Source organism: Nisaea sp., assembly GCF_040217065.1.
Classification (GTDB): Bacteria; Pseudomonadota; Alphaproteobacteria; order Thalassobaculales; family Thalassobaculaceae; genus Nisaea.
This window is the reverse complement of sequence record NZ_JAVJNX010000010.1, coordinates 57,672-282,493: the sequence shown is the minus strand read 5'-3', so window position 1 is coordinate 282,493 and position 224,822 is coordinate 57,672. Positions and strand designations below refer to the sequence as shown.

The following is a 224,822-nucleotide window of genomic DNA, read 5'->3' as shown; positions in this document are numbered from 1 at the left end:
TCGCCATTTCGGTCTCCTCACGTCCGGACCAGGCGATCGCGGCAGTCAGACCAACCGGGCCCCTGCCCGGGATGCCGGCTTTCGCCTCTTCAATGCCGACGCCCCCGGCGTCTGGATGTGAACGAAAAACGAAAAAAAGGGACCCCTGCGGGTCCCCTGAGGCTGCGGCCTAGGGAGGAGCGTGCCGTCAACCCGTCAACTGCCGCTCGGGAATCCGCTGACAACCGAACCGGCAGACGTCCCGACGGCCTGGAAATTGGTCTGGGCCGCCGTCACGGCGTCCTGCGCTGCGGTCAGAACCGGAGTGTATTGCGCCGCAGTCGCCGGATTCTCGACCATTTTCTTCAGGGCGACACCGGTCGCTGCCGAGCTCATCGCCATGATGTTGCGCAGATAGTCGGTCGAATCCTGAACGGCGAAGGCTGCCGCCTGGGCAACCTTCTGATAGGCGATCGCGGCGCCGTTATTGCCGGAGGCGCCGAGCACCGCGCTGTTCGATTGTTTGACCGCATCCAGGATCACGGAATTGACGCCGGGTCCCGTGCTGGCAGGTACCGGCGCCGAAGGGGTAGACGAGTCGTTTCCGGCGTCGCTGTTACCGGAATCATCCGTGCCGGTGCTGGCACCTGCAGAGTCATTGTCACCAGAGGAAGCGGATGAGCCTTCGTCCGAAGATCCGCCACCGGACGAAGGGTCGCTTGCGCCTGCCGAAGGCTCGCTTGCGGACGGGTCCGGTGCAGCGCCGGCAGGGGTGCTGTCGGCTGTGTCGTTCGGGCTCGTGCCGGACGCTACATCGTCCGTGCCAAATACGCTGTCATCGGTCATCGGTCACTCTCCTCGGGGGTCATTCTCCTCGGGTCGGCCTTGCCAAGGCCGCCTGACGGGGCGGCGTCAGCCTTTCGTGTTCATGCCGCCTTGCGATACATCGAGAATTTGGCGGCAGGCGCTGGAGGTCACGGCATTGCCGATCTGCTGCAGGCCGCCTTGAGCCTGCATCGCATTCTGCATCGCCAGGGAAATCGAATGCGCCATCGATTGATAGACCATGCCCATGGCCTGTGCCGGTGCCTCGCCCACCACCTTGACGTTGGTTTGCGTTACGGCATCCGTGATCTGTGAATTTACGGGCGTGTTATCTGCCATCGGTTCAGCCCCTGTTCGCGGCTCCTAAACAAATGCAATCCGCCGCTCTCCTATTTCAGCGCGGCGAGCGCGACGAGCAGCGTCATCAACTGGTCAGACGTGTCCGACTGCGCAAGTTTGCTGGTGGCAGTGGCCGCGGCCATGGAGTTGACACTGTAGATCTGCATGACGCCCTGGTTGGTCGCCGCCTGGGCGCAGATCGCCGCCTGCTGCTGCTGCTGCACGACGTTCTGATAGAGAATACCCGTCGAATGGGAAAGCGACTGGTAGATCGCCCCCATGGCGACCGACGGAGCAGATCCAAGAGTCTGCACGTTGCTCTGGGTGATCGAATCCGTGATCTGTCCGTTCACCGGTGTCGGGATGGCCATGTCATTGCTCCTTCCTGAGCGGCGGGGTTTCCACCGCCGGGCTGGGTCCGCAAGCCGGTGGAAACCGGTCTGCCTTCCGGGAGACGGCCCGCCGGACCGACTCGTGAATGCTTTTCTGCGGCGCGCCTCATTGGCTTGCCAGTTCAACAATCAGGGCGCAGATCGACGATGTCGCAGCATTGGCGACCTGCTGCATCCCGCCCTGGGTAGAGGTTGCGTTCTCCATGGCAAGGCCCGTCGCATGCGAGAAGGCCTGGAACGACATGCCGACCGCTTCCGCCGGCGCCTCACCGATCACCTTCACGTTCGCCTGTGTCACCGCATCGGTGATCTGGCCGTTAACCTGATCTGCCATGGTTCATCACTCCCGGACCGCCGGGTCACTTGACAATGGTCTGAAGCGCAGCCTCGCCGGCCGCCGCCAAGGTCTTGCGCCGGTCCATTTCGTTCAGTGTGTCGAGGACCTTGTCCATCATTGCCCTCTGGCCCGCCTCCGCGCTGCGACGATCAATACTGAGCAGCTTGTCGACGCAGGCCACCAGGGACGAGGTTCCGACCACCGCATTCTGCTGCTGGTTCGAGACCATGTTGGCGTAGAGCACGCTCGTCGCCTCCGCGAGAGAGGTATAGATCGGCAAGGCCGAATTCGCCGGCGCGCTCCCGAGAGTCATCGTGTTGGCCTGGGTGATCGAGTCGGTCACCTGGGAATTCACATTGGTTGGGTCCGCCATGTCACTCTCTCCTCGAAACGCTGATCGCGTGCGGACGAAGGGGGAGGCGGCGGCTTCATCACGCCGCCTCCGCGAACTTCGACTTCGCGGCCTCTACGAAACCCCGGGGGCGGCCGCTTTCAGGGAAGACAGCAGCGCCAGCATGTTGTTGGGCACGTCGCTGTTGCCAATCTTGGAGGTCGCGGCCGCGCCGGCCATGGTGTCGACGCTGTAGACCTGGATGACGCCCTGGTTGGTGGAGGCCTGGGCCGCGATCTGCAGCTGCTGCTGCGAACTCACGGCGTTCTCGTAGAGAATGCCGGTGGAATGCGCCAGGGCCTGGAAAATCGCCCCCATGCTCATCGCCGGTGCATCGCCCAGAACCTTCACATTGGCCTGGGTGACCGAATCGGTGATCATTCCGTTGACCGGTGTATTGTCTGCCATTTCATCACTCCATTCGCCGCAGGGGCAGATATCCGGGCACCGGCAGTGTCTATGCGCTCGTACAATGGAACCACACTCCCCATTGCCGTGGGCTCGCTACCGGGTGCGCTGGCGCGTCCGTTCCTCTCGGCTGGTTGTCTTTCCGCGCCGTGGGTTCACCGTTCCGGCGACACTCTGGGCGCGAGGTTGCTGCAGACGCGGCCGGCTTAGCCGACCGGGCCGGAACTGGTCGCCTTGAGGGCGGTCAGCAGCGACAGCATGTTGTTGGGCACGTCGCTGTTGCCGATCTTCGACGTTGCGACCGCATCCGCCATGGTGTCGATGCTGTAGATCTGGATCACGCCCTGGTTCGTCGCGGCCTGCGCGGCGATGCCGAGCTGCTGCTGCGAGCTCACGGCGTTCTCGTAGAGAATGCCCGTGGAATGTGCGAGCGACTGGTAGATCGCCCCCATTGCCATCGCCGGGGAGTCGCCCAGAACCTTCACATTGGCCTGGGTGACGGAGTCGGTGATCTGGCCATTGACCGGAGTTGGGATTGCCATCTCTGTCTCCTCAATACTGCTGGTTTCAGGACCGTCCGCCCCGTCTCTCCTTGCTCTCAACTGGGCGCGAACATACTAGAGACGAAGCACTCGTAATAAGTGTGAACAAGAATTTCAGGCGGGGCCCACGCCGTTCCGGCGCAGCCGTTCACGGGCGAGCTGCACACGCTTGCGGGCGGTACAGTTCGGAATGCAGAGCCGCTCCGCGATCTCCGCATAGGAGAGCCCTTCAAGAAAACGCAGGATGAGCGGCACGCGCAGCAGTTCGGGAAGCGCGTCGAGCCCGTCCTGCAGCGAGCGCATGGCCTCGCCCGTCTCGGCGATTTCCTCGGGTGTCGGCTCGGGCGCCGGCGCGGACGGGATGGGACTGCCGTCCGCCATGGCCATGACCTCATCGGTCCAGCGTTTCTGACGGGAGCGTGCACGGTAGAAGTCGATGCAGGAATTATGCACCAGCCGGGACAGCCAGGCGCGCTGATTGGCGATGGCGCCGCCACCGCCATCGGCAAAATGTGACGAGGCCCGCACCATCGCATTTCCCAGCGCATCCTCTGCATCCGCCATGTTGCCGGACATCAGGCGCATGCATTGGCGCAGCAGCTGGTTCTGGTTCTCGGACCAGAGATTCCAGAAGGCTTCCGGCGGCAACGGGGAGGCTTCGGCGGTTGAATCGTCGGATCGATGCGCCGGCGTTTGCGGTGGCGCTGCCGCGGTGCGGGCAATGATATCAACGGCCTTCATCGTCGCTTCCGCGACGATATCGCCGGACAAACCCGCCCCGCGGGCAAACCGGTCCTTGCCGTTGTCCTGGTTACCAGTCCCCACCTGAAGCCCCGACACGTTTCGAAGTGTTCTGTGCTTTGAATGCGACGGCTTGAGTAATATTTTACTCAGGCCACTGCACGGAGGACGGGTTCAGGCAGGTTTTTGTGAACGGTTAGGTAGAAAAAATATCAAAGAAAAAAGCGGCCGACAATATGCCGGCCGCTTTCGGGTCAGGTGTGACGGCTGATTCAGGCGGCTTTTTCAAGATGCTCCCGCACCAGGGTCTCAGCGATCTGGACCGCGTTGAGAGCCGCGCCCTTGCGCAGGTTGTCGGACACGCACCAGAAGACAAGGCCGTTCTTGATCGTCGGGTCCTTGCGGATCCGGCTGACATAGACCGCGTCCTCGCCGGCACATTCATGCGGCGTGACATAGCCTTCGTCTTCCCGGTGGTCGACAACGACGAGCCCGGGGAAGTCCTGCATCGCCTCGCGGGCGTCCTCGGCGCTCAGCGGCTTTTCGGTCTCGATGAACACCGCTTCGGCATGACCGATGAAGACCGGGACACGAACACACATGGCAACCAGCTCGATGGCCGGATCGAGGATCTTCTTCACCTCGCTGGTCATCTTCCACTCTTCCTTGGTCGCCCCGTCATCCATGAACTTGTCGATATGCGGGATCACGTTGAAGGCGATCTGCTTGGTGAACTGCGTATTCTCCACCGGATCGTTCACATAGATCGCCCGGGTCTGGGTGAAGAGCTCGTCCATGCCCTCCTTGCCCGCACCGGAAACCGACTGGTAGGTGGAGACGACGACCCGCTTGATCTTGGCCAGATCGTGCAGCGGCTTCAGCGCGACGACGAGCTGCGCCGTGGAGCAATTCGGGTTGGCGATGATGTTGCGCTTGCCATATTTGGCAACGGCCCCGGCATTCACTTCCGGCACGATCAGCGGCACGTCCGGGTCCATCCGGAAGTGCGAGCTGTTATCGATGGCGACGCACCCGGCCGCGGCAGCGATCGGCGCGTACTTTTCCGAGACCGAACCGCCCGCCGAGAACAGCGCGATATCGGTGCCCTTGAAGTCGTATGTCGCCAGATTCTGAACCTTGAGTGTTTTGTCCTCGCCATAGGACACCTCGGTGCCCGCCGATTTCTCGGAAGCAAGCGCGACGACTTCGGTCGCTGGAAAATCGCGCTCGGCAAGGGTAGTCAACATCTCACGACCAACGGCGCCCGTCGCGCCGACTACGGCAACTTTGTAGCCCATGGTTCTGGTCCAATCCTTCGGTTGTTGAAGTCCATAAACGACTTCGGCGGGAGACTTACGCCCCCCGCCGAGTAAACTCAAGTCATGCTGGTTGGGGGGGGCTATCCCGATACAAGTTTGTCCAGCTCTTTGATCAGGCTGTCTGTCATCACGGTCGTCGACACACGCGCCATGCCGTCCTGCATGATGTCCGCGGTTCGCAGCCCCGATTTCAGCACGTTCTGGATCGCCGTCTCGATCATGTCCGCTTCCTCCGCCATATCGAAGGAATAGCGGAGCGCCATGGCGAAGCTCAGCATTTCGGCGATCGGGTTGGCGATGCCCTTGCCCGCGATATCGGGGGCGGAGCCGTGCACCGGCTCGTACAGCGCATGGCGCTTGCCGGTCACCTCATCCACCGCACCGAGCGAGGCGGAGGGCAGCATCCCGAGGGAGCCGGTCAGCATCGCCGCACAATCCGAAAGAATGTCGCCGAACAGGTTGTCGGTGACGATCACGTCGAACTGCTTCGGGTTCCGGACCAGCTGCATGGCGCAGTTGTCGGCATACATATGCTCGAGCTTGACGCCTTCGCCCTCGGCCTTGTGCAGGTTGGTCATGACCTCGCGCCAGAGCACGCCGGACATCATCACGTTGGCCTTCTCGACCGAGGTCACCCGGCCGTCCCGCTTGCGGGCCATGTCGAATGCGACGCGGCCGATGCGCTCGATTTCCGGCGTCGTGTAGACCTGCGTGTCGTAGCCTTTCTTGGTGCCGTCCGGCAGATCGTCGATGCCGCGCGGCTGGCCGAAATAGACGCCGCCGGTCAGCTCCCGCAGGATCATGATGTCGAGCCCAGCGACCAGATCCCGCTTCAGCGAGGAGGCATCGGCCATGGCGTCGAACACCATTGCCGGGCGCAGGTTGGCGAACAGATCCATTTCCTTGCGCAGACGCAGCAGGCCGCGCTCCGGCTTCAGTTCGAACGGCAGATCGTCATACTGGGGACCACCGACGGAACCGAACAGCACCGCGTCGGAATGCACCGCATCCGCCAGGGTTTCATCGGTCAGCGCCGTCCCGTGCTTGTCATAGGCGGCACCGCCGACAAGACCTTCCTGAAGGTCGAAACTGACAGACCGCTTCTTCGCCATCCAGTCGACGACACGGAGAACTTCCTTGACGACTTCGGGACCGATCCCGTCACCGCCAAGAACCAGCATTTTACGATTGGAGGCCATGAACTCTGCTTACCCTGGTGAGACCGGCCCGCTGCGGAGCCTGAATTCGGAATGCTTCTTATAAAGAGACCGGCGCCTTGGTTAAACCCCTGAGCGCCGGGATGGTTCCCTCGGCCGGAGACTCTCCGGTCAGGATGCCGCCAGCCAGGGCCTGTCGGCCTTGCGCTTTTCCTCATAAGTGTCGATCGTGCCGCCCTTTTCCATGGTCAGCCCGATATCGTCCAGCCCGTTGATCAGGCAGTGCTTGCGGAAGGAATCGACATCGAAGGTGATCTTCTCGCCGTTCGGGCGGCCGATTTCCTGCTTCTCAAGGTCGATCTCCAGAACCGCGTTCGAGCCTTTTTCCGCATCGTCCATCAGCTCGTCCAGCTGCTCCTGGGTCACCTTGATCGGCAGGATCCCGTTCTTGAAGCAGTTGTTGAAGAAGATGTCCGCGAAGCTGGTCGAGATCACGCAGCGGATGCCGAAATCGAGCAATGCCCACGGCGCATGTTCGCGTGAGGAGCCACAGCCGAAATTCTCGCCGGCCACGATGACCTGTGACTTGCGATAGGCCGGCTTGTTCAGCACGAAGTCAGGATTCTCGCTGCCGTCATCGTTGTAGCGCATTTCGGCAAAGGCGTGCTTGCCGAGGCCCGACCGCTTGATCGTCTTCAGAAAGTTCTTCGGAATGATCATGTCGGTGTCGATGTTCATGATGTTCATCGGCGCCGCGACACCGGAGAGCTTGGTGAATTTATCCATTGTCTCTCTCCTCCTCAGTTCAGCAGGTCGCGGACATCGGTCAGGTGACCGGTCACCGCTGCCGCTGCCGCCATTGCCGGGCTGACCAGATGGGTCCGTCCGCCACGGCCCTGACGGCCTTCGAAGTTACGGTTCGAGGTCGAGGCGCAGCGCTCGCCCGGCTCCAGCCTGTCGGCATTCATGGCCAGGCACATGGAGCAGCCCGGCTCGCGCCATTCGAAACCGGCCTCGAGGAAGATCTTGTCCAGACCCTCTTCCTCGGCCAGCTCCTTCACCACGCCCGAACCCGGGACGATAATGGCATTCACGCCGGCGGCGATCTTGCGGCCCTTGACCACACCGGCGGCGATCCGCAGATCCTCCAGCCGGCCGTTGGTGCAGGAGCCGATGAAGACCCTGTCGATCTTCACTTCGCTGATCGGCACCCCGGCGGTCAGACCCATATATTCGAGCGAGCGGGTAATCTTCGCTTTGCGCACCGGGTCGGCAAGCTGTTCCGGATCCGGAATGTTTCCGGTGACCGGGATGACTTCTTCCGGGTTGGTGCCCCAGGTGACCTGCGGCACGATATCGGCGGCATCCAGCTCCACCTCGGTGTCGTACACCGCGTCCGCGTCCGACGGCAGCGTCTTCCAGTACGCCACCGCCTGCTCCCAGGCGGCACCCTTCGGCGCGAAAGGCCGGCCCTTCAGATAGTCGAAGGTGGTCTCGTCCGGCGCGATCAGGCCGGCCCGGGCGCCCGCTTCGATGGACATGTTGCAGATCGTCATCCGCGCTTCCATCGACAGTGTGCGGATTGCCTCGCCGGCGAATTCGATCACATGGCCCGTGCCGCCGGCGGTGCCGATCTTGCCGATGATGGCCAGCACCACGTCCTTGGAATTCACGCCCTTCGGCAGCGCGCCCTTGACCGTGATCCGCATGTTCTTGGCGGGGGACTGCACCAGCGTCTGGGTGGCCAGCACATGCTCCACCTCGGAGGTGCCGATGCCGAAGGCCAGCGCGCCGAATGCGCCATGGGTCGAGGTGTGGCTGTCACCGCAGACAATGGTCGTGCCCGGCAGGGTGAAGCCCTGCTCCGGGCCGATGATGTGCACGATGCCCCGGCGATTGTCGGTCATGCCGAAATAGGGCACGGCGAAATCGGAGACATTCTGCTCAAGGGTCGCGACCTGGATCCGGGAATCCTCGTCGGTAATGCCCTTGTCGAGATCCTTGGTCGGCACATTGTGGTCGGCCACCGCAAGGGTAAGATCCGGGCGGCGCACCTGGCGGCCGGCAGTCCGGAGTCCCTCGAAGGCTTGCGGGCTGGTCACTTCATGTACCAGATGGCGATCGATATAGATCAGGCAGGTGCCGTCATCCTGGACGTCGACCAGGTGATCCTGCCAGATTTTATCGAACAGCGTACGCGGCTTAGACATCGCTGTTATGTTTCCTCTCGTCTATTTGCTCGGCCTCGGCGTGGTTCCGGGACTAGAGTCCCTCCGAGTGCCGCAGCACCATATCTCTCGTCATTCATGACGGGGCCGGAGCATACCGAGTCGCCCCCGGTGACAAAAGCTGAATCTTGCGGTGAATCCGGGCTTTTCCGAAATAATCAAACCGATAAGGGCCGATCGCGAATGGATCTGAACTCGATTGCTTCCATATTGGAAGCGGCCAGCCTCCGGGATCTTGCATTCGGTGCCGTAGCGGTTGCCCTGGCCGGTCTGGTTCGAGGCTTTTCCGGGTTTGGCGCGGCCATGATCTCGATCCCGCTGCTGAGTCTGCTGTTCGGCCCGCAGACCGCCCTCGCGGTGCTGACCACGATGGAGATGCCGGCACAGATCCAGCTGCTCCGCATGTCCCGCCGGGACGCGGACTGGAAGCAGGCCGCCCCCATGGCGCTGGGCGGCATCATCGCCCTGCCGCTCGGCACCTGGATCCTGGTCAGCATCGACCAGGAGCTGCTGCGGCGGCTGATTTCGGCCATCGTGCTGCTGCTGATCGTCCTGCTGGCGAGCGGCTACCGGCACACGATCTCCCGTCGCCTGGGCATTGATTTCGCCGTCGGCGCCGTCGCCGGGTTCCTGAACGGATCGACCGGGCTCGGCGGGCCACCGATCATCTTCTACCTGCTCTCCGGCCCCTATGCCCCGACGGCCGTGCGCGCCAACATCACCGCCTTCTTCCAGATCGGCTTCATCTTCGTGGTTGCGAGCTATGCATGGTTCGGGGTGCTGACGCCGGAGCGCGTGCTGCTGGGGGCCGTCTTCGCCCCGTTCTACATGGCCGGCATCTGGTACGGCGGCAAGCTCTTCTACAAGGCGAGCGAGCAGACCTTCCGGCGCATCGCCTACCTGCTGCTGGCCGTGATCGGCGGCGGCACCCTGTTCAGCTGACGGCGCCCGGGCGCCGGACGGGGCCCCAAACGCAAACGGGAGCGCCAAGGCGCTCCCGTCCGGAAATCATATATCGCTGGAGGCTTATGCCCCGGCGGCGGCCGCCTTGGTCTTGCTGCGGGTATTCTTCTCGGTGATACGGGCCGCCTTGCCGCGCAGACCGCGCAGATAGTAGAGCTTCGCGCGGCGCACTTTACCGCGGCGGACCACCTCGATGCTGTCCAGGCGCGGGGAGTAGAGCGGGAACACGCGCTCGACGCCTTCGCCGTAGGAGATCTTGCGGACGGTGAAAGCGGAGTTCAGGCCGTCATTCTTGCGCGCGATGCAGACGCCTTCATAGGCCTGGACACGCTCGCGGGTGCCTTCGACGACGCGCACATTGACCTTCACGGTGTCGCCCGGGCCGAATTCCGGGATCGGACGCTCGGAAGCCAGCTTGTCGAGCTGCTCTTTTTCGATCTGTTGAACGATATTCATTCTTCATTCTCCAATTCGCGCCAGTGGCGACCGGTCCATCCAGGGACCGGTGAATACCGGCATCTTCTAAAAAACACACAGCTCGTACGTGCCCGGTTCCGGACCGCAGAGGAGCGGCATGGCGTTATCGTCGAGAGGATCCGGACAACGCATCGTCCGGGCCGCTCAGTCGTCCACTCCGCGATAGCGGGCCCATAAATCCGGGCGCCGCAGGCGCGTGATCTCTTCCGACTGTTCCCGCCGCCAGGACCGGATCCTGGCGTGGTGGCCGGAAAACAGGACCTCGGGGACGGACACACCGTTCCAGTCCCGAGGCTGCGTATAGAGGGGATATTCAAGCAGCCCCTCTTCAAAACTTTCCTCGACCAGCGTTTCCGCCGCGCCGAGCACGCCCGGCAGCAGACGGATGCAGGCATCCAGCAGCGCCAGGGCCGGGATCTCGCCACCCGAAAGCACGAAATCCCCAAGGCTGACCTCTTCCAGGCCACGGGCATCGATCACCCGCTGGTCAAGGCCTTCGTAACGCCCGCACAGCAGCACCACACCGGGGTCCGCCGAGAGCTCCCGCGCCATCGCCTGGTCGAACCGGACGCCGCGCGGGCTGAGATAGATCCGCCGGCCCGGCATGTCGTCGACAGAGGCCAGAGCCGCGTCGACCACATCGGGCCGCATCACCATGCCGGAACCGCCCCCGAAAGGGGTTTCGTCCACGGAGCGGTGCTTATCGCGTGCAAAATCCCTGATGTCCAGAGATTTCAGGGACCAAAGCCCGGACTTCCGGGCCTTGTCGGCGATCGAGTGACCCAGCGGACCCGGGAACATTTCCGGGAACAGACTGAGCACGGTCGCCTGCCAGGGCGCCCCACCCTCACTGCTCATCGCCAGCCGCCTCCGGATCGTCCTCCAGCAGGCCCGCCGGCGGATCGATCAGCAGACGGCCGGCATCGAGATCGATTTCCGGCACGGTCTGGCCGCCAAACGGCACGAAAACCGTCTCGCGGCTGCCCTCGCGCCGGATCTCGAGCAGATCGCCGGCGCCGAAATTCTGCACCGCGATCACCTGCCCGAGGAGCTCCCCCGCGACCGTCTCCGCCCGGAGGCCGACCAGATCCGCGTGGTAGAACTCGTCCTCGTCGGTCTCCGGCAATCGGTCCCGCTCGATCAGAAGCTCGGTACCCTTCAGGGCCTCGGCTTCGTTCCGGTCACGGATGCCGGCGATGCGCACAAGCAGCATGCCCTTCGCCCGGCCGGTCACCTCGAGCTCGTAGCTCTTCCCGGCGGCATCCTTCAGCGGGCCATAGGCGGTGAGATCGTCCGGATCCTCGGTGAAGCTCTTCACCCGGACCAGACCTCGCACCCCATGCACGCCGGCAATGACGCCGAGAGTGACCGGTTCGGCCATAGGGTCTTAGCCCTCGGACTTTTCCGCAGCCTCGGCCGGGGCGTCTTCCGCAGGCGCTTCTGCAGCCGGGGCTTCTTCGGCCGGCGCAGCAGCGGCGGCGGCGGCAGCTTCAGCAGCGGCAGCGGCTTCGGCGGCAGCGGATTCAGCAGCAGCAGCAGCGATCGCCGCTTCTTCCTCGCGCTCCTGGCGCTTGCGGCCCGGGGCACCCTTCTTCGGCTGGTCCCGGTATTCGAACTTTTCAATCAGCTCGATGCTGGCCAGCATCTTGTGCACACGGTCGGTCGGCTTGGCGCCAACGGACATCCAATGCTTGATGCGGTCTTCCTTGACCACGAGGCGTCCTTCGTGACCCTTCGGCAGCATCGGATTGTAGCTGCCGACCCGTTCGATGAAGAGGCCGTCGCGCGGGGACGTGCCCTCGGCAACGACGATACGATAGAACGGACGCTTCTTGGCGCCGCCGCGTGACAGACGAATGCGAAGTGACATTGGGTATTCCTTTCCAGTAACGCTTTTAGCTTTTCACTTGTGTTCGATTACTTCTTGCCGGGGAAACCGGGCGGCAGCATGCCTCCCGGAAGCTTTGGCATTCCCTTGCCGCCAAGACCTGACGGTAATTGTCCGGGCATCTGGCCGGGCGCCGGCATGCCGGGCATTCCGCCGCCGCCGCCGAGAAGCGCCCCGAGGCCCTTCATGCCGCCCTTCTTGCCCATCTGTTTCATCACCCGCGTCATGTCCTGGTGCTGCTTCAGGAGCTTGTTCACTTCCTGAACGCTGGTCCCGGACCCGGCCGCGATACGGCGGCGGCGCGAGGCATTCATCAGTTTCACGTTCTTCCGCTCCACCTTGGTCATGGAGAGGATGATCGCTTCCTGTTTCTTGATGACGCTGTCGTCCATGTTGGCGCCGGCCATCTGTTTCTGCAGCTTGCCCATGCCCGGCAGCATGGACATGACGCCGCCGAGGCCGCCCATCTTCTTCACCTGGCGAAGCTGCGAGAGCATGTCCTCGAGATCGAAGGCGCCCTTCTGCATCTTCTTGGCGATGCGTTCGGCTTCCTCGACCTCGATGGTCTCGGCGGCCTTCTCGACCAGGCTGACCACGTCGCCCATGCCGAGAATCCGGCCGGCGACACGTTCCGGGTGGAAATCCTCAAGCGCATCCGCGCGCTCGCCGACACCGACCGCCTTGATCGGCACGCCGGTGACGGCCCGCATGGAGAGAGCCGCGCCACCGCGCGCATCGCCATCCATCCGGGTCAGCACGATACCCGTCAGACCGACCCGCTCGTTGAAGTTCCGCGCCGTGGTGACGGCGTCCTGGCCGGTCATGGCGTCGGCCACGAGAAGAGTCTCGACCGGCTTCACCGCATCGCGGACCCGGATCACCTCGTCCATCATCGACTCGTCGATGGAGAGCCGGCCGGCGGTATCCAGCATGACCACGTCGAAGCCCTGCAGCTTGCCCGCGGTCATCGCCCGTTTCGCAATCGAAACAGGGGTTTCATTCTCGGAGATCGGCAGCGTCGCCACGTCGATCTGCTCACCCAGCACGCGTAGCTGTTCGCGGGCCGCCGGGCGGTAGATATCGAGGGACGCCATCAGGACCTTCTTGCGGTCCCGCTCCTTCAGGCGCTTGGCCAGTTTCGCCGTGCTGGTGGTCTTGCCGCCGCCCTGCAGGCCGACCATCAGGATCGGCACCGGTGGCACGGCGTTCAGATTGATCATGCCGGCATCGGTGCCGAGCATTTCCACGAGATTGTCGTGGACGATCTTGATGACCTGCTGGCCCGGAGAGACCGACTTGATGACTTCCTGGCCGATGGCGCGCTCGCGCACCTTGTCGACGAAGTCCTTGACCACCGGCAGCGCGACATCGGCCTCAAGCAGGGCCACGCGCACTTCGCGCAGGGCCGCGGTCACGTCCGCTTCCTTGAGCGCGCCGCGTCTCTTGAGGCGATCGAAAACGTCGCCGAGCCGGTTCTGCAGACTGTCGAACATGCGTTCGTAAGCTCCAATATTTCCCGGTTATCCCAGAAGCGAGACACAAAACGGAAAACGCGCCCGTGCTCGAACACTCGAGGACGGACGGAACCCGTGAAGGTCTCAGCGCACTGGTTTTTGCCGAGAGCGCCGGAACATATGGGCGCCGGCGCACCAAGTCAAGCCTTCCCGCGTTCCTTACGCGCAGAGATGAGGCGCGCCCGATCCGGACACATGAGCCCTCATTCTGTCGTTTTTTCATTAGCCTCAGGCGGCCCGGACTCTTAGCGTGGCCCTGCCGCCGGATCGGCCGGATGACCAAAGAAGCGTGACGGAGTCTGCCCCCATGAAACTCGAAAGCCTGAAGACCTTCATCGTCGGCAATCCGCCGCCCGGCTTCGGCGGCCGGTATTTCCTGTTCCTGAAGCTGCGCACCGCCTGCGGCATCGAGGGCGTCGGCGAGGTCTATGCCGCCAGTTTCGGCCCGAAAACCACCGTCGCCATGGTCGAGGACGTATTCGGCCGCTATCTCGAAGGCCGGGACCCGCACCATATCGAGCGGTTCTGGCGCCGGGCGCACGGCTCCGGCTTCAGCCAGCGCCCGGACCCGTCGATGATGGGCGTGGTCAGCGCGCTGGAAATGGCCTGCTGGGACATCGTCGGCAAGGCCGCGAACAAGCCGGTCTACGAGCTGCTCGGCGGGCAGGTGAACGAGCGGCTACGGACTTACACCTATCTATATCCGCGCCCCGAGGACGATCCGGCCACCTTCTATAACAGTCCGGAGAAAAGTGCCGAGGCCGCGGTGGCCTGTGTCGCCGAAGGCTTCACCGCGCTGAAGTTCGATCCGGCAGGCCCCTATACCGCGTTCGGCGGACACCAGCCGGACATGGAAATCCTCGACCGCTCGGAAGCCTTCTGCCGGCTGATCCGGGAGGCCGTCGGCGACAAGGCCGACCTGCTGTTCGGCACCCACGGCCAGTTCACCGCCTCCGGCGCCAAGCGTCTCGCCCGGCGGCTGGAGCCATACGATCCGCTCTGGTTCGAGGAGCCGACCCCGCCGGACATGCCGGAAGAAATGGCGAAGGTGGCCGAGGCGACCTCGATCCCGATCGCCACCGGCGAACGGCTGACCACCAAATGGGAATTCAAGCGCGTGCTGGCGACCGGCGCCGCCTCCATCATCCAGATGAATCTGGGCCGGGTCGGCGGCATTCTCGAAGGCAAGAAGATCGCCGGCATGGCCGAGGCCTTCTACGCCCAGATCGCCCCGCACCTCTATTGCGGCCCGGTGGTCGGCGCCGCCAATGTCCAGCTCGCCACCTGCACGCCGAACTTCCTGGTGCTGGAAAGCATCCGGAAATGGGACGGTTTCCACGCCGACATCCTGAAGACGCCGATGCGCTGGGAAGACGGCTATGTCATCCCGCCGAAAGCGCCCGGCCTCGGGGTCGAGCTGAACGAAGAGGTGGCACTCGCTCATCCCTATGAAGGCAGCGAGCTGCATCTGCAGATGAGCCAGGAGCCGTTCGAAGTTGCGGGCAAGCCGTTCGGGGGCGGGTGACCTACACTGCGATCCCGTCGAAATCGTGCCGGTCCATGCCGGCCTCGACACCCGCCTCGACCAGCAGGGCCCAGGTGCCCGGATCGACCGGAACACCGTTGGCCCGGCGGTCCGCGCCGGTCTCGCGCTCCGGCTCGCCCGGCACCCGCACCTTGTCCACGCCCTCGCCCGGACGGGCGCTGGTGACATAGCCGAGCATGGCGTCGATGGAGCTGGCGAACGGGATGTCGGCGCCGAAGCCCTTCGGGTCGATGATCACGGTCAGCATGTTGTTGCAGATCGTGTCCTTGCCTTCATGCACCGGATCGGTCACCGGACCGCCGAGCAAAGCCGCACCGAGGATCTCGCCGAGCAGGGCCAGTCCGTAGCCCTTGTGCTGGCCGAAGCTGGTCAGGGCGCCTCTGGGCTCCTCGAACATCACAGCCGCATTGCGGGTCGGCAGGCCGTGATGGTCGATCAGCGCACCCTCGATCATCTCCTTGCCGGCATTGTAGGCGACGCGCGCCTTGCCGAAGGCGACGCGGCTGGTCGCCATGTCGAGCACGAACATCGGGTTCTTGTCCGTCGCCGGGACGGCGGTGCAGTAGGGGTTGGTGGAATAGCGCGCCTCGGCCCCGCCATGCGGCGCAACGATGGGCTTGTGGCCGATCACATTGACGAAATGGATGGAGATGAAGCCTTCCCGGGCGCAGATCTCTCCCCAGGCGCCGATGCGGCCGAGATGGTGCGTGTTGCGCAGGCCGACGATGGCGGCTCCTGCCGTCCGCGCCCGGTCGAGACCGAGCTGCATGGCCTCTCCGCCGGTCACCTGGCCATAGGCCATGTTGCCGTCCAGCAGCAGATAGACCCCGTTGTCCGCCACCAGACTGACATGGCCGTTGACCGTCAGCGTGCCGGTCCTGGCGTGCCGCATATATTGCGCCGTCAGCCCGACCCCGTGGCTGTCATGGCCGAGCAGGTTGGCTTCGACCAGATTATGCGCCACCTGCCGCGCTTCCTCCGGATTGCTTCCGGCCCGTCCGATCATCTCCGTGACCAGATCTTCCAGTGCGTCATGCGCGACGGTAATCATGCTTCGCTCCCCAGCGTAAATCTCGCGCTCACGGTAGCGGCGGAAACGGCATATTGGAACTGCCGGAAACAGAGGATATATATGCCCGCATGAGACAGATCGACTTCCTCAAGATGCACGGCCTCGGCAACGATTTCGTCGTGCTTGACGGCCGCTTGCCCGGCCCCGCCCTCGCGGTCGCGGATTATCGCGCCGTCGGCGACCGGCGGCGCGGCGTCGGCTATGACCAGTTCCTGACCATCGAGGCGGCGAAGAATGGCGGCGACGCCTTCATGCGCATCCATAACCCGGATGGCAGCGAGGCCGGCGCCTGCGGCAACGGGACTCGCTGCGTCGCAGGTCTGGTGATGAACGAGCTTGGCAAGAACCGGATCGATCTCGAAACAATTGCGGGCACGCTGGTCTGCGAGCGGGTCGAGGGCGGACGGGTGCGGGTCGATATGGGCCCGGCGCGGCTCGATGCCGCCGCCATCCCGCTGTCTGTCGAGACCGACACGCTCTCCGTCGAGATCCCGGATGCGCCCCATACCGGCGCCTGCTGCGTCAATATGGGCAACCCGCATGCCGTCTTCTTCGTCGATGACGTGGAGGCGATCCCGCTCACCGAGGTCGGCCCGACGCTGGAACTGCATCCGATCTTCCCCGACCGGGCGAATATCGAGTTTGCCGAAATCCGCGGTCCGGAACTGATCCGCATGCGGGTCTGGGAACGCGGTGCGGGCATCACCGAGGCCTGCGGCTCCGGCGCCTGCGCGGTGCTGGTCGCGGCGGCACGCAAAGGCCTGACCGGGCGCAAGGCGGATGTGGAACTGGACGGCGGCACCCTCACCATCGAGTGGCGCGAGGACGGCCATGTGCTGATGACCGGGCCGGTCGCCACCAGCTTCCATGGCACGCTCGACCTCGACCGGCTGGCCTGAGGCGCCGGACCATGCCGTGCGTGCATGGCTCCCGAGAGCCCGCCACACTTGCATTTCGCGCCGATTCCGGCCATTTCTCCGCCCATGACCATGACTGACGACAATTCGGATGGACGCGAGAAGGCCCGGCCGGTCGAGACTTTCGGCTGCCGGCTGAACGCGTATGAGTCCGAGGTGATCCGCGACCATCTCGTCCGTGCCGGGCGCCAGGATGTTGTCGTGATCAATACCTGTGCCGTCACCAGGGAAGCCGAGCGCCAGGCCCGGCAGGCGATCCGCAAGGCCCGCCGCGCCAATCCGGAGGCCGAGATCGTGGTCACCGGCTGCGCCGCCCAGATCAACCCGGAAGCCTATGCGGCGATGGATGAGGTCAGCCGGGTGGTCGGCAATGAGGAAAAGCTCAAAGCCGAAACTTGGAATGCTCCCGGCGAAGCAAAGATCCTGGTCAACGACATCATGAGCGTGACGGAGACGGCGCCGCAGATGGTCGCCGGTCTGGAAGGACGGGCCCGGGCCATTGTCCAGGTCCAGCAGGGCTGCGACCATCGCTGCACCTTCTGCATCATCCCCTTCGGCCGCGGCAACAGCCGCTCGGTGCCGATGGGCGAGATCGTCCGCCAGGTGCGCGAGCTGGTCAGCAACGGTTATCGCGAGATCGTGCTGACCGGCGTCGACATCACCTCCTATGGCGGTGATCTGCCGGGCAAGCCGGCCCTCGGCCAGATGCTGCGCCGCCTGCTGGCCCAGGTGCCGGAACTGCCCCGCCTGCGGCTTTCCTCGATCGACGCGGTGGAGATCGACGACGACTTGCTGCGGCTGGTCCGGGACGAGCCGCGCCTGATGCCATATCTGCATGTCAGCCTGCAGGCCGGCGACGACATGATCCTGAAGCGGATGAAGCGCCGGCATACCCGTTCCGACATCGTTACGTTCTGCCGCGAGATGCGTGCCGCCCGCCCGGATATCGCTTTCGGGGCCGACATCATTGCCGGGTTTCCGACCGAGGATGAGGAGATGTTCGCCAACAGCCTCGCCCTGGTCGAGGAATGCGCCATCGCCTTTCTGCATGTCTTCCCCTATTCGGCCCGGCCCGGCACTCCCGCCGCCCGCATGCCGCAAGTCCCCGGCCCCGTCCGCAAGGAACGTGCGGCCAAGCTGCGCGCGGCCGGTGAACGCTCCCTTGCCGCTTTCCTCAATGGGCTTGTCGGCAGCAGCCAGTCGGTTCTGGTCGAAAAGCCCGGCCTTGCCCGGGCGGAGAATTTCGCCCCGGTCCGGATCGAGGGCGGGATCGCGGGCGAACTGCTCTCCGTCCGCATCACCGGGACGGACGGCACCCATCTTCTTGGACAGATCGAACGGAAATCCGCCGCATGAGTGACGCGCAGGGTGACGGCGGAGAGCGCCGGGGCTGGTTCCGGCGCCTGAAGGACGGGCTTGCCAAATCCTCCTCCAAGCTGGTCGGCGGCATTGCCGGCGTCTTCACCACGAAGCGGCTGGACGAGGCCAGCCTCGAGGAGCTGGAAGATGTCCTGATCACCGCCGATCTCGGCGTCGAGACGGCGGCCCGGCTGATCGCCAATCTTTCGAAGGAAAAGTTCGGCAAGGATGTCACGGATGAGGAAGTCCGCACCGCCTTCGCCGAGGATATCGCGGAAATTCTCCGCCCGGCGGCAAGGCCGCTCGATGTCGCCACCGGCCGGAAACCGCATATCGTGCTGATGGTCGGCGTGAATGGCAGCGGCAAGACCACGACCATCGGCAAGCTGGCGAAGCAGTTCAGGGACAACGGCCTCTCGGTGATGATGGCCGCCGGTGACACTTTCCGGGCCGCCGCCATCGAGCAGCTCCAGGTCTGGGGCGAGCGCACCGGCACCCCGGTCATTGCCAAAGCGCAAGGATCCGACGCGGCCGCCCTCGCCTTCGACGCCATCAACGAGGCGAAAGCCGCCGGCACCGACGTGCTGCTGATCGACACGGCAGGCCGGCTGCAGAACCGGGCCGAGCTGATGGAAGAGCTGGCCAAGGTGATCCGGGTGATCCGCAAGCAGGACGAGACGGCACCGCACGATTGCGTGCTGGTGCTGGACGGCACGGTCGGCCAGAACGCACATAGCCAGGTCAAGGCCTTCAAGGAAATGGTCGCGGTCAGCGGCCTCGTCATCACCAAGCTCGACGGCAGCACGCGCGGCGGCGTGGTGGTGGCTTTGGCGGACCAGTTCGAGCTGCCGGTCCACGCGGTCGGCGTCGGCGAGAGCGCTGAAGACCTGCAACCCTTCGACGCGGATCGTTTCGCCCGCGATCTGATGGGGCTGGAGTAAGCTTCCCGTACCCCTGACGCCGTCATCCCTCCCTAAACCGTCATCCCGTCAAAAGACGGGACCCAGGAGAAGACGGACACTGTTCAATGATCCCCAGGTCCCCGATCGGGGTCGGGGATGACGATGAAAAAATTGAAAATCAGAGCAGCAGCGCGGTTCTTCAACAACTCTACTCAAACACCCATCGGCATTTCCGAGCGCGGCGCAAAATCCGTCTGGCCCAGCGTTTCCCTGTAATGGGCGAAGGCCCAGTGCACCGTCGGGAAAGCAATTTCGTCCCACGGGATCTCGTCCCAGGTGAAAAGCCCGACATCCTCCGATTCAATCCCGGGCGAGACGTCCGGTGACAGCAGCCGGGCGCGGAAGATCATCTGTACCTGGCTGATCCGGGGAATGTTGTAGACCCCGAGCAGCGGGCCGATCTCGATCCTTGCATGGGCCTCTTCCCAGGCTTCCCGGGCGGCGCCGTCCTGGGTCGACTCGCCCTCTTCCATGAAGCCCGCCGGCAGGGTCCAGTAGCCGATCCGCGGCTCAATCGCCCGTTTGCACAGAAGGAATTTATCCTCCCAGGTGACCACGGCCCCGACCACGATTTTCGGATTGATGTAATTGATGAAGCCGCAATCGGTGCAGACCAGCCGCTCCCGCTCATCCCCCTCCGGCACGCGTTTCGTTACCGGGCCCTTCAGTTCCGACCGTTCCGCGGTCATCGCGCTTATCCACCCAAACCTGCTCTCAAGACGATCCGGGAACCGTAGCAGAGCGGACAAAAGAAAGCGCGGCCCATGGCAAGGCCGCGCAAAAACTCTGGGGGCTCGGCGATGTCAGACGAAGATGTCTATTTCATCACCGCGTTGGCGTCGACTCTCCCTGCGGGCGGAATTCCGGAGCGCGGTTGCACGCTCGTTGTCGCCCTGAATATCGCTGCTTTCGTCGGAACTGGCGATTGCCGCCGCGGTCAATGGCCGATTATTCCGGTCGCGCTCCTGTTCCACCGGTCGGGGGGCAACCAGTGTTGGGAGCGTCGCGTTCAGCGGGACTGATACCGGGACTGCGGGAATCATTTACCTTCTCCAACACCGATAAATATGGGTGAAGAAGGGTCAAGAGTCAAGACAACCCGCAGAATCCCGCCGATTCGCCAGTCCTGGTGCCGTTAGCGGCCAGCCATAAGGGCCGCCACGCCGGGAAGGGTTTTACCCTCCATCCATTCCAGGAAGGCGCCACCGGCGGTCGAGACATAGCTGAAACGGTCCACCACTCCGGCATGCACCAGCGCCGCCACCGTGTCGCCGCCGCCAGCCACGCTGAGCAGCGCGCCCTGGTCGGTCAGTTCCGCCGCGGTCCGGGCCAAAGACACGGTCCCGGCATCAAACGGGGTGATCTCGAAAGCGCCGAGCGGACCGTTCCAGACCAGCGTCTCGCTCTCCCTGAGAACATCCGCGAACCGGGCGACGCTTTCCGGGCCGGCATCGAGGATCATCTTGTCCGCAGGCACTGCCGCGACAGGAACCACCTCGGACGGGGCGCCCGCGGCGAATTCACCCGCGACCACACAATCGCTCTGCAGGCAGAGGGTGCAGCCTTCCTGTTCCGCTTTCACAATGATCTCGCGGGCCGTGTCCGCCAGATCGCGCTCGGCGAGGGACTTGCCGACCTCGTATCCCTGGGCAAAGAGGAAGGTGTTGGCCATGCCGCCGCCAATGATCAGGAAATCGACCTTCGGCAGCAGATTCCCGAGCAGCTCCAGCTTGGTGGAAACCTTGGCGCCGCCGACGACCGCCACGACCGGGCGCTTCGGCGCGTCCAGGGCCTGTGCGAGCGCTTCCAGCTCCGCCTGCATCAGCAGACCGGCATAGGCAGGCAGATGGTGGGCGAGGCCCTCGGTCGAGGCATGGGCGCGATGGGCCGTGGCGAAGGCGTCGTTCACATAGATCTCGCCGAGTTTTGCCAGCGCCTTGGTGAAATCTTCCGCGTTCTTCTCCTCGCCGGCATGGAAACGCAGATTCTCCAGCAGCAGGACATCGCCATTCTGCAGCGCGCCGACGGCTTGCGCCGCTTTCTCGCCGATGCAGTCTTCCGCGAAGGTGACCGGGTCGCCGCCAAGGGCCGCCGACAGCGGGGCCGCGATCGGTGCCAGTGACATTTCCGGCACCCGGGCGCCCTTCGGCCGGCCGAAATGGGACAGCACGACGACCCTGGCGCCCTTGGTCCGCAGCGCCTTGATGGTCGGCACGGCCCGGTCGATCCGCGTGGCGTCCGTCACCGCACCGTCTTTCATCGGCACATTCAGGTCGACACGAAGCAGAACCGTCTTGCCGCGCGCGTCAAAGTCTTCAAGGGTCCGGTAAGCCGCCATCGTCAGGTCTCCACGCAGATATCCGGCGCTATCAATCACAGCCGGATCGCGGTTTCAAGTGTGCTGGCACGCGGGGCCGCTACTTATAGGGATCCGCCGCGTCGCGCAGGCCGTCGCCGAAGAAGTTGAAAGCCAGAACAACAAGGATCACCGGGATCACCGGAGTCATGATCCAGGGATAGAGTTCCACCGCGTTGATGTTCTGCGCTTCCGTCAGCAAGACCCCCCAGGAAGTGATCGGCGGACGCAGGCCGAGGCCGAGAAAACTCAGCGCCGTCTCACCGAGAATCATCGACGGAATGGACAGCGTCGCGGAGGCGATCAGGTGGCTCATGAAGCTTGGCAGCAGATGCCGGCCGATGATCCGTTTCGGCTTCGCGCCCATAAGCTGGGCGGCGACGGCGAAATCCTCCTCGCGCAGGGCCAGCAGCTTGGAGCGGACCGCGCGGGCAAGTCCGGTCCAGTCCAGCAGGCCGAGAATGATGGTGATCCCGAAATAGATCAGGATCGGGCTCCAGGTCACCGGCAGGGCGGCGGAAAGCGCCATCCAGAGCGGCAATTCCGGGAAGGACCGGATCACCTCGATCACCCGCTGGGTCAAACTGTCGATCCAGCCGCCGTAATAACCGGCAAGACCGCCGATCACGATACCCAGCACGAAGCTGACGGCAATGCCGAGCAGGCCGACGGTGAGCGAGATCCGGGTGCCGTAGATGATGCGCGAGAACATGTCCCGGCCGAGCCGGTCGGTGCCGAGCAGGAAGAAGGTCCCGCCCTCGGCCGGGCAGACCAGATGGAAATCCATCTCCACCATGCCCCAGAACCGGTATGGATCGCCGCTGCAGAGGAAACGCAGTTCCTGCACCTTCTCCGGGTTGTCTGTGTATTCGCGCTTCAGGTTGCGCATGTTCAGCGTGTAGTCGAGCCCGTAGACGAAGGGCCCGACGAACGATCCTTCATGGAACAGATGCACCGGCTGCGGCGGGGCATAGATATGGTCCGTGTGACGGGTGGCCAGGCCATAGGGTGCGATCATCTCGCTGATGATGGTCGAGAGGTAGAGCAGGATCAGGAACAGGCCCGAGATCACCGCGATGCGGTGGCGCTTCAGTTTCCACCACATCATCTGCCACTGGGACGCCATGTAATAGCGTTCCTGCTCCGGCGTCAGCACGGTGTCCGAATCCGGATCGAACGGCTCCCGGTTGACGTAATGGTCCGTGCGCGGCCCTTCGCCGGAGGTGATGCTCATCGGTTCGCCCCCCCGCCGAGCCGGATACGCGGATCGAGCACGGCCAGCAGCAGGTCGGAGATGAACATGCCGATCACGGTGAGCAGCGCCAGGAACATCAGGAAGGAGCCGGCCAGATACATGTCCTGGCTCTGCAGCGCGCCGATCAGCATCGGTCCCGTGGTCGGCAGGGAGAGCACCATGGCCACCACGGCGGAGCCGGAAATCACCTGGGGCAGCATGTTGCCGATATCGGCGATGAAGGGGTTCAGCGACATCCGCAGCGGATATTTCATCAGCGCCTTGAAGGGATGCATGCCCTTGGCCCGCGCCGTGATCACATATTGCTTCTGCAGCTCATCCAGCAGGTTGGCCCGCAGCCGGCGGATCATCGCCGCCGTGCCGGAGGTGCCGATGACGACCACCGGCACCCAGAGATGCTCCAGTACCGACATCACCTTCTCGCCGCTCCAGGGCTGGTCGAGATATTGCGGATCCATCAGCCCGCCGATGGATGTGCCGAACCAGATATTGGCGAGATAGAGCAGGATCAGGGCGAGCAGGAAGTTCGGCGTGGCCAGACCGATGAACCCGATGAAGGTCAGGCCGTAATCGCCGAGGCTGTACTGGTGCGTCGCCGAATAGATGCCGATCGGGAAGGCCACCACCCAGATGAAGATGACAGTCGTGAAATTCAGCACGAAGGTCAGGAACACCCGGTCGCCGACCACATCCGCGACAGGCAGCTGGTACTCGAAGGAATAGCCGTAATCGCCCTGCAGCAGGCCGGTCGCCCAGTGGAAATACTGCACGTACATCGGCTGGTCGAGACCGTATTGCGCGCGCAGGGCCTCGATCTTGGACTGGTCGACATTTTCGCCCTGGCTCTGCATCTCGTTCATCATCGTCGTCAGGTAGTCGCCGGGCGGCAGCTGAATGATGATGAAGGTGATGATGCTGATGGCGATCAGGGTCGGCACCATGACCAGAATGCGGCGGGCCAGATAGGTCAGCATTCGCTCTCTCCCCTAATCCGCACTTGCATTCGTGGCCGGCGCATCGCCGAACCAGAAGGTATCCGGCAGATAGACCCCGAAATGGGCGCCCGGATCCCAGTTATAGATCGCTTCCGTCGGCACGTTCCGGAGCGTGTTCGACACCACGACCGGCTGCAGCACGCCGGAGATCAGCCCGATGGTGAAGACCTGGTCGACATTGATCTGCAGAATCTCCTCCCAGACGCCCTTCTTCACGGATCGCGTCGAGGCATTGCGCCAGATCACGTACAGTTCCTGCAACCGCTTGGCCGGTCCCATGTCCGTCGCTTCGCCGGCCATGCCGCCGGTCTCGATGAACTGGCCCCATTTCGGCCATTGCAGCTGCTGTTGCGAATACGGAACAAAATCCTTCGGACTGTCCAGAGCCGTCGCCAGGCCGTTTTCCACGCCGGCCCAGACGGACATCAGTGTCTCCCCGGCGAAGATCCGGTTGCGGAACACATTACGCTGGGACGGCCGGGTGAAGATCTTGATGCCCGCATCGAGCCAGGAATCATGGATCAGCGACAACACGTCGGTCTGCTCCGTGCTTTCTCCTGCGGTTTCGACAATCAGCTCCATCGGCCGGCCGTCCGGCAACAGCCGGATGCCGTCGTCGCCGCGCCTGAGGCCGATTTCATCGAGCAGCGCATTCGCCCGTTTCAGATCGAATGTGGCCCAGCGGGTCTGATAGTCCTTCTGATAGAGCGGCGAGGCCGGCAGGACCGTGTTGTTCCCCTCATAGGCCAACCCGTAATAGATCACCTGGTTGATCTCGTACCGGTTGACCGCGAGCGACAGGGCCCGGCGGAAGCGGACATCCCGGAACAGCTCCCGCCAGACCGGGTCCGCGGCATTCAGGTTGGGATAAAGCGCCATATGCGCGCCCTTGGCGGTCCGCCAGAGCCGCGTGTCGAAGGGAAAGCGGTCTTCCGCTTCCTTCAGGAATGTATAATCGTCGAAGGAAAGATACCTGGCCTGCAGATCGGCGTCGCCGGCGCCCACCTTGGCCGGGATCAGTCCCGGGCTGGCGAGATCGAAGATCACCTCGTCGATATAGGGCAGCTGGCGGCCTTCCGGGTCGACCCGGTGGAAGTAGGGATTGCGCTCGAACCTGAAGCGGGTCGAGGTCGCGTGTCCGGTCACTTTCCATGGCTGCAGGACCGGCAGATCCGGATTATCCATCCGGTAGAGATTGTCCATCTTGTTGTGCAGCGCCGCCCAGTTCCGCTGTTTCGCCTCCTCGACCCGCTTGTCGAGTTCGGCCGGGTCGGCGTAAGCGGCATGCATCGGCTTCAGGTAGTGGGCCGGGCGATAGACGTAGAGCGGGCTTGCCTTGGCCAGGGCCGGCAGGAAATCCGGATTCGGCTTGGACCAGGAGAAACGCACCGTGTGCGCATCGATGAGCTGGAAAAGCGGAGCCTCGCCATCCACGATCATGACGCTCGGCGGGCCGGCCGGTGACAGTTCCGGATTGTTCGCCACATCTTCCCAGAAATACCGGAAATCCTCGGCCGTAAAGGGATGGCCGTCTGACCAGCGGTGGTTCTTGCGCAGGAAGAAGGTGAAGACGCGCTCGTCCTCGACGATGAAATTCTCGAGGATATCGGCGAAGAGTTCGTAATCGCCGGGCTGGTAGCTGACGAGGCGGGCATAGCCATACACCGTCATCTGCCGGGTATCCTTGCTGCGCGACATCAGCATGCGCAGCGTGCCCCCATATTGACCGAGTGCCTCCCCGCGGGCCTCGAAATCGACCATGTAGGGCGTTTCCGGAAGCCGGTCGGCCATCGCCGGCAATGCGCCGGCCGCGACGCGCTCCTGCAGCGAGGGGATCTCCTCGGCGATGCCAGGAGCGCCCGCAAACAGCGAGACAATCAGAAGGACAGCAAGCGCGCACCAGCGTCTCACGAAGCCAGCCTCAAGGTCAGGGCCGACTCGTCCGCCCGCACGAAATGCCCGTCGCCGAGATCGATCAGCCGCGGATGGGTCGCCTCGCTCACCGTGAACGGCGCCGGCCATTCGGACGGAATCGAGCAGCGGCTGTCCATGATGGAGCCGAAATCAAGCGGGTTATCGAGGCTGGGATCCGGCACCGCCCGCAGCAGCGCCTTGGTATAGGGATGGACGGGGTTGCGGAACAGCTCGTCGCGCGGTGCCAGCTCGACAAGCCGGCCGGCGCACATCACTGCGATCCGGTCCGCGATGTAATCCACCACCGCCAGATTGTGGGAGATGAAGAGGTAGGTCAGGTTCAGCTGCTCCTGCAGATCCTTCAGCAGGTTCAGCACCTGCGCCTGGATCGAGACATCCAGAGCGGAGACCGGCTCGTCGCAGATCAGCATGCGCGGTTTAAGGGCAAGCGCCCGGGCGATGCCGATGCGCTGACGCTGGCCGCCGGAGAAGCTGTGCGGATACCGGTTCAGGTGCCGGGCATCCAGCCCGACCAGCTTCATCAGCTCGGAGACCATCTCGCGGCGGTAGGCATCGTCCCCGATACCGTGAATGACCAGCGGCTCGCTGACGATATCGAACACCGTCATGCGCGGATTGAGGGAGCTGAACGGATCCTGGAAGACGAATTGCAGCTTCTGCCGGAAGTCGGTGAGCCGGTCGCCATCGAGGCCGAGCACATCGATCTCGCCGTCCTGGTCGGAATAGGTCACGGTCCCCTGGTCCGGCGTCAGCGCCCGCATGATGGTCTTGCTCAGGGTTGTCTTGCCGCAACCGGATTCCCCGACCAGGCCGAGACATTCACCCGGCAGCACCTCGAAGCTCACATCGTCCAGCGCATAGACCCTGGATTCTTCGCTCCTGATCCAGGAACCCTGGCGGATGGTGAATGATTTCGACAGGCTCTCGACCTTCAGGATCGGCTTCTTGCCGTCGACCGGGGCCTTCCCGGCCTCGGTCGGCGCCAGCAGGTGGCCCGTTTCGCTCCTGATTTCCCGGATCGGCACCAGCCGCTCGCCCGGCTCCATGTTGAAGCGCGGCACGGCCGCCATCAGGGCCTTCAGATACGGATGCTGCGGGTCATTGAACAATTGATTGCGGGTGCCGCTTTCCATCACCCGGCCGCGATACATCACGACAACATCGTCGGCCATGTTGGCAACCACGCCAAGATCATGGGTGATCATCAGCACTGCCATGCCGAGCTCGGCCTGCAGGTCCTTCATCAGCTTCAGGATCTGCGCCTGGATGGTGACGTCGAGGGCGGTTGTCGGCTCGTCGGCGATCAGCAGGGACGGACGGCAGATCAGCGCCATCGAGATCATCGCCCGCTGGCGCAACCCGCCGGACAGTTCGAACGGATAGGTCCTGAGCGCCCGCGCCGGGTCGGGGAAACCGACCATCCGGAGCATGTCCTCGGTCAGCTCCTGCGCCTCCCGGCCGGAAACGTCCCGGTGCAGTTCCAGCGCCTCGCGGATCTGGTTGCCGACTGTATGCAGCGGCGACAGGGAGGTCATCGGTTCCTGGAAAATCAGGGAAATCTGGCCACCGCGGATCTGCCGCATGGCCTTGCCGTTACGGTTCAGCCGCGCAATATCGGTGATGGTGCCTTTTTTGCGGTCTTCCGCGAACAGGATGGAGCCGTTGCGGATCTGGGCGATCGGGGGCAGCAGCCCCATAATAGCCTGGCTGACGACGCTCTTGCCGGAGCCGGATTCGCCCACCAGGGCCACGGTCGAGCCGGCACGGACCTGAAAGGACACCTTGTCGACAGCGAGCAGTTCTCCACCCGGCAGATCGAACGCAACCTGCAGATCCCTGACCCGCAGAAGCGGCGTCAGTTGCTCGTTCATGCCTCTATTCCCCATGATCCGCTGGCATCTTAAGGATTCCTTGCGGCCAGCCCCGTCTGTATTCCCGCAGCCACCAGATTATCAGTCGTCGTCTGGTTCAGACCAAGTCCGTTTTGTCCGGCAGCGGAAGCGGCATGCTCCAGCACGGCTTCAAAACCGTCAAGTGTCGATTCTATCGTGATTTTCTCGCCCGCCCCGCTCTTCAGGACAAGGTGCATCCAGCCCTTGCCCTTCTCTTTCTGGGTCGAATAGTAACGCAGATCCATTGTGGCAAGTTCCGGCCAGGCGATGGCTTTGCCGAGCGGGCCATGCACTTGAATTCCCTCGGCATCGACTTCAATCCTGGTCTGCGCTTTCAGCCAGGTCCTGACGACGAAACCGCCAAAGACCAGAGCGAGCAGCCCGAAGATTATCTGGAAGGTCCCGAGCATCGGCGAAAAGACGACAGGAAAGGCGGTGACCGCGAACCCGATGCCCCCACGCAAATAATCCGCCCTGATCGCGCGTTTCTCGTATTCGTGCAGGCTCATTCCGGGTCCTCTACAAGCAAAAAACAGTCCGCGGCGCGACCAGACTTACAGCCTCATGGGCCTTCAGTGCCAGCATCAGGGCTTCAAGGGCGCGCCAATCCTCCTCCACCATTACCAGATGATGTGTCAAAAGTCCGCCGGGCTCCTTCGGGTCCGCCCGACCGGCCCGGCATGCTTCAAGATGCGCCGACAAAGACGCCGCCACGACGTCCGTTCCGACAAACTTCCGGGTCCCGCGCCAGTCGATGACATCGCTGTGGGTGTTCACGCAGCGCAGGCCCGGTGCGGCATGAGGCGCCCGGCGCGCGCCGAAGGTCGACAGGACGGTGAAACCGGACGTGGCGAGACTGCCGATCAGGTCCGGCGCAATGCGATTCCAGGGCGGTACAAAACAGGGCAGCACCCGGTCCGGGAACGCGTCCTGCAGCCGGGCGAGCCCCGCGTCGGCATCCCGGCACATGTCCGCCAGCGGGCGGGATGCCGGAAACTCGCATTTCTTCGCTCCGGCCGCCGCGTGGTTGCGATGGGCAAAACCATGCACCAGGATTTCCGTGCCGGTTCCGGCAAGCCGCGCCGCCAACGCGTCTGTTTCGGCACCTTCCGGCACCACGGCAAGACCAGGTACCCAGCCGGTTGCAGCGGCCATGGCGAGCAAAGGATCTAGGGCCGGGGTCGGACGCTGCAAATCATCGTCCCGCCACCAGAGCGACGCCGTCAGCCCGGCGGAGGCCCAGCGATCAAGCTCCCGCAGGAGCTGCGCAATTGCCGGCGACCCGGTCACGCCGGCTCCAGCAGTTCACTCAGGATGCGCGCGGTTCCGGCCGCGCCCGCCAGGTCGACGCCCGCCGCGCCCCTGTCCCGGCCGGCCACTGCCTGCTGCATCGCCTGTGCAAGCGCATCCCGGTCCAGCGCGGCCTCCGGCACCACCGCAAGGCGGCCGCGCTTCGCCAGCAGATCGGCGCGCACCCGCTGTTCGGTCTCCACACCACCCTCATAGGGAATGACCACAGAGGCCGTCCCGGCGGTCAGGACTTCAGCCAGGGTGTTGTAGCCGGCCTGGGAAATCGAAAGGAACGCCCTCGAAATGATCGCGGCCAGATCGGGCCGGCTGCGCTCGACAATCACGCCGGGGCCGGCCAGGCTTTCGACTGCGCGGGCGGCCTCTTCCGGCATGTGCGGGCCGGTAACGAAGCGCCATGTCCGGTCGGCGAAGGGAAGCCCGGGGCGGAGCCGCGCGATGGCCCGCATGATATCGCCGCCGACGGCGCCGCCGCCGGCAGAAACCACGACTTCGCCCGCGCCGTCACCGGTTCCGTCGCCGGTCGTTTCGATCGGGTTCAGCACATAGCCGGTATAGCGGACCGGTGCCGTCAGGTCGGCATACATGGGAAAGGTATCCGCCAGACTGATGACCGCTTCATCCCCGTGTACCAGGACCATGTCGTAATAGCGGTCGACCGTCTCGACGATCTCCCGGTTGCGGTCCGGACGCGGCTTGGTGACCAGGATATCGCGCATGGAGGAGACGATTTTCGGCTGCCATGGCGCGGCCTTGGCCCGGTCGAGCAGGGGCAGCAGCTCGAACCGCATCTGCCGGCGTCCGAAGGGAAAGAGTTCGGTAAACAGGATATCGGGCCGGATCGTCTCGAACAGATCGAGCAGCCTGTCGCGCCGTGCGGCGCGCCAGGCATCGTCGATCTCCCGGCCGTTCTCGTCGGCCAGCACCTTGAACAGGGAATCGGCAGCCCGTACCGGCGGCAGCTGGTGCATGACAGCCCCGCCGATATCGAGATGCGGCACCGGCATGCCGCCGGAGACGAAATGGACCGTGAACCCGTCCTCGACCGCCGCCTGCGCGACCGCGGCGGCTCGGCGCAAATGGCCGATGCCCAGCAGGTTCTGGACATAGAGAAAGAGTGTCTTCAACCGGGTGTCCGTCATGGAATCAGGCTCACATTCAAGGCGTCTGGACGGATCGTCCCGTCCGGTTCGAGACGGATCATATGCAGGGCCGTCCAGTCAAGCCGGACAGGCGGTTTGCCCATCATGTTCCAGCCCCAGGCCAGCGCCAGCGCCGCCCGGATCACACCCTTGTGGGTGACGGCAAGACAACATTCCGGCACGGGTTGACGCTTTCGCAGCTTGTTGAAAAATGTCTGGAGCCGGACCTGGACATCGCGTGGGGATTCGCCGCCCGGCGGCCGGAAATCCAGGCCGCGATCCTCGTTCCGTTTCATTTCTGTACCGAATTGAGATCTGAGATCCAATAATCGGCGGCCTTCCCAGTCCCCCCAGTCCATTTCGATCAGAAGCGGCTCCTCTTCGAGAGCGGCGCATCCCGCCAATGCTGCGGTCTGCCGGGCCCGGTCGAGCGGCGATACCAGCACCGGCGCCGACCGGAAGGCGTCCGGAAGACGGTAGCGGGCCGCCTGCGCCCGGCCGGTTTCGGACAGCGGGCGATCGGTCCGGCCCTGCAACCGGCGCTCCGCGTTCCAGTCGGTCGGACCGTGCCGCAGGAAGCCGATCAGCACGGCAGGGCCTGGAGCGCCGCATTCAGCTGACCGGCCGCCCTTTCGAGACTGTGGCTGCGATTGGCCTGCTGCCGCCCGGCGGCGCCGAGCCGGCGGGCGAACTTCATGTCACGCAGCAGGCGGTCGAGGTTTTTCGCGAAAGCCGCGGCGTCTCCCTCGGGGGCGAGCAGGCCGGTCACACCGTCGCTGACGATATCGGGGACCCCGCCGGCATCGCCCGCGATCACCGGCAATCCGCTGGCCTGTGCCTCAAGCAATGCCATGCCGTATGCCTCGTTTATGGCGGGCCAGGCGAGAATATCAGCGGCCTGATAGAGCGCACGGAGATGCGTGGCATCCACCGCGCCGCGCAAATGCACGCGGTCCCGGTGCGGCGCGAAACAGGCTTCGACCTCCGGCCGCCCGGTGCCGTCACCGGCGATGACCAGCGCCCAGCGCCGTTCCGCCGGGAGCTGCGACAGGGCCTCGGCCAGAAGCTTGTAGGACTCGATCTTCACGCCCGGCCGCATCATGCCGACGGCGAGCAGCACGGGGACATCCGCCGCGATGTCGAGCTGCGCCCGCAGCGCCGCACCGGCGTGCGGATCCTCCGGATAAGGCAAACCGTCAAGGAACGGCTTGATCTCGAGATACCGGCCATCGGCACCAAGACAGGGCAGGACACACTCTTTGTCCCGGCTGTTGAAGCCGATAACGAGCGCCGCCCGGCCAAGCGCATCCAGCACCCTGTGATGCGACCGCGCCCACATGCCGGCCGCCCGTTTCGGGGCGTTGGAGGCTTCGGCCACCACATAGGGAATGCCAAGGCGCCGGGCGACCTCCGGGCCGATCAGGTCCGGCGCCCTGTAATAGAGATGATAGGTGAACCAGAGGTCCGGCGTCGCAATCCTTCCGGATTGGCAACATTTCACGAACCGGTCCGCACTGCGCGCACCCAGGCGGGCAAAGCGGGACTGCCGGGCGGGATCGCCTTTTCCGTCACGGCTGCGCAGTCGGGAGGCGAGGAACAGGTCGTGCCCGCCCGCGTGAAGGGCCGTCATCAACAGGCGCGCCATGCGCCGGTCGCCGGATGGTGTCGGTGCGTCCGGCGCTTTCAGGGGTGCGTAGAAGGCAATTCTCACGCGGCTTCGTCCGTGCCGGCAGCGGCATCCGGCCGTGCCGGGTCAAGCCCGAACAGGGCGGCTAGGGTGCCGATGGCCACCTGATGATCGAATCGGGCACGAACTTTCGCTTCACCGGCCGCGCCGTACCCGGCCCTGACAGCCGGGTTCCGGATCAGCCCCTCGATGGCAGCGGCCAGTCCGGCAATGTCGTCCGGGGGCACGAGGGTACCCGTTACGCCGTCATCTATGAGCTCCGGAATGGCCGAGACATCGGTAGCGAGACAGCAAAGTCCCTGGCTCTGCGCTTCCACCAGCACGTTCGGCAACCCGTCCCGGTCGCCATCCTCGGCAATCCGGCTCGGCAGGATGAACAGGTCGGAGCGACGGTAGGCCTCGAGAACAAGTTCCTGCGCTGCCGCGCCCCGCCAGGTGATGCGGTCCGTGAGTCCGAGCGCGTCAGCCTGGCTTTTCAGCCGGCGCAGCTCCTTGCCGCCGCCGATATGCGTCCAGTGCCAGGACAGGTCGTCCGGAAGCCGGGCAAGGGCATCAAGCAACTGATCGAACCCCTTTTTCGGCACCGCCCGGCCGACCGAGAGCAGGCGGACCGGCGCACCGGAACCGTCCCGCATGGCCGCTTCCGTGTCGACGGCGGCGAAACTGGAAAGATCGAGACCATGATAGACCAGCCGGGTCTTGCCCGGCGCGAGGGCATCCAGATGGGCATGGCCATAGCGGGTGCAGGTCACGGCCCAGGCCGCATCGGCCAGTTTCTCCCGCTTCTCCCAGTCCGGCGACAGCCAGATATCCTTGGCATGCGCCGAGGCGGACCAGCTGCGGCCGCTCATCAGCGCGGCATAGCGGGCGACCGAGGATGGGGTGTGCAGAAAATGCGCGTAGATGTGGCGGAACCGGGGATCGAGTTCGGTGGCGAGCACCAGCGCCTGGCCGAAACGGCGCCCCCGGTTCGGCGTGAAATCACGCTTCAGATCCTTCAGCCAGAGCCGGAAGGTCGCGCCATAGCCCGGAATCCGGCGCGCCTTCCACCAGGCTTTCAGAACCCGGAGCGGCTCCTGATAGAGATATTCCGGCAGATAAGTGACCGCGCCGGTGATCTTGCCATGCACCGGGTGGCTGGCCTTGTCGGTCGGATGCCGGAGGGAGATGATGGTGTAGTCGAGCCCGAGGCGCTGCAGCTCAAGAATTTCCTGGGCAATGAAAGTCTCCGAAAGACGGGGATAGCCTTTCAGAACGATGGCCGTCGGAACGCGCGTCTCTGATCTTGCCATAGTGTGTCGAACCAATACTGACGCCCGTGCGCGAGCCGAATTCCGGCTCAGGCTTCCCGGCGCAGAACGGCAACCTTCGCGGCACTTTGCTCGTAGAGCCAGTAATGGGCCAGCCGGTTCACTTCCTCAAGTCCGTCCAGCAATCCGGACTCCATCGTCTCCGACGGTGTCGGCTGGCTGGGAAGACGCCGCAAGGCATCCGCCATGACATGCGGGTCGCGGTCGCCGTCATCCACGAGCATGGCCGTGATACCCAGCTCCTCCGCCCGCGCCGCCCGGATGTATTGCTCCATCCGCGGCTCCGTCCGGGGCACGATGAGCGCGCGCTTGTCGAAGGACAGGATCTCGCAGAACGTATTGTAGCCGCCCATGGCAACGATCCCCGCCGCGCGCGCCATCAGGCTCTCGATGCGGGCATCGAAGGTGATGACATCGACCCGGTCGAGCGTGTCCGCCCGCTCCATGAAGTCGTTCTGCAGCTCCGCCGGCATGAACGGCCCAAGCACCAGCAGCGCGCGATAGGGCAGATCCGTATCCGCCTCATAGGCCTTCAGGACCCAGTCCATCAGACCGTCACCGTCCCCGCCGCCGCCGGCCGTGATGAGAATGAAGGGATCTTCCAGATCGGTGGTCATGATCGGATGCACGTGCTTCGGCACCTTGCGCTTCAGATATCCCGTATAGGACGTCTTGCTCTGCACCGAGTCCGGCATCGGCATGCCGGAATAGGGATCGCAGACCGACTGCAGGCCATAGACCCAGATCGCGTCATAGACATCGCGCAGAGCCTCGACGGCGTTCTTGCGCTCCCATTCGGGCAGCAGTTTTTCCGGCTCGTCCATCACGTCGCGCAGACCGAGCACCAGGGGCGTGCCCCGGTCCTTCAGCATCTCGAGTGTTGGCTTGACCTCTCCGCGCAGCCCCCAGGGCTCCTTGTCGACGATGAACATATCCGGATCAAACGCATCCGCCGTGTGCTTGATGATCGAGGACCTCAGGTTAAGGGTCTCCTCGATATCGAGATGCAGGTTGAGCGAGGTGTAGTCACCATTGCGCAGCTTGATCACGCCGGGGATGCGGACAAAATCGACGCGGGTGCGAAAATCGAAGCTGCCGATGATCGGGGAGCCGGAGAGAATCAGCACGGACAGGTCGGACTGCCGCTCCACCAGGGAGTGCGCGATTGCCCGGCAACGCCGGAGGTGGCCCAGGCCCATTGTATCGTGGCTGTACATCAGCACACGCTTCGGGCCACGCCTCTTGCTAGCGAACGTCAAACGCCCATCCACCCACTCATCGGTCTTGAAAGCTGAAGACCCAGCTGAACTGCAGGTCTGGTCCCCACGCACATCCCCATTGCCGGTACTATGCCACAGTGTGCGTTGCGGCAAAACCAGTTTGGCCGCACGCACATTTACCTTGTGACACTGTTCGGTTACTGTTTTGCGCGCAAACGATTTTTGCTGTCATAGCCAACCTGCATGGACCGACGGATCGCATGGAACCTACAATTTTCCGGTTCATATTCCGGCACAGCAAGAAAGAGCAGATCTTCCTTCTTGTGCTGACCGGGCTGTCCTTTCCGTTTCTCTACTATTCTCTGGACCTGCCGAAGATCATCATCAACCAGGCCATCGGCGGAACCGATTTTCCCCGTGACCTGTTCGGCTATCAGGTGGACCAGATCCCCTACCTGCTGCTGCTGAGCGTGATCTTTCTCGCCCTGGTCTGCGTCAATGGCGCATTCAAATACTACATCAATGTCTATCGCGGGCAGCTCGGCGAACGCATGTTGCGGCGCCTGCGCTACGATCTCTATGCCCGGGTCCTGAGATTTCCCCTGCCGCATTTCCAGAAGGTCAGCCAGGGCGAGGTGATCCCGATGATCACCTCCGAGGTGGAGCCGCTCGGCGGTTTCATCGGCGATGCGATCTCCCTGCCCGCCTTCCAGGGCGGCACGCTGCTGACCATCCTTGCCTTCATGTTCGTTCAGGATCCCATTCTCGGGACCGCGGCCATCGCGCTTTATCCGGTCCAGGCCTACATCATTCCGAAGCTGCAACGCCGGGTGAACGCGCTTGGCAAGGAACGGGTGAAGGCGGTCCGAAAGCTTTCGGACCGGATCGGGGAAAGCATCTCCGGCGTGCAGGAAATCCACGCCAACAACGCCGCCCGTTTTACGCTCGCCACCTTTACGGCGCAGCTCGGCGAGATCTACACGATCCGCTTCGATATCTACCGCCGGAAGTTCTTCATCAAGTTCCTGAACAACTTCATCGGCCAGCTCACGCCGTTCTTCTTCTATTCCATCGGCGGCCTGCTGGTGATCAAGGGCGACCTGACCTTCGGGGCGCTGGTCGCCATTCTGGCCGCCTACAAGGATCTCTCCGCGCCATGGAAGGAACTGCTGACCTATTACCAGCGCAAGGAAGATTCCCGGATCAAGTATGACCAGGTGATCGAGCAGTTCGACACTGCAGGCAGCCTGACCGAATCCCAGCAACTGGACGAGCCGGCGGAACCGGTTTCCCTTGAGGGGCCGGTGGCCCTGCGCAATCTGGGTCTCACCGACGACGAGGGCGAGGTCCTGCTGGAAAATGTCACGCTCGAGATCAAGCAGGGTGAAAAGGTCGCCATCGTCGGGCCTGGCGGCGGCGGCAAGGATCTGCTGGCCATGGTCATGGGACGCCTTCTGGCACCGACTGCCGGCAGCATCACCATGAACGGGATCGATATCGCCGGTCTGCCCGAAGCCGTCACCGGACGGCGCATCGGTTATGTCGGACCGAGCGCCTTCGTGTTCTCCAGCACGATCCGGGAGAACCTGTTGTTCGGCGCCCGTCACGTCCCGCACGGGGACCCGGACCCTGACTGCTTCCCGGACGCTCCGCTCCAGCGCGCCAACTCCGAAGCCGCCGGAAACTCGCTCGATCCGATTTCGGCCAACTGGGTCGATTACCAGGCGGTCGGGACCGATGAATCGCACCTGAATGCCCGCCTCGCGGACCTGCTGCGCGTGGTCGGCCTTGAAGACGAGATCTATGCCTTCGGGCTCCGCGGTTCGCTGAATGCGACAAGCCGCGAGGAGACCGGCCAGAGGATTCTCGGTGCGCGCTCAAAGCTCCGCCTGCGTCTTGAGGAACTGGGGCTCGACACCCTGGTCGAGCCGTTCGATGCGGAGAAGTTCAACACCAATGCAAGCGTGGCCGAGAACCTGCTGTTCGGGACACCGCTCGGCGCTCAGTTCAGCCCCGATCATCTGGCAAGCGAACCCTATGTCCGCTCTGTTCTCGATCAGGTCGGCCTGACCGAGGATTTCGTCCGCATCGGCCGCGATGTCGCGGCGACCATGGTCGAACTGTTCAAGGACCTGCCGCCCGACCATGAATTCTTCGCGCAATACGCCTTCATCTCGGCCGACGATCTTCCGGACTACCAGACGCTGGTGCAGCGGGCCGACAGGGTTGGTCTGCAGGAGATGGAGGCCGAAGACCGGAACCGGTTCCTCGACCTGCCGTTCAAACTGATCCCGGCACGGCACCGACTCGGCATGATAGAGGAGGAGCTGCAAGCCCGCATCCTCGACGCCCGCAAGGCGTTCCGCGAGGGTCTTCCGGAAGACCAGCGTTCGGCGCTGGAGTTCTTTTCGGAGGACCAGTTCAATCTGGCCGCCTCCGTGCAGGACAACATCCTGTTCGGCAAGATTGCCTACGGACAAGCCGATGCCGGCAACCAGGTCGGCACCGTGCTCGCGGAAGTCATCGAGTCAGAGGGCCTGCGTGATATTGTGATCGATATCGGCCTCGGGGCGGAGGCTGGCATCGCCGGCTCCCGGCTGACCACAGCGCAGCGGCAAAATGTCGCGATTGCCCGCGTGCTGCTCCGCCGGCCTGACGTCATCATCCTGAATGGATCCGTCTCGGCGCTGGATTCCGGGGTGCAGGGACCGACCGTCGCGCGCATCCTCGAGGAAACCGCCGGCCGGACCGTTATTCTGATTGCGCAGCGTGCCCGCTTGGCCGAGCCGTTCGACCGTGTTCTGGTGATGCGCGGTGGCCGGGTGATCGAGGATGGCGCGTTTGATACACTCGACAAGGAAGGAACCGCGTTCCGGGGATTGCTCGATGAGGAGTAATCCGGAACGGGTAACGCAAAGGGTCTACCAATGAGTCTGAATGAAGAAGTCGAGCTGCTGAGAAACATTCCGCTCTTCGCAAAGATCGAGCCCTCGAAGCTGAAACTGCTCGCCTTCACCTCCGAACGGCTGAACTACGCCGATGGGCAGGTGCTGTTCAGCCAGGGCGATTCCGGCGACGCCGCCTATATCATCATCGGCGGCACCGCCTCGGTATTGATCGGGACGGAGAACGGCATGGTCGAGGTGGCCCAGCTCAGCAAGGGCGATGTGGTCGGCGAGATTGCCATTCTCTGCGACGTGCCGCGGACCGCGACCGTAAAGGCCAAGGAATCCCTGACCACCCTGAAGATCAGCAAGGACGCTTTCTTCCGTCTGGTCACCGACTTCCCCCAGATTGCGGTCGAGATCATGCGCGAACTGGCGGCCCGGCTGGAGCAAACCAACATCCAGCTCCGTGCCGCCCTGTCCGAAAACGGCCAGTAGAAGCCCCCATGAGCCGTCTCGACAGCGCGATCCGCCGCCTGCAGGCGCAGAAGCTCAGCCTGGAATGGGCAGCCTCGGCCATTCAGGATCATTCCGGTAACGCAATAGAGCTCGGCCTCGGCAATGGCCGGACTTTCGATCATCTGCGCTCCCTGATGCCGGATCGGCCGTTCTACGTCTTCGACCGGCAGATCGCCGCCCACCCGGACTGCATCCCGGCCAAGGACCGTCTCTTTCTCGGTGATTTCCGCGACAGCCTGGTCGCGGCCCGGCAGGCGCTCGGACGGACCGTGCTGCTCGCCCATCTCGACATCGGCACCGGCGAGAAGGAGGCGAGCATCGCATTGGCGGCGCAAATCGCGCCCCTGGTGGATGCCCTGCTGGCCGACGGCGCCGTGGTCGTCAGCGATCAGCCGGTATCGCTGCCGCGCTGGACAGCCACCGCCCTGCCGGAAGGGATCAAGCCCGGCCGCATTCATCTTTACCGGGTCGGCTAGCCCCGGCAGGTTGAAAACACCGCCGCAAGACGCATGTCATAGCCAGAAAAAAGCCACTTACGCGGGGAAGACCGTTGGATTCACTGACCCAGATCGTGCTTGGCGCGGCCGTTTCCACTGCCGTTTCCGGGCGCCGCATCGGCCCCCGCAAGGCTGCCCTGCTGGGTGCGGGTCTCGGCACCCTGCCCGATCTCGATGTGCTGTTGCGCCATGGCGATGCGGTCAGCGATTTCGTCCTGCATCGAAGCTGGAGCCATTCCCTGCTGGTGCATGCCGCGGTCGCGCCGCTGATCGCCGAAGCTGTGATGCGGGTCTTTTCCGGTCTCAGGGAGCACCGTGTCACCGCCTATCTGACCGTGTTCCTCTGCCTCGTCACCCATGCGCTGCTCGATGCCATGACGATCTACGGCACCCAGCTGCTATGGCCGCTGACAGACACCCCCTTTGGCATCGGGTCCATCTTCATTATCGACCCGCTCTACACCCTGCCGCTCGCCATCGCCGCCGTCTGGGCGCTGCTGCGGCGCGACTGGTCGGCGAAGATCGGACGGGTCACAGCCACGGCCCTGACACTCTCGACCCTCTATCTCGGCTGGTCCCTGGTGGCGCAGCAGATCGCCGACGGCAAGGCACGGGACATTCTCGCACATGCCGGCATCAAGGCCGAGAAGGTGCTGGCCACACCCATGCCCTTCAACACCCTGTTCTGGCGTACCATCGCCATCGAGGGCACCCGCTATTACAATATCTACCAGCCGCTTTTCGCCGGCCCGGATGCGGCCCGTATCCATGCCCACCCGCGCCTCGTCGAAGCGGCACCCTGCCTCGATACGATCCCGAGCGCCACTGCCGTTGCCGCCTTCTCGAAGGGCTATTACCGCACCCTCATGGATGACAGCGGGCTGCGGATCGCCGATCTCAGAATGGGCGTGACGCCGAGCTTCGTGTTCGATTTCCGCGTCGCGGTACCGGACGGCGAACGCTGGAAGGCGATCATGCCGGAGCGGGTCCAAAACACCCGGTCAGCACCCGGCGATATCAGCTGGCTGCTCGACGGCATGTTCGGTGGAAGCGGCATCCGGCCAGCGGAAGCCGCAAGTGTTTATGATCCGGCAGCGCCTTTGCTGGCCGCTCTGCCGGAAATGCCGGCCTGCGGGTAAGCCGCGGTGACCAGGCGTAAACGTCATCCCGGCCGAAGAGCCGGGAAGGCGAAAGGGCCTCAATCCAGATCGACGATCACCGGCGCATGATCCGACGGCTTTTCGCCGCCGCGCATTTCTTTCACCACGGCGGCCGATTTCAGCCGGCCTTTCAGCGGCTCCGTCACCCAGACATGGTCGAGGCGGCGGCCCTTGTCGGTCAGCTCCCAGTTCTTCGACCGGTAGCTCCACCAGGAATAGAGCTTTTCCGTTTCGGGAACGAAATGGCGAACCGCATCGACCCAGCCGAGGCCGGTCTGCAGCTTGCCCAGCTCCGCGACCTCGATCGGGGTATGGCTGACCACTTTCAGCAGCTGCTTGTGGGACCAGACATCGTGCTCCAGCGGCGCGATGTTGAGATCGCCGACCAGCACCATCGGATCGCTGCTCTTGCGCTCGGCACCGAACCAGCTCTGCATCTCGGCCAAAAAAGCGAGCTTGTGGGCGAACTTGTCGTTCACCGCCGGATCCGGCTCGTCGCCACCGGCCGGGACGTAGAAATTATGCAGCTCGATGCCGCCATCGAGCCGCACTGCCAGATGCCGGCAATCCGTCTTGCCGCACCAGTCACGGCTGTCGGACTCCGCAAAAGGCACGCGGGAAACCATGGCCACACCGTTATAGCTCTTCATGCCGCGGATCGCCTGGTGGACATACCCGGCGTCTTTCAGCGCCTCGGCCGGGAAGGTCTTGTCCTCGGTCTTGGTTTCCTGCAGGCAGAGCACGTCGGGTGCCTGCTCCTGGAGAAAAGCCAGCACCGTCGGCAGGCGCAGGCGCACGGAATTGATGTTCCAGGTGGCAATCCGCATCACTCTGTCTTTCGGTTCGGGGAGTTGAGGGTTATTCGGCTGCGGCCGCGAGGCCGAGGCGGGCACTCAGATGGGCCCGGCAGGCATCGCCGAAAGCCTCGAAGATCTTCTTGTTCAGCCCCTGGATCGGGACCGGCCATTCCGGATGCCACTGCACGGCCAGCGCAAAGGCCTTGGCACCGGGGACGCTGATCGCCTCGACGATACCATCCGGCGCCACCGCTTCAATCACCACGCCGTCGCCCGGCTGATCGATGCCCTGTGCATGCAGGGAATTCACAAGCGCGGTTTCGGCTCCGGCGATGCGGGCCAGCTGGCCGCCTTCGGTCATGCGGATCTCATGGGCCGGGCGGTATTTCCGGTCGAAATCGACATCCCGGCGCATGCGGTGGTCGAACTTGTCTTCAAGGTCGAAGATGCGCTGATGCAGGGTGCCGCCGAGGGCGACATTCATCTCCTGGATGCCGCGGCAAATGCCAAGAACCGGCACGCCGGCCGCGATCGCCTTGCGGATCAGCGGCAGGGTGACGCCGTCCCGGCGCGGGTCGTGCTGGGTGCCCTCGACGCTGTCCGGCCCGCTGAAGTTATGCGGCTCGATATTGGACGGACTGCCGGTCAGCAGCAACCCGTCGAGATGGGCCACCAGGCTGTCGAGATCGAGCTGTCCGGCCTCCAGCGCCGGGATGATCAGCGGCAGCCCGCCGGTCGGCGTCGGCACGCAGGTCACGTATTTCTCGGAGACCTTCTGCGTCGAATGATCCTCGCCCTGCAGATGACAGGCGGTGACACCGATCAGGGGCAGGCTCGGGACGGACAGCATCGACGGCTCCTCGGTTAAGACTGGTAACGCCCGGATCTCCGGGCTGTGAGAGCGCGCAACTGGCGGCGCCTGATTTCGCCTGCCATATTCGCTCCATGAACGACGCCACGCAACAGCTACTGCAGCACAAGGGCATATTGATCCTTGCATGGATTGCCCTGCTCTTCGCCGCCGAACGATGGCTCCCCGCCGCACCGCGCCGGGGCGGCTGGAGCCGCGTGATCCGCAATGGTGTGCTGTGGCTCATGAACAGCGCCCTCTCGCCATTGATCGTCATCCCGGTCTCGCTCTGGGCCGCGCAGCATGCGCTCGGTTGGCGGCCGGACTGGCTCAACGGCTGGACAGGCCTGATCGTGGATGTCCTCGTGCTCGATATGCTGATCTACTGGTGGCACCGGCTGAACCACGAGATCCCGTTCCTCTGGCGCTTCCACGAGGTGCACCATCTGGACGAGTTCCTCGATGTCAGCTCCGCCGTGCGCTTCCATTTCGGCGAGGTGCTGCTGAGTGCCGGGGCCCGGGCCGGTATCATCATCCTGCTCGGCATCCCCTTCACCTCGGTCATCGTCTTCGAGACCCTGGTGATCGCCTCGGCCCTGTTCCACCACTCCAACCTGAGGCTCGGGGAAAAACTGGAAACCGCGCTTTCGCGGATCGTCGTCACCCCATCGATCCACTGGGTGCACCATCACGCGATCCGGGCGGATACGGATTCGAACTATGCAACGATCTTCAGCTGGTGGGACCGGCTGTTCCGGTCACGGAGTGCGACGCTGCGGACGGCGGACATGAAGATCGGAGTCGAAGGACGGACCGATGAAGAGACCGTTCCGCTTCTCGTCTTGCCGTTCCGCGGCCATCGCTAAGACCCTTCGTCTACTTGTCGACGAAGGTATCGCCTTCGAAATCCCGTGGTTTGAACAGATCGTCTGTGAACGTCATCCCGCGCCGTGTCTCCAGCAGCGCCACCTTCACCTCGACGCCCTGGGCATCGGTGATGGTCCATTGCCGCAGGGCCAGCGGAGCATCGGAGAACACCATCTGCACCATGCCGGCCTCGGGATCGTCCCGCATCCGCATCAGCAGGCGGATGACGCCGGGATTGCGGGCGATATCCAGCACCTCAAGATCTGTCGTGAAGTCCACCGGGTCCTCGACCAGCACCGAAAGCGGCGTGCTGCCGAGCGGCACATGCGAAGTCTGCTCCAGCTCATTGTCCTGAAACACCAGCCAGGTGCCGTCCGAAACCAGCAGGATCGGCGACGGTGCGTCATATTCGAACCGCATCAGGCCCGGCCGCTTCAGGGAGAGAATGCCCTGCGCCGTGGCGCCCGTGCTGGCGACCTGCAGGAAGCGGGCCTGCAAAGTGGTGATGCCGTTGAAATAGGCCTCGATCTTCTTCAGATCGGCCTTGTCTTCCGCACTGAGGGGGGCCGCCTGCGCGGCAAGCGGAGACAGGACAAGGACGGCCAGGGCGGCGAGGACAAGAAATTTTTTCATGGGATCTGAAATGGCAGCCGCCCGACCCGCTTGCAAGCGGCAATTCCAAGGCAGTCCTGCTTCCACAACCGTTATCCCGGCCAACGAGCCGGGGCCTTTACGATCATAAGGCTGAGTGTTGGCTGCAAAAGATCCCGGATCGGGGTCCGGGAAACGCTTTTGGATGGAGGCTGGCAAGCGCCCCTATTCTTCCTCGTTCGGGTTGCGCACCAGCACCTCGCGCTTGCCGACATGGTTCGCCTGACTGACGACGCCTTCGCTTTCCATCCGCTCGATCAGCGTGGCCGCGCGGTTATAGCCGATCTTCAGGTGGCGCTGGATGAAGCTGGTCGAGGCCCGGCGTTCGCGGGCGACGATGGCGATGGCCTGGTCGTACAGCGCGTCTCCGCTGTCCGTATTTCCGCCGGAGAGGCCGGAGAGATCGCCGAAGCCGCCGTCTCCGCCGCCCTCGCCGTCGTCCTCGGTGACATTGTCGTTATATTCCGGCTCGCCCTGGGCGCGCAGGTGGCGGACCACGTCCTCGACCTCCTCGTCGCTGACGAAGGGACCGTGCACGCGGGTCACGCGGCCGCCGCCGGCCATGTAGAGCATGTCGCCCTGGCCGAGCAGCTGTTCGGCGCCCTGCTCGCCCAGAATGGTCCGGCTGTCGATCTTGGAGGTGACCTGGAAGCTGATCCGGGTCGGGAAGTTGGCCTTGATGGTGCCGGTGATGACATCAACCGACGGACGTTGTGTCGCCATGATGACATGGATACCGGCGGCACGGGCCATCTGGGCCAGGCGCTGCACGGCACCTTCGATATCCTTGCCTGCCACCAGCATCAAATCCGCGACCTCGTCGATCACCACGACGATATAGGGCAGCGCGGTCAGATCGAGGGGCTCTTCCTCGAACACCGGCTTGCCGGTTTCGCTATCGAAACCGGTCTGCACCCGGCGCTTCAGCACCTCGCCCTTCTTGCGGGCCTCGGCGAGGCGCGCGTTGTAGCCGTCGATATTGCGCACGCCGAGCTTGGACATCGCGCGATAGCGGCTTTCCATCTCCCGCACGGTCCATTTCAGCGCCACCACCGCCTTGTTCGGATCGGTGACGACCGGTGAGAGCAAATGCGGAATACCGTCATAGATGGAGAGTTCCAGCATCTTCGGATCGATCATGATCATCCGGCAGCTATCCGGGGAATGCCGGTACAGCAGGGACAGGATCATGGTGTTGACCGCGACCGACTTACCGGAGCCGGTGGTACCGGCGATCAGCAGATGGGGCATGCGGGCCAGATCGACCACCACCGGCGTGCCGCCGATATCCTTGCCGAGCGCGATGCCGAGCTTGGCGCCGGAGCGCTCGTAGGGATCGGATTCGAGGATTTCGCGCAAATAGACCGTATCCCGGCGCGCGTTCGGCAACTCGATGCCGATCACGTTTCGGCCCGGGACCACGGCAACACGGACGGATACCGCGCTCATGGAGCGGGCGATATCGTCGGACAGGCCGATGACGCGGGAGGATTTGGTGCCCGGCGCGGGCTCCAGCTCATAGAGCGTCACCACCGGACCGTGCCGGATCTTGCCGATCTCGCCCTTCACGCCGAAATCGGCGAGGACGGATTCAAGCATCCGGGCATTTTCCTGCAGCGCCTGGGGCGGCGGCCCGGCCATGCCTTCCGCCGCTTCGGTGAGCAGATCCATGGCCGGCAGCTCGTAATCTCCTGCATTGCCAAGATCGAAACTCTTCTGCTCCACCTTTGCGGGCTTCGCCGGTTTCGCCTTGCGGGATGCCGGAGCGGCGTCGAGTTCGGCCTTCAGCACCGGCGCCGACGTCTCGACTTCCGGGACGCGCTTGGGTGTCGCGGAAAGCCGCGGCCCGTCATCGAGTTTCTTCCCGGACAGGGACGGCTCCCGGCGGCCGACAGAGCCCAATCCCTTGCGGGCGAGACTTGCCGTGGCTTCAAGACCGGAGCCGAGGGCGCGGCCGCCCATGGCACCGCCTTTTGCGCCGAGTGCCGCGGCCGTGCCGACACCACGGCCGGCGCCGCGGGCCAGGGAGATCCATTCACTCCAGGACGCGCCGAAAGTCCAGAGCAGCAGGGAGACGGAGACCAGACCGGAAACCAGGCCGATCCAGACCGCGTCCAGGGCCGCCAGCAGGCCAAAGGCGGAAATCTTGGTCAGGGCCAGGGCGCCGATGGCGCCGCCGAGACCTGCCATGAGTGGCCAGCTCTCCGGAACGGGCAGAACCGCAAGCGCGAGGCAGCCGGCAATCAGGGCGAATGGCAGCAGCGCGATGCGCAGGGCCAGACGTTCGAGCGGACGGTGAGTCAGGACACGCCAGCCCCAGATGGCGAAGAGCAGCACCGGAACGGCGCTGACCAGGCCAATGGTCTGCATCATGATATCGGCGACCAGGGCACCGGCCGGGCCGAGCAGGTTCGCGGCGCTGCCGGAACCGGCCGCATTCAGGGACGGATCGCCCGGCACATAACTCAGCAGCAAAGTGGCACCGAGGGCGGCGGCCAGGATCAGCGCCAGGCCGGTCATCTCGGCCGCCCGGCGGCGCAGGTAAAGACGGGCGCTCTCGGGCAGGAATCCCCCGCCCGCGGCACCGTTACCGGCTGTCTTCGTCGATGCGCTCATGGCTTTGCTTCTCCCCTGTCCCACCGGCCGCCTCAAAAATAAGGCGCAATCCGGCGCAGGCCTTCCTCGGTTGTCTCCGCATCATAGACAAGCGCGATGCGCACATAGGGATCGCCCGGATTGACCCCCTCTGCATCCTCCCGCGCCATCAGTCCGACCGGCACGATCTTCACCGCCTGTTCGCGCCAGATCTGTTTTGTCAGGGCTTCGGCATCATCGGCGGGCATGCAGACAAAGAACCCGGCCTCCGCTTCGTGATAGCCCTTCTTGTTGCCCAGCACCTGCGTGGCAATGCGCCAGTTTTCCGCATAATGCGCCCGGTTGGACTCGACATGGGCCTCGTCCTTCCAGAGCGCGGTGGCGGCATGCTGGATCGGCAGGGGCGTCGAGGCGCTGCCGAACATGATATATTCGGCATAGCGCCCGACCAGTTCCGGATCGCCGGCCATGAAGCCCGAGCGCAGGCCAGGTCCGCTGGAGCGTTTCGACAGGGAGTGCAGGACAACGATGTTTTTCAGGCTGCCGCCAAGCGCAGCCGCGGCCTGAAGCCCTCCCGCCGGCGGCACGCCGCGGTAGATCTCGGCATAGCATTCGTCCACGGCGAGCATGAAATCATACTCGCGCGCCAGTTCGATCGCCCGTTTCAGATAGTCCAGCGACGCCACGCGTCCCTGCGGGTTCGTCGGCGTGCAGAGGAAACAGAGCGCTGTCCGCTCCAGGATCTCCGGCGCCACCTCGTCCAGCGCCGGCAGGAAGCCGTTTTCCGGGGTCGCGTTCATATAGACCGGCTCGGCCCGGCCGAGCATGGCGGCCCCCCGGTAGGAATGATACAGCGGGTTCGGCATCAGGATGACCGGCTGCCGGCCGTTCTTCCGCTCCGGCACGGCCAGGAAACCGAGCTGGTAGAGCGCCTCGCGGGTACCGGAAATGGATGTCACATGACGCTCCGTATCGAGCATCCCCGCCGGCAGCCCGTAGCGTGTGGTCAGCCAGTCCGTCACCGCGCCCAGAAAAGCCGCGTCGCCCTTCGGCGGCGGATACTTGTTCCAGAGATGGCTGCCGGCGGCGATCGCCTCGGCGGCGAAAGCGGGCGGCTGGATCTGCGGTTCCCCGACGGAAAGCAGGATCGGGCGCTTGCCGGCAGCCGGCGCAATGCCGTCCAGCATCCGCGCAAGGCGCGCGAAGGTATAGTCGCTAAGCGGTTGAAGTGCCGGGTTTATCATCGATTTTGCCCTGCCCGGCCGCAATTTCGGCGCGAGCTGTTCGTGTGTCAATTGGATTCTATAATATAAGCCGGATAGTTATCGGGCAACTTTAATGCAAAACCTCACAATTTTGTGGGCTCGAGCATAATGTTTCAAAAATCATATAAAATATTGCTTTAAATAGAGAAAAGGCCCGGATGTCGCCATCCGGGCCCGTTCAGAAGATGTTGTCGCGGATCAGACCCGGCCGGAGCCGCCACCGAATTCCGGATAGGCCTCGAGGCCGCACTCGGCACGGTCCAGACCGAGGAACTCTTCTTCCTCGCTGGCCCGCAGTCCGACGGTCAGCTTCAGGACACCCCAGACAATCGCGCTGGTGATCACGACAAAGGCGCCGATGGCGACAATGCCGATGATCTGGGTGGTGAAGCTGGCATCACCGTTCGACAGGACCACAGCGATGGTGCCCCAGATGCCGCACACCAGGTGAACCGGGATCGCACCGACCACATCGTCGATCTTCAGCTTGTCGAGAAGCGGCACGGCGATGACGATGAGGATACCGCCGATGGCACCGATCATCACTGCAATACCCACGCTCGGGGCGAGCGGCTCGGCAGTGATGGAGACCAGACCGCCGAGGGCACCGTTGAGCGCCATGGTCAGGTCAAGCTTCTTGTAGATGATCTGGTTCAGGATCACCGCGGCGACAACACCGGCAGCAGCGGCCATGTTGGTGTTGACATAGATGGTCGCGATGTCGCGGACGTCAGCAGCAGAGCCCATGGCGAGCTGGGAGCCGCCATTGAAGCCGAACCAGCCGAGCCACAGGATGAACGTGCCCAGCGTGGCCAGCGGCAGGTTCGAGCCCGGCATCGGGTGGACAGAGCCGTCGCTGCCGAACTTGCCGGTACGGGCGCCGATGATGATGGCGCCGGCAAGAGCCGCCCAGCCACCAACGGAATGCACGATGGTGGAGCCGGCAAAGTCGGAGAAGCCCATTTCGCTGAGCCAGCCGCCGCCCCAGGTCCAGGAACCCTGGATCGGGTAGATGAACCCGGTCAGCAGAACCGTGAAGATCAGGAACGGGAACACTTTCACGCGCTCGGCAACCGTGCCGGACACGATGGAAGCAGTCGCGGCCACGAACACCATCTGGAAGAACCAGTCGGAGGATGCTGCATAGCCGGAGCCGTCACCCGTGAAGCCGTCGGCGGTGATGACATCGTCGGTCCCGGACCAGATCGCGAAGGATCCCATGAAGCCGGAGACATCCATGTACATCAGGTTGTAGCCGACGAGCCAGTAGAGCAGGCCGGCGACAGAGTAGAGGGTGATGTTCTTGGCGCACTGCATGGTCGTGTTCTTGGTGCGGACGAGGCCCGCCTCGAGCATGCAGAAACCAGCCGCCATCCACATCACGAGGAACCCGTGCATCAGGAAAGACAGCGTGTTGAAGATGAAGGCCGTCTCTGGATCGACGGCTGCTGCAGCGGACTGGGTCAGCGCGATCGTGACCGACGCCGTGACGGCCGCCAGAGCGGAAAAGCCAAAAAATTTTCTCATCTGGTGAGCTCCTTAAAGCGCGTCGTTGCCGGTCTCGCCGGTGCGGATCCGGACGGCTTGGGAGACATCCAGCACAAAGACCTTGCCGTCGCCGATGCGACCGGTATTCGCTGCTTTCTGGATGGCTTCCACCACCTGTTCCGCCAAGTCGTCCGGCACCGCCACTTCGACTTTGACCTTCGGAAGGAAATTTACGGCGTACTCCGCGCCGCGATAGATTTCGGTTTGTCCCTTCTGCCGTCCGAAGCCCTTGACCTCGCTAACCGTCAATCCCTGGATCCCCAGAGCGGTCAGTGATTCGCGGACCTCGTCGAGCTTGAAGGGCTTTACGATTGCCATGATCAGTTTCATGCCGCCCAACCTTTTCCTGTTGTGCTTCTCCGGCGCCCTCGAACGAGGACATGCCGGATGTCTGCTCAACGCAGATCGATGAAATCATTACAAAATACGGGCCAAGTGTCAGAAATCCGAAAATTGTCATTTGAATCATACCGTTAACAGGTAATTTCAAAATTTCTTCTTATCCGCACCCTTGAACTTTGTGCTTGTTTTTTGAGCATCGAAAGTTTCGTGATGTTATTTTGAGCAGCACACAATTCGGATTCCTGCGTGTCGAACGGGCTCTTGTTCCCCGCCCCAAGCGCTGTATCTTCCCTCTGAAGCTGGCCCTCTACAGTCGGCGACATATCCGGGACTGCCGGGATGAAGGATCCACGAGCGTGCATGACATTCACTGCGATGCCCTGATCATCGGCGGCGGCCTGTCCGGCGTTTCCGCCGCCCTGGCACTGGATGCCGCCGGTCTGACGGTTACCGTGATCGATCGGGCGCCGGTTGAGACGCATACCGCGAGCGGGCATGACGGCCGGACCACCGCGATATCCCAGAGCAGCAAGCGCATGCTGGTCCGGCTCGGGGTCTGGGATGCCTTGCCGGAAGCGCCCTGCGCGATCGAGGATATCCGTGTCCGGGAAGGCGGATCGCCGCTTTTCCTGCAGTTCGATCACGACGATGCCGGTCCGGACCCGATGGGTTTCATTCTCGATAATGGCGCCCTGAAGGCCGGGCTTTACCGCGCGGCCGCCACCCGGCCCGGAATCCGGATTGTCTCCCCGGCTTCCGTCGAACGGCTGCAGAGGAATGGCGAAACCGCAACAGCCATCCTCGCGGACGGGGGCCGCATCACCGCCCGGCTCGCCGTAGCGGCCGACGGGCGGGCATCACCCACCCGTCGTGCGGCAGGCCTGCGCACAACCGAACTGTCCTACGGCCAGACGGCGATCACCTGCACGGTGACACACGAGCAGCCGCACGAGCACGTGGCGTTCGAGCATTTCCGGCCCGCCGGGCCCTTTGCGATGCTGCCGCTGAACGACGCTGCGGACGGCACGCACCAGTCCTGCCTGGTCTGGAGCGAGCGCACCGACGTGGCGCATGCCCTCATGAAGCTCAATGACGCCGAATTCGACCTGGAGATGCGGCAGACCTTCGGCGATTCCCTTGGACATCTGCACGTCACCGGCCGGCGCTGGGCCTATCCGCTCGGCCTGATCCATGCCGAACGGTATATCGACCGGCGGCTGGTGCTGGTGGGGGATGCCGCGCACGGCATTCATCCGATCGCCGGACAGGGCTTCAATCTGGGGCTGCGCGATATCGCGGCTCTGGCCGACACGATCGAGGATGCGCGCCGGATCGGGCTGGATTTCGGATCCGCGCCGGTGCTGCAGAAATATCAGCGCTGGCGGCGCTTCGATGTGATGACCATGATCGCCGCGACGGACGGGCTGAACCGCCTGTTCTCGAACGATTCAGCGGCAGTCCGGCTGCTGCGCGATGCGGGCCTCGGCCTGGTGCAGCGGGTGGGCCCCCTGAAACGGGCCTTCATGCGGGGCGCCATGGGTACGGTCGGCACTCTGCCCCGGCTGATGCAGGATCCGGCGCGGCATTGACCCGGCGGGCCCTCAGGGCTCCCGGCTGAGCCCGGCAGCCTCGAGTTCGGCGAGGTAGCTTTGCCAGATCTGCTCTTTCTCGGAGCCGAGCTTGTGCAGATAGCGCCACGTATAGATGCCGGTATCATGCAGATCGTCGAACTTGATCTTCACGGCGTAATTGCCAACCGCTTCCATGCCCATAATGTTCACATGGGCGCGGCCGGCCACGAGCTTCTTCTGGGACGGCACATGACCCTGCACTTCGGCGGACGGACTCTCGACCCGGAGCAGCTCGGCCGGAATGGAGAAGCTTTCTCCGGTGTCGAAATCGATCTCCAGGGATTTTTCCGCCGACTGAACCCGGATTTCCGTCGGCCAGATATCTGTCGTGAATGATTCGCTCATGATTTGTCGTCCTGACGGGCAGCCAGTGCAGCCTTGCCAGCGGCCACAGGGTCATCGTCATCATTCAGGTGCCGGGCCTCGTCAGGCAGCATGATCGGCACGCCGTTCCGGATCGGAAAGGCCAGCCCGGCCTGTTCGCTGACCAGTTCGGAGCGCGCCCGGTCATAGACCAGCGGCGCCTTCGTCAACGGGCAAACCAGAATTTCCAGCAGCTTCGGATCGACTTCACGCTCCGCGCTGCCGACGGCAGGCTTCTCAGTGCCGTGCATGGTGATCATCCTTGAGGTCATGGAGCGACATCTCTAGCAGGGTGAGCATCGTCTCGCCACGCTCCTGCAGGGTCGGCGCCTCGAGCAGGGCCTGCTTCTCCAGTGAGCCAAACGGACAGACCATCGCCAGCGTCGTCAGCAGCTGCCGGTCCTCCGCCTTCTCGATCGACTCCCAGTCGGCACGCATGCCATGACGCGCAAAATAGTTCTTCAGCCCGGGCATGAGCCGGGTCCTGTCCAGGACCAGGTCGTCCTGCGCCTTGAAATCATCCGCGAAACCGCACCAGTCCGCGACCACCCGGCGATAGCCGGAGCGGCCGTCCAGCTCCTGCTCCACATGAAACCGGGCAATGCCGGTCAGCGTGATCAGGAGACGACCGTCATCCGCTTCCGAAAACGAGGTAATGCGGCCGACACAGCCGGTTCGATGAAGACAGGGGCGGCCGGTCTCCGCTTCTTCCTGCGGCTGGATCATGCCGATCAAACGGTCGGTGCAGAGCGCATCCTGGGTCATCGCCAGATAGCGCGGCTCGAAGATGTTGAGCGGAAGCTTGCCGCCCGGCAGCAACAGCACCCCGGGTAGCGGGAAGACCGGAATACAGGCAGGCATGTCCTCTAGGCTGGGAGCGAAGGGATTGCGCATCATGAATTCCGGTGGCTCCTTGCTGATCGGTTTCTGCGGGTTCAGGAAAACAGCACCGTCGAAAGACGGCGCCGGCCCTGAAGGGTGACCGGGTCGGTGTGACCAAAGGATTCGAAGAACTTCACCAGCTGCTTGCGGGCCTTCTGTTCTTCCCATTCGCGGTCACGGCGGATGCACTCGATCAAGGCCTCGACGGCGCCCTCGCGGTCATTCGACGCGAAGCGTGCCATGGCCAGATCATAGCGGGCCTGCTGATTGTCCGGGTCGGCTTCGACAGCGGCCAGCAACGCGGCTTCCTCGCCGGCATCCTGGCTTTCGGTCGCAAGTTCAAGCGCCGCAATGGCGGCCTGCACTTCCGGCGCTTTCTTGAAAGCGTCCGGCAGGTCGTCGATAATCTGCTGCGCCTGCTCCACCTGTCCGATCACGACCAAGGTGCGGATCAGGCCGGCAGTGCCCCGGACATTTTCTGGATCGTGCTGCACCACCTGGCTGTACAGGCCACCGGCGCCCTGCGCATCGCCTGCCTCAAGCATCTTGTCCGCGGCGTCCAGCGCTTCGTCCAGCGGGGAGTCTCCCGCGGCGCCGCCGGTCAGCCGTTTGACGAATTCACGGATCTGGCTTTCCGGCAGAGCGCCTTGAAACCCGTCCACCGGCTGGCCCTGGAAAAAGGCGAAGACCGCCGGGATCGACTGCACCCGCATTTGCTGCGCAATGGCCGGATTCTCGTCGATATTGACCTTGACCATGCGCACGGCGCCACCGGCGTCGCGCACCACCTTCTCGAGCATCGGGCCGAGCTGCTTGCAGGGGCCGCACCAGGGAGCCCAGAAATCGACGATGACCGGAACGTCGCGAGACGCTTCGACAACATCGGCCATGAAGGATTTGGTGTCGGAATCCTTGACCAGGTCCGCAGCGGCTGGGGCAGCGTTGATGAGAGTTTCCATGCCTGTCGTCCGTTTTTTCTTATCCGGTAAAGATTGGCCGCAGCCGTCACTTGGCAAGCCCCCCGACCGTATTCAACAGCCGGAGGCCTTGCTCAGTTCAGCCCTGCGAGGTCGAGAATATCCGGCTCGTATCCGAGATTCCTGAGAAATGCCAGAAGCGAGCCGGGCGAGACCGCGATTGTCATGTCGTTGGACAGAGGGTGATAGTTGAGCGGGTCGAAGGTCAGCATTTCCTTGTCGAGCACAACGGTAACCTGCCGCTCCGCATCGTTGAACAGGGCAAACGGCGAGACCGCACCCGGGATCACGCCGAGATATTTCATCAACCGGTCGGGACTGCCGAAGGACAAGCGGGCGCCGCCAAGGGCTGCTCCGAGCTGCTTCAGGTCGATCGGCCGGTCCTCGAGCGTCACGACCAGCCACATCTTGCCCTTGCGATCCCGCAGAAACAGGTTCTTGCAATGACCGCCCGTCAATTCACCCCGGAGCGCCTTGCTGTCTTCCACGGTAAAAAGCGGCGGGTGGCGATGCAGGTCATAGCCGAGCCCCAGCCCGTCAAGATGGGCCAGGAGTTCATCCGGTGTGCTTGGCCCGGATTGCCCGTTGCCGGAGACTGATTCACTCTCGGACATAACGCGTCGCGTCCCCCACTGATCGATATACGCTGCGCCAAACGCAAATTCCACGTTCTGGGATAGCCGGAAAATGGGGATTTTCCAAGGCTTTCCTGGCATTTTGGTCTCTCGCGCAAACAGCTGGAAAAAAAATAATTTCGAGGCTTGCAAAGCCAAGAACAGTTTGTATTATCGCGGCCTCTCGACGGCATTGCTGAATGCCGGTGGATGCGGGCGTAGCTCAGGGGTAGAGCATAACCTTGCCAAGGTTAGGGTCGTGAGTTCGAATCTCATCGCCCGCTCCAATTTCTCCCAAAAGAGAATCGAGAATCGAACGGCGGCGCTCAGCCGCCGTTTTCGCGTCTGCGGCGCCGTGCGAGCACTGCTTCACGGTGACTGATGTAGATGGTCGAACAGAAGATCACCGCGCCGCCAAGCCAGACCCAGACCGTCGGCTCCTCGCCAAACAATATGAAACCCGCCACAGCAATGAGCGGCAGCTTGATGAATTCGAGCGGCTGCAATTGACTGATCTCGGCCAGGCTGCAGGCCCTGGTCCAGCACACATGGCCGGCGGTGCCCGCGCCCGCCAGGCAGAACAGCCAGAGCCAGGTCATCGGGTCGGGCCAGGTCCAGACAAACAGGGCCGGGATCAGGGAAAACGGGCTCTGCAGCAGCACCATCCAGATCACGATCGCCTCCGGCCGTTCGGTCGCGGTGAGCTTCTTCACGACCAGGGCCGTGATCGAGATCCCGACCGCATTGCCCAGTGCCAGCAGAGCGCCGAGCGAGATCGCCTCCATGCCGGGCCGCAAAACCAGCAGCATGCCGACGAATCCGGCGGCGAGCGCCGCCACACGGCGGGCCCGGATCACCTCACCCAGGACAAGGACGGCACCGATGGTGGCGAACAGCGGCGCGGTAAATCCCAAAGCCGTCGCCTCGGCCAGGGGAATCATGGTGATCGCGGCAAAACCGGCGGCCATGGCCGTCAGATTGATTGCCGCACGCAAACCGTAGAGACCGTATTTATTGGTTCTGAGAACGGAAATGCCTTGCCCCATGATCCAGGGCGCCATCAGCACGACGGCAAGGAAATTCCGGAAAAACACCACCTCGAGCACATGCATGTTCTCTGACGAGAGCCGGATGAACACCCCCATCGAAGTGAAGAACACCATCGCCATGCTCATCAGCAGCGTTGCCTGAACCGGCACCGGCAACCTTGTGAAGGCGGCGAGAATGAACATATCGAAATGGCCTGAGGGCGAATGGGAGCCCGAGACTATCCCGCCCCGAACCGCTTGACCAGCAAGCAGGCTTTCATCGGGCCGAAGCCTGCTTCGTGATCTGGATCAAAGATTTCAGGTCTGTTCCGGTGTTCCTATCACTGCAGACGATCTTGCGATCATGAATGACCTGCCAGGAGGCCGATGATGTCCCACGTTCCCCACGAGCTTGCCGAGGAATTCCCCGATGCTGCAGAGAAGATTCACGCGCTGAAGCTCAACGATGCCCACTTTGCCAAGCTTGCGAACGCCTATCATGAGGTGAACCGGGAAATTCACCGGATCGAAGCGGAGATCGAGCCCGCATCCGACGCCTATATTGAGGATCTGAAGAAAAAGCGACTGGCCATGAAGGATGAGGTTGCAGCCTTCCTGAGCCCCTGATCCGGTCAGCCCTCGACGAGGTCGGTCTCGAGCAGGTCCAACCCCTGCAGGTGGGCTCGGGTTTCAGCCAGTGCGGCCTCGATGCCCCGCTCGAACCTGCCTTGCGCCGCGGTGACCGACGATGCGGATGCATCCTTGTCTTGCACGGCTTTTTCCAGATCGGCGGCGGCGGCGCTAAGCGCCAAAAGGCCAAGATTGCCGGAAACACCCTTCACCTGATGGGCAAGGCGTGCCGCCGCAGTCAGATCACCTGATTCGAGCTGTGACCGCAGGTCAGTTACCACCTCAGCGTTCTGCCGGCAGAACTCGTTGAACAGTTTTGCCGCCATATCGGCCGTGCCGAGAAGCTGCTCCATCTTGTCAAAGGGCGCAAATCCACCGGATGCAGGCTGCTGCTCCACCGTGTCCTCATCCATGGCCGACGGCGCGGCAAGGGCGCGTTCCGGGCGGGCAGCAGACAGAGCGTCGAAGAGCTTCTCCTCCGAAATCGGTTTGGCGACATGGCCGCTCATGCCCGCGGCCAGGCATCGCTCGACCTCGGAGGTCATTGCATGTGCCGTCGCCGCGATGATCGGCAGGTCCGCAAACCGGGCATCGTTGCGAATCAACCGAGTCGCCTCGATGCCATCCATAATGGGCATCTGAATATCCATCAGCACGGCATCGAAGCGGCCGGGGTCTGACTTGGTCACGGCTTCCACCGCCGCTTCGCCGTCGCCCACCAGCTCGACATCGACGCCGATCCCTTTCAGCATGGCTTGGACAACCTGCTGATTGATCAGATTGTCTTCGGCAACGAGGATCCGCATTCCCTGCAAGCGCACGGCAGCAACGCCCGCCAGATCGCGACCGGCGTCAGACGGATCGCGGTTTTCCAGAAAAGCGTCCAGAAGTCTGAGCAGGCGATTCTGCGAGATCGGTTTCGTCAGCACCGCTCTGGCTCCGGCGTGACGTGCGTCGTCGCCAAGCGCCTCCGGATTTGCCCCTGTGACGAGAACAATCTTCGGTGCGGTGGCACCCTTGAGCGATGTCAGGATATCCCGGGTGGCCCGAACGCCATCACCGTCAGGCATGATCCAGTCCATGAAGATGATGTCAAACGGCTTGCCGGTGCGGCCTGCTTCGGAAACCGCCGAGATCGCCTGTGCCGCCGAATCCGCTTCCTCGACCTCCAGTCCAAAAGACCGCAGCATTCCGGACATGACCAGCCGGGCGGTCGGGTTGTCATCAACGACGAGAGCCCGCCAGGACCTGAAACGCTCGGCGTCCAGTCCGCCGGCCAGGAGCGGCGGCATCGGCACATCGAAGGGCAGCACGACGTGGAACGTGCTGCCCTTTCCGGGCGCGCTGTCGAGCCAGATCCGGCCTCCCATACGGGTCGCCAGATCCAGACAGATCGAGAGCCCGAGCCCCGTTCCGCCAAATTGCCGGGTGGTCGATATGTCTGCCTGGGCGAATGGCTTGAAGACCTTGCTCTGCTGATCGGCTGTCATGCCGATCCCGGAATCCTCGACCCTGAAATGAAGCGATACGTGCCCGTCGCTGACCTCATGCGGATGCACGGAGAGCTTTACCTGCCCGGTCTTCGTGAATTTCACGGCGTTGCTGCAGAAATTTGTCAGAATCTGCCCGACCCGCAATGGATCGCCATGCAGATCAACCGGCATGTCTGGATCGATCTCGATTTCGAAGGACAGGCCCTTCTCGTCCGCCCGGTCCTTCGCCAGCCCGCCGACCTGTTCGATGACTTCCCGCAGGTCAAAGTCCGTTGCGTCGATTTCAAGCTGACCCGCCTCGATCTTCGAGAAATCGAGCACGTCATTGATGATCCCCATGAGAATCTGCGACGAGGACACAATCTTTCTGACGAAATCGCTTTGGTTCTCGTCGAGCCGTGTTCGCTCCAGCAGCCGGCTGAGGCCGACGATGCCGTTCAGCGGCGTGCGGATTTCATGGCTCATGTTTGCCAGGAAGCCCGATTTTGCACGGTTGGCGGCCTCCGCCTCTTCCTGACGCTGCTTCAGCTCCGTGATGTCGACCCGGAACGAGAGGAATCCGCCATCCGGCGTGCGGGCATCATGAATCCGGATCCAGCGCCCGTCCGGCAGAGCTTGTTCAAAGGCGGGACCCGGCTCTCTGAATTGGTGCATCCGCAAGGCAATCCATTCTTCCTCGTGCCCGACCGCTTCGGGGATCTCGCCGGATCTTGCTGCCGTACGGATGATATCCTCGTAGCGGTTTCCGGGGAACATCACCTGTCCGGCGCTGGGATAGAGCTCCCTGAAACGCTCGTTGCAGATCACCATCCGCATGTTGCGGTCATACAGCACAAAAGCGCCATTCATGGCATTGAGCGCGATGCGCAACTGCCGTTCCGCCTCGGTGGCCATTTCCTTGGCCTCGATCAGGCCTGCTTCCTGCGCCGCAAGGGTTTCCAGATCCCGGCGGCGGCGGTCCTGAAACAGGCCGATGCCGGCAAGCAGCATCGCAATGGACGTCCCGATCACGCCGACGGGGATCCAGATTTCCCAGTAGACCGATGCCGGCACGGCCCAGCCGCCTTTCGGGCGCCCCGCCAGATACCAGCTCCCGACCGGCAGGTTGACCTGCTGCAAAACGGGCTGGTCTTCGTAAATCGTGGCGTCGCCGAAAAATACGGGACCGTCCAGGCCGGTCCCGTCGCGCCCGCGGATGGCAAAATCGAAATCCACCGCGTTCTGGTCAACGCCGGCAACGGCATATAGTTCGTCAATGTCGATGACGGCCGAGACCAGGCCCCAGAAATAGTCGTTCCCATCCTGGTCCTTTGCAAAGACCGGATACCGCCCGATGGCGCCGACGCCGCCTTGCAGCAGCGTAAGAGGCCCCGCGAGCACAAGATCGCCTTTGTCGCGGGCCAGGAACGCCGCGGCGCGCTGTTTCTCGTGCTTGCGATAGTCGAGCCCGACAGCCGCTTCGTTGCCTTCGAGGGGGTAGATGTATTGCAGCACAAGATCTGGCGCTGCGGCGATATTGCGAAGTTGTAGCCGCTTGGTGAACAGGCGCTCCGCTATGAGGGAGAACCGCTCCCGCGAAATGTCCGGATCGGCAGAGATAACGGCGGCAAGCCCGCCGACAAGACGCAGGTTTGCGCCAATCGTCCCTTCAAGGCGAGTCCGAAGGAGATTGAGCTCACTGGAGATGTGGGTTTGCGTCCCCACAAGATAATTCTTCCGGGACTCCTCCGTCAGAAGAATCCCGATCGCAATGGCCGCCACGACAGCTAGTGCGGCAGGCACCATTGAGATAATTCGTCCTCGCATTCTCTCTTCCAGAACAGTTCCCCCGAGGAGGACTTTTCCCCGGCGAGACGTTTCATCTCCAGCAGATCATGGACTTGGCCGGTTACGAAACCCTTAAGCTGCGACGACTGTCCTCGGATCGGGACAGATCGCTTTCTGACAGCGCCCTCTGATATGACAGACAGGTGCCATTCGCGCGCCCGTCAGAGAGTATCGCTTCGCCAGTTCCATTATTAGCCGGAATTTCAATAATTTGACGCTTCAGCGACCGATTCAATTGCGTTAGCCTGTTGGCAATTGAGCTCAAGCTCATGGTGGCGGGAGGAAATCGCATGCGCGATAAGTTGCACACCCTGAAGCAAGAACTTGTCGACGGCGTTACCGCACTGGCAGAAGAGCGGATCGCGACAGACAAAAAAGCCGAGGCTGAAAGCTTCATCAGGCAATTCTACGCTAATGTCGCGCCGCAGGACATTTTGTCCGAGGAACCGGAAGACCTGTTCGGCAGCGCATTGTCAATCTGGTCGTTCGGCAAGACCCGGGCGCCCGGCACCACAAAGGTCCGGGCCTACAATCCCCGGTTCGAATCCACCGGCTGGCAGTCACCCCACACGGTAATCGAAATCGTCAATGACGATATGCCGTTTCTGGTGGATTCGGTCACCACGGCGCTGACCGCTCTGGATCTCACGGTGCATCTCGTCATCCACCCGATCCTCGGGGTCGAACGCACTGCTGCCGGCAAGGTCCAGTCGCTTCTGGGTCTCGGCGAGACCAGCGACGGCATGATCCGGGAATCCTTCATGCAATTGCGCATCTCCGAGCAGAGTTCGGCAGAGGTTCTGTCCGACATCGAAGCCGAGCTCCTCTCGGTTCTCGATGACGTGAGGACCTCCGTCGAGGACTGGCGGACGATGCGGGAGAAGGTCCTCGATGTCGTCACCGAGATCGGCGTGCGCGAGACCCCCCACAACCGCGAGGAAGTCAGCGAGGTCATCGATTTCCTGCGCTGGATCGAAGATAACCACTTCACCTTCCTCGGCTATCGCGAGCTCGATTATGTCGGCAGCGGCAAGAGCGCGCATATGCAGGTCGTCGACGGCACGGGCCTCGGCATATTGCGCAAACCGGAAACCAGTGTTTTCGGCGGATTGCGCAATCTTGGAGAATTGCCGGACGATGTCAGAGCCTTCCTGACCAGCCCCGACCTGCTGCTCATCATGAAGGCCAATCGCAAGGCCCGGGTGCACCGGCCGGTCCATATGGACACGATCATCGTCAAGAAGATCGACAAGACCGGGAAGGTCACGGGCGAGCACCGCTTCATCGGCCTCTTTACCTCGGTTGCCTACAACCAGAGTCCCGGCGAAATCCCGATGCTGCGGCAGAAGGTCCAGCGGATCGTTGCCCAGGGCGGCTTTGCACCGGAAAGCCACGACGGAAAGGCCCTGCTCAATATCCTGGAGACCTATCCACGCGACGAGCTCTTCCAGGCCAGCGAGGATAAACTCCTGGCCACGTCGATCGGTATTCTGCAACTGCAGGAACGCCAGAAAACAGCGCTGTTCATACGCCCCGACCCGTTCGAACGATTCGTTTCCGTAATATTATTCGTCCCGCGCGACCACTACACGACCCAGATCCGCGAAAAGTTCGCCGACATTCTCTCCCGGGCCTTCGACGGACACATCTCGGCGTTCTACACGCAGATGTCTGAATCCGTGCTTGCCCGACTTCATTTCATTGTCGGAACGGAACGTGGCGCCGTACCCGACGTGGATATCGAGGAACTGGAGCGGCGCCTGACAGAGGCTGCCCGATCCTGGTCCGACAAGCTGCACCAGGCCTTGATCGAGGCCAAGGGCGAGGAGAGCGGCAACGCCCTGCACCGGCGATACCGGGAGGCCTTCCCGTCTTCCTATCGCGAGGCCTACAGCGCCCAGGGCGCGATCTTCGATATCGACCGGATTGAGGAAACCATGGTGGACGGCCGTCTCGCCATGAACCTGTTCCGGCCGATCGGGTCCGAGGAGACTCAGCTCTATCTCAAGTTTTTCCATATCGACACACCGGTACCGCTGTCCGACGTCATGCCGATGATCGAGAATATGGGCGTGCGGGTACTCAGCGAGCGGCCCTATGAAGTCGCCTCGAAAGATCTCTCCAACGCGGTCTGGATTCACGATTTCGAAATGCGGCTCCGCAGCGGGCAAAGTGTCGAGATTGAATCCCTGCGGCAGCCCTTCCATGACGCTTTCGAAGCGGTCTGGACCGGAAAGATGGAGAATGACGGGTTCAATATCCTCATTCTGCAGGCCGGCCTGACCTGGCGTGAAGTCGCCATGTTACGGGCCTATGCAAAGTATCTGCGCCAGGCGGCCTTCACCTTCTCCCAGTCCTATATGGAAGAGACCCTGGCGGAGAATGCCGAGGTCGTGAAATTGCTGGCACGGCTGTTTGAGGCCCGGTTCGATCCGGCGGTCGAAGACTCGACGCGGACCGCGGCGGCGGAAGCAATCACGGCCGAGATCGAGGCGGCGCTGGAAAATGTCGTCAATCTCGATCAGGACCGGATCATCCGGCGCTTCCTGAACCTGATCCAGGCGACGATGCGGACCAACTACTACCAGCCGGATGTGGACGGAAACCCGAAATCCTACATGTCTTTCAAGCTGGACAGCCAGGCGATCGAAGATCTGCCCCTGCCGCGCCCGCTGGTGGAAATCTGGGTCTTCTCTCCCCGGACCGAAGCCGTGCACCTGCGCGGTGGCCGGGTCGCCCGCGGCGGCATTCGCTGGTCGGACCGGCGGGAGGATTTCCGGACCGAAATCCTTGGCCTGATGAAGGCGCAGCAGGTGAAAAACGCCGTCATCGTGCCCGTGGGCTCCAAGGGCGGATTCGTGGTCAAGCGCCCGCCCGCCGACGGCACCCGCGAGGCCATGCAGGCCGAGGCGATCGAATGCTACAAGATCCTGATGCGCGGCATGCTGGATATCACCGACAATATCTCCGGCACCGATATCATTCCGCCGCGGCATGTTGTCCGGCATGATCAGAACGACCCCTACCTGGTGGTCGCCGCCGACAAGGGCACGGCAACCTTCTCCGACATCGCCAACGGGGTCTCCCAGGAATACGGCTTCTGGCTCGACGACGCGTTCGCATCCGGCGGCTCGGCCGGATACGACCACAAGAAGATGGCCATCACGGCGCGCGGCGCCTGGGAATCCGTGAAACGTCATTTCCGGGAGATGGGAACGGATATCCAGACCACGGATTTCTCCGTGATCGGGGTCGGTGACATGAGCGGCGACGTGTTCGGCAACGGCATGTTGCTGTCGAAACACATCAGGTTGGTCGGCGCCTTCAACCACATGCATATCTTCTTCGATCCGGCGCCGGACACCGCGAAAAGCTGGGCGGAGCGTCAGCGGCTGTTCGATATGCCCCGCAGCAGCTGGACCGACTACGACGCCAAGCTGATTTCAAAGGGCGGCGGGATTTACCCGCGGTCACTGAAATCGATCGAAACCACGCCGGAAATGAAATCCGTGCTTGGCATCAAGGCTGACAAGGTCACTCCGAACGACCTGATCCGGGCCATGCTGATGGCCAAGGTCGACCTGCTCTGGTTCGGCGGCATCGGCACCTACGTCAAGGAACACAGGGAAACCAGCGCCGACGCGGGTGACCGGGCGAACGACTCCCTGCGCATCGATGCCAGGGAAATCGGCGCCAAGGTCGTCGGCGAAGGGGCCAATCTCGGCGTCACCCAGCGCGCCCGCATCGAATACGCGCTCGCCGGCGGGCGGATCAATACAGACGCCATCGACAATTCAGCCGGCGTCGACTGCTCGGATCACGAGGTCAATATCAAGATCCTGCTCGGCGGGGTCGTCACGGACGGCGACATGACCCGCAAGCAGCGGGACAAGCTGCTTGAGGAAATGACCGACGAGGTCGCCACCCTTGTGCTCAAGGACAATTACGACCAGAGCCAGGCCCTGACCATGGCGGTCTCCGAGGGCACCGCCCTGCTCGATGCCGAAACCAGGCTGATCCGGGAGCTGGAGCGCAGCCATCTGAAGCTGAACAGGGCGGTGGAGTTCCTGCCGGACGACGAAACGCTGGCCGAACGCCTGGCCGAAGGGCAGGGCCTGACCCGACCGGAGCTGGCTGTGCTGCTGGCCTATGCGAAGATGGAACTCTATGACGAGATCCTGCCGTCCGATCTGCCCGACGATCCGATGCTGGCGGAAGACCTGATCCGGTATTTCCCGGCCCGCCTGCACGGCAAGATGAACGACGCCATCCGCAGGCACCGGCTGAAACGCGAGATCATCGCGACCTATGTTGCCAACAGCATGATCAACCGGGTCGGCGCCACCTTCGTCAACGCGGTGCGCGAGCAGACAGGCGATGGCTCTCCGGATATTGCCCGCGCCTATACGGTCGCCCGCGACGTCTTCGGCATCCGCAAACTCTGGTCGGCGGTCGAGAACCTGGACAACAAGGTTCCGGCAGTCGTGCAGACCGAAATGCTGCAGGACATCAAGCGTCTGGTCGAGCGGGCGGCGGTCTGGTTCCTGCGCAACGAACGCCGGCCCTTCGACCTGCAGACCCTGACCGGCACCTATCTCGATGGCGTGGCCGAGCTGACCGCGAAGCTGGACAAGGTCCTGACAGATTCCCATCGCAAGGTTGTGCAGAAGAAAGCGGCAAAACACGAAGCTGCCGGCGTGCCCAAGGATCTGGCCCGCGGTGTCGCCAGTGCGGATATCCTGATTTCCGGCTGCGATATCGTCCGGCTGTCGGGCCAGACCGGCGAAAGCGTGCTGCAGGTGGCCGAAGTCTATTTCGCCGTCGGTCACGAATTCTCCCTCGACTGGTTGCGCGAGCGCGCCGCCCAGGTCGTGGCCGAATCCCACTGGCAGAAGATGGCGGTCGCCGCCATCGTTGACGACTTCTACAGCCACCAGTTCCAGCTCTGCCAGAATGTGCTTGCCGAGCGCAGCAACGGCAAAGGCCAGAAAGCGGCGGCCGGCAAACTGATCGAAAAGTGGCAGGGGACCCGCAGTGACGCCGCGTCCCGGATGGACCGGCTGTTGGCCGACCTGAAAGCGGCAGACGGCGTCGATCTCTCGATGCTGGCCGTTGCGAACGGCCAGTTCCGCTCGCTGCTCGCGCACTAGCCGGAACGGATCTGTCCCCGTGAAATCACCGAAACGCGCCGCCTCCGGATATCCGGGGCGGCGCGCGATGCTCTCCTGGTGCCTGTTCGACTGGGCGAATTCCCCGCTGCCCACGGTGATCATCACGTTCGTCTTCTCCGCCTATTTCGCCAGAGGCGTGGTCGGCAATGAAGTCGAGGGCACCGTGCTCTGGAGCCATGCCCTGACCATCGCGGGGCTGACGGTCGCCGTCCTGGCGCCCTTTTTCGGTGCCATCGCAGACCAGACCGGGCCGAAAAAGCCTTGGCTGGCAGGTTTTTCCGCCATCGGTATTCTCGCTGCCGGGGCGCTCTGGTTCGTCCATCCCGATCCTGCGGACACCCTGCTGGCGCTGATCGCCGTCGGCCTGGTGCTGATCGGCACCGAGTTCGCCAATATTTTCTACAATGCCATGCTGGCCCGTGTCGCCGTACCCGAGCGGCTCGGGCGCGTCGGGGGCTGGGGCTGGGCGCTCGGCTATCTCGGTGCCATCGCCTGCCTGCTGATCGCCCTGCTCGGGTTCGTGCAGGCGGAGACGCCGCCCTTCGGGCTGGACAAGGCCGACGCGGAACATGTCCGGGCCACGGCGCTGCTGGCGGCCGCCTGGTTCGTGATCTTTTCCATTCCGCTGCTGATCTATGTTCCGGACGATGCGCGACAGACCGTCGCCATCCCGGCAGCGGCCCGCGCCGGACTGCGGAGCCTCTGGCATACCCTGCGCTCGCTGCGCGACAATCGTGACATCTGGGTCTTCCTGATTGCCCGCATGCTCTATGCCGACGGACTTGCCACGCTGTTCCAGTTCGGCGGCCTCTATGCCGCCGGGACGTTCGGGATGAGTTTTGCCGAGATCATCCAGTTCGGCATTGCGCTGAATGTCACCGCCGGTATCGGCGCCTTCGGCTTTGCCTGGGTCGATGACCGGATCGGGGCCAAACCGACAATCGCAATCTCGCTTGTCGGCCTGATCGGTTTCGGGTTGGCCGTTCTGCTGGTCGAGGATGTGGCCTGGTTCTGGGTGTTCGCCCTGGCCCTCGGCATTTTCGTCGGCCCGTCCCAGTCAGCCAGCCGGACCCTGCTGACACGCATGGCCCCGCCCGAAAAGCGGACACAGCTGTTCGGGCTTTACGCGCTGTCCGGAAAAGCCACGAGTTTCCTCGGACCGGCCCTGCTGGGCTGGGCCACGCTGACCTTCGACAGTCAGCGCGCCGGCATGGCGACGATCCTCGGTTTCTGGCTTGTCGGCCTCATCCTGCTGGCCTTTGTCAGGCCCGCATCTCCGCGCGCACCTGCTGCCTGAAGACATCAATCGATACCGGGTTGCCGCCCCGGTCCACATGCCAGAAGGTCCAGCCATTGCAGGCCGGTGCGCCCTGTACCGCCGCGCCGACGGAATGGATCGAGCCCTTGGCGCTGTCCGAGACCAGCGAGCCGTCCGGGCGCACCTTGGCGAACCAGCGGCGGCGCTGATCGAACAGCACTTCGCCCGGATTGAGCATGCCGCGCTCAACGATATTGCCGAACGGCACGCGCGGTTCCGTGCGCTTGGTCTCTACCGCCAGAAGACTGTCATCCTCGATCCGCTTGACTGCGGCAATGCGGTCCATGGCGATCTCGGCATAGTCCTGTTCGCGCTCAAGCCCGATGAAATGGCGGCCGAGCTTCTTGGCCACGGCACCGGTGGTGCCTGAGCCAAAGAACGGATCCAGCACCACGTCGCCCGGCTTGGATGTCGACAGCAGCACGCGCGACAGCAGGCTTTCCGGCTTCTGCGTCGGGTGCGCCTTGCGGCCATCCACCTTGATGCGCTCGGACCCGGTGCAGAGCGGCAGGTGCCAGTCACTGCGCATCTGCTGGTCTTCGTTGAAGGCCTTCATGGCATCGTAGTTGAACGTGTAGCGCTTGCTGTCCTCGCTCTTGGAACACCAGAGCAGCGTCTCATGCGCGTTGGTGAAGCGGCGCCCGCGGAAATTCGGCATCGGGTTGGTCTTGCGCCAGATCACATCGTTCAGGATCCAGAAACCGAGATCCTGCAACACCGAGCCGACCCGGTAGATATTGTGGTAGCTGCCGATGACCCAGAGCCCGCCATCGTCCTTCAGGACGCGCCGCACCGCCGCGAGCCAGTCCCGGGAGAACTGGTCGTAGGCCTGGAAGGTGTCGAACTTGTCCCAGTCATTGTCGACCGCGTCGACAATCGAGTTGTTGGGTCTGAGAAGCTCGCCCTGGAGCTGGAGATTATAGGGCGGATCGGCAAACACCAGATCCACCGATTTCTCCGGCAGTTTATTGATCAGTTCAATGCAGTCGCCGACCAGAATCTGGTCGAGCGGCAACGTGTCTTGCGCCGTCATATCGTCCGTCCGTGCCAGGAAAGATGGCTGGAGTCTCCGGTATCCGGCGAATCACGTCAAGTCGTCGATTTTTTTTACTAAATAGAGTCAAATACTTACAAGACGAACACAAGATATGGTGTGAAGTACGGTGCAGTCTTCCGCTCAAAGTGTGCCGGAACCGGCGAGGAGCGCGTCGCGCACCGGCCGGAAGGACCGCCGGTGATGCTCTGTGACTCCGTGGGCGGCAATGCCGGCCAGATGCTCGGCGGTCCCGTATCCGGCATTGCGCTCCCAGCCATATCCGGGATGGGTCTCCGCCAGCACACACATGATCCTGTCCCTGTGCACCTTGGCAATGATCGAGGCGGCCGCGATGCTGAGGGATCTCATGTCTCCCTTGACCACGGCACGGGCCGGAACGGGGAGCGGCGGCAGCCGATTTCCGTCGATGAGACAGAAATCCGGACTGCCGTCGAGACGGTCTGCCAATGCGGCCAGCGCGCGCCCCATCGCGGCATAGGTTGCCTGCAGAATATTGATCCGGTCGATCTCCTCCACCTCCGCCACACCGATGCCGAACGGCACCGTTGAGGTCAGGGTCGCAGCAATCATCGTCCGCCTGGCCGCGCTCAGTTTCTTAGAGTCGGTGACCTCCGCGAACAGGGGGTCACCGAAGAGCGCGGGCGGAATCTGCACGGCGGCGGCCATCACCGGTCCGGCAAGCGGTCCGCGCCCGACCTCGTCAATGCCGGCGATCACCAGGCCCCGGTCGGCGCCGGCTTCCATTTCCAGACTGAGATCAGGCATATAACTCATTCCTGAGGTACAGAACAGTGGCTCGACCCTACCGGAAAAACGGAACGATATCATGGATATACGTGGTCATTCCGGGTTCGGCAGCACCCGGTCTGCCACATTTTCGCACCCGGCCCTACGATTTGGTCCGCCCGGGCGCTACACCTAGATAGCACCGGAGGCCAAACCACGAAATATTGTATCCATGACATGGTTCTGCTTGCGATTGCCGGGTCCGTTACCGACCTTATCCAGCCGAAAGCCCATTCCCGGGCGCGGCTGCAAGGGTGCCTCGATGTTCGAAGACTGGATTGCCGGGTTCACCATTTTCGCGCTGACCCTGAGCCTGACACCGGGGCCGAACAACACGCTTTTCACCACTTCCGGGGTCAATTTCGGGGTTGCCCGGACGGTGCCCCATATCCTCGGGGTCGCCATCGGCTTCCCGGCCATGATCACCGCCGTGGCGCTCGGACTATGGTCCCTGATAAGCGCCGTTCCGGGCCTGCTGGAAGCGCTGCGCTACGTCTCGATCGCCATCCTGGTCTATCTCGCCTGGAAGATTGCCGGCGGCTCGGCCGGGAATATCGGCCGGCCGGAGCGGCCCATGCGGTTCCATGAGGCGGCGGCCTTCCAGTGGGTCAATCCCAAGGCCTGGCTGATCTCGGCCAGTGCCATGACAACCTTCAGCGGCGTCGCGGCCGACGGCTCTCCGGAAATCGCCTCCCGGCTGCCGGTCATCTGTGCCCTGTTCTTCGCCATCGTGATTCTTTCGGGCTTCATATGGGCCGGGATCGGGGCCGGCCTGTCGCGCTGGCTGCAGGATGGCCTCCGGCTCAGAATTGCCAATATCCTGCTCGCCCTGCTGCTGCTTTCGTCCCTGTTCCTGGCCTGACTACAGCAGGCTGAGCTGGTCGCCGGCGCGCGGCGGCACGGCGAAACGGTCCCGGCGCAGGGACGGGAAGGATCCGGACAGGCCCACGCGCCTCTTTGCCAGCTCGAAACGGCGGTGAATCAGGGCGGCATATGGCCCGCTGCCCCGCATCCGTTCGCCCCATTCCGCCCGGTAGAGTTCCCCGTCCCGGGTCTGCCGGATCAGGGAATAGACCCGGTCCGCCCGGTCCGGGAAATGCTGCTCCAGCCATTCCCGGAACAGATCCTTGATCTCGTGCGGCAGCCTCAGAAGGATATGCCCGAGGCCGCGGGCACCGGCCTCCGCCGAGGCCTGCACCAGTGCCTCGATTTCCCCGTCATTGATCGCCGGAATGATCGGCGCTGTCAGGACATGGACCGGAATGCCTTCCGATTTCAGCGCATACACGGTGTCCAGCCGCCGTCCCGGCGTTGCCGCCCTGGGCTCCATGATGCGGGCAAGCTTCCGGTCCAGCGTGGTGATGCTGATGGCCACCGATACCAGCCCGCGCGCCGCCATCGGCGCCAGAATGTCGATATCGCGGGTGACCAGTGCCGATTTGGTCACGATGGGGAGCGGATGGCCGAAATCGGACAATACCTGCAGCACCTGCCGGGTGATGCCGTGCTCACGCTCGATCGGCTGATAGGGGTCCGTATTGGTGCCAAGGGCCATCACGTCCGGTTTGTATCCCGGCCGCCTGAGCGCCTCGTCGAGCAGCGCCGCCGCATTCGGTTTGGCCAGCAACCTGGTTTCAAAATCAAGCCCCGGCGAATAGCCGAGATAGGCGTGGGTCGGACGGGCAAAACAGTAGACGCAGCCATGCTCACAGCCGCGATAGGGATTGATCGAGCGGTCAAACGGAATATCGGGGGACTTGTTCCGGGCTATGATGGTGCGGGATGCGTCGATCCCGACCTCGGTCCGGGGCCGGCCGTCCGGATCCGGAAAGTCGCTGGAGGCGCCCTGGAACGGGTTGTCTCCGGGCCAGCCGCCGACAATGCGCTGGCGCTGCTCCTGCTCGAACCGCCCGGTCACATTGCTGACGGCACCGCGCCCCTTGTGTGCCGCGCGGCGGATGATGTCCGGGTCCGGTCCGTCCGGATGGTGAAAATCGGGATCAACCATGCCCGGATAATATATCCGAGCTTAGAACAAAACAAGAACAATTAGGTTTCGGACGGCGGCTCTTCGGTTTCAAGACGGTGCCGATCGAGCCGGTCGACGGCCTGATCGCGCTGGGCCGTCGACGCTTCGTCCTCCGCCCGCTCCTGCTTCGTGCGGCCGAATTTCGCCCGGTTGTCGGCAGCTTTCGCGTCGGCGGCGTCGCGGGTCTTCCGCTTGCGGACTTGTCGCAGATTGACGATCTTGCCGCTCATCCGTCCCTCCTCGTCCTGCAGCAGCCCGATGCGGCCTAATCCAGCATCAGCTTGTCGGGGCCGCGCCATTCCCGGCGCACCCGCTCCATCGTCTCCGGCCGGGCCATCAGGCGCAACCGTTCCAGCACGCCGGTCAGCAGTTTATCCCTCTGGGTCCCTCCCCCGCTGCACGACACCTGGCCTTCATTCTCGGCATACCAGCGGCAGCCCCATGTCGTGGTGCGGAGCCAGGTCAGGCGCCGGAACGGCAGGAACCAGGGCTCCAGGATACGGGCCAGAGAGGGCGGCACCGCCGTCCGGTAGGTATCGTAGAAGGCGGCCACATCATCGTTGCTGAGCGTGCCGCTGACATCGGGATCCCAGGTAACGGAGGTATGCAGGCTGGCATGGGCAAGATCGATCGCCGGCGACCCATACTGGGTCTTCTCCATATCGACGAAGATCGCGCGCCCATCCTTCTGGATGACGAAGTTTCCCGGATGGGTATCGGTCAGGACAAGCGCCGGCGGCAGGGGTGCCCTGCCATGCTCCGCAGCGAAATCACGGGCCCATTTCCGTTCCTCTTCGAGGATCGCGCGGGCCTGCCTGTCCTGCACCAGAGCCGGGATGAATTCCGCCTGGTCCTCGATCAGGGCGACCAGCGCCTCCACCGGCCGCGGCGTCCAGGCGAGGGGCGCCATATCGTCGGGCACCTGCAGCCGGTGCACGCTGGCCAGCGTCTCGGCGAGCTGCGTCAGGTCCGTCGGAAGATCCGCCGCCCGGCCCTCAACCGCATCGACGATCAACGCACCGTTCGGCAGCCGCGGACTCGGATCGAGATGGTTATGCAGAACAGGCGTGTGCCGGCTCGGGCCGGCCCGCCGGAAGCATTCCGCCTGCAGCGACAACGCATCCTCCGGAGTCACGCCGCGTCGCACCAGGCGCGGGATGCGGGCCAGCAGCCGCTTGCCTTTCCATGGCCGCTCGCCGAGCAGAACATGATCGTGGGTCAGCCCCCGTGCCGGCAGCATGATCAGATCTTCGAGAGCAAGCATGGGGAAGGTCTTGAGCTTTGTCAGCTCGGCGTGGAGATTGCGCAGGTCGAGGTCGGTCGTCATGGCCGCGAATGCTCTGAAATGCTTTAATCGGGACGTCCTGCCGCGCTGGCAGGATCATGTGCATCCTCTGTTAACATACCAACCCGCGCTGCGGAAATATAAGGACGGGCCGTGGGATCATCCGGACGACCAGACGATGAAGACCTGTGGCGGGTGCCGATGCCGGGCGCGCTCGGGCCGCTGGACGCGCACGGCCGGCGGCTTGGCACACCCGCCCCGGACCTTTCGATCAGCATCGTCATCCCCTGCCTGAATGCCGAGACGGGGCTGAAGCGCACGCTCGACTCCCTCGCAAATGCCGAGCGCTCGGGATTCCTGCCGGAAATCATCATCGCCGATGGCGGCTCCACGGACGCGACACGCGCCATCGCCGAGACGGCCGGGGCCAGGGTGGTCGACTGCGCCCCCGGACGCGGCACGCAGCTCTCTGCCGGGGCCAGGGCGGCGAAGGGTGACTGGCTGCTCTTCCTGCACGCGGACACCGCCCTTGAGCGGGGCTGGGCCGCCAGCGTGATGGTGTTCACCAGAAACGACCGGAACCGGGACCGCGCCGCGGTCTTCACCTTCGCGCTGGACGACGACAGCCCTGCAGCCCGGCGGCTCGAGGGCATGGTGCACCGGCGCAACCGCTGGCTCGGCCTGCCCTACGGCGATCAGGGTCTGCTGATCCACCGGCGCTTCTATCGCCGGCTCGGCGGATACAGGGATATCCCGCTGATGGAGGATGTGGATTTCATCCGCCGCATCGGCATGAGCCGCCTCGTCCTGTTCGATGTCCGGGCGGTCACCTCCGCGGAACGCTATGTCCGCGCCGGGTATGTCCGGCGCGCCTTGCGCAACCTGATCTGCCTGACACTGTATTTTCTGCGGGTTCCACCGCGCCTGATCGCCCGGATCTACGGGTGAGCCGATGTCCCGCAACACCCTGATCATTCTTGCAAAAACCCCGCGCCGCGGGCTGGTGAAAAGCCGGCTGGCCCGCGACATCGGGGCCGGCGCCGCGACGGCATGGTACAGGCAGAATCTTGCCCGGACCTTGCGGCGGCTCGGCCTGCCGAAACGTTGGGAATGCCGTATCATTGCCGCCCCGCGCCACGCCGCCGCGTGGCCCTGGCCGACGCCCTGGCGGTTCAGCCACCAGGCGCGCGGCGATCTCGGGCAGCGCATGCTGAAAGCGCTGCGCAGTGCCTGCAAGGGACCGACCGTGCTGATCGGCAGCGACATTCCTGGAATCACGCCGGGCCATATCGCGGCCGCCTTCAGGGCGCTTGGACGCAACGATGCGGTGTTCGGACCCTCCACCGATGGCGGCTACTGGCTGGTCGGCTTTTCCGCGCGCTATCGGGGCAACCCGTTCACCGCGGTCCGCTGGTCAACCGGATGGGCGCTCGAAGACACCCTGGCCGGATTCCGGCCGGGCATGAAAATCGGCTTTGTCGAGAAGATGCAGGATGTGGACGAAGGGCCGGATCTAGCAGCGGTCGCGGACGGTCTCAGGCGGAGCGGCCAAACAGTTCGTGCTCGCGCAGACGCGGCATGATCTCGACGAAATTGCAGGGCCTGAACCGGATATCCAGCTGGTTGGCCAGGATATCGTCCCAGGCATCCTTGCAGGCGCCGGTGGAGCCCGGCAGGGCGAAGAGATAGGTACCCCGGGCAACCCCTGCGATAGCGCGGGACTGGATCGTCGAGGTGCCGATCTTCTGGAAGCTGAGCCAGCGGAACAGCTCGCCGAAACCCTCTATTTCCTTCTCGAAGACGGAGCGGAAGGCTTCGGGTGTCACATCCCGGCCGGTCACGCCGGTACCGCCGGTCGAGATCGCCACGTCAATGCCGTCATCCTCGATCCATGCAGTGAGCTGTCCGGCAATTGACGGGACTTCATCCTTCACGATCTTCCGGTCGGCCAGGATGTGGCCGGCGTCGGTCAGGCGCTGCACCAATGTGTCGCCGGAGCGATCATCGTCGAGCGTGCGGCTGTCCGAGACCGTCAGGACCGCGATGTGAACGGGAACGAAGGAACGGGACTCGTCAATTCCGGGCATGTTTCGGACCACTGGGCTGCTGCGTGATGTCGATCGACTCATAACGCGGCCAGGATCCGGCGGCAATGTGATCCAGAGACGGTGCCGGCTGGCCGAGGCGCAGCCGGTACATCCACAGATTGGTCAGCACCCGCTCGATAAATTCCCGGGTTTCGTGCCGCGGAATGGATTCGATGAACAGCAGGGGATCTTCCTTGAAATCGATCTTCCGCGTCCATTTCCGGAGCGTGCCGGGCCCGGCATTATAGGCCGCGAGGAGCTGGAACAGGCCTTCATTGACGCTGTCCTGCTTCAGCAAATGGCCGACATATTCCTGGCCGAGCTTCAGATTGAGCGACGGATCCATCAGGGCCTTGCGGCCGTCCCGGCTGCGGAAACTGCGATCCTTGGCAACGAATGCCGCCGTGCGCGGCATGATCTGCATCACGCCGATCGCCCCGCGCCCGCTGCGTGCGCTGGCATTGAATTTCGATTCCTGCCGGGCGATGGCATAAATCAGCGCCTTGTCGATGCCGGCGATTGATTTCAGCTGCCAGTCCGGCAGCGGATAGAAGGCCGCATAATAGGGCCGGTCACCGCGCGCCTTAAGGATTCCGGCGATTCGCATGGCCAGACCCGGCATGCCGTTATCCGCCGCGATCGTCATGATCGCACCATGCATGTAATCGGGCAGCACCGGATAGAGCCGCCGCAATTCCTTCTCGGCAAGGTCGGTCCGGCCGACCTGCAGCAGGGCGAAGGTCCGGCGGCCGCCTTCGGAGGTGAGCAGCGATTCCTGGGTATCCGCATCCAGCTCGGGCAGGGTCCAGTCAAGCGGCATGTCGATGCCGAGCGCGCGGCGCGCCAGCAGGCCATAGAAGGTTGCCGAATGGGTTGCCGCCTGGGCCAGCCAGAGCGTCGCCTGTCGCGGCCGCCGTTCGGCGAGATGCGCGCGCGATGCCCAGTAGGCTCCGGCCGCCTTTACCCAGCGGGAAACATCCGGTGCCCGGGCCAGGGATTCAAAATGCCGGGAGGCCTCGTCATGCCGGCCTTCGCGCCAGAGCGAGAGACCCGCTGTCCAGTGCGCGGTCGGGATCAGACCGTCTGAAAGCTTGATGCTTTCGTTAGCGTAACGAATGGCCTTGTCGTCAACATTGAAGACGAAATAGCCATGCGCGATCTCAGCCAGAGCATGGGCGCGGTCAGCATTGTCGAGAGAACGGCCAGCTTTCGAATTCAGATGTTTAAGCCCACCGGTCGGATAGCCGTTGCGGACAAAGCGGCGGATTTCCCGGATCACCTGGCGCCCCTTGCGGGATACTTTCGGCCCGTTGCGGGTCAGGTGTTGCTGCGGCTCGACCGCGCCATTCACCTGGGACGCACCGCTGCCGGTCAGATAGCCCCTTTGCGGCCGAACCGGCGCCTTCCAGTTTTTCGGCTTCCGGTGCAGAGCCAGCCGGAAGATTTTCCGGGCCCCCGGATGGTCCGCATACTGCGCCATCCAGTCTCTCAGCTCCTTGTAGGAAGACCGGTAGGCCGTCGGGTGCATATAGCGCTGATAGAGCACATGTCCCATCAGGACCCGGTCATCGAGGGCCCCGATCAGTTTATCGGCAGCTTTCCAGTTTCCGGCTTCCTGAAGGGTGAAGATCGCTTGATAGCGCTCGGCATCCTGCGCACTGACGATCTCGTGCCGGATACGGGGCGTCTCGGACTCGGGGCCGACCACGCCAAGCGCCGAGGCGCGCGAGGGAACACCATCACCACGCGCGGCAGCAGCGACCGGTCCGGATTGAATCGAAATCGCCGCGGCAATACCGAGAATTGCACCAGCGATCATCGACAGGGACAACCACTTGACCCGGCGAAGATTCGATTTCACAGCTATGCTCATAACCACGCTAAGTAGGCCATGCGAGAACCAATCTCAAGCAGCGATTTCCCCTAAGGCAAGCGTGCCAATTACCACAACTACTTAAATACAGACTTTGATGTAAAGACTGAATACATGGTAATACTTTGCGTTAAATCAAACCCTTACATGGTAAAGATCCGATTAACGAATTGGTCCGGAATTTTCTATCAAATTAGATGAATTATCGCCGCTAATTTACTGAATAATCTGCTTTATTGTCAGCAGGTCGCGCCAGGCAAGCGCCTTCTGTCCTGCTGACCGAAGCAGGAAGGCGGGGTGGAAGAGCGGCACTGCAGGCAGCGGCTGCTCAAGGTCCGGATCGGTGAATTCAAAGCGCCGACCGCGCAGCCGCATGATGCCCTGGCGTTGATCCAGCAGCGTTTTCGCCGCGGTGCCCCCGACCGGAACCACCACACGGGGCCGCACCAGGGCGATATGCCGGCGGATGAACGGCAGGCAAACGGCAATTTCAGCAGCCGTCGGCTCCCGGTTTCCCGGCGGACGCCAGGGCAGAATGTTGGTGATATAGGCGTTTTCGGTACGGTCCAGGCCGATCGACTGCATCATCCGGTCAAGCAGCCGTCCGCTGGCGCCCACAAAGGGCCGGCCCTGCCGGTCCTCGTCGGCGCCCGGCGCCTCACCGATGAACATCACGTCCGGCGCTTCGACACCTTCGCCAAAGACCAGGTTGGTCGCCGTCACCTTGAGGGCAAAGCCCTCGAGGCCCTCCAGGGCGGCCCGCAGGTCTGTCAGGGACCGGGCAGCGCGCGCGGCACCGTCCGTCGCCGGCACCGCACCGGACGGCGCCGGCTGGGGGCGGGCCTGGACAATGGAGGGCGCCGATACGGGTGCCGAAACCGCTGGGGCCGCCGCGGTGCCGCCGGCGTCCGCGGGCGCAGCCGGAGCGACGGGCGCGGCTGCGGCTGCGGCGGCCGTCGCGAACCAGTCCGTTGCCCCCTCGCCAATCGCTTCGTCCGCGCCGAGCTCGACATACCATTCGAGCAGGGCCTCGGGAGGCATTGCATTCTGTTCCGGCGATAGGCTCACTTGTTTCGTTCCCTCAATCTTGCCGCACGGCCTTTCGCGTCGCTTGTCGCGACAAAGGAGCTGTGCCAAGTAAGACAGTAACCTGTGTAAGAAACGATTTGGAGAGGTTCATGGAACGGGAGTCGATGGAATACGACGTCGTCATCGTCGGAGCCGGCCCCGCGGGCCTGTCGGCCGCCATCCGGTTGCGGCAACTGAGTGCGGAACACGGCCAGGACCTGAGTGTCTGCGTGCTGGAAAAAGGCTCGGAGGTCGGCGCCCATATTCTCTCCGGCGCGGTGATGGAGCCGCGGGCGATGGCCGAGCTGTTTCCCGACTGGCAGGAGCGCGGCGCGCCGCTGCACACGCCGGTGACCCAGGACCGGTTCATGTACCTCACCCGCACATCCGGCTTCCAGACACCCTGCCCGCCGCAGATGAACAATCACGGCAATTACATTGTCAGCCTCGGCAATGTCTGCCGCTGGCTGGCCGAGCAGGCCGAGGCGCTGGGCGTCGAGATCTATCCGGGCTTCGCCGCCGCCGAAGTGCTCTATGACGAAAATGGCGCGGTGCGCGGTGTCGCCACCGGCGACATGGGCATCGGCAAGGACGGCGAGCAGACCGCGAACTACACCCAGGGCATCGAGCTGCATGCCAAGCAGACGCTGTTCGCCGAGGGCGTGCGCGGCTCCCTGACCAAGACCCTGTTCGAGCGCTTCGACCTGCGCGAAGGCGTTGACCCGCAGACCTACGGCATCGGCATCAAGGAGCTCTGGGAAGTCGACCCGGCCGTGCATCAGCAAGGCCTGGTCGTGCATACCGTGGGCTGGCCGATGGACGGCAAGACCTATGGCGGCTCTTTCCTCTATCACCTGGAGAATAATCAGATTGCGGTGGGCTATGTGATCGGGCTCGATTACGAGAACCCGCACATGAGCCCGTTCGAGGAATTCCAGCGCTACAAGACGCATCCGAAGATCCGTCCCTTCTTCGAGGGCGGCCGGCGGATTTCCTACGGCGCGCGGGCGATCAACGAGGGCGGCTTCCAGTCCATCCCGAAGATCACCTTTCCCGGCGGGGCCATTCTCGGCTGTTCGGCCGGTTTCCTGAACGTGCCGAAGATCAAGGGCTCGCACACGGCGATGAAGTCCGGCATGACCGCCGCCGAGGCCCTGTTCGACACCATGAAGGACGGTGCCGGCGCCGGCGCGGAAATCTCCGATTACCGCACCCGGATGGAACAGAGCTGGGTCTGGGATGAGCTGAAGGCGGTGCGCAATATCCGCCCGGGCTTCAAGGCCGGCTTCCTGATGGGGATTGTCAATGCCGGGGTCGAGACCCTGCTCAAGGGCAAGAGCCCCTGGACCCTGCACCATCACCACGATCACGAAAGCCTGCGTCCGGCGGCACAGTGCGACAAGATCCCCTATCCGAAGCCTGACGGAAAGGTGAGTTTCGACCGGCTCTCCTCCGTGTTCCTATCGAACACGAACCACGAGGAAAACCAGCCGGCGCATCTCACGCTTAAAGACCCGAGCATTCCGGTCGAGTACAACCTCGCGCTCTATGATGCGCCGGAACAGCGCTATTGTCCGGCAGGCGTCTACGAGATCATGCGGGACGATGACGGCTCGAACCCGAGGCTGCAGATCAACGCGCAGAACTGCGTGCACTGCAAGACCTGCGATATCAAGGACCCGACCCAGAACATCAACTGGGTCGTGCCGGAAGGCGGCGGCGGCCCGAACTATCCGAATATGTGATCGGCTGGATATTCGAACGCGGAACGGCGACACGCCGGAGACGGAGGCAAACCCAATGACTGGATCAGGATCGCGAAAAGGAACCGCCATGCTTGCGGTTCTGGCGGCTCTGTCTCTTTCCGCCTGTGCCGGGGGTGCGCCGGGTACGCTGCCTGATGTTCCCATCCGCGACACCGTCTCCGGAGACTATCTCAACGCCCTGCATGCCTACCGAACCAGCGACCTCAGCGCCGCCGCACAGAATTTTGCGGCCGTGCTGGAGGCCGACCCGGGCAACCCGGGACTGATCCAGCGCACTTTCCTGGCGAAAGTTGCGCAGGGCGACATCACCGAGGCCCTGCCCCTGGCCTCGGACCTGGTCGAAAATCAGGACGGTAATGCTTTCGGCCGCCTCGCTCTCGCCCTCGCCGCGTTGAAACAGGACGATTTCAAAGGCGCCCGCCTGCAGCTCGAAGCGCTCGCTGACTCCCGCCTGACCCAGATCCTGCGACCGCTTCTGCTCGCCTGGGTCGAAGCCGGGACCGGAAACTGGGCTGCGGCAGATGCCCATCTTGAAAAAATCAGGAAACAGGGCGGCTTCGGCCTGCTCGCCGAGCTCCATGCCGGCTATATCGCAGCCCTGAAGGGGGACTATCAGGCCCTCGATACCGCATTCAAGGCGGCCCTGGCCGCGCTGGACCGCCCGCCCGCGCGCCTGCGGATCGGCGCCGCCCTGCATTACGCAAAACTCGGACACGGCGACATCGCCCGGGAAATTCTGGAGTCCGGCGATCTGTCGGATCAGAACACCGCCGCCCTGAATGCGGCGCTCGCCGCCGCCGAAGCAGGTCAGGAAGCCAAGGGCCTGGTCTCGAGCGCCGGTGACGGCGTCGCAGAGGCCCTGTTCGATATTGCCAGCGCCCTGCAGCGGGACCGGGGCAGCGAGATCGCGCTGATCTATGCCCGGTTCGCGCTCTATATGCGGCCGGATTTCCCGCTTGCCAGCTTGCTCGTCGGCGAGATTCTCGATGATCGCGGCCGGCACGGCGACTCCCTGAAAATCTATGCCCGCATCGGCCGGGATTCGATTTATCACCTGATGGCCGGCCTCAGAACCGCCTCTGCCCATGATGCCGAAGGTGACCGGGCCGGCGCACTATCCGTGCTGCAGGGCCTGGCCGGGATCTATCCGGGCAACGGGACGGTGCTGGTGCGGCTGGCGGATACCTTGCGGGCAGACGAGAACTGGGAAGCGGCGATTGCCGCCTATGATGCGGCATTCGACAAGCTCGGCGCCGCCGCAGCGGAAGACTGGACGCTCTATTACACACGGGGCATCGCGCTGGAACGGGCAAAGAAATGGGAGCGGGCGGAATCCGATTTTCTGACCGCGTTGAAGCTCGCACCGGAACAGCCCTATGTGATGAACTATCTCGGCTATTCCTGGGTCGAGCAGGGGCGCAACCTCGCGGAGGCGCAGAAACTGATCGAGCGCGCCGTCGAGCAGCGCCCGAATGACGGCTATATCGTGGACAGTCTCGGCTGGGTGCTCTACCGCACCGGCCAGCACGCGGAAGCGGTGCCCCACCTGGAGCGCGCGGTCCAGCTCCGGCCGGGCGATGCGGTGATCAACGATCATCTGGGAGATGCCTACTGGCAGGTCGGGCGGCGGCGCGAGGCGGCCTTCCAGTGGCGCCGCTCGCTGGAAATGGGCCCGGATCCGGAACTCGCCGCAAAGATCGAACGGAAGCTCAGCACCGGATCGCTCAGGGCCACGGGCGCGCCTGCATCAGGCAATGGCTGAGGCCGGCTATTCCGCCGCCCTGATTGCACCTGCCAAGCTCAACCTTAGTCTGACGGTCCTTGGCAAGCGGCCGGACGGGCTGCACGAACTGGTCAGTCTCGTCGCCTTCGCGGACCTGCACGATCGGCTGTCGGTGGCTCCGGCGACCGGACCTGACGACACCATCACGGTAACCGGTCCGTTTTCCGACCGGCTGCAGCAGGACAATCTCGTTCTGCAGGCGATCGCGGCTTTCCGTGGCACGATCGGGCCGGTTCCGGCCCTTTCGATCACCTTGCACAAGACAATCCCCGTTGCCGCCGGCCTGGGCGGGGGGTCGGCCGATGCGGCGGCAATCCTGCGCCTGCTGGCCCGGCAGCATGGCCTGGCGCCCATGGCCCCTTCTATACAGGCGATCGCAGCAAGGCTTGGCGCGGATATCCCGGTCTGTCTGGAATCCCGTTGCCGCTATATGCGGGGTACCGGGACAATTCTGGATCCTGAAGAAGTTGGATTTGCCGCGCAGCCGGCCCTGCTGGTCAATCCGGGAACCGCGGTACCGACCGGAGCCGTGTTCGCGGCATTTGCGCGGGAAAAGCAGGCCGCGAAAGACGTTCCGGCACCGGCATCGCTGGCCCGGGCGGTCGTCGCGGGCAGCAATGACCTGCAGACCGCTGCCATCGCCGTGGCACCGGATATTGCGCCCATCTTGACCGCGCTGGCGGCCTTGCCGGGCGCTGCCGGCGCCCGTCTGTCCGGCAGCGGCGCCTCATGTTTCACGCTTTTCGAGAAGGCGCAGGCGCGGGACCGGGCGGCCGCACAATTCCGCCAGACCTTCCCCTATTCCTGGATGCATGCGGGCACGCTCAGGAATTGGGATATGGACGAGCTCTTTGTCTGCTAGATCGCACGTGCTGCCGGATTAGGGCGTCGCCGCCTTCAGTTGCTCCAGCAGGGTCTCGGAGGCCTCTCCGTTTTCCCCGGCTCCGGCAATACGCTGAAAATCCCGGATGGCGGCCCGTGTCTTCGGACCCATCAATCCGTCAATGCGGCCGGAGTAAAGACCGAGGCGCGTAAGTTCCTCCTGAACCGCCGCAACCATGGCGGCGGGCGCATCAGCGGAGAGCTGCATGCCTGCCGTGCCGTTGAGGGCAGATCCGCTCTCGGCCGGAGTCGAGCCGGCTCCCGACAGCATTTCGATGGCCCGCTGATCGCCCGCATCCGCGGCGGACCGGAACAGCTCGAGGGCTTTCTCCTTGTCCTGCGGAACCCCGAGCCCCTGATCTGTCATCACGGCAAGATTATAGTGGGCCCGCGCCATGCCCTGTTTCGCGGCGGCCCGGAACCAGCGGGCGGCTTCCTCGAAATTCAGCGGGATGCCGCGGCCCTCGGCATACATCACACCGAGATTGTACTGGGCGTTCGGATGCCCCTGCTCGGCCGCGCTGTGATACCAGAGCAGCGCCCGGACATCATCCTGCCGGACGCCCTGTCCGGTTTCATACAGCACCGCCAGATTGTATTGCGCGCCGGGCAGACCCTGGATGGCGGCCTCGCGCAGCAGTTCCGCGGCCCTTCCGGGGTTTTCCGTACCGGCCGCACCGGTCAGAAAGGCCAGAGCGAGATCGTGCTGGGCCTTGGCATCTCCGGCATCGGCGCGTTGTTCAAGGGATTGCCGCTCTGCCCCCGGAAGCCCGCCATCCGGCGGCACGGAGGCCGTCATATCGGCCGGTTCCGTCACCCGCGGTGCCGGGGCCGGCAATATGGGGGCAGGAGGCGGGGCGTCAGAGACCTCTGGAACAGGCACAGCGTCCGGCACCGGAACCGGTGAATCGGCGAGGTCCGGCGCAGGGGCAATATCGCTGGCGGGCGCCGGTTCAGACGCAGGCACATCCGGCGCGGCGGCGGCGGTCTGCGGCATCTGATCGACACCGGCGGATGGAAGACGGTCGGTATCCTGGCCGTTATTGCTCTGCGGGCCGGGCATTTCCTCGCTGACGGGGGAATCCGGTTGCGCGAGGTCTGCAGGGCTGCCTTCCTCGGGCGTCCCGTCCGGCATCTGTTCCGGTTCCGGAGCCTCGGAATGACCAGGGCCGAACAGCGCTGTCCTTGCCTGTTCCATCATCGGGGCAAGACGTGCCGCGACATCGTCCCGGAATTCGACCGTTTCCTGCGCCATGTCATGGATGGCAGGCCTGAGACGGCTGTCCAGCGCCTGGCGATGCTGTCCAAGTCCCAGCTCAGCGGCAAAGACATAAAGGCCCGCCGCGATAACCGCCACAAGCCCGGTTGTTCCGAGGAAGGCCCGGCGGATCCGGCGGCGCCGCAGTCGGCGCCTGTCCTGTGCGGCATCGGCGGCCATTGCCCCGGGATTGCTATCGAACGCGCTGTTCTGCAGCCCGCGGAAAGCGGTTGGCAGTTCGAGATCCGGCGCGGGCTGGAAATCCGGTACCGGCGGATCGATGTCGAATTCCGTCGGCCCGAGATCCCCCGTCGGCGGCGGCGGATCCCTGTCGGTTGCGTCGACGGCATCAACCTCGCCGGCAAGCGCCCGCAGCCGCCGGTCGATTTCCCGGGCCCGGTCCGATTGCTCGATGGGCAGCATCGGGACATCGAGACCGTCGAGATCCGGGGCAAGGTCATGGGACGGCGGTGGCGGCGCATCCGGCAGGTCCGGCGGCGCACTGAGCGGCGCCGGGTCGGGCATGAAGGAATCCGGCTCGTCCGGCTTGTCGAATGCCGGCTCGGCGGAGTCGGGCAGCGATTCCGGACCGAAATCGTCATCCACCAGTTCGCCTGGGGCGGGAGTCTCCGGGTATTCCGAATCCGCGCTGCCGCCAAGGCGCACCCTGGCCGAGCGTTCCCGCTCCACGGCAACCATCCGCTCGGCAAGATCGAGCAGGGCCAGGCCCATGGGACGGAGGGCATGATCGAGCCGGCTGGTCGACGCACTCAGCTCCCGGTCAATGATCGCGAGAACGTCCTGGTCCGTCAGCCCGGACGCGGCGGGTTCCGGGACTGTCTGTGCTGATTCTGTCGAGGCACCCTTGCCGGGACTCGCCTCGGTGTCGGGTTCGCGTGGCCGCTGCCCGCCCTGCACGCGGATCGCATAATCGATCCAGGAGCCGATATTCTGCTGGTCCCGTTCAGCCGCAGCACGGGCAATATCGCGAACATCTTCCTCGATGCCCTTGACACTCCATGTTGTCGGCTTGCTGGCCACCGGCGCTCCTCATGTTGCGAAATGCGTGAGTCTGGCGGAAACGACCCAAGTAGTGGTCCTTCCCGAACCACCTAACCCATCGCTTTTGCTCAATTTATACCGTTTCAGGAGGTAGCGCTACCCACGACGGAAGAGGCGGGAGAAGAAACCACGGCCGCGCTTGGAGCCGGGCAGCACGGACTGCTCGACCCGGCCCAGCCGTTCTGACAGCCGCATCACCGCGCGCTCGATCGGCGCAGTCGAGAACGATGCTTCGCCTTGCGCAATCATGGCCGGCTTGGCATCGATGCGCTCAAGCTCGGCGGTCAGGGCCTCGATCTTGGCGAGCACCGGCTCGAAACGGGCCAGCGTCTTGTCTTCCACATCGTCAACCCGTTGCTGCAGGCTACGCAGCCGGCCTTCGATCGCCTCGACATGCTTTTCCATGGCCTCGGCCTCTTCACGAGACAGACCGGTCTGCTGCGGCACGGCAGCGGGCATCTGTTGTGGCTGCGGCATCGGTGGCGGATAGCCGCCGCTCGCCGGGGCCGGCGGTGCGGCAACGACAGCAGGCGGATGCTGGGCATTGCGGAATTGCCAAGGGTAACCGGCAGAAGCGGTACCGACCATCCCGGTATCGACAACCTCCTCGGCGACGCTCCATTGCCCGCGTCCGAAGGCGAAGCGCGGATCGACCTGTCCGCTGCGCCGGCGGTCCTGGGATGAATTGTCCTGGGGATGACGATCCTGCGGGGGGTGAGACTGCTGCCCGGACGCCTGTGTCTGCCAATGATCATCATTGTCGGGCCTGCGGGGACTGTCCGGGGCCGGAGGCGCAGGCGGCGGGGTCTCCTCGGAAGCCTGACGGATCTGTTCGCTCAGCCAGACGCCAATCGGCACGCCCGCCTTTCGGGCTGCGGTCTTTGCGACCTCGCGGTCCTCCGCCGAGACGCCTTTAACACTCCATGGGGATTTACCTGACACCCGACACCCTGCCCTTATCTTGTTTCGGAGGCCGGGCCACCGACATGGTCACCGAATGGCCGGAAAAATACCAAAGGTTACCGGGTAAGGCAAGGGTTTCCGTACCCTACGGGAACTGCGAAGGCCCAAATATGACCGATACGTCCAACCGGCAATACGCCTGCTTCCCGGCGGGCTACCAGCCGTCCAGGCGGCGCGGGGCGGCACGCTCGACGGGCGGGGCCGGGGGACTGTCGTCGGCAGCGCGCTCCTCGATCCGCGTCAGACGCCGGGAGAGCTGCTCGATGATATCCTGCAGGGGGCCGACCATGTGGGCGATACGCTCCTCGGTATCATAGATCCTCGCCCGCACGGCCTCGCGCATGGTTTCGCCGTCCGCCGCAGTGGTTGCTGGCAGGGACTCTCCGGCGGGCGCGCCGTCGATCTCCGGCACGGCACCGGGATCCTGATCCGGGCCCACATCCCGGATAGCCCGGCTGACCCATTCTCCGATGGTGATACCTTGCTGCGCCGCGGCCTTCTTCGCGATTTCGCGCGCTTCGGGCGATACACCCTTCAGGCTCCACGGCAGGACCGGCTTGGACATGATCGTCCTCATCCTGAAAATTCAGAAGAATCCAGGGAGTCTAGCCGCTTCGGACCAGGATGTTAAGGGAGCAGGACTGAAGCTGTTGCATGGATTTGGGTTTCTGACTATCTTCGCGCCCGATTGGGGCGTAGCCAAGCGGTAAGGCAGCGGTTTTTGGTATCGCCATGCGCAGGTTCGAATCCTGCCGCCCCAGCCATCCCAAAATCCGTCCCGACAGCATCGCAGCCAACCGCGATCCCTAGAGTTTTTCAAGCCAGAGACTGGTTTCCAGCGCGCCCTGCGGTACCGGCAACCAGTCGAGCGACGGGGCGCCACCCTGTCCGAGCAGCCGTGTGCGCGCATAATGGCTTGAAAAGACCGGCCGGAACCCGCCGCCTGCCAGCAGGGCGGCCACCAGCAGCTGTTCATTGTAGCTCCGCCAGGCCCAGGCCTCCGGATAGGGATCCGGCAGCATGATGTCGTGGATATGCACCAGGAGGCCGGCCGGCAGGGCCGGCAGCATATGGTTCAGGACCAGATCGACATCGGAGCCCGGCAGGGCCAGGTGGCTTGAATCGAGGAACAGCATATCGCCTGCCCCCAGATCCGGCAGGTTTTCCCGCGGCACATTCTGGATCGTCTGCGGCAGAAACCGCACACCCGTGCCGGCGAGGTCGGCGCGCGGCGCCGGGTCGACGCAGGTGATCTCCGTATCGAGGCCGCCATCGCGGACGGCACGGCTGAGAAAGCGGGTGCTGTGGCCCGACCCGATTTCCAGAATGCGGGCCGGCCGGCATTCCCGGACCAGGGTGTAGGCCGCGGCACCGTCGAGCCCGGGAAACCAGTCCTGGCGCCAGCGCGGTTCCGGCGGTTTCCCGTCACCGATCGCCAGCAGGGCGCCCTTGTAGCGCTCGATGTCGGCAAGCGTCCCGGAAAATACCGGTAGCGCATCATGACTGAAGCGCTTCTCGATCCAGTCATACCGACTACCGCGGGCGGGGGTTGAGGCTGCATACCGGTAGGGCACAAAGTAACCCATTGGTTTTATGCCAAGAATTGTGCTGAGACCTAGGCGTAACCGGCGCCAGGCATGGCTCCAGCGTGTCAGGTTCGATCCGGTCATATCAGGGGGTAATCGTCAGGCCTTCAGAGGCCGCTACGGTGCCGGGGCGGCGCTCACGCGCCTGCTGCAGGATCACATCCATCTTCTCGTCCGTATGGCTCGGGTCATGATGGAACAGGGCCAGCGTCCCGACCCCGGCGGCGTCGGCAAGACGGACACCTTCCTGCCAGGTCGAATGCCCCCAGCCGACGAAATCCGGAAATTCCTCATCCGTGTAACAGGCGTCATAGATCATGACATCGGCATCCTGAACCAGCCCCAGGATATTCTGATCCAGCTCCCCGGGGCGGTGCTCCGTATCGGTGATGTAGCAGATGGATTTGCCGCCATAATCGAAACGATACCCGACCGCTCCCTGCGGATGGTTGAGCGCCGCGGTGCGCACGGAAATGTCAGGCGCGAAGGCCAGCGTGTCGCCCGGGACGAAATCGTTGAAGGCAAGTTCCGCCTGGAAGATTTCAAGCGGTACAGGAAACAGCGGAGAGGACATCAGCCGGGCAATGACGTCACGCATGGTTGCCGTCCCGCCCAGATGCCCCGACCAGACCCGGAAGACATTGCCTTTCTTGAAGGCCGACGTGAAGAAGGGCAGGCCGCCGATATGATCGAGATGGGAATGGGTGAACAGGATGTCCGCGTCCACCGGTCCGGACTGGTCCAGCATGAGACCCAGATTGCGCAAGCCGGTGCCCGCATCGAGGATGAAGACCCGGTCGCCGCAGCGCACCTCAAGGCACGCCGTGTTGCCGCCATAGCGCACGAAATCCGGTCCCGGGCAGGCGATGCTTCCGCGGGCGCCCCAGATCCGGACGAAAAACTCGGCTCCCGGCGTCACTACAATTCCCAACCCACATTCCACAGCCGGAGACTTAAGAGCCGCAAGTCTGCATGAGCCCGGGCATCCTGAAAAGATCAAATCCGGACAGGTCTCCATTTGCCCGGAGGCACGATCAGGGAACCAGTCTGTAGCCGCCGGGATCCGTCACCAGGATCTGTGCGTTGGACGGGTCGCCTTCGATCTTCTGCCTGAGCCGGTAGACATGGGTTTCCAGCGTGTGCGTGGTCACGCCCGCATTGTATCCCCAGACCTCGTTCAGCAGGGTCTCGCGCTTCACCATCCGCCCGCCGGTCCGGTAGAGATATTTCAGGATCGCGGTTTCCTTCTCCGTCAGCCTGACCTTCTTGTTCCGGGCCTCGTCGATCAGCAGCTTGGCGCTGGGCCGGAAACTGTACGGACCAATGGTGAAAAGCGCGTCGTCGCTTTGTTCGTGCTGCCGCAGATGCGCCCGCATGCGGGCCAGCAGCACGGCGATCTTGAAGGGTTTGGTGACGTAATCGTTGGCCCCGGCATCAAGTCCGAGAATGGTATCCGCATCCCCGTCCTGCGCCGTCAGCATGACCACCGGCGATTTGACACCGTTGCGGCGGATCAGCCGGCAGACGTCGCGCCCGTCCATATCCGGCAGGCCGACATCAAGCAGGATCAGGTCGAAATGCGCCGACTTTACCGTCTCCAGCGCTTCGGCACCGTTCTGCACCGCGCTGACCACGAATTCCTCATGCAGCTCCAGCTGTTCGCTCAGCGTCACCCGAAGCGCTTCGTCGTCTTCGACCAACAGGACTTTCTTACCGTTCACCATCACCAGCCATGACCCGTTGCGTGTGTACCGAACCACACTTAAGGAGAAAGAGGACCGAATACCAGCAGCTTAAACGGGTCCGGTTTCCACCTCTTTCCAAAAACTGACAAAGCCGGCAATGCGCTTTGCCTTGCGTCCGGGCTGCCGGTAGGACCAGGCCGCGTCCGCGGATACGCGCGATCCGTCATGGACATCATAGTAGACCGCCTCGCCGCGCCAGGGGCAATGGGTCCGTGTCGCGGCCTCCCGCAATAGCTCGAAACGTACGGAATCCGGGGGAAAATAGACACTTCCCTCCACCGTGACGGTATCGCGCTCCGGTGCACGGGAGACCTCCGTCTCGCCGAAACGGGCGACAAGGATCTGGTCGAACATCCCCGCGCCCCCGTCAGAAGGACGGTGCCAGGATGAGCCTGAGCATTGCCAGACAGAGCGGATGATGCGGATCGCCGAAGGCCTCAAGTGCGGTAAAATGATCGCGATCAGGCAGATCGACACACTCGACCGGCTGCCGTTTCTCTCTCAGGGCGGCGGCAAGCTCATCCCGCTGCCGCAAATATTCCGGCCCTTCCAGGCTGCCGACCGTCAGCAGATGGGGCGGCAACCGCATCCCGGCAGCCGCCGCATCGCGCACCAGCCGGATCGGCGAAAGCGCGGTCGCGTCCTTTTCCGACAGTGACAATGCGTCATTCAGGTAACAGAGGCGGATCGGCTCCAGGTCATGCAGGCCGCTTATTGAACAGATGCCCTTAAACGTGCCCTGCGGCACTCCCGCTGGCCCCCCCATCAATGCACTGAGATGGCCGCCGGCGGAATGACCCGCCAGATAGAGCTGGCCCGGGTTTCCGCCAAAGTTGGTCGCATTTGTACCGACCCAGCTGATGGCCGCGCGGATATCGTCCGCGATATCCGCAATCGTGACCTCGGGGCACAGGCGGTAGCCGACCGAGACAAAGTTGATGTCGGCAGCGATGAAGGTCGGCGCCAGGAAATGCGCGATCGACTTGTCGCGCATGTGCCAGTAGCCGCCGTGAATGAAGATCAGCACCGGCGCGTCGCGTTTCGCTGCCGGAAAGATATCCACGCGCTGGCGCGGATGCTCGCCGTATGGCTGGTCGAGATCGGCGGAGAACTGCTTGCGCACAGCGACGCCCTCGGCCTCCCAGCGGGCGGAAATTTCCGCGCTGTTGGCGACTTTCGACCGATTGTCGTACTCGCGATCGAGCCCGGCGCGATCATAGGAATTGAAAAGAGTCATGCCCTGGTCCATCTGTGCACATCTCAGCTAACAGTGCGGGAGGCACGGCGCCGGTTCAAGGTGCTTGACCTCCGGCGTGGTCGGAAGATGATGCGGTCCATGACAGATACAGTCCCAAAACCGGGTGCCGGCGCCAGCGCGGCCTCACCGACCCAGACACATGTCGACCGGGCGATCTCCGAGTTGCGCCGCGGCGGCCTGATCCTGCTGCACGGCTCGGCAGAGGAAAGCGTGTTGCTTGTCCTGGCTGCCGAAATGGCGAATGAGAGCGGTCTTGGCGCCATGACCCGGCTCACCGGGAGCCTGCCTTCGGTCATCGTGCCAAAGAACCGGGCCCGCGACATCACCGGCAACCCAGAGCTGCCGCCCTATTCCAGCATGGCCCTGCCCCGGGGGGCCGACGCCGCCCTGATCCGGCAGATTGCCGACCCGCTGTTCGAGCCGGAGAAATTCGGTACCCCCGGCCGCGGCCTGACCGTCGTTCCGGTCCGCGCCGGCCGGCTTGGGCCGGCAGCGGTCCAGCTTTCGAAATGGGCCCGTCTGCTGCCGTCCGTCGTCGTCGCCAGGCTGACGGATGTAAAGGTCGCCGATGCCGAATCCTGGGCGCATGGGCAGGGTCTCCTGTCCGTCGCCGTTTCCGATATCGAGGATTATGTGGAAGAAAGCGCGCGGCGCCTGACCAGGGTCGCCTCGGCGCGCGTACCCCTGGCCGATGCGGAAGAATCCCGGATCGTCGCCTTCCGGCCGGCGGATGGCGGCGAGGAACACCTGGCGATTGTGGTCGGCGAGCCGGATGTCGACCGGCCGGTCCTGGTACGCCTGCATTCCGAATGCCTGACCGGCGACCTGCTGGGCAGCCTGCGCTGCGATTGCGGCGATCAACTCCGCGGCGCGCTCCGGGAAATCGGCAAGCATGGCAGCGGTATCCTGCTCTATCTGGCCCAGGAAGGCCGGGATATCGGCCTGATCAACAAGCTCCGCGCCTACCAGCTGCAGGATCTCGGCAGCGATACCATCGATGCCAACGAGCAGCTCGGTTTCGAGGCGGATGAGCGGGTTTACCTAACGGCTGCGGAGATGTTGCATCAACTCGGTGTCCGGTCCGTCAGGCTGATGACGAACAATCCGGAAAAGATTGCCCAGCTTCGCAGCTCCGGCGTCAATGTGGTCGAGCGGGTGGCGCATATTTTCCCGTCGAACACACACAACGAGGAGTACCTGCGGACCAAAGCCGTCCGTACAGGCCATCTTTTCTAGGAAATTCCGCGGTTTGAGCGTCTGTCGGCTGTTGGTACACGGCTTGCATCTTTCGGAAAGCAAAAGGAGCTTTCGCGATGGATGTCAGTCAAACGGCAGCACAACCGGCCTGGTGGTCACAATCCTTCCAGAGCGGGGAACGGGATGTGAAAGAAGATATTCGCCAGCCGGGCCGGCAGACGGATATGGCCGGCACGGCAGATGAAACCGGCTGGGGCGCCGACGGGTTCGGCTTTGATGATTTCGTCGACATCATCAACCCTCTGCAGCATCTGCCCTTCATTTCCACCCTCTACCGGGAGGTCACCGGCGACACCATTGCCCCGGCAGCCCGAACCGCGGGCGGTGCGCTGTATGGTGGCCCGGCTGGTCTGGTGGCCGGCGTGGCAAATGTGATTTTCGAAGCGGAAAATGGCTCCGATGTCGGCGCGACAATGGTTGCCGGATTGACCGGGCAGGGATCCGAACCGGCTGGCCCTGTCCCGACCGCGGCGACCTCGATCGCCGAAACACCGCCGGCGCCTGCCAAAGATCATCGCGGCTTTGCGGTCCCCGGACCGCAAACCGCCAGCGCGGATGCCGCCGCCATGACACCGGAAGCCATGGCCGCCTATGCCCGCGCCAGCGCGCTGACGGTCCCGACTCCGGGCCATGGCTCGGTCGACTGGACCAGTGGCGTGATCACGCAGCCCGCCGCCGAGTCTGACCCCGCCCTGCCATCGGTTTCCGGCGGCGGCCTCGATGCCCTGATCCGCCAGAGCCAGGCCAAGACGGCGACCCGCCGCCGCGGCACAGCCCTGCCGTCCCTGGTGCAGCCCGGCCTGAAGACCCGCGGCGCACAGGCGGCAGCAAGCCAGCAGGTCCTGCCAATCGATCCGTCCCAGCGCGTCGGCCTGGCGGATTGGATGATGAAGGCACTCGACAAATATGAAACCATGAAGGTCAGCGGTACCGGCTAAACCCGGCTGGACCGGCATCTGATCTGGAGTTCCCCTTGGACCTTGTCCTCCGTCTCGAGCAAAACGGCTCCCACAGCCTTGTGCTGGACGGGCAGGCCCTGACCTGCGCCATCGGCACGGGCGGCATACGTCAGGAAAAACGCGAGGGCGACGGGGCAACCCCGGTCGGACATTTTCCCTTCCGCCGCATCTTCTACCGGGCTGATCGACTGCCGCAACCCGTGGGATGCCCCGACGCGATTCCGATCACGGCCGATCATGGCTGGAGTGACGATCCGGCCGATCCCACGCGGTACAACCGGCTGGTCACCCTGCCCTATCCGCATTCTCACGAGCGCCTGATGCGCGCGGACGCGGTCTATGATGTCATCGTCGAGCTCGGCTACAATGATGCGCCACCGGTACCGAGCCACGGCAGCGCAATCTTCATGCATGTGGCCCGCCCCGATTACTCCGGGACCGAGGGCTGTATCGCGCTGGCTCTCGCAGATCTGCTCCGCATCCTCGAGCGGACCGCCGGAAGCGGCGCCGTTATCGTACCGGCCGGACTTGCCGGCAAGACCGGACCGTCCTAACCGGCTGGTTTGATCCGGTCCCCGAAGATGGCCGTTCCGACCCGGACATGGGTCGCGCCGAACTCGATGGCCGTCTCATAGTCTCCACTCATGCCCATGCTGAGCTTCTCCAGACCGTGCCGGCGGGCAATCTCGCGCAGCAGGGCGAAATGCAGCGCAGGCTCCTCATCGGCGGGCGGAATGCACATCAGCCCGACCAGTTTCAGGCCATGCTCATCCCGGCATGCCTTGATGAACGCGTCCGCCTCGGACGGCAGGACACCCGCCTTCTGGTCTTCCTCGCCTGTATTGACCTGCACGAAACAGTCCAGCACCCGGCCCTGCTTTGTCATTTCGGCGGCAAGGACCCGGGCGAGTTTCGGCCGGTCGACGGTCTCGATCACATCGAAAAGAGCGATGGCGTCCGCCGCCTTGTTGGTCTGCAGCGGGCCGATCAGATGCAAGGTGACATCCGGATAGCGGGCCTTCAATGCCGGCCATTTTCCCTGTGCTTCCTGCACCCGGTTCTCGCCGAACACACGCTGGCCTTCCGCCAGGGCCGCCTCGACCTTCTCGACCGGCTGCACCTTGCCGACCGCGACCAGGGTGACGTCTCCAGTCGCCCGCCCGGCCGCCTGCTCCGCCGCCGCGATCTGCGCCCTCACGGTGCGCAGATTGGCCCCGACATCAACCGTTGCCCCCGGCTCACCCACCTGCTGTTCCATCACTCTCTGTCCCATATCCGAATGCCGCGATCTCCGGCGCGAGCTCGCGCGCCGCTGCTTCCATGACAGCGCCGTAGCGTTTCCACCGCGCCACCGCGTGAGTGTAGAGCGGTTGCGTGACCTGAGCATAACTCGGCGTCGCGATATAGCCGCGCTGCCGGGCGTGCTCATGGAAATGCATCACCCGGTCATCCCAGTCCAGACCGAGAAAATCGAGCACAGGGTCCGCCGCCGCGCGCAGGTCGCGGGTCATGCCTTCATATTTCACCATGACGAAAGCCGGTTTCAAATGCTTCAGATAAAGCTCCCAGAGCCCGAATACCTCCCGGTAGAACCGGATCGTATCGGGCAGTGAGCAGAAGACCGCCATCGAGTGATTCAGGCTGAAATTCTGCATCAGGCAACTGAGGCAGACATCGCAGGGATGCCGGAGGGCAAGGATGAACCGCGCCTGCGGGAAGAGTCTGAGGATCAGGCCGACATGCACGATATTGAGCGGCATCTTGTCGACATAGATCGCGCCCGCTGACGGTGTCAGGAAGCGGTTCCGTTCGGCGAAATAGGCGGTCCGCATCTCGGCACAGATCGCGTCTGAAACCGTCTCCAGCGCCCCCGGATAGCCTGCCGATTCCGCCAGCCGCGCGGCTAGGCCGGTGATCAGAGGCCGCTCTTCCAGAACCTCCACCGCGGGATGCGCGTCAAGGACCTGGTCAAGCAATGTCGTACCGGACCGCGGGAACCCGATCAGGAACACGGGGTCCGCCTCATCATGATCCGCTTGCGGCACAGGATTTGCCCAGAAGGGCGGATCCTTGAAGGCCGTCCGGAGTGCGGCAACCTCGGCGAAAGCCCGGGACGGATCCGCCAGGCCGCCGCGAAACTGGTCCAGCTGCGTCCGGTTCGCGGTTTCGAACCAGGAGAACGCACCGGCATGGTCTCCAAGAGAGTCGAGAGACTGCGCCAGCTCGAACCCAAGGCGGTGAGTGTCCGGGCCCGTCACGGCGCCGTCCAGCGCCGTGCGCAGCCCGGCAACGGCCTCGTCGAGACGTTTCAGCCGCCGCAGGGCACGGCCTTCCAGCGCAGCCAGATTCTGCCCTGACGGCATAATGTGGAGACCCCGGCGGGCGACCGAAAGAGCGGTCTCCAGACTGGATGTTCGATCGTGCAGTTCCGCCAGCATCGCATAAGAGGCAGCCTGCATCGGGTCGAGCAGGAGCGCGCGGGTGGCGATCCGGACTGCCTGCTCCGCGTGGCCCGTATCCCGGGCAAATGTGGCCTGGGCACGCAAGGCGCGCGGATCCGTGCTGCCACGCCGGGCGATCCCGTCAAACAACAGCTCAGCGTCGTCCAGACGGCCGGTCGCAAGATACAGGCTTGCGAGATTGCTCCGGATCTCGATCCCGTCATCCTGTTTAGCCGCCCGTTCCAGCATGCTGACCGCACGGCGAAGATCGCCATTTCCACGATGGATCAGGGCGAGATTGTTGAGGACCGCGGGATCATCTCCCTGCCGCAATGCGATCTCGAGCGCGGCCACGGCCTCTTCGTGGCGTCCGGCTTCGAGCAACGCCGTACCATAGAGTTTCTGCACCGCAGCGTTTGCGCCGAGGCGGCTTGCAAGCGGATCAAGGAGGTCGAGTACTGCCGGCAGCTTGCCCAGATGCAACTGAACCTGGGCCAGGTTCACGGTGACCTGAAGTTCGGTCGGGGCGAGGGCGTGTGCCCGCTCCAGGGCCTTCGCCGCCCTGTCGAAATGCCCCCCCGACGCCTCCAGCATGCCGGCCAGATAGAATGGCCGCCAATCCGTGCCGGATTTCCGGAGAATTCTGGCGTAGCGCTCCCGCGCCTCGCGCCAGCGGCCGGAGGCCGCGAGCTTCTGGACGGGCTCGAATTCAGAGGATGGAGCAAGCATGGGTTTCGCTGCCGGTTCGGTCAGACACGGGGAGTCCCGGACTTGGAAATATAGCCGAGTTCGAGCAGCAGATCGTAATGACGCTCCGTCAACCGCTTGACCTGGTCTTCGTTTAACACCCGGCGATAACCGCCGACACCGCCTGCCCGGAAGAATTTTTGCGACTGATGCACCCGCTCGCGAAAGCCGGTCTGGCTTTCCTGCCTGGAGACCACGGAAAAGCTGCTGTTCTTTACCGCTCGCTTCAGCCGAGTCGGGTTCTTCGGTACACCGAGATAGCGCATGAAAGAGCCAAAAGCCTTCATCGGGCTTTTCACCATGTCCTCGTATTTCAGCGTCAGCGGATTGAAGTTCTCCACCGCGTGCCAACTGCGATAATGATCTGTCCAGGTACCAAGAACCTGAAACACCGCCGCCGGCGTGGTCCGCGTGGTCTGCAGACCTGAAGTCATGGCCTCGACCGCATCGTCCAGGGTGAGCCGATAATGATCTGCGTAAGAGACCGTCACGTCGAACACATTGCGCACGACATAGGCGGCACCGGCAGTGCACTCAAGATAGATGAGCGGCCGGCCCTCATGCATCATGAGCGCGTTGTGAGTCTTCACAATGCTGGTCTGTGGTTCCTGCGCCCAGGATTTCTGCAAAGGCTCACGCAATGCATGCAGCTCGGCATCGCTCATTTCCTGCAGCGGTTTTCCGGCAATCTTCTCGAAGAGCGGCCCCATCATATCGCCATAGCGGACCACACCGAGCTCGTTGATCGAGACCGGCTCCGCACTGTTGCGGAACAGGTTCTCGATAAAGACCCGGAGCCAGGTATTGCCGGACTTCGGAAAGGACGCGAGCCAGAGGATACCGCTCATGAGTTCACGCCGGTCCGGCTCATCCGCGCAGACGCCAGATCACGCGACTCTGGTCAAGCGCCTTGAGCAACGGTTCGAACTGCGCGGCACGGTCAGGGAATTTCGCACGCAGATCCGAAAGCCAGAACTCCTCGGACTTCACGATATAGTCGGCAACGGCGAAATCGTCCTTGGCGATATCGAGCGTGAAGCCTTCCCCGGTCAGCATCGCGGCCTGGCCCCTGCGGGCCAGCTTCAGCGGCCGGCGGGTCACCATGAAATTGATGTCGGGTGTACGGTCAGGCAGCGTATGCCGGACAATTTTGTCAGCGACTTTGCTCATCAGGACACTGCGCACATGGCTGTGAAACTCAGGACGGGCCATATGACTGGCAACCCGTTTCCCAAGCTCTGTTATGTAGTCTTCCATGTCTGTCCCGTCATCAAAATGTGGGATTCGTTTCCGGAAGAACTCATCCTGATGCAGGAAGGGCGCGAGCATCGAGAGCGAGGTGTGGCCATCGACATAAGTCGCGCCGAAAGACAGGTGCAGCGAGGCTGTATCGGTGGTCATTGCGTCGTGATACAGGCCCCGCGGAAGATAGAGCACGTCGCCCGGGCGCATCACGATCTGCTGCATGATTTCACCCTTCTGCTGATCATGCTGCTCGCGGGAGAAATCGCCCGGACGTACCTGCGGGACGTCGATCGCTTCGTTCACGCGGCCGCGATAGATGTTCCAGGTCTTCTCACCCTCGATCTGGACGGCAAACACGCACATCGTGTCGAAATGTGAGTGATAGGCCTGAACGCTCTTCCAGGAACAGTACGCGTTGCAGGAAACATGTGTTCCCGTAAGGCGCTCGATAAAGCGCGTCGCGTCCTGGATAGAGGGATGGATGCCCTCGATATAGTCGAGAACGAGACTGGCACCCTTGGACATCAGGAAACGGACGCGCTCCGGGTCCGGCACCAGCACGTTCATGCCCTTCCGGTCGAGCCCCGGACGGCAATATTGCTCGGACGGCAGGACGTTTCCGTCAACCGCCATCTCCATATAGTTCGCGTGCCAGAGCTTGGAGCGATTGACCAGATCGTTCATCTGATCCCAGTTGAACAGATCACTGACGGGATCGAAGGCCCCCTGCTCGAAATAGTAGGCCTTGTCCCAGTAATCCTTCAGAAACTGGTCGCGTGTGATCTTCTTGAAGAAAGTCTCGAACTGCACCGTGTCGTCCCCCCGAGCCCAGTTGGTACCGAAGGTTATATCAGGGGCAGAGCCGGTTCCAAAGAGACGGACGCCTCATTTTTCGGGAAGAGGCTGAAAAGAAAAGGGGCCGCGCGAGGCGGCCCCTTCCCGAAGTCCCTAACCCGTTTGGATTAGAAGGAGACTTTCATGCCGACGACGAAATAGGTGCCATCGGTTTCGTTGTTCGCTGCCGAAGCGGTGTTCTTGGTGGTGATCTCGGTATAACCAAGAGTGGCGGCTGCGGTGACACCCGGGCCCAGAGCGTACTTGCCGTTCAGGGTGAAGGAGTCATGCTCGCCGTCATTGGTGATCACACCACCGGTGTTGATCGCATCGCTTTCGCCGTGGAAGTAGTTCAGGCTGACGCCCCACGGACCGGTCGCATAAGCAGCACCGAGCTGGTAACCGGTTTCTTCGTCACCGCTTGTGGTGCCTTCGCTGCCGGCATATGCGCCGCCAACAGAGAAACCGCCGAAGCCGACGTTACCACCGAAGGACCAAGCAGCCGGATCGTCATTGCCGGCAACACCGTCGGTGAAAGCACCGTAACCAGCGGACAGGCCGAGGTCGAAACCATCGAAATCGCGCTTGAAGTTTGCAGCGATGGCGTAACCATCGGACACTTCACTGGTGCGATCGACGGTACCGTTGTCATCCTGACCGGATTCCGGAATGTAGGACACACCGAGCTGGAAGCCTTCGATACGCGGCGTGTAGTAGGTCAGCTTTTCGGAGTCGTTGGTCCGGTTCGGCTCAACGTTGGTGGAACCGAACGGGCTGCGGAAGAAGCCGCCGGAAGCACCGACCGAGTTCGGAACCCATGCGGTCTGGTCACCGGAGTTGATACCGATACCGTAGTCAGACGGACCGTAGTTCATCTTGTACAGCGCGGAGTTTTCGGAACCCAGGTTGATCTCACCGAAGTTGCCTGTGACGATCAGGTAGGATTCGTCGATCTGGTCGCCGGAGTTGCTGTTGGCTTCCAGCTGGACATTGATGCCGACAGAAATGCCGTTATCGAGGGTGGTCATGCCCTTGAAGTGGATTTCCGCGTCAGAGACGTTAGCGAAGCCCTGATAGTCGGCCGAGCTTTTGTCGTCGGCAGTGGTGTAGCCGAACCACTGTTCCATGTAACCACCAACGGACACTTTGAGCTTTTCAGCAGCGTCCGCGGACGGCGCAGCGATCATGCCAGCGGCAACAATCGCAGTCGTTCCGAGAAGAATCTTTTTCATTTTTTCCCCTACTCCCGAGAGTCGTCGGTTGAAGTAACGCGGTCAGTTGTTTACAGAAAATCTGCTTAACCCCCTAACCTGACGTCACAGCATCACTATTCTTTCGCCATTTGACCGTCAAGGAAGACAGGCGGGGCCTTTATGCAAAACTGTCTCAATGTGGCTAAAATGCCACAAATCAGCGGTCTGGCCTGGATTTATCCAGAATCTAGCCTGCGGAAGCAGTGTGGTCATATGTCAAGTTGTTCACGGGCAGGAGAAACGGTAAAAGGCCTCTCGACCGTTTCAAAACGCGAGTGCGAGTCTTGACTGATATGAAAGTTCCAGGCCTTTCGAGGATAAGCAGGCGATTTCGCTTTCTGGCACTGCTTGGGTTGGTGTCGCTGACGGCGTGTGAGGGATCAGATGTTCAGTATGAATATCCGCGGACCGGCGCCGGCGGCAAACCAACCTATGAGAAAGAAGAAAAGATATTCGGTGAGGATGGCTTCTCGCTGCTCGGTGACAGCACCGACAACCAGCAGGCGTCTCTGGGCTCCGGCATCGCGGTCAACAGCTACCTTTGGCGGGCGTCGCTCGATACGATCTCTTTCATGCCTCTCGCCTCGGCCGATCCGTTTGGCGGTGTCATCATCACCGACTGGTATTCGCCGCCGGACACACCGACCGAGCGCTTCAAGATCAACATCTTCATCCTCGACCGGGCATTGCGGTCGGACGGCATCAGAGCGAAAGTCTTCAAGCAGAAGCTCGTGTCATCCGGCCAGTGGCAGGATCTCGGGACGGAGGAGAAACTGCACCGGGACCTTGAAGACGCGATCCTGACGCGGGCGCGGCAGTTGCGGATCGGTTCCACCAAGAACTGATCTTGTTCGCCCAGAATGAGTTTGGCGCGGCCCCATGCGGGCCGGGCCATGAGACGACCAGGCGCAGGGCGCCACCGACCAAGGCCAAGAAATGTCCCGTTACAATTTCCGCGAAACCGAAGCGAAATGGCAGCGCACCTGGGAAGAAAAGCACTGCTTTGAAGTGACGGAGGATCCGGACAAGCCGAAATATTATGTGCTTGAGATGTTCCCCTACCCGTCGGGACGGATCCATATGGGGCACGTCCGGAACTACACGCTCGGCGACCTCGTTGCCCGCTACAAGAAAGCCAGGGGCTTCAACGTCCTGCACCCGATGGGCTGGGACGCCTTCGGTCTGCCGGCGGAGAACGCAGCCTTCGAGCGCGGCGTGCATCCGGCGAAATGGACGCACGAGAACATCGCCTCCATGCGCGAGCAGCTCAAGACCATGGGCTTGTCCTATGACTGGCGCCGCGAGATCGCGACCTGCGATCCGGACTATTACCAGCACGAACAGAAGATGTTCATCGACTTCTACAAGGCGGGTCTCGCCTACAAGAAGGAAAGCTGGGTCAATTGGGATCCGGTCGAGAACACCGTATTGGCGAACGAGCAGGTCATCGACGGCATGGGCTGGCGCTCCGGCGCGCCTGTCGAGAAACGCCTGCTCTCCCAGTGGTTTCTGAAGATCACGGAATATGCCGAGGACCTGCTGCAGGCGCTGGAAGGGCTGGACCGCTGGCCGGACCGGGTCACCCTGATGCAGCACAACTGGATCGGCAAATCCGAGGGCGCCCGCGTGTTCTTCAAGCTGAAGGATGCGGAGGACAAGCTCGAGGTCTTCACCACACGGCCCGACACGCTCTACGGCGCCTCCTTCTGCGCGATCGCGGCGAACCATCCGATCGCGGCCAAGGTGGCTGAAAACAATCCCGCCCTCGGCGAATTCATCGCCGAATGCAACCGCATGGGCACCAGCGAGACCGAGATCGAAACCGCCGAGAAAAAGGGCTTCGATACCGGCCTCACGGTCACCCATCCGTTGGACGACAGCTGGGAGCTGCCGGTCTATGTCGCGAATTTCGTGCTCATGGAATATGGCACTGGCGCCATTTTCGGCTGCCCGGCGCATGATCAGCGCGATCTGGATTTCGCCCGGAAGTACGACCTGCCGGTAACTCCCGTGGTCCTGCCGCCGGAAGCCGATGCCGATAGTTTCGAAGTCGGCACCGAAGCCTATACCGGCCCCGGCAAGATCTACAATTCGGACTTCCTGGATGGTTTGTCGGTGGAAGACGCCAAAGCGAAAGTCGCCGAGCGCCTGCAGGGTGCCGGACAGGGCGAGAAGACCACGACCTATCGTCTGCGCGACTGGGGCGTGTCCCGTCAGCGCTATTGGGGCTGCCCGGTTCCCTTCATCCATTGCCCGGATTGCGGCGAGGTTCCGGTCCCTGAAGCCGACCTACCGGTCGAACTGCCGGAGGATGTCGATTTCGAGGGTACCGGCAATCCGCTGGACCGGCATCCGACCTGGAAGCATGTCAGCTGCCCGCGCTGCGGCGGCAAGGCGGAGCGCGAGACCGATACGTTCGACACTTTCTTCGAATCCTCCTGGTACTTCGCCCGTTTCGCCGATGCCAAGGCAGAGAGTGCCTTTTCCAAGGAAGCGGCCGAATACTGGCTTCCGGTGGATCAATATATCGGCGGTATCGAGCATGCGGTCCTGCACCTGCTCTATTCCCGCTTCTTCACCCGCGCCCTCCGCAAATGCGGCTATCTCGATCTCGACGAGCCGTTCGCCGGCCTGATGACCCAGGGCATGGTCTGCCACGAGACCTTCAAGGACCAGAACGGCGCATGGCTGTTCCCGACAGATGTCCGCAAGGAAGGCGACGGCTACGTCACGATCAAGGACGGCGCACCGGTCAAGACCGGCCGCATCGAGAAGATGAGCAAGTCGAAGCGCAACGTGGTCGATCCGGAAAATATCATCGGGTCCTACGGTGCGGACACGGCCCGCCTGTTCATGCTGTCGGATTCTCCGCCGGAGCGGGATCTGGAATGGACGGAATCCGGGGTTGAGGGCGCCTGGCGCTATCTCAGCCGGCTCTGGCGTCTGATCACCGAGCCGGCGAAGCCGTTCGCCCCGCACGGAACGCCACGGCCGGCGCATATCAGTGCCGCAGCGGAAGCGGCCGAACGCGCCACCCACAAGGCGATCAAGGCGATTGGCGAGGCGGTCGAACGGTTCCGCTTCAACACCGCCGTCGCCCAGGTCCGGGAGCTCAGCAACAGTCTCGCGGAACTCGACGGCGAGGACGATGGCTCCGCCTGGGCGCGCCGCTTCGGCTACGAAACGCTGGTCCGGCTGATCGAGCCGATGGTGCCGCATATCGCCGAGGAACTCTGGCTGCAGCTTGGCGGCGACGGCATGCTGACCGACCGGCCCTGGCCGGACTTCGATGAAAGCCTCGTCACTGACGACACGCTGACCATCGGCGTCCAGGTCAACGGCAAGCTGCGGGGCACCATCGAAGTGGCGCGCGATGCGGACAAGGCTCTGGTCGAGGAAGCGGCGCTGGCTGTCGAGAATGTCCGGAAGATCCTGGAAGGCAATGCCCCGCGCCGCGTGATCGTGGTGCCGAACAAGATTGTGAATATCGTTGCCTAGGGCGCTGACAGTCCCGACCCTTCTGCTGCTGCTGGCGCTGGGCGCCTGCGGTTTCCAGCCCGTCTACGGGACACGCGGCACCGGCAGCGCAAGCAGCAGCGTAACGGCGGACCTGGCGGCGATCAGTATCGGACCGATCGCGGATCGGCGCGGCCAGCTTCTGCGCAACAGCCTGCGGGACAAGCTGACACCGCGGGGCGTGCCGGCGCGAGCCCGGTTCAGGCTTGATGTCAGCCTGACCGAGAACCGGTCCGATCTGGTGATCCTGAAGGATTCCACCTCGACCTTCTCCAAGGTCCGGTTCATCGCGGAATTCGTTCTGGTCGATCTGGCGACCAACCAGCCGGTACATCGCGGCCGGTCCGAATCCACCACGACCTTCAACCGGGTGGAATCCGATTTTGCCATTCTCGCGGCCGAAAAGGACGCGCGGCGCCGGGCCGCCGACGAGATCGGCGAGGATATCCGGCTCCGGCTCGGACTTTATTTCGACCGCACCCGCGGCAGCTGACCGGGACGGGTAATGAAACTGAAATCCAACGAGATTGCCGGTTTCATCCGTCGCCCGCCGGACGGCATCGGGGCCGTTCTGATCTATGGCGCCGATGGCGGTCAGGTCCGGGAAGTTTCCGACAAGATCGGCAAAACCATCGTCGAGGATCTGTCCGACCCGTTTCAGGTCGCGGATCTGTCCCCGGAAGCGCTGAAAGACGAGCCCAGCCGGATCGCCGACGAGGCCGCCGCCATCTCCCTGACCGGCGGCCGGCGCCTGGTCCGCTTGCGTGGGGCGACGGACGCCGCGACGGCATCGGCCGAACTCGCGCTGAGTGCGGTTACCGGCGACAGCATGATCATCATCGAGGCCGGCGCTCTCGAAGCCCGCTCGAAACTCCGCAAGCTTTTCGAGACCAGCAAGAACGCGGCGGCCATCCCCTGCTATCTCGACAGCGGCGCGGGACTTGACGCGGTGATCCGCGAAACGCTCGGCTCTTTCGAGGTCCGGGCCACGCCGGATGCCCATGCCTACATGATGGAGCATCTTGGCGGCGACCGGCGGGTCACGCGGTCCGAGCTGGAGAAGCTGGCGCTCTATGTCGGCCGGGGCGGCGAAGCGAGCCTGCTGGACGCGCAGAACATGGTCGGGGACAGCAGCGCCCTCGCTCTGGACCAGATCGCACTGGCCGTGGCCAGCGGCGATGTCGCCGCGGCGGACCGGCTGCTCCGGCGCGGGTACGCCGACGGACTTAATCCGGTCGGCGTCCTGCGGGCGGTGATCCGGCATTTTCAGCGCCTGCACCGGGCGGCCGCCCATATTGCCGCGGGCGACAATCCCGACCAGGCCGTTCTGAAATTGCGGCCGCCTCTGTTCTTTGCCGTGAAGCCGGCTTTCATGGCCCAGCTGCGATCCTGGCCGATTCAGCGGTTGCGACTGGCGCTGAGCAGGCTGTCTGAAGCTGAGACGCTCTGTAAGTCCACAGGAATGCCCGATCTCTCTGTTGCGGGGCAGACCCTGCTGGGACTTGCCTACAGTGCCGCCAGAGGGCGTCCTAGAGGGTCGCGATAATCCGGTTCAGACCGGTTTTACCGTATCGCCCTCTTTCATCAGGTCGCTGAAGTCGATGGAGTTGCCATCGGCATTGGCAATCTCGTTCGCCGTTTCCTGATCGTAGTCCGGCACGTCCGCCAGAAACCCAGACATGGCCGGTGCGCTCATGTCGGCCGACACCGTTCGCGGCGCGCTCAGGATGACCAGCAGCGAGTCCAGCTGCTCCAGACTCTCGTACCGGATCATCAGGGCGCCGGACTGTCCGTCGACGCCGGTGGCGATTTCCACATGCAGCCCGAGCTTCTGCGACAGATCGTTCTCCAGCGCCTTCGTATCGGCATCCTTCTCGGCCGGCTGCTTTTGCCGCGGCTGGCGGGGACCGGAGGAGGATCCGGGCTGCTTCTCCTTCTGCACCAGACGTTCCGTCTCGCGCACATTGAGCTGGCGCCGGACAACGTCCGCAACCAATACCGCCGGGTTCTCCGCGGTCAGCAGCGCCCGGGCATGACCGGCCGAGATATCGCCGGCTTCCAGATGCGTCCTGACCTCTGTCGGTAGTGCCAGGAGACGCATTGTGTTGGCGACGTGACTCCGGCTCTTTCCAACGGCTTTTGCGACATCGGACTGGGAGTGTCCGTGGCCGTCCACGAGGCGCTGGTAGCCCTCCGCTTCCTCCAGTGGATTGAGATCCTCGCGCTGCACATTCTCGATGATCGCGATCTCGAGGGCCTCGCGGTCATCGAACTCGCGGATCTGCGCCGGGATCTCGTGCAGCTGGGCCCGCTGGGCCGCCCGCCAGCGGCGTTCGCCGGCGATGATCTCGAACGTGCCGTCCCGGTCCGGATCCCGCCGCAGCAGGATCGGCTGCAGGACACCCTTCTCGCGAATGCTCTCGGCAAGGGCCTCGAGCTCGTCCTCGTTGAAAATGCGGCGCGGCTGGAAACGGCCCGGATGGACATGCTCGATCGGCACCGTCCGGCTTTGCTGCATCCGGTCGACCGAACCGGTCTGCGAGCCGTCCTCGCCGAGCAGGGAGGCAAGCCCCCGTCCGAGGCGGCGTTTCTTGGCGCTGCCCTCTTCCATACTCACGCGGCAATGCTCCTTTCGCGCTTCATCACCTCGCTGGCCAGATGGATATAGGCCTGCGAGCCGGTGCAGCGCATATCATAGACAATCACCGGCAGCCCGTGGGACGGGGCTTCCGAGATCCGCACATTGCGCGGAATCACCGTCCGGTAAACCTTGTCCCCGAAATGCTCCCGCACATCCTCGGCCACCGCAAGGGAGAGATTGTTCCGGCGATCGAACATGGTCAGCACCACGCCCTGGATTTCCAGGTCCGGGTTGAAGGCCTGGCGGATCCGCTCGATGGTCCGCATCAGCTGGCTCAGGCCTTCCAGCGCATAGAACTCGCATTGCAGCGGCACCAGCACCGCGTCGGCGGCGACCAGCGCGTTCAGGGTCAGCAGACCAAGCGACGGCGGGCAGTCGATCAGAATGTAGTCATATGTGTTCCGGCCGGCAGCGAGATGCCGGACCAGAGCCTCGCGCAGACGGAACTCCCGGTCTTCCATGGTGACCAGTTCGATCTCCGCGCCGGACAGGTGGACGGAGGACGGCACGATGGAGAGGCGGGGAACATCGGTTTGCGTGATCGCTTCGGAAATCGGCGAAGCGCCGATCAGGACCGAGTAGGAGTCATTCTCGCGATTGTTGCGCGGCACGCCGAGACCGGTGCTGGCATTGCCCTGCGGATCGAGATCGATCACCAGGACCTTTTTCTGACAGGCGGCAAGCGCGGTCGCGAGGTTGATGGCTGTTGTCGTCTTGCCAACCCCGCCTTTTTGATTAACAACCGCCAAAATTCGGGGCGCTACGGCTGCATCACCCCTCAGCACCATTGCTTCTGACATATGATATGCCCTCCAAGCGCAAGAGACATCCCTCGGGGTCCGACCAGCTCGGGGTGAGGGTTTCAGCCATATTCCACCTTTCCCGAGCAGTAGTCAATTCCTTCTGGATAGCCCTACCCTTCAGGAAGAGACAACACCCGTCATTCTTGAGGTGTGGCTTGGAGTAGTCGAGTAATACATCGACTGTCGCGAGAGCACGCGCCGAGACTACATCTACATCTAGCGGTTCAAGTTCCTCAATTCTACAAGAGTGAACCGTCGCCTGGGCGCCGCAGGTCCGGGCAACCTCCCGCAGAAAGACCGATTTGCGCTGATCCGATTCACACAGATGCACGTCCCGCGCGCCCATGATCGCGAGGACCATGCCGGGGAAGCCGGCGCCGCTTCCAAGGTCGAGAATGCGCGTGTGGTTATGCGGCAGCTCGGGAAAGACCTGCGCGGAATCCAGAAAATGCCGGCGCCAGATATCGCTGAGCGTGTTTTTGGATACCAGATTGATGGCCCGCTGATAGCGTTCGACCATCTCGGCATAGATTTTCAGCCTCTCCAGCGTTTCACGTGAAACGCCGGCACGGGCGGCAAACTCTTCAGGGTTCACGGTGTCTTCGTCCTCAGGGGCTTCGTCTTTAGGGGCGCGCCTTCAGGCGGCGTCTTGTTTGGCCTGCCGCCGGACATACCGCAGCAGCAGGATGACGGCTGCGGGCGTGACCCCGTCGATCCGGGCCGCCTGCCCGATGGTGCGCGGCGCCACCTTGGTAAACTTCTCCCGCACCTCGTTGGAAAGGCCGGAGATAGCGGCATAGTCGAGGCCTGCCGGGATCTCGAGCCCCTCGTCCCGGCGATAAGCCGCAACGTCTACCTCCTGCCGCTCTATATAGCCGGCATATTGTGCATCGATCTGCACCTGTTCAGCCACCGCCGGCTCCAGGCCGCCGAGCTCGGGCCAGAGCGCAACGAGCGCATCCCAGCCGACCGTCCGATAGCCAAGCAGGTCGTAGGCACTGCGCCAGATGCCATCCTGGTTGATCTTGATTCCGGCTTTCTGCAGCGCGTTGGGTGTATCGCCGAGCTTCAGGGCCAGCGCCCGCCCCTGCTGGATCGCGCCAAGTTTCGTTTCGAACAACCTTGCCCGCTCCGCACCGACACAGCATGTTTCCATGCCCTTCTGCGTAAGCCGCTGATCCGCATTGTCCGCCCTGAGCCGCAGCCGGTATTCCGCGCGGGATGTCAGCATGCGATAGGGCTCGCTCACCCCCTTGGTCACCAGATCGTCGATCAGAACGCCGATATAGGCATCAGCGCGATCCAGAACGAAGTCCCGGTCCTGGCCGCCGGTCCGGAGCGCGGCATTCACACCGGCCATCAGACCCTGCGCCGCGGCTTCTTCATATCCCGTCGTTCCGTTGATCTGCCCGGCAAAGTAAAGCCCGGGGATCTTCTTGGTCGCCAGAGTGTGGGAGAGCTCGCGCGGGTCCACATAATCGTACTCGATGGCGTATCCGGGGCGGATGATCCGGGCATTCTCCAGACCGGGAATGGTCTTGAACATTGCCGCCTGAACATCCGCCGGTAGCGATGTCGAAATACCGTTCGGATAGACGGTCGGATCGTCAAGTCCCTCAGGCTCAAGAAAAATCTGATGCTGAGAGCGATCCTCAAAGCGGACCACCTTATCTTCTATAGAGGGACAGTAGCGCGGCCCGACCCCCTCGATCCGGCCGCCATACATCGCCGAGCGGTGCAAATTGTCCCGGATGACCTGATGGGTTTCCGGGTTCGTGTAGGTGATATGGCAGCTGATCTGCGGCACCGTGATGCGGTCCGTCAGATAGGAAAACGGCTCGGGCGGATCATCCGCCTTCTGCTCCTGCAGGCCGGACCAGTCGATTGTCGTCCCGTCCAGCCGCGCGGGCGTCCCGGTCTTCAGGCGGCCGAGCCTGAAGCCGAAGCGTGCCAGGGTCTCTGCCAGCGCGACGGACGGCGCATCGCCCACCCGGCCGGCCGGGCGCCGTTCCTCGCCCAGATGAATCTCGCCGCGCAGGAACGTGCCGGTCGTCAGCACGACGGCACCGGCTTTGATCTCCCGGCCGCCATCGACAACGATGCCGGCAATCGCACCGGACTCATCCAGCAGCAGGTCTTCGACGGACGCCGCTTCGATCGTCAGGTTTTCCTGATTTTCAAGCAGGTCCCGGATCGCCGCTCGATACAGCGCCCGGTCCGCCTGGGCCCGCGGGCCGCGCACGGCCGGGCCCTTGCTCCTGTTCAGCATGCGGAACTGGATGCCCGCCCGGTCGATGGCCCGGCCCATGATGCCGTCCAGCGCATCCACTTCGCGCACGAGGTGGCCCTTGCCGAGCCCCCCGATTGCCGGGTTGCAGGACATCTCACCGATGGTCTCGATCTTGTGGGTGGCGAGAAGCGTTCGGGCGCCCATCCGGGCCGCCGCCGCGGCCGCTTCGCAGCCTGCATGGCCGCCACCAACGACTATCACGTCGTACATCGCGTCCGTCTCCGGATCAGTGCGGAAAATCTGTGGCCCAAAATGCTGCGGCGCCCGGCAAAAGGCAATCTCTGTTTCGCGATATCCGCCCTGCATGTTTCACGTGAAACGGGGGCTCTATTTGCCGATGCAGAACTCAGAGAACACAAGATCGAGGATTTCCTCGATATCGACCGCGCCCGTCACGCGTCCCAACGCCCGCACCGCCAATCGTAAATCCTCGGCCACGAGGCCGTATTCAACATCAAACTCATCCGCCTCGAACCCGCATTGCGCCAAAGCGCGGCGCAAATGCTCCAGGGATTCCGTCAATCCTTCACGGTGCCGGGCCCGTGTAAGGGCCGGCGCTTCACCCAGATCCATCAGGATTGCCGCTTTCTCGGCGATCATGGCCATAAGCCCGTCCATGCCCTCACCCGTCGCCACGGAAATCGCAACATGGTCTTTATCAAGCAGGCCTCGTTCAGCACCGGATAGCAAATCAGCCTTGGTCGCGATCAAGATTCGTTCGGCATGTCCGGAGGCCGGCACCGCCTCTTCCCCTTCGCGGATAGACTGCGCATCCGCCAGATCGAGGACCAGGTCAGCCGTCTCAGCCCAGGCCCGGGCCCGTCGTATACCCTCGGATTCGATAAAGTCCGCCCCTTCTCGCAGTCCTGCCGTATCCGCTACCAGGACCGGATACCCGGATATGTCCAGATGGATCTCGATGATGTCGCGTGTCGTACCCGCTACGTCGGACACTATCGCCGCATCCCTTTTGCAGAGCCAGTTCAGGAGGGAAGACTTACCGGCGTTCGGGGGGCCTATAATGGCCATACGCAGGCCGTCTCGAAGGCGCTCGCCCCGTCCGCCATCATCCAGATGGGCCGATATCGACGCATCAAGGTCATACACTTGGCCACGGATCCCGTCCCAGACCTCTTGAGGCAGATCCTCGTCCGGAAAATCGACCAGCGCCTCGATATGGCCGAGCACCCGGAGCATCCGTTGCCGCCAATCCTGATAGAGCGCGCCCAATGCCCCCCGGCTTTGACGCCTCGCCTGAAGCCGTTGGGCCTCGGTCTCCGCATCCACCAGGTCGGCGATGCCTTCCGCCGCTGTCAGATCCATCTTGCCGTTGAGCACGGCGCGGCGGGAGAATTCGCCCGGCGCGGCCATGCGGTATCCCGGCTGGGCCGCCAGTGCCCGCAGCATCGCCGTTTCCACGGCCCGGCCGCCGTGCATCTGGTACTCCACCACATCCTCGCCGGTAAAGCTGGCCGGGCCGGGAAAAGCCAGAACCAGACCGTCATCAATCGCGGCGCCACCGTCCGAGACCGTCGCCCGCACGGCCATCCGCGGCTCAATGCCGATCAGGCCCGTCAGGCGCTGCAATCCCTCGAATGCCGCCGGGCCCGAGACCCGGAACATGGAGACACCCGCCCGCCCCGCTGCCGTGGCAAGCGCGTAAATCGTCTCGTCCACCGATCCGTTCATCCCGTTCCCAACTCCCGTGCCATACACAGCGCTGGACCTCATGGGTCCGAGCCCTCACCTTTGGCCTGAGAATACTGCAAACCCCGACCCCGGATGCTGTCCCATGCGCAACGAGCTCGACAAGGAAACCAGCCCCTATCTGCTGCAGCACAGGGACAATCCCGTGCATTGGCAGACCTGGTCCGAAGACACCATTGCCACGGCGCGCCAGGCGGACAAGCCGATCCTGCTTTCCGTCGGATATGCCGCCTGCCACTGGTGCCATGTCATGGCCCACGAAAGCTTCGAGGACCCGGATACCGCAGCGGTGATGAACGAGCTGTTCGTCAACGTCAAGGTGGATCGGGAGGAGCGGCCGGATCTCGACATGATCTATCAGACCGCCCTCGCCATCACGGGCCAGCAGGGCGGCTGGCCGCTCACCATGTTCCTGACGCCCGAAGGCGCGCCCTTCTGGGGCGGCACATATTTTCCGCCGGATCAGCGCTATGGCCGGCCCGCCTTCCGGGATGTGCTGCGCCAGATTGAGGGCGTCTACCGGGAAGACCCCGGCCGCGTCGCCAGCAATGTCACGGCCATCGCGCAGCGTCTGGAAGGCGTCTTTGCCGGGAGTCCCGGCACGCGCATTCCGCTGGAGGCCGCGCCCGACGTCGCCGCCCGGTTCCTGTCCGAGCATGATCCGGTCTATGGCGGCATCGGCGACGCGCCGAAATTCCCCCAGCCGACCATCCTGAAATTCCTCTGGCGGACCGGCCAGCGCACCCGGAACGACGCGATGCTGCAGGCCGTGCGGACCTCCGTCACCGCCATGTGCGAGGGCGGCATCTACGATCATCTCGGCGGCGGATTCGCCCGCTATTCGACAGACGCCGAATGGCTGGCCCCGCATTTCGAGAAGATGCTCTATGACAACGCCCAGCTTGTCGCCCTGATGGTTGAGATGCAGCGCCAGGACCCGAACCCGCTCTATGAGCAGCGCATCCGGGAGACGATCGACTGGCTGTTCCGGGAGATGATCTCGCAGGGTGGCGGCTTCGCTTCCGCCCTCGACGCGGACAGCGAGGGCGAGGAAGGAAAATTCTATGTCTGGAGCGCGGAAGAGATCTCCGAAAGCCTGACGGAAGCCGGGCTCGACGCGACGCTCTTCGCGGAACATTACGACGTCACGCCCGGCGGCAATTGGGAAGGCACGGTAATCCTGAACCGGCGCCATCGCAAGGGCCCCTTCCCTGAAGAGATCGAAGCCAAACTACGCGCCGCCCGTCAGCATCTCCTGACCCTGCGCGACAAACGCATCCGCCCAAGCTGGGACGACAAGGTGCTGGCCGACTGGAACGGCCTGATGATTGCGGCGCTCGCCGATGCGGCAATCCTGCTCGGAGAGATGGACTGGCTCGCCCGGGCCGAAGTCGCCTTCGCCTTCGTCACAGAGCATATGGAAAAAGACGGGCGATTGCTGCATTCCTGCCGGAACGGACAGGCAAAGCATGCGGCCACCCTAGACGATTATGCCAACATGATCCTCGCCACCCTTACCCTCGAAGCCGCGACCGGAAAGCCCGCGTACCTGACGAAAGCGGAGGCATGGGTTTCCGTCCTCGACCGGCATTTCCGCGATCAAAAGGACGGCTCCTACTTCTTCACGGCCGACGACCAGACGGATCTGATGCTCCGGACCAAGACCGCGATCGACAATGTGACCCCGGCCGGGAACAGCACACTTGTCGAATGTCTCGCCCGGCTCTGGCTGCTGACGGGAAAAACGGCCTATGCGGAGCGGGCGGACACCCTGACCAAGGCCTTCGCCGGGTCCTTCCAGCAACAGCCGCAGGGCTTTCCCGGCCTGCTCAACGGCATGGAATGGCTCCTGCATGGCCGACAGATCGTCATTGTCGGCGATCCGGAGGCAGCAGAGACCAAAGCACTGGCCCATAGCGCCCGCACCGCCGGACGGGCCCTTTCGACCGTGCAGATCATCCGGGACGGCACCGCGCTTCCGGAGGATCATCCCGCCCATGGCAAGGGATCTGTCGATGGCGCACCCGCTGCCTATCTCTGCGTCAGCCAAGTCTGCTCGGCACCGGAAGTTGATCCGCAAGCGTTCCGAGCTGCCCTTGAGGCCCGGCCATGAGCGCGCCACACCAGCATAGTTTCAACAGCCCCATCGGCCGCATTCACCTGACCGAAGAGGACGGAGCCATCACAGGCCTGACATGGGTTTCACGTGAAACATCCGCACTTCATTCCGACAACGCAACAAGTGACCTTCTCGCGGAGGCAGAGCGTCAGATTCAGGCTTACTTCGCGAAAGACCGGCGAGATTTCGACCTGCCCCTGGCCTTCAATCGAGGTTCCGCCTTCGAGCAGTCGGTCTGGCGCGCGATGCAGGAAATCCCCTTCGGCACAGTCTGGACCTACGGCGATATCGCGGACCATGTCGGCGGCGTCGCCCGGGCGGTGGGCGGTGCCTGCGGGTCCAATCCGATCCCGCTCATCATCCCCTGTCACCGGGTGGTCGGCAGCAATGGCAAACTGACCGGTTTTTCCGGCGATGGCGGCATTGCCACCAAGCAGCGTTTGCTCGACCACGAGTCCGACCAGCTCTCCCTGTTTTGACGGACACCCATGCCGCAACAGGGCGTGGACACATGCTCACCGGCACGCCTAGTCTCTCGTCGATGACAGCTTCAGAGGGAGGCACTCAATGGCATATGTGACAATCAAAGCCGCTGACGGCGGCTCTTTTCAGGCTTATCACGCAGCGCCCGCTGGCGGCGGAAAGGCCCCGGGCATCGTCCTGATCCAGGAGATCTTCGGCGTGAACAAGGTGATGCGGGACCAGGCGGATGCCTATGCGGCAGAGGGATATCACGTGCTCTGCCCGGATATCTTCTGGCGCATCGAGCCCGGCATCGACATTACCGACCAGAGCCAGGCCGAATGGGACAGGGCGTTCGCCCTGTTCAACGCCTTCGATGTGGACAAGGGCGTCGAGGACCTGAAGGCCACCCTCGCCCATCTGAGGACCATGGACGGCTGCAGCGGCAAGGCCGGGTCCGTCGGCTATTGCCTGGGCGGTAAGCTCGCCTACCTGATGGCCACCCGTTCCAGTGCCGACTGCAACGTGAGCTATTACGGTGTCGGCCTGGATGAGCTTCTCGGTGAATCCAAGAACATTACAAACCCGTATCTGAACCACATGGCCTCCGAGGACGGTTTCGTCCCGAAGGAGGCGCAGGCAAAGATCAAGGCCGGCCTGGCAGACAATCCGCAGGTCACGCTGCATGTCTATGACGGTCAGGACCATGCATTTGCGCGTCAGGGAGGCGCACATTACGACGCGGCGGCGGCCGAGACGGCCAATGCCCGCACCGCTGACTTCTTCAAAACCCATCTCGGCTAAAACAAGGGAACAAGAAAAATGGTCAAGGCAATCCAGTTCAAGGCTCCGGGCGGTCCCGAGGTTCTTGAAATGACGGAGGTCGATCTCGCGGCTCCGGCCGCCGGCGAAATCACCGTGCGGCACACAGCAATCGGCCTCAACTTCATCGACACCTATCACCGCAGCGGGCTTTATCCCCTGCCGCTTCCCTCCGGGATTGGCATGGAGGGGGCCGGTGTCGTCGAGGCTATCGGCAGCGATGTCTCCGATCTTGCCGTAGGCGACCGGGTGGCCTATGCCTCCCCGCCCCCGGGATCCTATGCCGAGGCCCGCAACATCGCCGCAAGCCGCGTCGTGAAGATCCCCGACGGAGTCGAGGACCAGACAGCCGCCGCGATGATGCTCAAAGGCATGACGGCCCAGTATCTGATCCGGCAGATCTACAAGGTCGGCAAGGGCGACACGATCCTGATCCATGCCGCTGCCGGCGGCGTTGGCCAGATCGTCTGCCAGTGGGCGAGCCATCTTGGCGCCACCGTCATCGGCACCGTCGGCAGCAAGGAAAAGGCGGAGATCGCCAAGGCCAACGGCTGTCATCATCCGGTGCTTTACAATGACGAGGATTTCGTCGAGCGGGTGAAGGAGATCACGGACGGCAAGATGCTTCCCGTGGTCTATGATTCAATCGGCGATACCACCTTCGAGAAATCCCTCGATTGCCTGCGTCCGCGCGGCCTGATGGTCAGCTTCGGCCAGGCAGCCGGCCCGATCCCGCCGGTCAATCTCGGGATTTTTGCGCAGAAGGGTTCTCTCTTTTTCACCCGGCCAACCCTGTTCAACTACATCGCCACCGCCGAAGATCTCCGCGCGACAGCCGGAGATCTGTTCGGCGCAGTCACTTCTGGCGCGGTGAAGATCCATATCGACCAGACCTTCCCCCTGGCCGAAGCCAGGGCAGCCCACGAGGCACTCGAGGCCCGCAAGACCACCGGATCGACCATCCTAATCCCGTAAGCCCGGCTACCGGAAAAACAAAAAGGGCGGAGCTTTGCGGCTCCGCCCTTCTCTTCGATCTTTTTGACCGTCCAGGAGTTCCCGGATCAGGAATTCATGGCGTCGAAGAAATCGTTGTTGTTCTTCGAGACCTTGAGCTTGTCGATCAGGAATTCCATGGCATCGACCGTGCCCATCTGGGTCAGGATCCGGCGCAGCACCCACATCTTGTTGAGGGTCGCGCGGTCCACCAGAAGTTCTTCCTTCCGGGTGCCCGACCGGGTGATGTCGATGGCCGGGAACGTCCGCTTGTCGGCCAGCTTGCGGTCCAGGATGATCTCGGAGTTACCCGTACCCTTGAACTCTTCGAAGATGACCTCGTCCATGCGCGAGCCGGTATCGATCAGCGCGGTCGCGATGATTGTCAGCGAGCCGCCCTCCTCGATGTTCCGGGCCGCACCGAAGAAGCGCTTCGGCCGCTGCAGGGCATTCGCATCCACACCACCCGTCAGCACCTTGCCCGAGGACGGCACCACGGTGTTGTAGGCACGTGCCAGGCGGGTGATGGAATCCAGCAGGATGACCACGTCGCGCTTGTGTTCGACCAGGCGCTTTGCCTTCTCGATCACCATTTCCGCAACCTGAACGTGGCGGGCGGCCGGCTCGTCGAAGGTCGAGCTGATAACCTCGCCCTTCACCGAACGGTCCATGTCCGTCACTTCTTCCGGCCGTTCATCGATCAACAGCACCAGCAGATAGGCGTCCGGGTGATTCTCCGCGATCGCATGGGCGATGTTCTGCAACATCACCGTCTTGCCGGTACGCGGCGGCGCCACAATCAACCCACGCTGACCCATGCCAAGCGGCGCGATCAGGTCGATCACGCGCGTTGTGGCACCCTGCTGCTTGTTCACCGGATCTTCGAGCTCGAGGTTGAGCCTCTGTTCCGGATAGAGCGGAGTCAGGTTATCGAAATTGATCCTGTGACGTACCGCCTCCGGATCTTCGAAATTGATCTGGTTGACCTTGAGCAGCGCGAAGTACCGCTCGCCGTCTTTCGGTGCCCGGATCTGCCCCTCGACCGTATCGCCGGTGCGCAGCCCAAAGCGCCGCACCTGGCTCGGAGAGATATAAATATCATCCGGGCCCGGCAAATAATTCGATTCTGGCGATCTGAGAAAGCCAAAGCCATCCGGCAATGTTTCAAGAACACCTGTGCCGTATATCGGTAAATCGTTATCAGCTAATTGTTTAAGAATGGCGAACATCATGTCCTGCTTGCGCAGAACACTTGCGTTCTCGATCTCCAAGTCTTCCGCATAAGCAAGAAGATCTTGAGGTGTCTTCGATTTCAGCTCTTGAAGATGCATCGTCCTGTCGATGACAAGGTATAACGAATGATTTGAGAGGTCGGCCCTATGAGCAGGCCGCACGAGAGTCGCTGATTAGAGCAGACTTTTATGATTCGTTCTGTGCGGGAAAGACCTGACGCAATGCCATACGGCGATCAACGCTGTTGTCAATTACAGTGCATCTGCGGCGAATGTCAAACCCGAATATTTGAGAAAAATGGAATTCAACCGGAAAACGGCTTCACGATCACCATGATTATGATCACGATCAGCAAAACGGTCGGGACCTCGTTCGCAATCCGGTAAAAACGCTCACTATGCCGGTTCGCGTCCGCCGCAAACTGCCTTCTCCAGCGGGACAATGCACCATGGAACCCGGTCATGAGCACGAGACAGGCCAATTTCACATGCATCCACGGTTCGGAAAGATAGTCCGGGACCAGAACCAGCATCCAGATCCCGAACACGAAGGTCGCAATCATCGCCGGGTTGATGATCGCCCGGAGCAGACGGCGCTCCATCACCTTCAGGGTCTCGGAGAGCTCCGAGCCGGCGTCGGCACCCGTGTGATAGACGTAGAGCCTCGGCAGATAAAACATCCCGGCCATCCAGGCGACCATACTGATCACATGCAGTGCCTTGATCCATTCGTAGCTCATGCGCGAAACCCTTCCCTGCGACTGGCGTCAGCGTCCGGCTCTCACCTGCCGGACGAGCTGTTCCACATGCTCAATCGGTGTTGTCGGCAGAATGCCGTGCCCGAGATTGAAGATGAACGGCCCGGACGACGCGGCTGAGAGAATGCTTTCGACCTCGGCCTCAAGGCCGGCCCCCCCGGCCAGCAGCGCGATCGGATCGAGATTACCCTGTATCGGCATCCGGCTCTGGATGTTCTCGACGGCCCAGCGGATCGGCATCGCCGTGTCCACCGCAACGGCGTCCACGCCGGTTTCCGCGATATAGTCGAGGTAATGCGCACCGGCGGCCCGGGGAAATCCGATGATCGGCAGAGCCGGATATTGGGCCTTCACTGCCGAGATGATTTTCTTCGTCGGCTCAAGCACGGCCATACGGAACAGCCGCGGAGACAACACACCGGCCCAGGAATCGAAGAGTTTCAGAACTTCGGCCCCTGCCTTCGCCTGGCCCAGCAGATAGGTGATAGTCCCCTCGACGACAATATCGATCAGCTCCTGAAAGCCTTCCGGATCCGAATAGGCCCACCGTTTGGTCGCCGCGTAATCCTTGCTGCTGCCGCCTTCGACCATATAGGTGATGACGGTCCAGGGACTGCCCGAGAAGCCGATCAGGGTGGTCTGGGCAGGGAGAGACGCCCGAACCCGCGACACGGTCTCGTAGACGTTCCCCACGCGGTCTGAGAGGCCATTCAGGTCCAGACTCTTCAGTGCTGCGCGATCCGTCACCGGTTCCAGCACCGGACCCCGCCCCTCGACGAAACGGAGCGGCTGGCCCAGCCCGTGCGGCACGATCAGGATGTCGGAAAACAGGATGGCGCCGTCCATGCCGAAGCGCCGGATCGGCTGCAGGGTGACTTCCGCCGCCAGTTCCGGATTGAGACAGAGATCGACGAAGGACCCGGCATCTGCACGGATCGCCCGGTATTCCGGCAAATACCGCCCCGCCTGGCGCATCAGCCAGATAGGAGGGATTTCCGCGGTCTTTCCGGCCAATACGTTGAGAAGAGCTTTATCGGTCATCGCGTGCCTGTCCGTCCGGTGAATAAGTGCGCCACTCCTAACAAAGAATCTTATTAGAAATAACTAGGAAGTGATTGTAGTGGTGCTGTGAGTCCTGTGGATTACCTTTTGACCACAGGCTGCACACAGTTTTGTGCGACCCGGATCATAGAGGGCGGGACCGGGGATAAGAACCGGTAAAAATGCCGCAACATCGCGGTCTTCCTTTTATGCTGTTCCTGTGGATTGCGGGGATATCTCGTCCCCCGGCTGCCGGCAGGAGTTTGTGCGGTGGACGGGAAAAGATTGTCCCCCGGAGAACAACCGAGGTTCGGGCGCTGGCACAGATGGGTGCAGAATTTCTTTCTGCTGTGAATCCGGATTCTGTAAACAGTTCATATGCAGTTATCCCCAATGGGATGTGGAACGTGACCGATACGGATATTCATCTTCACCTGGTGTCCGATGCGACCGGGGAAACCAATCACCAGGTCGTGCGGGCCTGTCTGGTCCAGTTCGACGGTGTGCGGGCCCGCGAACATGTCTGGTCTCTGGTCAGAACGTCCGGGCATATCGAAAAAGTACTGGCGGCCGTCGCCGTCTATCCCGGACCGGTGCTCTTCACCCTGGTCAATCCGGAGCTGCGTCAGCAGCTCGAGAAAGGCTGTCAGCAGCGCCGGGTGCCCTGCATTTCCGTTCTCGATACGGTGGTGAATGCCCTTGGCAACTTTCTCGGGCAGGAGAGTCACGGCCGGCCGGGCCGTCAGCACGAACTCGACGCGGCCTATTTCAATCGGATTCGTGCCATGGACTATACGCTGGCCCATGATGACGGGCAGATGGTGCACGATCTTGAAGATGCCGACATTGTCATCGTCGGCGTCTCCCGGACCTCGAAGACCCCGACCTCCCTCTATCTCGCCAATCGTGGATATGCGACCGCCAATATCCCGGTGGTGCCCGGCGTTCCGCTGCCGCAGGAGCTTTACAGTCTCAAGCAGCCCTTCGTCGTAGCTCTGACCAATGATCCGAACCGGCTGACCCAGGTCCGTCGCAACCGCATGCTGATGCTCCAGCACAGCAACGAAACGGACTATGTCGATCCTGAAAAGGTGCGTGCCGAGGTCGTCGACGCCCGAAAGCTCTTCACCAAGGGAGGCTGGCCGGTGATTGACGTGACCCGCCGTTCGATCGAGGAAACCGCCGCGGCGGTGCTTCAGAAATACGCCAAATTTCACGGTCTGGAATCCTGATGTCAGCACATTCCGATCTTTCCCGCCTGAGCGGCACCGGCGACAAGCCGGTCGTGCTGGCATCCGGCAGCCGGACCCGCGCGGACATGCTGCGGGCGGCCGGCCTGCCGGTGGATATCCGCAAGCCGAATGTCGATGAGTCCGAATTCAAGCGCAGCCTGAAGGCCGAGGGCGCGAGCGCGGCCGACGTCGCGACATTCCTTGCGGAAATGAAGGCGAACACCATCTCCCGTGCCGTCCCGGAAGCGCTGGTGATCGGTGCGGACCAGATGCTCGATATCGAAGGGGAATGGCTGGACAAGCCGGAAGACCGGGCCGGCGCCGCCGCGCATCTCCGCCGCCTCTCCGGCAAGCGGCACAGCCTGATCAGCGCGGTGGTGGTTTCCGCAGGCGGCACCCGGATCTGGCACAATATCGCCACGGCCAGCCTGCTTGTCCGGCCGCTCTCCGATGAATTCATCGACGCTTATCTCGACACTGTCGGTGAGCAGGCTTTTGAATCCGTCGGGGCCTATCAGCTTGAATCGCTCGGCGCACAGCTTTTCACGGCGGTCGAGGGCGACTTTTTCACTGTTCTCGGGCTGCCATTGCTTCCCCTGCTCGATTTCATGCGCACGCACAACGCATTGCGGGCCTGAGGCGATGCTGGTTCTCGGCCTGACCGGATCCATCGGCATGGGGAAAAGCACGGCGGCCGCGATGTTCCGGCGTCTGGGCGTGCCGGTCCATGATGCCGACGCCGCGGTACACGCCCTTTTTCAGGCCGGCGGTCTTGCCGTGGCGCCGATCTCGCGCCGGTTTCCGGACGCGGTGGTCGCCGGCGCGGTCGATCGGGAGCGCCTCGGCAAGATCGTTTTCGGAGATGCGGTGGCGCTTCGGGATCTGGAAGCAATCGTGCACCCGCTGGTGCGCCGTGAGCGGGACCGGTTTCTTGCCCTGCAGCGCCGGGCCCGGCGGCGGGCGGCCGTGCTCGATATACCGTTGCTGTTCGAGACCGGTGGAGAGAATGTCTGCGACTATGTGGTCGTGGTGTCGGCCCCGGCATTCCTGCAGCGTCAGAGGGTTCTTGCCCGCCCCGGCATGACAGATGAACGCCTCTCTTCTATTCTGCAAAAACAGTTGCCGGACCGGGAAAAGCGCCGCTGCGCGGATTTTGTGCTACCGACCGGGCTGGGCCGGGCCGCGACCATCCGGGCAATTAAGAAAATCCTCCGCCAACTGGGAATTCGACATGCGTGAACTGGTTCTTGATACCGAAACCACCGGCATCGATCCGAAACAGGGGCACCGGATTATCGAGATCGGCGCCATCGAGCTGGTCAACCATGTCCCGACCGGCGAGAGCTATCACGTCTATATCAACCCGGAGCGCGAGGTCGAACAGGGCGCCTTCGAGGTGCATGGCCTGTCGACCGAGTTCCTGGCCGACTATCCGAATTTTGCCGGAATTGTGGACGGTTTTCTGGATTTCGTCGCGGATGCCACGCTGGTTATCCACAATGCCAGATTCGACATGGGCTTTATCAATGCGGAGCTGAAGCGGCTCGGCCGCCCGGAAATGCCGATGGAACGGGCGATCGATACTCTGACCATGGCGCGGCGCAAATATCCGGGCGCACAGGCCAGCCTGGATGCGCTGTGCCGCCGGTTCGAGATCGACAATGGCCATCGCGATCTGCATGGCGCGCTGGTCGATGCGGATCTGCTCGCTTCGGTTTATCTCGAACTGATCGGCGGGCGGCAGCCCGGTCTGGAGCTGGCCCGGCAAGAGGCGACAGGCCATGCCGTTCCGGAGATCAGAACCGCAGTGGTCCGGCCGCCACGCACTTATGCGCCGAGCCCGGAAGAGCTCGCGGCGCACGCGGCGCTGATGGAAAAGGTGAAAGACCCGATCTGGAACCGGGCCGAAGACGCGGCCGAATAATCAGGCGTTGCCTTCGGTCTCGATCTTGGCGACGTCGACGCCGCCGGCTTCGGCCCGGGTCAGCTCGTTCTTCTGAAAGACACCGAGAAAATCGATCGGCTGGATATGCAATGGCGGGAAACCGCCATCTGACGTCACCTGGCCGATGATCTGGCGGGCAAACGGGAACAGCAGCCGGGCGCATTCGACCATCAGCACATATTCGAGCTGATCGGGCCGCAGGTTCTCGAACTGGAAAACCCCGGCATAGGACAGCTCAACGATGAAGATCTTGTCGCCTTCGTGAACGCCGTTGACGTTCAGCAGCAGGACGACCTCGAAGACATTGTCAGCCATCCGCTCCGCCCGTACATCGACACCGATCTCGATATCGGGACGGATATCGGCGCGCAGGCTCAGCGGCGCCTTCGGGTTTTCGAAAGACAGGTCCTTGATATACTGCGCCTGCACCGTCATCGCGAAGGTGTTGATCGCGGCGGCCGCGTCTTGGCCGGGTGCTGTGCCGGTATCTGTGTCGGTCATCGGTTCGATCTTATCTCTGCCGGGTCAAATTCAAGGCGCGTGGGTATCACGGATCGGGGGTGTGAACAACCTCTCCCGCGCCGTCCCGCTGTACCTTGACGATCGTTCCGTTGCCGACCGGCAATCCGGTCAGGCGGTTGATGAAACCCCAGTGACTGACACAGACCACCTGGTCCCAGTCCGGACGATGATGGTTGGCATCAAGGAAGGAACGCACCCTGGCATGGACCTCATGCTCTTCCTCGTGATGATCCGTCCACCATTGCTCGTCGATGTGATCGAAGGAAAGATGTGGCCAGTCCTGTCGAAGCGCTGAGCGGGTGCGTCCGATATCGCAGATGAAATGCCGATGCTCGCGGATCAGCGGCTCTATCCGGATCTCCCGGCCGATGACCTCAGCAATGATATGCGCCGTTTCCAGGGCACGGCGATAGGGGCTGGAGATGATGTGATCGACATCCTGCGCGCGCAAGGCTTCGGCACTGTGCAGGATCTGGGCCTGCCCGAGTTCGGTCAGCGCCGGGTCCTCGATCCCGGGGTCACGGCCCGTGGCGCCATAGACGACATTGAACTCGGACTGGCCATGGCGGACGAAGAGCATCTGGGCGGTTTCCCTCGGTGGCGCGCGCGTTCAGATCAGCGCGGCGGCAATTTTCGGTCGTTGCTGTCGCTATCGGCCCCGGATTCCTTGTCGTTATCCGTCAGATCCTTGAAATCCGCGTCAATGATCGTGCCGGGACCGGACGCGCCGGAAGCTTTATCCGAGCGGCTGCGAACAATCCAGACGTGAGAGTCGGCGGCCCGCGCGGCGCCCCTGAACAGCATGCCGATCAGCACCACGCGCAGCGGCGGTATGAACAGCAGAAATCCGGCCACATCGGTTACGAAGCCCGGCAGGAACAGGAACAGGGCAGCCAGCAGCAGGCCGATGCCGTCAATGATTTCGGCCAGCGGCGTTTCCTCCCGCCGGAGCTGCTCCTGGGCCCGCTGCAGGACCGCCGTTCCCTGGCTCCGGAACAGCAGGGCGCCGAGCGCGGCTGTCAGCAGGGTCAGGCCGACCGTCGCCCAGCCGCCGATGATCCCGCCCACCTCGGCGAAGACGTAGATCTCGACGGCCGGAATGCCGATCAAAACGAAAAGGATAAGCAGAGCCATAGTTGTTCTTTCAAAAGTGACAGCCTATGTATGCTGTAGTACGTTCGCCGGAAGGTCAAAGCGGCAGGCCCCCGGTCGAAGGAAGACCGGTCTGCCGTGTCGGCTGAAAGCGATCTCTTCATAAATGGATAAGGGTTTTCGAACCCGCAGTTAAGGACGATATGGGCGACGGTTCCGCTTTGTTCGAGATAATTTTATTCGCAATTCTTGCCGGATTCCTTGTTTTCAAGCTGCGCGGCGTGCTTGGAAAACGGACGGGCCATGAAGAACGGCACAGCGATCCGTTTTCGCCGGCGCCCGAGAAGGCCAGTCCGTCGGATAACGTGATCCCGCTTCCGGGCCGTGATCCGGGCGACGCAGAGCAGCCGGATGGTGAGCTGTCCGAGGCGATGCGCCTGAAAATGGCAGACCCGTCCTTCGATGAAATCGAGTTCCTGAAGGGCGCGCGCACTGCGTTCGAGTGGGTCGTCGACGCTTTCGCCAAGGGTGACCGGGACGGTCTCGCCCCCCTGCTGACCGATGACTTGATGTCGGCCTTCGCCGGTGCGATGGATGCCCGCGAACAGGCCGGCGAAACGCAGGAAACCACGATCACATCGTTCCGCTCGGCGCTGATCAACGATGTGCATATGGACGGTTCCGTCGCGCATGTGACGGTCGAGTTCATCACAGATCAGGTGAAGGTGACCCGCGCGGCAGACGGCTCCGTGGTCGATGGCGACCCGGACAAGATAGAGACCGTGACGGATCTCTGGACCTTTGAGCGCGATATCGCGACCCAGGACCCGAACTGGCACCTTGTTGCGACACGTGTGCCTGAAGAATAGGTCTCGGTTGCATTGGTCCGAAACGGACTGGAGAACGTCTTGACGTCCCGCTGCCTCTGGCTGCTGACTGTTTTGGCTCTGGCGGCCTGCGCGCCGGATCAGGCGCCCGATCGTGCGGAAAAACAGCCGGTAAGCTACCAGAGAACCGACTTTTCGGCTCTGCCGGCATGGAACAGCGACCGGGTCAGTGAGGCTCTCCCTGCGCTGAAGCGGTCCTGCGGAAAGCTGCGCCGGCAGGCGGATACGGATACCATTGCGCCGGCGGAAATCGGCGGAACGGTCGCTGCCTGGCGCGAGGCCTGTGATTCGCTGTCACGGCTGTCCGATGCCAGCGGCGACGGCGCGGTGCGCGACTTCCTCACAACCTGGTTCGATGTCTATGAAGTGCGCGGCAGCGAGGGGCTGTTCACCGGATATTACGAGCCGGAACTGAACGGCTCGCTGGAGCGGCGCGCGGGTTTCGAGACCCCGCTGCTGGCGAGACCGTCCGATCTGGTGCTGGTCAATCTCGGCGAATGGCGCACGGGCCTGCGCGGCGAGCGGATTGCCGGTCGCCTGCGGAGCGGACGGCTGATTCCCTACGAAAGCCGGGCGGAGATCGAGACCGGCGCGCTCGGCGACAATGTGGAAACCCTGGTCTGGCTGGACGATCCGATTGATGCCTTCTTCCTGCATATCCAGGGGTCGGGCCGGGTCCGGCTCGATGACGGCCGGGTGCTGCGGGTCGGCTATGACGGCCATAACGGACACAGCTACTATCCGATCGGCCGCTACCTGGTTGATAGCGGAGAAATCGACAAGGAAGCGATATCGCTGCAGACCATCCGCGCCTGGCTGCGCGCGAATCCCGATCAGATGCGCGGCGTGATGGATCTCAACCCTTCCTACATCTTCTTTCGCAGGATCGATGGCGACGGTCCGATCGGTGCCCAGGGCGTGGCCCTGACCGCCGGACGCTCGCTTGCCGTCGACCGGCGCTACATCCCGCTCGGCGCGCCGGTCTGGCTCGATGTCGATTATCCGGACGAAAGCGGGAACCCGCTGCAGCGCCTTGTCGTCGCCCAGGATACCGGCGGGGCCATAAAGGGCGCGGTGCGCGGTGATGTGTTCTGGGGCCACGGCCCGACCGCGGCTGAAAAAGCGGGGCCAATGGCGGCGTCAGGTCGATATTTCGTGCTTCTGCCGAAAAATCTCGATATTGCCTTTAAGCAATAGGATGCGGCGTGCCGGTCCAGGGCCCTGCATCTTCAAAAAGAGATGAGAGTGGGAGCCTGCTGTGTCTGCGTCCGAGAAAGCCCGTCCGCGCGTCGGCCTGTTTGTGACATGCCTTGTCGATCTGTTCCGACCGTCAGTCGGATTTGCCACCCTGTCCCTGCTTGAAAAGGCCGGGTGCGAGGTTGTGGTGCCGGAAGCACAGACCTGCTGCGGCCAGCCGACCTTCAATTCCGGCGACTTCAGGGACAGCCGCGACATAGCTGCCAATGTGATCGCGGCCTTCGAAGAGTTCGATTATGTGGTTGCGCCGTCCGGCTCCTGCGCGGGCATGATCCGGGCGCACTATCCCGAGCTGTTCGAGGATGATCCGGCGATGGCCATGCGGGCCCAGCACCTGGCCAAGCGGACCTACGAGCTGACCGCCTTCCTGGTCGACATCATGGGCATGGAGAGCACCGGCGCAGCTTTCGCGGGCACGGTCACCTATCATGATTCCTGCTCCGGCCTGCGCGAGCTCGAGGTCAAGACCCAGCCCCGCAAGCTGCTGGCAGCAATGGACGGCACCTCCATCAAGGAGATGCCGGGCGCCGAGATCTGCTGCGGCTTCGGCGGCACCTTCTGCGTCAAATATCCGGAGATCTCCGACAAGATGGTGACGCAGAAAGCGGCTGAAATCGTCGAGAGCGGCGCCGATCACCTGCTGGCGGGGGATCTCGGCTGCCTGCTCAACATGGGCGGCAAGCTGAAGCGGCTTGGCGCCCGGACAGAGGTCCGGCATGTCGCCGAAGTGCTGGCCGGCATGACCGACCAGCCGTCGATCGGCGAGGGAGAGCGCTGATGCAGTCCACTTCGCACAGTTTCAAGCAGAACGCCCGCGATGCGTTGACCGATGCCCAGCTGCAGAAGGCGCTTTCCAAGATGCGCCCCGGCTTCCAGCAGAAGCGGGCTGATGTCGTCGCCAAGCTGCCGGAATTCGACGATCTCCGCGATCGCGGCCGGGACATCAAGAACCACGTGCTGGAGAATCTCGATTTCTATCTCGAGCGTTTCGAAAGCAATGTTGTCGCCAATGGCGGGCACGTCCACTGGTGCCGGAACGCCGAGGAAGCCCGGCAGACCATCATGGAGATCTGCCGCTCCGTCGACGCCAGGACGGTGACCAAGGGCAAGAGCATGGTGGCCGAGGAAATCGGCCTGAACGAGTATCTGGAAGAGCACGGCGTCGAGCCGATCGAGACCGATCTTGGCGAATATATCATCCAGCTCCGGGGTGAGCCGCCGAGCCATATCATCGCGCCGGCGATCCATGTGAACAAGGAACAGGTCGTCGAGGCCTTCCGCAAGAAACACACGGATCTGCCGCCGGATCGGGCGCTTGAGGAAGTCGGCGACATCACCGACGAGGCCCGCACCCAGCTTCGCCCGAAATTCTTCGCCGCCGATGTCGGCATCACCGGCGCCAATTTCCTGATTGCCGAGACGGGCCAGACGGTGATCGTCACCAATGAAGGCAACGGCGACCTGACCCAGACACTCGGCAAGGCGCATGTCGTCGTCGCCAGCCTGGAGAAGATCGTGCCGACCCTGGAGGATGCCAGCTGCATCCTGCGGCTGCTGGCCCGCTCGGCGACCGGCCAGGAATTCTCCGTCTACACCACCTTCTCCAGCGGCCCGCGCCGGGAAACCGATCTCGACGGCCCGGAGTCTTTCCATGTGGTGCTGATCGACAATGGCCGCTCCGCCATGCTCGGCACCGAATATCAGGACATGCTGCGCTGCATCCGCTGTTCGGCCTGCATGAATCATTGCCCGGTCTATGCGGCGGTCGGCGGGCATGCCTATGGCTGGGTCTATCCGGGGCCGATGGGCGCGGTGCTGACTCCCAGCCTGATCGGCATCGACGAGGCCGGCCACCTGCCGAATGCGTCCACCTTCTGCGGGCGCTGCGAGCAGGTATGCCCGATGCGCATTCCGTTGCCGAAAATGATGCGCCACTACCGGGCGAAAGAATTCACGGAAAACAAGACCACCGCGCAGATTCGCAACGGTTTGGGGATATGGTCGTACTTTGCGAAACGGCCATGGCTCTACCGGCAATCGACCAAACTGGGGGCTGCGCTACTACGGGCCCTGGGCGGAAAGCGGGGCCGGATCGCGTCATTGCCGCTGGCCTCCGGCTGGACCTCCGTGCGCGATCTGCCGGCACCGGAAGGCCGCACCTTCCAGCAGCTCTACAAGATGAGCGGGCACGGCAAGAAGGGAGACGCATGATGAGCGCTGCACGGGAACAGATCCTGGCGGGCATCCGCAAGTCCCTTGGCCGTGGTCCGCTGGACGGCGCGGCGGCCGAGGCCGTCGAGGCCCGCCTGAAAGGGCATGCGCGTATCCTGGTGCCGAAACGCTCCGACGGCGACCAGGCGCACAAAATCGGTCTTTTCGTCGAGATGGCGGAAGCCGTCTCCTGCACTGTCGATCGGCTGGAGTCCCTTGAATCCGTGCCGGAACGGCTGGCGGACTATCTCCGCCGGGAGAACCTGCCGGCCCGGATCAAGCAGTCACCGGGGCTCGAGGATTCTGTCATTCCCTGGGAAAAGGCCCCCGCGCTTGAAATCGCCAGCGGCGCCGCCGTCAACGAGGATGCGGTGGGTCTGACGCCTGCCCATGCCGGCATCGCGGAAACCGGCACGCTGATGCTGCATTCCTCGGCCGAAACCCCGACGACGCTGCATTTCGTGCCGGACACCCATGTCGTGCTGCTGCGCGAGAGCCAGATCGTCGGCGCCTATGAAGACGCCTGGGACCTGTTGCGGCAGAAACTCGGGCTGGAGCCGGGCACGAGCATGCCGCGGACCGTCAATCTCGTCACCGGTCCCTCGCGGACCGGCGATGTCGAGCAGATCATCCAGCTCGGCGCGCACGGCCCCCGGCGCCTGCATATCATGCTGGTCAAGGACTGAAGCCCGAAGCGGAGCGAAGCTATGGCCCGGCGGCCGACGGTGGACGAGCTTGAATTGTGGCGCAGGGTGGTCGCCGACACGGTCCCCCTGACGCCCGAGCGCCGCGCCGCGCTGGCTGCCGAAGAGGTGCCGAAAGTCCCGGAACTCGGCACGAAACAGCCAAAAAAGAACGGCAAGGACAAGCAGGCGGCGCGCCATCACAGCCGCCCGCAGAACGATCCCGGCTTTACCGCCATCAAGGTGCCGAGCGCGCTGGCGGAATACGCTCCGGGCAAGGTCCCGGGCATAGACCGCCGCACGGCACTCAAGATCAAACGCGGCAAGCAGCAGATCGACGGCCGGATCGATCTGCACGGCATGCGCCAGGACGAGGCGCACCGGGCCCTCGACGGCTTCATCGCCTCTGCCTACCGGCGCGGCCAGCGCTGCGTCCTGGTCATCACCGGCAAGGGCAACCGGTCGGCTGACGGCAACACGGAAACCGGCGTGCTGCGCCGGATGACGCCACGCTGGCTGACCGAGGGGGCGAACAAGGACAAGGTGCTGACCTATTCCCCGGCCCAGCCGCAGCATGGCGGCAGCGGCGCGCTCTATGTCATGCTGCGCCGGCAGAAGGTCTGACGATGATGCGGGGTCGGGCATGACGCCGTTCGGGGCAAGGATCCGGAAACTCAGGGCCGAACGCGGCGTCACCCTGAAGCAGATGGCCGAGGCCCTGCAGGTCTCCTCCGCCTATCTCTCGGCCCTGGAGCACGGCAAGAAAGGCCGCCCGACCGTCGGCCTGATCCACCAGATCTGCCAGTATTTCGGCCTGATCTGGGACGATGCGGAAGATCTGAAGAAGCTCGCCCGGCAGTCGAACCCGCGGGTGGTGATCGACACGGCCGGCCTCAGCCCGAAAGCGACGGAGCTCGCGAACACCCTGGCAAAGCGCATCCGCGACCTCGACGATCCGCGTCTGGACGCGCTGCTGGCCGAGCTGGTTCTGCCGGAAAAGGGGCCGCGCTACTGATTGCGGCCCGCGATCGCATCTACAGGATGAACTTGCTCAGATCCGTGTTCTTCGCCAGCTCGCCCACGCGCTCGTTCACGTAGGCCGCGTCGATTTTCAGCGTCTCGCCGCCCTTGTCGGACGCCGTGAAGCTGATTTCGTCGAGCAGCTTTTCCATCACCGTATGCAGGCGCCGGGCGCCGATATTCTCGACATTCTTGTTGATGTCGACCGTCAGGTCGGCCAGTACGTCGATGGCGTCGTCGGTGAAGTCGAGGGTGACCTCTTCGGTGGCCATCAGGGCCGTGTACTGGCGCAGCAGGCTGTTTTCCGGCTCGGTCAGGATGCGGCGGAAATCGTCCCGCTCCAGGGCCCGCAGCTCGACCCGGTTGGGCAGACGGCCCTGCAGTTCGGGCAGCAGGTCCGACGGTTTCGCCAGATGGAAGGCGCCGCTGGCGATGAACAGCACGAAGTCGGTTTTCACCGGGCCGTACTTGGTCGCCACCGTGGTGCCCTCGATCAGCGGCAGCAGGTCGCGCTGCACGCCCTCGCGGCTGACATCGCCGCCGCGCTCCGCCCGGCTGGTGATCTTGTCGATCTCGTCCAGGAAGACGATGCCGTTCTGCTCCGCCGACTCGATGGCCTGGCGCACGACCTTTTCCTCGTCGAGCAGCTTGTCCGCCTCTTCCTCGACCAGAACCTTGTAGGATTCCGCCACTGCCATGCGGCGCTTCTTGGTGCGGCCGCCGAAGGCCTTGCCGAACATGTCGTTCAGATTGAGCATGCCCATCTGGGCGCCCGGCATGCCGGGGATCTCGAAGGTCGGCATGCCGCCGGCGCCGGCATCGGCGGTCTCGATCTCGATTTCCTTCTCGTCGAGTTTGCCCTCTCGCAGCATGACGCGGAATTTCTGCTTGGTGTCCGCGCTGGCGCTCTCGCCGACCAGGGCGTCGACCACCCGGTCCTCGGCCGCCAGTTCCGCCTTGGCATGCACATCCTTGCGCATCTTCTCGCGGACCTGGCCGATGGCGATCTCCACCAGGTCGCGGATGATCTGCTCGACGTCCCGGCCGACATAGCCGACCTCGGTGAACTTCGTCGCCTCGACCTTGATGAAGGGCGCTTCCGCCAGTTTGGCGAGACGGCGGGCGATCTCCGTCTTGCCGACGCCGGTCGGGCCGATCATCAGGATGTTCTTCGGCTGCACCTCCTCGCGGATGTCGTCGGCCAGCTGCTGGCGCCGCCAGCGGTTGCGCAGGGCGATGGCGACGGCGCGCTTGGCGTCGTTCTGACCGATGATGAAGCGGTCCAGTTCGGAAACAATTTCACGCGGGCTGAAGGCGGACATGCGTGGTTCTACCAATCGTCAGGATGCAGGGGCTGATGCAAATGTCAGCGTGTTACTCGGTATCGAGCATCTCGAGGGTGAGATTCTCGTTCGTATAAATGCAGATACCGGCGGCGATCTTCATCGCCTTGCGGGCGATCGCCTCGGCATCCATGTCGTCCAGATCCACCAGGGCGCGGGCGGCGGAGAGGGCGAAGCTGCCGCCGGAGCCGATGCCGATCAGGCCGTCCTCCGGCTCCAGCACGTCACCGTTGCCGGTCAGCACCAGGGATGTCGTCTTGTCGGCCACGGCCATCATGGCTTCGAGACGGCGCAGATAACGGTCCGTGCGCCAGTCCTTGGCCAGCTCGACCGCAGCCCGGGTCAGCTGGCCCGGATGTTTCTCCAGCTTCTCTTCCAGCCGCTCGAACAGGGTGAAGGCATCGGCCGTGGCGCCGGCGAATCCGGCGATCACGCTGCCGTCGCCGATCCGGCGGACCTTGCGGGCCTGCGCCTTCATCACGGTATTGCCGAAGCTGACCTGGCCGTCGCCGGCGACCACCACGCGTCCGTTCTTGCGGACAGAAAGGATTGTGGTGCCGTGCCACTGGATCGGGTCTGCGGCCTGATTGGTCATGAGAACTCCATGCGTAACGTGCCTGTCCAATTTGGGCATCGGCTGGATAACGTCAAGAGCGCGTGTGTGGCAAGGGCCGGGGGCCGGCTTAGCGGCGCGGTCCGATGATTGGCATTTCGCCCCGCTTCCTGCTACATAGCCGCCGGATATTGCTTGGGAGCAGAACCCATGTCGGACAATCGCAGCGCCACCGTCAAGCGCATGACCAACGAGACCAGCATTTCCGTCGAGCTTTCGCTGGACGGGACCGGGAAATATGACGTCGAGACCGGGATCGGTTTCCTCGATCATATGCTGGAGCAACTGTCCCGACATTCCCTGATGGACCTCAAGGTCCGGGCCGAGGGAGACCTGCATATCGATGCCCACCACACGACCGAGGATTGCGGCTGGGCCATTGGCGACGCGTTGTCGAAGGCGCTGAAGGACCGCAAGGGCATCAACCGCTATGGCTCTTCCTATCTGCCGATGGACGAGGCGCTGAGCCGGGTTGCACTGGATTGCTCGAACCGTCCCTTTCTGGTCTGGAAGGCAACCATGCCCGCGCAGAAGCTGGGCGACATGGACACGGAGCTGTTCCGTGAGTTCTTCCAGGCATTCAGCCAGGCCGCAGGTCTGACCCTGCATATCGAGAACCTCTATGGCGACAACACGCACCATATTGTCGAGTCCATCTTCAAGGGCGTCGGCCGGGCATTGCGGGTCGCCATTGAAATCGACCAGCGCCGTGCCGATGCCGTGCCCTCGACCAAGGGCACCCTCGGGGGGAGCCTGTGACCGCTTCGGGCGGCCGGACCACAGTCGCGGTTGTTGATTACGGGTCCGGCAACCTCCGTTCGGTGGCGAAAGCCTTCGAGCGGGTGGCGTCCGAGCTTGGCAAGGGCACCGAGATTGTCGTGACGTCCGATCCGGCCGTGGTGCGTGCCGCCGGGCGGATCGTGCTGCCGGGGGTTGGTGCCTTCGCCGATTGCCGCAGCGGCCTCTACGGTCTGCCGGGCATGGTCGAGGCCCTGTCCGACGCCGTCCTTGAAAACGGCACGCCGTTTCTCGGCATCTGCGTCGGCATGCAGCTCATGGCAAAGCGCGGGCTGGAGCATGTGATCTCCGAAGGGCTTGGCTGGATCGACGGCGAGGTCCGTCTGATCGAGCCTGCGCCTGCGCCGGACGGCCGTGCGCTGAAGGTTCCGCATATGGGCTGGAACCGGCTGGATATCATCCAGCGTGAGCATCCTCTGCTGAAAGGCATCGAAGACGGTGCTTTCGTTTACTATGTGCACTCATACCTGTTCGACGTGGCAAGCCGTTCCGATCTGATCGCATCAAGCGATTACGGTGGCGAGATTGCCGCGCTTGTCGGGCGTGACAATTATTTCGGAACCCAGTTCCACCCGGAGAAGAGCCAGGCCAACGGCCTTGCCTTCATCCGGAATTTTCTCGACTGGGCCCCGTGAGGGAGAGCGGCATGGACGACAGCGACGCTGAACCACAATTTCCGCCTGTTCCCACGGTCGAAATGCTGACCGAGTTCGGTCCCGGCGACCTGCAGGACCTGTCGGACGCGGCGGAAGCGGCGATCAAGGACGGTGGCGGCTTCGGCTGGATTACCCCGCCGCAGCGCGAAACGCTGGAAGCCTTCTGGCGCGGGGTTCTGCTGATCCCGGAGCGGGATCTCTTTGTCGGCCGGCTCGACGGGGTGATCGCCGGATCCTGCCAGATCCAGAAACCGGCGCGGAACAATGAAGCGCAACGCCATACCTGCAGCCTGACGACGACCTTCGTTGCCCCCTGGGGCCGGGGGCACGGTCTTTCCCGCGATCTGATGGAGATTGCGGAAAAGCATGCGCGGGACGAGGGCTTCAAGGTGCTGACCCTGGATGTGCGGGAGACCCAGCATGCCGCCATCCGGCTCTATGAGCGGCTCGGCTATGTCCGGTTCGGCAGCCTGCCGCATTATGCCTATGTTCGGGACGGTTTCGTTGCCGGGCACTTCTTTTACAAGGAACTTGACGCGGTATGATCCTGTTTCCCGCGATCGATCTGAAGGGCGGCCAGTGTGTGCGGCTGCTCAAGGGCGAGATGAATACGGCGACGGTCTTCAATGACGATCCGGGCGCCCAGGCACGGCTGTTTCAGGACGCCGGCTGCGGCTGGGTTCATGTCGTCGATCTGGACGGCGCCTTTGCCGGCGAAACCCGGAACGGGGAGGCGGTCGACCGCATTCTCGCGGCCGTCGACGTCCCGGTGCAGCTTGGCGGCGGTATCCGCGACATGGCGGCGATCGATGCCTGGCTCGCAAAGGGTGTGGCGCGGGTCATTCTCGGCACCGTGGCCCTGCGGGACCCGGAGCTGGTGAAAGCGGCCTGCGCGCGCCATCCGGGCCGTATCGCGGTCGGCATCGATGCCCGCGACGGCATGGTGGCGGTCGAGGGCTGGGCCGAAACCTCGACCCTGTCGGCCGTCGATCTGGCCCGGCAATTCGAAGGCTGCGGCGTGGCCGCGATCATCTTCACCGATATCGACCGGGACGGCGCGCTCGGCGGCGTTAATGTGGCGGCGACAGCCGCTCTGGCGAATGCGATCTCGACACCGGTGATTGCCAGTGGCGGGGTGGCGTCGCTTGATGATCTTGCCGCGCTCAAGGCAGCGGGCGCGCCCGGTATCGCGGGCGCAATTTCAGGCCGGGCGCTCTATGACGGGCGGATCGATCTGGCCGAGGCGGTCGCGTTGCTGGCCGCTCCCGAAGCGGAGGCCGTCTGATGCTGACAGCACGCGTTATTCCCTGTCTCGACGTGAAGGACGGCCGGGTCGTCAAGGGCGTCAACTTTCTCGATCTGGTCGATGCCGGCGATCCGGTGGAGCAGGCCAAGATCTATGACCGCGAAGGCGCTGACGAGCTCTGTTTCCTCGACATCACCGCCAGCCACGAGGAACGGGACACCCTGTTCGATGTTGTCGGCCGGACGGCGGAACAGTGCTTCATGCCGCTGACCGTCGGCGGCGGCGTGCGGACGCTCGAGGATATCCGCAAGCTGTTGCTGGCCGGTGCCGACAAGGTGTCGATCAACACGGCGGCGGTGAAGGACCCTGATTTCGTGCGCCGGGCGGCGGAGAAATTCGGCAGCCAGTGCATTGTTGTGGCGGTGGATGCGAAAAGCACCGGGCCGGACAGGTACGAGATCTTTACCCATGGCGGGCGCGAGGCGACGGGCATCGACGCTGTCGCCTGGTCCCGGCGCATGACTGAATATGGTGCGGGCGAGATCCTGCTGACCTCGATGGACCGGGACGGCACCAAACAGGGCTTCAACCTGCCTCTGACCCGGGCGATTTCCGATGCGGTGAGCATTCCGGTGATTGCCAGCGGCGGTGTCGGCACGCTGGAGCATTTCGCCGAAGGCATTCTCGAAGGCCACGCCTCGGCTGTTCTGGCCGCCTCCGTCTTCCATTTCGGCACGTTCCGCATCTCCGAGGCAAAAGCGGCGATGGCGAAGGCCGGTGTTCCCGTGAGGCCGCAATGAGCGAGCATATTCTCGACCGGCTGCATGCGGTTATCGACTCCCGCAAGGGTGCTGACCCGGAAAGCTCCTATACGGCGAAGCTCTTCGACAAGGGCGCGAAGAAGATTGCCCAGAAGGTCGGCGAGGAAGCGGTCGAGGCCGTCATCGAGGCCGTTGCCGGGGACCGCGACGGGTTGACGGCGGAGAGCGCCGACCTGCTTTATCATCTGCTTGTGCTGTGGAGTGCGGCGGGGATCAGGCCGGAGGATGTCTGGGCTGAGCTGGCACGCCGCGAGGGCCTGTCCGGGATCGAGGAAAAGGCCAGCCGCTCGGAGTGAGCGCGGCCAATTGGCAGTGAGGGGGAAGTTCAATGTCCTATGATGAGCAGAATGTGTTCGCCAAGATCCTGCGCGGCGAAATTCCCAACAAGACCGTCTATGAGGACGAGCACGTCCTCGCCTTCGAGGATATCCAGCCCCAGGCCCCGGTGCATGTGCTGGTGATTCCGAAGGGCCCTTACAAGACCATGAACGAATTCTCCGAGCAGGCGAGCGATGCCGAGATCGTCGCCTGGGTCCGGGCCATCGGCAAGGTGGCGAAGATCACGGAGGCGCGCGAAGACGGGCATCGCCTGATCGTGAATACCGGCGAGAATGGCGTGCAGGACGTGCCGCACCTTCATATCCACCTGCTCGGCGGCCGCCGTCTTGGCCGCATGCTGCCGAAGCCGGATTGAAGCGGGCGACTATTCCCCTTCGACGATCCGCATCGTGTCGCCCCAGAAGGAATAGAACCCGTCCAGCACGGCGGCGAAATCCAGGCTGCGATAGGCCCAGGCGATTTCCTGTCCTTCCAGCGAGAAATAGTGCGCATCGCCTTTCAGGGGGCAATGCGTGACTTTGTCCAGCTGTACCAGCGGCACCGTCAGCGCCTCCTTCGGCAGATACAGCCGCGGCTCGTAAGCCTTCCGGCCGATCTCGATTACCCGCACCGCATCCATGCTGTCCGCGACCATCAGATCGCCGAAAAAGATGCGGATTCTGCGCCCGGCGGGCTGCACCACCATGAAATGGTTCGGGTTGGCGGGATTGCGGATCGCTCCCTCGACCGGGGCAACCGCGTCGGGCCACTCACTCTCTGCCACTGACATTCTCCCGTGATGAACCTTGCTGATGATCTTGGGTGTTGCCCTGCATTATGCAAGATCGCGGCCATCCAGGCCGGTGCCCGGCTGACCCGGGAACAAGTCTTCAGGCAATGAAGTTCTGAGTGTTCACTTTTAATCCGCACCGTAGAGCATTGATTTTATTGATTGATGTGCGACACAAGATTGGCTAAAGTAAAACTGCGAATCCACACCAATATATAGACAATACGCCACCTAATTTCTCTATATGTTGTTGTTTGTTTGACCATGTCTTCGAATGCTGGCCTGGGACTGAGCAATGATCGTCGATGAACTTCAGCAGGAACTCGACAAAATCGTCTCGAAGCACGAGGCGTTTTTGCGGCGTTATCCGGGTGGCGAAATTGCCGATCTGAGACAGCGCGATCTGCGCGCCATACGTCTTCCGGGCGCTGACCTGCGCCAGGCACTGCTTGCCGGGGCCAATCTGCAGAACAGTGTTTTTGCCGGCGCCAATCTGTCGGACGCGCAGATGCTGACGGCACGTCTCAGCAATTCCGATCTGTCCGGCAGCCGGCTTGTCGGGGCCAACCTGAGGGGCGCGTCCCTCTCCGGTGCAAAGCTGATGGCGGCGGACCTGACCAATGCCGATCTGCGGCCGATGAAGCTGCGCGATGTGCATCACGCGATCGAGCAGGTGGCTGATCTGCAGAACAGCGACATGTCCGAGGCAAAGCTGATCCATACGGATCTCAGCAATGCCAATCTCTCCGGTGCCGTCGCGGTCAGCGCGAATTTCTCCGCCGCCAAGCTGGTTGGCGCCAATCTTCATCACGCCGATCTCAGCCGGACGATCTTCAAGGATGCGGTGCTGCAGAACGCCAACCTGCAGGGCGCGAACCTGAGCCAGGCGCAGATGCGCAACAGCGACCTGTCCGGCGCCGACCTGCGCTCGTGCAATTTCGACGGCGTCGACCTGACCGATGCGGACCTGACCGACTGCCGCATCGCATCGGGCATGGAAAACCTGCCGGACGACATCCGGCACCGGCTGGTCGAGCATTTTCACTGGGTCTCCTCGGGCGGCGTCAAAGGCGCTCGCGGGGATTTCCGGGACATGGACATGTCCGGCATGGATCTGAGCGGCGCGGAGCTCAGTGCGGCGGAAATGTCCCGAACCAAGCTGAACGGCACAAAACTGAAAGGCGCGTCGCTCCGCCTTGCCAACCTGCAGGGCGCCAACCTGACCCAGGCGGACCTGACCCGGGTCGATTTGCGCGGGACGAACCTGAAGGACGCGGACCTGAGTGGTGCGACCCTGGTTTCCGCCCGTCTGTCCCGAATTGCGATCCTGAAACCGGGCACGCTCGAGGTACTCAGGGAATGGCCAACGGATCTGCGCGGCGCCACGCTGGTCGGGGCGGATCTGCAGCGCGCTGATTTCGCCGGCGCCCTGGTTGAAGAGACTTGCTTCGATCATGCGGATGTGACCCATGCCTGCTTCACCGAAGTCGCGGTCCGGTCCTGCTCCTTCCTCGATGTCCGCGGCGGCGCCCCGGACCTGCTCGCGGACGATTCCTAGACCGCGCCTGTCCTCCTTCTGAAAACACCTCAGATCGGCCCATGACAGCCCGGGAGACAGTCTCTGCGGGGTAGATATGGTTGCGCGGGTGCGGACAGTGGCGTTCCAGGGGGTCGACACCCTCGATATCGATGTCCAGGTGCATATGGGCAACGGTCTGCCGGCCTTCTCCATTGTCGGTCTGCCGGCCAAGGCGGTGGACGAGAGCAAGGACCGTGTCCGGGCGGCCCTGAGCGCCCTAGGCCTGGCACTGCCGCCGCAGCGCATCACCGTCAATCTCGCCCCGGCCGATGTCACCAAGGAAGGCAGTCATTACGACCTGCCGATCGCGGTGGGGATCCTGGTGCAGATGGGCGTGCTTCCGGCGGAGGAGATCGCCGGCTATCTGGTGCTCGGCGAGCTGGCCCTGGACGGGCAGCTGACGGAGGTGTCCGGAATTCTGCCCGCGGCGCTGGGCGCGGTCTCCCGCGGGGTCGGCATCATCTGCCCGGAGCGGGTTGGTCCGGAAGCCGCCTGGGCCGGGGATCTCGATGTGCTGGCACCGCGTACCCTGCTCGCCCTGATCAACCATTTCAAGGGCAGCCAGGTGCTGACCCCGCCCGAGCCCGCCGGGGCCGAGGCGCCGGGCCTGTTTCCCGACCTTGCGGATGTGAAGGGCCAGGAAAGCGCCAAGAGGGCGCTCGAGATCGCCGCGGCCGGTGGCCATAATCTGCTGATGACCGGACCGCCCGGGGCGGGCAAGTCGATGCTGGCCGCCCGTCTGCCGGGACTCCTGCCGCCGCTGGATGCGCGGGAGGCGCTTGAGGTCAGCATGGTGCGCAGTGTCGCGGGGGATCTGAAGGGCGGCCGGATATCGCGGGTCCGGCCGTATCGGGACCCGCATCATTCCAGCAGCATCCCGGCGCTTGTCGGCGGCGGTCTCAAGGCCCGGCCGGGAGAGGTCTCGCTGGCCCATTGCGGCGTGCTGTTCCTGGATGAACTGGCGGAGTTCCCACGCACCGTGCTCGACTCCCTGCGGCAATCCATCGAAACCGGGCAGGCGGTGGTCAGCCGGGCCAATCACCGGGTGACCTATCCGGCCCGCTTCCAGCTCGTCGCCGCGATGAATCCCTGCCGCTGCGGCTATCTCTCGGACCCGGCCCAGGCCTGCGGCCGGGCGCCGAAATGCGGGCTCGACTACCAGGCCCGGCTCTCCGGTCCGCTGCTCGACCGGTTCGACCTGCGGATCGAGATCGAGCCGGTCTCGGCCCGGGAGCTGGGGCAGCCGCTCGATACCGAGCGATCTGAGACTGTCGCGGCCCGGGTGGCGGCCGCCCGCCGTCTGCAGTGCCATAGGTTCGAGAGTGCCGGGACAGGCACGACCGGCCGGACCAATGCAGAGCTGGACGGAAAACTGCTGGAAGAGCATGCCCGGCCGGATCCGCCAGGCCAGGCATTGATGGAAGAGGCGGCGTCCCGTCTGGCACTGTCGGCCCGCGGCTATCACCGGATCCTGCGGGTCGCCCGGACCATTGCGGATCTTGAGCAGTCAGGGCAGGTGAGGCGGTACCATATTGCGGAGGCGCTGGCCTACCGGGGCCTGGTGGTGCAGAAAGCGGCCTGAAGTGAATAAAATACTACTCATGTGCGAGAATAACATGTTATTCAATCGCATCGATAATTGTCGGTGCGATTGGACATGTCCGCTTCTTGCTGTTTGCCTGCCCGGCTGCCGGCGTTGGTTCTGCTGCTTGTGTTGCTGCCCCATGCATCGACATGGGCGGAGCCGCTGGATTCCAACTGTTTCCAGCAATGTCCCGTCAGCAAAACCGACAACCGGGTTCTCAGCAGGCCCAGCCATACGCTGTCCAACAATGCCGCGACCAAGTTTGCCGACTGGGTAGCCTATGAGATCGTAGCGGCGGATATCGGCAGATCCCAGCGCCGGGTCTGGCGGCCGGACCCGCTGTTGCCGCCGGAGGAGACCCTGGAGCCGGCGGACTACAAGGGCGCCCACGCGGCGCTGAAGACGGACCGGGGCCACCAGGCCCCGCTGGCCAGCTTCACAGGGGCGCCGGACTGGGAGACCACGAATTATCTCTCCAACATCACGCCGCAGAAAAGCGCGCTCAATCAGGGTCCCTGGAAGAACCTTGAAGAGGCGGTCCGGGCGCTGGCAAAATCAGGCGCCGGAGCGGTCCATGTCCTCACCGGGCCGCTCTACGAACGGGACATGCCGTCCCTGCCGGAAGCGGACGAGCCGCACCGGGTGCCCAGTGGCTACTGGAAAATCGTCTCTCTGCTGGGCGGGGGTGCGGTCGAGGCGGCAGGGTTCGTGCTGGATCAGGAAACGCCGCGCGACGCCGACTACTGCGCCACGGCCCATGCCGTTCCCGTCCCGGTAATCGCCCGGCGGTCCGGTCTGACATTCGCCCCGGGGCTGGAGGGCGGTGTCGTAAACCCGCTGCGGGCCCGTCTCGGCTGCGCGGCTCTCGTCTCGACCCAGGACGAAGCGCCGCGCAGTTGAGGCTTCAGCGTTTGGACTCAATGGCGTCCCAGAGCTCGGTTTCGATGGAACGGCCCTCGAAACGGCCGAGCTCCTGCAGACCGGTCGGCGAGGTCACGTTGATTTCCGTCAGATAGTCGCCGATCACGTCGATACCGACGAAGATCAGACCCTTCTCGGCCAGGGTCGGGCCGATGATCTCGCAGATTTCCGCGTCGCGCTTGGTCAGGCCGACCTTTTCCGCCCGGCCGCCGACATGCATGTTGGAGCGCGCTTCGCCGGCCGCGGGCACCCGGTTGATGGCGCCCACCGGCTTGCCGTCGATCAGGATGATCCGCTTGTCGCCCTGCCGCACTTCCGGCAGATAGCGCTGCACGATCACCGGCTCGCGATACATTTCGGTGAACAGCTCCAGCAGCGAGTTCAGGTTCTCGTCGCCGGGCTTCAGGTGGAACACACCGGCCCCGCCATTGCCGAACAGCGGCTTGACGATGATGTCTTCATGCTCGGCCCGGAAAGCCTGGATCCGTTCCCGGTCATGGGTGATCAGGGTCGGCGGCATGACATTGTCGAAATGGGTGACGAACAGCTTTTCCGGCGCATTCCGGACTTCCACCGGATCGTTCACCACCAGTGTTTTCGGGTGGATGTGTTCGAGAATATGGGTCGCGGTGATGTAGGACATGTCGAAGGGCGGGTCCTGCCGCATCAGCACCACGTCCATCTGGGAAAGGTCGATCAGCTCGGGCGCGCCCAGCGTGAAATGGTTGCCCGCTTCCCGGCGCACGTCGAGCGCCCGGACCCGGGCCATCACCTTGCGGTTCTGGAAGCTGAGGTCCTTCGGCTGGTAATGGTACAGCGTGTGGCCGCGCCGCTTGGCTTCGAGTGCCATGGCGAAACTGCTGTCGCCGTTGATGTCGATATGTTCGATGGGATCCATCTGGATGGCGACGCCGAGACCCATTGCTTCCTCCGTCAGGTAAGCGCTTTTAACGAGCCGGGACTATGTGGTGATCGGGCCTGCCGGATCAACCGGATTTCCGGCTCAGTTCAATTGACTTTCGAGCACTTGAAGAACCCGTGCGACATCCACGCGTTCCGGCTCGCGGATATTGTCCCGGGTGAGGAAGTCGCGCAGGCAGCCGATCGCCGCCCGGCGCTCCCCCTTGCGGGCCAGCAGCAGGCCTTCCTCGCGCAGCAGGCTCGGGATGCCGGGCGCAAGCAGCCGCATGTCGCGGATGACCTGCAGGGCGGGTTCCAGTTTGCCGTCGCGCAGCAGGCGCAACTTTATATTGTTTTGCAGTCGCAACAATATATCGAGGTCGCTGACATCGCTGTAATGGGCCTGTGTGAGGGTGGCGGTTTCGCCCTGGAAATGCGCCAGCAGGTCGCGCAGGGCGCGGGCATCCAGGCTGACGCCGCCATTGAAGGGATCGACGATGGCGCGGCCGCCGTCCCCCTGCACCCGGATCAGGAAGTGGTTCGGGAAATTCAGCCCGCAGGCCTCAAGCCCGAGCGCCCGCGCCGTCTGGATATAGAGAATGCCGAGGGCGACAGGCAGTCCCTTGCGGCGATCGATCACCCGGATCAGGTTGGCATTCTGCGGATCGTCATAGGTTTTCCGGTCGCCTTCATAGCCGAATTCCCCGGCAATGACCTGACGCAGGGCCGCGCCCGGATCGTCAGCCGACGACTGTCCCGCCGCCCCGGCCAGAGAGGCCAGATGATCACGATAGCGCGCAAGCGGCACGCCGGGCTGATCGAGCGAGGCCAGCAGCAGGGCCGCTTCGCCGAGACCGGCCTCCGTCAGGCCGGATTCGCCGAAACCGGCGAGGGTGGCGCGGGTGGATTCCGGGTCGGGAACCATGATCTACGAGGCACCGAGGATACGCACATAGCTGACGACATTGCGGACATAATTGAGATTGCGCGCGTGATTGATGACGCGCTGCTGCTCCGCATTGTCCTGGGCGATTCCGAAGATATAGACTGTGCCGTTGACCGTATCGATATCGTAATTGATCGACTGGATCGAGCCGTCGAACAGCAGTTTCGCCTCAAGCTGGGTCTCGATCCAGCTGTCGCGGGCCTTGTCGACGATGTCGGATTTGTCGTTCACCTGAATCTCGTTGATCACCTCGCGCACGCCGTCGGCCTTCCAGGCGAGCCGGGCGGCCTCGATCCGGTCTTCCGGTTTCTCCACCGAGCCGGTCAGCAGCACGCGCCCGTCATCCACGGACAATCCGACTGCGGAAAACAGATCCACATTGGCCTGAAACAGATAGTGGTTGATTTCCGTCTTCAGCGTGATGTCCTTGGCCGTGCCTTCGAGCCCGCGCTCCGACTGGCTTGCCGTGGCCGCGGTGGCGCCGGCACCGATGGCGACCCCGACCGGGGTGCAGGCACCGATGGCGACAGGGGCAAGCAGGAGAAGCGGAATTAACATCAGGCGGTTCAGCATGTGGTCACTCTATCTGTTGGGATCGACGGTCCAAGCATTCTGAATATGGCGAGGAATGCGCCAGTGTGCCACCGCGAAGAGGTCGAATCTAAGGCAATGCTCCGCCAGCCGGCTGTTTCCGCGCTGGACCCAGAGGGCGGCCCGCTCCAGGCGGCGCCGTTGCGAGGGCGAAACGGCCTCGAGGGCGGCGGCTTCCGTCGGGCGGGCCTTCACTTCGATGATGGCCAGCACGCGGCCCCGCTCGGCGACAATATCGATTTCCCCGACCCGGGTGCGCAGGCGGCTTGCCAGCACCCGGTAGCCTTTCAGGCGGAGGATCAGGCGGCAGAGCAGTTCGGCGACGGCCCCGTAGCGCTGCGCCCGGCGCCTGGCGTCCCTCCCTGTGAGCGCCTTGCCGGCGGAGATCACCCGGCCGACTCCTTCAGTTGCACCGCCCGGTCGTAGATGGTCTTGCGCGGCAGGCCGGTTTTTGCGGCGATTTCCTTTGCCGCATCCTTGACCGTCAGGCGGGCGAGGGCGTCGGCGAGCATTTCGTCCAGTTCCGCCTCGCTGGTCTCGTCGCGCAGTTCCGGCGGGCCGAAAAGCAGCACGGCCTCGCCTTTCGGCGGCTCGCTTTCCGCATAATGCCGGGCAAGCTCGGCAAGCCGGCCGCGGGTTACGTCCTCGAACCGTTTCGTCAGCTCCCGCGCCACGGCCATGTCCCGCGGGCCCAGGATCTCGGCGGCGACGGCCAGGGACTCTGCCAGCCGGCGGGGTGCCTCGAAGAAGATCAGCGTGGCGCGCAGGCCGGACACTTCTTCCAGGATGCGGCGGCGCTCGCCCTGTTTCGTCGGCAGGAAGCCGCCGAAGAAGAACCGGTCCGTCGGCAGGCCGGATATGGAAAGTGCGACAATCGGCGCCGCCGGGCCGGGGACGGAGGTCACGGGCGTGCCCTGGGCTGCCGCCGCGCGCACCAGTTTGTAGCCGGGGTCGGAAATGGTCGGCGTGCCGGCGTCGGTCACCAGCGCGATGGTCTTGCCGTCGGCGAGCAGGCGCAGCAGTTCGGGCCGGCTGCGCTCCGCATTGTGATCCTGGTAGGCAAGCATGCGGGCCTTGATGGCGAAACGCTGCAGCAGGCGCCCGGTGAGACGTGTATCCTCGCAGGCGACAATGTCGACCGCGGCCAGGGTTTCCAGGGCACGGCGCGAGATATCGCCGAGATTGCCGATCGGGGTGGCAACAAGGATCAGCCCCGCGACCGGGCGTCCCGGGGCCTCCATTGGCGGCTCGTTTTCCGGCTCCGGCGCGGGGGTCGCAGCGGGAGTCACAATGGTGCCATCTTGCGGCGGTTTACTCTGGCCGTCGGCTTGATTAGCCTTTGCCGCCAAAGAGCGGGAGGAGATCTGAGGTGTACGTGTCTTCATACCGTACCAAAAGTGACTGGAGCGACAGTCGAGTTATGGGAGGAACCGGGCGGTTTCTCCAAGCCCTTTTCGCCCGCAGGGGCGGGGCATCACGACTTTTCCTGTTACTGGGCCTGCTTCTGGTCTGCGCCGGACTGACGGCTTGCCAGACCCCGAATCCCCTGGCGGGTTTCGGGGTGCAATCCAGCACGGTGCCCGCACCGACGGCGGCGCCGCAGCCAATCACGCCGCCACCGGCTGCTGTCGGCACGGACACGGAAGCACCGGCGCCCGGCACGGGGCTTGTGGCGCCCGATGCCGAACTGTCGCTTGAGACCCCTGCTGCGCCGTTGCAGCTGGTTGAACCGGACAGCCAGACGGTCGGCGTTGCCATGCTGCTGCCGCTGAGCGGTGCCCGCGCCTCCGTCGGACAGGCAATGCTCGATGCTGCGCAGATGGCGGTCTTTGATATCGCCGGCGATGATTTCAACCTGATGGTCTACGACACGCAGGGCACGCCCGAAGGGGCGGAAGACGCGGCCAAGCTCGCCGTTGCGGACGGTGCGCGGATCGTGCTCGGGCCGCTTTACGGGCGCTCCGCAGCCGCCGTTCGTCCGATCGTCGCGGCGGCCGGGATCAATGCTGTCGCCTTTTCCAACGACCGCACCGTGGCCGGACCGCCGGTTCACCTGATGGGATTGATGCCCGAGCAACAGATCGAACGGGTGATCCGCTTTGCCGTGCAGCGCGGATACCGGCGGCTCGGACTGCTGCTGCCGCATGGCGGCTACGGAGATCTCGTGCTGGAAAGCGCCCGGGCGTCGGCCATCATGTCAGGTGCGGAGATCACCCGGATTGCCTATTACGATCCGCTGGCCAGCGATTTCACCGAGGTCGCCCGCTCCTTCGCGGAATATGACAGCCGGCGGGAGTCCCTGAAGATCCAGAAGGACGAGCTGGCCGGCCGGCCGGATGAGATTTCCCGGCAGACGCTGGCACGCCTGGAGGCGATGGATACGCTTGGCGATCCGCCCTATGACGCGATCCTGATCCCGGAGGGCGGGAACCTGCTGCGCACCATCGCGCCGCTTCTGGCCTTCTACGATGTCGATACGCGGCGGGTGAAGCTGCTCGGCACGGCGCAATGGGAGGATCCGAGCCTCGGCACCGAGCCGAGCCTGGTCGGCGGCTGGTTCGCCGCGCCGCCCTCGCTCTACCGGGAGAATTTCGCAATTCGCTACGAGGCCGCGTTCGGCAAGCGCCCGTCGGGACTTGCCGCCCTGGCCTATGATTCCATCGCCCTGACCGTGTCCCTGCAGCGCGGCGAGAACGGCGCCAATTTCGGCGGCGGTGCCCTGATGGCGAAGAGCGGCTTTGTCGCGCTCAACGGTCTGTTCCGTTTTGTCGAGAATGGCACCAATCAGCGCGGGCTGGCTGTCTTCGAAATCGGCGACCGGGCACTTGACGTGGTCGACCCCGCGCCGGAGCAATTCACCGATCTGACGAACTAGGCGGCGGAAGCGGGACTCAGGTCTCGTTTCCCAGCCGTTCGGTCAGGGCGGCGATGACGGCGTTCAGGCGCTGGCGCCCCTCCAGAGTGGCGGCGAGACGGCTGTGCGGCGGCTCGATGTAGCCGGCTTCTTCCAGATCCGAGAGCAGGCCGGCGCCGAACAATGTCTGCAGGTCGCAGCCGGCGAGTTCCTCGAGCCGGTCCTTGTCGACGCCCTCGCGCAGCCTGAGCCCCATCATCAGCATTTCCGTCAGGCGGCCTGTCCTGTCGACGGTCTCTTCCTCGCTGATTCCGTGACCCTGCTTGCCGACTCGGTCGAGCCAGATGGCCGGGGCCCGGATTGTTTGGATCGCTTTTGTAACGATGTGACCGTCGGCGCCGGCAATCCGGATCCGGGAATGGGCTCCGGGGCCGATACCGGCATAATCGTGATAGCGCCAATAGACCAGATTGTGCCGGGATTCATCCCCGCTGCGCGCATGGTTGGAGATCTCGTAGGCCGGCATGCCGGCCTGTTCCAGCGCGTCCTGCGTCGCTTCGTAGAGCGCCGCCTGGGACTCATCCTCGGGCAGTTTGATCTCGCCCTTCGCATGCCGGGCGAAGAACGGGGTCTCCGGCTCGATGGTCAGCTGGTACAGCGAGATGTGATCGACGGCGAGTTCCAGCGCGTCTTTCAGCTCCGCGCGCCAGGCGGCCACCGTCTGTCCCGGCCGGGCATAGATCAGATCGAAGGACATGCGCTCGAAAGTATCCCGGGCGATGCCGATCGCGCGCCGGGCTTCGGCGGCGTCATGGGTTCGGCCGAGAAATTCCAGATCCGTGTCGTTCAGCGCCTGGATGCCGAGGGAAACCCGGTTCACCCCGGCTTCACGGAAAGCCGCGAACTTGCCGGCCTCGACCGAGGTCGGGTTCGCTTCCAGGGTGATCTCGACCTGGTTGCTCCAGGGCCACAGACGGCGGATCTCGGAGATCACCGCATCCACCGTTTCCGGCTCCATCAGCGAGGGCGTGCCGCCGCCGAAGAAGATGCTGGAGACGGTGCGCTCCGGCGCCAGTGCCTTGAAATGGCGCAGTTCCGCGGTCAGCGCCGCCCGCCAGCGGGCGTGATCGACCTTTCCGGAGACATGGCTGTTGAAGTCGCAATAGGGGCATTTCGAGAGACAGAAGGGCCAATGCACATAGACCCCGAACGGCTCCGCCGCGGCGGTGCTCATGTCGGCCCTATCCAGCATTGCCTCCGGCACCTGCCGGTGGCTTTTCCAGCCCAACCTGTTTCAGGAGTTCCTCGAAAGCGATGGCCCGGTGGCTGACCGAATGCTTCCAGCCGGCATCGACTTCACCGAAGGTCTTGTCGTGCCCCTCGGGGATGAACATCGGATCGTAGCCGAAGCCGTTTGCGCCGCGCGGCGGCCAGACCAGATCGCCGTGAACCCGGCCTTCGACGGATTCCGCGTGCCCGTCCGGCCAGCAGATGGTGAGGGCACAGACAAAGGCGGCGGAACGGTCCCTGTTTCCGGCCGCTGCCTGTTCCTGCAGTCTATCCTCGACCTTCTGCATGGCCAGGGCGAAATCCTTCTCCGGTCCGGCCCAGCGGGCGGAGTAGATACCGGGATCGCCGTCCAGTGCGGTCACGCTCAGCCCGGAATCGTCCGCCAGCGCCGGCAGGCCCGAGCCCTCTGCGGAGGCGCGGGCCTTCAGTTCGGCATTGGCGATATAGGTGCTGCCGGTTTCTTCCGGCTCCGGCAGGCCGAGCTCGCCGGCCGACACCACCTCTATCCCAAGCGGCCCGATCAGATCGCGGATCTCGCGCAGCTTGCCCTGGTTGTGGCTGGCGATGACCAGTTTTCTCTCGGAGAAGGTGCGGCCCATGGATCAGCTCCCGATCGCGGCTTTCTGCAGGTCCACCAGCTCGCCGATGCCCTTGCGCGCGAGGCGCAGCATATTGGTGAAAGCGGCATCCTCGAACGGCTCGGCCTCGGCAGTGGCCTGGATTTCGACGATGCCGGCTTTGCCGGTCAGCACGAAATTCGCGTCGGCCTCCGCATTGGAATCTTCCGGGTAATCGAGATCCAGTACCGGCGTGCCCTGATAGATCCCGCAGGAGACGGCCGCGACATGGTCGGTCAGCGGGATGTCCTTGAGGGCGCCGAGCTTGACCAGTTTCTGCATGGCGAGATGCAGGGCGACGAAGGAGCCGGTGATCGCGGCTGTCCGGGTGCCGCCGTCGGCCTGCAGGACGTCGCAATCGACCTTGATCTGGCGTTCGCCCATGGCCTTCAGGTCCGTGACCGCGCGCAGCGAGCGTCCGATCAGGCGCTGGATTTCCTGGGTCCGGCCGCTCTGCTTGCCGCGCGCCGCTTCCCGGTCGGTCCGGGTATGGGTCGAGCGCGGCAGCATGCCGTATTCGGCGGTGACCCAGCCAGAGCCGGAATTGCGCAGGAACGGAGGGACCCGATCATCGACCGAGGCGGTGCAGAGCACGTGCGTGTCGCCGAATTTGACGAGGCAGGACCCCTCGGCATATTTGGCGAAGCCCGGCTCAAGCGAGACCGCGCGCATATGGTCGGCGCTGCGCCCGGAAGGACGTTTGGCTGTTCCGGTCATAGAAGCTACTCCTGTTTTCGGGCCATGGCTGCACCCGCGCCGCGCTGGTCTGCGCCGGCCATTGAATGTGTCTGTGTGAAATCGCGCGCAACCTACTATCGGGTCCGGGATGCGTCCACGACTTTGCGCGGATGTCGGTAAAGTGGCGGCCATGCATTCTGCTGCATTGACGGGCCGGGGGGCGCTCCCTAGATTCCGGACATGGAACATATGTCAGGCATCGGCGCTCTCAATGCCCGCTCGCGGGAAATTCTGCAGCACATTGTCGATACATATGTGGAGACGGGCGAGCCGATCGGCTCGCGCACCATTTCGCGGCGCATTGGCGACGTCCTGTCCCCGGCCACCATCCGCAATGTCATGGCAGACCTGGAGGAGGCGGGCCTGCTCTATTCCCCTCACGCCTCCGCGGGACGGCTGCCGACCGACCGCGGGCTGCGCATTGTGGTCGACGGGCTGCTTGAAATCGGCGGCGATCTCACCGAGGGCGAACGCGGCACCATCGACTCCCTGCTCGGCGCCAGTGGCCGCGGCTATGATGAAGTGCTGGAGGAAGCGACCAGTGCGCTGGCCGGCCTGTCGGCCTGTGCCGGTCTGGTGATTTCGCCGAAATCGGATCCCTCCCTGCGCCATATCGAGTTCGTGCCGCTGACGGCCGGCCGGGCGCTGGTGGTTCTGGTGAACGAGCTTGGCCTGGTGGAAAACCGGGTCATCGAGCTGCCACCGGAAGTGCCGGCCTCGGTTCTGGTGCAGGCAACGAACTTTCTGAATACCCGCTTCCACGGCGCCTCGATCGATCAGGCGCTGAAGGATATCAAGGCGGAGATGGAACAGCGCCGGATCGAGTTGGACGAGCTGACGGCGCGGGTGGTCGAGAACGGTCTCGCCCTGCTCGCGGGCGGCGGGCCTGACAGCGGCTCGCTGATCGTGCGCGGCCAATCCAAGCTGCTCGACGATGTGAACGCGGTCGAGGATCTGGAGCGGATCCGGCTGCTGTTCGACCAACTTGAGCAGAAACAGGGCATGTTGCGCCTGCTCGAGGCAACCGGCGATGCGGACGGGGTGCAGATCTTCATCGGCGCCGAGAACCAGCTGTTCGACCATACCGGCTGCTCGATGATCCTCTCGCCCTACCGGGACACGAAGAAACGGGTGGTCGGCGCCATCGGCGTGATCGGCCCGACCCGGATGAATTACGCCCGGATCATTCCCATGGTCGATTATACGGCCCGGCTGATCGGTCGCGTCATCGGTTGATCGCAGGGCCAAGCCGGGGTAAAGCAGGCGCTGCAGGCCCGGAATGATTGATTTCCCATTCCGGCCGCCCACATTTGGGCCTGACTTTCAGGATCTACAGACGGGAAAGAGCCGGAATTATGGCCGAAGACGACAAGAAAGCAGAACAGTACGCCAATCAGGATGCGGAGCCGCTGGTCAATCCGGATGACGGCATCATAGACATGGATGCTTTCGTCGGCGCCGGCGCATCGCAGGATGACGAGGCGGATTCCGACGATGACGGCGAAGAAAGCGAGGTCCAGCAGCTGAAGGACCAGCTGATCCGGACGTTGGCGGAGTTGGAAAATACCCGCAAGCGGGCGGAACGTGACATTGCCCATGCGCGGAAATTCGCCATCACCGACTTCGCGCGCGATCTTCTAAGTTCCTCGGACAATCTGCGCCGGGCACTGGAATCCGCGCCGGAAGACCGGGACGAGCTCGATATCATGCTGAAGAATCTGGTGATTGGCGTGGAGATGACCGAGAAGGAATTGCTCGGTGTTTTCGAGAAGCACGGCATTCGCAAGATCGAGCCGCTTGGCGAGAAGTTCGACTACAACCTGCATCAGGCGATGTTCGAGGTGCCGGACGCGAAGAGCGAGCCGGGAACCGTGGTACAGGTGATGCAGCCCGGCTACGTGCTGCAGGACCGCCTGTTGCGTGCTGCCATGGTCGGGGTTGCGAAAAGCCCCGAAGTGCCAAAGGAACATGTCGACACCACAGCCTGAGCCAGGTTTTATCCGGCAGGCGCAGGAACAAGGGTCTCGCTGGCGGGGTCATGCTGTTTCAGCATGTCCTTCGCCCGCTGCCGGTTGCCGACGGCATAGCAATAGACGCAGCCGTGCGGGCAGCTGTCATAGCCGCCGATATCGCGGGATTCCGCGCACAGGCAGCCGGGCCGGTTGCCTTTCTGCCGGGCTTTGATCGGGCGGCCCGCGACATCCGCCAGACGGGTTGAATCAATGCATCGGGCCGGTTGCAGGCCCTCTCCCAGCAAGGCTGGCTGCGAACAGAGAGTTGCTGTCATGCCCTGATCGGCGGCAAGGCCCGCGAGCTCCCGCAGCAGCGCCGCCTTTTCCCCATCCGGTGGATCCGACCATGTGAATCCCGCCCGTCCGGCGCTTTCTTCCGTGTTCCGGCGGGTCTTGCGATAGATATGGGCGGCCGAGAGCGTCACCTCATCGACCGCGCCACGGAGTGCGGCGGCCAGTGCGGCGAAATTCTCGCGGTGGAAGTCCGCCGGCGTCAGGCTGGACCAGAATACCGGATCGTAGCGCCAGACCACGCAGCGCGGCCCGAACCTGTCGGCCAGCCGCCTGATGTCGTCGAGTGCTGCATCCGCCGGCGGGACACTGGTCTCAAGCGCTGTGGGATATCCCGTCACTGTGTAGTGCACCAAGAACGGCACACCGCTTTCGAAGAGCCGCTGGAAGACATCGTGGGCGGGCCGGGCATTCCGGGTCCAGAACACGAAGCCGTCGACATCCGGACCGGAGAGCGGGACCCGCGACGGTTTGCCGCCATAGGGATTGGGGACAACGGCAAAACCGGCATCCAGCCGGGCCCGCAGCCAGTCGCTGTAGAAGGCGGGTATGTCGGTCCGGTAGCTCGCTGAGATGATCATCGGGGCGCCGATTCTGGGAAAATGACGGGTTTCATGCACATTCCGATGCGAAATCCTATTCCACTTGGTTGCAGCGCGGCCAGACCCCGCCTATATAGCGGGTTGCCTAAACACACCAATCGGGAACCGATGCGGCGCTTTCACAAGGTCGCTGGCGTTTGCTGAAGGATGAGGAAAATATGAGCAAAGTAATCGGTATCGACCTCGGGACCACGAATTCCTGTATCGCGTTCATGGACGGTAAGGACGCGAAAGTCATTGAAAACGCCGAAGGCGCGCGCACGACGCCGTCGATGGTCGCCTTCGCCGAAAGCGGCGAAAGGCTCGTCGGCCAGGCCGCGAAGCGACAGGCGGTAACCAATCCGGAAAACACTCTTTTCGCCATCAAGCGCCTGATCGGCCGCCGGTTTGACGACAAGACCTCCAAGCGGTTCAACGATCTGGTTCCCTACAAGGTCGTCGCTGGCGAGAACGGCGATGCCTGGGTCGAGGCGCGCGGCGAGAAATACAGCCCGAGCCAGGCCTCCAGCTTCACCCTGCGGAAGCTTAAGGAAGATGCCGAAGCCTATCTCGGCGATACCGTCGACCAGGCCGTGATCACGGTCCCGGCCTACTTCAACGACGCCCAGCGCCAGGCGACCAAGGATGCCGGCAAGATCGCTGGCCTCGAAGTCCTGCGCATCATCAACGAGCCGACAGCCGCTGCGCTAGCCTATGGCCTGGACAAGAAGAACACCGGCACGATCGCGGTCTATGACCTTGGTGGCGGTACCTTCGACGTATCCATCCTGGAAATCGGCGACGGCGTGTTCGAGGTGAAGTCGACCAACGGCGACACCTTCCTCGGCGGTGAAGACTTTGACCAGCGCGTCATCGACTACCTTGCCGATGAGTTCAAGAAAGAGAACGGCATCGACCTGCGCCAGGACAAGCTTGCCCTGCAGCGCCTGAAGGAAGCCGGCGAAAAGGCCAAGATCGAGCTGTCCAGCTCGATGCAGACCGAAGTGAACCTGCCCTTCATCACCGCTGACCAGAGCGGCCCGAAGCACCTTAACATCAAGCTGACCCGGGCGAAGCTCGAGGCGCTGGTGGACGATCTGGTGCAGCGCACGGTCGATCCGTGCAAGGCGGCCCTGAAGGATGCGGGCGTTTCGGCCGGCGAGATCGACGAAGTGATCCTGGTCGGCGGCATGACACGCATGCCGAAGATCGCGGAAACGGTGAAGAGCTTCTTCGGCCGTGAGCCGCATCGCGGCGTGAACCCGGACGAAGTCGTGGCGCTTGGCGCTGCGATCCAGGCCGGCGTGCTGAAAGGCGACGTCAAGGATGTCCTGCTGCTCGACGTGACCCCGCTGTCGCTCGGCATCGAGACACTGGGTGGTGTCTTCACCCGTCTGATCGATCGCAACACCACGATCCCGACGAAGAAGAGCCAGACCTTCTCCACGGCAGAAGACAACCAGACCGCGGTCACCATCCGGGTCTTCCAGGGCGAGCGCGAGATGGCGGCGGACAACAAGGTCCTCGGCCAGTTCGATCTGGTCGGTATCCCGGGCGCTCCGCGCGGCATTCCGCAGATCGAGGTCACCTTCGACATCGACGCCAACGGCATCGTCAACGTGTCCGCCAAGGACAAGGCAACCGGCAAGGAGCAGCAGATCCGCATCCAGGCGTCCGGCGGCCTGACCGACGACGATATCGAGCGGATGGTGCAGGAAGCCGAAGCCAACGCGGAATCCGACAAGGCCCGGCGCGAGATCGTCGAGGTGAAGAACCAGGCCGACAGTGCGGTTCACGGCACCGAGAAGATGCTTGCGGATCACGGCGACAAGATCTCCGAGGACGACCGCCGCGAGATCGACGAGCACATGGCGGCCTTGAAGACGGCCATGGAAGGTGATGATGCAGCAGACATCAAAGCCAAGATGGACGCGCTCCAGCAGGCGTCGATGAAGCTTGGCGAGGCCATGTACAAGGCTTCGCAGGAAGCCGGTCCCGATGCGGCTGCCGGCGGCAGCGATGCCGGTGACAGTACCGGCGGTGATGGCGACTCTGCGTCGAGCGACGATGTCGTCGATGCGGATTTCGAAGAAGTCGACGATCAGAACCGCGACAACAAGTCCGCCTGATCCCAACGGTCTGGGCGGAGGAGCCGATGACGAACCGGTCTCCTTCGCCCGTTTCCGACCAGGAAAGGCAGGCGGCTTGTAATTCTGCCGGACTGCCGACGCCGTTGTGGGGACAATGACGCGCTATGGCAAAAAAAGACTATTACGAGGTTCTGGGGGTCGCACGCGGCACGTCGGATGCGGAAATGAAAGCCGCATACCGCAAGCTGGCGATGCAGTATCACCCGGACCGCAATCCCGATAATCCAGACGCCGAAACCAAGTTCAAGGAATTGAACGAGGCCTATGATGTCCTGAAGGACGAGCAGAAGCGGGCAGCCTATGACCGCTTCGGGCACGATGCCTTCGAGGGCGGCATGGGCGGCGGCGGCGGTGCCGGCGCCGGTTTTGGCGGGTTTGCCGATATCTTCGACGAGATGTTCGGCGACTTCATGGGCGGCCGGCGCGGTGGCGGCCGGCGCGGCTCTGACCTGCGCTACAACATGGTCATCAGCCTGGAAGAAGCCTTCAAGGGCAAGCAGACCGAAATCCATATTCCGAGTTCGGTCCAGTGCGATGAATGCCATGGTTCCGGTGCGGAAAAAGGCAGCGAGCCCGTGACCTGCACGACCTGTCACGGTCACGGCAAGGTTCGGGCCCAGCAGGGCTTCTTCACCATCGAGCGGACCTGCCCGCATTGCGGCGGCAACGGCACGCGGATCGAGAAGCCGTGCAAGAGCTGTGGCGGCAATGGCCGGGTCCAGAAGGAAAAGACCCTGTCGGTCAATATTCCGGCCGGCGTCGAGGACGGCACCCGGATCCGTCTGAGTGGTGAGGGCGAAGCCGGTCCGCGCGGTACGGCACCGGGCGACCTCTACCTTTTCCTGTCCATCGCCGACCACCCGATCTTTCAGCGGGAAGGGGCGGACGTCTATTGCCGTGTGCCGCTGCCGATGACGACGGCAGCCCTCGGCGGCCAGATCGAGGTGCCGACGATCGAAGGCGGCCGAGCCCGGATCAGTGTTGGCGCCGGTACCCAGAGCGGCAAGCAGTTCAGACTCAAGGGCAAGGGGATGTCCGTGCTCCGCAGCCCGGCCCGGGGCGATCTCTATGTCGAGGTCGTCGTCGAGACTCCGGTGAATCTCAGCAAGCGCCAACAGGAGCTGCTGGAGGAATTTGCCGCCGGCCAGAACGAGACCAGCCCGCAATCCGCCGGGTTCTTCGACCGGGTCAAGGAGCTCTGGGACGATCTCAGGGACTGACTTTGTCGCCTTCCGATATTTTATCCTGAATGAACGCCGGCCCCTGGGGTCGGCGTTTTTCGTAGGGCTGCGCCCGAAACGGGTAGTCGGCCCTACACGGAAAGTTGCCGATATGCCCTAGGTAATCCCGGTATTGTTTTCGGCTATCTAATTGTTATTTCTCGATTCTATGTCGATCGCAGTGGCAATGGCACGACCCTCGTGGCGCAGGAACTCCAGCCCTGCGCGACGCACGGCCAGGGCGTAGCGTACCGTGAAGCGCTCGGTATTCGACATGTTTTGTAGGGGTAAGGCCAGGAGCGCCCGGATCTCCTGGTTCAATGTCCCGATACGCTCTTCCATGAGGCGCGCCGCTTCCTCGGGTCCGGCACTTTCGGAGAAGTAGACCGCGGCCAGGAAATCGGACCTGAGGCGCTCCTCCGCACCGGCGTCCATCACCCCCTGACGCAATAAGTCGCGTCCGAGGCCGGTGATTTCGAAAGTGCGCCGGTCGAGAGACCCTTTTGCCGGTCCGCTCTCGGTAATGGCACCGCGGGCCTTCAGCTTGCCCAGGGCCGGGTAGAGACTGCCGGCGCTGACCGACTGGAAGTGGGCAAAATCCTTGTTGATCCGGCTCCGGATCTGATAGCCGTTCGCCGGGCCCTTCGACAAGGCACCAAGGATAATATCACTGATTTCAAACATTATTTCAGTTCGATATATCATAAGAAACAGGAAGTATCGACCTCTTATTCACTCTGGTTTCGGTTCGGGTGCAAGCAGGCTCGACAGCGACCGGAAAGCAGGCTAGGACCGTCAGGGACAGCAACCTTTCATCCAGGAGGGCGCCAATGGGCACGACGAAGATCGGAATCATGGGGATCTCCGGTTTCATGGGCCGGATGATCGCCGCACAGGTTCATGGAAATCCCGAAGCAGAGATTTCCGGCGGTACTGTTTCACCGGGTAGTACCAGTGAAGCTGTTGATATTGCAGTCCTTTGTCAGCTTGATGGCGCATATGGAAAAACCACGTCCGATGCCCGTAGTGTCATCGCAGAGGCTGATGTGGTGATCGATTTCACCCTTCCGGATGCGACGGTCGCCCATGCCCGGATTGCCGCGGAATGCGGCACGGCCTTCGTCGCCGGCACCACCGGGCTGACGCCGGAGCAGGAATCCGCGCTTGCCGAGGCTGCAACGAGTATCTCGCTGGTCTATGCACCGAACATGAGCCTCGGCGTCAATCTGCTGTTCGACCTGGTGAAGAAGGTTGCGGGTGCGCTGGACGATAGTTTCGATATCGAAATAGTCGAGATGCACCACAAACGGAAGATCGACGCGCCGTCGGGAACCGCACTTGGTCTCGGCAAGGCGGCGGCAGCCGGGCGGGGCGTCTCCCTGGACGATAAGGGTGTACTGTCGCGGGAAGGGGTCACCGGACCGCGCGAGGCGGGGCAGATCGGGTTCGCGACATTGCGCGGCGGTGACGTGGTCGGCGAGCACACCGTGATTTTCGCCGGTCCGAACGAGCGCATCGAGCTGACGCACAAGGCGGCAAACCGCGATATCTTCGCGGCCGGTGCCGTGCGCGCGGCCATTTGGGCGGCGGAGCGCAAAGCCGGGCTCTATTCCATGGCGGATGTGCTCGGGCTCTAGCGTAAACCGGTGTCAGACCGTGCGGATTTTGGCCAATGCGCCGGTCAGGGTGTCGGCAAAATCCTGTTTTTCGGGCGGCGACAGGAATGCGCCGATTTCGAGAGACTGCCCGTGGGTGCGCAACATCAGACGATCCGGTCCGGTGCGTTCCTCCTCGACCTCGATCTTGAGCCAGTAGGGCTGCAGCTGCTTCTGTAACACCCGGCGTCCCCGCACGAAGCGCTCGATTGTCAGTTCCGCATGGGTCAGCCGGACGATCTCGTACCGCCGCGCATCCCGGTAGCTCAGGCGGAAGGCAACATAGATCAGCAGGATATCGAGCCCCAAAAACCCGACCACGGGCCAGGCACCGGCCATCCAGAACACGGTCCCGATGGCAATGCTGCAGCAGGAGATCGCCGTCATCAGGATGAGGAAACCTGCCGGCGACAGGCTGCGATGCGGATAGAGAACCGCATCGAAGAGCGTGTCGCCGGTCTTTACATCACTCATGCCGTCAGCTGTCGTCACCGCCGGTCGTCCGGACTGTTGCATCGCGATTCGTCAAGGCCTTAACCTGTGCCCGGCGCGGGCCAAAGGCAACCTGAAAACCGCCCCACCCGAGAGCAAGCGAGAGAGTGCAGTGTGATGGCAAGACGGATGACGAACGCGGCGGTGGACGCCTTCTTCCAGCACCTGAGCGAACGCGACCCGGAGCCGAAGGGTGAGCTCAACTATGTCAATCCCTATACCTTGCTAGTCGCAGTGGTGCTCTCCGCGCAGGCGACGGATATTGGTGTGAACAAGGCGACCGGCCCGCTGTTCGAAGTTGCCGACACACCGGAGAAAATGGTCGCGCTGGGTCTTGAGCGGGTGCGCGAGTACATCAAGACCATCGGCCTGTTCAACACAAAGGCGAAGAATGTCATCGCCCTGTCGGAGATCCTGATCCGGGAGCATGGCAGCGTGGTACCACCGCATCGCGAGACGCTGGAGCAGCTTCCGGGGGTCGGGCGGAAGACGGCAAATGTCGTGCTCAACATGGCGTTCGGTCAGCCGACAATTGCCGTCGACACCCATCTGTTCCGTGTCGCCAACCGTACCGGCATGGCGGCAGGCAAGACGCCGCTTGCGGTCGAGCTGGCGCTGGAGAAGCGGATCCCGGGGAAATGGATGCTGCATGCGCATCACTGGCTGATCCTGCACGGGCGCTATATCTGCAAGGCGCGCAGACCGGTCTGTCCGGTGTGCCCGGTTTCGGATCTCTGCAATTTCAAGGACAAGACCGTGGAGCCGGCCTGAGTGGCCTCAGCTCTGTGCGGCGCGGGAGATGCCCCGCTGCAACAGGCTGACAAAGCAATCGTCCCGCGCCAGTTCGGCATCGCGCCGCGGCCGGAACTCGTAATAGGTCACGGCAAGCGCGTGGTTGAGTTCATAGAGGAACAGGTCCAGGACACAGGCTTCCGTGCGGTACTGCCAGACAACGGCCGCCATTTCGCGCCGGATGAAGGCGGGTTTGCCGAGAATGCTCGAGAGATCGCCCCGCCCGAGAGCAAGCAGCCGGCTCGGGTCGCGCTCCTCCGGACTGAAATCGGGCGTCCGCGGCGGCGCGGGCAGGCTTGCGACCGCGGCGGGTTTTTCCGGCTCTGCCGGCAGGGTCGCCGGGGCTACCGCCGCGGGTGCCTGCTGATCCTGTCCGGTATCGGCTGTTTTTTGAACGGTCCCGCCGCAGCCCAGAAGGCCGATGGCGACAAAGACAAGGAGAAGAAACTGCACCGGCACAAACCTACTCCGCGGTCTCCGGCGCACTCACGACGTCATCCTTGAACACCGAAATGTCCCCGACGATCTGGCCGCCGAGCTCGACTTCCAGACGGCCGAACCGTACGGTCCCGGTGACACGGCCGGTGCCGCGGATCTGCAGGGTCTGCCGCACCACCAGAGTGCCTTCGAAATGCCCGCCGATGATGGCGTCGTCTATCACCACCTTGCCCTTGAAATGACCGGATTCCGTCACCTCGAGATGGCGGCTGTTTTCCAGGGTTGCGTCGACAGTGCCTTCGACAACGAGGCTGTCGCAGGCCGTTATCTCGCCGGTCAGGGAGATCTCCGGGCCCACCGTGAGCTTCTTGCTCTCGTTGCGCGGCGTGGCGCCGCGCCGGTTCTGCGCTCCGGGAAGATCGAGAGACCGGCGTGGAATCTCCGGGACGAATCCGGATGAGGAAGGCTTGCTCGGTTGCATTCTGGACTCCTCGTCCGGCTTGCTGGTTGTAACCTCTCCAGAGATGGGCGCCGCCGGGTCCAAGCGCGTCTCCGAAGGAGAGTTCCGGTTCTGGGCGCCGGATGTCTGTTCTTCGTCCTGCGCGCCGGTCCCGAAAGAGGGACTTGTGCGCGCGGTCGTGTCTGTGCCGGATTTTTTACGCCGAAACATCAGATCGTCAACTCATATAATTGCAGAAGAGACCGCGGTCATCGACCTTAATACTCAATGACTTATTATCATTTCTTCATGTCGCTCCGCAAGCGTTCGAAGCGATGCAGCATAAAAGCGGTCGCAATCACCGGCCCGGCGAAGTTCAGGACCGGGATGGTCATGACCGCGGCGATCAGCACACCGCTGATGAAAATCGCTCCGGCCTTTTGCTTCCGCAACGCCTTTGTTTCTGCGGGAGTCAGCCGTCGCAGGGCAACCATTTCAAAGAACTCCCGGCCAAGGAGATAGCCGTTTGCCCCGTAGAAAACGACAAGATTCAAACCGGGGATCAGATAGAACGGTAAAAGAACGATATTAACAACAACTGTAATGCCGAGAAATTTAAGGCTTCCCAGAACGGTTTCCGCAAATGGCTGCGGCCGGGCCGGGCCGAGCCCGGGATAGTGCTTCGCCTCGACGGCGTTGCAGACAGAGTCAAGAAACAGGCTCGAGATCGTGTTGGCCGCGCCGGGAAAGAAGAGGATGCCCAGGATCACCACGATCAGACTGGCGACCCAGGCCGCGGCATCATCCAGCCAGCCACCGAAAATCGAGAACCAGTCGAGTATATACCAGACGGCAACGCCGAGCAGCAGGATGGCGGTGATCGAGCCGATGATGCTGATGATGATCGGATTGCGCAGCCGGGGGTCCGTCAGCTGGCCGAGGGTGGCGGTCACAGATGAAAACATGGCGAACTCTTCTTCTCGCAGACGCGGTCACCGGTTCAGATAGGGTCGGCGGGGGTCTGGCCCAATGCCTTTGGACGGAAAGAGCATAGGATTTCCGCGCATGCAAGACCGGCGACGCAGAACCGCGAGTGCGGTCTTTCCATGCTGTCCCTGCTCCAGTACCTTGTCGCGCGCATTCAGCGGACATCCGGTCCGCCGACATTTCTCCGTTCCGTTTCCGGGAGCCCGCTCCGCATGGTAGCCAAGTCCATCGATGTCACCTGCATCGGCAACGCCATTGTCGACGTTTTTGCCCAAGCCACCGACGCCTTTCTTTCCGAGAATGGTATCGAGAAGGGAGCCATGAACCTGATCGATGCCGAGCGTGCCGAACTGCTCTACAGCAAGATGGGTCCGGGCATGGAAATGTCCGGAGGGTCCGCCGGCAACACCGCGGCGGGCCTTGCCTCTCTCGGCAGCAAGGCCGGCTATATCGGCAAGGTGCAGGACGATGTTCTCGGCAAGGTCTTCCGGCATGACATCACGGCGGTTGGCGTGCGCTTCGAGACCGCGCCGACCCTGGATGGTCCGCCCACGGCCCGCTCGCTCATCATGGTGACGGCGGATGCCCAGCGCAGCATGAACACCTTTCTCGGCGCCTGCGTGCAGCTTGGCCCGGAAGATGTCGACCCGGACCTGATTGCGGACAGCCGCGTGGTCTATCTCGAGGGCTATCTGTTCGATCCGCCGGAAGCCAAGAAGGCTTTCGTCAAGGCCGCCCGCACCGCGCATGAGGCAGGCGGCAAGGTGTCGCTCACCCTGTCCGACCCGTTCTGCGTCGACCGGCACCGGGATGCCTTCCTCGAGCTGGTCGATCACCATGTCGACATCCTGTTCGCCAACGAGGTGGAGCTGAAGTCTCTCTACCAGACAGACGATTTCGACGAGGCGCTGCAGAAGGTCCGCGAGAATTGCGAGACTGCTGCCATCACACGGGGCGCCAAGGGCTCCGTGGTGCTGCACAAGTCGGAAGTCCACGTGCTCGATGCCGAGCCGGTGGCCAAGGTGGTGGACACCACCGGTGCGGGCGATCTGTACGCTGCCGGTTTCCTGCATGGCTATTGCCAGGGCCTGGAGCCGGCCGACTGGGGTCGGGCCGGCGGCGTCGCCGCGGCGGAAATCATCTCGCATTACGGCGCCCGGCCGGAAGCGAACCTGAAAGAGCTTCTGGCGGCACGGCTTGGCTGAGCCTGTGTCCAGCGAGACTGTGTCCGGCGTCAGGGGCTGGCTTGCGGAGACGGCGGCGCTGTATTTGAAGCGCCGCATTCTGATCGTCTTTCTGCTGGGCTTTTCCAGCGGTCTGCCCCTGTTGCTCTCCTTTTCGACCCTGAGCGCCTGGATGCGCGAGTCCGGGGTTGACCTGACCACCATCGGACTGTTTGCCCTTGTCGGGACGCCCTACACGCTGAAATTCTTCTGGGCGCCATTGATGGACAGCCTGAGGTTGCCGCTTCTCGGCCGTCTCTTCGGCCGCCGCAGGAGCTGGCTGATCCTGACCCAGCTCGCCCTGATGCTGTCGATCATCCTGCTCGGCGGCACCGATCCGGTGAACAATCCCGGGCTGATGGCCTTGATGGCCGTCGCCGTGACCTTCTTCTCGGCCAGCCAGGATATCGTGGTGGATGCCTTCCGCATCGAATCCCTGCCGGAATCTGAGCAGGGCGCCGGTGCGGCCGCCTCGACGTTCGGCTATCGGATCGGGATGCTCATCGCCGGGGCGGGTGCGCTTTTTCTGGCCGATGCGATCGGCTGGTTTGTGGCCTATCTCGGCATGGCCAGCCTGATGCTGATTGGCCTGGGCGCGGTTCTCGCAAGCCCGGAGCCGGATGCCAGCGCGGAAGCGGAAAAGCATACAGCCGACAATGAATCCCTCGCCGCGTGGGTGCACCGGGCCGTTTTCACCCCGTTCTCGGAGTTTCTGCTTCGGCGGGGCGCGTTGCTGATCCTTGCCTTCATCCTGTTCTACAAGCTGGGGGATGCCTTTCTCGGCACGCTGACGAACCCGTTCTATATCGATCTCGGCTTTACCAAGACCGAGATCGCCCAGGTCACCAAGGTGTTCGGCCTGGTTGCCCTGCTGGTGGGGTTGTTTGCCGGCGGTGCCCTGGTGAAGCATATGGGACTTCTGAAGGCGCTGCTGCTCTGCGGCGTGCTGCAGGCGCTGTCGAATCTGATATTCGTCGCACAGGCTGTGGCCGGGCACGATATCTGGATGCTGACGGTGACGATCGGGGTCGAGAACTTTACCGGCGGCATGGGAACGGCCGCTTTCGTCGCCTATCTCTCGAGCCTGACGAATGTCGCCTTCACAGCCACGCAATATGCCCTGCTGTCATCCTTCATGGCCTTCGGGCGCACCATCCTCAGCTCCGGCGGCGGCTGGGTGACGGATCATATCGGCTGGATCGGGTTTTTCATCGCCTCGACGGCGATTGCCGTGCCCGGTCTGCTGTTGCTGCTGGTGCTGATGCGGATGTTTCCGCCGGAACGCGTGTCCGGCGGAAAACAGGGGGCCTGATCCGGATCAGGCCGGTGCGGTCGACCGGTCGAGAGCGTATCCGGCCGAGCGGACGGTGCGGATCAGGTCGGACTCTGCTTCGTCATTGATGGCTTTGCGCAGGCGCCGGATATGCACATCGACGGTGCGCGGCTCGACATAGATGTCGGGACCCCAGACCCGGTCGAGCAGCTGCTCGCGGGAGAACACCCGGCCGGGGTGTTCGAGGAAATAGCGCAGCAGCCGGAACTCGGTCGGGCCGAGATGAATTTCCCGGCTGTTCCGCCGCACCTTGTGGGAGGCCAGATCCATCTCCAGATCTTCGAACTCAAGGGTTTCGGCGTCGCTCGCCGGCCGGGTCCGGCGCAGCACGGCGCGCACCCGGGCGATCAGCTCGCTCGGGCTGAAGGGTTTGGTGATGTAGTCATCGGCTCCGGCATTGAGGCCGCGGATCCGGTCGCCCTCGTCGCCACGCGCGGTCAGCATGATCACCGGCACGGCCTTGGTCTCCGGTGTCCGGCGCAGCCGGCGGCAGACCTCGACGCCGGAAAGCAGCGGCAGCATCCAGTCCAGCAGGATCAGGTCGGGGCTTTTTTCCATGGCCAGAAGCATGGCTTCCTCGCCATCGCCGGCCTCGAAGACCTCAAAACCTTCCCGTTCAAGGTTGTACCGCAACAGAGTGACGATTGGCGCTTCGTCCTCGACGATCAGGATCTTGGGATTCATCATGTTCATAGGGTTCTAACTCTCGATATGAACGCTCATTCGGGCAGCGACACGATATAGCTGGCGTCGTCGCCTTTCGGGCGGTCGGCCTGCATTTTCGTGCCCTTGATCTGGAAGTGGACGGTCTCGGCGATGTTGGTTGCGTGATCGCCCATCCGCTCCAGGTTCTTTGCGATGAACAGCAGATGGGTGGACGCGCTGATGTTCCGCGGATCCTCCATCATGTAGGTCAGGAGCTCGCGGAACAGGCTTGTGTAGAGCTCGTCGATATCCTCGTCCCGGTGCCACGCAGCAACCGCGAGTTCGAGATTGTCGTCGGTATAGGCGTCCAGCACATCCTTGATCAGGGATTGCACCAGGCTGCCGATGCGGACAATGCCGTTGGCCGGCGGGATTTCGGGCAGGCCGCTCAGGACGATGGCCCGCTTGCCGATATTCGCGGCGTAGTCACCGATGCGCTCGAGATCGCTGACGATCTTCAGACTGGCAACGACGGTCCTGAGGTCACCGCCGAGCGGCTGGCGCAGGGCCAGAAGGCGGAGGCTCATCGCCTCGATTTCCGTCTCGAAGGCGTCGATCGGCGCGTCGGCCTCCCGGACCCGCTGGGCCAGCGCCTTGTCCCGCCGGTGCACGGCACGCACCGCCGCCTCGCACTGGTTTTCCACCAGTCCGCCCATCTGGGCAATCTTGGCCTTCAGGCTCTCAAGATCCTCGTCGAAAGAACTGACGATGTGGTCGTTTGCGCCCATGGTGGCAAATTCCCTATTCTTTCTTAGCCGAAGCGGCCGGTGATATAGCCCTGCGTGCGGGTGTCGCTCGGGTTGGTAAAGATCTGTTCGGTATCGCCGACCTCGACCAGCTCACCCAGATGGAAGAAGGCGGTGCGCTGGGAAACCCGGGCGGCCTGCTGCATGGAATGGGTGACGATGACGATCGTGTAGTTCTCGCGCAGCTCGTCGATCAGCTCCTCGATCTTCGCCGTGGCGATCGGGTCAAGGGCGGAGCAGGGCTCGTCCATCAGGATCACTTCCGGATTAACCGCGATGGCGCGGGCAATGCAGAGGCGCTGCTGCTGGCCGCCGGAGAGACCGGTGCCAGGCTCCAGCAGGCGATCCTTCACCTCGCCGAACAGGCCGGCCTTGGTCAGGCTGGATTCGACGATCTCATCGATGTCGGCCTTGCTCTGGGCCGTGCCGTGAATGCGCGGGCCGTAGGCGACATTGTCATAGATCGACTTGGGGAACGGGTTGGGTTTCTGGAACACCATGCCAACGCGCGCCCGGAGCTGCACCGGATCCAGCGACGAGTCGTAGATATCCTCGTCATCGAGGGTGATCTTGCCCTCGACACGGCAGATATCGATGACGTCGTTCATCCGGTTCAGGCAGCGCAGGAAAGTGGACTTGCCGCAGCCGGACGGGCCGATCAGGGCTGTGACCTCGTTCGGTTTGATGTCGAGATCGACATCCATCAGGGCCTGCTTGTTCCCGTAGAAGACCTTGACCTTGTCGCCCTTCATCTTCGGTGTCGCCTGCGGCGCCGCGGAGGTGTCCGGTTTGGCCATCTTTGTTTTCTCGCTCATGGAAATACCTCTACCAGCGCCGTTCGAACTTCTTGCGAAGCATGACGGCCAGAATGTTCATGAAAATCAGGAAGGCAAGCAGCACCATGATCGCGGCGGAGGTGCGCTCGACGAAGGCGCGCTCGGGGCTGTCCGCCCAGAGATAGATCTGCACCGGCAGCACGGTCGCCGGATCGGTGAAGCTGCCCGGGACGTCGACGATGAAGGCGATCATGCCGATCATCAGCAGGGGGGCAGTCTCGCCAAGCGCCTGGGCCATGCCGATGATCGTGCCGGTCAGGATGCCCGGCATGGCCAGTGGCAGCACATGATGGGTCACGACCTGCAGACGCGAGGCGCCGAGCCCGAGCGCGGCCTCGCGAATGGAGGGCGGTACCGCTTTCAGGGCGGAGCGGGAGGCGATGATGATCGTCGGCAGGGTCATCAGCGCCAGCACCATGCCGCCGACCAGCGGGGCGGAGCGCGGGAAGCCGAAGAAATTCAGGAACAGGGCAAGGCCAAGCAGCCCGAACACGATGGAGGGCACCGCGGCCAGGTTGTTGATGTTGACCTCGATCAGGTCGGTCCAGGCGTTCTTCGGTGCGAATTCCTCGAGATAGATTGCCGCCATCACCCCGATGGGGAACGACAAGAGCAGGGTGATCGCCATGGTCAGCAGGGAGCCGGTAACGGCGCCCAGGATGCCGGCTTCTTCCGGCTCGCGGCTGTCCGCCTTGCTGAAGAAATCGGTATTGAATCGCGTTTCGATCCGATCATTAGAGTCGAGCCTGTCGTACCAGCCGAGTTCCGTATCGGTGACCCGCCGGTTGGATTCCTCCTCGGTCCGGTCGACATAGCCCTTTCTGAGCATGTCGATATCGTCGGAGGCCTTGATCCAGAGATCAAGACTCTGTCCGACCAGGGACGGGTTCTCGATCACCATGTTGCGCAGATCGAACCCAGCGTTCGGCGAGACGAAATTATACAGCTTGCGCTTGTCCGAGCGGCTCGTGACCTCGGCGAAGTTGTCACGCAGATTCTTCTTGATCATGCCGCCATAGTCAGCGGTCCTGAGCTGCTCGACATCGCCCGTTCCGGCCGGATCCAGATATTCCGGATCGAACGAGATGTTCAGCTTGATATAGGTCTGCAGGAACGCGCTGTAGCCGGTCCCGGTGATGCTCCCGACCAGGAAGACGAGCATGAGGCCGGCGGCGATAATGCTGCCAAGCCCATACAGCCGGAAGCGGCGCTCCGCCGCATAGCGCTTCTTGAGCCGGTCTGCGGACAGCGTTGGCCGGCGGATCTCGGCGCCCGGTTTCGAATTCATGATCGCGTCAGTCATATTTTTCCCGATATTTCCGGACCACCCGCAGGGCAATCACATTGAGACCGAGGGTGACGAAGAACAGCACCAGGCCGAGGGCAAAGGCCGCGAGGGTCTTGGCGGAGTCGAACTCCTGATCGCCGACCAGCAGGGTGACGATCTGCACCGTCACGGTGGTGACGGCCTCGAACGGGTTTGCGGTCAGGTTGGAGGCCAGGCCGGCGGCCATCACCACGATCATGGTCTCGCCGATGGCGCGGGATACGGCGAGCAGGAAGGCGCCGACAATGCCCGGCAGGGCGGCCGGGATGATCACGTGCCGGATGGTCTCGGATTTGGTGGCGCCGAGCCCGTAGGAGCCGTCACGCAGGGACTGCGGCACGGAATTGATGACGTCGTCCGAGAGCGAGGAGACGAAGGGAATGATCATGATGCCCATGACGAGGCCCGCCGCGAGCGCGCTTTCCGAAGAGACGTCAAGCCCGACGCCTTCACCCCAGCCGCGGATCAGCGGCGCCACGGTCAGGGCGGCGAAGAAGCCGTAGACCACAGTCGGGATTCCGGCCAGCACTTCCAGCATCGGCTTTGCGACGGCGCGGAATTTCGGGTTGGCATATTCGGCCATGTAGATCGCCGAAAGCAGGCCGATCGGGCCGGCGACCAGCATGGCGATCAGGGTGATCAGCATGGTGCCGGCAAAAATCGGCACGGCGCCGAAACTGCCGGAGGCGCCGACCTGCTCGGCGCGGATTGCTGTCTGCGGGCTCCAGTGCAGGCCGAATAGGAAGTCGAAGAACGGGATGCGGGCAAAGAAGCGCAGGCTCTCGAAGATCAGCGACAGGACGATGCCGACGGTGGTCAGGATCGCGATCAGGGAGCAGATGATGAGCAGGACGCGGATGATACCCTCTACCGCGTTGCGGGCCCGGAAGTTCCGGCTGATCCGGGAGCGGGCCCAGGCGAGGCCAAGCAGCGCGATGCAGACAACGCTGCCGACCATGGACCAGAAGCCGATGGATTGCAGGGTCAGATACCGCTCCGTGGCGGCGACAATGGCCGGGCTGGCCACCCGGCTTGTGGCGTTGCCGCTGGACAGGTTCCGGATGTCGGTCAGCATCAGGGAATACTCGTCCGCATTCTGCGGCATGATCGACGCATCAAGGCCCGCCATCACCATGTGATCGACGATCTGCGGCTGGATGACCAGCCAGATTGCCAGCAGAAGTATTGCCGGCAATCCGCAGCCAAGTGCCACGAACATGCCGTAGTAGCTCGGCAGTGAATGCAGGATGCGGGCATCGCCCGACGCGGAGAGAATTGATCGGGCCCGGCCGGCGGCGTAGCCGGCGACCGACAATCCGATGACAACCAGAATAAGGAAAAAGCTGTTCATAGTGCCCCGCCGGCGGAATTGCTGTTGGCCCGGGCACAGACGTTCCGGGCCAGACACATGACTGTCTTTATGGGTCCGAGAAACCGGGCGGGCCCATAAAGACAGGGGAGAGGCGGCAGGCCGCCTCTCCCGCGACCAGTTACATGGTCAGGTTGGTCTTGTTCGCTGCAGCAGCGCGATACTTTTCGCGATCTGCGGCCGGCAGCGGGATCAGGCCCTTGTCGGCCAGATAGCCTTCGTCGCCGATGGCTTTCTCGCTGGTGAACTCAGCGACATATTCCTCGATGCCCGGTACCACGCCGATATGCGCGGACTTCACGTAGAAGAAGAGGGAGCGGGAAATGCCGTAATCACCGGAGGCGATGTTGTCGAAGGTCGGGGAAACGCCACCGACGTCCGCGCCCTTGATCTTGTCGCTGTTCTGGTCGAGGAAGCTGAAGCCGAAGATGCCCATGGCAACCGGGTTAGCCTGCAGCTTCTGAACGATCAGGTTGTCGTTCTCGCCAGCTTCGATGAACTTGCCGTCTTCCCGCATGGAGTCGGAAATCTTGCGGAAGCCCTTCTTGTCGGCCTTGCGCATGTCGGCAAGCATCTTGAAGGACTTGGCGCCCGGGCGCATGGCCAGCTCGACGAAAGCGTCACGGGTACCGGAAGTCGGGGGCGGGCCGAGAACTTCGATCGCTTCGTCCGGCAGGGACGGATCGATTTCGGACCAGTTGTTGTACGGGTTCTTGACGATCTTGCCGTCAACCGGAACCTCGGCGGCGAGCGCCAGGAAGATCTGCTGCTTGGTCAGGTTGAAGACCGGGCCGCTTTTGTCGTTGCCGATGACGATGCCGTCAAAACCAAGCTTCACCTCGACGATGTCGGAGACACCGTTCTTGGCGCACAGCTCGACTTCGGAAGACTTGATCCGGCGCGACGCGTTGGTGATGTCCGGATGCTGGACGCCCACACCGGAGCAGAACAGCTTCAGGCCGCCGCCGGAACCGGTGCTTTCGACGACCGGCGTCTTGAAGCTTGAGGTCTTGCCGAATGTTTCAGCGACGGTCGTGGAGAACGGGAAAACAGTTGAGGATCCGACGATGCGGATCTGGTCGCGGGCTTCCGCGGCCGCGGCAACGGCGATAACGCCGGCGAGGGCGAGCGGGATTGCCTTGATGATGGAATTCCTAAGCACGATTTTGCCTCCGGGACAAAGGAGTGTGATCGATCAGCCCCGATACATTTCCGAGCGGGACCGACCCGTTCCTACGCCGCTCCGGAGTCCCTATTACTACGGAAATGTGAAGGTTTTGTTTCAGCCGGCGGCGAAAAGCTGCGATTTCGTGACGCCGGGTGCCACGCACGGAATATAGACGGTGAACCGACTGCCTTCGCCGACCTTGCTGTCGATCGTCAGCGCGCCGCGATGGCGGCTGACGATGTGCTTGACGATGGCAAGGCCGAGGCCGGTTCCGCCCAACTCGCGGGAGCGGGCCGTATCGACGCGATAGAAGCGCTCGGTCAGGCGCGGAATATGTTCCCGTGCAATGCCGTCGCCCTGATCGGACACGCTGATGGCCACAAGATCCTCGGATTGCAGGCTGACCGAGGCCGGCAGGTCTCCGGCAATTTCCGCCCGGATGGTCACGACGCTCTGATCGCGGCCGTACTTTATTGCGTTCTCCAAGAGGTTTTGCAGCACCTGGGAGATCTGGTCGCTGTTGGCGATCAGGGCCGGGAGATCCGCATCGATATCAAGCTCAATGCGGATCCCGCGCCGTGCCGCGGTCAGCTCGGCGGCAGCGGCAAGATGTTCCGCCAGCGGGCGCAGCGCGATCTCCTCATTCGGAGCGGTGTGTTCGGCGGTTTCGATGCGAGAGAGCGACAGCAGGTCCGTGACCAGCCGGGTCATCCGGCTGGTTTGCTCGTCCATGATCTCGAGAAACCGGTCGTGTGCCTCAAGGTCATCCCGGGCCGGGCCGCGCAGGGTTTCTATGAAGCCGTGCAGGGTTGCCAGCGGCGTGCGCAGCTCGTGACTGACATTGGCGACAAAATCGACGCGCATGCTCTCGATACGGCGGATTTCCGTCAGGTCCCGGAACATCACCAGCGCCGTGCGCTGCTCTTCCTGCTGCCCCGGAAGCGCTTCGACGCGGACATTGAAGACACGATATACCGGATCCGAAATGGAGATCTCGACGATCCTGTGGCCCCCGCCGGCCAGCACCGCGTTGCCGGCTTCCAGCAAGCCGGGATCGCGTGTGACATGGGACAGCTCGCGCCCCATGATGCGGCCGCCGAAACGGTCGCGGGCAGCCTTGTTCATGCTCTGGACGCGGCCTTTGGCATTCAGGAAAAGCAGCGGGTCAGGGATGTTGTCGATGATCGAGACATGACGCTCGTTCAGTGCCTGAAGCTGTGTGCGCCGGTCTGCGGTGGTCCGGAACAGGCGGGTCAGTGCGGCGGCGAGTTCCGATGTCTCCCCGATCCCTTCGGCGATGCTGGACAGCACGTCGCCGGTCCTTGACGCGCGTTCGGGTGCGCTGGAACCGGCCCGGCGCTGGATATGGCGCTTGATGGCGTCCAGCAGACTGTAATGCCGCCGCACAATCCCCATTGCGACAACCAGCGACACCATCCAGGCACCGACTGCATGCCATGGCTGGACCGCGTCCAGGGCCGTAATGCCGGCGAGCGCGATGGCAGCCGGCATAGAGACCACCAAGCCGCCGCGAAACACGTCCCAAAGCTGCAGGGCCGCGGGATTGTCGTCCTGGGATGCGGAATCAGTATCGATCGGCTGTTCGCTCATCGTTCTTTTGATCAATCGGCGGTTCTATGCTGGCCGGCCAGCGCCCTTTCGCACTGGTCGCAATCCCTAGCGCCTGCGGTATGACAGTTTCTATCATAGGGGTCGGAAAACATGTGCCCCAGCTCAAAATAGGCTGAGAGCCATCAAAATGGAGGCCTTTCGCGCCAAATGCGGCGCGAAAGGCGGATCAATGTGCCGAAGGTCTATTTCCCGAGAGCCGTATGCGCTGCGATGGCCGCAGCATTCACCAGATCCGTCACGGTCGCGCTCATCTGCACGATCTGCACCGGCTTCTCCAGTCCGACCAGCATCGGCCCGATGACAGCGGCGCCGCTCATCGACTGCAGCATCTTGTAGGTGATGTTGGCGGAATGCAGGGCCGGCATGACCAGGACATTGGCCGGGCCTGTGAGACGGCAGAACGGATAATTCCGCTTCATCGCCTCGTAATCGAGGGCGATATCCGCGGACATTTCGCCGTCATATTCGAAATCGACACCGCGGGCGTCGAGAATGGCGACCGCATCGCGGATACGCACGGCCTTCTCGCGGGGCGGGTAGCCGAAATTCGAGAAGGACAGCAAAGCAACGCGCGGCGTATGGCCGAAGGCCCGCGCATGTTCCGCCGTCTGGATGGCGATATCGGCGAGTTCCTCGGCGCTTGGCAGCTCGTTCACGTTGGTGTCGCTGATGAAGATCGTGCGGCCCCGGTTGATGACGATGGAATAGGTCATCAGCTGCTGACCCGGCTTCGGGTCGAGCACGCGGGTGACATATTCATGGGTCACGCCGAAATTCCGGGTCAGGCCGGTCACCATGGCTTCAGCGTGTCCGGACGCGACCATGCAGGCGCCGAACACATTGCGGTCCTGATGCACCATGCGCTGGCAGTCGCGCTGGATATGGCCTTTGCGCTGCAGCCGTTTGTAGAGCATTTCCGTATAGGCTTCGTTGTGCTCCGACAGCTTGGCGTTGTTGATCTCCAGCGTCTCGGCGCCCTTGATGCCGAGCTCGACGATCTTCTCCTTGATCACATCCTCCCGGCCGACCAGCACCGGAATGCCGTAGCCGCCGTTGCGGAAGGTAACGGCGGCGCGGATCACCCGTTCCTCCTCGCCCTCGGCGAAAACGACGCGCTGCGGATTGGCGCGGATCCGGTCGAAAATGACCTGCAGGCTGGAGGATGTCGGATCGAGCCGGGCGCCGAGTTCGGCCCGATAGGCATCCATGTCCTTGATCGGTTTGCGGGCGACGCCGGTATCCATCGCGGCCTGTGCCACCGCCGAAGAAACCCGGACGATCAGCCGGGGATCGAATGGCGCGGGAATGATGTAGCCCTCGCCGTAATGCAGCGTGCGGCCATAGGCCTTGCCGACTTCGTCCGGTACGTCTTCGCGGGCGAGCTCCGCCAGCGCGTTGGCGGCGGCGATCTTCATCTCGTCATTGATCTCGCTCGCCCGGACATCGAGGGCGCCGCGGAAGATGTAGGGGAAGCCGAGCACGTTGTTGACCTGGTTCGGATAGTCGGACCGGCCGGTGGCGACCACGGCATCGGATCGGACGGCGGCGACATCCTCGGGGGTGATTTCCGGGTCCGGGTTGGCCATGGCGAAGATGATCGGCCGGTTGGCCATGCTCTTCACCATGGCCTGGCTCATGGCGTCTTTGGCCGAGAGGCCGCAGAAAATATCCGCACCCCTGACTGCTTCCTCGAGCGTGCGCATCGGCGTGTCGACAGCGTGCTTTGATTTCCACTGGTTCATGCCGGCGTCGCGGCCCTGATAGATCACGCCCCGACTGTCGCACAGGATGACGTTTTCGTCCTTCATGCCCATTGATTTGAGCAGTTCGACGCAGGCGATGGCGGCGGACCCGGCGCCGTTCACCACCATCTTGGAAGTTTCGAGCGTGCGGCCGGTCAGATCCAGGGCGTTGATCATGCCGGCGGCGGTGATGATCGCGGTGCCGTGCTGATCATCGTGAAAAACGGGGATGTCCATCAGCTCCTTCAGGCGCTGCTCGATGATGAAGCAGTCCGGGGCCTTGATGTCTTCCAGATTGATGCCGCCGAAGGTCTTGCCGAGGAATCGGACCGAGTTCACGAACTCATCCACATCCTTGGTGTCGACCTCGAGATCGAAGCCATCGACATCTGCGAACCGCTTGAACAGGACCGCCTTGCCTTCCATCACGGGCTTCGCCGCCTGCGCCCCGATATCGCCGAGCCCGAGCACGGCCGTGCCGTTCGAGATGACGGCGACGATATTGCCCTTGGCGGTGTATTCGTAGGCCTTGCTCTCATCCCTGTTGATGGCGAGGCAGGGATAGGCCACACCCGGAGAATAGGCGAGTGCCAGATCGCGCTGCGTGGTCAGGTTCTTGGTGGCGGCGATTTCGAGTTTGCCGGGGCGTCCGGAGGAGTGAAACTCCAGCGCTTCGGTCTCGAGCAAGCGTTTCGCATCATCCATGACGCTTCCCCCCATGGGCTTGTTATTGGTGATCGGATCGCTGCCGATCCGTGCTTCCGATTTGATCGTTGATTTCTGAACGATAGGCCTGCCCGGCGCCACGGGCAATTTCATATCATGGGAAGAGGTTCCATAAATGTCGGGAAACAGGTGTCGTTCGGCATTGGAAGTTGCCGCGAACGTCGTGTTATGGTCGCCGCCTTTTCGAGCAGCTACCGGAACTTGGCACCTATTCGACCGTGAACACGATCTCCCCAGCAGACAGGCAGGCCTCCGTGTCCAGTGCCTCATCCAGAGACCGCGCGGCGGCGACGCCGATGTTCCAGCAATATTTCGAGGTCAAGGACGCGCACCCGGACGCATTGCTGTTCTACCGGATGGGCGACTTCTACGAGATGTTCTTCGAGGATGCGGAAGCCGCCGCCGCCGCGCTGGACATTACGCTGACGAAACGAGGTCAGCATGGCGGTGAGCCGATCCCGATGTGCGGCGTACCGCATCATGCCGCCGAAGGCTATCTGGCGCGGCTGATCCGCAAGGGGTACCGGGTCGCCATCTGCGAGCAGACAGAGGATCCGGCGGAAGCCAAGAAGCGCGGCTCTAAGTCGGTGGTCCGGCGGGAAGTGGTGCGTGTGGTCACGCCCGGCACCCTGACCGAAGACGCGCTGCTAGACGCCCGCAGCAACAATTACCTGGCGGCGCTCGCCATGGCGCAGGGCGGGCTCGGGCTGGCCTGGATCGACGTCTCGACCGGCGATTTTCATGCCCAGCCGGTTGCCATGAACGGCATCGGTGCCGCCCTGGCCCGGGTCGCTCCCAGCGAGCTTCTTGTTCCCGACAGTCTGATGGAGCCGTCGAGCAGCCTGCGCAACGTGCTTGAGGACTGGCGCGCGGCGGCCGTGCCGCAGCCCGTCAGCCGGTTCGACAGCGAGAATGGCCGCAAGCGCCTCGAGGCCCTGTTCGAGGTCTCCTCGCTTGAAGGCTTCGGGGCGTTCGAGCGGGCCGAGCTGGCGGCTGCCGGGGCTCTGGTCGACTATCTGGAGCTGACCCAGATCGGCTCCATGCCGCGCCTGCTGCCGCCGCGCCGCTGGCAGGCCGGCGGTCTGGTCGAGATCGACGCCTCGACCCGGCGCAATCTGGAAATCCTGCGCACCCTCAGCGGCGAGAAACGGGGCTCCCTGTTGAGCGTTCTTGACCGCACGGTGACAGGTGCCGGCGGACGATTGCTCGGCCAGCGACTCTCGGCGCCTGTCACCGATGTGGCGGAAATCGGCCGGCGGCTCGATGCGGTGGCCCACTTCCGGGAAGGCGAGCGGATGCGCGGCGAGATCCGCGACACGCTGAAGGCCTTGCCGGACGTGGAACGTGCCTTGTCCCGTATCGCGCTCGGCCGCGGCGGGCCGCGCGATCTGGCGGCGACCCGCGACGGATTGGCCGGAGCCGGACCGTTGCGCGATCAGCTGGCCCGGGCCGACGCCATGGCCGGCGGTCTGACCGGTGACGCCGGCGGCGCGCCCGAGGAAGCGCGGGGGATTTTCGAGGAGCTGGGTTATCACGAGGTGCTGGTTGACCGGCTGACCCGGGCATTGGCGGCGGAATTGCCGTTGCTGGCCCGCGATGGCGGCTTCATCGCGGCGGGTTATGCGCCCGAACTCGACCGGCTGCGCACCCTGCGGGAGGAAAGCCGGCGTCTGATCGCCGGGCTCCAGGCCCGTTACGCGAGTGAAACGGGCGTCAGTGCGTTGAAAATCAAGCACAATAATGTGCTCGGCTATTTCATCGAGGTGACCGCCGCCCATGGCGAGAAACTGATCGGCCGGGAGAATTTCATCCATCGCCAGACGATGGCGAATGCCGTGCGCTTCACCACCGTGGAGCTGGGCGAACTGGAGCGGGACCTGTCCCAGGCGGCCGACAAGGCGGTGGCACTGGAGCAGGGCTATTTCAAAGAGCTGGTCGAGGCTGTTCTGGCCGAGGCCGAGGCGGTCTCGCTGGCGGCCGCGGCGCTGGCCCGGCTGGATGTGGCGACGGCGCTTGCCGAGCTCGCCGTCGAGCGCCGCTATTGCCGGCCGGAGGTGGACGGCTCGCTCGGCTTCGAGATTCGCGGCGGCCGCCATCCGGTGGTCGAGGCCCTCAATCCCGGCGACAGCGGCTTTGTCCCGAATGACTGCGTTCTGGCGGATGCCCAGCGGCTCTGGCTGATTACGGGTCCGAACATGGCGGGTAAGAGCACGTTCCTGCGCCAGAACGCCCTGATTGCCCTGATGGCTCAGGCCGGGTCCTTCGTGCCGGCGGAAGCGGCCCGTATCGGCGTCGTCGACCGCCTGTTCAGCCGGGTCGGCGCGGCGGACGATCTGGCCCGCGGCCGCTCCACCTTCATGGTCGAGATGGTGGAGACCGCGACCATCCTGAACCAGGCGACGGAACGCTCGCTGGTGATTCTCGACGAGATCGGCCGCGGCACCGCGACTTTCGACGGATTGTCGATCGCCTGGGCAACGGTCGAGCATCTGCACGAAATCAGCCGGGCGCGGGCGCTTTTCGCCACCCATTATCACGAACTGACCGGTCTGGAGGCGAAGCTCGCCAGCCTCTCCTGCCATACCATGCGGATCAAGGAATGGAACGACGATGTCGTCTTCCTGCATGAGGTGGTGGCCGGTGCGGCGGACCGCTCCTACGGCATTCACGTCGCCAAACTGGCCGGCCTGCCGCCGGCCGTGATTGCCCGGGCGGAAGAAGTGCTGACGCTCCTGGAACAGAGCAAGGCCTCCAGCAACGCGGCTAGTCTGGCCGAGGAGCTGCCGCTGTTCCAGGCCATGGCGCCGGCACGGCCCCCGGCGCGGCAGCGGATCAGCCCGCTGGAAGCGCGGCTCTCGGAGATCCGGCCGGACGATCTGTCGCCCCGCGAGGCGCTGGATCTGCTCTACGAGCTGATGTCGTTACGGGAAAGCAACCGTTAGACGATATTGCGTTCCAGAACCAGCGCACCGCTGGCAAAGCGCGCGAAGCCGAAGCGGGACAGGTCGATGGTTCTGAACCCGCCGGAGACCAGCAATTCCGCAATCGCCCTGCCGACGGCGGGGGCCTGCTGCAACCCGTGACCGGAAAAGCCGTTGGCGAAGTAGAGATTGCCAAGCTCCGGATGGGCGCCGACGATACCGTTCTGGTCGACGGTGTTGTAGTCGTAATAGCCTGCCCAGGCGCCGGACAGCTTGATCGCCTCGAAGGCCGGCACCCGGTGGGCCAGGGCCGGCCAGACCACCTCCTCGAACCAGTGATACTCGACCTCGAGATCGCTGGTGTCGCCGTCCGGATCCTGGTCCGCCGGGGGGGAGACGCCACAGATGAAGCCGCCGCTCTCGGGCCGGACATAGACGCCGGTCGGATCGATCAGCAGCGGCACCGCCGGCTCCAGCGGCACCCGGCAATCGAACACGAAGACATTGCGTTTGCGCGGCACAACCGGAAGGCTGACGCCGGCGAGCGCCGCGATCTTCCCGGCATTCGCCCCCGCCGCATTCACCACCATTCCGGCCGCATAACGCCGTCCGTCGGCCAGCATGACGGCCGAGACCCGGTTCCGGTCATGCTCCAGCGCGCTGACCTCGCCCGCGATATAGACCACACCGAGAGAACGGGCCTTGCGCTTGAAGGCCTGCATCAGGGTGTTCGGATCGATCCAGCCTTCCCCGCTCCGGCCGAAGGCGGCGCCGGCAATGCCATCGCAGTTGAGCCAGGGAAACTGTTTCTCAAGTGCAACGAGATCGAGCAGGGCGATGTCGCAGCCAAGTTTCATCTGTTCGACGTGATTCTGGCGGAGAATATCGAGGCCGTCCGGTCCGGCAAGAAACAGATAGCCCCCCTCGCGGAAGCCGAGATCCGGACAGTCGCCGTCTACGGACAGGTACTCCGCCACATGGCTGACGAAATGGTGCCCGAAAAGACCGATCTCGATATTCTCCGGATTGGAGAATTGCTGGCGGATGCCCCCGGCGGAGCGTGGCGTCGAGGCCGTCTCGTATGTCGGGTCGCGCTCGATCACGGTGATGGAGTCCGGCCCGGCCGGATCGGCGGCGAGGAAATATGCCACGGCGCTCCCGACCACACCGCCGCCGACGATGATTACATCGCTGCTCAGATTGTCGGCCAACGGACAGCACTCCGGGGAAAGGGGACGGGACTCTCCCTCCCTCTTATCGCTGTGACCCTTGTACGTCCAGTCTGGCGCGTCCAGTCCGATTCGTGCAGGCACGGGACATGGCGCGGCCGGGAAAATTACACTAGGTTTCATCAGGATCTTGAGCGAAGCATGAGGGATAGATGGCCACCGACCAATCACTCGAGCAGTCACTGCCTGTGAGCGAAGCGGTCACGGACGCCGCGATCATCGCGCCGCCACCGAAGATCAGGAGCCGAAAGAAAATCATCGATCCGGTGGGGCTCGAGAAGGCCATCGACGGTTTGTGGCAGGAGGTCGGCAAGCCGGAGGAATTCCGCACCGAACTGCTCGGTCTGCTGCGGCGCACCGTCGATGAGGGCCGTTCCGAGATCGAGCGCCGGTTTCTCGACAGCAATGATGGTGCGGCGGCAATCCACGCCAACACCTATCTGATGGACGTCCTGATCAACACAATCGCCGAGGTGGCGACAAAAAAGATCTACAGGAATGCCAACCCCACCCAGGGAGAGCAGATCTGCATCGCGGCGGTCGGCGGGTACGGGCGGGGCGAGATGGCGCCTTTCTCCGATCTCGATCTGCTGTTCCTGCTGCCCTACAAGCAGACGCCCTATAGCGAACAGGTGGTTGAATATATTCTCTATCTGCTCTGGGACCTGCGGCTGAAGGTCGGCCATTCCACCCGCTCGGTGGATGAATGCGTCCGCCAGGCCAAGGCCGACATGACGATCCGGACCACCCTGCTCGAGCTGCGTTATCTCTGGGGTGCCGAGGCTTTGTTCGCCGATCTTCGCGTGCGTTTCCGGCAGGATGTCGAAACCGGGACCGCCATGGAGTTCGTCGAGGCCAAGCTGTCGGAGTCGGAAGAGCGGCATGACCGGCTCGGCGACAGCCGTTACGTAATCGAACCGAATGTCAAGGAGGGCAAGGGCGGGCTGCGCGACCTGCATCGCCTGTTCTGGATCGGCAAGTACGTCTACAAGGTCGACAAGGTCAAGGATCTGGTTGATCGCGGCGTCCTGACCGCGGCGGAGGCCCGCAAGTTCGCCAAGGCCCAGAAGATGCTCTGGACCATCCGGTGCCATCTTCACTATCTGACCGGCCGTGCCGAGGAGCGCCTCACCGTCGACCTGCAGACCGAGATCGCAAAGCGCATGGGCTATACCAACCGGGCAGGCGCGGTCGCGGTCGAGCGCTTCATGAAACATTATTACCTGACGTCAAAGGATGTGGGCGATCTGACCCGGATCTTCTGCGCCAGTATCGAGGCGGAAAACCAGAAGCGGCCGCGGCTCAGGCTTTCATGGGCCTTCTCGCGCAAGCCCGATGTCGGTGATTTCCGCGTCGATGGTGATCGCCTCAACGTCATGGACGATGAGATTTTCGACCGCGATCCGGTCAACCTGATCCGGTTCTTCCACACTGCGCAGAAGCACGATCTGGAACTGCATCCCTATGCGCTTCGGCTGGTCACGCAGAATCTGAAGAAGATCAACAAGGACCTGCGCCGGAACGAGGAAGCCAACCGGCTCTTCGTCGAGATGCTGGAGGCGCCGCAGGGGCCCGAGCGGATCTTCCGGCGGATGAACGAAGCCCAGGTTCTTGGCCGATTCGTGCCCGATTTCGGCCGGGTCGTCGCCCAGATGCAATACGACATGTACCATGTCTATACGGTCGACGAGCATACCATCGTCATGCTCGGCATCCTGCACAAGATCGAGAAGGGCGAGCTGGCGAAAGCGGTCCCGATCGCCAGCGAGGTGGTGCACAAGGTGCTGTCGCGCCGGGCGCTCTATGTCGCGGTCTTTCTGCATGACATCGCCAAGGGCCGGGGCGGCGACCACTCAAAGCTGGGCGAGCGGGTGGCCCGCCGGCTGTGCCCTAGACTGGGGCTGACGGAAGAGGAAACCGAGACTGTTGCCTGGCTGGTCCGCTGGCATTTGCTGATGACCTATGCCGCCTTCAAGCGCGACGTGAACGATCCGAAGACGGTGCAGGATTTTTCCGCCATCGTGCAGTCGCCGGAACGGCTGCGCCTGCTGCTGGTGCTGACCGTTGCCGATATTCGCGCGGTCGGCCCGAATGTCTGGAACGGCTGGAAAGCGGCGCTGCTGCGCGAGCTTTACTGGGCAGCGGACGGCACGCTCTCGGGACTCGGTGACGAGGCCGGCCGGAAACGCCGGGTGGAAGCGGCCAAGGATGCGCTGGCCGAACTGCTTGCCGACTGGCCGCAGGAGGATCTCGACCACCATCTGGCGCTCGGTTACCCGGATTACTGGCTGGCCTTCGATGCGGAAACCCATGCCCGCCATGCCCGCATGGTGCGGGGCGCCGAGGCGGAGCAGCGCGAGCTGGCCGTCGAGAGCCGGGTCGATGCGGCCCGCGAGGTCACCGAGATCACCGTCTATACCTCGGACCATCCGGGCCTTTTCTCGCGGGTCACCGGGGCCATGGCGGTTTCCGGCGCGAGTATCGTCGATGCCCGGATTTCCACTTTGAGAAACGGCATGGCGCTGGATGTCTTCTGGATCCAGGACGAGGATCGCAAGGCCTTTGACCGGCCGGACAGGCTGGCGAAATTGTCCGTCGCCATCGAACGGGCGCTGACCGGCCGGCTGAACCTGCTGTCCGAACTGGTCAAGCGCCGGCGCAGCATCGAGCGCCGGGCCAGGGTCATGAAGGTTCCCACCCGCGTGCTGATCGACAACAAGGCGAGCGTGACCCATACCGTGATCGAAGTGAATGCGACGGACCGGCCCGGCGTGCTGTACCGGATCGCCCGGGCGCTCCGCGAGGTGAAGATCCAGATCTCGTCGGCGAAGATCTCGACCTACGGGGAGAGCTTCGTCGATGTCTTCTATGTGAAGGACCTGTTCGGCTTGAAGATCGACTCCGAGACCCGGCTGCAGGAAATCCGCACGGCGCTCCTGACGGCGCTGGCGGAGGATTCGGCTCCGCCGCCGGTCGGAACCGGTTCGTCTTGAGGGCCGCGCTCTTGCCCGAATTGCCATGCATTCCTCTTCGGTCACTGACCCGAAGCCCGTTCCTGACCCGAAGACAGAGCTGACATGTCCCTGATCCGCGCCGCCGCCACCGTCGGTGGCTTTACCATGATGAGCCGGATCACCGGTTTCCTGCGCGACGTCCTGATTGCCGCCATTCTGGGCGCGGGGCCGGTGGCGGATGCTTTCTTCGTTGCCTTCAAGCTGCCGAATTTCTTCCGTCGGCTGACGGCGGAGGGCTCCTTCACGATCGCCTTTGTGCCGCTCTTTGCCGGCAGCCTGGAGGCGGATGGCGTGGCGGCGGCCAAGCGCTTTGCCGGCGATGTGCTGTCCATGATGTGCGTGGTTCTGGCCGCCCTGACCCTGGCCATGGAACTCGCCATGCCCTGGATCATGCATGTGCTGGCGCCGGGTTTCGTTGCGACACCGGATCGGTTTGCCTTGGCGGTCGAGCTGACCCGCATCACCTTTCCCTATCTGCCGCTGATCTCCTTGGTGGCGCTCTATGGCGGCATTCTGAACAGCATCGACAGGTTTGCCGCCATGGCGGCGGCGCCGATCCTGCTCAACCTGATCCTGATCGGCGCCATGCTCGGTTTCGCGGACCGGCTGGAGACGCCGGGTCATGTGCTGGCCTGGGGCGTGTCCGCTGCCGGTCTGGCGCAGCTCGTCTGGCTGATCGTGGCGGCCCGGCGGGCAGGCTGGACCCTCGCGCTCCGCCTGCCGCGCGTGACCCCGGGCGTGCGCAAGCTGTTCAGGCTGATGGGGCCGGCCATGATCGGCGCCGGCGTGGTGCAGATCAACCTGCTGATCGACATGGTGCTGGCCTCGACCCTGCCGCTCGGCTCGATCTCGTTTCTCTATTATGCGGACCGGGTCAACCAGCTGCCGCTCGGGGTGATCGGTGTGGCCATCGGCACCGCATTGCTGCCGATGCTGTCCCGGCAATGGCGCGCGGGCGACGGCGCGGCCGCACAGGAGACCCAGAACCGGGCGCTGGAATTCGGCGCCTTGCTGACCGTTCCGGCCGCAGTTGGCCTCGGCGTGCTGGCAACCCCGATCATCACGGTTCTGTTCGAGCGCGGGGCGTTCCAGGCCACTGACACGGCGGCCACCGCCGCGGCCATGATCGCGTTTGCTGCAGGATTGCCGGCCTTCGTGCTGGTGAAGGTGCTGCAGCCGGGTTTCTTTGCCCGCGAGGACACGAAGACACCGGTCAAGGTCGCGGCGGCGGCGGTTGTCCTGAACCTCGTGCTGAACCTGATCCTGATGCAGTATCTCGCCCATGTCGGCCTGGCCCTGGCGACGGCCATTGCCTCCTGGATGAACGGGCTCGTTCTGGCCCGGTTGCTCGGCCGGTCCGGCGCCTTCCATTTGGATGCCAGGTGCCGCAGGCGCCTGCCCCGGATTCTGCTCTGCGCCGCACTGATGGGCGGCTGTCTCTACAGCGCGCTCCTGTTCTCGGAACGGCTTGTCCCGGGCACTTTCACCGGCGGTGCGGCCATCGGGATTGTTGCTTTGATCGTCCTGATCCTGCTCGCCCTTGCCGTCTATTTCGGGGCGGCGCTTCTGACGGGCGCCATGCGCCTGGCGGACTTCCGCGCGGCGCTCCGGCGGACCGGTCATTCGGGCTGAACCAGTCCGGCCTTGACCGCTGGCCGGCCGCCCGCAATAAATCAGGCCCTTTTTTGCATCAAACCCATGGATCGCGTCAGATGAACCGCATTTTCTCGGGCGTTCAGCCCACCGGTAACCTGCATCTCGGCAATTATCTCGGGGCGATCCGCAACTGGGTGCAGCTGCAGCGCGACTACAACTCGATCTTCTGCGTCGTCGACATGCATGCGATCACCATGCCGCCGCACGATCCGGCGGATTTGCGCCGGGCCACCCGCGAGGTCGCGGCCGGCATGATCGCTTCCGGGATCGACCCGGAGGAATGCATCATCTTCAACCAGTCCGCCGTCCCGGCCCATGCCGAGCTGACCTGGATCTTCAACTGCGTCGCCCGCATGGGCTGGCTGAACCGGATGACCCAGTTCAAGGAGAAGGCCGGCAAGAACCGGGAGAACGCGACGGTCGGTCTCTACGATTACCCGATCCTGATGGCCGCCGACGTGCTGGTCTACAAGGGCACCCATGTGCCGGTCGGCGACGACCAGAAGCAGCATCTGGAGCTGATGCGCGATATCGCGCAGGCTTTCAACAGCATGTATGGCGTCGATTTCTTTCCGCTGCCGGAGCCGATGATCTTCGGCGAGGCGACCCGGGTGATGAGCCTGCGCGACGGCACCAAGAAGATGAGCAAGTCCGATGTCTCGGAATATTCGCGCATCAACATGACCGACGAGGCGGACGAGATCGCCCAGAAGGTCCGCAAGGCCAAGACAGACCCGCTGCCGATCCCGGAGACGGCGGCGGAGATGGCCGACCGGCCGGAAGCCCGCAACCTGATCTCGATCTATGCGGCGCTGTCGGATGCCGATACGGATGCGGTGCTGGCGGAGTTTGCGGGCAAGGGCTTCGGGGATTTCAAGAAGGCCTTCGCCGAGCTGGCGGTGGAAACCCTCGGGCCGATCGGCTCCGAGATGAAACGGCTGACCGAGGACACCACGGCGGTGGATGCGGTTCTGAAGAAAGGCGCCGAACGGGCCCGGGAAATTGCCGAGCCGGTGGTGCGCGACGCCAAGGAAATCGTCGGCTTTCTCAGGCCGTAACCGGCTCGACCCCGTAGGGAGCGAAGACTTCCACGGAGTCCCGCAGACCGCGGATCGGGTGGCGTCCCAGGGGTTTGACCGGCAGCGTTACCATGTCGGCGATGCGGGCCGAGGTGACGATCGGATAGCCGAGTTGCTTGCCGAGACCCTGCAGCCGGCTGGCCAGATTGACCGCCGGCCCGATGACGGTGAAGTCGAGCCGGGTCGGGCTGCCGATATTGCCATAGCTGACATCACCGACATGCAGGCCCAGCGCGTGTTCGATTTCCGGCTTGCCGTGTTTTTTGCGCAGGGCATTGCGCCCCCGCAGGAGCGTTTGCGCTTCGATAGCCGCTTTCAGCGCCGGATCGGCATCGCCGGCGGCGCTGGTTGACCCCAGCGGGAAGATGGCGAGCAGACCGTCGCCGATGAATTTCAGGATCTCGCCGCCGCGTTCCTCGATCGGCTGGGACATGATTTCGAAATAATCGTTGAGCAGCTCGATGATATCGGGGCCGGGAAGGGTATCCGATGCGGTGGTGAAGCCGCGCACGTCGGCATAGAGGATCGCCGCGCGGATGGTTTCGCTGGTGCCGCGCCGGATCGCACCTTGCAGGACGCGGCGGCCGGTATCGTGGCCGAGATAGACCTGCAGCAGTTCCTCGGTCAGTTTCTGCCGCTCCAGGATCTCGATCCTGAGCGCCAGCACCGGCAGAAGCCCGTCCAGGATGCTGAGCTGCGCCGTGGTGAAGCCGTCCGGGACATCGGTGGTCCAGGTCACGAAATTGATTTCGCCGTCGCTGAATTTCAGCGGCATGGCCACATAGTCGGTCGCACCCTGCGCCTTCAGATCGATCAGGACGGGATAGTCCAGCGGGATTGCCGGATCGTCGAGCCGGCGGCGGATCGCCCCGGCGCCGTTGAAGATGACGGGCAGCGGGCTGGTCTTGAAGCTTTCCGTCTCCTCGATGCCGTGCAGCACCATCAGTTCTTCCGGATCGCGCAGGGTCTTGCGCCAGATCACGGTGCGGCCGCTCGCCTGCGGGTGCAGCGTCCGGATGAAGCATGACGCGCGCTGCAGCGGCATGCCCTGGGAGACCAGCAGAGTGCAGAGATCGCGCATCAGCGTGCGCATGGAAAGGATGCCGCCGGAATGCTCCAGAAGCCAGCGGTCGGGCGCCAGCGCCAGATCCTCTTCCGTCAGGGACCGGTCTGTCGGCAGGGGTTCGACCTGCTCGGCCCCGCGATGGGTGATCCGGATATGCGGCCGTTGCGGATCTTCCGGAAAATGCTGCGCCAGTGTCGTTCTCCGTCGTTTTGTTGGACAGGCTTTGGCCGGCGCTCGCTGTGGAAAGACTGTCTTTCCTGTTCCCGAAACGCAGTTTGATGATAAGGCAGTCAGCCCGCCGCAAAAAGCGGGCTTGAAATCCACGCTCGCAAGGTCACTCTATATAGGACTAATTTGGTGCCCGACGGAACCGGGCAGTCAGGCCCATGACGGCACCGCCGCCCGGCAGAGAAGGCGTCGGCCGGAAGTGCGGCCTCTCAAGGAGAGAACGGAATGTTTATTCAGACTGAAGAAACGCCAAATCCGGCGACCCTCAAGTTCCTTCCCGGACAGGATGTCATGGGTGCCGGAACCGCGGAGTATCGCTCCGAGGGAGAGGCCGCCGGCAAGTCGCCGCTCGCCGAACGTCTGTTCGATGTCGACGGCGTGACCGGCGTGTTCTTCGGCAGCGATTTCGTCACGGTGACAAAGCGTGACGACAAGGAATGGTATCTGATGAAGCCGGCTGTGCTCGGCGTCGTCATGGAGCATTTCACGGCGGGCCGGCCGGTGGTCACCGAGAGTTCCGATTCAGGCCATGCCAGCGATGGCGAGGACAGCGAGGTTGTCTCCCAGATCAAGGAGCTGCTGGATACGCGGGTGCGCCCGGCCGTTGCCATGGATGGCGGCGATATCGTGTTCGAGAGTTTCGATGAAGGCGTGGTGACGCTCTTCATGCGCGGCGCCTGTGCCGGTTGCCCGAGTTCGACGGCGACCTTGAAGATGGGCATCGAGAACATGCTGCGTCACTACATCCCGGAAGTGCGTGAGGTCCGCGCCTCGGCCATGTAGCAAATGGCTGCCATGCGGTAAACGCAGTCGCGTCGGCAAACGGATGCAGTTATCTAAAATGCCGTTCACTGACTGCAGAATGCGTCGTGGCGCTCCCTTTCAATAACGTTATTTGTGATAATGCCGCCATTATACGCGACAGCCCTTGTCGGCTGCATGATCCTGTTGGCCGGTCAGGTCCACGGATCTTTCGAATATAACCAGCCTGAGCCGGCCAGCTTCTCTGTCGAGCTGCCGCAGGCCAAGAGTGTGTCTGCGCGCGCAGACACACCACTGGACGTTGCCAGGGCGGACGATTTCGAAGTGGTGCTGCAAGAGACCGGGTTCGACCTGAATGATATCCGGCGCGGGTCCGATCAGGTGCCAACCGTCTACCTCGCGAGCCTGCCGGGCGATCTTGGCAGTCTTGATGAGATCAAACGCAAGAAACAGCTGTTCTTTTCCGCGGTCCTGCCGCTTGTCCTGCGCGCCAACGATCAGGTGGCGCGCGAGCGCGTGAAGCTGGTCCGGTTCAGGGACCGGGCTCTTGACGGTGCCCTGCTGCGCCCGGATGAACGCAACTGGCTCCTCGCCCTCGCCGATCGCTATGGTCTGGACACCGCCGACGGCGATATAGGTCCCGACCTTTTCGCCAAACTCCTGATCAGGGTCGATGAAATCCCGGTATCCCTCGCCCTTGCGCAGGCGGCCGTGGAAAGCGGCTGGGGCTCTTCCCGCTTTGCCCGTCACGGCAATGCCCTGTTCGGGCAACGGGCCTGGACGGAAAAGGCGGGCATCACTCCCAAAGAGCGGGCCAGTGGCGAGACGCATGTGGTGCGCAAGTATGACACCCTGCTGGGGTCGGTTGCGTCCTATGTCCACAACCTGAACAGCCATCCGAGCTATAGGGATTTCCGGCTGCGCCGCGCCTCGTTGCGGACGGCGGGCAGGGACCTGGATGGCCGGCTGCTGGCCGGTGGATTGCTGTCCTATGCCGAAATCGGACAGGCCTATGTCGACATGCTGCGCCGTGTGATCGACAAGAACCGGCTTGGCGATTTCGAGGGGGCCGCCCTCGAACGCCCGGTCACGACCGCATCCAGATCGAGCTGAGACACGGAGTGCGTAGTCCGAGGGCTACTTCGGCACGACGAACTGCGTGCCGAACCAGCGCCACCTGTTGTCCGGACCTGGCATGGTGCAGTTGATGCGTGAGCGGCCCGGCGGGAAGGCCTGCTTCAACCGGACCTCGACCCGTTGTTCAAGATATTCAAGATGCGTCTCGCCCTCGCTCGAGGCGAAGCAGGACAGGCTGCCGGGATCGCCGATCGAACTGTCCAGGGTAAAGCCGAAGGCCGGCGGGTTCTCGACCAGCAAGGTGTCTTTCGGCAAGACGTCCGAGACCGGCAGCGGCAGGGCATTGGCGACCAGGCGGAACCGGTCGATCCCGCCATAGCGCTCGTTCAGGGCGAAGCGCGGCAGGGTGAACCGGTCCATGCCGGCATAGGCGACGCCGGAATGCTGGCCGAAGGCCGCGGTAAATCCCGCATCCGCGACCGATTTGCGGACCATCAGGCTGTATTCGCCATAGGGATAGGCGAAGATCGCCGGCTTCTCTTTCAGCTCCTCGACAAAGCGCTGGTTCGAGTCCGCCAGTTCGCGGTCCAGTGCCTGCCGGTCCAGCGTGGTCATGTGCGGGTGCGACTGGGTCTGGCTGCCGATCGTCACGCCGCCATCTTTCAGCTCCCGGATCTGGTCCCAGCTCATGTAGCCCTGGACCTTGCGGTCGATCACGCCGGTGGCGACGAACAGGGTAAAAGGCAGGCCCGCGGCTTTCAGTCGCGGCCAGGCATGCTCGTAGACGGAGAGATAGGCGTCGTCGACGGTGATCGCGATGGTGTGGTCGGCAAGCGGCTTGCCTGCCTTCAGCGCCTCGATGATTTCCGGCAGCGGAAGGACCTTGTACCGCTCCTTCTTCAGCTCCTCGATATGCTCTTCGAACTGGGCAATACGGATGCTGGTGGACGGGTAATCATTTTCCCCGAACCGGTGGTACATGGTCACGACGGCGCCGGATATCTCCTGAGCGGCCGCGGGTCTGTCCGTGCTGCCGGCCAGGCAGGCAATGAGTGTTAGGGCGGCCGTGACGGCTGTCCGGATCATTCTTGGCATGGAAGCTCCACTACGGAACGCGCGGTGAAAATGCATGCAGTACGGCATAAAAGCTATATTCCTTTGCTCTCGTCCGCCAACGTGGTTTACAGGCAGCGATGCGACTGGAAAAGTTGCATTTTCAGGCCGCGCTGTCACTCTAACATACGCTATTTGCGGCGGAAATTAAGATGCTCTCTGCGTCCGGGACAATTCTTGGCATCGATTCAAGCACCGGTGCCTGCTCGATCGCGCTCTGCCGCGGGGGGGCGGTGCTGGCACATTTCCGCGAGGATATGGCGCGCGGCCAGTCCGAGCGGCTGGCCCCGATGGCGGAAGCCGGTCTGGCTGCGGCCGGGCTGAATTTCCAGGATCTCGATGCCATCGCCGTAACCCGCGGCCCGGGGTCCTTCACCGGGCTTCGCATTGGCATGGCCTTCGCCAAGGGGCTGGGTCAGGCGCTCGGGATTCCGGTTCTCGGGGTGACCGGATTTGACGCCGTCGCCCGGGCGGCGCTGGCGATTGACGGTGCCGCCGGCCACGGCGTCGCCGTGGTTCTGGAAAGCCGGCGGGCGGATTTGTTCCTGCAGATATTCACCGCCGACGGGGTTCCGGACGGTCCTGCCACCGCCCTTCCGGCCGGGGATATTGCCGTGCTGCTCCGCCAGGCGGCAATGCCGGCCCCGCTGTTGCTGGCGGGCGATGCCGCGGACACGGTGATGGCAGTGTTCGCCGACGCCGATACGGCGATTGTGCGCAGCCCGGTCTCCGCGCCCGATGCCCGCGAGGTGGCCCTGATCGGCCTGGAGATGGGTGCGGGTCCCGACCTGCCGCCGCCACAACCGCTGTATCTGCGCGCGCCGGATGTGACGGCCCCGAGGACTGCATGACGGAGCCGGCCGGTTACAGGCTTGTCTCGGGTATTGCGGCGCATCTCGATGATGCGGCGGCCCTGCATGGCGCCATTTTCGACAAGCCCTGGTCCCGGGAGGCGCTCGAGGACCTGCTGCTGATGTCCGGTACCGACGGCGCCGCCATCATGTCCGAGGCGGACGGGTCGGCATTTGCCGGATTTATCCTGTTTCAATGTGTTGGCGATTTTGCCGAAGTTTTGACCCTCGCGGTTTCACCGGATCACCGGCGCAGGGGGGTGGGCCGGTATCTCATGCGGCAGGCGTTCCGGCGCGCCCGCGATGCCGGTGCCGAGAGATTGATGCTCGAGGTGCAGGACGGCAATCTGTCCGCGATCCGGCTCTATGAAAGTCTTGGCATGACGGCCTTCGACCGGCGGCGCAGTTATTACAAAGCAGCCGACGGCAGCCATGCCGATGCCATCGTGATGCAGCTATCTTTCGATATCTGAAGTACCGAGGGGGTGCGGGTCACGACAAAATCTGGAAATCCTCCGGATTCATGCGGTTTTCGTCTGCAACCAGTTTGTCATATGAGTGTGTGAAAACTGTCATGGGTCAGTCGGTATAAGCGCGTATCGGGCGGGTTCTTGGGGCCCTATCCGGCGCGCGTTTCGCTATACTGTCCTAGCATTTCTTCTTTCGGCGGGATGATGCGTACCTATATCCAGGGAACGAAGGCGCCGCGATGGCGGCGTAGTCGGCTCCGAATGCCTGCGACCCAGAAAACAGGGATGCAACATATTATGGGATTCTCGATTCCGACACGGACGGCACTTTCCGAAACACTGCCGGTTTCAATCCCGGCGGCCGAGCATCTGGCGGGCCAGGCGCTTGTCTCCGGGCCGCTCGAAGTGAAGATTGCGACAAGCGAGGAAGACATCCACGCGGCAAAGCGGCTGCGGTATCAGGTCTTCTACGAGGAAATGGGTGCGGTCCCCTCTCCTGCCGCGCGGGCGAGCCGTCTGGACGAAGATGCGTTCGACGATGTCGCCGACCACCTCTTGGTGCTGGATCACAGCCGGGGTTCCGGGCCCGAGGCCGTGGTCGGCACTTACCGCCTGATCCGCCGGGCCGGCGCCATGGCGGCCGGCGGTTTCTATACCGCCGATGAATTCGATATCTCCAAGCTTGTGGCGCAGTCCGGCGAAATCCTTGAGCTCGGTCGCTCCTGCACGGCGAACGGCTATCGCACCCGGCCGACCATGCAGCTGCTCTGGAAGGGCATTGCCGCTTACGTCTTCCAGAACGATATTGCCCTGATGTTCGGCTGCGCCAGCCTGCCGGGCAACGACGCGGCGGCGCTCCGGACCCAGCTCGGCTACCTGCATCATCACCATCTGGCGCCGGAGCGGATCCGCGCCACCGCGCTCCCGCAGCGCTATACCGAGATGAATCTGGTCCCGGCCGAGGAGATCGACGCGCGCCGCGCCGCCGCCGCGCTGCCGCCCCTGATCAAGGGCTATCTGCGGCTTGGCGGTTATGTCGGGCATGGCGCGGTGGTCGACCACCAGTTCAACACCACCGATGTCTGTGTCATCGTCGAGACCAGCAATGTCTCCGACAAATACTACAAGCACTATGAGCGCGAGGCGCGCGGGGTTGTTATCCAATGAGCGTCGCCGGTGCCCTTGAGGAACTGAACGAAGAGGATGCCTTCGCCGATTTCGGAATGCTCGGGACCTGGGACCGCGGTGCGGAACCGGTGGAAGCGGACGGTATGGTCGCGCCTTCCCGGACTCTGCTCTGGCGCAGGCTCGCCCTCTACGGCGCGCTGACGGTCTGTCTGCTGCCGTTGCAGATGCTGGCCTTGGCGGTGCGCGCGCCGCTGGCTGTCAGCCTGCCCCTGTTCTATCACGGCCTGTGTGCCCGCCTGCTCGGTTTCAGGGTCCGGGTCCGTGGCACGCCGCTGCGCACGGGGGCAGTGCTCTATGCCAGCAATCATGCGTCCTATTTCGACATTGTCGTGCTTGGCAGCCTTCTGCGGGCAAGCTTCATTGCCAAGAGCGAGGTCCGGACCTGGCCGGGTTTCGGTCTGCTGGCGATCCTGCAGCGTACGGTCTTTGTCGAACGGCTCCGGGGGCGCTCGAAAGCGCATGCGAACGACATTGCCGACCGCCTTTCGTCGGGTGACAGGCTGATTCTCTTCCCCGAGGGCACCAGCAATGACGGCAACCGGACGCTGCCCTTCAAAAGTTCCATGTTTGCCGCCGTCAAGCCGGCACAGAAGGAAGCGGCGCCCGATGCCGGCATCCGCATTCAGCCGGTTTCAGTCACCTACACAAGGCTGAACGGCATGCCGATGGGGCGCGGTCTCAGACCGTTCTATGCCTGGTATGGCGATATGGATCTGGTGCCGCATCTTCTGGGCGCGCTGGCGCTTGGGCGGGTCGATGTCGAGGTGGAGTTCCACGCGCCCGTGGATCCGGCCGATCACCGCAACCGCAAGGAATTGGCCGTGCATTGCCAGCAGATCGTCGCCGACGGTGTCTCGCGGGCGCTCGCAGGCCGCGGTGACGCCGCATCCTGACGCCGGATCGTCTCGCACCTTTCCGCATATCGGGCCGGTTACGCCGCTTGACTGGACGCCTCCCGGTGTTAGCATTTCCCTGATGAACAGAAACGCATGCTGGAATTTCAGTTGCACTCGGCGTATTGCTCCCGCCGTATCCCTGAAATTCGACCCGTCGAGCGACGGTGAGGTGCGGCGCGCGTGAGCAAGAAACTTTATATCAAGACCTATGGCTGCCAGATGAATGTCTACGACAGTGATCGTATGACGGACAGTCTGGTGTCTCTCGGCTACGAGCCGGTTACCACACCGGACGATGTCGACATGGTGATCCTGAACACCTGCCACATCCGGGAGAAGGCGACGGAGAAGGTTTTCTCCGAACTCGGCAGGATCCGGCTGGAAAAGGACGCGCGCGCGGCAGACGGACGGCCACTGCTGATCGCGGTCGCCGGCTGCGTTGCCCAGGCCGAGGGTGAGGAAATCATCAAGCGGGCGCCTTATGTCGATCTCGTCTTCGGGCCGCAAACCTACCATCGGCTGCCGGAGCTGGTCCGCGAGGCGGAACAGAAGGCTGCCGACAGGCGATCGACGTCCGGCCGGCGCGGCACCCGTGGCGCCGGGGTTGTGGACACGGAATTTCCGCCGGAAAGCAAGTTCGACCACCTGCCGGAAGAACGGCACAGCAATTCAGCGGCAGCATTCCTCAGCATCCAGGAAGGCTGCGACAAGTTCTGCAGCTTCTGCGTGGTGCCCTATACCCGCGGCGCGGAATTCTCCCGGCCGGCGGACCAGGTGCTCGCCGAGGCGCGCCGCCTCGTGGCGGCCGGAACGGTGGAAATCACCCTGCTTGGCCAGAACGTGAATGCCTATCACGGCGCCGCGAATGGCGGCGAATGGGGGCTCGGCCGGCTGATCCGCGCGCTGGCCGACATCGATGGGCTGGAGCGTATCCGCTACACCACCTCGCATCCGAAGGATGTGGATGACGAGCTGATTGCGGTGCATCGCGACGTGCCGCAACTGATGCCCTATCTGCATCTCCCGGTGCAGTCCGGCTCGGACAGCGTTTTGCGCCAGATGAACCGGAAGCACGATGCCGATTTCTATCGCCGCATTGTCGACCGGCTGCGCGACGCCCGCCCGGACCTTGCCCTGTCGTCGGATTTCATTGTCGGCCATCCCGGCGAGAGCGACGCGGATTTTGCCGACACGCTCAGACTTGTCACAGATGTCGGATATGCTCAGGCCTATTCGTTCAAATACAGTCCCCGCCCGGGCACGCCGGCGGCCGGGACGGATCTGCAGATCGATGAGGCCGTGAAGTCAGACCGTCTGGAAACCCTGCAACAGCTGCTGAACGCGCAGCAACTTTCTTTCAATGTGGCGAGTGTCGGCGCGGTTCAGCCGGTGCTTGTCGAGCGCAAGGGTCAAAAAGAGGGTCAACTTGTCGGCCGCGGACCCCATATGCAGGCGGTGCACTTTGCCGGACCGGACCGGCTGATCGGTGGGATCGCCGATGTCCGGATCGAACAGGGATACGCAAACTCTCTATCGGGTACCGTGGTGACCGGCGAATGGGCCGGCAATGCGGGCCCGGCAACACTTACTCCGGACCGGGAAAGGGCGCTTGCTTGAGCATCATCGAAGAGGCCACCGAAGTCATCCATCTGGAATTCGCCGATCATGATCTGGTTCCGGCTCTGCTCGGCGAGCATGACCAGAATCTGGCGCGGATCGAACAGAAGCTTCCGGTTTCGCTTTCCTGCTTCGGAAACAAGGTCACTGTCGAAGGTGAAAAGGACGCGGTGGTCACGGCGCAATCGGCGCTGACCTCGCTCTACCGCCGGCTGGAAGGCGATATCAAGGCGGGCAAGAAACTCAATCCCCTCGATCTCGGAACGGTCGACGCGGCGGTGAAATGGGCTCAGAGCACGGGGGATGCCGCAAACGGCGACAGCGGCGGGTTCAATGACCGCTCCGCCTTCGTGCCGACCTGGAAGCGGGCAATCCAGCCGCGCTCGCCGAACCAGCACCGTTATATCCAGGCATTGTCGAAAGACGAGCTTGTGCTTGGTTTGGGCCCGGCCGGGACCGGAAAGACCTATCTGGCCGTTGCCATGGCCGTCTCCATGCTGATGGAGCGCAAGGTCGAGCGCCTGATCCTGTCGCGCCCTGCCGTCGAAGCGGGCGAGCGGCTCGGCTTCCTGCCCGGCGACATGAAAGACAAGGTCGACCCCTATCTCCGCCCGCTCTATGACGCGCTGTACGACATGATGCCCGGCGATCAGGTTGAGCGGCGGCTCGCGGACGGCGAGATCGAGGTGGCGCCGCTTGCCTTCATGCGCGGCCGGACGCTTGCCAATTCCTACATCATTCTGGACGAGGCGCAGAACACCACACCGACCCAGATGAAAATGTTCCTGACCCGGCTCGGCGAAAATTCGCGGATGGCGATCACAGGCGATCCGACGCAAATCGATTTGCCTTTCGGGGCAAAATCCGGTCTGACGGACGCGATGAGCGTGCTGCACCGCATTGCCGGAGTCAGTGTCATCGAATTCACGGCCAGGGACGTTGTGCGTCACCCACTGGTCACGAAAATCGTCAATGCCTACAATGACCGTGAATCGATCCGTCTCAATGACGGGTCCACCTGAGAAAACTGAGGAGAGCTTGCGCGTGCCCGACGAACCGGAGCCAAGTACGAGCAGTCGTAGCGAAATGGCGGAGCAGGATCCGCAGGAAGAGCCAGAGCAATCTGACTCTATTTTTGACATAGATGTGGCCGTCTCCGATCCTGCCTGGAAGACGGCGCTGCCTGACGTGGAGCGCATCTGTGTCGAGAGTGCCCTTGCGGTGGTCGGAGCGGCGACGCGGCCGACCGAACTCAGCATCGTGCTCGGATCTGACGCAGAGATCCGCGTTCTCAATCGTGACTATCGCAGCAAGGACAAGGCAACCAACGTGTTGTCCTTTCCATCGGGGCTGTCCCCGGAAATTTCCGGAACCGATATGCTCGGCGATGTGATTCTGGCCTTCGAAACGGTCTCTGCCGAAGCCGTCCGTGACAGCAAGACGCTGGAGTCCCATCTTCGGCACCTGGTGGTACATGGCGTTCTGCATCTGCTCGGATACGATCACGAGACGGATGACGACGCTGTGGAGATGGAGCGGCGCGAGATCGAGATACTTGCTGGCTTCGGAATCGCCGACCCGTACAGGCCCATCCTGGAGTCGGTGCAATGAATTCAGGTTCGGAGAGTAGACCGGTGACGGCTGATTTTGTTGGCGTTTCTGATGGTGACGATTTCGATCCGGATGGACGCCGGGAGCCGTCCTGGGGCCGGTTCCGGCAGTTTTTCAAGGCGCTGAAGCTGAAGCGCAACGGCGGTGCCTCCGCGCGCGATGCCCTGGAAGAGCTGATCGAGGACGACGGCAATGGAGCGGTGGACGAGGAACTCGCCATTGATCCGCATGAGCGGGCGCTGATCCGCAATATCCTCGGTCTCCGCGATATCACGGCAGAGGATGTCATGGTACCGCGTGCGGACATCACCGGGGTTGCGGTCGATTCCAGCCTGGATGCGCTTGTCGCCGACATGGTGAAGGATTCCCACAGCCGGGTGCCGGTCTATCGCGAGACGCTCGACGATGTGGTCGGCATGATTCACATCAAGGATGTGCTGGAGCATGTTCATGCCGGAAAGGATGTGCCGCTCAGCTCCCTGCTGCGCGAGGTCCTGTTCGTTTCGCCGTCGATAAGGGCGATGGATCTGTTGCAGGAAATGCGCCTCACCCGGCGTCATCTCGCGCTCGTTGTTGACGAGTTCGGCGGGGTTGACGGGCTGATCACCATTGAAGATCTGGTGGAGGAAATCGTCGGCGATATCGTCGACGAGCACGATGTCGAGGAAGGCCCGAAGATCGCCATGGTCGGGCCGGATACCGCCGTCGCCGATGCCCGTGCCGAAATCGAGGAATTCGAGGCGTTGTTCGGCAGTGTTCTTGACGAAGAAGAGCGCGAGGAGATCGATACTCTCGGCGGCCTGATTTTCTCGCTGGCCGGGCGGGTGGCGGCGCGCGGCGAGTTGCTGACTCATCCGGCAGGTATTGAATTTGAGGTGCTTGAGGGCGATTCACGCCGGATCAAGCGCGTTCGAATCCGGCGCGTGCCGACGAATGCCCCGCTTTCGGAGGCCAATCCGTGACCGCAAGGGCGTCCGCTGCCCGGTCGGGGGCGGTCGCCCGCACAATCGTCAACCGCCTCGCAGGATTGACCGGCTTTCGTCATGTCATCGCGATGGTTCTGGCAGGGGCATTCACGGCGCTGGCCCTGCCGCCTGTTGATGCTGTCCCGGCCCTGTTTGCATTTGCCTTCTTGCTGCTGTCACTGGACCGCCGCCGGACGCTGTTGGGCGGTTTTGTCACCGGCTGGGCATTTGCCTTCGGCTATCACGTCGCCGGTCTCTACTGGATATCGAACGCGCTGCTGGTCGACGGTGACCGGTTCGCCTGGGCCGTGCCGTTTGCCGCGGCTGGTCTCCCCGCCGTTCTCGGACTCTTTGCCGGGTTGGCGGGGTTGTTCTATGTCTGGCTCCGGCCCGGCGGGTGGACCAGGGCACCCGCGCTCGCGGGGCTCTGGACCCTGTCCGAGTTGCTGCGGGGCACTGTTGCGACCGGATTTCCCTGGAACCTGCCGGCCTCGGCCTGGTCCTTTTCCGATGCCCTGCTGCAGCCACTGGCCCTGATCGGCGCCTATGGCTATGGCTTCTTCGTCGTGCTCTTTGCGCTGGCGCCGCTCATGCTGTTGCGACGCACCGGAAGACCGGAGCGCGGGCTCGGCGTTGTCTGCTTGCTTCTGCCGGTGATTTTCGCCGGGTATGGCATCCTGCGGCTTGCCGGCGCACCGGACCTCGATACCGCCCAACCGATCGTTCGCATCGTCCAGGGCAATGTCGCGCAGACGGAAAAATGGAAGCCGGACCTGCTGCAGGCGCATCTGGCCAAATATGCCACGCTGACGCGAACGCCGCTGGCCAATACCAGGCCGTCCGGGGTAGACGACCTTGCGCCGCCGCAACTCGTCGTCTGGCCGGAAACAGCGGTTCCCTATGCGCTGAACAGAGAGCCTCGACTGGCTGCTTTCCTGGGGTCCCTGCTCTCCCCGGGCGGGCTGCTGATGACCGGGGTGCCCTTGCGGGAGACCGTGCCCGGAAACCCGGCGAAAACCCGAAGTTTCAATGCGGTTGTCGCCCTTGACGCGCGTGGCCGGATCGCTGCCAGGATTCACAAGTTTCACCTGGTTCCGTTCGGCGAATATGTCCCGCTCAGTCAATGGTTGCCTGTCGGGACGATTGCGCAGACGGGCAGTGGCTTCACGGCAGGGCCCGGTCCGGTCAGTTTTTCCTTCCCAGGTTTGCCGCGCATAGGTGCCCTGATCTGTTACGAGATCATTTTTCCCGGCGCGGTTACAGAGGCCGGAGGGCCACGTCCGGGACTTCTGGTAAATGTGACGAATGATGCCTGGTTTGGTGTCAGTTCAGGGCCTTATCAGCATCTGGTTGCGGCCAGGATGCGGGCGATCGAGGAAGGCCTGCCGGTTTTGCGGGCCGCGAATACCGGGATTTCAGCGGTGATCGATGCCCATGGACGCGTTCTCGCGTCCCTGCCGCTGGGGCGCACGGGGACGATCGACAGCCCGCTGCCTGCGCCGGTAACAAATAAAACACTTTATGCGCGTGGCGGGAATTTCGCGGCGATATTGCTTGCGGTTGTGGCGCTGGCTGCAGGGTTCTTGTCCCGCCGGAAATAGGCGACTTTTTTCTTTTTTTCGCCAAGGCTTTTATATTGACTGCATACGTTTGTATGGGTAACTGATTTCAGCGCAATTTGAGACTATTGGTTTGTATTATGGAGCAGCCATCAGGCAAACGTCGTCCTGGAGGCCGGATGGCGAGCCTTGGAAAGCCAAATCCGGTTGATGTTCATGTCGGGTCGCGTGTCCGCATGCGACGGACGCTTCTCGGAATCAGCCAGGAAAAACTCGGCCAGGCGCTCGGACTGACATTTCAGCAGGTGCAGAAGTACGAACGCGGAGCGAACCGTATCGGTGCGAGCCGACTCTATGATCTCAGCCGCATTCTTGAAGTACCGGTGAATTTCTTCTTTGAGGAGATGGCGCAAGAAGTTCAGGAGCAGTCGCCGGGGCGTCTTTTTGAAAAAGAACAGGACCCGGACGCCTATCAGCTTCCCGACGATCCGATGAACCGACGTGAAACCCTCGAACTTGTGCGCGCCTACTACAGGATCGCCGATCCGGAGGCCCGCCGCCGCCTGTTCGATCTGATGCGCTCAATCGCCAATGCCTTCGACGGTGAGGAGTCGGAATAGCGCCACGCGCTTTCCACTTGACCGCGAATCCCAAAACCGGCAGGAAGTCCTACCTCTCGGTGCCTTCAACAGATCCACCGAAAAGAGATTCATGTCGGGCAGCTTCGAATTGAAGCGGGGCGTTCACGGGTACGCCTTTGCGCAGGCATGAGTGGAACTCATATTCTAGGAGAGCCCCCGTTGACTCAGTCCGACTACGAATTCACCAGCGAATCCGTCTCTGAAGGCCATCCGGACAAAGTCTGTGACCGGATTTCCGACACGGTCGTCGACATGTTCCTTGCCGCAGATCCAATGAGCCGTGTTGCCTGCGAAACACTGGCGACGACCGACAAGGTCGTTCTTGCCGGTGAGGTGCGGGGCCCCGCATCCGTCACCAAGGACGCGATCATCGAATCCGCCCGCGAAGCAATCAAGGATATCGGCTACGACCAGGATGGCTTCAGCTGGCGAACGGCCGATATCGAGGTTCTCCTGCACGAGCAGTCGACCGATATTTCGGTCGGCGTCGATGCGGCAGGTAACAAGGATGAGGGCGCGGGCGACCAGGGCATCATGTTCGGTTTCGCCTGCCGGGAGACCGAAGCGCTGATGCCGGCGCCGATCCATTTCTCGCATCAGATCCTGAAATCCATGGCAGATGCACGGAAGTCCGGCACGGAAAAGGGCTTCGGCCCGGATTCCAAGAGCCAGGTGACCCTGCAATATGCCAATGGAAAGCCGGTTCGGGCGACCTCGGTTGTGGTTTCGACCCAGCATGACGCAGATCTCGAGCAGGGCGAAATCCGCGAGATGGTGCGCCGTCACGTGGAAAACATCCTGCCGCAAGGCTGGATGTGCCCGGAGGACCATTTCTATGTCAATCCGACGGGCCGATTCGTGATCGGCGGTCCGGTCGGCGATGCCGGCCTCACCGGCCGCAAGATCATCGTCGATACCTACGGCGGTGCCGCCCCCCATGGTGGCGGTGCATTCTCTGGCAAGGACCCGACCAAGGTGGACCGCTCGGCTGCCTATGCGGCCCGCTGGGTAGCGAAAAACGTTGTGGCGGCCGGCCTTGCCGATCGCTGTACGATCCAGGTCTCCTATGCAATCGGTGTCTCGCATCCGCTGTCGGTGTATTTCGACACCTACGGGACCGGCCGGGTCGACGAGGCGAAGCTCGCATCCGTGATCCGGGAAATGGTTGATCTGTCGCCCCGGGGCATTCGCGAGCGTCTGGCGCTGAGCAACCCGATCTATCGTCCGACTGCGGCCTATGGCCATTTCGGACGCGAGGACGGCGCGCCGGGTTACTTTACCTGGGAACAGCTTGACCTGGTGGACGAGCTCAAGAGCGCGTTCGCCTGAGGCCTTCAAAAGCGGGACCAGACCGTGTCCACGGGCAAGGAAAATTCAAACACCATCGTACAGCGCGACCGCGTCTTCTATGGCAGAAGGCGCGGTCGCCGCTTGCGCGCCGGCATGGAGGGGTTGCTTGACGAGCGCCTGCCGGAGCTTGCCGTCACGCTGCCGTCTGAACCGGGCGCGGTTCTGGAGCCGGCATCGCTTTTTCCGGACGGCACGAAAGAGGTCTGGCTGGAGATCGGTTTCGGCGGCGGAGAACATCTGGCGGGCCAGGCTGCCGCACATCCGGATGTCGGCTTCATCGGTTCGGAACCCTTCATGAACGGTGTCGCCAGCCTGATCCGGCATTGCGAGGATGAAGCGCTTTGCAACGTGCGGATCTATCCGGATGACGTGCGCGACATGCTGCCTCTGCTGCCGGATGCGTCGCTGGCACGGATTACCGTGCTCTTCGCCGATCCCTGGCCGAAGAAACGCCACCATTCCCGCCGCATCATCCAGCATGAATCCATCGCCGAATTTCACCGGCTGATTGCGCCCGGCGGCGAACTGCGACTGGCGACCGACGACATGCGCTACTTGCGCTGGATGCTGGCGCGGGCGACTGCGCATTGCGGGTTCCGCTGGCGGGCCCGGGGTCCCTCGGACTGGCGGGTGCGGCCTGAAGACTGGCCGGAGACGCGTTACGAAGCGAAGGCACGTGATCAGGGGCGCCAACCGGCCTTCCTGCGCTTTGAACGTCTTGAAGCGTCTGATTGAGCGAATCTTCTTGAAGCGGGCGCACATTTCGCTATAGTGCGGCTTCCATTACAAGACCCAATCGGTAAAGCTGATAGGGTGGGCCAACGGCCCACTTTTTTTTTGTCCTTTCCTGGGATGGGTTCCCGGTTCAAGCCGGGGCAAGGCACTAGAGGACGCGTGTGACGCAGCAACTGAACGAGAAGATCGCCGCGATGATCGGCCCGTCAATTGAGTCGATGGGGTACGATCTCGTGCGGGTGATGTTCACCGGCGGGAAGAACGCGCTGCTGCAGATCATGGCGGAGCGGTTGGATCGGGGCCAGATGACGGTGGAGGACTGCGCGAGCATCAGCCGGGCGATCTCCCTCATTATTGATGTCGAGGATCCGATTTCCGGGGAGTATAATCTGGAAGTCAGCTCTCCCGGCATCGACCGGCCGTTGGTCCGCCCGGAAGATTACGATCGGTTCGCCGGCTTTGAAGCGAAGATCGAGCTTGAGGTCGCGGTGAATGGACAAAAGCGGTTCCGGGGCGAAGTGCGCGGGGCCGAGAACGGTGATACCGTTGTGATCGACAAGGGTGGGGAGCGCATCAGCTTCCCGTTCGCGTCGATCCGGACGGCTAAATTGGTTTTGACCGATGATTTGATCGCCGCCGCTGAACGCGGCGAAATCTGAGTTCGGTTTCGGAAATACAAAATTTAACGGCAAGAAGACGCGATCCATGGAAACGGCAACCCAACCCAAGCTTGAACTGATTCAAGTCGCCGATGTTGTAGCGCGCGAAAAAGGTATCGAGCGCGACGAGGTGCTCGAGGCGATGGAGCAGGCGATCCAGAAAGCCGGTCGCTCCAAATACGGCCATGATCACGACATCCGGGCGAATATCGACCGTCAGACCGGCGCCATCGAGCTGATGCGCGTCACCGAGGTTGTCGATGAGGTCGAGGACGAGGTGACGCAGATCCTGGTCAGCTCCGCACAGAAGCGGAACCCCGAGCTGAAGGTCGGCGATCTGATCGTCGATCCACTGCCGCCGATCGATTTCGGCCGCATCGCCGCGCAGACCGCCAAGCAGGTGATCGTGCAGAAGGTTCGCGAGGCCGAGCGGGCCCGCCAGTTCGCGGAGTTCAAGGACCGGGTCGGCGAAGTCGTCAACGGCATCGTCAAGCGGGTCGAGTTCGGCAATGTCACCATCGATCTCGGCCGGGCCGAGGCGGTGCTGCGCCGCGACGAGCTGCTGCCGCGCGAAAGCTTCCGTAACGGTGACCGCGTGCGGGCCTATATCTACGATGTCCGCGAGGAACAGCGCGGCCCGCAGATCTTCCTGTCGCGCACTCATCCGCAATTCATGGCCAACCTGTTCAAGCAGGAAGTGCCGGAAATCTACGACGGCATCATCGAGATCAAGTCGGTGGCCCGTGATCCGGGCAGCCGCGCGAAAATCGCGGTCATCTCCTACGATGGCAGCATCGATCCGGTCGGCGCCTGCGTCGGCATGCGCGGCTCGCGCGTGCAGGCCGTGGTCGGCGAGCTGCAGGGCGAGAAGATCGATATCATTCCCTGGTCCGAAGACCCGGCGACCTTCGTGGTCAACGGCCTGGCGCCGGCTGAAGTCAGCAAGGTTGTGCTCGACGAAGAGCAGCGCCGCATCGAAGTCGTGGTGCCGGACGACCAGCTCAGCCTGGCCATCGGCCGCCGCGGACAGAACGTGCGTCTGGCCTCGATCCTGACCGGCTGGGATATCGACATCCTGACCGAGGCCGAGGAATCCGAGCGCCGCCAGGAAGAATTCAAGACCCGGTCGCGGACATTCATCGACTCGCTTGATATCGATGACGTGATTGCCCACCTGCTGGTTGCCGAAGGCTTCAGCACGGTTGACGAGATCGCCTACTCGCCGCTTGAGGATCTGGTCGAAATCGAAGGTTTTGATGCGGACATTGCCGAAGAACTGCAGAACCGGGCATTGGTCTTCGCCGAGGCGGAGCGTACCCGCCTGCAGGATATGTCCAAGGAACTCGGCGTTGCCGAAGATCTGCTCGCCTTTGACGGTTTGTCACTGGCGCAAATCGTCGGCCTTGCCGAACAGGGCGTGAAAACTCTGGACGATCTGGCCGATCTGGCCGGTGACGAGCTCATCGAGATGCTTCCGGATGCCGGTTTCGACCAGGCTGCGGCCAATGGCATCATCATGGCGGCCAGGGCTCACTGGTTTGAGGATGAAGAGGGCGACACGCCCGACGCTGGCGCCGAAGACGCCGCTGGGGAGGCTCATGACGAGACCCCGGCAACATGAGCGGCCCGCGCTAACCGAGGACGATGATCCGGGCCGCGGTCTGCGGCGCTGCATCGCCACCGGTGAAAGTGTTGAGCCGACGCGGATGATCAGGTTTGTCATCGGACCCGATGACGCGGTGGTCCCGGATCTTTCCGAAAAACTTCCGGGCCGTGGTCTGTGGGTGACGGCGAGCCACGCTGCGCTCACCGAAGCCAGCCGCAAGAGGGCATTCTCTCGAGCGGCAAAGCAGAAAGTCGCGGTGCGCGAGGATCTCGTCGAGGCGGTGGAGGCCATGCTGGTCGCTTCGGCCCAGTCCCTTATCGGTCTGGCCCGCCGGGCCGGTGCGGCCATTGCCGGTCACGCCAAGGTGGAAGACGCCCTGCGTCACAGAAAAGCCGCGCTCCTCATCGAAGCGTCCGATGGCGCCGTCGATGCCCGCGAGCGCATGAAGCGCCTCGGTGACGGAATTCCGTCAGAGGCTTTGCTGACTCGGTCGGAGCTCGGAGCGGCGTTCGATCGGGAGCAGACCGTACACGCGGCCATCCTGGCGGCGGGAGACCATTCAAGGGGCCTGACGGTCCGATTGACACGTGAATTTGCAAGACTCTCAGGTTTCCGGGGCGATATTTCGCGACTCGGGTTGGAAAACATCGGCTAGGGGTGTATTGAGGCCCCTGCTCGGTATTACGGAAAAGACGCGCGACCTAGAATGACAACAAGCAACGAGACTGATCGCAAGAAACTGAGCCTGTCCGGTAAGGGCAAACTTTCCCTTGGAAAGTCTGCCGACACGGATCAGGTGAAGCAAAGCTTTTCCCATGGACGTTCCAAGACGGTCCAGGTCGAGCGCCGGCGCAAACGCGTGGGTGGTCCTGGCGCCGGCGGTGACGCGGGCGGCCTGAGCGCGGAAGAGCGGGAACGCCGTACCCGGGCACTGAAAGAAGGCCTGCGCCAGCAGGAGGAGGCCGCGACCGCTGCCGCCGCTGCTGCCCCGCAAGCTGACGAGATTGCTGCATCTGCGGCCGAGGCCGCCGGGGAAAGCACTCCTGAGCCGACGGCGGCTCCAGAGCCCCTTGACCGGCGCCAGGCTGAACTTGAGGAAATGCGCAAGATTGCGGAGGCCGAAGGGCGTGTCCGCAATGAGGAAGCTGCGCGGCTCGCTGAAGAAGCTGCGGCGCGCGAAGCGAAAGCCAAGGCTGAGCTGGCCGCCAGTCGGCCGCCAGAACCCCGTAGTGCGCCAGCAGGGCGTGCCCCGGCAGGACGTGCCGCAGATCCGGCGCAGCCGGCACCGGCGGGCGATGACGATTCCGATGTCCGGCGCGTCAAGCGCCGCAGCCCGGGCGGTCCGGCGACACCGGACCGGCGTCCGGCACCGACCCCGAACCGGCGCGGCGAACAGCGCCGCAGGTCCGGCAAGCTGACGGTTTCCCAGGCTCTGGATGATCGCGGCGGTGAGCGCTCACGCAGTCTCGCTTCCGTGCGCCGTGCCCGGGAGCGCGAAAAGCAGCGGTTGCGCGAAGAGGGTGGCGAACAGGCGAAGCAGGTTCGTGACGTGATCATTCCTGACGCGATCACCGTGCAGGAACTCGCGAACCGGATGGCCGAACGCGCTGGTGACGTTATCAAGTCGCTGATGAAGATGGGCATGATGGCAACCATCACGCAGTCCATCGACAGCGATACGGCGGAACTGGTCGTGGCCGAATTCGGGCACCGCTCGAAACGCGTCTCCGAATCCGACGTCGAGCGTCAGCTTCAGGGCAAGGACGATGCGCCGGAGGACATGCAGCCGCGTGCGCCGATCGTTACCGTCATGGGCCATGTCGATCACGGCAAGACCTCGCTGCTCGACGCGCTCCGGAGCGCCGATGTGGCCGGCGGCGAAGCCGGAGGCATCACCCAGCATATCGGTGCCTATCAGGTCACCGTGCCGTCAGGCGCGAAGATCACCTTCCTGGACACACCGGGCCACGAAGCCTTCACCGAGATGCGGGCGCGCGGCGCCAATGTCACGGACATCGTTGTCCTGGTGGTGGCGGCCGATGACGGCATCATGGCGCAGACGGTTGAAGCCATCCGGCATGCGAAAGCGGCCGGTTGCCCGATCATCGTTGCAGTCAACAAGTGCGATCTTCCGGACTCCGATCCGAGCCGGGTGCGCCAGGAGCTGTTGCAGCACGAGATCGTGGTCGAGGAAATGGGCGGCGACGTCCTGGCGGTGGATGTGTCCGCCAAGGCCAGAACCGGTCTCGACAAGCTTGAGGAAGCCATTCTTCTGCAGGCCGAAGTGCTCGAGGTCAAAGCCAATCCGGACCGCCGTGCGGAAGGTGCCGTGATCGAGGCGAAGATGGAAAAGGGACGCGGCAGCGTCGCAACCGTCCTCGTCACCAACGGCACCCTGAAAGTCGGCGATATCTTTGTCGCCGGCGCCGAATGGGGCCGGGTGCGGGCGCTTCTGAATGATCGCGGCCAGCGTACCGACAATGCCGGTCCGAGTATTCCGGTTGAGGTTCTCGGTCTGCAGGGAACACCGGTCGCGGGCGATGAGTTCGCGGTGGTCGAGACGGAAGGCCAGGCACGTGAGATCGCCGAATACCGGCAGCGCCAGATGCGCGAGAAATCGGCGGTCGCCGGTGCTCGTGGGTCCGTCGAGCAGATGCTTTCGGCGATCGCGGCCGGTCAGGCCGAGGAATTGCCGGTGGTCATCAAGACCGACGTACATGGGTCTCTGGAGGCGATCCGGAACACCCTCGAGAAAATCTCCAACGATCATGTGGCCGTTCGAATCCTGCATGGCGCCGTCGGCGGCATCAGCGAGTCGGACGTGACCCTGGCAAAGGCGTCAGGCGCCCTGATCATCGGCTTCAATGTCCGGGCCATCCCGCAGGCGCGGGACATGGCGCAGCAGGAAGGCCTCGAGATCCGCTATTACTCGATCATCTACGAGCTGATCGACGACATCAAAGCGGCGCTCACCGGCATGCTGTCTCCGGATCTCAAGGAAGAGTTCCTCGGCAATGCGGAAATCCGCGAAGTCTTCAATATCACCAAGGTTGGCAAGGTTGGTGGCTGCATGGTCACAGAGGGCATGCTGCGCCGCGCCGCCAAGGTGCGTCTGCTGCGGGACAACGTGGTAATCCACGAGGGCACGCTGAAGACGCTCAAGCGCTTCAAGGACGAGGTCCGTGAGGTTCGTGAGGGCTTTGAGTGTGGTGCTGCCTTCGAGAACTACAACGATATCCAGGCCGGCGACCTCATCGAGTGTTTCGAGGTCAAGGAAGTCGCGCGAAGCCTGGAATCGGTCCAGCGGGCAAGCACCTCGTCCTGACCGGGCCGGGGTTTGACTGTCACACTGTCTGACGGGAGCTAAAAATTGGTTGGATCGCACCCTGAAAAAGCAGGGCGGCGCGGGCGCGCGCCGTCACAACGCCAGCTGCGCGTCGGTGAAGAAGTGCGTCATATGCTTGCCGGCGTGTTCCAGCGCGGCGAGCTGCATGATCCCGAACTCGATGGCGTGTCGATCACGGTAAGCGAGGTCTCGCTCAGTCCGGATCTGCGTAACGCCACAGTGTATGTGATGCCTCTCGGCGGCGGAGAATCCGCGGACGTGCTGGGCGGCCTCAAGCGGGCGGCGCCCTTCTTGCGCACCATTCTGTCCAAGCAGATGACCCTGCGGACCGTTCCGCGGCTCAGCTTCGTGATCGACACCGCCTTCGAGACGGCAAACCGGATCAACGCAATGTTCCAGAATCCGGTGGTTCGCGCGGATCTGGAGAAAGCGGCGCCGGAAACGGACGGCGATCCGGACGAGGACGACAATGGCGCGTAGGAAACGCGGCAATCCGGTCAATGGCTGGGTCATTCTGGACAAGCCCTATGGTGTCACCTCGACCCATGCGGTGGCCGCCGTCCGGCGCATATTCGACGCCCAGAAGGCCGGACATGCCGGTACCCTTGATCCCCTGGCCACGGGCATCCTGCCGATCGCTCTCGGCGAGGCGACCAAGACGGTTCCCTATGTCATGGATGCCTCGAAGGAATATACCTTCGAAGTCACCTGGGGCGAGGAACGGACAACCGACGATCTCGAGGGTGAGGTGTGCGGCGCGACGGACGCGCGTCCCGACACTGCCGCGATCGAGGCCGCGCTGCCACAGTTCCAGGGGCTGATTACCCAGGTCCCGCCGAAATTCTCCGCCGTGAAGATCCAGGGCCAGCGGGCCTACGACCTGGCGCGCAGGGAAGAGCCGGTCGAACTGTCGCCGCGCCAGGTGCGGATCGACTTTTTCGAGCTGGTGGAAGCGGTGGACGCGGACCACGCGCTGTTTCGCGTCGGCTCCGGCAAAGGCGCCTATATGCGCAGTCTGGCGCGGGATATCGCGCGCGCTGCAGGCACGCTCGGGCATATTTCCATGCTGCGCCGGCATCGCGTCGGCCCGTTCCTGGAAGCAAATGCGATTTCTCTGGATTCCTTGAAGGCTTTGGACCATAGTCCCGCCGCTTTCGAGCACCTACTACCGGTCGAAACAGCGCTAGACGGCATCCCGGCGCTGACTTTGACCGGTGCAGAGGCAAATAAACTCAGATGCGGTCAGTCCGTTCCGGTCTTCCGGGCCCTGGACCTTGACCGTTTCGGAGATCTTCGGGAAGGCGACCTCATGTACGCCGTTTCCGGGGGCAGTCCCGTTGCGATCGGACGGATCGACGGCGGCTGTATTTGTCCGATGCGCGTACTCAACCTTTGACCTAGGAGTATCCGATGTCGATTACGCAAGAGCGCAAGACTGCGCTGATCGAACAGTATGGCCGCAAAGAGGGCGATACCGGTTCCCCGGAAGTGCAGATCTCGATCCTGACCGAACGGATTGTGAACCTCACCGAACACCTGAAGACCCACAAGAAGGACTTCCACTCCCGCCGTGGACTTCTGATCATGGTTGGCCAGCGCCGCCGTCTGCTCGACTATCTGAAGAGCAAAAATGTCGAGCGCTATCAGGTCATCATCAAGGAATTGGGCCTGCGCCGCTAATCCCTGCAGCGCTGCCGAAAACAGTAACGCGTCCGCCCTGCGATTTCCGTGGGGCGGTTTGCGTTTCTGCAGGGCTTTCGGGATTGCCATATTGGGTTTGACGCCCCCGGCGATCCATGCGATTGAAAGCCCGCTCAATAGAGGAAAAAACCGAAGAACCGTACCGATGAGACACCGATAAATATGAGCCGTGTGTCACCTCGCTCGACCCTATGTTCGGTAACCATGGGCCCCCTGACCAGTTCTCCCGCGCCCCGTGAGGCGATGCGTTCGAAGAACCGGACCGGATTGCTCCATTTCAGGCCAGACACAGGACAGGACGAGGATCGGATCCGAGCGGTTCGGCTTTGAAGGAAAGCTGAATGTTTCAGATATACAAAAAAGAGATCGACTGGGGCGGGCGCAAGCTGACGCTCGAGACCGGGAAAGTCGCACGTCAGGCCGACGGCGCCGTCATGGCGACGATGGGCGAGACGACTGTTCTGTGTACCGCTGTCTATGCACGGCAGCCGAAGCCGGGAATCGACTTCTTCCCGCTGACCGTGAACTACCAGGAAAAGACCTTTGCCGCTGGCAAGATCCCGGGTGGCTTCTTCAAGCGCGAAGGTCGTCCGACGGAGAAGGAGGTGCTGACCTCGCGCCTCATCGACCGTCCGATCCGTCCGCTGTTCGTCAAGGGCTTCAAGAACGAGACGCAGGTCGTCTGCACCGTTCTGTCCCATGACCTGGAAAACGATCCGGACGTTGTCGCCATGATCGGCGCCTCCGCCGCGCTGACGATTTCCGGCGTGCCGTTCCTCGGCCCGATCGCCGCCTGCCGCGTCGGCTACAAGGATGGTGAATACATCCTGAACCCGCGCCAGAGCGATCTGCCGGACTCCGATCTCGACCTGATGCTTGCCGGCACCCAGGAAGGCGTGCTGATGGTTGAATCCATGGCGTCCGAGCTGTCGGAAGAGGTCATGCTCGGGGCTGTCAGCTTCGGACACAAGGCGTTCCAGCCGGTGATCGACGCGATCATCGATCTTGCCGAATCCTGCGCCAAGGATCCGATGGATCTGCCGGCCGAAAGCGAAGATCTCGGCCGGGTTCGCGATGCCCTGAAGGCCGCGATTTCCGCTGACATGACGAAGGCCTATGCCGAGCCGAACAAGACCCAGCGGCAGCAGAATGTCTCCGAGGTCCGGGAAAAGGGCATGGCCCTGTTCGAGGACGAAGCGGACAAGAACCTCGCCAAGGGCCTGATGAAAGGCATCGAAGCCGATGTCGTGCGTGGCGCCATCCTGAAGACCGGCCAGCGGATCGACGGTCGCGACACCAAGACGGTGCGCCCGATCGTCTCCGAAGTCGGCATTCTGCCGCGCGCCCACGGTTCCGCCCTGTTCACCCGCGGTGAAACCCAGGCACTGGCCGTCGCCACCCTCGGCACCGGCCAGGACGAGCAGATCATCGATGCGCTCGAAGGCGAATACCGCGAGAACTTCATGCTGCATTACAATTTCCCGCCCTACTCGGTCGGCGAAACTGGCCGCATGGGCTCCCCGGGACGCCGCGAGATCGGCCACGGCAAGCTTGCATGGCGTGCGGTGCGTCCGTTGCTCCCCAGCAAGGAGGCCTTCCCCTACACCATCCGCGTGGTCTCCGAGGTGACTGAATCGAATGGTTCCTCCTCGATGGCGACCGTCTGCGGCACCTCGCTCTCGCTGATGGATGCGGGCGTCCCGTTGTCCTCTCCGGTGGCCGGTATCGCCATGGGGCTGATCAAGGAAGGCGACGATTTCGCCGTCCTGTCCGACATCCTGGGTGACGAAGACCATCTCGGCGACATGGACTTCAAGGTTGCCGGCACCGAGAACGGCATCACCTCCCTGCAGATGGACATCAAGATCACCTCGATCACCGAGGAGATCATGAAGATCGCTCTGGATCAGGCCAAAGACGGCCGGGTCCACATCCTCGGTGAAATGTCCAAGGCCCTGACCTCCTCCCGCGAGGGTGTGTCCGAGAATGCCCCGCGGATCACCACCATCACCGTGCCGACCGACAAGATCCGCGAGATCATCGGCCCGGGCGGCAAGATGATCCGCGAGATCTGCGAGATGACCGGCGCCAAGATCGATATCGACGATGACGGTACCGTGAAGGTCGCGGCGGTCGATACCGCGTCCACCGAAGCGGCGCTCGAGCGGATCCGCTATATCGTTGCGGAGCCGGAAGTCGGTGTGATCTACAACGGCAAGGTCGTGAAGACCGTCGATTTCGGCGCCTTCGTGAACTTCCTCGGTGCCAAGGACGGCCTCGTTCATATCAGCGAACTGAAGAACGAGCGGGTCGGCAAGACCACCGATGTGGTGAATGTCGGTGACGAGGTTAAGGTCAAGGTTCTCGGCTTCGACGACCGCGGCAAGGTCAAGCTGTCCATGAAGGTCGTGGATCAGGAAACCGGCGCCGACCTGTCTGCAGAAGAAGCCTAGGCGGTCTTCTGCAAATGAGCCTCCGGCTGTCCCGCTTTGTCGGACATCGCGGGATTGCCGCTGAGGCTCCCGAAAATACATTGACCGGCTTCCGCCTTGCGGCGGAGGCTGGTTTTTCGTGGGTCGAGTTTGACGTGATGCTGAGCGCGGACGATGTGCCGGTGCTGCATCATGACGAGGTGCTGGGCCGCACGGATAACGGCGTGGGACCGGTTGCGGCGCAGACTGCGGCGCAGCTGAAGACCCTTGATGCCGGCGCCTGGTTCGGCCCGGGCTTTGCCGGTGAGCGCATCCCGACATTCGAGGAAACGATCTCCTGCTGCCGGGCTCTGGGGCTTTCCATGAATGTGGAGATCAAGCCGACGACGGGCCGCGAAGTGCGGACGGCCGAGATTGTCTCGGCGTTTCTGAACAGGCTGTGTCCGGATCTCACGGACCGGATCATCGTGTCCAGTTTCGTCCCGGAATGTTTGCGGGTCGCGCAAGAAAAAGCCCCGGATTTTCTCCGAGGCTATCTGTCAGACACAATGGCAGAAGACTGGCACGCGGCCGCCAAGGGCCTTGGATGCTTCTCAATTCATCCAAACCATGCCTGCCTCGATGCGGCGTTGATTACAGCCGTTCATGAGTCCGGCTTCCGGGTTCTTACCTATACGGTGAACGATCCGGCGCGCGCGGCAAGCCTCATCGGCTGGGGTGTTGACGCCGTCATCACGGACGAGCTCTTGGCTGATGCGCTGGCCTGAGCAGCCCGGCCTGCATTCATCCGGGCCAGATCACGCCAATATCCCAGCATGAAGACCCGCATCGCGGACGGAACGGAGCTGGATGCGCGGGTCCGGTCAATCTCGTTTATCAGGGCCTTGACGTCATAACCGAGCCTTTTCGCCACCAGATCGAACATCGACCATTCTTCAGGATGCAGGCAGATGCTTGTGCGTCTGTTCTCAAGGCGGAAATGGCGGCGGACCATACGGCTCGCATCGCGGTCGCCGTCCTCAACCGTCTTCAGAGCGGATCCGAGTATATCGTTACCCTGTCCGGACGATTTCAAGCTGTCTGCCATGAGGTGTCTCCAAGTAGTAGGGTATTTATAATTGTCACTATTCCCAGAAAAATGGGAAAGCGCAAGCGTAAATTGTTCGATCTACCCGTCTAGCGTGTTGATTTTGCATACAAAGGTACACGAAGATCAGCAAAGTCATTGAAAATAATGAAGAAAAAACTTCACACGCAACAAGCTTATTATGAGGGGGATTCTCAGATTTCCAGAAAAATGGAAATTGCATTCCCAGAGAAATGGGAATATGGTTTTGCTATGGGCCGTTATAGAAACGCGATATCCAAGCTCGAGACGGAATTGCGGTACCGTTGTCACCGCTATTACATCGAGACCGGGATCCGGAAATACAAACTCGCTTCCGCGGCGGGCATTTCCGATACCTTGCTTAAAGGTATCGAGAGTCCGGACTTTGAAGCCTCGATGAAGACCCTGCAGCGGCTCGACGAGGTCATTCCGCAAGATTGGGAGCCGGCCGGCACCAGCCGCAGCGAGAAGCTCGTGCTTCCCGGGCAGACCGATCCGGTCATTGGCTACAAGATCTGGGAAAGCGATCTCAGCCGCAGCCGCAAGCTCTATGTTCGCGACGAACTCCTGCATGGCCTCGATCCAGATCAGATGGAGCGGTGCGCCGTCTATATAGAGAAGGTGCGGGAGCCGGACGGCCGCCTGATCGAAGGCAAGTTCAAGATCGAGGTGCTGCGGGCCATCGCGCCGCAATGTGCCATTCATATCTTCGATGTGGGCAATGATGACCCGGACGACTATTTCATCGAGCACTGGGATACCGGCACCGGGTTCTGGAAGGGCGCGGACATGACCGGGATGAAGTTCGCGGAGCTGGATGACGAGGCGCTACGGGGCTGCCAGCTTGAGGACTATCTCGTTTGCCGGGAAACGAAGTGGGCAAATCTCTCGATCGTGCATCGGGATTATGCGCACGGCGAAGAACGGAATTTCCTCCGTCTTCTCTTTCCTTTCGAGGCGAGGGACGGATCGCCGAAGATCCTCAGCATCACCCGGCCGCAATCTTCTGGACTGGCCGTGGATCTGCTGAAGAAAAAGCTTCCAGGATTTGAGCTGAAGGGCGGCGAAGGCATCGTCGACCTGCGCACCCGGCGACCCTGAGGCCGCGTCAGTCCTCGGCGCGCTCCGGCTTCGGAATAGCGACGGTATGGAAGCCGCCGTCGACATAGTGAATTTCCCCGGTTACACCCGCTGACAGGTCACTCAGCAGATAGAGGCCGGCCTGCCCCACTTCATTCAGGGAGGCATTGCGTTTCAGCGGCGCATTGCTCTCGGCGAAGCGGAAGGTATGCCGGGCATCGGCAATGGCCGAGCCGGCGAGGGTCTTCATCGGGCCGGCGGAGATCGCGTTGACCCGGATGCCGTGCTCGCCGAGATCGGCGGCCAGATACCGGACACTTGCCTCCAGCGCCGCCTTGGCGACACCCATGACATTGTAGTTTGGCGTTGTCCGGTTGGCGCCAAGATAGGAGAGCGTGAGCATGCTGCCGCCATCCTTCATCAACGGCCAGGCGCGACGGGCGACATTGGTGAAGGAAAAGCAGGAGATATCCAGGGTATTGAGGAAATTGGTGCGGGAGGTGTCCGCATAGCGGCCCTTCAGCTCGCCCTTGTCCGAATAGGCAATGGCGTGCAGGACGAAATCCAGCTTGCCCCAGCTTGCCTCGATTTCCGCGAAGGCGCGGTCGAGGGCTTCGTCATCGGACACGTCACACATCACGGCGACAGCGGAACCGACGCTTTCCGCCAGCGGGTGCACCCGCTTCTTCAGGGATTCATTCTGGTAGGTGAAGGCGAGTTCCGCGCCCTGGGCCGCAATCGCCGAGGCGATGCCCCAGGCAATGGAGCGCTCATTGGCGACCCCCATTATCAAGCCGCGCTTTCCGGCCATCAGTCCCTTGAAGGGCGCAGTCGCGGCATCGCGCTGATCGGCAGAGTCGTCAATCAGGTCGGTCATGGAGCTGCTCCGCTATCAAGCGTCGTATTTCTGGAAAGCCAGCACGGCGTTGGTCCCGCCGAACCCGAAACTGTTCGACATCGCGACGCGCAGGTTGGCGTTGTCGACGCGCTCGCGGACAATCGGCATGTCCTCGACCTCTGGGTCGACGGTCTCGATATTGACGGAAGCGGCGATGAAATCGTTCTTCATCATCAGCAGGGTATAGATCGCCTCGTGGACACCTGTCGCACCCTGGGAGTGACCACTCAGGGACTTTGTCGAGCTGATCGGCGGAATGGCGTTGCGGCTCTTGAAGACTTCGCGAATGCCTTCCAGCTCGATGGTGTCCCCGACCGGGGTGCTGGTGCCGTGGGCATTGATGTAATCAACCGGACCGTCGACATTCTTCAGGGCCATCTGCATGCAGCGAACGCCCCCTTCGCCGGAAGGGGCGACCATGTCGGCGCCGTCAGACGTCGCGCCATACCCGACGATCTCGCCGTAGATCTTGGCGCCGCGGGCCATGGCCCGGTCGAGTTCCTCGAGAATGAGGACGCCGCCGCCGCCGGAGATGACGAAGCCGTCACGGTTCGCGTCATAGGCGCGCGATGCCCGGTCCGGCGTGTCATTGTATTTCGAGGAGAGCGCCCCCATTGCATCGAACAGCACCGACAGGGTCCAGTGCAGTTCCTCGCCGCCGCCGGCCAGCATGACGTCCTGTTTGCCCATCTGGATCAGTTCGTAGGCGTTGCCGATGCAGTGCGAACTGGTCGAACAGGCTGATGAAATCGAGTAGCTCAGGCCCTTGATCTTGAAGGCTGTGGACAGCGTGGCGGAGTTTGTACTGCACATCACCCGGGGCACCATGTAGGGGCCGACCCGCTTCGGGCTCTTTTCCCGGGCTGTGTCGAACGCTGTCATCATGTTTGAGGTCGACGGTCCGCCGGAGCCCATGACCAGGCCGGTCATCGGGTTGCTGACATCGTCCGGCTCGAGGCCCGCATCTTCAATGGCCTGCTGGGCAGCGATGTAGTTGTAGGCGGCGCCGTTGCCCATGAAGCGCATCAGCTTGCGGTCGATATGGTCCGCCGGATCCAGCTTGATCGAGCCGTGCACGTGGGAACGGAAACCGAGTTCGGCATATTCCGGGGCGAATTCGATCCCGGACTTGCCTGAACGCAGGGAAGCGGTGACTTCCTCGGCGTTGTTGCCGATGCTTGAAACAATTCCGAGTCCTGTGACGACGACGCGACGCATATCAGCTAGCTCCTTCGGCTGTCGTGTTCTGGAACAGTCCGACACGGATATCCTTGGCTTCGAAGACCGTGGTGCCGTCGCACTCCACGCGGCCATCCGCGATGCCCATATATAATTTGCGCATGATGACGCGCTTGAGATCGAGCCTGTAGGTCAGCTTTTTCGCGGAAGGCAGGACCTGGCCGCTGAACTTCACTTCACCGACAGAAATGGCGCGGCCGGAGCCGGGTCCGCCCATCCAGCCGAGCGTGAAGCCGAGCAGCTGCCAGAGAGCATCCATGCCGAGGCAGCCTGGCATCACCGGGTCACCGACAAAGTGGCAGTCGAAAAACCAGAGGTCCGGCTTGATGTCGTACTCGGCCGTGACCCAACCCTTGTCATAAGCCCCGCCGGTCGTCGACAGATGGGTGATGCGGTCGAACATCAGCATCGGCGGCATTGGAAGTTGCGCATTACCGGGGCCGAAGAGCTCTCCCTTGGCGCAGGCGATCAGATCTTCGTATCCGAAGCTGTTCTTTTCCTTGAAGTCCAACAATGCTGTTCCTTCCCGTACGCCAGAGCTTATCGTAAGGCGGAGCCCTTTTCGGATCCATGATAGACCGCAACTGTGCGACCGCGCCATCTCTCACATTTCATGCACCGCCTACCGCAAATATGGTGGGGAACGCAAGCAATCAGGTGGCATGAGGTCCCCGATGACTTGACATATGGGATCGATTAACGCTCTGTCTTGGGATTGAGATGCCCGCGTGGTAAAACCGCGTGAGACCGATATGGGATACCGGGAATGAGCAGCGCCGAAACCCAAAGCGAAACGCAGAGCCTGCCTGAACGATTGATACAGGTCGGGTTGCGTCCGACGCGTCAGCGTCTCGCCCTTGCGGATCTGCTGTTTGCCGCGGGGGATCGTCATGTGACGGCGGAGCAGCTTCACAAGGAAGCCGGCGAGGCGGGGATCGCGGTCTCACTGGCCACGGTCTACAATACGCTGCACCAGTTCACCGGGTCCGGTCTGTTGCGCGAAGTCGTGGTTGAGTCCGGCCGTTCCTATTTCGACACGAACATCACCGATCATCATCACTTCTTCGTCGAGGGTGAGCTCCGGCTGACGGATATTCCGGCCGAAAAAATCGGTATCGTCGATCTTCCGGAAGCCCCGGAAGGCACGGAGATTGAACGGATCGACCTGATCATCCGCCTCAAATCAAAAGAACTTTGAAGCCGGACGAAAGGCCCGTGCTCTCTAGCGCAGGGACTCGTCCACCCGAATTCCCCAGATTGCCGATCTGTGCACCCAGCCGCTGAGGCCGGAGACATTGATTTCGCACCATTCCCGCGCGCAGCTTTCCAGCCAGGCGATCACGCCGGGTTCCAGATGAGCGACCGCCGGGGCACTGTCTGCCGACTCGCGGCGCAACGTCCGGCTGCGGCCGATGACAAGAACCGAGCGGCGGCCTGACAGCATGCTCTGATGCACCCAGCCCTCGGTACCCTCGAAATCCCTGATTTTCCGCCAGTTCTCGAATTCGGAGACGATCTCGACCGGCATGTTCTCCCGCACGAAGACCCAATCCACCGGGTACCGCACGCCGGGGCCTGTCCGCACATTGACCTCTTCGGCCTGGAGTGTGACATACCGGGGGATCGGCAGGCCGGTGACGCTGCCCACCGTCTCCGCCCCGGCCGGCCTGTTCAGGCCGGTCAGCAGGGCGGCCGGCAGGATCAATAGGATGAGGATCAGCGAGAGTGGTTTCAGAATCATGGTGCGTATCCCGGAATGGCAGATCATCCTACCACTACAATTTGGGTGGAGTAAGGGGGGCACCGCTAGATAGCGCCTGGACCTGCCACTTTATAGACAATTCGCCGGACGCCTGATATTTCCCGGAAGTACAGGGTTTCGGGGTGAAGGATAAATTCCATGACAACCAGCAAGCCGCTCGTCATCGTCACACGGAAGCTGCCGGATCCGGTGGAGACCCGGATGATGGAGCTGTTCGACACGCGGCTGAACATGTCGGACGAGCCGTTCTCCCGGGATCAGCTGCAGGCCGCCATGGCCGAGGCGGAGATTCTGATCCCGACGGTGACCGACAAGCTCGATGCGAATTTGATCGAGGGCGCGGGCCCCGGGCTGAAACTGATCGCCTCCTTCGGCACCGGTGTTGACCATATCGACGTCCCGGCGGCCAAGAAGAAGGGCATCATCGTCACAAACACGCCCGGCGTGCTGACCGAGGATACGGCGGACATGACCATGGCGTTGATCCTTGCGGTGCCGCGCCGTCTGGTCGAGGGCGAAAAGCTGGTCCGTTCCGGGAATTGGGAAGGCTGGGGGCCGACGGTGATGCTCGGCCACCGGATCCACGGCAAGCGTCTCGGCATCATCGGCATGGGCCGGATCGGCCAGGCAGTGGCGACGCGGGCCCGCGGGTTCGGCCTGTCGATCCATTACCACAATCGCCGCCGGCTGCACCCGGAGGCCGAGCAGGAGCTGGAAGCGACCTATTGGGACAATCTGGACCAGATGCTGTCCCGCATGGATATCATCTCGGTGAACTGCCCGCGCACCCCCGCCACCTATCACATGCTGAATGCGCGTCGGCTCGCGCTGCTGCAGCCGCATGCCTATCTGGTAAACACCTCGCGCGGCGAGGTGGTGGATGAGGCGGCGCTGGTGCAGGCGCTGTCAAACCGGGACTTCGCGGGCGCCGGTCTCGATGTCTTCGAGCACGAACCGAGGGTCGATCCGAAGCTGCTGAAGCTCTCCAACGTCGTGCTGCTGCCGCATATGGGCTCGGCGACGATCGAGGGCCGGATCGATATGGGGGAAAAGGTGATCGTGAACGTGAAGACGTTCGTTGACGGCCATCGGCCGCCGGACAGGGTGCTCGAGCTCGAGTTCTGAGCCTTCTTGTTAATGGCCGAAAAAGGCGCTGGCGTCGCCGGAACCGGTCATCACGCTGACCAGAACAAGACTCAGGACCAGGGCGAGTCCGAAAAGGGGCAGCCCCCAGGACCCGCTGGCCTGGAGATCGGCTTCGCTCGGCACAACGCCGTTGCCGGCATGCGGTTTTTCTGAATCGTGCCCACTCATGGTTCTTACTCTCCCGGGCCGCCCGGCATTCCACCCGATTGCGAAATCAGCAGCCTCATCATTATGCTCAGTTGATATGTAAACATATGGTAACCGATTGGATTATTTCCAATCCGTTATCGATTATCACACTGGCACATGACACATGCCGATCAGGACCGAATTAAGGCGATGATCAGGCAATTTCGCGGATGGACGGGTCGGTGCCGCACAGCGCGCAGCCCGGATCGCGGGCGGCTTTCATCTTCCGGAAGGTCGGACCCAGCGCGTCATAGATCAGCAGATGGCCGGACAGGCTGCTGCCGAGATCAAGCAATTCCTTCAGGACTTCGGTCGCCTGCAACGTGCCGATGACACCGGCGACCGCTCCCAGGATGCCGGCCTCCTCGCAGCGCGGGATCATGCCGGGCGGCGGTTCGGTCGGGAACAGGCAGCGGTAGCAGGGCTCACCCTCATGGCCGCGTACACCTCCCCGGAAGGTCGCGAGCTGGCCTTCGAAGCGCAGCAGGGAGCCGGAGACCAGCGGCTTGCCGGAGAAATAGGCGGCATCGTTGACGAGATAGCGGGTGGCGAAATTGTCACTGCCATCGGCGATCAAGTCATAGTCGGCGAAAAGCGCCGCCGCATTCCCGGCGGTCAGCCGTTCCTCGTACCGGTTTACCTGGATACCCGGATTGATCCGGGCGACGGACTCCGCCGCTGATGCGACCTTGGAGATGCCGACCGAGGCGGTGCCGTGCGCGATCTGTCGCTGCAGGTTGGTCAGATCAACTTCATCGTCATCGACGATGCCGAGCGTGCCGACCCCGGCAGCGGCGAGATAGAGCAGCAGTGGTGAGCCGAGCCCGCCGGCACCAATCACCAGGACGCGGGAGGCGAGAAGGCGCTCCTGCCCCTCCTCGCCGACCTCGTCCAGGATCAGATGGCGGGCATAGCGGTGGAACTGCTCGTCGTTCAGTTCCATGCCGCTTATTCCCCAAGGCCCTCGAACAGGGCGGTCGAGAGATAGCGTTCGGCAAAGCTCGGAATGATGACAACGATCCGCTTGCCTTCCATCTCCGGTCGCTTGCCGATCTCGAAGGCGGCGGCAAGGGCTGCCCCGGATGAGATCCCGGCCGGAAGGCCTTCGATGCGGGCCGCCTCGCGGCTGGTCTCGATGGCGGCTTCGTTGCTGATTTGGATGATCTCGTCATAGATCTTCGTGTCGAGAATCTCCGGCACGAAACCGGCGCCGATGCCCTGGATCTTGTGCGGCGCCGGGCTGCCACCGGACAGCACCGGACTGGCTTCCGGCTCGACGGCAACAACGTGGAGCTTCGGGTTGCGCTGCTTCAGCACGCCGCCGGCGCCCGTGATGGTGCCGCCGGTGCCGATACCCGAGACGAAAGCGTCGATATCGCCGCCAGTATCCGCCCAGATTTCCTCCGCCGTGGTGCGGACATGGACATCCGGGTTAGCCGGGTTGGCGAATTGCTGGGGCATGAAGGAACCCGGTGTCTGGGCAACCAGTTCCTCGGCCTTTGCGATTGCGCCTTTCATGCCGAGCGGTGCTTCGGTCAGCACGATTTCAGCACCGAGGAACGCCAGCATCTTGCGGCGCTCGATCGACATGGATTCCGGCATGGTCAGGATCAGCTTGTAGCCCTTGGCCGCCGCCACGAAGGCAAGGCCGATGCCTGTATTGCCACTTGTCGGCTCGATGATGGTGGCGCCCGGCTTCAGGTCTCCGGAGGCTTCGGCCGCTTCGATCATCGCCTTGCCGATCCGGTCCTTTACCGAGGCCAGCGGATTGAAGAATTCGAGCTTGGCAAGGATGTCCGCCTTGACGCCCTTGGCTGCTGCGAGTTTCGATACGCGGACGAGAGGTGTGCCGCCAATCGTATCAAGGATGCTGTCGTAGATTTTTCCGCGGAATTCGGTTGCGCTCATCTGGTTTTCCTCCCTCGGGAATGTCCTGTCCTGCTCAAGCTGGTCAATCCCGCCCAGCTCTTAAACGGCCGGTACGGAACAAGTGTGTGCGTGTTCGCGCGCCAGCGCTCAGCCGGTCCCGGTGGAGCCGAAGCCGCCGCTGCCGCGCGCCGTCTCGTCCAGCTCTTCGACTTCCTGCCAGCGGGCCTGGATCACCGGTGCCATCAGCATCTGCGCGATGCGCATGCCGCGGGTTACGGTGAAGGACTCCTGGCCGTGATTGATCAGGATAACGCCGATCTCGCCGCGATAATCCGCATCGATGGTGCCGGGTGTGTTCACCTGGGTCACGCCATTGCGCAGCGCCAGCCCCGAACGGGGCCGGACCTGCGCCTCGAAGCCCGGCGGCAGGGCAATGGACAGGCCGGTCGGGATCAGTGTGCGCGCGCCCGGCGCCAGAACGACATCTTCTGAAATCGCGGCCATCAGATCCATGCCGGCGCTATCCGGCGTCTGGTATTCCGGCAATGGAAGGTCGGCGCCGTGCGGCAGGCGGCGGACGCGGACGTCGATGGTGGCGGAAGTCATGCCGTGAAATGCTCCGTGATGCGGGCGGCGAGCTTTGTCGCCACCTCTTTCTTGGTCAGGGTGGGCCAGTCCTCGGCGCCGTTCCCGGTGATCAGGTGAATGGTGTTGGCGTCCCCGCCGAACGTGCCCGTCGCCGGGCTGACATCGTTGGCCAGGATCCAGTCGCAGCCCTTGCGGGCGCGTTTCTCGGTGGCGTGCGGGACGACGTTTTCCGTTTCGGCAGCGAAACCAATGACCAGCGCCGGCCGTTTACCGTCGAGCCCGGAAACCGTCTTCAGAATATCCGGGTTCTCGGTCATGGAGAGCGCCGGGATATCTCCGCTGCCATCCTTCTTCAGCTTCTGTGTCGCTTCCTCCGCCACGCGCCAGTCGGCGACGGCGGCAGCGAAGATTGCGATATCGGCGGGCAGGGCGGCTTCGACCCCGGCCAGCATCTGCCGCGCGGTCTCGATATGCCGGACGGTGACGCCTGCCGGATCGGGCTCCCGCGTCGGACCGGTGACCAGCGTCACCTCGGCACCCGCCGCTGCAAGCGCCGCCGCGATGGCATGACCCTGCTTGCCGGATGACCGGTTGGCGATATAGCGTACGGGGTCGATCGGCTCATAGGTCGGCCCGCTGGTGACCACGGCGCGTTTGCCCGCCAGCGGTTTCGCCGCCGGGTCGAGCCGGGCCGCGACAGCTTCGGCAATCGCCGCCGGTTCCGCCATGCGCCCCGGCCCGAACTCGCCGCAGGCCATGTCGCCCTCGTCCGGTCCGATGAAGGAAATGCCGCGCTCCGTCAGGACTTTCACGTTCTCCTGCGTCGCCGCATGGGTCCACATCCGGACATTCATCGCCGGTGCGGCCAGTACCGGCGTGTCGGTCGCCAGCAGCAATGTGGAGGCCAGATCGCCTGCCAGCCCGGCCCGCATCTTCGCCAGCAAATCGGCGGTGGCGGGCGCGACGACGATCAGATCGGCGGATCGGGAAAGCTGGATATGCCCCATCTCCGCCTCGTCGGTGAGGGAGAAGAGATCTGTATAGACCTTGTCCTCGGTCAGCGCCGAGAGGCTGAGCGGCGTGACGAACTCGGCGCCGGCGCGGGTCAGCACCGCGCGCACGGCAATGCCGCGCTTGCGCAGCAGCCGCACCAGCTCCAGCGCCTTATAGGCGGCAATGCCGCCACCGACGATCAGCAGGACCCGTTTTCCGGAGAACATGTCCCGACCTTTCAGATGTCTCAGACGAGGCGGACTCTAGGGCCGGTGCAGTCGGGAGGCAAGACAGGGCTCAATCATCCGGGTGATGGCTGAACCGCAATCATGATTACGGGACAGCCTGCATGACGGGTGTTTTGCCTGTGGGGCCGGAAAACCGGCCTTTTCCTCTCATGTTTAAGGATATAAACACGAAAATTTTTCGTATAATTGAGGCTGCGGATCTACCGATGCCGACGATCAAGATATTCGCGAATTGCTGGATAGTGATGTATTTTGACAATCACCTTCCACCGCATTTTCATGTGATTACCGCCGATCATCGCGAAGCGCCCGGGGCTTCCGGCACGGGAGATTCGTGAGGCCCTTGACTGGGCGGCGGAGCATCGCGCTTTGCTTGTGGCGAAGTGGGCGGAGTTGAACTGATGGAATTGTTTCGAATCCAGGACGCCCGGTTTCGCACGGAGGGGCGCTCCGCAGTGGCCGAACTGACTTTCCTGACGGGGGAAAAGCTCGAAATAGATTTTGTTGAGCGGGTCAGGAATCGGCCGAAGCTGAAGCCGATTCTCGACCCCGAGATTTTCGAGGCGGGCCGAATTGTCGATGGCGGTATAGCCGTGGCATGGCCGTGCGGCATCGAAATAGATGCAACGTCATTGCACCGGACAGCGCTTGCCATGCGTTTTCGCGCCTGGCGGAAGGGGCACGGAATGTCGCAGACCATAGCGGCGTCGGCACTTGGTCTGACCAGCCGGACGGTGCAGAACTACGAGGCGGGGGAGCAGGACATTCCGCGCACTGTCATGCTGGCCATGCGCGGGTTCGATGCATCGCCCGATCTGCGGGATGATGTTGCCATGTCGACGTAATCAGGAAGGTCTACCCCGCCTTCCTGAGCTTCGCCGCATCGATCCGGGCTCGCGCAATCCGGTCCGCTACTTCGCCAGCAGGAAGATCAAGCCGGGCGGCCTCGGCGAACACCCCGTCCAGGGTTTCCATCAGCCGGTCGAGTCGGGCCTGCACCCAGACCGGGTCGTAGCGCCCGGCGATCTCGGCGGCGACGTTGATGATGCCGCCGCCATTGATGACGTAATCCGGCGCGTAGAGGATGCCGCGCTGTTTCAGCAGCATCTCGCTTTCCGGCGTGTCGAGCTGGTTGTTGGCGGCACCGGCGACGACCGGGACCTTCAGGCGGGGAATGGTATCCGGGTTCAGCACCGCCCCGGCGGCGCAGGGGGCGAAGATGTCGGCGGGGGCGTCGTAGATTTCTTCCGGGGCAACCACGCGGGCGCTAAACTCGCGTTCCGCCTTTTTCAGGGCGATCTCGTTGACGTCGGTCACGATCAGGCTGGCGCCTGCCTCGTGCAGCAGGCGGGCGAGGGCATAGCCGACATGGCCGATGCCCTGGATGGCCACGGTCAGTCCCTTGACGCCTGGCCGCTCCAGCTTGTGTTTCACCGCGATCCTGATACCCCGGAAAATTCCCTCGGCGGTCACGGGCGAGGGATCGCCGCTCGCCGCCTTGCCCGACTTGAGCCCGGCCACATAGCGGGTACGGCGGGCGACTTTTTCCATATCCTCGGGCCCGATGCCCATGTCTTCGGCGATCCAGTAGGCGCCGCCGAGCCGTTCGACCGCATCGCCAAGGCTCTCAAGGAAAGCATCGCTCTTGTCCGTCGCAGGGTTGCCGATCACCACGGACTTGCCGCCGCCGAGCGGCAGTTCGGCAATAGCGTTCTTGTAGGTCATGCCACGAGAGAGGCGCAGGACATCCGTCAGGGCATCGTCGGTGGATGCATAGGCACGCATTCGGCATCCGCCGGCGGCTGGGCCGAGGGCGGTGGAATGGATGGCGATGATGGCGCGCAGACCCGTTTCGGGGCAGGACGCATAACTGACGGTTTCGTGTCCGTCGAAGCTGGGCGAATCGAAGGCGGTGGTCATGGCATCTCTCCCCACATGCAAGTCCATGTGTTGACCGTATGAGAACCGCTTACCGAAACGGACTTCGGATCGGCCGGTTTCTACCCATGAATGTGGGGCAAGAGAGGCGGAATTTCCGGTCGTATTTGGACCGGAACCGGACTAACCGGTGCCCGGAACGCACGTTTCCGGCAATAATGCTGCGTCGGAATGCCGCACTCTCCTAGAGCGACGCCCGCAAGACCTCTGTTTTCAACCAGCTATGCACTCTCCGGATTTCAGCTTCACGTTCCGCCCGGCCGGTATGTACCAGATAGTAAATGTCGCCGGGCAGCTCCGGTCCAAAGGGCTGAACAAGCGCGCCGCCGGCTAATTCTCCGGCGACAAGGACCGGACTTAAAAGGGCGATACCCTGGCCGGCCAGGGTCGCCTGAGCGAGATGGTTGTCATCGGTAAAGATCGTCGTGGCCCCAATCGTCGGGACGGGTAAGTCAGCGGCAGCGAACCAGCGCGGCCATGTCGGGACACGCTTGCCGCTACGGCGCCATTCACTGCGCAACAGGGGGACCGTCGCCATGTCGGCATAGCCGCGAATGGCGAGCTGCGGGCTGCAGATTGGAGCAAAGCGCTCTTCGAAGAGCGCTTCCGCAACAAGCCCCGGAAAGGGTGCTTGTCCGTACCGGATGGCGATATCGGCCTCACCGCCATGCAGGTCGACCGGCTCGTCCGAGGCATGCAGTTTCAGCACCAGATCCGGATTCTCGGCATTGAATCGTGCCAGTCTCGGGATCAGCCATCTTGCCGCAAAGCCGGTCGTGGCGGAGAGCGTGAGGCTGCGGTCTTGCGCTGGCGTCCGAATACTGTCGACGGCCAGGGCCATGGCACCGAATGCATTTCGCAGTACCGGGAAGAGCTCCTGCCCTTTCGGGGTCAACTGCACCTGGCGCGGTTTCCGGTCGAACAGTTTGCATCCTAGACTCTCTTCGAGGAGCCGGATCTGGTGACTGATCGCGGTCGGTGTCACGGCAAGCTCGTCGGCTGCGTGCTTGAAGCTCATATGCCGTGCGGCAGCTTCGAAGGCGCGCAGGGCCGTGACAGGAAGGATTCGCGCCATGAATGAATTTACCTCATCTGTAGGATGAGAAATCGGCATTTGTACGGCACTTTTATAGCACTCATCTTCATCCATGAAACAGCTGTTACCGGCATTTGTCGGCACAGGCTGTTTATTATCAGGCAATCCGGAGCGAGATGAATGAAAGCCATCCTTCATATAGACAGCAGTGCCCGTCCCGACAGTTCGCAGGAAACGCGGTTTGGCTCGCATACCAGACGGCTGACGCGCCGGTTCATGACCGAGTGGCGGAAGCGCAACCCCTCGGATCAAACGATATACCGGGATGTCGGCGCAACGCCGCCACAACCGGTCACCGGCGGATGGATACATGCCGCCTTCACGCCTCCGGAGCAGCGCGAACCATGGATGAAGGACGTCCTTGCCGAGAGTGATGCGTTGGTCGACGAGTTACTGTCGGCGGACGTCATTGTTGTCGGGGCGCCGATGTATAACTTTGGCATGCCGGCCCAGTTCAAGGCGTATATCGACAATATCGTCCGCGTTGGCCGGACCTTCGGTTTCGACCGAAACCGCGAGGGAGTGCCTTATTGGCCGATGGTCACTGGCGGCAAGACCCTGGTCATCCTCTCCGCGCGCGGAGACTACGGCTATGATCCGGATCAGCGGCTTGCGCACATGAATCATGTCGAGCCGGGGATCGTGACTCCCTTCGCCTATATTGGCATCACGGACGTGCACCGGGTTGCCATCGAATATGACGAGTTCGCCGATGATCGTCTGCAGAACTCAATCGCTGCCGCGGAACGCGCGGTGGACAGTCTCGTGCGGAATCTTGCCGGGGCGCATATGGCCGCCTGATCTTCCTGACGTCAGTCGATCAGGAGCGCCAGCGCGGCGATGAAGAGGGCAAGCCAGACCGGCCAGAAGGAGCGGCGGCGCTTTGCGCTTTCCTCGGCGAAGCGGGCCACGGTTTCGGGGTGCAGCCTTACCCCGCCTTCGGTCAGGGATCCCATGACCCGGTCTGTCGTCTCGATGATCTGCGGCAGCCGTTCCGCAAGGGCAATGGCGTGGGAGGTGGCTTCCCTGATCCGGGCCTTGGGGCCGCGATGCTCCAGCATCCAGTCCTCGATCATGGGGCGCGGCAATTCCCACATATTGACGTCCGGGTTCAATGTCCGCCCGACGCCTTCCGCCACCACCATGGTCTTCTGCAACAGCAAAAGCTGGGGCTGGGTTTCCATCTCGAACTGCTCTGTGATGCGGAACAGCTGGGCCAGCAGCCGGGCGACGGAAATCTCGTGCAACGGCCGGCCGAGCAGCGGCTCGCCGATGGAGCGGCAGGCCTGCGTGAAGGCATCGATGCTCTTGTGCGCGGGCACATAGCCCGCCCGGAAATGCACCTCGGCGACCTTGCGGTAATCGCCGGTCAGAAAGCCGGTCAGCATGTCGGCCAGGAAATAGCGGGTCTTCTGGTCGAGCCGTCCCATGATGCCGAAATCGACGGGTACGACGCGGCCCTCGGCGTCCACGAAAGCATTGCCGGGATGCATGTCGGCATGAAAGAAGCCGTCCCGGAACACCTGGTTGAAGAAGGCGGTGGCGGCCTGGCGCAGGATTTCCGTGGGGTCGAGTCCCATTTCCTGCAGCGCTTCCAGATTGTCGATCCGGGCGCCGCGCACCCGCTCGACAGTCATGACCCGCGCGGTGGTCCGGGTCCAGTCCACGCCCGGAACCCGAAAGCCCGGGTCATCGGTAAAATTCTCCGCCAGCTCGGACGCGGCGGCGGCCTCCATACGGAGGTCCATTTCCATCTCGACGGTTTCGGCGAACAGCGCGATCACCTCGACCGGCTTCAGGCGGCGGATCCAGGGCCAGTGATCTTCCAGCAGCTCGGCGATCCAGAGGAACAGGTCAAGATCGCGGGCAAACCGTTTCTCGATATCCGGCCGCAGGATCTTGACGGCAACATCCTCGCCCTCGGTGGTCGTGGCGAAATGCACCTGGGCGATGGAGGCGGCGGCAACCGGCGTATCATCGAAGCTGCTGAACACCTCTCCGATCGGCCGGCCGAGCTCCTCTTCCAGCGTGCGTTTGGCAACGGTGACGGGGAAGGGCTTCAGGCGATCCTGCAATTGTGAAAGATCATGTGCCTGTTCCTCGCCGATCAGGTCCGAGCGGGTGGCCAGCGACTGGCCGAACTTGATGAAGCTGGGGCCGAGGGCGCTCAGAGCGGTGGCCAGACGTTCACCCGGGCGCAGCCGGTCATAGCGCCGGTCCCGAAACAGCAGAACGAAGCGCGCGGCGAGGGCGAGGGCCGGGGCCTGCGGGATGTTGGCGAGCGGTGCCAGCGCCCCGTGCCGGGCGAGTATCCAGGCCGAGCCGCAGAGACGGATGAGATTGCGAAGGGCGCGCCACATAAGGGTCAGATCTTCCAGGCGGAATGAATGGCCGCGATGCCGCCGGAAAGATTGCGGTAGCGGATACGGCCGAACCCGGCCTCCTCGATCCGGTCGACGAAACGCTCCTGATCCGGAAATTTCCGGATGCTCTCGGCCAGGTAGAGATAGGCGTCGCGGTCGTCGGCGACACGGGCGCCGATTTCCGGCAGCACCTTGAAGGAATAGAAATCGTAGACCGGGTCGAGCGCCGGCAGGGCGAGGCGGCTGAATTCGAGACACAGGAAGCGACCGCCCGGCTTCAGCACCCGGCGTGCGTCGCGCAGGGCGGCGTCGATATCGGTGACGTTCCGCAGGCCGAAGGCGATGGTATAGAGATCGACCGAATTGCTCTCGATCGGCAGCATCTCGGCATTGCCGACAGCCCAGGTCAGGCCCTCGACGCCGGCCTCCGCCGCCCGTTCGCGGCCGACGGTCAGCATCGCTTCGTTGATATCGCAGACAATCACCGGCCCGCCGCCCCGTTCCCGGTAGCGGAAGGCGATGTCGCCGGTGCCGCCGGCCACGTCCAGCAGGGTAAGGTCCGGGCGCGGCGCGACCCAGTCCATCAGCGCGGCCTTCCAGAGCCGGTGGATGCCGAGGCTCATCAGGTCGTTCATCAGGTCGTAGCGCCCGGCGACGGAATCGAAAACCTCGCGCACCAGCCCGGCTTTCTCGCCGACAGGTACATCCTTGAAGCCGAAATGGGTGGTGGCGTTCTCAGTCATCGCGCAAATCCCGCTGCCGGTCCGGGGCGGTTCCAAGGACCGCCCCACCCGTGATCTAGCCCAGAGTGAGCGGCAATCCAACAGGAGAAGCAATGGTCACCCGGGGTCATCCGGTCGCGCTTGCCGTTGCCTGCCCGCTCCCGTACAGAGGAACAGACGCCGAAGCGAAGGGGTGCGACGTGCCTGAACTGCCCGAGGTTGAAACCGTGATGCGCGGCCTGCAGCCCTTCATGGAGGGCAAGCGGCTGGCGCGTGTGGAGCAGCGGCGGCCGGATCTGCGCTGGCCGTTTCCTGAGGGTTTCGTTGCCCGGCTCGAGGGCCGGCGGGTCGCAAGCATGACGCGGCGGGCAAAATACATGCTTGTCCATATGGAAGACGGCACGGTGCTGATCTGGCATCTCGGCATGTCCGGCCGGGTGACCATCGACGAGACCCGCCCTGCTGAGCTGGACCGGCACGACCATGTCGTCTTCACCATCGAGGACGGTACCGTGATCCGGTTCAACGATCAGCGCCGGTTCGGCTCCATGGATCTCGCGGCGGAGGCCGCGCTTCCGATGCACAGGCATTTTGCCGGGATGGGGCCGGAGCCGCTTTCCAATGCCTTTAACGGCCCGGCGCTGGCCGCTGCCCTGAAAGGCAAGCAGACGCCGATCAAGGCGGCCCTGCTGGATCAGAAGGTGGTCGCGGGGCTTGGCAATATCTATGTCTCCGAGGCGCTGTTCCGCTCCGGTATCTCGCCGCTGCGCAAGGCCGCCAACGTGCAGGGCGCGCGGGCCGAGCGGCTGGCGGGGGATATCCGGGCAGTGCTGCAGGCGGCGATCCTGGCCGGGGGCTCGACGCTGCGGGATCATGCCCGGCCGGACGGGGAGCTCGGCTATTTCCAGCATGAATTCGCCGTCTATGACCGCGAGGGCACGGCATGCCCGTCGCAGCCCGGCCACGGGCCGATCCGCCGCATCGTCCAGTCCGGCCGGTCCACTTTCTATTGTCCACGCTGCCAGCGGTGAGGTAGAAGCTGCCATTATGTCTATCCGGCAAAACTACAAGCGCGGGTCCGTACTCCGGGCGCTTCGGCCCCTTGTCAGAGTGTTTGTCTTCGTCCTGTTGCTGGCATCTGCCCGGGCGGGACTGGCGGCGGACGGTTTTGTCGATGGCTTTGTCGATCTGCCCCTGATGCCGGGCCTTGAGCAAATTCCCGACGCCTCGCTGGCATTCGATACGGCGAGCGGCCGGATTGTCGTGGCATTCGCCCGGGGAGCTCTGTCCGTCGCCGGAATTCAGTCTTTCTATGCGGAAACCCTCGGCCAGCTTGGCTGGACCAGAGCGGACGAGAATACCTACCAGCGCGAGGGGGAGAGCCTGACGCTGGATTTCACGCCGGACGGCGAGGATACGCTGGTCCGGTATTCCTTATTGCCGAGATGACCGGCAGGCCTGACCTGCTGGCGCACAACGGATGAATGGGAGCGATCCGATGGCATATGAAAATATTCTGGTTGAGAAGAAGGGGGCTGTCGGCCTCATTACCCTGAACCGGCCGAAGGCGCTGAACGCCCTGTCCAGTCCGCTTATGGCGGAGCTGAGCAAGGCGCTCGCCGATTTCGAGGCGGATGACGAGGTCGGCTGCATGGTGCTGACCGGCAGCGAGAAGGCTTTCGCCGCCGGCGCCGACATCAAGGAGATGCAGAGCAAGAGCTTCACCGACGTGTTCAGCCAGGATTTCATCACAAGCGGCTGGGAAGACCTGACCGATTGCCGCAAGCCGGTGATCGCCGCGGTTTCCGGCTATGCGCTCGGTGGTGGCTGTGAGGTCGCCATGATGTGCGATTTCATCCTGGCCGCCGATACCGCGAAGTTCGGCCAGCCGGAAATCACCATCGGCACGATCCCGGGGGCCGGGGGTACGCAGCGCCTGACCCGTTTCGTCGGCAAGTCCAAGGCCATGGAAATGTGCCTGACCGGGCGGATGATGGATGCCGAGGAAGCCGAGCGGGCGGGACTTGTGAGCCGCGTCGTTCCGGCTGCCGATCTGCTGGACGAAGCCCTCAAGGTGGCGGGCAAGATTGCCTCTCTCTCCCGTCCGTCGGTGTTTATGGCGAAAGAGGCAGTCAACCGGTCTTACGAGACCACACTGGCTGAAGGTATAAACTTCGAACGGCGGCTGTTTCATGCCACCTTCGCGACCGAGGACCAGAAAGAAGGCATGTCGGCATTTGCGGAAAAGCGGCAGCCTAGTTTCAAGAACCGCTGATTCTCAAATCAGTCGGATTTACGCGGTTGACGCGACGGGAGACTCTCGTCTATAAGCCGCCCTCTTGAATTTCCGCGCATCGAGCTGGGATTAGAAGCAAATGGCGCAACATCAGTCTGCCAAAAAACGTATTCGCCGTAATGATCGGCGCCGGGTCATGAACCACGCCCGGATCAGCCGTATTCGTACCTTCGTGAAGAAGGTCGAGTTGGCGATCGACAGTGGGGACAAGGAAGTCGCTCAGGCTGCGTTCAAAGCTGCGCAGCCGGAAATGCAGCGTGGCGTGACGAAAGGTGTCCTTCACCGGAACACCGTGTCGCGCAAGCTGTCGCGCCTGTCTGCCCGTATCAAGGCGATTTCTGCCTAACATACGGACGGCCCTGACGAATACTTCAAGCGGAAGCCGCGGCCCTGGGTCGCGGCTTTTGCTGTTTTGACTGTTGGCGGAGCGGCGGCGTGCGTCCGGGCATTGCGACGGTTTGATTACATTTTTGTTGATTAATTGTGATGAAAAGGCCGCCAAATTAGCGCGTCCGGCACAGTGACATCCTCATCTTTTTCCAAAAATTAACGTAAAAACAACGCCTTATGAGCATTTTTCCGACAGGTGGAATGGGAAGGCGATGTCATCTTTGAAGGACGGAATTCAAGGCGTTGATTCAAAGTGGAGAATGATTCTGTCAAGGAAAAGATCAGGGCTTCGGTCGAAAAAAAAACGTCATTTTGGATAGAGTCCCTGTTGCGCACCGAAAAGCACTTGGGTAGTTTGGGCGCCTACTGCCGCGCCGGGGTGAAAACAAAATGAACAAGATCATTCAAAAATTTCGGCTCGGTATTCGGTTAACGTTGCAGTTTGACCGGGCGTTCGGAATGAGCGCCAAGTAAAACTGTTAACGTTTCAAAGATTTATTTAGCGCAGCCCGAAGAATGCAAGAAATCGCGGGGCGATTTTCTCTAGGGAAAGTGCGTCTGGAGCATGGATTTTCCGGCTGGCTGGTCGTTTAAACGGATGGGGCGCGTAGATGACCAGGGGTGAGTTGGAGAAGGGGGCGGGAAGAGAATTGAATGTGTGGGGTGAAGTCGGGCCGCAACGACAGGCCGCCGGAGGCCAGAACATGACCGCCGACATATCGAACGATCACGAATTATGTTGGGCGCGTGTGCGGGGCAGGCTCCGGACCGAACTGGGCGATGCGGTGTTCCGGAACTGGCTGAAGCCACTGACCTTCGAGGGGATCGACGAGGGAACGGCCATGATGCGGGCACCGAGCCCCTTCGTTCGTGACCGCGTCCGGTCGCAATATTCAGATCGCCTGCGGGCGATCTGGTCGGTCGAACATCCCGATGTGAAATCCATTGCCATCTTTGCGGTGAGCGGTGGCCGGTCCGAGAGCAGCCGGGACGAAGCGGAAAGCACCGCTCAGGAATCTGGCCGGGGGGCCGGCATGGCTGAACCGGCGCCGCGCCCGGCAGCGCTGAGAGCGCCGGCGGTTCACAATTATTCCGGCTCGGATGATCGTCCTGATTTCGAGGCGCCGCTTGATCCGCGTTTCACTTTCGACAATTTCGTTGTCGGCAAGCCGAACGAGCTGGCCTTCGCCGCCGCGCGGCGGGTCGCCGAGAGCGAGACGGTGCCGTTCAATCCCCTGTTTCTGTATGGCGGGGTCGGCCTCGGCAAGACCCACCTGATGCATGCCATTGCCTGGCATCTCCGGCAGCGGCACCCGAACCGGCGGGTGATCTATCTCTCTGCCGAGAAATTCATGTACCAGTTCATCCGGGCGCTGCGCTTCCGCGACACGGTCGCGTTCAAGGAACAGTTCCGTTCGGTCGACCTGCTGATGATCGACGATGTGCAGTTCATCAGCGGCAAGGATTCCACCCAGGAAGAATTCTTCCATACCTTCAACGCGCTGGTGGACCAGAATCGCCAGGTGGTGATCTCCGCCGACAAGTCGCCGACCGATCTCGAAGGCATGGAAGAGCGGCTGCGCTCGCGGCTCGGCTGGGGCCTGGTCGCCGACATCCATCCGACGAACTACGAGCTGCGGCTCGGCATCATGCAGTCGAAGGCCGAGCGCCTCGGCGTCGAGATGCCGGAGAAGGTGCTCGAGTTCCTGTCCCACAAGATCTCTTCCAACGTCCGCGAGCTGGAAGGGGCGCTGAACAGGATTGTCGCCCACTCGACGCTGGTCGGCCGGGAAATTTCGCTGGAGATGACCCAGGAGGTTCTGGCCGATCTG

At 63.1% G+C, this 224,822-nt stretch carries 220 protein-coding genes, 2 tRNA genes and 1 pseudogene (2 of these 223 cut by a window edge); 103 read left to right on the top strand and 120 right to left on the bottom strand.

The window, feature by feature from the left end:
- The 13 genes from RH950_RS17380 to leuC form a co-directional block, all read right to left on the bottom strand.
- Positions 1–7, bottom strand: partial view of a YlcI/YnfO family protein gene (locus tag RH950_RS17380; protein WP_350058995.1) — the 5' portion only. Its footprint begins 578 nt before the window's first position; 7 of the gene's 585 nt are visible here — the first part of the coding sequence; it begins with the start codon at positions 5–7; the stop codon falls past the left edge of the window.
- A 188-nt stretch (positions 8–195) separates the two neighbouring features.
- Positions 196–825: a hypothetical protein gene (locus RH950_RS17375; protein WP_350058994.1), complete on the bottom strand. Its 630-nt coding sequence runs from the start codon at positions 823–825 to the stop codon at positions 196–198.
- A gap of 66 nt (positions 826–891) precedes the next feature.
- Entirely contained in the window at positions 892–1,143 is a 252-nt protein-coding gene (locus RH950_RS17370) for a RebB family R body protein (protein ID WP_350058993.1), read from the bottom strand.
- A 50-nt stretch (positions 1,144–1,193) separates the two neighbouring features.
- Entirely contained in the window at positions 1,194–1,514 is a 321-nt protein-coding gene (locus RH950_RS17365; RefSeq protein WP_350058992.1) for a RebB family R body protein, read from the bottom strand.
- A 127-nt stretch (positions 1,515–1,641) separates the two neighbouring features.
- Positions 1,642–1,869: a RebB family R body protein gene (locus RH950_RS17360; RefSeq protein WP_350058991.1), complete on the bottom strand. Its 228-nt coding sequence runs from the start codon at positions 1,867–1,869 to the stop codon at positions 1,642–1,644.
- Positions 1,870–1,894: 25 nt separating this feature from the next.
- Positions 1,895–2,245 carry a RebB family R body protein gene (locus RH950_RS17355; RefSeq protein ID WP_350058990.1) on the bottom strand — a complete coding sequence of 117 codons (351 nt, stop codon included), beginning with the start codon at positions 2,243–2,245 and terminating at the stop codon, positions 1,895–1,897.
- A gap of 93 nt (positions 2,246–2,338) precedes the next feature.
- Positions 2,339–2,671: a RebB family R body protein gene (locus RH950_RS17350; protein ID WP_350058989.1), complete on the bottom strand. Its 333-nt coding sequence runs from the start codon at positions 2,669–2,671 to the stop codon at positions 2,339–2,341.
- A 206-nt stretch (positions 2,672–2,877) separates the two neighbouring features.
- On the bottom strand, positions 2,878–3,213 hold the full coding sequence (locus RH950_RS17345) for a RebB family R body protein (protein WP_292880444.1): 336 nt from the start codon (positions 3,211–3,213) through the stop codon (positions 2,878–2,880).
- A gap of 114 nt (positions 3,214–3,327) precedes the next feature.
- Positions 3,328–4,038: an RNA polymerase sigma factor gene (locus RH950_RS17340; RefSeq protein ID WP_350058988.1), complete on the bottom strand. Its 711-nt coding sequence runs from the start codon at positions 4,036–4,038 to the stop codon at positions 3,328–3,330.
- Positions 4,039–4,226: 188 nt separating this feature from the next.
- Positions 4,227–5,252 carry an aspartate-semialdehyde dehydrogenase gene (locus RH950_RS17335; protein WP_350058987.1) on the bottom strand — a complete coding sequence of 342 codons (1,026 nt, stop codon included), beginning with the start codon at positions 5,250–5,252 and terminating at the stop codon, positions 4,227–4,229.
- Between the two features lie 101 nt (positions 5,253–5,353).
- On the bottom strand, positions 5,354–6,472 hold the full coding sequence (gene leuB, locus RH950_RS17330; RefSeq protein ID WP_350058986.1) for a 3-isopropylmalate dehydrogenase: 1,119 nt from the start codon (positions 6,470–6,472) through the stop codon (positions 5,354–5,356).
- A gap of 129 nt (positions 6,473–6,601) precedes the next feature.
- Positions 6,602–7,216: a 3-isopropylmalate dehydratase small subunit gene (gene leuD / locus RH950_RS17325; RefSeq protein ID WP_350058985.1), complete on the bottom strand. Its 615-nt coding sequence runs from the start codon at positions 7,214–7,216 to the stop codon at positions 6,602–6,604.
- 14 nt (positions 7,217–7,230) lie between these two features.
- Entirely contained in the window at positions 7,231–8,640 is a 1,410-nt protein-coding gene (gene leuC / locus RH950_RS17320; protein ID WP_350058984.1) for a 3-isopropylmalate dehydratase large subunit, read from the bottom strand.
- Positions 8,641–8,841: 201 nt separating this feature from the next.
- On the opposite strand from leuC, the gene RH950_RS17315 reads away from it, so the two are divergent.
- Complete coding sequence (locus tag RH950_RS17315; protein ID WP_350058983.1) at positions 8,842–9,600, top strand: sulfite exporter TauE/SafE family protein; 759 nt, start codon at positions 8,842–8,844, stop codon at positions 9,598–9,600.
- An 84-nt stretch (positions 9,601–9,684) separates the two neighbouring features.
- On the opposite strand, the gene rplS is transcribed toward RH950_RS17315, so the two are convergent.
- The 5 genes and pseudogenes from rplS to ffh all read right to left on the bottom strand — a co-directional run bounded on the left by rplS (position 9,685) and on the right by ffh (position 13,479).
- A complete protein-coding gene (gene rplS / locus RH950_RS17310) occupies positions 9,685–10,077 on the bottom strand; it encodes a 50S ribosomal protein L19 (protein ID WP_350058982.1) in 393 nt (130 codons plus the stop codon).
- Between the two features lie 165 nt (positions 10,078–10,242).
- Positions 10,243–10,956, bottom strand: coding sequence for a tRNA (guanosine(37)-N1)-methyltransferase TrmD (gene trmD, locus RH950_RS17305; RefSeq protein ID WP_350058981.1), 714 nt, complete (start codon positions 10,954–10,956; stop codon positions 10,243–10,245).
- Entirely contained in the window at positions 10,946–11,479 is a 534-nt protein-coding gene (gene rimM, locus RH950_RS17300) for a ribosome maturation factor RimM (RefSeq protein ID WP_350058980.1), read from the bottom strand. Before rimM ends, trmD begins: the two co-directional genes overlap by 11 nt.
- A 123-nt stretch (positions 11,480–11,602) precedes the next feature.
- Positions 11,603–11,968, bottom strand: a pseudogene (gene rpsP / locus RH950_RS17295) (30S ribosomal protein S16); the annotation flags it as partial.
- A gap of 47 nt (positions 11,969–12,015) precedes the next feature.
- Positions 12,016–13,479: a signal recognition particle protein gene (gene ffh / locus RH950_RS17290; protein ID WP_350058978.1), complete on the bottom strand. Its 1,464-nt coding sequence runs from the start codon at positions 13,477–13,479 to the stop codon at positions 12,016–12,018.
- A 328-nt stretch (positions 13,480–13,807) separates the two neighbouring features.
- On the opposite strand from ffh, the gene RH950_RS17285 reads away from it, so the two are divergent.
- Entirely contained in the window at positions 13,808–15,025 is a 1,218-nt protein-coding gene (locus RH950_RS17285; protein WP_350058977.1) for a mandelate racemase/muconate lactonizing enzyme family protein, read from the top strand.
- 1 nt (position 15,026) lies between these two features.
- Here RH950_RS17285 and RH950_RS17280 read toward each other — a convergent pair whose 3' ends face one another.
- Entirely contained in the window at positions 15,027–16,097 is a 1,071-nt protein-coding gene (locus RH950_RS17280; protein ID WP_350058976.1) for a malate/lactate/ureidoglycolate dehydrogenase, read from the bottom strand.
- Between the two features lie 89 nt (positions 16,098–16,186).
- Here RH950_RS17280 and dapF point away from each other — a divergent pair, with 89 nt between their 5' ends.
- The 3 genes from dapF (at position 16,187) to ftsY (ending at position 19,335) form a co-directional block, all read left to right on the top strand.
- A complete protein-coding gene (gene dapF, locus RH950_RS17275; protein WP_350058975.1) occupies positions 16,187–17,017 on the top strand; it encodes a diaminopimelate epimerase in 831 nt (276 codons plus the stop codon).
- 90 nt (positions 17,018–17,107) lie between these two features.
- The gene (gene mtaB / locus RH950_RS17270) at positions 17,108–18,391 is read left to right on the top strand and encodes a tRNA (N(6)-L-threonylcarbamoyladenosine(37)-C(2))-methylthiotransferase MtaB (protein ID WP_350059173.1); all 1,284 of its coding nucleotides are present in this window, start codon (positions 17,108–17,110) and stop codon (positions 18,389–18,391) included.
- Positions 18,388–19,335, top strand: a complete 948-nt coding sequence (gene ftsY, locus RH950_RS17265) for a signal recognition particle-docking protein FtsY (protein WP_350058974.1) — start codon at positions 18,388–18,390, stop codon at positions 19,333–19,335. The genes mtaB and ftsY overlap by 4 nt, the downstream gene beginning before the upstream one ends.
- Before the next feature lie 173 nt (positions 19,336–19,508).
- On the opposite strand, the gene RH950_RS17260 is transcribed toward ftsY, so the two are convergent.
- A complete protein-coding gene (locus RH950_RS17260; RefSeq protein ID WP_350058973.1) occupies positions 19,509–20,045 on the bottom strand; it encodes an NUDIX hydrolase in 537 nt (178 codons plus the stop codon).
- A gap of 111 nt (positions 20,046–20,156) precedes the next feature.
- On the opposite strand from RH950_RS17260, the gene RH950_RS17255 reads away from it, so the two are divergent.
- A complete protein-coding gene (locus tag RH950_RS17255; protein ID WP_350058972.1) occupies positions 20,157–20,378 on the top strand; it encodes a hypothetical protein in 222 nt (73 codons plus the stop codon).
- A gap of 113 nt (positions 20,379–20,491) precedes the next feature.
- On the opposite strand, the gene RH950_RS17250 is transcribed toward RH950_RS17255, so the two are convergent.
- From RH950_RS17250 to RH950_RS17195, 12 genes are all read right to left on the bottom strand, one after another.
- The gene (locus RH950_RS17250; RefSeq protein WP_350058971.1) at positions 20,492–21,694 is read right to left on the bottom strand and encodes a phosphoglycerate kinase; all 1,203 of its coding nucleotides are present in this window, start codon (positions 21,692–21,694) and stop codon (positions 20,492–20,494) included.
- Between the two features lie 79 nt (positions 21,695–21,773).
- On the bottom strand, positions 21,774–22,946 hold the full coding sequence (locus RH950_RS17245; RefSeq protein ID WP_350058970.1) for an ABC transporter permease: 1,173 nt from the start codon (positions 22,944–22,946) through the stop codon (positions 21,774–21,776).
- Entirely contained in the window at positions 22,943–23,941 is a 999-nt protein-coding gene (locus RH950_RS17240; RefSeq protein ID WP_350058969.1) for an ABC transporter permease, read from the bottom strand. The genes RH950_RS17245 and RH950_RS17240 overlap by 4 nt, the downstream gene beginning before the upstream one ends.
- 12 nt (positions 23,942–23,953) lie before the next feature.
- Entirely contained in the window at positions 23,954–25,873 is a 1,920-nt protein-coding gene (locus tag RH950_RS17235) for an ABC transporter substrate-binding protein (protein ID WP_350058968.1), read from the bottom strand.
- On the bottom strand, positions 25,870–27,768 hold the full coding sequence (locus RH950_RS17230) for an ABC transporter ATP-binding protein (protein WP_350058967.1): 1,899 nt from the start codon (positions 27,766–27,768) through the stop codon (positions 25,870–25,872). Before RH950_RS17230 ends, RH950_RS17235 begins: the two co-directional genes overlap by 4 nt.
- Positions 27,769–27,797: 29 nt before the next feature.
- The gene (locus RH950_RS17225) at positions 27,798–28,298 is read right to left on the bottom strand and encodes a hypothetical protein (protein WP_350058966.1); all 501 of its coding nucleotides are present in this window, start codon (positions 28,296–28,298) and stop codon (positions 27,798–27,800) included.
- A gap of 10 nt (positions 28,299–28,308) precedes the next feature.
- Positions 28,309–29,079 (bottom strand): polysaccharide deacetylase family protein, encoded by a 771-nt coding sequence (locus tag RH950_RS17220; protein WP_350058965.1) that lies wholly within the window; start codon positions 29,077–29,079, stop codon positions 28,309–28,311.
- Positions 29,076–30,239: a glycosyltransferase family protein gene (locus RH950_RS17215; protein ID WP_350058964.1), complete on the bottom strand. Its 1,164-nt coding sequence runs from the start codon at positions 30,237–30,239 to the stop codon at positions 29,076–29,078. The genes RH950_RS17220 and RH950_RS17215 overlap by 4 nt, the downstream gene beginning before the upstream one ends.
- Positions 30,236–30,829, bottom strand: coding sequence for a histidine phosphatase family protein (locus RH950_RS17210; protein WP_350058963.1), 594 nt, complete (start codon positions 30,827–30,829; stop codon positions 30,236–30,238). The genes RH950_RS17215 and RH950_RS17210 overlap by 4 nt, the downstream gene beginning before the upstream one ends.
- Positions 30,823–31,950, bottom strand: a complete 1,128-nt coding sequence (locus tag RH950_RS17205; RefSeq protein WP_350058962.1) for a glycosyltransferase family 4 protein — start codon at positions 31,948–31,950, stop codon at positions 30,823–30,825. Before RH950_RS17205 ends, RH950_RS17210 begins: the two co-directional genes overlap by 7 nt.
- Positions 31,947–33,218 (bottom strand): glycosyltransferase family 4 protein, encoded by a 1,272-nt coding sequence (locus tag RH950_RS17200; protein ID WP_350058961.1) that lies wholly within the window; start codon positions 33,216–33,218, stop codon positions 31,947–31,949. Before RH950_RS17200 ends, RH950_RS17205 begins: the two co-directional genes overlap by 4 nt.
- A 47-nt stretch (positions 33,219–33,265) precedes the next feature.
- Positions 33,266–34,495, bottom strand: a complete 1,230-nt coding sequence (locus RH950_RS17195; RefSeq protein WP_350058960.1) for a glycosyltransferase family protein — start codon at positions 34,493–34,495, stop codon at positions 33,266–33,268.
- A 221-nt stretch (positions 34,496–34,716) separates the two neighbouring features.
- Between RH950_RS17195 and RH950_RS17190 the strand changes: the two genes are divergently transcribed.
- The 4 genes from RH950_RS17190 to RH950_RS17175 all read left to right on the top strand — a co-directional run bounded on the left by RH950_RS17190 (position 34,717) and on the right by RH950_RS17175 (position 39,496).
- Positions 34,717–37,353: an ABC transporter transmembrane domain-containing protein gene (locus tag RH950_RS17190; RefSeq protein WP_350058959.1), complete on the top strand. Its 2,637-nt coding sequence runs from the start codon at positions 34,717–34,719 to the stop codon at positions 37,351–37,353.
- 30 nt (positions 37,354–37,383) lie between these two features.
- Positions 37,384–37,839 (top strand): cyclic nucleotide-binding domain-containing protein, encoded by a 456-nt coding sequence (locus RH950_RS17185; protein WP_350058958.1) that lies wholly within the window; start codon positions 37,384–37,386, stop codon positions 37,837–37,839.
- 8 nt (positions 37,840–37,847) lie between these two features.
- Positions 37,848–38,336, top strand: coding sequence for a class I SAM-dependent methyltransferase (locus RH950_RS17180; RefSeq protein ID WP_350058957.1), 489 nt, complete (start codon positions 37,848–37,850; stop codon positions 38,334–38,336).
- A gap of 74 nt (positions 38,337–38,410) precedes the next feature.
- Positions 38,411–39,496 (top strand): metal-dependent hydrolase, encoded by a 1,086-nt coding sequence (locus RH950_RS17175; protein ID WP_350058956.1) that lies wholly within the window; start codon positions 38,411–38,413, stop codon positions 39,494–39,496.
- 59 nt (positions 39,497–39,555) lie between these two features.
- Here RH950_RS17175 and xth read toward each other — a convergent pair whose 3' ends face one another.
- Positions 39,556–40,344 (bottom strand): exodeoxyribonuclease III, encoded by a 789-nt coding sequence (xth, locus tag RH950_RS17170; RefSeq protein ID WP_350058955.1) that lies wholly within the window; start codon positions 40,342–40,344, stop codon positions 39,556–39,558.
- Positions 40,345–40,375: 31 nt separating this feature from the next.
- Positions 40,376–41,164, bottom strand: coding sequence for a gamma-glutamyl-gamma-aminobutyrate hydrolase family protein (locus RH950_RS17165; protein ID WP_350058954.1), 789 nt, complete (start codon positions 41,162–41,164; stop codon positions 40,376–40,378).
- 95 nt (positions 41,165–41,259) lie between these two features.
- Between RH950_RS17165 and RH950_RS17160 the strand changes: the two genes are divergently transcribed.
- Positions 41,260–42,030, top strand: a complete 771-nt coding sequence (locus tag RH950_RS17160; RefSeq protein WP_350058953.1) for a sterol desaturase family protein — start codon at positions 41,260–41,262, stop codon at positions 42,028–42,030.
- A gap of 10 nt (positions 42,031–42,040) precedes the next feature.
- Here RH950_RS17160 and RH950_RS17155 read toward each other — a convergent pair whose 3' ends face one another.
- From RH950_RS17155 to RH950_RS17135, 5 genes are all read right to left on the bottom strand, one after another.
- Positions 42,041–42,664, bottom strand: coding sequence for a LolA family protein (locus RH950_RS17155; protein ID WP_350058952.1), 624 nt, complete (start codon positions 42,662–42,664; stop codon positions 42,041–42,043).
- A gap of 183 nt (positions 42,665–42,847) precedes the next feature.
- The gene (locus tag RH950_RS17150) at positions 42,848–45,298 is read right to left on the bottom strand and encodes a DNA translocase FtsK (protein WP_350058951.1); all 2,451 of its coding nucleotides are present in this window, start codon (positions 45,296–45,298) and stop codon (positions 42,848–42,850) included.
- Positions 45,299–45,330: 32 nt separating this feature from the next.
- A complete protein-coding gene (locus tag RH950_RS17145) occupies positions 45,331–46,521 on the bottom strand; it encodes an aminotransferase class I/II-fold pyridoxal phosphate-dependent enzyme (protein ID WP_350058950.1) in 1,191 nt (396 codons plus the stop codon).
- Positions 46,522–46,740: 219 nt separating this feature from the next.
- Entirely contained in the window at positions 46,741–48,069 is a 1,329-nt protein-coding gene (locus RH950_RS17140) for an ammonium transporter AmtB (RefSeq protein ID WP_350058949.1), read from the bottom strand.
- A gap of 12 nt (positions 48,070–48,081) precedes the next feature.
- Positions 48,082–48,420: a P-II family nitrogen regulator gene (locus tag RH950_RS17135; RefSeq protein ID WP_028466168.1), complete on the bottom strand. Its 339-nt coding sequence runs from the start codon at positions 48,418–48,420 to the stop codon at positions 48,082–48,084.
- Positions 48,421–48,788: 368 nt separating this feature from the next.
- Here RH950_RS17135 and RH950_RS17130 point away from each other — a divergent pair, with 368 nt between their 5' ends.
- Positions 48,789–50,021, top strand: a complete 1,233-nt coding sequence (locus tag RH950_RS17130; RefSeq protein ID WP_350058948.1) for a UbiH/UbiF/VisC/COQ6 family ubiquinone biosynthesis hydroxylase — start codon at positions 48,789–48,791, stop codon at positions 50,019–50,021.
- Between the two features lie 12 nt (positions 50,022–50,033).
- On the opposite strand, the gene RH950_RS17125 is transcribed toward RH950_RS17130, so the two are convergent.
- The 5 genes from RH950_RS17125 to RH950_RS17105 form a co-directional block, all read right to left on the bottom strand.
- Positions 50,034–50,408 (bottom strand): gamma-butyrobetaine hydroxylase family protein, encoded by a 375-nt coding sequence (locus tag RH950_RS17125; protein ID WP_350058947.1) that lies wholly within the window; start codon positions 50,406–50,408, stop codon positions 50,034–50,036.
- On the bottom strand, positions 50,405–50,677 hold the full coding sequence (locus RH950_RS17120; RefSeq protein WP_350058946.1) for a Trm112 family protein: 273 nt from the start codon (positions 50,675–50,677) through the stop codon (positions 50,405–50,407). Before RH950_RS17120 ends, RH950_RS17125 begins: the two co-directional genes overlap by 4 nt.
- Positions 50,664–51,323 (bottom strand): LON peptidase substrate-binding domain-containing protein, encoded by a 660-nt coding sequence (locus tag RH950_RS17115; RefSeq protein WP_350058945.1) that lies wholly within the window; start codon positions 51,321–51,323, stop codon positions 50,664–50,666. The genes RH950_RS17120 and RH950_RS17115 overlap by 14 nt, the downstream gene beginning before the upstream one ends.
- Before the next feature lie 38 nt (positions 51,324–51,361).
- A complete protein-coding gene (gene trxA / locus RH950_RS17110) occupies positions 51,362–52,267 on the bottom strand; it encodes a thioredoxin (protein WP_350058944.1) in 906 nt (301 codons plus the stop codon).
- A gap of 92 nt (positions 52,268–52,359) precedes the next feature.
- A complete protein-coding gene (locus RH950_RS17105) occupies positions 52,360–52,899 on the bottom strand; it encodes a prolyl-tRNA synthetase associated domain-containing protein (RefSeq protein ID WP_350058943.1) in 540 nt (179 codons plus the stop codon).
- 212 nt (positions 52,900–53,111) lie between these two features.
- On the opposite strand from RH950_RS17105, the gene RH950_RS17100 reads away from it, so the two are divergent.
- A tRNA-Gly gene (locus RH950_RS17100) sits at positions 53,112–53,186 on the top strand.
- Between the two features lie 39 nt (positions 53,187–53,225).
- On the opposite strand, the gene RH950_RS17095 is transcribed toward RH950_RS17100, so the two are convergent.
- Positions 53,226–54,131, bottom strand: a complete 906-nt coding sequence (locus RH950_RS17095) for a DMT family transporter (RefSeq protein ID WP_350058941.1) — start codon at positions 54,129–54,131, stop codon at positions 53,226–53,228.
- A 186-nt stretch (positions 54,132–54,317) separates the two neighbouring features.
- Between RH950_RS17095 and RH950_RS17090 the strand changes: the two genes are divergently transcribed.
- Positions 54,318–54,554, top strand: a complete 237-nt coding sequence (locus RH950_RS17090; RefSeq protein ID WP_350058939.1) for an HP1242/YdcH family protein — start codon at positions 54,318–54,320, stop codon at positions 54,552–54,554.
- A gap of 5 nt (positions 54,555–54,559) precedes the next feature.
- On the opposite strand, the gene RH950_RS17085 is transcribed toward RH950_RS17090, so the two are convergent.
- Complete coding sequence (locus RH950_RS17085; protein ID WP_350058937.1) at positions 54,560–57,856, bottom strand: response regulator; 3,297 nt, start codon at positions 57,854–57,856, stop codon at positions 54,560–54,562.
- A 311-nt stretch (positions 57,857–58,167) separates the two neighbouring features.
- Between RH950_RS17085 and RH950_RS17080 the strand changes: the two genes are divergently transcribed.
- Both RH950_RS17080 and RH950_RS17075 read left to right on the top strand, forming a co-directional pair.
- Positions 58,168–63,027 carry an NAD-glutamate dehydrogenase gene (locus RH950_RS17080; protein ID WP_350058935.1) on the top strand — a complete coding sequence of 1,620 codons (4,860 nt, stop codon included), beginning with the start codon at positions 58,168–58,170 and terminating at the stop codon, positions 63,025–63,027.
- A 19-nt stretch (positions 63,028–63,046) separates the two neighbouring features.
- A complete protein-coding gene (locus RH950_RS17075; RefSeq protein ID WP_350058933.1) occupies positions 63,047–64,345 on the top strand; it encodes an MFS transporter in 1,299 nt (432 codons plus the stop codon).
- Here the strand turns inward: RH950_RS17075 and RH950_RS17070 are convergent.
- Both RH950_RS17070 and rnhB read right to left on the bottom strand, forming a co-directional pair.
- The gene (locus RH950_RS17070) at positions 64,311–65,399 is read right to left on the bottom strand and encodes a site-specific DNA-methyltransferase (protein WP_350058931.1); all 1,089 of its coding nucleotides are present in this window, start codon (positions 65,397–65,399) and stop codon (positions 64,311–64,313) included. The genes RH950_RS17075 and RH950_RS17070 overlap by 35 nt on opposite strands.
- Positions 65,400–65,543: 144 nt before the next feature.
- A complete protein-coding gene (rnhB, locus tag RH950_RS17065) occupies positions 65,544–66,188 on the bottom strand; it encodes a ribonuclease HII (RefSeq protein WP_350058929.1) in 645 nt (214 codons plus the stop codon).
- A gap of 283 nt (positions 66,189–66,471) precedes the next feature.
- On the opposite strand from rnhB, the gene RH950_RS17060 reads away from it, so the two are divergent.
- Positions 66,472–67,071, top strand: a complete 600-nt coding sequence (locus RH950_RS17060) for a LysE family translocator (protein WP_350058927.1) — start codon at positions 66,472–66,474, stop codon at positions 67,069–67,071.
- Here RH950_RS17060 and RH950_RS17055 read toward each other — a convergent pair whose 3' ends face one another.
- From RH950_RS17055 to RH950_RS17045, 3 genes are read right to left on the bottom strand one after another with little or no spacing between them, the layout of a single operon-like run.
- Positions 67,072–68,217, bottom strand: a complete 1,146-nt coding sequence (locus RH950_RS17055; protein ID WP_350058925.1) for a PA0069 family radical SAM protein — start codon at positions 68,215–68,217, stop codon at positions 67,072–67,074.
- Between the two features lie 41 nt (positions 68,218–68,258).
- Entirely contained in the window at positions 68,259–68,468 is a 210-nt protein-coding gene (locus RH950_RS17050; protein ID WP_350058923.1) for a DUF4169 family protein, read from the bottom strand.
- Between the two features lie 35 nt (positions 68,469–68,503).
- Positions 68,504–69,565, bottom strand: coding sequence for an aminoglycoside phosphotransferase family protein (locus tag RH950_RS17045; RefSeq protein WP_350058921.1), 1,062 nt, complete (start codon positions 69,563–69,565; stop codon positions 68,504–68,506).
- A gap of 111 nt (positions 69,566–69,676) precedes the next feature.
- On the opposite strand from RH950_RS17045, the gene RH950_RS17040 reads away from it, so the two are divergent.
- Complete coding sequence (locus tag RH950_RS17040; protein ID WP_350058919.1) at positions 69,677–70,471, top strand: TIGR04283 family arsenosugar biosynthesis glycosyltransferase; 795 nt, start codon at positions 69,677–69,679, stop codon at positions 70,469–70,471.
- Between the two features lie 4 nt (positions 70,472–70,475).
- Entirely contained in the window at positions 70,476–71,105 is a 630-nt protein-coding gene (locus RH950_RS17035) for a TIGR04282 family arsenosugar biosynthesis glycosyltransferase (protein ID WP_350058917.1), read from the top strand.
- Here RH950_RS17035 and moaB read toward each other — a convergent pair.
- From moaB to RH950_RS17020, 3 genes are all read right to left on the bottom strand, one after another.
- A complete protein-coding gene (gene moaB / locus RH950_RS17030; protein ID WP_350058915.1) occupies positions 71,059–71,610 on the bottom strand; it encodes a molybdenum cofactor biosynthesis protein B in 552 nt (183 codons plus the stop codon). The genes RH950_RS17035 and moaB overlap by 47 nt on opposite strands.
- Positions 71,597–73,471 (bottom strand): lytic transglycosylase domain-containing protein, encoded by a 1,875-nt coding sequence (locus RH950_RS17025; protein WP_350058913.1) that lies wholly within the window; start codon positions 73,469–73,471, stop codon positions 71,597–71,599. The genes moaB and RH950_RS17025 overlap by 14 nt, the downstream gene beginning before the upstream one ends.
- Before the next feature lie 228 nt (positions 73,472–73,699).
- Positions 73,700–74,524, bottom strand: a complete 825-nt coding sequence (locus RH950_RS17020; RefSeq protein ID WP_350058911.1) for a uracil-DNA glycosylase — start codon at positions 74,522–74,524, stop codon at positions 73,700–73,702.
- A gap of 137 nt (positions 74,525–74,661) precedes the next feature.
- On the opposite strand from RH950_RS17020, the gene RH950_RS17015 reads away from it, so the two are divergent.
- The 3 genes from RH950_RS17015 (at position 74,662) to RH950_RS17005 (ending at position 78,962) form a co-directional block, all read left to right on the top strand.
- The gene (locus tag RH950_RS17015; RefSeq protein WP_350058909.1) at positions 74,662–76,296 is read left to right on the top strand and encodes an electron transfer flavoprotein-ubiquinone oxidoreductase; all 1,635 of its coding nucleotides are present in this window, start codon (positions 74,662–74,664) and stop codon (positions 76,294–76,296) included.
- 88 nt (positions 76,297–76,384) lie between these two features.
- A complete protein-coding gene (locus RH950_RS17010) occupies positions 76,385–78,079 on the top strand; it encodes a tetratricopeptide repeat protein (protein ID WP_350058907.1) in 1,695 nt (564 codons plus the stop codon).
- A complete protein-coding gene (locus RH950_RS17005) occupies positions 78,072–78,962 on the top strand; it encodes a 4-(cytidine 5'-diphospho)-2-C-methyl-D-erythritol kinase (protein WP_350058905.1) in 891 nt (296 codons plus the stop codon). The genes RH950_RS17010 and RH950_RS17005 overlap by 8 nt, the downstream gene beginning before the upstream one ends.
- 18 nt (positions 78,963–78,980) lie before the next feature.
- Here the strand turns inward: RH950_RS17005 and RH950_RS17000 are convergent, their stop codons facing one another.
- The 3 genes from RH950_RS17000 to RH950_RS16990 all read right to left on the bottom strand — a co-directional run bounded on the left by RH950_RS17000 (position 78,981) and on the right by RH950_RS16990 (position 82,830).
- Positions 78,981–81,281: a peptidoglycan-binding protein gene (locus tag RH950_RS17000; protein WP_350058903.1), complete on the bottom strand. Its 2,301-nt coding sequence runs from the start codon at positions 81,279–81,281 to the stop codon at positions 78,981–78,983.
- Between the two features lie 117 nt (positions 81,282–81,398).
- Entirely contained in the window at positions 81,399–82,244 is an 846-nt protein-coding gene (locus tag RH950_RS16995; RefSeq protein ID WP_350058901.1) for a hypothetical protein, read from the bottom strand.
- 175 nt (positions 82,245–82,419) lie between these two features.
- Positions 82,420–82,830 (bottom strand): hypothetical protein, encoded by a 411-nt coding sequence (locus tag RH950_RS16990; protein ID WP_350058899.1) that lies wholly within the window; start codon positions 82,828–82,830, stop codon positions 82,420–82,422.
- Positions 82,831–82,954: 124 nt separating this feature from the next.
- On the opposite strand from RH950_RS16990, the gene RH950_RS16985 reads away from it, so the two are divergent.
- Positions 82,955–83,029: transfer RNA gene (locus tag RH950_RS16985), tRNA-Gln, on the top strand.
- Positions 83,030–83,071: 42 nt separating this feature from the next.
- On the opposite strand, the gene RH950_RS16980 is transcribed toward RH950_RS16985, so the two are convergent.
- The 5 genes from RH950_RS16980 to RH950_RS16960 form a co-directional block, all read right to left on the bottom strand.
- Entirely contained in the window at positions 83,072–83,851 is a 780-nt protein-coding gene (locus tag RH950_RS16980; protein ID WP_350058897.1) for a class I SAM-dependent methyltransferase, read from the bottom strand.
- 85 nt (positions 83,852–83,936) lie between these two features.
- Complete coding sequence (locus RH950_RS16975) at positions 83,937–84,770, bottom strand: MBL fold metallo-hydrolase (protein WP_350058895.1); 834 nt, start codon at positions 84,768–84,770, stop codon at positions 83,937–83,939.
- Between the two features lie 115 nt (positions 84,771–84,885).
- The gene (locus RH950_RS16970; RefSeq protein ID WP_350059172.1) at positions 84,886–85,575 is read right to left on the bottom strand and encodes a response regulator transcription factor; all 690 of its coding nucleotides are present in this window, start codon (positions 85,573–85,575) and stop codon (positions 84,886–84,888) included.
- 69 nt (positions 85,576–85,644) lie between these two features.
- A complete protein-coding gene (locus tag RH950_RS16965; protein WP_350058893.1) occupies positions 85,645–85,950 on the bottom strand; it encodes a DUF427 domain-containing protein in 306 nt (101 codons plus the stop codon).
- Positions 85,951–85,963: 13 nt separating this feature from the next.
- Complete coding sequence (locus RH950_RS16960) at positions 85,964–86,833, bottom strand: alpha/beta hydrolase (RefSeq protein ID WP_350058891.1); 870 nt, start codon at positions 86,831–86,833, stop codon at positions 85,964–85,966.
- A gap of 99 nt (positions 86,834–86,932) precedes the next feature.
- Between RH950_RS16960 and ribA the strand changes: the two genes are divergently transcribed.
- The 3 genes from ribA (at position 86,933) to RH950_RS16945 (ending at position 89,624) form a co-directional block, all read left to right on the top strand.
- Positions 86,933–88,090: a GTP cyclohydrolase II gene (gene ribA, locus RH950_RS16955; RefSeq protein WP_350058889.1), complete on the top strand. Its 1,158-nt coding sequence runs from the start codon at positions 86,933–86,935 to the stop codon at positions 88,088–88,090.
- A 77-nt stretch (positions 88,091–88,167) separates the two neighbouring features.
- Entirely contained in the window at positions 88,168–89,049 is an 882-nt protein-coding gene (locus RH950_RS16950) for a hypothetical protein (protein WP_350058887.1), read from the top strand.
- A 35-nt stretch (positions 89,050–89,084) separates the two neighbouring features.
- Positions 89,085–89,624, top strand: a complete 540-nt coding sequence (locus RH950_RS16945; protein ID WP_350058885.1) for a L,D-transpeptidase family protein — start codon at positions 89,085–89,087, stop codon at positions 89,622–89,624.
- Here the strand turns inward: RH950_RS16945 and RH950_RS16940 are convergent.
- The 5 genes from RH950_RS16940 to RH950_RS16920 all read right to left on the bottom strand — a co-directional run bounded on the left by RH950_RS16940 (position 89,621) and on the right by RH950_RS16920 (position 95,569).
- Positions 89,621–90,328 carry a YggS family pyridoxal phosphate-dependent enzyme gene (locus RH950_RS16940; protein WP_350058883.1) on the bottom strand — a complete coding sequence of 236 codons (708 nt, stop codon included), beginning with the start codon at positions 90,326–90,328 and terminating at the stop codon, positions 89,621–89,623. The two genes, RH950_RS16945 and RH950_RS16940, sit on opposite strands and share 4 nt — an antisense overlap.
- The gene (locus RH950_RS16935; protein WP_350058881.1) at positions 90,309–92,240 is read right to left on the bottom strand and encodes a tetratricopeptide repeat-containing sulfotransferase family protein; all 1,932 of its coding nucleotides are present in this window, start codon (positions 92,238–92,240) and stop codon (positions 90,309–90,311) included. Before RH950_RS16935 ends, RH950_RS16940 begins: the two co-directional genes overlap by 20 nt.
- Before the next feature lie 20 nt (positions 92,241–92,260).
- Entirely contained in the window at positions 92,261–93,106 is an 846-nt protein-coding gene (locus RH950_RS16930; RefSeq protein WP_350058879.1) for a sulfotransferase domain-containing protein, read from the bottom strand.
- A 19-nt stretch (positions 93,107–93,125) separates the two neighbouring features.
- Positions 93,126–94,313 carry a JmjC domain-containing protein gene (locus tag RH950_RS16925; RefSeq protein ID WP_350058877.1) on the bottom strand — a complete coding sequence of 396 codons (1,188 nt, stop codon included), beginning with the start codon at positions 94,311–94,313 and terminating at the stop codon, positions 93,126–93,128.
- A 152-nt stretch (positions 94,314–94,465) separates the two neighbouring features.
- A complete protein-coding gene (locus RH950_RS16920; protein WP_350058875.1) occupies positions 94,466–95,569 on the bottom strand; it encodes a porin in 1,104 nt (367 codons plus the stop codon).
- 377 nt (positions 95,570–95,946) lie between these two features.
- On the opposite strand from RH950_RS16920, the gene RH950_RS16915 reads away from it, so the two are divergent.
- From RH950_RS16915 to holA, 4 genes are all read left to right on the top strand, one after another.
- Positions 95,947–96,435: a DUF3576 domain-containing protein gene (locus RH950_RS16915; RefSeq protein ID WP_350058873.1), complete on the top strand. Its 489-nt coding sequence runs from the start codon at positions 95,947–95,949 to the stop codon at positions 96,433–96,435.
- Between the two features lie 91 nt (positions 96,436–96,526).
- Complete coding sequence (gene leuS / locus RH950_RS16910) at positions 96,527–99,088, top strand: leucine--tRNA ligase (protein ID WP_350058871.1); 2,562 nt, start codon at positions 96,527–96,529, stop codon at positions 99,086–99,088.
- Positions 99,081–99,599 carry an LPS assembly lipoprotein LptE gene (lptE, locus tag RH950_RS16905; RefSeq protein WP_350058869.1) on the top strand — a complete coding sequence of 173 codons (519 nt, stop codon included), beginning with the start codon at positions 99,081–99,083 and terminating at the stop codon, positions 99,597–99,599. Before leuS ends, lptE begins: the two co-directional genes overlap by 8 nt.
- Before the next feature lie 12 nt (positions 99,600–99,611).
- Positions 99,612–100,652: a DNA polymerase III subunit delta gene (gene holA, locus RH950_RS16900; RefSeq protein WP_350058867.1), complete on the top strand. Its 1,041-nt coding sequence runs from the start codon at positions 99,612–99,614 to the stop codon at positions 100,650–100,652.
- Between the two features lie 6 nt (positions 100,653–100,658).
- On the opposite strand, the gene RH950_RS16895 is transcribed toward holA, so the two are convergent.
- From RH950_RS16895 to mnmE, 5 genes are all read right to left on the bottom strand, one after another.
- Positions 100,659–101,717 carry a ParB/RepB/Spo0J family partition protein gene (locus tag RH950_RS16895; RefSeq protein WP_350059171.1) on the bottom strand — a complete coding sequence of 353 codons (1,059 nt, stop codon included), beginning with the start codon at positions 101,715–101,717 and terminating at the stop codon, positions 100,659–100,661.
- A 2-nt stretch (positions 101,718–101,719) separates the two neighbouring features.
- Complete coding sequence (locus RH950_RS16890; RefSeq protein ID WP_350058865.1) at positions 101,720–102,547, bottom strand: ParA family protein; 828 nt, start codon at positions 102,545–102,547, stop codon at positions 101,720–101,722.
- Positions 102,519–103,145 carry a 16S rRNA (guanine(527)-N(7))-methyltransferase RsmG gene (rsmG, locus tag RH950_RS16885; RefSeq protein WP_350058863.1) on the bottom strand — a complete coding sequence of 209 codons (627 nt, stop codon included), beginning with the start codon at positions 103,143–103,145 and terminating at the stop codon, positions 102,519–102,521. The genes RH950_RS16890 and rsmG overlap by 29 nt, the downstream gene beginning before the upstream one ends.
- Positions 103,146–103,187: 42 nt before the next feature.
- Positions 103,188–105,050 carry a tRNA uridine-5-carboxymethylaminomethyl(34) synthesis enzyme MnmG gene (gene mnmG / locus RH950_RS16880; protein WP_350058862.1) on the bottom strand — a complete coding sequence of 621 codons (1,863 nt, stop codon included), beginning with the start codon at positions 105,048–105,050 and terminating at the stop codon, positions 103,188–103,190.
- 117 nt (positions 105,051–105,167) lie between these two features.
- Positions 105,168–106,529 (bottom strand): tRNA uridine-5-carboxymethylaminomethyl(34) synthesis GTPase MnmE, encoded by a 1,362-nt coding sequence (gene mnmE / locus RH950_RS16875; protein WP_350058861.1) that lies wholly within the window; start codon positions 106,527–106,529, stop codon positions 105,168–105,170.
- A 103-nt stretch (positions 106,530–106,632) separates the two neighbouring features.
- On the opposite strand from mnmE, the gene RH950_RS16870 reads away from it, so the two are divergent.
- The 4 genes from RH950_RS16870 (at position 106,633) to RH950_RS16855 (ending at position 110,925) form a co-directional block, all read left to right on the top strand.
- The gene (locus RH950_RS16870; RefSeq protein WP_350058860.1) at positions 106,633–108,660 is read left to right on the top strand and encodes a thioredoxin domain-containing protein; all 2,028 of its coding nucleotides are present in this window, start codon (positions 106,633–106,635) and stop codon (positions 108,658–108,660) included.
- Entirely contained in the window at positions 108,657–109,145 is a 489-nt protein-coding gene (locus RH950_RS16865) for a methylated-DNA--[protein]-cysteine S-methyltransferase (RefSeq protein WP_350058859.1), read from the top strand. The genes RH950_RS16870 and RH950_RS16865 overlap by 4 nt, the downstream gene beginning before the upstream one ends.
- Before the next feature lie 88 nt (positions 109,146–109,233).
- The gene (locus RH950_RS16860; protein ID WP_350058858.1) at positions 109,234–109,932 is read left to right on the top strand and encodes a dienelactone hydrolase family protein; all 699 of its coding nucleotides are present in this window, start codon (positions 109,234–109,236) and stop codon (positions 109,930–109,932) included.
- Positions 109,933–109,950: 18 nt separating this feature from the next.
- Positions 109,951–110,925: a quinone oxidoreductase family protein gene (locus tag RH950_RS16855; RefSeq protein WP_350058857.1), complete on the top strand. Its 975-nt coding sequence runs from the start codon at positions 109,951–109,953 to the stop codon at positions 110,923–110,925.
- 86 nt (positions 110,926–111,011) lie between these two features.
- On the opposite strand, the gene rho is transcribed toward RH950_RS16855, so the two are convergent.
- From rho to hemE, 3 genes are all read right to left on the bottom strand, one after another.
- The gene (gene rho / locus RH950_RS16850; protein ID WP_350058855.1) at positions 111,012–112,274 is read right to left on the bottom strand and encodes a transcription termination factor Rho; all 1,263 of its coding nucleotides are present in this window, start codon (positions 112,272–112,274) and stop codon (positions 111,012–111,014) included.
- Positions 112,275–112,480: 206 nt separating this feature from the next.
- The gene (gene hemJ / locus RH950_RS16845; protein WP_350058853.1) at positions 112,481–112,915 is read right to left on the bottom strand and encodes a protoporphyrinogen oxidase HemJ; all 435 of its coding nucleotides are present in this window, start codon (positions 112,913–112,915) and stop codon (positions 112,481–112,483) included.
- Positions 112,916–112,942: 27 nt separating this feature from the next.
- Complete coding sequence (hemE, locus tag RH950_RS16840) at positions 112,943–113,974, bottom strand: uroporphyrinogen decarboxylase (RefSeq protein ID WP_350058851.1); 1,032 nt, start codon at positions 113,972–113,974, stop codon at positions 112,943–112,945.
- 407 nt (positions 113,975–114,381) lie between these two features.
- Between hemE and RH950_RS16835 the strand changes: the two genes are divergently transcribed.
- From RH950_RS16835 to dnaQ, 4 genes are read left to right on the top strand one after another with little or no spacing between them, the layout of a single operon-like run.
- Positions 114,382–115,206: a pyruvate, water dikinase regulatory protein gene (locus RH950_RS16835; protein ID WP_350058849.1), complete on the top strand. Its 825-nt coding sequence runs from the start codon at positions 114,382–114,384 to the stop codon at positions 115,204–115,206.
- Complete coding sequence (locus RH950_RS16830) at positions 115,206–115,844, top strand: Maf family protein (RefSeq protein WP_350058847.1); 639 nt, start codon at positions 115,206–115,208, stop codon at positions 115,842–115,844. The genes RH950_RS16835 and RH950_RS16830 overlap by 1 nt, the downstream gene beginning before the upstream one ends.
- A gap of 4 nt (positions 115,845–115,848) precedes the next feature.
- Positions 115,849–116,445, top strand: coding sequence for a dephospho-CoA kinase (gene coaE / locus RH950_RS16825; protein WP_350058845.1), 597 nt, complete (start codon positions 115,849–115,851; stop codon positions 116,443–116,445).
- A complete protein-coding gene (gene dnaQ / locus RH950_RS16820; protein WP_350058843.1) occupies positions 116,438–117,130 on the top strand; it encodes a DNA polymerase III subunit epsilon in 693 nt (230 codons plus the stop codon). Before coaE ends, dnaQ begins: the two co-directional genes overlap by 8 nt.
- On the opposite strand, the gene secB is transcribed toward dnaQ, so the two are convergent.
- Genes secB through RH950_RS16805 form a run of 3 tightly spaced genes read right to left on the bottom strand, consistent with a single transcriptional unit; the run spans position 117,131 to position 118,807 of the window.
- Complete coding sequence (gene secB / locus RH950_RS16815; protein WP_350058841.1) at positions 117,131–117,652, bottom strand: protein-export chaperone SecB; 522 nt, start codon at positions 117,650–117,652, stop codon at positions 117,131–117,133.
- A gap of 46 nt (positions 117,653–117,698) precedes the next feature.
- The gene (locus tag RH950_RS16810) at positions 117,699–118,253 is read right to left on the bottom strand and encodes a histidine phosphatase family protein (RefSeq protein ID WP_350058839.1); all 555 of its coding nucleotides are present in this window, start codon (positions 118,251–118,253) and stop codon (positions 117,699–117,701) included.
- 35 nt (positions 118,254–118,288) lie between these two features.
- On the bottom strand, positions 118,289–118,807 hold the full coding sequence (locus RH950_RS16805) for an FxsA family protein (RefSeq protein WP_350058837.1): 519 nt from the start codon (positions 118,805–118,807) through the stop codon (positions 118,289–118,291).
- A gap of 161 nt (positions 118,808–118,968) precedes the next feature.
- On the opposite strand from RH950_RS16805, the gene RH950_RS16800 reads away from it, so the two are divergent.
- The 7 genes from RH950_RS16800 to RH950_RS16770 all read left to right on the top strand — a co-directional run bounded on the left by RH950_RS16800 (position 118,969) and on the right by RH950_RS16770 (position 124,818).
- The gene (locus RH950_RS16800) at positions 118,969–119,634 is read left to right on the top strand and encodes a Tim44/TimA family putative adaptor protein (RefSeq protein ID WP_350058835.1); all 666 of its coding nucleotides are present in this window, start codon (positions 118,969–118,971) and stop codon (positions 119,632–119,634) included.
- Between the two features lie 39 nt (positions 119,635–119,673).
- Positions 119,674–120,849 (top strand): murein transglycosylase A, encoded by a 1,176-nt coding sequence (gene mltA, locus RH950_RS16795; protein ID WP_350058833.1) that lies wholly within the window; start codon positions 119,674–119,676, stop codon positions 120,847–120,849.
- Between the two features lie 61 nt (positions 120,850–120,910).
- A complete protein-coding gene (locus RH950_RS16790) occupies positions 120,911–121,687 on the top strand; it encodes a (Fe-S)-binding protein (protein WP_350058831.1) in 777 nt (258 codons plus the stop codon).
- Positions 121,687–123,120 (top strand): LutB/LldF family L-lactate oxidation iron-sulfur protein, encoded by a 1,434-nt coding sequence (locus RH950_RS16785; RefSeq protein WP_350058829.1) that lies wholly within the window; start codon positions 121,687–121,689, stop codon positions 123,118–123,120. Before RH950_RS16790 ends, RH950_RS16785 begins: the two co-directional genes overlap by 1 nt.
- A complete protein-coding gene (locus tag RH950_RS16780) occupies positions 123,120–123,806 on the top strand; it encodes a LutC/YkgG family protein (RefSeq protein WP_350058827.1) in 687 nt (228 codons plus the stop codon). Before RH950_RS16785 ends, RH950_RS16780 begins: the two co-directional genes overlap by 1 nt.
- Before the next feature lie 21 nt (positions 123,807–123,827).
- The gene (locus RH950_RS16775; RefSeq protein ID WP_350058825.1) at positions 123,828–124,427 is read left to right on the top strand and encodes a Smr/MutS family protein; all 600 of its coding nucleotides are present in this window, start codon (positions 123,828–123,830) and stop codon (positions 124,425–124,427) included.
- A 19-nt stretch (positions 124,428–124,446) separates the two neighbouring features.
- Positions 124,447–124,818: a helix-turn-helix domain-containing protein gene (locus RH950_RS16770; RefSeq protein WP_350058823.1), complete on the top strand. Its 372-nt coding sequence runs from the start codon at positions 124,447–124,449 to the stop codon at positions 124,816–124,818.
- A 19-nt stretch (positions 124,819–124,837) separates the two neighbouring features.
- Here RH950_RS16770 and hslU read toward each other — a convergent pair whose 3' ends face one another.
- A complete protein-coding gene (gene hslU / locus RH950_RS16765) occupies positions 124,838–126,145 on the bottom strand; it encodes an ATP-dependent protease ATPase subunit HslU (RefSeq protein ID WP_350058821.1) in 1,308 nt (435 codons plus the stop codon).
- A gap of 52 nt (positions 126,146–126,197) precedes the next feature.
- A complete protein-coding gene (gene hslV / locus RH950_RS16760; protein WP_350058819.1) occupies positions 126,198–126,761 on the bottom strand; it encodes an ATP-dependent protease subunit HslV in 564 nt (187 codons plus the stop codon).
- Positions 126,762–126,929: 168 nt separating this feature from the next.
- Between hslV and hisB the strand changes: the two genes are divergently transcribed.
- The 7 genes from hisB to RH950_RS16725 are packed head-to-tail and all read left to right on the top strand — an operon-like array spanning position 126,930 to position 130,994.
- Positions 126,930–127,538: an imidazoleglycerol-phosphate dehydratase HisB gene (gene hisB / locus RH950_RS16755; RefSeq protein WP_350058817.1), complete on the top strand. Its 609-nt coding sequence runs from the start codon at positions 126,930–126,932 to the stop codon at positions 127,536–127,538.
- On the top strand, positions 127,535–128,212 hold the full coding sequence (gene hisH / locus RH950_RS16750) for an imidazole glycerol phosphate synthase subunit HisH (RefSeq protein WP_350058815.1): 678 nt from the start codon (positions 127,535–127,537) through the stop codon (positions 128,210–128,212). The genes hisB and hisH overlap by 4 nt, the downstream gene beginning before the upstream one ends.
- Before the next feature lie 11 nt (positions 128,213–128,223).
- Positions 128,224–128,778 (top strand): GNAT family N-acetyltransferase, encoded by a 555-nt coding sequence (locus tag RH950_RS16745; protein WP_350058813.1) that lies wholly within the window; start codon positions 128,224–128,226, stop codon positions 128,776–128,778.
- Positions 128,775–129,518: a 1-(5-phosphoribosyl)-5-[(5-phosphoribosylamino)methylideneamino]imidazole-4-carboxamide isomerase gene (gene hisA, locus RH950_RS16740; RefSeq protein WP_350058811.1), complete on the top strand. Its 744-nt coding sequence runs from the start codon at positions 128,775–128,777 to the stop codon at positions 129,516–129,518. Before RH950_RS16745 ends, hisA begins: the two co-directional genes overlap by 4 nt.
- Positions 129,518–130,279, top strand: coding sequence for an imidazole glycerol phosphate synthase subunit HisF (hisF, locus tag RH950_RS16735; RefSeq protein WP_350058809.1), 762 nt, complete (start codon positions 129,518–129,520; stop codon positions 130,277–130,279). The genes hisA and hisF overlap by 1 nt, the downstream gene beginning before the upstream one ends.
- Entirely contained in the window at positions 130,276–130,596 is a 321-nt protein-coding gene (locus RH950_RS16730; protein ID WP_350058807.1) for a phosphoribosyl-ATP diphosphatase, read from the top strand. Before hisF ends, RH950_RS16730 begins: the two co-directional genes overlap by 4 nt.
- A 32-nt stretch (positions 130,597–130,628) precedes the next feature.
- Complete coding sequence (locus RH950_RS16725) at positions 130,629–130,994, top strand: histidine triad nucleotide-binding protein (RefSeq protein WP_350058805.1); 366 nt, start codon at positions 130,629–130,631, stop codon at positions 130,992–130,994.
- Between the two features lie 9 nt (positions 130,995–131,003).
- Here the strand turns inward: RH950_RS16725 and RH950_RS16720 are convergent, their stop codons facing one another.
- On the bottom strand, positions 131,004–131,402 hold the full coding sequence (locus RH950_RS16720) for a DUF427 domain-containing protein (protein ID WP_350058803.1): 399 nt from the start codon (positions 131,400–131,402) through the stop codon (positions 131,004–131,006).
- A 301-nt stretch (positions 131,403–131,703) separates the two neighbouring features.
- Here RH950_RS16720 and RH950_RS16715 point away from each other — a divergent pair, with 301 nt between their 5' ends.
- The 3 genes from RH950_RS16715 to RH950_RS16705 all read left to right on the top strand — a co-directional run bounded on the left by RH950_RS16715 (position 131,704) and on the right by RH950_RS16705 (position 135,472).
- Positions 131,704–132,966: a pentapeptide repeat-containing protein gene (locus RH950_RS16715; protein ID WP_350058801.1), complete on the top strand. Its 1,263-nt coding sequence runs from the start codon at positions 131,704–131,706 to the stop codon at positions 132,964–132,966.
- A gap of 76 nt (positions 132,967–133,042) precedes the next feature.
- Positions 133,043–134,569 carry a YifB family Mg chelatase-like AAA ATPase gene (locus tag RH950_RS16710; protein WP_350058799.1) on the top strand — a complete coding sequence of 509 codons (1,527 nt, stop codon included), beginning with the start codon at positions 133,043–133,045 and terminating at the stop codon, positions 134,567–134,569.
- Positions 134,570–134,644: 75 nt separating this feature from the next.
- The gene (locus RH950_RS16705) at positions 134,645–135,472 is read left to right on the top strand and encodes a DNA/RNA non-specific endonuclease (protein WP_350058797.1); all 828 of its coding nucleotides are present in this window, start codon (positions 134,645–134,647) and stop codon (positions 135,470–135,472) included.
- 4 nt (positions 135,473–135,476) lie between these two features.
- On the opposite strand, the gene gshB is transcribed toward RH950_RS16705, so the two are convergent.
- The 5 genes from gshB to rsmI all read right to left on the bottom strand — a co-directional run bounded on the left by gshB (position 135,477) and on the right by rsmI (position 139,171).
- Entirely contained in the window at positions 135,477–136,415 is a 939-nt protein-coding gene (gene gshB / locus RH950_RS16700) for a glutathione synthase (RefSeq protein WP_350058795.1), read from the bottom strand.
- An 81-nt stretch (positions 136,416–136,496) separates the two neighbouring features.
- A complete protein-coding gene (locus RH950_RS16695) occupies positions 136,497–137,318 on the bottom strand; it encodes a SirB1 family protein (protein WP_350058793.1) in 822 nt (273 codons plus the stop codon).
- Between the two features lie 3 nt (positions 137,319–137,321).
- Complete coding sequence (locus RH950_RS16690; protein WP_350058791.1) at positions 137,322–137,897, bottom strand: BON domain-containing protein; 576 nt, start codon at positions 137,895–137,897, stop codon at positions 137,322–137,324.
- 24 nt (positions 137,898–137,921) lie between these two features.
- Positions 137,922–138,320 carry a YraN family protein gene (locus RH950_RS16685; protein WP_350058789.1) on the bottom strand — a complete coding sequence of 133 codons (399 nt, stop codon included), beginning with the start codon at positions 138,318–138,320 and terminating at the stop codon, positions 137,922–137,924.
- Positions 138,317–139,171 carry a 16S rRNA (cytidine(1402)-2'-O)-methyltransferase gene (gene rsmI / locus RH950_RS16680; protein WP_350058787.1) on the bottom strand — a complete coding sequence of 285 codons (855 nt, stop codon included), beginning with the start codon at positions 139,169–139,171 and terminating at the stop codon, positions 138,317–138,319. The genes RH950_RS16685 and rsmI overlap by 4 nt, the downstream gene beginning before the upstream one ends.
- Before the next feature lie 320 nt (positions 139,172–139,491).
- Between rsmI and RH950_RS16675 the strand changes: the two genes are divergently transcribed.
- Positions 139,492–140,805: a penicillin-binding protein activator gene (locus tag RH950_RS16675; RefSeq protein WP_350058785.1), complete on the top strand. Its 1,314-nt coding sequence runs from the start codon at positions 139,492–139,494 to the stop codon at positions 140,803–140,805.
- Between the two features lie 16 nt (positions 140,806–140,821).
- Here RH950_RS16675 and hemW read toward each other — a convergent pair whose 3' ends face one another.
- The 3 genes from hemW to rph are packed head-to-tail and all read right to left on the bottom strand — an operon-like array spanning position 140,822 to position 143,408.
- A complete protein-coding gene (hemW, locus tag RH950_RS16670; RefSeq protein ID WP_350058783.1) occupies positions 140,822–142,018 on the bottom strand; it encodes a radical SAM family heme chaperone HemW in 1,197 nt (398 codons plus the stop codon).
- A 7-nt stretch (positions 142,019–142,025) separates the two neighbouring features.
- Positions 142,026–142,673 (bottom strand): RdgB/HAM1 family non-canonical purine NTP pyrophosphatase, encoded by a 648-nt coding sequence (gene rdgB / locus RH950_RS16665; RefSeq protein WP_350058781.1) that lies wholly within the window; start codon positions 142,671–142,673, stop codon positions 142,026–142,028.
- Positions 142,674–142,676: 3 nt separating this feature from the next.
- Complete coding sequence (rph, locus tag RH950_RS16660; RefSeq protein WP_350058779.1) at positions 142,677–143,408, bottom strand: ribonuclease PH; 732 nt, start codon at positions 143,406–143,408, stop codon at positions 142,677–142,679.
- 210 nt (positions 143,409–143,618) lie between these two features.
- On the opposite strand from rph, the gene hrcA reads away from it, so the two are divergent.
- Positions 143,619–144,665: a heat-inducible transcriptional repressor HrcA gene (gene hrcA, locus RH950_RS16655; protein ID WP_350059170.1), complete on the top strand. Its 1,047-nt coding sequence runs from the start codon at positions 143,619–143,621 to the stop codon at positions 144,663–144,665.
- A gap of 119 nt (positions 144,666–144,784) precedes the next feature.
- Positions 144,785–145,417 (top strand): nucleotide exchange factor GrpE, encoded by a 633-nt coding sequence (gene grpE, locus RH950_RS16650; RefSeq protein ID WP_350058777.1) that lies wholly within the window; start codon positions 144,785–144,787, stop codon positions 145,415–145,417.
- Between the two features lie 8 nt (positions 145,418–145,425).
- On the opposite strand, the gene RH950_RS16645 is transcribed toward grpE, so the two are convergent.
- The gene (locus RH950_RS16645; protein WP_350058775.1) at positions 145,426–146,313 is read right to left on the bottom strand and encodes a DUF1848 domain-containing protein; all 888 of its coding nucleotides are present in this window, start codon (positions 146,311–146,313) and stop codon (positions 145,426–145,428) included.
- Positions 146,314–146,492: 179 nt separating this feature from the next.
- Here RH950_RS16645 and dnaK point away from each other — a divergent pair, with 179 nt between their 5' ends.
- Entirely contained in the window at positions 146,493–148,442 is a 1,950-nt protein-coding gene (dnaK, locus tag RH950_RS16640) for a molecular chaperone DnaK (protein WP_350058773.1), read from the top strand.
- A gap of 125 nt (positions 148,443–148,567) precedes the next feature.
- The gene (gene dnaJ, locus RH950_RS16635) at positions 148,568–149,683 is read left to right on the top strand and encodes a molecular chaperone DnaJ (protein WP_350058771.1); all 1,116 of its coding nucleotides are present in this window, start codon (positions 148,568–148,570) and stop codon (positions 149,681–149,683) included.
- Between the two features lie 147 nt (positions 149,684–149,830).
- Here dnaJ and RH950_RS16630 read toward each other — a convergent pair whose 3' ends face one another.
- The gene (locus tag RH950_RS16630; protein WP_350058769.1) at positions 149,831–150,367 is read right to left on the bottom strand and encodes a PadR family transcriptional regulator; all 537 of its coding nucleotides are present in this window, start codon (positions 150,365–150,367) and stop codon (positions 149,831–149,833) included.
- A 146-nt stretch (positions 150,368–150,513) separates the two neighbouring features.
- Between RH950_RS16630 and dapB the strand changes: the two genes are divergently transcribed.
- Positions 150,514–151,320 (top strand): 4-hydroxy-tetrahydrodipicolinate reductase, encoded by an 807-nt coding sequence (dapB, locus tag RH950_RS16625; protein WP_350058767.1) that lies wholly within the window; start codon positions 150,514–150,516, stop codon positions 151,318–151,320.
- Between the two features lie 12 nt (positions 151,321–151,332).
- Here the strand turns inward: dapB and RH950_RS16620 are convergent, their stop codons facing one another.
- Positions 151,333–151,830, bottom strand: coding sequence for a DUF2244 domain-containing protein (locus RH950_RS16620; RefSeq protein WP_350058765.1), 498 nt, complete (start codon positions 151,828–151,830; stop codon positions 151,333–151,335).
- Between the two features lie 129 nt (positions 151,831–151,959).
- Between RH950_RS16620 and nth the strand changes: the two genes are divergently transcribed.
- Complete coding sequence (gene nth, locus RH950_RS16615; RefSeq protein WP_350059169.1) at positions 151,960–152,601, top strand: endonuclease III; 642 nt, start codon at positions 151,960–151,962, stop codon at positions 152,599–152,601.
- A 6-nt stretch (positions 152,602–152,607) separates the two neighbouring features.
- Here the strand turns inward: nth and RH950_RS16610 are convergent, their stop codons facing one another.
- The 3 genes from RH950_RS16610 to RH950_RS16600 all read right to left on the bottom strand — a co-directional run bounded on the left by RH950_RS16610 (position 152,608) and on the right by RH950_RS16600 (position 154,464).
- Positions 152,608–153,075, bottom strand: a complete 468-nt coding sequence (locus RH950_RS16610) for a hypothetical protein (RefSeq protein ID WP_350058763.1) — start codon at positions 153,073–153,075, stop codon at positions 152,608–152,610.
- 10 nt (positions 153,076–153,085) lie between these two features.
- The gene (locus RH950_RS16605) at positions 153,086–153,541 is read right to left on the bottom strand and encodes a bactofilin family protein (RefSeq protein ID WP_350058761.1); all 456 of its coding nucleotides are present in this window, start codon (positions 153,539–153,541) and stop codon (positions 153,086–153,088) included.
- Between the two features lie 257 nt (positions 153,542–153,798).
- Positions 153,799–154,464 (bottom strand): EI24 domain-containing protein, encoded by a 666-nt coding sequence (locus tag RH950_RS16600; RefSeq protein ID WP_350058760.1) that lies wholly within the window; start codon positions 154,462–154,464, stop codon positions 153,799–153,801.
- Positions 154,465–154,698: 234 nt separating this feature from the next.
- Here RH950_RS16600 and RH950_RS16595 point away from each other — a divergent pair, with 234 nt between their 5' ends.
- Together RH950_RS16595 and RH950_RS16590 are read left to right on the top strand one after the other, a co-directional pair.
- Entirely contained in the window at positions 154,699–155,691 is a 993-nt protein-coding gene (locus tag RH950_RS16595; protein WP_350058758.1) for an adenosine kinase, read from the top strand.
- Positions 155,684–157,021, top strand: a complete 1,338-nt coding sequence (locus RH950_RS16590) for an AmpG family muropeptide MFS transporter (protein ID WP_350058756.1) — start codon at positions 155,684–155,686, stop codon at positions 157,019–157,021. The genes RH950_RS16595 and RH950_RS16590 overlap by 8 nt, the downstream gene beginning before the upstream one ends.
- A gap of 6 nt (positions 157,022–157,027) precedes the next feature.
- Here RH950_RS16590 and phoB read toward each other — a convergent pair whose 3' ends face one another.
- From phoB to RH950_RS16550, 8 genes are all read right to left on the bottom strand, one after another.
- On the bottom strand, positions 157,028–157,726 hold the full coding sequence (gene phoB, locus RH950_RS16585; protein WP_502889810.1) for a phosphate regulon transcriptional regulator PhoB: 699 nt from the start codon (positions 157,724–157,726) through the stop codon (positions 157,028–157,030).
- Between the two features lie 35 nt (positions 157,727–157,761).
- Positions 157,762–158,475 carry a phosphate signaling complex protein PhoU gene (phoU, locus tag RH950_RS16580; RefSeq protein ID WP_350058752.1) on the bottom strand — a complete coding sequence of 238 codons (714 nt, stop codon included), beginning with the start codon at positions 158,473–158,475 and terminating at the stop codon, positions 157,762–157,764.
- A gap of 23 nt (positions 158,476–158,498) precedes the next feature.
- Entirely contained in the window at positions 158,499–159,290 is a 792-nt protein-coding gene (gene pstB / locus RH950_RS16575; protein ID WP_350059168.1) for a phosphate ABC transporter ATP-binding protein PstB, read from the bottom strand.
- Between the two features lie 28 nt (positions 159,291–159,318).
- Positions 159,319–160,632: a phosphate ABC transporter permease PstA gene (gene pstA / locus RH950_RS16570; RefSeq protein ID WP_350058750.1), complete on the bottom strand. Its 1,314-nt coding sequence runs from the start codon at positions 160,630–160,632 to the stop codon at positions 159,319–159,321.
- Positions 160,625–162,007, bottom strand: coding sequence for a phosphate ABC transporter permease subunit PstC (pstC, locus tag RH950_RS16565; protein WP_350058748.1), 1,383 nt, complete (start codon positions 162,005–162,007; stop codon positions 160,625–160,627). Before pstC ends, pstA begins: the two co-directional genes overlap by 8 nt.
- A 139-nt stretch (positions 162,008–162,146) precedes the next feature.
- Positions 162,147–163,187 (bottom strand): substrate-binding domain-containing protein, encoded by a 1,041-nt coding sequence (locus tag RH950_RS16560; protein ID WP_350058746.1) that lies wholly within the window; start codon positions 163,185–163,187, stop codon positions 162,147–162,149.
- A gap of 120 nt (positions 163,188–163,307) precedes the next feature.
- A complete protein-coding gene (locus RH950_RS16555; RefSeq protein ID WP_350058744.1) occupies positions 163,308–164,804 on the bottom strand; it encodes an ATP-binding protein in 1,497 nt (498 codons plus the stop codon).
- Positions 164,805–165,007: 203 nt separating this feature from the next.
- Positions 165,008–167,272: an NADP-dependent malic enzyme gene (locus RH950_RS16550; protein WP_350058742.1), complete on the bottom strand. Its 2,265-nt coding sequence runs from the start codon at positions 167,270–167,272 to the stop codon at positions 165,008–165,010.
- Positions 167,273–167,589: 317 nt separating this feature from the next.
- Between RH950_RS16550 and mutS the strand changes: the two genes are divergently transcribed.
- The gene (gene mutS, locus RH950_RS16545; RefSeq protein ID WP_350059167.1) at positions 167,590–170,235 is read left to right on the top strand and encodes a DNA mismatch repair protein MutS; all 2,646 of its coding nucleotides are present in this window, start codon (positions 167,590–167,592) and stop codon (positions 170,233–170,235) included.
- Here the strand turns inward: mutS and RH950_RS16540 are convergent.
- The gene (locus RH950_RS16540) at positions 170,232–171,425 is read right to left on the bottom strand and encodes an NAD(P)/FAD-dependent oxidoreductase (protein WP_350058740.1); all 1,194 of its coding nucleotides are present in this window, start codon (positions 171,423–171,425) and stop codon (positions 170,232–170,234) included. The two genes, mutS and RH950_RS16540, sit on opposite strands and share 4 nt — an antisense overlap.
- A 170-nt stretch (positions 171,426–171,595) precedes the next feature.
- Here RH950_RS16540 and RH950_RS16535 point away from each other — a divergent pair, with 170 nt between their 5' ends.
- The 3 genes from RH950_RS16535 (at position 171,596) to trpS (ending at position 177,171) form a co-directional block, all read left to right on the top strand.
- Positions 171,596–174,436, top strand: a complete 2,841-nt coding sequence (locus RH950_RS16535; protein WP_350058738.1) for a [protein-PII] uridylyltransferase — start codon at positions 171,596–171,598, stop codon at positions 174,434–174,436.
- Positions 174,437–174,520: 84 nt separating this feature from the next.
- Positions 174,521–176,089, top strand: coding sequence for a murein biosynthesis integral membrane protein MurJ (gene murJ / locus RH950_RS16530; protein WP_350058736.1), 1,569 nt, complete (start codon positions 174,521–174,523; stop codon positions 176,087–176,089).
- Positions 176,090–176,169: 80 nt separating this feature from the next.
- Positions 176,170–177,171: a tryptophan--tRNA ligase gene (gene trpS / locus RH950_RS16525; protein ID WP_350058734.1), complete on the top strand. Its 1,002-nt coding sequence runs from the start codon at positions 176,170–176,172 to the stop codon at positions 177,169–177,171.
- On the opposite strand, the gene RH950_RS16520 is transcribed toward trpS, so the two are convergent.
- Complete coding sequence (locus RH950_RS16520) at positions 177,161–178,582, bottom strand: adenylate/guanylate cyclase domain-containing protein (RefSeq protein WP_350058732.1); 1,422 nt, start codon at positions 178,580–178,582, stop codon at positions 177,161–177,163. The genes trpS and RH950_RS16520 overlap by 11 nt on opposite strands.
- A gap of 129 nt (positions 178,583–178,711) precedes the next feature.
- On the opposite strand from RH950_RS16520, the gene RH950_RS16515 reads away from it, so the two are divergent.
- Together RH950_RS16515 and RH950_RS16510 are read left to right on the top strand one after the other, a co-directional pair.
- A complete protein-coding gene (locus RH950_RS16515) occupies positions 178,712–179,269 on the top strand; it encodes a NifU family protein (RefSeq protein ID WP_350058730.1) in 558 nt (185 codons plus the stop codon).
- A 120-nt stretch (positions 179,270–179,389) separates the two neighbouring features.
- A complete protein-coding gene (locus tag RH950_RS16510) occupies positions 179,390–180,361 on the top strand; it encodes a glucosaminidase domain-containing protein (protein WP_350058729.1) in 972 nt (323 codons plus the stop codon).
- Between the two features lie 24 nt (positions 180,362–180,385).
- Here RH950_RS16510 and RH950_RS16505 read toward each other — a convergent pair whose 3' ends face one another.
- On the bottom strand, positions 180,386–181,420 hold the full coding sequence (locus RH950_RS16505; protein WP_350058727.1) for a polysaccharide deacetylase family protein: 1,035 nt from the start codon (positions 181,418–181,420) through the stop codon (positions 180,386–180,388).
- A 170-nt stretch (positions 181,421–181,590) separates the two neighbouring features.
- Between RH950_RS16505 and tsaB the strand changes: the two genes are divergently transcribed.
- The 21 genes from tsaB (at position 181,591) to ugpQ (ending at position 203,832) form a co-directional block, all read left to right on the top strand.
- Positions 181,591–182,289 (top strand): tRNA (adenosine(37)-N6)-threonylcarbamoyltransferase complex dimerization subunit type 1 TsaB, encoded by a 699-nt coding sequence (gene tsaB, locus RH950_RS16500; RefSeq protein ID WP_350058725.1) that lies wholly within the window; start codon positions 181,591–181,593, stop codon positions 182,287–182,289.
- The gene (gene rimI / locus RH950_RS16495) at positions 182,286–182,762 is read left to right on the top strand and encodes a ribosomal protein S18-alanine N-acetyltransferase (protein WP_350058723.1); all 477 of its coding nucleotides are present in this window, start codon (positions 182,286–182,288) and stop codon (positions 182,760–182,762) included. The genes tsaB and rimI overlap by 4 nt, the downstream gene beginning before the upstream one ends.
- 294 nt (positions 182,763–183,056) lie before the next feature.
- Positions 183,057–183,926, top strand: coding sequence for a GNAT family N-acetyltransferase (locus RH950_RS16490; RefSeq protein WP_350058721.1), 870 nt, complete (start codon positions 183,057–183,059; stop codon positions 183,924–183,926).
- Positions 183,923–184,840 (top strand): lysophospholipid acyltransferase family protein, encoded by a 918-nt coding sequence (locus tag RH950_RS16485; protein WP_350058719.1) that lies wholly within the window; start codon positions 183,923–183,925, stop codon positions 184,838–184,840. The genes RH950_RS16490 and RH950_RS16485 overlap by 4 nt, the downstream gene beginning before the upstream one ends.
- A 183-nt stretch (positions 184,841–185,023) precedes the next feature.
- Positions 185,024–186,460 carry a tRNA (N6-isopentenyl adenosine(37)-C2)-methylthiotransferase MiaB gene (miaB, locus tag RH950_RS16480; protein ID WP_350058717.1) on the top strand — a complete coding sequence of 479 codons (1,437 nt, stop codon included), beginning with the start codon at positions 185,024–185,026 and terminating at the stop codon, positions 186,458–186,460.
- Entirely contained in the window at positions 186,457–187,482 is a 1,026-nt protein-coding gene (locus RH950_RS16475; protein WP_350058715.1) for a PhoH family protein, read from the top strand. The genes miaB and RH950_RS16475 overlap by 4 nt, the downstream gene beginning before the upstream one ends.
- A gap of 64 nt (positions 187,483–187,546) precedes the next feature.
- On the top strand, positions 187,547–188,071 hold the full coding sequence (gene ybeY / locus RH950_RS16470; protein WP_350059166.1) for an rRNA maturation RNase YbeY: 525 nt from the start codon (positions 187,547–187,549) through the stop codon (positions 188,069–188,071).
- Between the two features lie 23 nt (positions 188,072–188,094).
- Positions 188,095–189,033, top strand: coding sequence for a hemolysin family protein (locus RH950_RS16465; RefSeq protein WP_350058713.1), 939 nt, complete (start codon positions 188,095–188,097; stop codon positions 189,031–189,033).
- Complete coding sequence (gene lnt / locus RH950_RS16460) at positions 189,030–190,637, top strand: apolipoprotein N-acyltransferase (RefSeq protein ID WP_350058711.1); 1,608 nt, start codon at positions 189,030–189,032, stop codon at positions 190,635–190,637. Before RH950_RS16465 ends, lnt begins: the two co-directional genes overlap by 4 nt.
- A gap of 137 nt (positions 190,638–190,774) precedes the next feature.
- Positions 190,775–191,215: a helix-turn-helix domain-containing protein gene (locus tag RH950_RS16455; RefSeq protein ID WP_350058709.1), complete on the top strand. Its 441-nt coding sequence runs from the start codon at positions 190,775–190,777 to the stop codon at positions 191,213–191,215.
- A 180-nt stretch (positions 191,216–191,395) separates the two neighbouring features.
- Positions 191,396–192,565: a methionine adenosyltransferase gene (gene metK, locus RH950_RS16450; RefSeq protein WP_350058707.1), complete on the top strand. Its 1,170-nt coding sequence runs from the start codon at positions 191,396–191,398 to the stop codon at positions 192,563–192,565.
- Positions 192,566–192,589: 24 nt separating this feature from the next.
- Positions 192,590–193,321, top strand: a complete 732-nt coding sequence (gene trmB / locus RH950_RS16445) for a tRNA (guanine(46)-N(7))-methyltransferase TrmB (RefSeq protein WP_350058705.1) — start codon at positions 192,590–192,592, stop codon at positions 193,319–193,321.
- Positions 193,322–193,482: 161 nt separating this feature from the next.
- A complete protein-coding gene (gene rimP, locus RH950_RS16440; protein WP_350058703.1) occupies positions 193,483–193,980 on the top strand; it encodes a ribosome maturation factor RimP in 498 nt (165 codons plus the stop codon).
- A gap of 46 nt (positions 193,981–194,026) precedes the next feature.
- Positions 194,027–195,601: a transcription termination factor NusA gene (gene nusA / locus RH950_RS16435; protein WP_350058701.1), complete on the top strand. Its 1,575-nt coding sequence runs from the start codon at positions 194,027–194,029 to the stop codon at positions 195,599–195,601.
- Complete coding sequence (locus tag RH950_RS16430) at positions 195,579–196,241, top strand: RNA-binding protein (RefSeq protein ID WP_350058699.1); 663 nt, start codon at positions 195,579–195,581, stop codon at positions 196,239–196,241. The genes nusA and RH950_RS16430 overlap by 23 nt, the downstream gene beginning before the upstream one ends.
- Positions 196,242–196,292: 51 nt before the next feature.
- Entirely contained in the window at positions 196,293–198,911 is a 2,619-nt protein-coding gene (gene infB / locus RH950_RS16425; RefSeq protein ID WP_350058697.1) for a translation initiation factor IF-2, read from the top strand.
- 45 nt (positions 198,912–198,956) lie between these two features.
- The gene (gene rbfA / locus RH950_RS16420; protein ID WP_350058695.1) at positions 198,957–199,412 is read left to right on the top strand and encodes a 30S ribosome-binding factor RbfA; all 456 of its coding nucleotides are present in this window, start codon (positions 198,957–198,959) and stop codon (positions 199,410–199,412) included.
- Positions 199,402–200,328, top strand: a complete 927-nt coding sequence (gene truB / locus RH950_RS16415; RefSeq protein WP_350058693.1) for a tRNA pseudouridine(55) synthase TruB — start codon at positions 199,402–199,404, stop codon at positions 200,326–200,328. The genes rbfA and truB overlap by 11 nt, the downstream gene beginning before the upstream one ends.
- Positions 200,329–200,342: 14 nt before the next feature.
- Positions 200,343–200,612 carry a 30S ribosomal protein S15 gene (gene rpsO, locus RH950_RS16410; protein ID WP_350058691.1) on the top strand — a complete coding sequence of 90 codons (270 nt, stop codon included), beginning with the start codon at positions 200,343–200,345 and terminating at the stop codon, positions 200,610–200,612.
- 362 nt (positions 200,613–200,974) lie between these two features.
- Entirely contained in the window at positions 200,975–203,086 is a 2,112-nt protein-coding gene (gene pnp / locus RH950_RS16405; RefSeq protein ID WP_350058689.1) for a polyribonucleotide nucleotidyltransferase, read from the top strand.
- Between the two features lie 14 nt (positions 203,087–203,100).
- Entirely contained in the window at positions 203,101–203,832 is a 732-nt protein-coding gene (gene ugpQ / locus RH950_RS16400) for a glycerophosphodiester phosphodiesterase (RefSeq protein WP_350058687.1), read from the top strand.
- Here ugpQ and RH950_RS16395 read toward each other — a convergent pair.
- A complete protein-coding gene (locus RH950_RS16395; RefSeq protein ID WP_350059165.1) occupies positions 203,736–204,059 on the bottom strand; it encodes a ribbon-helix-helix domain-containing protein in 324 nt (107 codons plus the stop codon). The two genes, ugpQ and RH950_RS16395, sit on opposite strands and share 97 nt — an antisense overlap.
- Positions 204,060–204,404: 345 nt before the next feature.
- On the opposite strand from RH950_RS16395, the gene RH950_RS16390 reads away from it, so the two are divergent.
- Positions 204,405–205,274 carry a hypothetical protein gene (locus RH950_RS16390; protein ID WP_350058685.1) on the top strand — a complete coding sequence of 290 codons (870 nt, stop codon included), beginning with the start codon at positions 204,405–204,407 and terminating at the stop codon, positions 205,272–205,274.
- Positions 205,275–205,281: 7 nt separating this feature from the next.
- On the opposite strand, the gene RH950_RS16385 is transcribed toward RH950_RS16390, so the two are convergent.
- The 3 genes from RH950_RS16385 to fabA form a co-directional block, all read right to left on the bottom strand.
- Positions 205,282–206,064, bottom strand: coding sequence for an enoyl-ACP reductase FabI (locus tag RH950_RS16385; protein WP_350059164.1), 783 nt, complete (start codon positions 206,062–206,064; stop codon positions 205,282–205,284).
- A gap of 81 nt (positions 206,065–206,145) precedes the next feature.
- Complete coding sequence (fabB, locus tag RH950_RS16380) at positions 206,146–207,369, bottom strand: beta-ketoacyl-ACP synthase I (RefSeq protein WP_350058683.1); 1,224 nt, start codon at positions 207,367–207,369, stop codon at positions 206,146–206,148.
- 1 nt (position 207,370) lies between these two features.
- Complete coding sequence (fabA, locus tag RH950_RS16375) at positions 207,371–207,901, bottom strand: 3-hydroxyacyl-[acyl-carrier-protein] dehydratase FabA (protein WP_350058681.1); 531 nt, start codon at positions 207,899–207,901, stop codon at positions 207,371–207,373.
- Between the two features lie 255 nt (positions 207,902–208,156).
- On the opposite strand from fabA, the gene irrA reads away from it, so the two are divergent.
- Positions 208,157–208,588, top strand: a complete 432-nt coding sequence (gene irrA / locus RH950_RS16370; protein ID WP_350058679.1) for an iron response transcriptional regulator IrrA — start codon at positions 208,157–208,159, stop codon at positions 208,586–208,588.
- Positions 208,589–208,612: 24 nt separating this feature from the next.
- Here the strand turns inward: irrA and RH950_RS16365 are convergent, their stop codons facing one another.
- Positions 208,613–209,131: an SH3 domain-containing protein gene (locus tag RH950_RS16365; RefSeq protein ID WP_350058677.1), complete on the bottom strand. Its 519-nt coding sequence runs from the start codon at positions 209,129–209,131 to the stop codon at positions 208,613–208,615.
- A gap of 159 nt (positions 209,132–209,290) precedes the next feature.
- Between RH950_RS16365 and RH950_RS16360 the strand changes: the two genes are divergently transcribed.
- On the top strand, positions 209,291–210,277 hold the full coding sequence (locus RH950_RS16360) for a 2-hydroxyacid dehydrogenase (RefSeq protein WP_350058675.1): 987 nt from the start codon (positions 209,291–209,293) through the stop codon (positions 210,275–210,277).
- A 9-nt stretch (positions 210,278–210,286) separates the two neighbouring features.
- Here the strand turns inward: RH950_RS16360 and RH950_RS16355 are convergent, their stop codons facing one another.
- From RH950_RS16355 to coaBC, 5 genes are all read right to left on the bottom strand, one after another.
- Complete coding sequence (locus tag RH950_RS16355) at positions 210,287–210,466, bottom strand: hypothetical protein (RefSeq protein ID WP_350058673.1); 180 nt, start codon at positions 210,464–210,466, stop codon at positions 210,287–210,289.
- A 175-nt stretch (positions 210,467–210,641) separates the two neighbouring features.
- Complete coding sequence (locus RH950_RS16350) at positions 210,642–211,430, bottom strand: HesA/MoeB/ThiF family protein (RefSeq protein ID WP_350058672.1); 789 nt, start codon at positions 211,428–211,430, stop codon at positions 210,642–210,644.
- A gap of 5 nt (positions 211,431–211,435) precedes the next feature.
- Complete coding sequence (cysK, locus tag RH950_RS16345; protein ID WP_350058670.1) at positions 211,436–212,395, bottom strand: cysteine synthase A; 960 nt, start codon at positions 212,393–212,395, stop codon at positions 211,436–211,438.
- 108 nt (positions 212,396–212,503) lie between these two features.
- A complete protein-coding gene (dut, locus tag RH950_RS16340; RefSeq protein WP_350058668.1) occupies positions 212,504–212,962 on the bottom strand; it encodes a dUTP diphosphatase in 459 nt (152 codons plus the stop codon).
- Positions 212,959–214,164, bottom strand: coding sequence for a bifunctional phosphopantothenoylcysteine decarboxylase/phosphopantothenate--cysteine ligase CoaBC (gene coaBC / locus RH950_RS16335; protein WP_350058666.1), 1,206 nt, complete (start codon positions 214,162–214,164; stop codon positions 212,959–212,961). Before coaBC ends, dut begins: the two co-directional genes overlap by 4 nt.
- 122 nt (positions 214,165–214,286) lie before the next feature.
- Here coaBC and RH950_RS16330 point away from each other — a divergent pair, with 122 nt between their 5' ends.
- From RH950_RS16330 to RH950_RS16320, 3 genes are read left to right on the top strand one after another with little or no spacing between them, the layout of a single operon-like run.
- Complete coding sequence (locus tag RH950_RS16330) at positions 214,287–214,523, top strand: hypothetical protein (RefSeq protein ID WP_350058664.1); 237 nt, start codon at positions 214,287–214,289, stop codon at positions 214,521–214,523.
- On the top strand, positions 214,480–214,587 hold the full coding sequence (locus RH950_RS16325; protein ID WP_350059163.1) for a DUF4160 domain-containing protein: 108 nt from the start codon (positions 214,480–214,482) through the stop codon (positions 214,585–214,587). The genes RH950_RS16330 and RH950_RS16325 overlap by 44 nt, the downstream gene beginning before the upstream one ends.
- The gene (locus RH950_RS16320; protein WP_350058662.1) at positions 214,587–215,030 is read left to right on the top strand and encodes a helix-turn-helix domain-containing protein; all 444 of its coding nucleotides are present in this window, start codon (positions 214,587–214,589) and stop codon (positions 215,028–215,030) included. Before RH950_RS16325 ends, RH950_RS16320 begins: the two co-directional genes overlap by 1 nt.
- A 10-nt stretch (positions 215,031–215,040) precedes the next feature.
- Here RH950_RS16320 and RH950_RS16315 read toward each other — a convergent pair whose 3' ends face one another.
- Positions 215,041–216,105, bottom strand: a complete 1,065-nt coding sequence (locus tag RH950_RS16315; protein WP_350058660.1) for a Leu/Phe/Val dehydrogenase — start codon at positions 216,103–216,105, stop codon at positions 215,041–215,043.
- Between the two features lie 202 nt (positions 216,106–216,307).
- Positions 216,308–217,198, bottom strand: coding sequence for a LysR substrate-binding domain-containing protein (locus tag RH950_RS16310; protein WP_350058658.1), 891 nt, complete (start codon positions 217,196–217,198; stop codon positions 216,308–216,310).
- A 141-nt stretch (positions 217,199–217,339) separates the two neighbouring features.
- Between RH950_RS16310 and RH950_RS16305 the strand changes: the two genes are divergently transcribed.
- Complete coding sequence (locus RH950_RS16305; protein WP_350058656.1) at positions 217,340–218,020, top strand: FMN-dependent NADH-azoreductase; 681 nt, start codon at positions 217,340–217,342, stop codon at positions 218,018–218,020.
- A gap of 11 nt (positions 218,021–218,031) precedes the next feature.
- Here RH950_RS16305 and ubiB read toward each other — a convergent pair whose 3' ends face one another.
- Positions 218,032–219,579 carry a 2-polyprenylphenol 6-hydroxylase gene (gene ubiB, locus RH950_RS16300; protein ID WP_350058654.1) on the bottom strand — a complete coding sequence of 516 codons (1,548 nt, stop codon included), beginning with the start codon at positions 219,577–219,579 and terminating at the stop codon, positions 218,032–218,034.
- A gap of 5 nt (positions 219,580–219,584) precedes the next feature.
- Positions 219,585–220,325, bottom strand: coding sequence for a bifunctional demethylmenaquinone methyltransferase/2-methoxy-6-polyprenyl-1,4-benzoquinol methylase UbiE (gene ubiE, locus RH950_RS16295; RefSeq protein ID WP_350058652.1), 741 nt, complete (start codon positions 220,323–220,325; stop codon positions 219,585–219,587).
- A gap of 179 nt (positions 220,326–220,504) precedes the next feature.
- Between ubiE and mutM the strand changes: the two genes are divergently transcribed.
- The 5 genes from mutM to dnaA form a co-directional block, all read left to right on the top strand.
- Entirely contained in the window at positions 220,505–221,335 is an 831-nt protein-coding gene (gene mutM / locus RH950_RS16290; RefSeq protein ID WP_350059162.1) for a bifunctional DNA-formamidopyrimidine glycosylase/DNA-(apurinic or apyrimidinic site) lyase, read from the top strand.
- A 16-nt stretch (positions 221,336–221,351) separates the two neighbouring features.
- Positions 221,352–221,753, top strand: coding sequence for a hypothetical protein (locus RH950_RS16285; protein ID WP_350058650.1), 402 nt, complete (start codon positions 221,352–221,354; stop codon positions 221,751–221,753).
- A 49-nt stretch (positions 221,754–221,802) separates the two neighbouring features.
- Positions 221,803–222,579, top strand: coding sequence for an enoyl-CoA hydratase (locus RH950_RS16280; protein ID WP_323797961.1), 777 nt, complete (start codon positions 221,803–221,805; stop codon positions 222,577–222,579).
- A gap of 100 nt (positions 222,580–222,679) precedes the next feature.
- Positions 222,680–222,946: a 30S ribosomal protein S20 gene (rpsT, locus tag RH950_RS16275; protein ID WP_323797962.1), complete on the top strand. Its 267-nt coding sequence runs from the start codon at positions 222,680–222,682 to the stop codon at positions 222,944–222,946.
- 748 nt (positions 222,947–223,694) lie between these two features.
- A protein-coding gene (dnaA, locus tag RH950_RS16270) for a chromosomal replication initiator protein DnaA (RefSeq protein WP_350058648.1) crosses the window boundary here: on the top strand, positions 223,695–224,822 show its 5' portion. 306 nt of this gene lie beyond the right edge of the window; 1,128 of the gene's 1,434 nt are visible here — the first part of the coding sequence; it begins with the start codon at positions 223,695–223,697; its stop codon lies beyond the right edge, outside the window.

What these genes read in the sequence shown, in the direction of transcription:
- RH950_RS17375 (WP_350058994.1), bottom strand. Translation starts at nt 825, where the DNA reads ATGACCGATGACAGCGTATTTGGCACGGACGATGTAGCGTCCGGCACG.
- RH950_RS17370 (WP_350058993.1), bottom strand. Translation starts at nt 1,143, where the DNA reads ATGGCAGATAACACGCCCGTAAATTCACAGATCACGGATGCCGTAACG.
- RH950_RS17365 (WP_350058992.1), bottom strand. Translation starts at nt 1,514, where the DNA reads ATGGCCATCCCGACACCGGTGAACGGACAGATCACGGATTCGATCACC.
- RH950_RS17360 (WP_350058991.1), bottom strand. Translation starts at nt 1,869, where the DNA reads ATGGCAGATCAGGTTAACGGCCAGATCACCGATGCGGTGACACAGGCG.
- RH950_RS17355 (WP_350058990.1), bottom strand. Translation starts at nt 2,245, where the DNA reads ATGGCGGACCCAACCAATGTGAATTCCCAGGTGACCGACTCGATCACC.
- RH950_RS17350 (WP_350058989.1), bottom strand. Translation starts at nt 2,671, where the DNA reads ATGGCAGACAATACACCGGTCAACGGAATGATCACCGATTCGGTCACC.
- RH950_RS17345 (WP_292880444.1), bottom strand. Translation starts at nt 3,213, where the DNA reads ATGGCAATCCCAACTCCGGTCAATGGCCAGATCACCGACTCCGTCACC.
- RH950_RS17335 (WP_350058987.1), bottom strand. Translation starts at nt 5,252, where the DNA reads ATGGGCTACAAAGTTGCCGTAGTCGGCGCGACGGGCGCCGTTGGTCGT.
- leuB (WP_350058986.1), bottom strand. Translation starts at nt 6,472, where the DNA reads ATGGCCTCCAATCGTAAAATGCTGGTTCTTGGCGGTGACGGGATCGGT.
- leuD (WP_350058985.1), bottom strand. Translation starts at nt 7,216, where the DNA reads ATGGATAAATTCACCAAGCTCTCCGGTGTCGCGGCGCCGATGAACATC.
- leuC (WP_350058984.1), bottom strand. Translation starts at nt 8,640, where the DNA reads ATGTCTAAGCCGCGTACGCTGTTCGATAAAATCTGGCAGGATCACCTG.
- RH950_RS17315 (WP_350058983.1), top strand. Translation starts at nt 8,842, where the DNA reads ATGGATCTGAACTCGATTGCTTCCATATTGGAAGCGGCCAGCCTCCGG.
- rplS (WP_350058982.1), bottom strand. Translation starts at nt 10,077, where the DNA reads ATGAATATCGTTCAACAGATCGAAAAAGAGCAGCTCGACAAGCTGGCT.
- trmD (WP_350058981.1), bottom strand. Translation starts at nt 10,956, where the DNA reads ATGAGCAGTGAGGGTGGGGCGCCCTGGCAGGCGACCGTGCTCAGTCTG.
- rimM (WP_350058980.1), bottom strand. Translation starts at nt 11,479, where the DNA reads ATGGCCGAACCGGTCACTCTCGGCGTCATTGCCGGCGTGCATGGGGTG.
- ffh (WP_350058978.1), bottom strand. Translation starts at nt 13,479, where the DNA reads ATGTTCGACAGTCTGCAGAACCGGCTCGGCGACGTTTTCGATCGCCTC.
- RH950_RS17285 (WP_350058977.1), top strand. Translation starts at nt 13,808, where the DNA reads ATGAAACTCGAAAGCCTGAAGACCTTCATCGTCGGCAATCCGCCGCCC.
- RH950_RS17280 (WP_350058976.1), bottom strand. Translation starts at nt 16,097, where the DNA reads ATGATTACCGTCGCGCATGACGCACTGGAAGATCTGGTCACGGAGATG.
- dapF (WP_350058975.1), top strand. Translation starts at nt 16,187, where the DNA reads ATGAGACAGATCGACTTCCTCAAGATGCACGGCCTCGGCAACGATTTC.
- mtaB (WP_350059173.1), top strand. Translation starts at nt 17,108, where the DNA reads ATGACTGACGACAATTCGGATGGACGCGAGAAGGCCCGGCCGGTCGAG.
- ftsY (WP_350058974.1), top strand. Translation starts at nt 18,388, where the DNA reads ATGAGTGACGCGCAGGGTGACGGCGGAGAGCGCCGGGGCTGGTTCCGG.
- RH950_RS17260 (WP_350058973.1), bottom strand. Translation starts at nt 20,045, where the DNA reads ATGACCGCGGAACGGTCGGAACTGAAGGGCCCGGTAACGAAACGCGTG.
- RH950_RS17255 (WP_350058972.1), top strand. Translation starts at nt 20,157, where the DNA reads ATGTCAGACGAAGATGTCTATTTCATCACCGCGTTGGCGTCGACTCTC.
- RH950_RS17250 (WP_350058971.1), bottom strand. Translation starts at nt 21,694, where the DNA reads ATGGCGGCTTACCGGACCCTTGAAGACTTTGACGCGCGCGGCAAGACG.
- RH950_RS17245 (WP_350058970.1), bottom strand. Translation starts at nt 22,946, where the DNA reads ATGAGCATCACCTCCGGCGAAGGGCCGCGCACGGACCATTACGTCAAC.
- RH950_RS17240 (WP_350058969.1), bottom strand. Translation starts at nt 23,941, where the DNA reads ATGCTGACCTATCTGGCCCGCCGCATTCTGGTCATGGTGCCGACCCTG.
- RH950_RS17230 (WP_350058967.1), bottom strand. Translation starts at nt 27,768, where the DNA reads ATGAACGAGCAACTGACGCCGCTTCTGCGGGTCAGGGATCTGCAGGTT.
- RH950_RS17225 (WP_350058966.1), bottom strand. Translation starts at nt 28,298, where the DNA reads ATGAGCCTGCACGAATACGAGAAACGCGCGATCAGGGCGGATTATTTG.
- RH950_RS17215 (WP_350058964.1), bottom strand. Translation starts at nt 30,239, where the DNA reads ATGACGGACACCCGGTTGAAGACACTCTTTCTCTATGTCCAGAACCTG.
- RH950_RS17200 (WP_350058961.1), bottom strand. Translation starts at nt 33,218, where the DNA reads ATGGCAAGATCAGAGACGCGCGTTCCGACGGCCATCGTTCTGAAAGGC.
- RH950_RS17190 (WP_350058959.1), top strand. Translation starts at nt 34,717, where the DNA reads ATGGAACCTACAATTTTCCGGTTCATATTCCGGCACAGCAAGAAAGAG.
- RH950_RS17185 (WP_350058958.1), top strand. Translation starts at nt 37,384, where the DNA reads ATGAGTCTGAATGAAGAAGTCGAGCTGCTGAGAAACATTCCGCTCTTC.
- RH950_RS17180 (WP_350058957.1), top strand. Translation starts at nt 37,848, where the DNA reads ATGAGCCGTCTCGACAGCGCGATCCGCCGCCTGCAGGCGCAGAAGCTC.
- xth (WP_350058955.1), bottom strand. Translation starts at nt 40,344, where the DNA reads ATGCGGATTGCCACCTGGAACATCAATTCCGTGCGCCTGCGCCTGCCG.
- RH950_RS17165 (WP_350058954.1), bottom strand. Translation starts at nt 41,164, where the DNA reads ATGCTGTCCGTCCCGAGCCTGCCCCTGATCGGTGTCACCGCCTGTCAT.
- RH950_RS17160 (WP_350058953.1), top strand. Translation starts at nt 41,260, where the DNA reads ATGAACGACGCCACGCAACAGCTACTGCAGCACAAGGGCATATTGATC.
- RH950_RS17155 (WP_350058952.1), bottom strand. Translation starts at nt 42,664, where the DNA reads ATGAAAAAATTTCTTGTCCTCGCCGCCCTGGCCGTCCTTGTCCTGTCT.
- RH950_RS17150 (WP_350058951.1), bottom strand. Translation starts at nt 45,298, where the DNA reads ATGAGCGCATCGACGAAGACAGCCGGTAACGGTGCCGCGGGCGGGGGA.
- RH950_RS17145 (WP_350058950.1), bottom strand. Translation starts at nt 46,521, where the DNA reads ATGATAAACCCGGCACTTCAACCGCTTAGCGACTATACCTTCGCGCGC.
- RH950_RS17140 (WP_350058949.1), bottom strand. Translation starts at nt 48,069, where the DNA reads ATGAGAAAATTTTTTGGCTTTTCCGCTCTGGCGGCCGTCACGGCGTCG.
- RH950_RS17135 (WP_028466168.1), bottom strand. Translation starts at nt 48,420, where the DNA reads ATGAAACTGATCATGGCAATCGTAAAGCCCTTCAAGCTCGACGAGGTC.
- RH950_RS17125 (WP_350058947.1), bottom strand. Translation starts at nt 50,408, where the DNA reads ATGAGCGAATCATTCACGACAGATATCTGGCCGACGGAAATCCGGGTT.
- RH950_RS17120 (WP_350058946.1), bottom strand. Translation starts at nt 50,677, where the DNA reads ATGCACGGCACTGAGAAGCCTGCCGTCGGCAGCGCGGAGCGTGAAGTC.
- RH950_RS17115 (WP_350058945.1), bottom strand. Translation starts at nt 51,323, where the DNA reads ATGATGCGCAATCCCTTCGCTCCCAGCCTAGAGGACATGCCTGCCTGT.
- trxA (WP_350058944.1), bottom strand. Translation starts at nt 52,267, where the DNA reads ATGGAAACTCTCATCAACGCTGCCCCAGCCGCTGCGGACCTGGTCAAG.
- RH950_RS17105 (WP_350058943.1), bottom strand. Translation starts at nt 52,899, where the DNA reads ATGTCCGAGAGTGAATCAGTCTCCGGCAACGGGCAATCCGGGCCAAGC.
- RH950_RS17095 (WP_350058941.1), bottom strand. Translation starts at nt 54,131, where the DNA reads ATGTTCATTCTCGCCGCCTTCACAAGGTTGCCGGTGCCGGTTCAGGCA.
- RH950_RS17090 (WP_350058939.1), top strand. Translation starts at nt 54,318, where the DNA reads ATGTCCCACGTTCCCCACGAGCTTGCCGAGGAATTCCCCGATGCTGCA.
- RH950_RS17085 (WP_350058937.1), bottom strand. Translation starts at nt 57,856, where the DNA reads ATGCGAGGACGAATTATCTCAATGGTGCCTGCCGCACTAGCTGTCGTG.
- RH950_RS17080 (WP_350058935.1), top strand. Translation starts at nt 58,168, where the DNA reads ATGCGCGATAAGTTGCACACCCTGAAGCAAGAACTTGTCGACGGCGTT.
- RH950_RS17070 (WP_350058931.1), bottom strand. Translation starts at nt 65,399, where the DNA reads ATGACGGCGCAAGACACGTTGCCGCTCGACCAGATTCTGGTCGGCGAC.
- rnhB (WP_350058929.1), bottom strand. Translation starts at nt 66,188, where the DNA reads ATGCCTGATCTCAGTCTGGAAATGGAAGCCGGCGCCGACCGGGGCCTG.
- RH950_RS17060 (WP_350058927.1), top strand. Translation starts at nt 66,472, where the DNA reads ATGTTCGAAGACTGGATTGCCGGGTTCACCATTTTCGCGCTGACCCTG.
- RH950_RS17055 (WP_350058925.1), bottom strand. Translation starts at nt 68,217, where the DNA reads ATGGTTGATCCCGATTTTCACCATCCGGACGGACCGGACCCGGACATC.
- RH950_RS17050 (WP_350058923.1), bottom strand. Translation starts at nt 68,468, where the DNA reads ATGAGCGGCAAGATCGTCAATCTGCGACAAGTCCGCAAGCGGAAGACC.
- RH950_RS17045 (WP_350058921.1), bottom strand. Translation starts at nt 69,565, where the DNA reads ATGACGACCGACCTCGACCTGCGCAATCTCCACGCCGAGCTGACAAAG.
- RH950_RS17035 (WP_350058917.1), top strand. Translation starts at nt 70,476, where the DNA reads ATGTCCCGCAACACCCTGATCATTCTTGCAAAAACCCCGCGCCGCGGG.
- moaB (WP_350058915.1), bottom strand. Translation starts at nt 71,610, where the DNA reads ATGCCCGGAATTGACGAGTCCCGTTCCTTCGTTCCCGTTCACATCGCG.
- RH950_RS17020 (WP_350058911.1), bottom strand. Translation starts at nt 74,524, where the DNA reads ATGCCTCCCGAGGCCCTGCTCGAATGGTATGTCGAGCTCGGCGCGGAC.
- RH950_RS17015 (WP_350058909.1), top strand. Translation starts at nt 74,662, where the DNA reads ATGGAACGGGAGTCGATGGAATACGACGTCGTCATCGTCGGAGCCGGC.
- RH950_RS17010 (WP_350058907.1), top strand. Translation starts at nt 76,385, where the DNA reads ATGCTTGCGGTTCTGGCGGCTCTGTCTCTTTCCGCCTGTGCCGGGGGT.
- RH950_RS17005 (WP_350058905.1), top strand. Translation starts at nt 78,072, where the DNA reads ATGGCTGAGGCCGGCTATTCCGCCGCCCTGATTGCACCTGCCAAGCTC.
- RH950_RS16990 (WP_350058899.1), bottom strand. Translation starts at nt 82,830, where the DNA reads ATGTCCAAGCCGGTCCTGCCGTGGAGCCTGAAGGGTGTATCGCCCGAA.
- RH950_RS16980 (WP_350058897.1), bottom strand. Translation starts at nt 83,851, where the DNA reads ATGGGTTACTTTGTGCCCTACCGGTATGCAGCCTCAACCCCCGCCCGC.
- RH950_RS16970 (WP_350059172.1), bottom strand. Translation starts at nt 85,575, where the DNA reads ATGGTGAACGGTAAGAAAGTCCTGTTGGTCGAAGACGACGAAGCGCTT.
- RH950_RS16965 (WP_350058893.1), bottom strand. Translation starts at nt 85,950, where the DNA reads ATGTTCGACCAGATCCTTGTCGCCCGTTTCGGCGAGACGGAGGTCTCC.
- RH950_RS16960 (WP_350058891.1), bottom strand. Translation starts at nt 86,833, where the DNA reads ATGACTCTTTTCAATTCCTATGATCGCGCCGGGCTCGATCGCGAGTAC.
- ribA (WP_350058889.1), top strand. Translation starts at nt 86,933, where the DNA reads ATGACAGATACAGTCCCAAAACCGGGTGCCGGCGCCAGCGCGGCCTCA.
- RH950_RS16950 (WP_350058887.1), top strand. Translation starts at nt 88,168, where the DNA reads ATGGATGTCAGTCAAACGGCAGCACAACCGGCCTGGTGGTCACAATCC.
- RH950_RS16940 (WP_350058883.1), bottom strand. Translation starts at nt 90,328, where the DNA reads ATGGAACAGCAGGTGGGTGAGCCGGGGGCAACGGTTGATGTCGGGGCC.
- RH950_RS16935 (WP_350058881.1), bottom strand. Translation starts at nt 92,240, where the DNA reads ATGCTTGCTCCATCCTCTGAATTCGAGCCCGTCCAGAAGCTCGCGGCC.
- RH950_RS16930 (WP_350058879.1), bottom strand. Translation starts at nt 93,106, where the DNA reads ATGAGCGGTATCCTCTGGCTCGCGTCCTTTCCGAAGTCCGGCAATACC.
- RH950_RS16920 (WP_350058875.1), bottom strand. Translation starts at nt 95,569, where the DNA reads ATGAAAAAGATTCTTCTCGGAACGACTGCGATTGTTGCCGCTGGCATG.
- leuS (WP_350058871.1), top strand. Translation starts at nt 96,527, where the DNA reads ATGTCCCGTTACAATTTCCGCGAAACCGAAGCGAAATGGCAGCGCACC.
- holA (WP_350058867.1), top strand. Translation starts at nt 99,612, where the DNA reads ATGAAACTGAAATCCAACGAGATTGCCGGTTTCATCCGTCGCCCGCCG.
- RH950_RS16895 (WP_350059171.1), bottom strand. Translation starts at nt 101,717, where the DNA reads ATGGAAGAGGGCAGCGCCAAGAAACGCCGCCTCGGACGGGGGCTTGCC.
- RH950_RS16890 (WP_350058865.1), bottom strand. Translation starts at nt 102,547, where the DNA reads ATGTCAGAAGCAATGGTGCTGAGGGGTGATGCAGCCGTAGCGCCCCGA.
- mnmG (WP_350058862.1), bottom strand. Translation starts at nt 105,050, where the DNA reads ATGTACGACGTGATAGTCGTTGGTGGCGGCCATGCAGGCTGCGAAGCG.
- mnmE (WP_350058861.1), bottom strand. Translation starts at nt 106,529, where the DNA reads ATGAACGGATCGGTGGACGAGACGATTTACGCGCTTGCCACGGCAGCG.
- RH950_RS16870 (WP_350058860.1), top strand. Translation starts at nt 106,633, where the DNA reads ATGCGCAACGAGCTCGACAAGGAAACCAGCCCCTATCTGCTGCAGCAC.
- RH950_RS16865 (WP_350058859.1), top strand. Translation starts at nt 108,657, where the DNA reads ATGAGCGCGCCACACCAGCATAGTTTCAACAGCCCCATCGGCCGCATT.
- RH950_RS16860 (WP_350058858.1), top strand. Translation starts at nt 109,234, where the DNA reads ATGGCATATGTGACAATCAAAGCCGCTGACGGCGGCTCTTTTCAGGCT.
- RH950_RS16855 (WP_350058857.1), top strand. Translation starts at nt 109,951, where the DNA reads ATGGTCAAGGCAATCCAGTTCAAGGCTCCGGGCGGTCCCGAGGTTCTT.
- rho (WP_350058855.1), bottom strand. Translation starts at nt 112,274, where the DNA reads ATGCATCTTCAAGAGCTGAAATCGAAGACACCTCAAGATCTTCTTGCT.
- hemJ (WP_350058853.1), bottom strand. Translation starts at nt 112,915, where the DNA reads ATGAGCTACGAATGGATCAAGGCACTGCATGTGATCAGTATGGTCGCC.
- hemE (WP_350058851.1), bottom strand. Translation starts at nt 113,974, where the DNA reads ATGACCGATAAAGCTCTTCTCAACGTATTGGCCGGAAAGACCGCGGAA.
- RH950_RS16830 (WP_350058847.1), top strand. Translation starts at nt 115,206, where the DNA reads ATGTCAGCACATTCCGATCTTTCCCGCCTGAGCGGCACCGGCGACAAG.
- coaE (WP_350058845.1), top strand. Translation starts at nt 115,849, where the DNA reads ATGCTGGTTCTCGGCCTGACCGGATCCATCGGCATGGGGAAAAGCACG.
- dnaQ (WP_350058843.1), top strand. Translation starts at nt 116,438, where the DNA reads ATGCGTGAACTGGTTCTTGATACCGAAACCACCGGCATCGATCCGAAA.
- secB (WP_350058841.1), bottom strand. Translation starts at nt 117,652, where the DNA reads ATGACCGACACAGATACCGGCACAGCACCCGGCCAAGACGCGGCCGCC.
- RH950_RS16810 (WP_350058839.1), bottom strand. Translation starts at nt 118,253, where the DNA reads ATGCTCTTCGTCCGCCATGGCCAGTCCGAGTTCAATGTCGTCTATGGC.
- RH950_RS16805 (WP_350058837.1), bottom strand. Translation starts at nt 118,807, where the DNA reads ATGGCTCTGCTTATCCTTTTCGTTTTGATCGGCATTCCGGCCGTCGAG.
- RH950_RS16800 (WP_350058835.1), top strand. Translation starts at nt 118,969, where the DNA reads ATGGGCGACGGTTCCGCTTTGTTCGAGATAATTTTATTCGCAATTCTT.
- RH950_RS16785 (WP_350058829.1), top strand. Translation starts at nt 121,687, where the DNA reads ATGCAGTCCACTTCGCACAGTTTCAAGCAGAACGCCCGCGATGCGTTG.
- RH950_RS16780 (WP_350058827.1), top strand. Translation starts at nt 123,120, where the DNA reads ATGAGCGCTGCACGGGAACAGATCCTGGCGGGCATCCGCAAGTCCCTT.
- RH950_RS16775 (WP_350058825.1), top strand. Translation starts at nt 123,828, where the DNA reads ATGGCCCGGCGGCCGACGGTGGACGAGCTTGAATTGTGGCGCAGGGTG.
- RH950_RS16770 (WP_350058823.1), top strand. Translation starts at nt 124,447, where the DNA reads ATGACGCCGTTCGGGGCAAGGATCCGGAAACTCAGGGCCGAACGCGGC.
- hslU (WP_350058821.1), bottom strand. Translation starts at nt 126,145, where the DNA reads ATGTCCGCCTTCAGCCCGCGTGAAATTGTTTCCGAACTGGACCGCTTC.
- hslV (WP_350058819.1), bottom strand. Translation starts at nt 126,761, where the DNA reads ATGACCAATCAGGCCGCAGACCCGATCCAGTGGCACGGCACCACAATC.
- hisB (WP_350058817.1), top strand. Translation starts at nt 126,930, where the DNA reads ATGTCGGACAATCGCAGCGCCACCGTCAAGCGCATGACCAACGAGACC.
- RH950_RS16745 (WP_350058813.1), top strand. Translation starts at nt 128,224, where the DNA reads ATGGACGACAGCGACGCTGAACCACAATTTCCGCCTGTTCCCACGGTC.
- hisA (WP_350058811.1), top strand. Translation starts at nt 128,775, where the DNA reads ATGATCCTGTTTCCCGCGATCGATCTGAAGGGCGGCCAGTGTGTGCGG.
- hisF (WP_350058809.1), top strand. Translation starts at nt 129,518, where the DNA reads ATGCTGACAGCACGCGTTATTCCCTGTCTCGACGTGAAGGACGGCCGG.
- RH950_RS16730 (WP_350058807.1), top strand. Translation starts at nt 130,276, where the DNA reads ATGAGCGAGCATATTCTCGACCGGCTGCATGCGGTTATCGACTCCCGC.
- RH950_RS16725 (WP_350058805.1), top strand. Translation starts at nt 130,629, where the DNA reads ATGTCCTATGATGAGCAGAATGTGTTCGCCAAGATCCTGCGCGGCGAA.
- RH950_RS16715 (WP_350058801.1), top strand. Translation starts at nt 131,704, where the DNA reads ATGATCGTCGATGAACTTCAGCAGGAACTCGACAAAATCGTCTCGAAG.
- RH950_RS16710 (WP_350058799.1), top strand. Translation starts at nt 133,043, where the DNA reads ATGGTTGCGCGGGTGCGGACAGTGGCGTTCCAGGGGGTCGACACCCTC.
- RH950_RS16705 (WP_350058797.1), top strand. Translation starts at nt 134,645, where the DNA reads ATGTCCGCTTCTTGCTGTTTGCCTGCCCGGCTGCCGGCGTTGGTTCTG.
- gshB (WP_350058795.1), bottom strand. Translation starts at nt 136,415, where the DNA reads ATGGGTCTCGGCGTCGCCATCCAGATGGATCCCATCGAACATATCGAC.
- RH950_RS16695 (WP_350058793.1), bottom strand. Translation starts at nt 137,318, where the DNA reads ATGGTTCCCGACCCGGAATCCACCCGCGCCACCCTCGCCGGTTTCGGC.
- RH950_RS16690 (WP_350058791.1), bottom strand. Translation starts at nt 137,897, where the DNA reads ATGTTAATTCCGCTTCTCCTGCTTGCCCCTGTCGCCATCGGTGCCTGC.
- rsmI (WP_350058787.1), bottom strand. Translation starts at nt 139,171, where the DNA reads ATGGAGGCCCCGGGACGCCCGGTCGCGGGGCTGATCCTTGTTGCCACC.
- hemW (WP_350058783.1), bottom strand. Translation starts at nt 142,018, where the DNA reads ATGAGCACCGCCGCGGCGGAGCCGTTCGGGGTCTATGTGCATTGGCCC.
- rdgB (WP_350058781.1), bottom strand. Translation starts at nt 142,673, where the DNA reads ATGGGCCGCACCTTCTCCGAGAGAAAACTGGTCATCGCCAGCCACAAC.
- rph (WP_350058779.1), bottom strand. Translation starts at nt 143,408, where the DNA reads ATGACCGGAACAGCCAAACGTCCTTCCGGGCGCAGCGCCGACCATATG.
- hrcA (WP_350059170.1), top strand. Translation starts at nt 143,619, where the DNA reads ATGTCAGGCATCGGCGCTCTCAATGCCCGCTCGCGGGAAATTCTGCAG.
- grpE (WP_350058777.1), top strand. Translation starts at nt 144,785, where the DNA reads ATGGCCGAAGACGACAAGAAAGCAGAACAGTACGCCAATCAGGATGCG.
- RH950_RS16645 (WP_350058775.1), bottom strand. Translation starts at nt 146,313, where the DNA reads ATGATCATCTCAGCGAGCTACCGGACCGACATACCCGCCTTCTACAGC.
- dnaK (WP_350058773.1), top strand. Translation starts at nt 146,493, where the DNA reads ATGAGCAAAGTAATCGGTATCGACCTCGGGACCACGAATTCCTGTATC.
- dnaJ (WP_350058771.1), top strand. Translation starts at nt 148,568, where the DNA reads ATGGCAAAAAAAGACTATTACGAGGTTCTGGGGGTCGCACGCGGCACG.
- RH950_RS16630 (WP_350058769.1), bottom strand. Translation starts at nt 150,367, where the DNA reads ATGTTTGAAATCAGTGATATTATCCTTGGTGCCTTGTCGAAGGGCCCG.
- dapB (WP_350058767.1), top strand. Translation starts at nt 150,514, where the DNA reads ATGGGCACGACGAAGATCGGAATCATGGGGATCTCCGGTTTCATGGGC.
- nth (WP_350059169.1), top strand. Translation starts at nt 151,960, where the DNA reads ATGACGAACGCGGCGGTGGACGCCTTCTTCCAGCACCTGAGCGAACGC.
- RH950_RS16605 (WP_350058761.1), bottom strand. Translation starts at nt 153,541, where the DNA reads ATGCAACCGAGCAAGCCTTCCTCATCCGGATTCGTCCCGGAGATTCCA.
- RH950_RS16600 (WP_350058760.1), bottom strand. Translation starts at nt 154,464, where the DNA reads ATGTTTTCATCTGTGACCGCCACCCTCGGCCAGCTGACGGACCCCCGG.
- RH950_RS16595 (WP_350058758.1), top strand. Translation starts at nt 154,699, where the DNA reads ATGGTAGCCAAGTCCATCGATGTCACCTGCATCGGCAACGCCATTGTC.
- phoB (WP_502889810.1), bottom strand. Translation starts at nt 157,726, where the DNA reads ATGAATCCCAAGATCCTGATCGTCGAGGACGAAGCGCCAATCGTCACT.
- phoU (WP_350058752.1), bottom strand. Translation starts at nt 158,475, where the DNA reads ATGGGCGCAAACGACCACATCGTCAGTTCTTTCGACGAGGATCTTGAG.
- pstB (WP_350059168.1), bottom strand. Translation starts at nt 159,290, where the DNA reads ATGGCCAAACCGGACACCTCCGCGGCGCCGCAGGCGACACCGAAGATG.
- pstA (WP_350058750.1), bottom strand. Translation starts at nt 160,632, where the DNA reads ATGACTGACGCGATCATGAATTCGAAACCGGGCGCCGAGATCCGCCGG.
- pstC (WP_350058748.1), bottom strand. Translation starts at nt 162,007, where the DNA reads ATGAACAGCTTTTTCCTTATTCTGGTTGTCATCGGATTGTCGGTCGCC.
- RH950_RS16555 (WP_350058744.1), bottom strand. Translation starts at nt 164,804, where the DNA reads ATGAGCGAACAGCCGATCGATACTGATTCCGCATCCCAGGACGACAAT.
- RH950_RS16550 (WP_350058742.1), bottom strand. Translation starts at nt 167,272, where the DNA reads ATGGATGATGCGAAACGCTTGCTCGAGACCGAAGCGCTGGAGTTTCAC.
- mutS (WP_350059167.1), top strand. Translation starts at nt 167,590, where the DNA reads ATGTTCCAGCAATATTTCGAGGTCAAGGACGCGCACCCGGACGCATTG.
- RH950_RS16535 (WP_350058738.1), top strand. Translation starts at nt 171,596, where the DNA reads ATGGCCACCGACCAATCACTCGAGCAGTCACTGCCTGTGAGCGAAGCG.
- murJ (WP_350058736.1), top strand. Translation starts at nt 174,521, where the DNA reads ATGTCCCTGATCCGCGCCGCCGCCACCGTCGGTGGCTTTACCATGATG.
- trpS (WP_350058734.1), top strand. Translation starts at nt 176,170, where the DNA reads ATGAACCGCATTTTCTCGGGCGTTCAGCCCACCGGTAACCTGCATCTC.
- RH950_RS16515 (WP_350058730.1), top strand. Translation starts at nt 178,712, where the DNA reads ATGTTTATTCAGACTGAAGAAACGCCAAATCCGGCGACCCTCAAGTTC.
- RH950_RS16510 (WP_350058729.1), top strand. Translation starts at nt 179,390, where the DNA reads ATGCCGCCATTATACGCGACAGCCCTTGTCGGCTGCATGATCCTGTTG.
- RH950_RS16505 (WP_350058727.1), bottom strand. Translation starts at nt 181,420, where the DNA reads ATGCCAAGAATGATCCGGACAGCCGTCACGGCCGCCCTAACACTCATT.
- tsaB (WP_350058725.1), top strand. Translation starts at nt 181,591, where the DNA reads ATGCTCTCTGCGTCCGGGACAATTCTTGGCATCGATTCAAGCACCGGT.
- rimI (WP_350058723.1), top strand. Translation starts at nt 182,286, where the DNA reads ATGACGGAGCCGGCCGGTTACAGGCTTGTCTCGGGTATTGCGGCGCAT.
- RH950_RS16490 (WP_350058721.1), top strand. Translation starts at nt 183,057, where the DNA reads ATGGGATTCTCGATTCCGACACGGACGGCACTTTCCGAAACACTGCCG.
- RH950_RS16485 (WP_350058719.1), top strand. Translation starts at nt 183,923, where the DNA reads ATGAGCGTCGCCGGTGCCCTTGAGGAACTGAACGAAGAGGATGCCTTC.
- ybeY (WP_350059166.1), top strand. Translation starts at nt 187,547, where the DNA reads ATGGCGGAGCAGGATCCGCAGGAAGAGCCAGAGCAATCTGACTCTATT.
- RH950_RS16455 (WP_350058709.1), top strand. Translation starts at nt 190,775, where the DNA reads ATGGCGAGCCTTGGAAAGCCAAATCCGGTTGATGTTCATGTCGGGTCG.
- nusA (WP_350058701.1), top strand. Translation starts at nt 194,027, where the DNA reads ATGGAAACGGCAACCCAACCCAAGCTTGAACTGATTCAAGTCGCCGAT.
- RH950_RS16430 (WP_350058699.1), top strand. Translation starts at nt 195,579, where the DNA reads ATGACGAGACCCCGGCAACATGAGCGGCCCGCGCTAACCGAGGACGAT.
- infB (WP_350058697.1), top strand. Translation starts at nt 196,293, where the DNA reads ATGACAACAAGCAACGAGACTGATCGCAAGAAACTGAGCCTGTCCGGT.
- truB (WP_350058693.1), top strand. Translation starts at nt 199,402, where the DNA reads ATGGCGCGTAGGAAACGCGGCAATCCGGTCAATGGCTGGGTCATTCTG.
- rpsO (WP_350058691.1), top strand. Translation starts at nt 200,343, where the DNA reads ATGTCGATTACGCAAGAGCGCAAGACTGCGCTGATCGAACAGTATGGC.
- pnp (WP_350058689.1), top strand. Translation starts at nt 200,975, where the DNA reads ATGTTTCAGATATACAAAAAAGAGATCGACTGGGGCGGGCGCAAGCTG.
- ugpQ (WP_350058687.1), top strand. Translation starts at nt 203,101, where the DNA reads ATGAGCCTCCGGCTGTCCCGCTTTGTCGGACATCGCGGGATTGCCGCT.
- RH950_RS16395 (WP_350059165.1), bottom strand. Translation starts at nt 204,059, where the DNA reads ATGGTCCGCCGCCATTTCCGCCTTGAGAACAGACGCACAAGCATCTGC.
- RH950_RS16390 (WP_350058685.1), top strand. Translation starts at nt 204,405, where the DNA reads ATGGGCCGTTATAGAAACGCGATATCCAAGCTCGAGACGGAATTGCGG.
- RH950_RS16385 (WP_350059164.1), bottom strand. Translation starts at nt 206,064, where the DNA reads ATGGCCGGAAAGCGCGGCTTGATAATGGGGGTCGCCAATGAGCGCTCC.
- fabB (WP_350058683.1), bottom strand. Translation starts at nt 207,369, where the DNA reads ATGCGTCGCGTCGTCGTCACAGGACTCGGAATTGTTTCAAGCATCGGC.
- irrA (WP_350058679.1), top strand. Translation starts at nt 208,157, where the DNA reads ATGAGCAGCGCCGAAACCCAAAGCGAAACGCAGAGCCTGCCTGAACGA.
- RH950_RS16365 (WP_350058677.1), bottom strand. Translation starts at nt 209,131, where the DNA reads ATGATTCTGAAACCACTCTCGCTGATCCTCATCCTATTGATCCTGCCG.
- RH950_RS16360 (WP_350058675.1), top strand. Translation starts at nt 209,291, where the DNA reads ATGACAACCAGCAAGCCGCTCGTCATCGTCACACGGAAGCTGCCGGAT.
- RH950_RS16355 (WP_350058673.1), bottom strand. Translation starts at nt 210,466, where the DNA reads ATGAGTGGGCACGATTCAGAAAAACCGCATGCCGGCAACGGCGTTGTG.
- RH950_RS16350 (WP_350058672.1), bottom strand. Translation starts at nt 211,430, where the DNA reads ATGGAACTGAACGACGAGCAGTTCCACCGCTATGCCCGCCATCTGATC.
- cysK (WP_350058670.1), bottom strand. Translation starts at nt 212,395, where the DNA reads ATGAGCGCAACCGAATTCCGCGGAAAAATCTACGACAGCATCCTTGAT.
- dut (WP_350058668.1), bottom strand. Translation starts at nt 212,962, where the DNA reads ATGACTTCCGCCACCATCGACGTCCGCGTCCGCCGCCTGCCGCACGGC.
- coaBC (WP_350058666.1), bottom strand. Translation starts at nt 214,164, where the DNA reads ATGTTCTCCGGAAAACGGGTCCTGCTGATCGTCGGTGGCGGCATTGCC.
- RH950_RS16330 (WP_350058664.1), top strand. Translation starts at nt 214,287, where the DNA reads ATGACGGGTGTTTTGCCTGTGGGGCCGGAAAACCGGCCTTTTCCTCTC.
- RH950_RS16320 (WP_350058662.1), top strand. Translation starts at nt 214,587, where the DNA reads ATGGAATTGTTTCGAATCCAGGACGCCCGGTTTCGCACGGAGGGGCGC.
- RH950_RS16315 (WP_350058660.1), bottom strand. Translation starts at nt 216,105, where the DNA reads ATGACCACCGCCTTCGATTCGCCCAGCTTCGACGGACACGAAACCGTC.
- RH950_RS16310 (WP_350058658.1), bottom strand. Translation starts at nt 217,198, where the DNA reads ATGGCGCGAATCCTTCCTGTCACGGCCCTGCGCGCCTTCGAAGCTGCC.
- RH950_RS16305 (WP_350058656.1), top strand. Translation starts at nt 217,340, where the DNA reads ATGAAAGCCATCCTTCATATAGACAGCAGTGCCCGTCCCGACAGTTCG.
- ubiB (WP_350058654.1), bottom strand. Translation starts at nt 219,579, where the DNA reads ATGTGGCGCGCCCTTCGCAATCTCATCCGTCTCTGCGGCTCGGCCTGG.
- ubiE (WP_350058652.1), bottom strand. Translation starts at nt 220,325, where the DNA reads ATGACTGAGAACGCCACCACCCATTTCGGCTTCAAGGATGTACCTGTC.
- RH950_RS16285 (WP_350058650.1), top strand. Translation starts at nt 221,352, where the DNA reads ATGTCTATCCGGCAAAACTACAAGCGCGGGTCCGTACTCCGGGCGCTT.
- RH950_RS16280 (WP_323797961.1), top strand. Translation starts at nt 221,803, where the DNA reads ATGGCATATGAAAATATTCTGGTTGAGAAGAAGGGGGCTGTCGGCCTC.
- rpsT (WP_323797962.1), top strand. Translation starts at nt 222,680, where the DNA reads ATGGCGCAACATCAGTCTGCCAAAAAACGTATTCGCCGTAATGATCGG.